The sequence below is a fragment of the Bacteroides sp. 1001136B_160425_E2 genome, from assembly GCF_015559655.1.
Lineage (GTDB): Bacteria > Bacteroidota > Bacteroidia > Bacteroidales > Bacteroidaceae > Bacteroides > Bacteroides luhongzhouii.
The window spans coordinates 1-230686 of the sequence record NZ_JADMQH010000004.1 but is presented as its reverse complement, the minus strand read 5'-3'; the positions used below and the strand labels follow the sequence as shown (position 1 = coordinate 230686).

The 230686-nt window shown below is 41.1% G+C and carries 154 protein-coding genes, 2 tRNA genes and 2 pseudogenes (1 of these 158 cut by a window edge); 91 read left to right on the top strand and 67 right to left on the bottom strand.

Annotated elements, in window-relative coordinates:
- The 21 genes from I2I04_RS05440 to I2I04_RS05340 all read right to left on the bottom strand — a co-directional run.
- A protein-coding gene (locus tag I2I04_RS05440) for a C45 family autoproteolytic acyltransferase/hydolase (RefSeq protein ID WP_195654546.1) crosses the window boundary here: on the bottom strand, positions 1–648 show its start. It extends 1092 nt beyond the left edge of the window; only the first 648 of its 1740 coding nucleotides appear in the window; its start codon is at positions 646–648; its stop codon lies off the left edge, out of view.
- On the bottom strand, positions 641–2131 hold the full coding sequence (locus I2I04_RS05435) for a phytoene desaturase family protein (RefSeq protein ID WP_195654545.1): 1491 nt from the start codon (positions 2129–2131) through the stop codon (positions 641–643). The genes I2I04_RS05440 and I2I04_RS05435 overlap by 8 nt, the downstream gene beginning before the upstream one ends.
- Complete coding sequence (locus tag I2I04_RS05430) at positions 2124–5990, bottom strand: 1-acyl-sn-glycerol-3-phosphate acyltransferase (protein WP_195654544.1); 3867 nt, start codon at positions 5988–5990, stop codon at positions 2124–2126. Before I2I04_RS05430 ends, I2I04_RS05435 begins: the two co-directional genes overlap by 8 nt.
- Entirely contained in the window at positions 5987–7177 is a 1191-nt protein-coding gene (locus tag I2I04_RS05425; protein WP_143259058.1) for a DUF2062 domain-containing protein, read from the bottom strand. The genes I2I04_RS05430 and I2I04_RS05425 overlap by 4 nt, the downstream gene beginning before the upstream one ends.
- Positions 7174–7656, bottom strand: coding sequence for a 3-hydroxylacyl-ACP dehydratase (locus I2I04_RS05420; RefSeq protein WP_195654543.1), 483 nt, complete (start codon positions 7654–7656; stop codon positions 7174–7176). The genes I2I04_RS05425 and I2I04_RS05420 overlap by 4 nt, the downstream gene beginning before the upstream one ends.
- Positions 7657–7659: 3 nt before the next feature.
- On the bottom strand, positions 7660–8220 hold the full coding sequence (locus I2I04_RS05415) for a hypothetical protein (RefSeq protein ID WP_143259060.1): 561 nt from the start codon (positions 8218–8220) through the stop codon (positions 7660–7662).
- Entirely contained in the window at positions 8195–8830 is a 636-nt protein-coding gene (locus tag I2I04_RS05410; RefSeq protein WP_143259061.1) for a LolA family protein, read from the bottom strand. The genes I2I04_RS05415 and I2I04_RS05410 overlap by 26 nt, the downstream gene beginning before the upstream one ends.
- A gap of 11 nt (positions 8831–8841) precedes the next feature.
- The gene (locus I2I04_RS05405) at positions 8842–9522 is read right to left on the bottom strand and encodes a polysaccharide deacetylase family protein (RefSeq protein WP_195654542.1); all 681 of its coding nucleotides are present in this window, start codon (positions 9520–9522) and stop codon (positions 8842–8844) included.
- Positions 9519–10610 (bottom strand): beta-ketoacyl synthase chain length factor, encoded by a 1092-nt coding sequence (locus tag I2I04_RS05400; protein WP_143259063.1) that lies wholly within the window; start codon positions 10608–10610, stop codon positions 9519–9521. Before I2I04_RS05400 ends, I2I04_RS05405 begins: the two co-directional genes overlap by 4 nt.
- 12 nt (positions 10611–10622) lie before the next feature.
- A complete protein-coding gene (locus I2I04_RS05395) occupies positions 10623–11861 on the bottom strand; it encodes a beta-ketoacyl-[acyl-carrier-protein] synthase family protein (protein ID WP_195654541.1) in 1239 nt (412 codons plus the stop codon).
- Positions 11862–11864: 3 nt separating this feature from the next.
- Complete coding sequence (locus I2I04_RS05390; RefSeq protein WP_008020527.1) at positions 11865–12146, bottom strand: phosphopantetheine-binding protein; 282 nt, start codon at positions 12144–12146, stop codon at positions 11865–11867.
- Entirely contained in the window at positions 12139–13989 is a 1851-nt protein-coding gene (locus I2I04_RS05385) for a beta-ketoacyl-[acyl-carrier-protein] synthase family protein (RefSeq protein ID WP_195654540.1), read from the bottom strand. The genes I2I04_RS05390 and I2I04_RS05385 overlap by 8 nt, the downstream gene beginning before the upstream one ends.
- Positions 13974–14417 (bottom strand): acyl-CoA thioesterase, encoded by a 444-nt coding sequence (locus I2I04_RS05380; protein WP_143259066.1) that lies wholly within the window; start codon positions 14415–14417, stop codon positions 13974–13976. The genes I2I04_RS05385 and I2I04_RS05380 overlap by 16 nt, the downstream gene beginning before the upstream one ends.
- A complete protein-coding gene (locus tag I2I04_RS05375) occupies positions 14414–14848 on the bottom strand; it encodes a hydroxymyristoyl-ACP dehydratase (RefSeq protein WP_195654539.1) in 435 nt (144 codons plus the stop codon). The genes I2I04_RS05380 and I2I04_RS05375 overlap by 4 nt, the downstream gene beginning before the upstream one ends.
- Positions 14845–15915 (bottom strand): methyltransferase, encoded by a 1071-nt coding sequence (locus I2I04_RS05370; RefSeq protein ID WP_143259068.1) that lies wholly within the window; start codon positions 15913–15915, stop codon positions 14845–14847. Before I2I04_RS05370 ends, I2I04_RS05375 begins: the two co-directional genes overlap by 4 nt.
- Entirely contained in the window at positions 15902–16837 is a 936-nt protein-coding gene (locus tag I2I04_RS05365) for an acyltransferase (RefSeq protein ID WP_195470232.1), read from the bottom strand. The genes I2I04_RS05370 and I2I04_RS05365 overlap by 14 nt, the downstream gene beginning before the upstream one ends.
- Positions 16838–16839: 2 nt before the next feature.
- Positions 16840–17091: an acyl carrier protein gene (locus tag I2I04_RS05360; protein ID WP_004305450.1), complete on the bottom strand. Its 252-nt coding sequence runs from the start codon at positions 17089–17091 to the stop codon at positions 16840–16842.
- A gap of 21 nt (positions 17092–17112) precedes the next feature.
- The gene (locus I2I04_RS05355; RefSeq protein WP_195654538.1) at positions 17113–18336 is read right to left on the bottom strand and encodes a beta-ketoacyl-[acyl-carrier-protein] synthase family protein; all 1224 of its coding nucleotides are present in this window, start codon (positions 18334–18336) and stop codon (positions 17113–17115) included.
- 26 nt (positions 18337–18362) lie between these two features.
- Positions 18363–19091, bottom strand: a complete 729-nt coding sequence (gene fabG, locus I2I04_RS05350; RefSeq protein ID WP_195654537.1) for a 3-oxoacyl-ACP reductase FabG — start codon at positions 19089–19091, stop codon at positions 18363–18365.
- Position 19092: 1 nt separating this feature from the next.
- Positions 19093–20616, bottom strand: a complete 1524-nt coding sequence (hutH, locus tag I2I04_RS05345; protein ID WP_195470231.1) for a histidine ammonia-lyase — start codon at positions 20614–20616, stop codon at positions 19093–19095.
- Between the two features lie 152 nt (positions 20617–20768).
- A complete protein-coding gene (locus tag I2I04_RS05340; RefSeq protein ID WP_143259072.1) occupies positions 20769–21200 on the bottom strand; it encodes an acyl-CoA thioesterase in 432 nt (143 codons plus the stop codon).
- A gap of 488 nt (positions 21201–21688) precedes the next feature.
- On the opposite strand from I2I04_RS05340, the gene I2I04_RS05335 reads away from it, so the two are divergent.
- The 28 genes from I2I04_RS05335 (at position 21689) to I2I04_RS05205 (ending at position 75902) form a co-directional block, all read left to right on the top strand.
- Entirely contained in the window at positions 21689–24715 is a 3027-nt protein-coding gene (locus I2I04_RS05335; protein ID WP_229126932.1) for a SusC/RagA family TonB-linked outer membrane protein, read from the top strand.
- Between the two features lie 24 nt (positions 24716–24739).
- On the top strand, positions 24740–26362 hold the full coding sequence (locus I2I04_RS05330) for a RagB/SusD family nutrient uptake outer membrane protein (protein ID WP_143259074.1): 1623 nt from the start codon (positions 24740–24742) through the stop codon (positions 26360–26362).
- A 250-nt stretch (positions 26363–26612) separates the two neighbouring features.
- Positions 26613–27176: an L-threonylcarbamoyladenylate synthase gene (locus I2I04_RS05325; protein WP_143259075.1), complete on the top strand. Its 564-nt coding sequence runs from the start codon at positions 26613–26615 to the stop codon at positions 27174–27176.
- A complete protein-coding gene (locus tag I2I04_RS05320; RefSeq protein ID WP_143259076.1) occupies positions 27177–28970 on the top strand; it encodes a chloride channel protein in 1794 nt (597 codons plus the stop codon).
- A 33-nt stretch (positions 28971–29003) separates the two neighbouring features.
- A complete protein-coding gene (fmt, locus tag I2I04_RS05315) occupies positions 29004–29975 on the top strand; it encodes a methionyl-tRNA formyltransferase (protein WP_195654535.1) in 972 nt (323 codons plus the stop codon).
- Between the two features lie 65 nt (positions 29976–30040).
- Complete coding sequence (gene rpe / locus I2I04_RS05310; protein ID WP_143259078.1) at positions 30041–30691, top strand: ribulose-phosphate 3-epimerase; 651 nt, start codon at positions 30041–30043, stop codon at positions 30689–30691.
- Between the two features lie 8 nt (positions 30692–30699).
- A complete protein-coding gene (locus tag I2I04_RS05305; RefSeq protein WP_195654534.1) occupies positions 30700–32847 on the top strand; it encodes a ComEC/Rec2 family competence protein in 2148 nt (715 codons plus the stop codon).
- Between the two features lie 46 nt (positions 32848–32893).
- Positions 32894–33931, top strand: a complete 1038-nt coding sequence (locus I2I04_RS05300; protein WP_143259080.1) for a DHH family phosphoesterase — start codon at positions 32894–32896, stop codon at positions 33929–33931.
- Positions 33932–34049: 118 nt separating this feature from the next.
- Entirely contained in the window at positions 34050–34745 is a 696-nt protein-coding gene (locus I2I04_RS05295) for a DUF4827 domain-containing protein (protein ID WP_143259081.1), read from the top strand.
- Between the two features lie 37 nt (positions 34746–34782).
- Entirely contained in the window at positions 34783–36174 is a 1392-nt protein-coding gene (glmM, locus tag I2I04_RS05290; RefSeq protein WP_143259082.1) for a phosphoglucosamine mutase, read from the top strand.
- Positions 36175–37128: 954 nt separating this feature from the next.
- A complete protein-coding gene (locus I2I04_RS23635; RefSeq protein WP_143259083.1) occupies positions 37129–37335 on the top strand; it encodes a helix-turn-helix domain-containing protein in 207 nt (68 codons plus the stop codon).
- A 148-nt stretch (positions 37336–37483) separates the two neighbouring features.
- Positions 37484–37615, top strand: a complete 132-nt coding sequence (locus I2I04_RS23400; protein ID WP_255553065.1) for a hypothetical protein — start codon at positions 37484–37486, stop codon at positions 37613–37615.
- A gap of 15 nt (positions 37616–37630) precedes the next feature.
- Positions 37631–41596, top strand: coding sequence for a two-component regulator propeller domain-containing protein (locus tag I2I04_RS05280; RefSeq protein ID WP_195654533.1), 3966 nt, complete (start codon positions 37631–37633; stop codon positions 41594–41596).
- Between the two features lie 315 nt (positions 41597–41911).
- Positions 41912–45061 (top strand): SusC/RagA family TonB-linked outer membrane protein, encoded by a 3150-nt coding sequence (locus tag I2I04_RS05275; protein WP_195654532.1) that lies wholly within the window; start codon positions 41912–41914, stop codon positions 45059–45061.
- A 20-nt stretch (positions 45062–45081) separates the two neighbouring features.
- Positions 45082–47025 (top strand): RagB/SusD family nutrient uptake outer membrane protein, encoded by a 1944-nt coding sequence (locus I2I04_RS05270; protein ID WP_195654531.1) that lies wholly within the window; start codon positions 45082–45084, stop codon positions 47023–47025.
- A 30-nt stretch (positions 47026–47055) separates the two neighbouring features.
- Positions 47056–48420, top strand: coding sequence for a hypothetical protein (locus I2I04_RS05265; protein ID WP_195654530.1), 1365 nt, complete (start codon positions 47056–47058; stop codon positions 48418–48420).
- 8 nt (positions 48421–48428) lie between these two features.
- Positions 48429–49808: a hypothetical protein gene (locus I2I04_RS05260; RefSeq protein ID WP_195654529.1), complete on the top strand. Its 1380-nt coding sequence runs from the start codon at positions 48429–48431 to the stop codon at positions 49806–49808.
- Between the two features lie 21 nt (positions 49809–49829).
- Positions 49830–52151, top strand: coding sequence for a GH92 family glycosyl hydrolase (locus I2I04_RS05255; RefSeq protein WP_317192941.1), 2322 nt, complete (start codon positions 49830–49832; stop codon positions 52149–52151).
- Between the two features lie 50 nt (positions 52152–52201).
- On the top strand, positions 52202–53593 hold the full coding sequence (locus I2I04_RS05250; RefSeq protein ID WP_143259088.1) for an alpha-L-fucosidase: 1392 nt from the start codon (positions 52202–52204) through the stop codon (positions 53591–53593).
- A 154-nt stretch (positions 53594–53747) separates the two neighbouring features.
- A complete protein-coding gene (locus tag I2I04_RS05245) occupies positions 53748–56501 on the top strand; it encodes a GH92 family glycosyl hydrolase (RefSeq protein ID WP_195654528.1) in 2754 nt (917 codons plus the stop codon).
- Between the two features lie 202 nt (positions 56502–56703).
- Positions 56704–60663 carry a helix-turn-helix domain-containing protein gene (locus I2I04_RS05240; RefSeq protein WP_195654527.1) on the top strand — a complete coding sequence of 1320 codons (3960 nt, stop codon included), beginning with the start codon at positions 56704–56706 and terminating at the stop codon, positions 60661–60663.
- Between the two features lie 282 nt (positions 60664–60945).
- The gene (locus I2I04_RS05235; RefSeq protein WP_143259091.1) at positions 60946–64083 is read left to right on the top strand and encodes a SusC/RagA family TonB-linked outer membrane protein; all 3138 of its coding nucleotides are present in this window, start codon (positions 60946–60948) and stop codon (positions 64081–64083) included.
- A gap of 27 nt (positions 64084–64110) precedes the next feature.
- Entirely contained in the window at positions 64111–65733 is a 1623-nt protein-coding gene (locus tag I2I04_RS05230; protein WP_195654526.1) for a RagB/SusD family nutrient uptake outer membrane protein, read from the top strand.
- Positions 65734–66040: 307 nt separating this feature from the next.
- A complete protein-coding gene (locus I2I04_RS05225) occupies positions 66041–68326 on the top strand; it encodes a GH92 family glycosyl hydrolase (protein WP_195470222.1) in 2286 nt (761 codons plus the stop codon).
- Positions 68327–68332: 6 nt separating this feature from the next.
- Entirely contained in the window at positions 68333–70675 is a 2343-nt protein-coding gene (locus I2I04_RS05220; RefSeq protein ID WP_195654525.1) for a GH92 family glycosyl hydrolase, read from the top strand.
- Between the two features lie 13 nt (positions 70676–70688).
- A complete protein-coding gene (locus tag I2I04_RS05215) occupies positions 70689–71486 on the top strand; it encodes a basic secretory family protein (protein ID WP_143259095.1) in 798 nt (265 codons plus the stop codon).
- Positions 71487–71494: 8 nt separating this feature from the next.
- Complete coding sequence (locus tag I2I04_RS05210) at positions 71495–73852, top strand: GH92 family glycosyl hydrolase (protein ID WP_195654524.1); 2358 nt, start codon at positions 71495–71497, stop codon at positions 73850–73852.
- Between the two features lie 103 nt (positions 73853–73955).
- Complete coding sequence (locus I2I04_RS05205) at positions 73956–75902, top strand: glycoside hydrolase family 97 protein (RefSeq protein WP_143259097.1); 1947 nt, start codon at positions 73956–73958, stop codon at positions 75900–75902.
- Between the two features lie 318 nt (positions 75903–76220).
- Here the strand turns inward: I2I04_RS05205 and I2I04_RS05200 are convergent, their stop codons facing one another.
- The 4 genes from I2I04_RS05200 to I2I04_RS05185 form a co-directional block, all read right to left on the bottom strand.
- Positions 76221–77015 carry a LytR/AlgR family response regulator transcription factor gene (locus tag I2I04_RS05200; protein WP_195654523.1) on the bottom strand — a complete coding sequence of 265 codons (795 nt, stop codon included), beginning with the start codon at positions 77013–77015 and terminating at the stop codon, positions 76221–76223.
- Between the two features lie 5 nt (positions 77016–77020).
- Complete coding sequence (locus I2I04_RS05195; RefSeq protein ID WP_143259099.1) at positions 77021–78088, bottom strand: sensor histidine kinase; 1068 nt, start codon at positions 78086–78088, stop codon at positions 77021–77023.
- Positions 78089–78158: 70 nt separating this feature from the next.
- On the bottom strand, positions 78159–79052 hold the full coding sequence (locus I2I04_RS05190) for an efflux RND transporter periplasmic adaptor subunit (protein WP_143259100.1): 894 nt from the start codon (positions 79050–79052) through the stop codon (positions 78159–78161).
- Between the two features lie 62 nt (positions 79053–79114).
- Positions 79115–83440: a CusA/CzcA family heavy metal efflux RND transporter gene (locus I2I04_RS05185; RefSeq protein ID WP_195654522.1), complete on the bottom strand. Its 4326-nt coding sequence runs from the start codon at positions 83438–83440 to the stop codon at positions 79115–79117.
- Positions 83441–83650: 210 nt separating this feature from the next.
- Between I2I04_RS05185 and I2I04_RS05180 the strand changes: the two genes are divergently transcribed.
- Positions 83651–84193, top strand: a complete 543-nt coding sequence (locus tag I2I04_RS05180; protein ID WP_049701850.1) for a glutathione peroxidase — start codon at positions 83651–83653, stop codon at positions 84191–84193.
- On the opposite strand, the gene I2I04_RS05175 is transcribed toward I2I04_RS05180, so the two are convergent.
- The gene (locus tag I2I04_RS05175; RefSeq protein WP_195470215.1) at positions 84171–84689 is read right to left on the bottom strand and encodes an NUDIX hydrolase; all 519 of its coding nucleotides are present in this window, start codon (positions 84687–84689) and stop codon (positions 84171–84173) included. The two genes, I2I04_RS05180 and I2I04_RS05175, sit on opposite strands and share 23 nt — an antisense overlap.
- Positions 84690–84734: 45 nt before the next feature.
- Positions 84735–85955 carry an S-adenosylmethionine:tRNA ribosyltransferase-isomerase gene (locus I2I04_RS05170; RefSeq protein WP_195470214.1) on the bottom strand — a complete coding sequence of 407 codons (1221 nt, stop codon included), beginning with the start codon at positions 85953–85955 and terminating at the stop codon, positions 84735–84737.
- A 511-nt stretch (positions 85956–86466) separates the two neighbouring features.
- Between I2I04_RS05170 and I2I04_RS05165 the strand changes: the two genes are divergently transcribed.
- The 9 genes from I2I04_RS05165 to I2I04_RS05125 all read left to right on the top strand — a co-directional run bounded on the left by I2I04_RS05165 (position 86467) and on the right by I2I04_RS05125 (position 94296).
- The gene (locus I2I04_RS05165) at positions 86467–87744 is read left to right on the top strand and encodes a site-specific integrase (protein ID WP_195654521.1); all 1278 of its coding nucleotides are present in this window, start codon (positions 86467–86469) and stop codon (positions 87742–87744) included.
- Between the two features lie 443 nt (positions 87745–88187).
- Positions 88188–88604, top strand: a complete 417-nt coding sequence (locus I2I04_RS05160; protein ID WP_229126931.1) for a helix-turn-helix transcriptional regulator — start codon at positions 88188–88190, stop codon at positions 88602–88604.
- Complete coding sequence (locus I2I04_RS05155; protein ID WP_195654520.1) at positions 88588–88944, top strand: DUF6291 domain-containing protein; 357 nt, start codon at positions 88588–88590, stop codon at positions 88942–88944. The genes I2I04_RS05160 and I2I04_RS05155 overlap by 17 nt, the downstream gene beginning before the upstream one ends.
- A 58-nt stretch (positions 88945–89002) precedes the next feature.
- A complete protein-coding gene (locus I2I04_RS05150; protein ID WP_195654519.1) occupies positions 89003–90007 on the top strand; it encodes a PriCT-2 domain-containing protein in 1005 nt (334 codons plus the stop codon).
- A 566-nt stretch (positions 90008–90573) separates the two neighbouring features.
- Positions 90574–91566 carry a PGN_0703 family putative restriction endonuclease gene (locus I2I04_RS05145; RefSeq protein ID WP_195654518.1) on the top strand — a complete coding sequence of 331 codons (993 nt, stop codon included), beginning with the start codon at positions 90574–90576 and terminating at the stop codon, positions 91564–91566.
- A 53-nt stretch (positions 91567–91619) separates the two neighbouring features.
- Entirely contained in the window at positions 91620–92768 is a 1149-nt protein-coding gene (locus I2I04_RS05140; RefSeq protein WP_195654517.1) for a hypothetical protein, read from the top strand.
- A 34-nt stretch (positions 92769–92802) separates the two neighbouring features.
- Entirely contained in the window at positions 92803–93087 is a 285-nt protein-coding gene (locus tag I2I04_RS05135; RefSeq protein ID WP_195654516.1) for a hypothetical protein, read from the top strand.
- A 7-nt stretch (positions 93088–93094) separates the two neighbouring features.
- Entirely contained in the window at positions 93095–93565 is a 471-nt protein-coding gene (locus tag I2I04_RS05130; protein WP_195654515.1) for a hypothetical protein, read from the top strand.
- Between the two features lie 2 nt (positions 93566–93567).
- Positions 93568–94296, top strand: a complete 729-nt coding sequence (locus I2I04_RS05125) for a hypothetical protein (RefSeq protein WP_195654514.1) — start codon at positions 93568–93570, stop codon at positions 94294–94296.
- Positions 94297–94405: 109 nt separating this feature from the next.
- Here I2I04_RS05125 and I2I04_RS05120 read toward each other — a convergent pair.
- Positions 94406–94480, bottom strand: a tRNA-Pro gene (locus I2I04_RS05120).
- 463 nt (positions 94481–94943) lie between these two features.
- On the opposite strand from I2I04_RS05120, the gene I2I04_RS05115 reads away from it, so the two are divergent.
- Positions 94944–95810, top strand: a complete 867-nt coding sequence (locus I2I04_RS05115; RefSeq protein WP_185911608.1) for a helix-turn-helix domain-containing protein — start codon at positions 94944–94946, stop codon at positions 95808–95810.
- Positions 95811–95925: 115 nt separating this feature from the next.
- Here the strand turns inward: I2I04_RS05115 and aroB are convergent, their stop codons facing one another.
- Positions 95926–96987: a 3-dehydroquinate synthase gene (gene aroB, locus I2I04_RS05110; RefSeq protein WP_195654513.1), complete on the bottom strand. Its 1062-nt coding sequence runs from the start codon at positions 96985–96987 to the stop codon at positions 95926–95928.
- A gap of 79 nt (positions 96988–97066) precedes the next feature.
- On the opposite strand from aroB, the gene I2I04_RS05105 reads away from it, so the two are divergent.
- The 3 genes from I2I04_RS05105 to cls all read left to right on the top strand — a co-directional run bounded on the left by I2I04_RS05105 (position 97067) and on the right by cls (position 102049).
- Positions 97067–97471 carry a hypothetical protein gene (locus I2I04_RS05105; RefSeq protein WP_143259105.1) on the top strand — a complete coding sequence of 135 codons (405 nt, stop codon included), beginning with the start codon at positions 97067–97069 and terminating at the stop codon, positions 97469–97471.
- An 83-nt stretch (positions 97472–97554) separates the two neighbouring features.
- Positions 97555–100479, top strand: coding sequence for a TonB-dependent receptor (locus I2I04_RS05100; RefSeq protein WP_143259106.1), 2925 nt, complete (start codon positions 97555–97557; stop codon positions 100477–100479).
- 130 nt (positions 100480–100609) lie between these two features.
- Entirely contained in the window at positions 100610–102049 is a 1440-nt protein-coding gene (gene cls / locus I2I04_RS05095; RefSeq protein ID WP_143259107.1) for a cardiolipin synthase, read from the top strand.
- 24 nt (positions 102050–102073) lie between these two features.
- Here cls and I2I04_RS05090 read toward each other — a convergent pair whose 3' ends face one another.
- From I2I04_RS05090 to I2I04_RS05080, 3 genes are read right to left on the bottom strand one after another with little or no spacing between them, the layout of a single operon-like run.
- Positions 102074–102607, bottom strand: coding sequence for an RsmD family RNA methyltransferase (locus I2I04_RS05090; protein WP_143259108.1), 534 nt, complete (start codon positions 102605–102607; stop codon positions 102074–102076).
- The gene (locus tag I2I04_RS05085) at positions 102598–103368 is read right to left on the bottom strand and encodes a DUF3822 family protein (RefSeq protein ID WP_195654512.1); all 771 of its coding nucleotides are present in this window, start codon (positions 103366–103368) and stop codon (positions 102598–102600) included. The genes I2I04_RS05090 and I2I04_RS05085 overlap by 10 nt, the downstream gene beginning before the upstream one ends.
- Positions 103368–104054, bottom strand: a complete 687-nt coding sequence (locus tag I2I04_RS05080) for a hypothetical protein (protein ID WP_004324780.1) — start codon at positions 104052–104054, stop codon at positions 103368–103370. Before I2I04_RS05080 ends, I2I04_RS05085 begins: the two co-directional genes overlap by 1 nt.
- A 95-nt stretch (positions 104055–104149) precedes the next feature.
- Here I2I04_RS05080 and I2I04_RS05075 point away from each other — a divergent pair, with 95 nt between their 5' ends.
- A complete protein-coding gene (locus tag I2I04_RS05075) occupies positions 104150–105568 on the top strand; it encodes an ATP-dependent RecD-like DNA helicase (RefSeq protein WP_143259110.1) in 1419 nt (472 codons plus the stop codon).
- Between the two features lie 267 nt (positions 105569–105835).
- On the opposite strand, the gene I2I04_RS05070 is transcribed toward I2I04_RS05075, so the two are convergent.
- The 6 genes from I2I04_RS05070 to I2I04_RS05045 all read right to left on the bottom strand — a co-directional run bounded on the left by I2I04_RS05070 (position 105836) and on the right by I2I04_RS05045 (position 116145).
- Complete coding sequence (locus I2I04_RS05070; RefSeq protein WP_195654511.1) at positions 105836–107338, bottom strand: BACON domain-containing protein; 1503 nt, start codon at positions 107336–107338, stop codon at positions 105836–105838.
- A gap of 32 nt (positions 107339–107370) precedes the next feature.
- Entirely contained in the window at positions 107371–108795 is a 1425-nt protein-coding gene (locus I2I04_RS05065) for a BT_3987 domain-containing protein (RefSeq protein ID WP_195654510.1), read from the bottom strand.
- 25 nt (positions 108796–108820) lie between these two features.
- A complete protein-coding gene (locus I2I04_RS05060; protein WP_195654509.1) occupies positions 108821–109987 on the bottom strand; it encodes a DUF1735 and LamG domain-containing protein in 1167 nt (388 codons plus the stop codon).
- Positions 109988–109999: 12 nt separating this feature from the next.
- Positions 110000–111085: a glycoside hydrolase family 18 gene (locus I2I04_RS05055; protein WP_143259114.1), complete on the bottom strand. Its 1086-nt coding sequence runs from the start codon at positions 111083–111085 to the stop codon at positions 110000–110002.
- 99 nt (positions 111086–111184) lie between these two features.
- Positions 111185–112807 (bottom strand): SusD/RagB family nutrient-binding outer membrane lipoprotein, encoded by a 1623-nt coding sequence (locus I2I04_RS05050; RefSeq protein WP_143259115.1) that lies wholly within the window; start codon positions 112805–112807, stop codon positions 111185–111187.
- 11 nt (positions 112808–112818) lie between these two features.
- The gene (locus I2I04_RS05045) at positions 112819–116145 is read right to left on the bottom strand and encodes a TonB-dependent receptor (RefSeq protein WP_117685350.1); all 3327 of its coding nucleotides are present in this window, start codon (positions 116143–116145) and stop codon (positions 112819–112821) included.
- 236 nt (positions 116146–116381) lie between these two features.
- Between I2I04_RS05045 and I2I04_RS05040 the strand changes: the two genes are divergently transcribed.
- The 5 genes from I2I04_RS05040 to I2I04_RS23170 are packed head-to-tail and all read left to right on the top strand — an operon-like array spanning position 116382 to position 121405.
- Positions 116382–117452, top strand: a complete 1071-nt coding sequence (locus I2I04_RS05040; RefSeq protein WP_195654508.1) for a glycoside hydrolase family 18 — start codon at positions 116382–116384, stop codon at positions 117450–117452.
- Between the two features lie 9 nt (positions 117453–117461).
- The gene (locus I2I04_RS05035) at positions 117462–118622 is read left to right on the top strand and encodes a DUF1735 and LamG domain-containing protein (protein ID WP_195654507.1); all 1161 of its coding nucleotides are present in this window, start codon (positions 117462–117464) and stop codon (positions 118620–118622) included.
- A 27-nt stretch (positions 118623–118649) separates the two neighbouring features.
- Positions 118650–120077, top strand: coding sequence for a BT_3987 domain-containing protein (locus I2I04_RS05030; RefSeq protein ID WP_195654506.1), 1428 nt, complete (start codon positions 118650–118652; stop codon positions 120075–120077).
- A gap of 20 nt (positions 120078–120097) precedes the next feature.
- Positions 120098–121012 carry a DUF4989 domain-containing protein gene (locus I2I04_RS05025; RefSeq protein WP_229126930.1) on the top strand — a complete coding sequence of 305 codons (915 nt, stop codon included), beginning with the start codon at positions 120098–120100 and terminating at the stop codon, positions 121010–121012.
- Between the two features lie 33 nt (positions 121013–121045).
- Positions 121046–121405, top strand: a complete 360-nt coding sequence (locus tag I2I04_RS23170; RefSeq protein ID WP_317192940.1) for a discoidin domain-containing protein — start codon at positions 121046–121048, stop codon at positions 121403–121405.
- A gap of 1006 nt (positions 121406–122411) precedes the next feature.
- On the opposite strand, the gene I2I04_RS05020 is transcribed toward I2I04_RS23170, so the two are convergent.
- The 6 genes from I2I04_RS05020 to alaS all read right to left on the bottom strand — a co-directional run bounded on the left by I2I04_RS05020 (position 122412) and on the right by alaS (position 134046).
- Positions 122412–124682 (bottom strand): GH92 family glycosyl hydrolase, encoded by a 2271-nt coding sequence (locus I2I04_RS05020; RefSeq protein ID WP_195654505.1) that lies wholly within the window; start codon positions 124680–124682, stop codon positions 122412–122414.
- An 11-nt stretch (positions 124683–124693) separates the two neighbouring features.
- Positions 124694–126991: a GH92 family glycosyl hydrolase gene (locus I2I04_RS05015; protein WP_143259118.1), complete on the bottom strand. Its 2298-nt coding sequence runs from the start codon at positions 126989–126991 to the stop codon at positions 124694–124696.
- Between the two features lie 44 nt (positions 126992–127035).
- Entirely contained in the window at positions 127036–128043 is a 1008-nt protein-coding gene (locus I2I04_RS05010) for a FecR family protein (protein ID WP_195654504.1), read from the bottom strand.
- A 34-nt stretch (positions 128044–128077) separates the two neighbouring features.
- On the bottom strand, positions 128078–128635 hold the full coding sequence (locus tag I2I04_RS05005; protein ID WP_143259119.1) for an RNA polymerase sigma-70 factor: 558 nt from the start codon (positions 128633–128635) through the stop codon (positions 128078–128080).
- Positions 128636–128662: 27 nt separating this feature from the next.
- Positions 128663–130900 (bottom strand): GH92 family glycosyl hydrolase, encoded by a 2238-nt coding sequence (locus I2I04_RS05000; RefSeq protein ID WP_195654586.1) that lies wholly within the window; start codon positions 130898–130900, stop codon positions 128663–128665.
- 527 nt (positions 130901–131427) lie between these two features.
- The gene (gene alaS / locus I2I04_RS04995; protein WP_195654503.1) at positions 131428–134046 is read right to left on the bottom strand and encodes an alanine--tRNA ligase; all 2619 of its coding nucleotides are present in this window, start codon (positions 134044–134046) and stop codon (positions 131428–131430) included.
- A 171-nt stretch (positions 134047–134217) separates the two neighbouring features.
- On the opposite strand from alaS, the gene I2I04_RS04990 reads away from it, so the two are divergent.
- The gene (locus tag I2I04_RS04990) at positions 134218–135186 is read left to right on the top strand and encodes a M23 family metallopeptidase (RefSeq protein WP_004305395.1); all 969 of its coding nucleotides are present in this window, start codon (positions 134218–134220) and stop codon (positions 135184–135186) included.
- 21 nt (positions 135187–135207) lie between these two features.
- Positions 135208–135552 carry a MerR family transcriptional regulator gene (locus I2I04_RS04985; RefSeq protein ID WP_004301384.1) on the top strand — a complete coding sequence of 115 codons (345 nt, stop codon included), beginning with the start codon at positions 135208–135210 and terminating at the stop codon, positions 135550–135552.
- Between the two features lie 36 nt (positions 135553–135588).
- On the opposite strand, the gene I2I04_RS04980 is transcribed toward I2I04_RS04985, so the two are convergent.
- The 5 genes from I2I04_RS04980 to I2I04_RS04960 all read right to left on the bottom strand — a co-directional run bounded on the left by I2I04_RS04980 (position 135589) and on the right by I2I04_RS04960 (position 141790).
- Positions 135589–137829 carry a RelA/SpoT family protein gene (locus I2I04_RS04980; RefSeq protein ID WP_195654502.1) on the bottom strand — a complete coding sequence of 747 codons (2241 nt, stop codon included), beginning with the start codon at positions 137827–137829 and terminating at the stop codon, positions 135589–135591.
- A 72-nt stretch (positions 137830–137901) separates the two neighbouring features.
- Positions 137902–139197, bottom strand: coding sequence for a lytic transglycosylase domain-containing protein (locus tag I2I04_RS04975; protein WP_143259121.1), 1296 nt, complete (start codon positions 139195–139197; stop codon positions 137902–137904).
- A 33-nt stretch (positions 139198–139230) separates the two neighbouring features.
- The gene (locus tag I2I04_RS04970) at positions 139231–140118 is read right to left on the bottom strand and encodes a DUF5683 domain-containing protein (RefSeq protein WP_195654501.1); all 888 of its coding nucleotides are present in this window, start codon (positions 140116–140118) and stop codon (positions 139231–139233) included.
- Positions 140119–141009, bottom strand: coding sequence for a ParB/RepB/Spo0J family partition protein (locus I2I04_RS04965; protein ID WP_195654500.1), 891 nt, complete (start codon positions 141007–141009; stop codon positions 140119–140121).
- Between the two features lie 16 nt (positions 141010–141025).
- The gene (locus I2I04_RS04960) at positions 141026–141790 is read right to left on the bottom strand and encodes a ParA family protein (protein WP_004301394.1); all 765 of its coding nucleotides are present in this window, start codon (positions 141788–141790) and stop codon (positions 141026–141028) included.
- Positions 141791–142144: 354 nt separating this feature from the next.
- On the opposite strand from I2I04_RS04960, the gene surE reads away from it, so the two are divergent.
- From surE to I2I04_RS04945, 3 genes are all read left to right on the top strand, one after another.
- On the top strand, positions 142145–142912 hold the full coding sequence (gene surE / locus I2I04_RS04955; protein WP_143259123.1) for a 5'/3'-nucleotidase SurE: 768 nt from the start codon (positions 142145–142147) through the stop codon (positions 142910–142912).
- 40 nt (positions 142913–142952) lie between these two features.
- Positions 142953–144089: a lipid-A-disaccharide synthase gene (lpxB, locus tag I2I04_RS04950; protein WP_195654499.1), complete on the top strand. Its 1137-nt coding sequence runs from the start codon at positions 142953–142955 to the stop codon at positions 144087–144089.
- Between the two features lie 94 nt (positions 144090–144183).
- Positions 144184–144975: a NigD-like protein gene (locus I2I04_RS04945; protein ID WP_195654498.1), complete on the top strand. Its 792-nt coding sequence runs from the start codon at positions 144184–144186 to the stop codon at positions 144973–144975.
- Between the two features lie 106 nt (positions 144976–145081).
- On the opposite strand, the gene I2I04_RS04940 is transcribed toward I2I04_RS04945, so the two are convergent.
- Genes I2I04_RS04940 through rsfS form a run of 3 tightly spaced genes read right to left on the bottom strand, consistent with a single transcriptional unit; the run spans position 145082 to position 148463 of the window.
- A complete protein-coding gene (locus I2I04_RS04940) occupies positions 145082–145924 on the bottom strand; it encodes a phosphatidate cytidylyltransferase (RefSeq protein WP_143259126.1) in 843 nt (280 codons plus the stop codon).
- Between the two features lie 16 nt (positions 145925–145940).
- Positions 145941–148094 (bottom strand): ATP-dependent zinc metalloprotease FtsH, encoded by a 2154-nt coding sequence (ftsH, locus tag I2I04_RS04935; RefSeq protein WP_143259127.1) that lies wholly within the window; start codon positions 148092–148094, stop codon positions 145941–145943.
- Between the two features lie 9 nt (positions 148095–148103).
- Complete coding sequence (rsfS, locus tag I2I04_RS04930; protein ID WP_143259128.1) at positions 148104–148463, bottom strand: ribosome silencing factor; 360 nt, start codon at positions 148461–148463, stop codon at positions 148104–148106.
- A 264-nt stretch (positions 148464–148727) separates the two neighbouring features.
- Here rsfS and I2I04_RS04925 point away from each other — a divergent pair.
- Positions 148728–148798: transfer RNA gene (locus I2I04_RS04925), tRNA-Gln, on the top strand.
- A 300-nt stretch (positions 148799–149098) separates the two neighbouring features.
- On the opposite strand, the gene I2I04_RS04920 is transcribed toward I2I04_RS04925, so the two are convergent.
- The 3 genes from I2I04_RS04920 to rsmA form a co-directional block, all read right to left on the bottom strand.
- A complete protein-coding gene (locus tag I2I04_RS04920; RefSeq protein ID WP_143259129.1) occupies positions 149099–150952 on the bottom strand; it encodes a DUF349 domain-containing protein in 1854 nt (617 codons plus the stop codon).
- A gap of 85 nt (positions 150953–151037) precedes the next feature.
- Entirely contained in the window at positions 151038–152378 is a 1341-nt protein-coding gene (gene mgtE / locus I2I04_RS04915; RefSeq protein ID WP_143259130.1) for a magnesium transporter, read from the bottom strand.
- A gap of 61 nt (positions 152379–152439) precedes the next feature.
- Positions 152440–153240 carry a 16S rRNA (adenine(1518)-N(6)/adenine(1519)-N(6))-dimethyltransferase RsmA gene (gene rsmA / locus I2I04_RS04910; protein WP_143259131.1) on the bottom strand — a complete coding sequence of 267 codons (801 nt, stop codon included), beginning with the start codon at positions 153238–153240 and terminating at the stop codon, positions 152440–152442.
- 116 nt (positions 153241–153356) lie between these two features.
- On the opposite strand from rsmA, the gene I2I04_RS04905 reads away from it, so the two are divergent.
- From I2I04_RS04905 to I2I04_RS04825, 17 genes and pseudogenes are all read left to right on the top strand, one after another.
- Positions 153357–154343 (top strand): lysylphosphatidylglycerol synthase transmembrane domain-containing protein, encoded by a 987-nt coding sequence (locus tag I2I04_RS04905; RefSeq protein ID WP_195654497.1) that lies wholly within the window; start codon positions 153357–153359, stop codon positions 154341–154343.
- Positions 154344–154464: 121 nt separating this feature from the next.
- Positions 154465–155922 (top strand): aminoacyl-histidine dipeptidase, encoded by a 1458-nt coding sequence (locus I2I04_RS04900; protein ID WP_143259133.1) that lies wholly within the window; start codon positions 154465–154467, stop codon positions 155920–155922.
- A 1359-nt stretch (positions 155923–157281) separates the two neighbouring features.
- Positions 157282–163011: an alpha-2-macroglobulin family protein gene (locus tag I2I04_RS04895; protein ID WP_195654496.1), complete on the top strand. Its 5730-nt coding sequence runs from the start codon at positions 157282–157284 to the stop codon at positions 163009–163011.
- 225 nt (positions 163012–163236) lie between these two features.
- Entirely contained in the window at positions 163237–164304 is a 1068-nt protein-coding gene (locus I2I04_RS04890; protein ID WP_074556836.1) for a DUF1573 domain-containing protein, read from the top strand.
- Between the two features lie 10 nt (positions 164305–164314).
- Positions 164315–165406, top strand: a complete 1092-nt coding sequence (gene meaB, locus I2I04_RS04885) for a methylmalonyl Co-A mutase-associated GTPase MeaB (RefSeq protein ID WP_074556835.1) — start codon at positions 164315–164317, stop codon at positions 165404–165406.
- Between the two features lie 155 nt (positions 165407–165561).
- A complete protein-coding gene (locus I2I04_RS04880) occupies positions 165562–166152 on the top strand; it encodes an RNA polymerase sigma-70 factor (protein ID WP_195654495.1) in 591 nt (196 codons plus the stop codon).
- Between the two features lie 114 nt (positions 166153–166266).
- On the top strand, positions 166267–167295 hold the full coding sequence (locus I2I04_RS04875) for a FecR family protein (RefSeq protein WP_195654494.1): 1029 nt from the start codon (positions 166267–166269) through the stop codon (positions 167293–167295).
- A gap of 235 nt (positions 167296–167530) precedes the next feature.
- Positions 167531–170803 carry a TonB-dependent receptor gene (locus I2I04_RS04870; RefSeq protein ID WP_195654493.1) on the top strand — a complete coding sequence of 1091 codons (3273 nt, stop codon included), beginning with the start codon at positions 167531–167533 and terminating at the stop codon, positions 170801–170803.
- A 6-nt stretch (positions 170804–170809) separates the two neighbouring features.
- Positions 170810–172447, top strand: a complete 1638-nt coding sequence (locus I2I04_RS04865) for a RagB/SusD family nutrient uptake outer membrane protein (protein WP_195654492.1) — start codon at positions 170810–170812, stop codon at positions 172445–172447.
- A gap of 26 nt (positions 172448–172473) precedes the next feature.
- The gene (locus tag I2I04_RS04860) at positions 172474–173619 is read left to right on the top strand and encodes a discoidin domain-containing protein (protein ID WP_008020656.1); all 1146 of its coding nucleotides are present in this window, start codon (positions 172474–172476) and stop codon (positions 173617–173619) included.
- 6 nt (positions 173620–173625) lie between these two features.
- A complete protein-coding gene (locus I2I04_RS04855) occupies positions 173626–176289 on the top strand; it encodes a discoidin domain-containing protein (RefSeq protein ID WP_195654491.1) in 2664 nt (887 codons plus the stop codon).
- Between the two features lie 134 nt (positions 176290–176423).
- A pseudogene (locus tag I2I04_RS23485) lies at positions 176424–178814 on the top strand (alpha-L-rhamnosidase C-terminal domain-containing protein); the annotation flags it as partial.
- Between the two features lie 1277 nt (positions 178815–180091).
- The gene (bglX, locus tag I2I04_RS04845) at positions 180092–182371 is read left to right on the top strand and encodes a beta-glucosidase BglX (RefSeq protein ID WP_229126929.1); all 2280 of its coding nucleotides are present in this window, start codon (positions 180092–180094) and stop codon (positions 182369–182371) included.
- Between the two features lie 14 nt (positions 182372–182385).
- A complete protein-coding gene (locus I2I04_RS04840; RefSeq protein WP_195654488.1) occupies positions 182386–184074 on the top strand; it encodes a DUF5597 domain-containing protein in 1689 nt (562 codons plus the stop codon).
- Positions 184075–184257: 183 nt separating this feature from the next.
- Complete coding sequence (locus I2I04_RS04835; RefSeq protein ID WP_195654487.1) at positions 184258–185997, top strand: alpha/beta hydrolase-fold protein; 1740 nt, start codon at positions 184258–184260, stop codon at positions 185995–185997.
- A gap of 40 nt (positions 185998–186037) precedes the next feature.
- Complete coding sequence (locus tag I2I04_RS04830) at positions 186038–187189, top strand: glycerate kinase (RefSeq protein ID WP_195654486.1); 1152 nt, start codon at positions 186038–186040, stop codon at positions 187187–187189.
- A 15-nt stretch (positions 187190–187204) separates the two neighbouring features.
- Positions 187205–188452: a GntP family permease gene (locus tag I2I04_RS04825; protein ID WP_195654485.1), complete on the top strand. Its 1248-nt coding sequence runs from the start codon at positions 187205–187207 to the stop codon at positions 188450–188452.
- A gap of 6 nt (positions 188453–188458) precedes the next feature.
- On the opposite strand, the gene I2I04_RS04820 is transcribed toward I2I04_RS04825, so the two are convergent.
- Positions 188459–189376, bottom strand: coding sequence for a DMT family transporter (locus tag I2I04_RS04820; protein ID WP_195654484.1), 918 nt, complete (start codon positions 189374–189376; stop codon positions 188459–188461).
- 122 nt (positions 189377–189498) lie between these two features.
- Between I2I04_RS04820 and I2I04_RS04815 the strand changes: the two genes are divergently transcribed.
- The 7 genes from I2I04_RS04815 (at position 189499) to I2I04_RS04785 (ending at position 200970) form a co-directional block, all read left to right on the top strand.
- Complete coding sequence (locus I2I04_RS04815) at positions 189499–190362, top strand: AAA family ATPase (RefSeq protein ID WP_195654483.1); 864 nt, start codon at positions 189499–189501, stop codon at positions 190360–190362.
- Between the two features lie 23 nt (positions 190363–190385).
- On the top strand, positions 190386–191414 hold the full coding sequence (locus tag I2I04_RS04810; protein ID WP_195654482.1) for a DUF4435 domain-containing protein: 1029 nt from the start codon (positions 190386–190388) through the stop codon (positions 191412–191414).
- Between the two features lie 37 nt (positions 191415–191451).
- Positions 191452–192792 (top strand): mechanosensitive ion channel family protein, encoded by a 1341-nt coding sequence (locus I2I04_RS04805; protein WP_195654481.1) that lies wholly within the window; start codon positions 191452–191454, stop codon positions 192790–192792.
- Positions 192793–192826: 34 nt separating this feature from the next.
- Positions 192827–193723: an AraC family transcriptional regulator gene (locus I2I04_RS04800; RefSeq protein ID WP_004315639.1), complete on the top strand. Its 897-nt coding sequence runs from the start codon at positions 192827–192829 to the stop codon at positions 193721–193723.
- A gap of 276 nt (positions 193724–193999) precedes the next feature.
- The gene (locus tag I2I04_RS04795) at positions 194000–196714 is read left to right on the top strand and encodes a TonB-dependent receptor (RefSeq protein WP_143259136.1); all 2715 of its coding nucleotides are present in this window, start codon (positions 194000–194002) and stop codon (positions 196712–196714) included.
- 43 nt (positions 196715–196757) lie between these two features.
- Positions 196758–197966: a hypothetical protein gene (locus tag I2I04_RS04790; protein WP_195654480.1), complete on the top strand. Its 1209-nt coding sequence runs from the start codon at positions 196758–196760 to the stop codon at positions 197964–197966.
- Positions 197967–198159: 193 nt separating this feature from the next.
- On the top strand, positions 198160–200970 hold the full coding sequence (locus I2I04_RS04785; protein ID WP_195654479.1) for an ATP-binding protein: 2811 nt from the start codon (positions 198160–198162) through the stop codon (positions 200968–200970).
- An 88-nt stretch (positions 200971–201058) separates the two neighbouring features.
- Here I2I04_RS04785 and I2I04_RS04780 read toward each other — a convergent pair whose 3' ends face one another.
- From I2I04_RS04780 to I2I04_RS04730, 11 genes are all read right to left on the bottom strand, one after another.
- Positions 201059–202498: an NADH-quinone oxidoreductase subunit N gene (locus I2I04_RS04780; protein WP_143259139.1), complete on the bottom strand. Its 1440-nt coding sequence runs from the start codon at positions 202496–202498 to the stop codon at positions 201059–201061.
- Positions 202499–202535: 37 nt separating this feature from the next.
- A complete protein-coding gene (locus tag I2I04_RS04775; RefSeq protein ID WP_143259140.1) occupies positions 202536–204020 on the bottom strand; it encodes a NuoM family protein in 1485 nt (494 codons plus the stop codon).
- A gap of 13 nt (positions 204021–204033) precedes the next feature.
- On the bottom strand, positions 204034–205923 hold the full coding sequence (gene nuoL / locus I2I04_RS04770) for an NADH-quinone oxidoreductase subunit L (protein ID WP_195470192.1): 1890 nt from the start codon (positions 205921–205923) through the stop codon (positions 204034–204036).
- A gap of 126 nt (positions 205924–206049) precedes the next feature.
- Positions 206050–206358: an NADH-quinone oxidoreductase subunit NuoK gene (gene nuoK, locus I2I04_RS04765; protein ID WP_004301460.1), complete on the bottom strand. Its 309-nt coding sequence runs from the start codon at positions 206356–206358 to the stop codon at positions 206050–206052.
- A 32-nt stretch (positions 206359–206390) separates the two neighbouring features.
- On the bottom strand, positions 206391–206903 hold the full coding sequence (locus I2I04_RS04760; RefSeq protein WP_195470191.1) for an NADH-quinone oxidoreductase subunit J: 513 nt from the start codon (positions 206901–206903) through the stop codon (positions 206391–206393).
- Between the two features lie 2 nt (positions 206904–206905).
- The gene (locus I2I04_RS04755) at positions 206906–207394 is read right to left on the bottom strand and encodes a 4Fe-4S binding protein (RefSeq protein ID WP_004305338.1); all 489 of its coding nucleotides are present in this window, start codon (positions 207392–207394) and stop codon (positions 206906–206908) included.
- Positions 207395–207406: 12 nt separating this feature from the next.
- Positions 207407–208483: an NADH-quinone oxidoreductase subunit NuoH gene (gene nuoH / locus I2I04_RS04750; protein ID WP_195470190.1), complete on the bottom strand. Its 1077-nt coding sequence runs from the start codon at positions 208481–208483 to the stop codon at positions 207407–207409.
- 132 nt (positions 208484–208615) lie between these two features.
- Positions 208616–210208 carry an NADH-quinone oxidoreductase subunit D gene (locus tag I2I04_RS04745; RefSeq protein ID WP_143259144.1) on the bottom strand — a complete coding sequence of 531 codons (1593 nt, stop codon included), beginning with the start codon at positions 210206–210208 and terminating at the stop codon, positions 208616–208618.
- 27 nt (positions 210209–210235) lie between these two features.
- Positions 210236–210838, bottom strand: a complete 603-nt coding sequence (locus tag I2I04_RS04740; RefSeq protein ID WP_195654478.1) for an NADH-quinone oxidoreductase subunit B — start codon at positions 210836–210838, stop codon at positions 210236–210238.
- Positions 210829–211179: an NADH-quinone oxidoreductase subunit A gene (locus I2I04_RS04735; protein ID WP_004312114.1), complete on the bottom strand. Its 351-nt coding sequence runs from the start codon at positions 211177–211179 to the stop codon at positions 210829–210831. The genes I2I04_RS04740 and I2I04_RS04735 overlap by 10 nt, the downstream gene beginning before the upstream one ends.
- A 118-nt stretch (positions 211180–211297) precedes the next feature.
- Positions 211298–211675, bottom strand: coding sequence for a hypothetical protein (locus tag I2I04_RS04730; protein WP_143259145.1), 378 nt, complete (start codon positions 211673–211675; stop codon positions 211298–211300).
- A 261-nt stretch (positions 211676–211936) separates the two neighbouring features.
- Between I2I04_RS04730 and I2I04_RS04725 the strand changes: the two genes are divergently transcribed.
- From I2I04_RS04725 to I2I04_RS04670, 13 genes and pseudogenes are all read left to right on the top strand, one after another.
- Positions 211937–213541, top strand: a complete 1605-nt coding sequence (locus tag I2I04_RS04725) for a DUF6377 domain-containing protein (protein ID WP_143259146.1) — start codon at positions 211937–211939, stop codon at positions 213539–213541.
- 192 nt (positions 213542–213733) lie between these two features.
- Positions 213734–214258 carry an RNA polymerase sigma-70 factor gene (locus I2I04_RS04720; protein ID WP_195654477.1) on the top strand — a complete coding sequence of 175 codons (525 nt, stop codon included), beginning with the start codon at positions 213734–213736 and terminating at the stop codon, positions 214256–214258.
- A 77-nt stretch (positions 214259–214335) separates the two neighbouring features.
- A complete protein-coding gene (locus I2I04_RS04715) occupies positions 214336–214566 on the top strand; it encodes an anti-sigma factor (protein WP_195654476.1) in 231 nt (76 codons plus the stop codon).
- A gap of 12 nt (positions 214567–214578) precedes the next feature.
- The gene (locus I2I04_RS04710; protein ID WP_195654475.1) at positions 214579–217152 is read left to right on the top strand and encodes a glycoside hydrolase family 38 C-terminal domain-containing protein; all 2574 of its coding nucleotides are present in this window, start codon (positions 214579–214581) and stop codon (positions 217150–217152) included.
- A gap of 9 nt (positions 217153–217161) precedes the next feature.
- Positions 217162–219501: a GH92 family glycosyl hydrolase gene (locus I2I04_RS04705; RefSeq protein WP_195654474.1), complete on the top strand. Its 2340-nt coding sequence runs from the start codon at positions 217162–217164 to the stop codon at positions 219499–219501.
- Between the two features lie 48 nt (positions 219502–219549).
- The gene (locus tag I2I04_RS04700; RefSeq protein WP_195654473.1) at positions 219550–222639 is read left to right on the top strand and encodes a discoidin domain-containing protein; all 3090 of its coding nucleotides are present in this window, start codon (positions 219550–219552) and stop codon (positions 222637–222639) included.
- A gap of 45 nt (positions 222640–222684) precedes the next feature.
- Positions 222685–224091: an SGNH/GDSL hydrolase family protein gene (locus I2I04_RS04695; RefSeq protein WP_195654472.1), complete on the top strand. Its 1407-nt coding sequence runs from the start codon at positions 222685–222687 to the stop codon at positions 224089–224091.
- 9 nt (positions 224092–224100) lie between these two features.
- Positions 224101–226773, top strand: a complete 2673-nt coding sequence (locus tag I2I04_RS04690; protein WP_195654471.1) for a family 78 glycoside hydrolase catalytic domain — start codon at positions 224101–224103, stop codon at positions 226771–226773.
- A 184-nt stretch (positions 226774–226957) separates the two neighbouring features.
- Positions 226958–227722 carry a type IV toxin-antitoxin system AbiEi family antitoxin gene (locus tag I2I04_RS04685; RefSeq protein WP_195654470.1) on the top strand — a complete coding sequence of 255 codons (765 nt, stop codon included), beginning with the start codon at positions 226958–226960 and terminating at the stop codon, positions 227720–227722.
- Positions 227715–228107: a nucleotidyl transferase AbiEii/AbiGii toxin family protein gene (locus I2I04_RS04680; protein WP_195654469.1), complete on the top strand. Its 393-nt coding sequence runs from the start codon at positions 227715–227717 to the stop codon at positions 228105–228107. Before I2I04_RS04685 ends, I2I04_RS04680 begins: the two co-directional genes overlap by 8 nt.
- A gap of 17 nt (positions 228108–228124) precedes the next feature.
- A complete protein-coding gene (locus I2I04_RS04675) occupies positions 228125–228634 on the top strand; it encodes a hypothetical protein (protein WP_195654468.1) in 510 nt (169 codons plus the stop codon).
- Between the two features lie 47 nt (positions 228635–228681).
- Positions 228682–228996, top strand: a pseudogene (locus tag I2I04_RS23630) (DUF6443 domain-containing protein); the annotation flags it as partial.
- Between the two features lie 342 nt (positions 228997–229338).
- Positions 229339–230686: RHS repeat domain-containing protein (locus I2I04_RS04670; RefSeq protein WP_410489763.1), on the top strand; the 1348-nt coding region annotated here is incomplete at its 3' end.

Sequence of the window (230686 nt, the reverse complement as noted above, 5' to 3'; positions counted from 1 at the left end):
GATCAGTAGAGACGAATCGGCGCTTTGTGTTCCCCAAGTGGCAAACGAACTGCATCCCACTAACATATAATCTTGCATGGCATGTCCCAGGTCGTGTGCCGAATGGTAATTCAGCTGACGTTCGTAAGGAGTGCCGATAAAGTCGTATTCATGGGTACACGATAGCGAGATTCCGTAGATCTCGTCGCGGTATTCTTCGAGGACGTTCTCACCCAGATGACGGTTGAATAAAACGATGAAGAACCGGAGGAACTTCAGATAACTGTCTGAAGGAACAATCTCACGAATCTGATCGACAAATACTTTCTCCTGATAATGAAGCAGATCAGAGGAAAGTTTGCCGATGGCTTCTCCTCTTTGAAAGGCATCCCCTTTCACAAACAACTCCCACAATCCGCTTTCGCTGTGGCGCAGGAAGTTGCCGTCATAATATCGGAGGTCGAGAGTATCGTTGTAGAGTACTTCTGCCGGAATCATGGTAGTAGTATCTGCATGAGACACTTTTGTCATGATGATACCAGGTTCATGTTTCGGTGTCAGCATATCTGCTGAAAAGTAGAGATAACAGACTCCGGCTATCAATATCACGAGGAACGACAGAAGAACGTAGCTCGTGTATTTGAATATCTTTTTGATTGTTTTATGCATTTCCTACTTTTTTAGCCAGGTATTCTTGTCCCACAAATTCCGCACAAGTGAGCATGGAAGTCAGCGTTACCCCCAGTGCGCCATGCACGTTCAGGTTTTGACCTGTGAGAAAGAGATTACCCAACCGGCTTCGTGTAGACACAAAACCGATTTGCGGACATTTATAATCTTTGATAATTCCGTATGCGGAACCGTCCACCGTTCCGGTATAGTCGCGATAGCTCAACGGAGTGGTGGTATGAATCTCTTCTATGTTGTCGGAGAAATCAATGCCATGGCTCCGGATAAAGCGAAGCAGCTGTTCCGTCTTTTTCTTTTTGAAGGACCGGTAGCTTTCTCCCCGGTGTTCGGGAGTGGTGTCTTTCCATGCAGACAGTTCGTCCATATACATCGGTGTCAGGATTGAAATAACACTGGCGTATTGACTGTCTTCGGAAGAGGCTTGCATTGAAATCATGCAGTTGGTGGTCCGTCCTGGATAGATCTGCTTGTCATACCACACTTTGTGATCTCCATGCAGATAGAGGTTACGGTTTTGGTACGGAGTGCTCTTCTTTTTCATTACCAGATAAAGCGTGAAGATGCCGTATGTGTTTTCGAGCGAACGGATGCGGGATATGTAGGCGTTCTTGATACTACGGTTTTTATCCAGTATCTCCAGGGTTCGTTGAGGGTGCATGTTGGAAATTACATAGTCGCTTTCCAACCGCTCTTCGCCGTTGATGATGACTCCCTGTACTTTTTCGTTTTCAACGATGATACGGGTGGCTTCACTGTTGTTAAGTACTGTCCCTCCATTCGCCCGGATCACGTTAATCAATTCCAGGCTGACTTGCATACTGCCGTCCACAAAACGATAAGCTCCTTCGATGTAGGAATGGTTAATCATGGCATGTTCGTAGAAGGTGGAGACATCTTTCAAGCCTCCGTAGAGCAAGGCCGAGCCTGCCAGTACATTTTGTAAAGTGGGGTCCGGAGTAATATCCGCAATCAGTCCTGCGGCGGAGGTGCAGAAGTATTTCATTCCTTCCAGGGCAAGTGTGCCCTGTTTCAGATGGTCTACGCTAATCAAGTTACCAACAGTCTGAAGCTGTTCGGCATAACGTTTCAGGTTTTCTTTTTCATGCGGGAAGGACCGGCAGATCGTTTCGATGAATTGCGGATACCCCATTGCATAATCGTATGTTTTTCCTTTATAGTAGATTGTATCGAAAGCCTCATCGTCCAAGCGTTTCAGCTTTAGTTTGTCCATGATGCCGAAATAGCGGAAATACTGATTCATCACTTGACCTTCATCCAGGCTTCCTACATAATGAATGCCTGTATCGAATAAATGTCCTTTTCGCCGGTAGGTTTGAAAGCATCCGCCGAATTGCGTGTTTTTCTCTACGACGCATACATTGAATCCTTCTTTACTAAGAATCGCTCCACATTCCAGTCCGCCAAGGCCGCTTCCGATAATGATGATATCGTATTTACTCATGTTCGTTCGGTTTTCTGAATATATAAATAGTGTTCGAGGTATATTTGTCGTTAGGAATGATTTCTACATTCATTCCGCAGGTGACTGCTATTTTCCGCAGTTGGTTTTCTGTGGTGAAATGCAATTCTCCGGCAGTCCGGTTGAAATTGAAGATACGGGTGGATAGCAATTCCGTGAACCGGGTCAGCCGGTGTTTGGAAGTATTTGCCGAGTTTCCGTCGCGTATGATAATCATTCCCTGCGAACGCAGCCGGTCAGCGCATTTCAACAGCAAAGTCCGTTGATGTTCATAGCTCATATAGTGAAGCATATCGTTCAGGATAAAAACATCGCTTTCCGGTAGCGGATATTCCAATGCGTTGCCGTGCCTGAACTGGAGATGTTCGTTGCGTAACCATCCGTGTTGTGCCAAGGTTATTTTATCCTCATCGTAATCAATTCCTAAAATTTCCCGGTCTTCGGAAAGCAGAGACAGCATATAACAGAGCGGACCGTAGCCGCAGCCGATGTCTGTAATTTGCCCTTGGACGGGAATCAATCGGTTGAACAGCCGATAGTTTCTTTCCATCTTCACCTTGATACGGATATACCATTCAACGACTGGTCCTTTGTATATATAGTTTTGGATCAGAGCTTCGTAGAAAGCAGGATTGTCCGTCGTGTTCTTTTCCCGGCAGATACGGGCGTAACCTTCCTTCATATAGGCGGATATGCGTTTGGTGCGTTCCTGGTAGGTGGTTCCGAAAGAAAGGTCGTCTGCCGGTATACGGGGAAGTATTTCCGTGTAGATGATTCCTTTGCGGATATTGAAAGGCTGTGCCTTTGCAATGATTTTGTTGTTGCCGTAGAGGAGGATCGGAAGAATATCCAGTTGCAATGTTTCTGCCAGGTAGAAAGCTCCTTTGTGGAAACGTTTCATCTTTCCGTTGTAAGTGCGTGTACCTTCGGGGAAGATAGCGATGGAGTAGCCCTCTTTTACTTTTTTCCGCATCCGTTCCATATATTGTTCGTAGCCTTCGCCTATGTAATAGAAATCGACATAGCGGATGATTGCTCCGAAGAAAGGAGAATGCCATACCCAATGGTTGGTTACCATCAGGATTTTAGACGAAAGAGACAGCAATACCAGAATATCGATGAACGACTGGTGGTTGGCGATAATAATTGCCGGATGCTGAAAACGTTCGTTAGCTTTGTTGATATGTTCTTTTTTGACGGCAGTGGCCAACAACAGAATCCCTTTACAAGTGATTTGTATCAGTCGGCATACCAAACGTTGCTTGCTGCTTTTCCGCACAGGCACCAGATAAAGGACAGCGATCAGTACACGGAGGAAGATACAACCGATAAAGAAAAGCAGGAAGAGCAACACGGTTCGTATCAGCCCGATAAGCGTATAAGGCGGCAATCCTTTGGAAGCGGGTCCTGCAATGAAGAACCGGAAAATGAGTGGCTGAATGGTATAAGCTACCAACACCACTGCTATCATGCCGAGAATGGAAATCAATGAAATGGATTGCAAAGCCGGATGCTTGGCAAAAACAAGTGCTCCCATGCCGACAACTGTGGTGAAAGCAGAGAAGAAGATGGCTGTTTTGTGAGAATTCAGTACCTTTTGGCCTGTACGGTATTTGTTTTGTAGCCCGTCCATAATGAAGATACTGAAATCGTCTCCAATGCCAAAGATAAAGGTGGACAGGATAATGTTGATGATGTTGAACTCAATTCCCCAAATTCCCATCAATCCCAGGATGATTACCCAGCTGACCAGCATCGGGAGGAAACTCATCAAGGTAAGTTCGATACGTCCGTATGAGAACCATAATGCGAAGAATATCAGGAAAGAAGAGATATACAGAATCAGGTAAAAGTCGTCATTGATGGCAGATACCCATTTATTGGCAAAGTAGGAACGGTCGAAGATGACTACATCCTGGGCTTTGCTGAAGTTCTGATACACGGTTTCCTTATTCTGGTCGCTGATTCGTATCTGGCTGATAAGCATGGTGATGGAATCGGCAGAAGTTTGCCATTCGTTCAGTAGCTTGCCGGATAAATCGTCTTCTTGAGCGGTGTAGTGATATTCACCGAAAGGTTGGTTCAGCCATTGATAAAAGGGCTCGAAGCTTCCCGGACGGAAACGATATTCAGCGGCAGCTGTTTCCAGCTGTTCACGGACTTGCTGTTGCTTTTCATCTGTCCAGTAATCTTTCCATCTTTTCAGTCGTAGCTGTTGCTCCTGTGGCGAGATCAGAAATTGTGAGGCGGAAGCATAGTCTTTAATCAGTCCTTGATCTTTCAGTGCCGATAACTTCTGATTGGTTACTGCATAAGTTTCGGTGGCTTGATTCATGTCTTTGCCTACGCTGACAAAAAGTACTGTCTTTTCGTCGCTGTCGAAGAGTTGCATTAATTTCTCTTCCGATTGTTTGAGATGTTGAGGCTCATAGTTAAGGCTCATCATGTCGTTGTTGAAGCCGACCTTTTGTGAGGTAAACAAACTGATAATTGTAATGAGGAGAATACCACCTACCAACCATTTATTCTTTTCATAAGAATATGCGTTTATTTTCTCGATGATGCGTAATACGCGTCCTTGTTTGACGTCTGCCTGTCCTTTCAGAAAATGAGGCAGGTAAATGAGGCAAAAAAGAGTAGTACCCACCAATGCCAGGGAAGCGAACAACCCGAAATCGCGTAACAGATCGGAACTGGTGAATATCAATCCCATGAATGCACCGATGGTGGTGAAACTACCTACTGTAAGCGGATAGGCTATCTCTTTAATCAGTTGTTGCACGGTGGAAACATGGTTCTGATGTGCCAACATGTGGATGGAATAGCTTAGTGCAATACCCATCACTGCCGAACCGGCTCCCACGGCAATGGCCGATATACTTCCTTTGATAAAGAAAATCAGAAACAGGGCGAATAATCCTCCGAAGAGTACCGGAGTAATAATCAATGGTATCGATCGCTTCCGTTTAAACACGAGTGAGATAAACACAATGATGATAAGCAGTGCCAGTGAGGAAGTCAAAATCGTATCTTTCTTGATCTGACGGGCGTTGTAGACTCCTACGGAGGGACCGCCGAAATATTCGACTCGAATGGTAGGAGATTCTCCCTGTACGTGTTGGAGTTCTTCTTCGAGTATTTTTATCAGTTCGTCATTCTTTCCGGTACTGCCTGTGCTGAATACCGGGGTAATGAACATAAGCAAGGTGGAACCGTCTTTGGAAAAGATGTGTTCGTCATAAATCTCGTAGTTGGCTTCCAACTGGAAATCCTGCAAATGTTTCAGGGCTTCACTTCCCAGTCCGAGCGGGTCCCGGAGAATATAACTTCTTAATGCGATTCCGGCAGGAGAGAGGAGATTGGTATAGTTCTTCTGCATGATAGCTTGTATACCTTTCTCTGTCAATAGGGAATCGAATCGTTGATAATCCGTATCTGTCAGGAAAAGCGGGAGATGCTCGTAGACAAAGTCTGTGGCTCCTCCGATGAGGCTTTGGTCTACCTGTGCGAAAATTCCCTTAATCAGGGTTCCTCCGGCTTTTTCAGTCAGGGTTTGTTGCAGTTGTCCGGCAGCTTCTATCAGGGAATCAGGTTCTACCCGGTGACATGTATCTGCCGAGGATAGCATAATGATAATCTTATCCTTGATTTTGAGATTGTCGAATACCTTGATTGTGTTTTGGGAATCTTTGGTGTCGGGGAAGAATTGTGTGATGTTCTCTTCGAACCTTACTTGCAGGGCAAAGAACCCCATCAACAGGACACAACTGATGAGTGACAAATAGAACAGAATCTTGTGCCTCTCAAAATAATCATATAGTCCGATAAAAAATTGGGTCATATCTTTTTTTTCCTACACGCCGTGAGCAGAATGAACGCGATGGTTCCTGCCAGTATGCTGCATACGACTGCAAAGATAACACTTCCTATTAAATATTGCTCTATGACTGATTTTACATTTTCAAAAGAAAGTTCGTTTAAGTGTAGGTTTACGGGTTCTCCCAGTACTTTACAGCCGGTTACATAACTTCCGTACAGTAAAAATGGTATCATCGGAGGGATGCTGATGTTGGCTGCTACAATAGCTATGACTTTGTTTAATCGGAACAAATGCGCCAAAAACAACGTAATCAGCATTTGATATCCCCATGCCGGAACGATGCCCATAAATACGCCGAGCATGATGGCTGCCGTAATCCGCAGGTTAGATTCGGGGGAGTGGGTGATGTGATTAGAGAAAAACTGCTTGCAATTCTTCCAGGTCAGTTTACGAAAGAAGTTCCGTGGTACAATCCAAAGGAAAGTGACGAGTACCAGTACCGTATTCAGAATACTGATACGGGTGAAATCACGGAACGGGCGGAAATGAGAAACCCGTTCTTCCTGTGGCGGATAATAAACGTGTACCGGAATATTTTTTACGGGATTGCCTCCCCATGCTGCAAAAACAAGTGCTTCCAGTTCGAACTCATATTTGGCAGTGTAATACCACTTGTCCACATTCATTCGTTGGATAGGGTAGAGGCGGTAACCGGATTGCGTATCTTGCAGTTTGATACCGGTTTCGAGGGTGAACCAAAAGTTGGAAAACTTATTGGCAAAGGTGTTCTTTCCCGGCATATTGTCCGAGGCCAGATTACGGGAGCCTACCAGTAACGTGTCCGGTTCCTTTTCTATGGCTTCAATCAATACGGGAATGTCCGAAGCGAAATGCTGTCCGTCGGAATCAATGGTGATGGCATATCGGAATCCTTGCTTCTTTGCGAAAGATAATCCATGTTTCAAAGCTACCCCTTTTCCTTGATTGACAGGGTGGGTGATGATGTGAAGATTAGCTTCCTGATTCAGTATTTCAGGTGTTTCATCCGTTGAACCGTCATTGACAACAAGGATTTCCGGTGCATAAAAACGTATACTTGCTATGACTTTTGCCAGTGTCTTGCCATTGTTGTAACTCGGGATGATGACGATGATCCCTAATTGTTTCAACTTTTCGTGCCAATAGGCTGTACTTATTTGCTCCTTCATGCTTTTGGGGTAAGTGCAGCTTTTAGTTTAATGAAACATTCATCTTTTACCGTGCTTTCCTCCTTTATAATGCTTCCTTTTCCTGTGACCTCCTTTACAATTTCTTCTTTTGCAATATCCTCTTTCACAATGCTTTTATTTACAGTATTTCCCTTTATAGTACCTTCCGCCTGTAACTGGAGTTTGCCTTCTTCTGTTTCTTTGAGAATCAGTACGATTGCTATCCGAGGCGTTTCTATAGGATTGATAGCCGAAAGAAATTTGCAGGAAGATACTTGTGTTATTTGCAACTTTTGCTGACGAATATTTTCTGCACATTCCTTGATAAGTTGCAATAGACAAACTCCGGGAACTACCGGATGTTCAGGAAAATGTCCCTGATAAACAGTGTGGTCAGGATTCAACTCTATCTGAATAGTCCAGGTAGTTGAATCCGATGACTCGGAGGAAAGGATAGTATAGAAGTTATCAAGTAGCATATATTAAATTTCTTTAGATAGTTTATCCAGACGGATCGTTAACCGTATCCACGGATGTTTGATTTTTATTTGTGCCGGATCACCCGGAGTGTCGCCGGTAATGTAGACCACTGATTTTCCAAAGCCTTTTCCACTAATTCTTTTTTGGGTAGCATTGTCTTTGGTGGCTTTCACACGGACGTCTTTTCCATTTAAGAACAAACGCCTGAAATCCATCTCTAACAGTTTCAATACCTTTTCTTTTTTCATGGGTTCAATGCAGCTGTTGACATTAAATTGATCGTTGCGAAGAGAAAAATCGAAAAGGCTTAACCCGAAGTAGGTAGACGCTACGATCCGGATTTCGTTATCAGGCATACGGCGTACTATCAACATACCACTCATGTGATGTTTCATGAAATCTAGTTGGATATTGTATTTTTGTGATCCTTCTCCTTGCGTCAGTTCGATAGCAGGAGGCACAGTACTGCCTTCCCCACTTATTCGTGGAGAGCAGGACGTTTGAACCTGTATTCCTAAGAATAGCAGAACCGTCAGGCTAACGAATCGCAAACTTCGTCCCATTCTTCAGAGAGTTGAACTTTTTATTATAGAATTCGTATTCTGTGTAGTTTGTAGCTGTTTCGGACAGGCGGAGTTTGTGTACTGACATATCTTTCTTATCCAAATAAATTTCGATACCGGCAATATAGGCTTGTACTGCTTTGTTGGTCGGCTTTATTTTCACTAAATAGTATCGTGCGTCTTCAAAATATTCCAGCTGGTAGTTGGATGACATCTTAGACAGGTCACCTATCATACACGCAGTCAGCATATCCTGCATCTGTGCCATCATTTTGTTCGAACTCAGGTTCATAATACTTTTCTTGCCATCCGATACGATTTTGAGCTTACTCCCGTTTATCACGATGAGATAATCCATCGGGTGGAAGTATTCCATACAGATTTTATTGCTCTTTTGGTAGTAGAACTTTCCTTTGGAAGTAACTTTTTCGTCGAATACATCGAGATATTTGATTTGGGTAAAATCGCTTTCGATGGACTCTACGGTTTGTGCCTCCTTTGCCAGGCGATTTTCAAACTCGGTCTTTTGCACCATCTTTTTCATGCTTTGTGCATGGACGGCGGCGATAGACAAGAAGAAAAGCGATAAATAGATTATAAAAGTTTTCATACGTTTTTATTTTATGCCAATAGTTTGTCCAAACGGACAACGGTATATCCCTGTTCTTTCAGCAAATCCAGTATTTGTTTCACTAACTGGTCGCTGTCGGGCATCCGGTCGTGCAACAGAATGATGGCTCCCGGTTCAAGACGTTTCCGCGTCCTGGCAAGTATTTTGTCCGGAGCTGACTGTTGTGTATCCAATGTACGGATGCTCCAGCCTATCGAAGTATATCCTAACTGTTGGACAGCTTTCGCAACCGTAGGATTAGTGACACCGAATGGCGGACGAAACAAAGTAATCGGTTGCGAAGTTACTCGTTCTAGTTCACACTGACAAGTTTGCAGGTCTTTTTTCATCTTGGAGAGTCCATATAACGGGAATAAACCGGAATGGCTATATGAATGATTTTCAATTAGATGCCCTTCTACTATCATACTTTTCAACAAAGCTTCATTCCCTTTTATCTTGTGTCCGATACAAAAAAAACAAGCAGTTGCCTGATATTCTTTTAGTACCTCTAATACTTTGGGCGTTTGAATGGAATCGGGACCGTCATCGAAAGTCAAGGCAACAACCTTCTCCGTTGTGTGTTTTTTGCAAAACGACCGGAGATAAATTCCCGACTGGATGCTATAGGAAGCATAAACGAGAAAAGACAGTATCAAGAGCAAACATAAAAGGAGGCAAACAATCATCATACGTTTTTCCGAATTAGAATCAATGAGTGATTGATGGAGTGGTGATGATTATAAATCAATATATTGGTAGGGATAGTGCAGTTTGCTGATGCCTTTACTACTTTCCATACGGCATACGATGAGGCGGTAGGATATTCTCCACATTCGTCTTTAAAACTAAGATGAATACTTTCCGGGAAAAGGTATGTTTCAAGCTTTTCATAGATAGAGTTGTTTTCATTCATTATATTCTTCTTAGTTATCATATCTTTTTCATCTATGATACTCTTCTCATAACCAGTAGTTTGTTCGTGAGAATCATCTTGAAGGGATTGTTTTTTATTCTTTCCGGTGACTAACCATTGAATATCCTGACAGTTTAATCCGTTTCGTTGTAGAAAACGAATAATTCGGGAACTGATTTCTTCTGTCGTATGTTGCCCCGTGAAAGTTTCAAGTCCTCGTATTTCTGCTAACGGATGCTCTCCGGCTTCCCGGCTTAACAGGAAAAATTGAGCGCCTTCTCCGGCTTCTATTCCTTTCAGCAGTCCCAAACGTTGCTGAATGATGTAACTGGTTTCTGTCATTTCGTCGATGGCGCCCACCAGTATGTTCTCGCTTCCTTCTCCTATTTTCATCATGGCATCCAACAAAGCACTTTCAAAACTTAGTCCGCGGTGAACATAAGTCATGTTGTAAGCATGTATTTGATGAATCAGAGCTATTTGTGCACCAATCGTATTGAATGTCGATTGAATAAAAGGAGTAGGATTCAGCATCCGTTCTTCATTATCTAACAAGTTGTTCAGGAACTTTTCCGTATCAACCAGGCAGCCCAGTCCTGTGGCTGTGATAATTCCTTCTATCTTTTCGGGAGATAATTCGCCCATACATTCCAATCCGCAAGCTACTCCCATTTTTACAATACGGCTCATGCGCCTGCGCAAAGTTGCATTGGTAATAATATTTTTATAATCGGGTTCACAAGCCTGAAGAAAAGGACGGTTTGCTGAAGTTTCGGACGAATCATTTACTTTCGGATTATTTCCTTGTGAATGATTTCCTTGTGGATGGATGGAAGCGACGCGTTGGATATAAACAGATTGCATAGGCTCAAAAACTTAAAGGTTCGTTCGTTTTGGAAAATTCGTTGCGGAAAAGAGGAGCGACGAGTCGTTTCCTCCGAAGCCGAAAGAATTGGATAATACATGGCGGATCGGCAATCCTTCCTGAAAAAACGTTTCCGGTATCAATCCTGTTTCTGATTTTACTCCAATTTCTGACATCAGCTCTGTTTCTGGTATAGCCTCCGTGAAGTTTAGATTCGGATAAATCATGCCTTTATCTATGGAAAGAACGGAGTAGACAGCTTCGATTCCTTCAGAAGCTCCTAAGGTGTGTCCGATAAAAGCTTTTACCGAACTAAATGGCGGAACATGTTCTCCGAAGATTCTTCGCAATGCCATACCTTCCGATGCGTCATTACCGGGAGTACCTGTCCCATGTACGTTGATATAATCAATATCTTCAGGAGAAATGCCACTGGAAACGATGGCTTCGCTCATTGATAGAAAGGCGCCATCTCCTTCGGGAGAACTTCCTGTTTGATGATAAGCTTCATTTGTATTAGCGTAACCGCTTAGTTCACAGTAAGGAGCTCTTTGCAGTGAACTTTCTGATTGAAGCACTAAATAACCCGCGCCTTCTCCCAAATTTAATCCGGTACGCGAACGGTCAAAAGGACGACAATGTGCTTTGTCCAAAATCATGAGAGAATTGAACCCATTGAGAGTAAACCGGCAAAGTGCATCCGTACCTCCGACGATAACAGCATCCAGTTGCCCGTGTTTAATCATTCTTGCTCCCAACATAATAGCATTGGCTGCTGATGAACAGGCTGTACTGATCGTAGTTATAAAATCATTGATACCCAGATACGAAGCTATTAATTCTGTGCTGGCTCCGCAGTCGTGTGAAATCACTTCCCGCAATCGTCCCTGTTTCGGGTTTTTCTTGAATGATTCATAGAAACGCTCGCTTAAATCCATACCGCCGACAGAGGTGGCGGAAATAAAACCGATACGTAACGGTTGTGTGAGTCCTGCATCTTTCATTGCTTCTTTGGCGGCTATCATGCCTAGCAATGCTGTGCGTGGTATTGTACGCTGCGGAGGTAAAGATAATAGTTGTTTAAGTTCTTCATTGCTACGTTTCACTTCAGATACGGGTACATCGAGTGTAGTCGGGAAAAGAGTTACTTTTCCGATGCCATGCTTTCCTTGTTGTAGTGCCTCTATATTTTCGGAAACTCCGATACCGATGCCCGAAACAACTCCCAATCCGGTGACGTAAATCTTCATAAGTTAAGCTTTACGATTAGCAATGATGTAGTCAGTCAGTGTACATACCGAGTAGAAGATTTGTTTGCCTTCACTGGGATTCTCTATTTTAATACCATATTCGCGTTCCAAAATCAGGATGATTTCGAGTGCGTCAATGGAGTCAAGGCCAAGACCTTCGTCGCCAAACAGAGGGGCTTCATCGTCAATATCTTCCGGAGTGATTTCTTCAAGGTTCAACTCTTCGATTAGTTTACCTTTCACTTCGTCCATCAGTTCTCTTTTGGTTTGATCTAAATTATTCATAAATCGTTGATATATTATTAAGTTGTTTAAATTCTGCTTGATAATGTCCGTCCAGTAGTTCGCACCAGCCTATGATGCATGTGCGTAACTTACCTTTCGCCATCACAATTCTTGCGTAATCCTCTAAGGAAGCAACGTCGGATTGCTGGCAGACAAAGAATGTATTCTCTCCCTGAATTTTGTGTCGAATACAGATTTCTCCCAATACTACATTGGGGAGAGTGTAGACAAACACGGCAGGACTGGCGGCTTTATCTCCTTCTTTATTGATGATAGCTTGATGTTTGCAGTCCGTATCTAAAGAGGAAGATGCATTGGCTAGAATGATTCCAATCTCTTTCGGCTGGTAGTTGGTATCTTTCAATAAATATCCGGCAGCTACATATCCCAGCTTACAAAGATTATCCATCTTGTAGAACTTCATATTGTTTTCTCCCAGATGCTTGTATGCTTCCCGGATAAACGGCGCAAAGTCAGTCTCCGAAGAATTGAATATAGCTGTTCCTTGGTTTTCTATCACTCCCGGTTTGATCGTGACTATATTGGCTGATTCCACGACAGCTTTGCAAAATGCCGGAGAATCGGTTTTCTGTTTCAAATGAGCATCTGGGAGAGATAATACCAGTGCGGCATTACAGCCTCCGAAACCGGAAGCGGTTTTGATACAGCATTTCATCGGCATCGGCTGATGAGTGTTATAAACGGTGATAGGCATGGGAACACCCAGTGTCTCATATCCTAAAGTTCCGTAGTATATTCCTTCTTTTAGTTGCTCTATGCAGAGTATGGTTTCAATAATGCCTGAAGCTCCTAATGTATGCCCGAAATAAGGCTTAAGACTATTCACCGGAACTGCAGACAATCCTGCCAAATGTATGGCTTTGGATTCCATTTCGTCATTATAAACCGTAGCTGTTCCGTGTGCATTGATAAAGCTGATATCTTCAGGAAGTGCTCCGGCTTCTTCCATTGCCTGATTGATAGCCAGCGCCAGTCCGTCTCCTGTCCGGGAAGGACCGGATATATGGTTGGCATCATTGCTGATCGCTCCTCCGGATAGAATAATATGATTTGCGTTTCCTTGCGTTTCTAAAAGAACAGCTCCACAGGCTTCGCCTAGACTTAGTCCGTCCCGCTGTATATCGTATGGCCGGCATCGGTGTGCGCAGACTGACCGGAAAGACAGGAAACCGCTGGTAATAAAATGAGAAAGAATATCCCCGCCAGCGACAATCACCCGTTTGTAACGCCCTGATTCTATCCATCTCTTGGCAACAACCAGTGCCGAGACTCCAGATATACAGGCGTTGGAGATAACTTCTACTTGATTGGCTGCCTCAAAAAAATGCCCGATTCGTTCTGCCATTTTCCAAAGAAAAGTCGGACTATCGGCTGATAATTCCTGTAAAAAGGAAGGATTGTCAATTGTTGATTGTACAGAATCGCCTGGCTTGTCCGAATTAGTCCTTTTTTCTTGATTGCTCAATAAATCAATATTTCCCTTCGTGGTGGAGAGTAATAAAGCACAGTCCGACTCTTGCAGATTCACTCCCGATTGGGAAATCACTTCCTGAATAGTCAATATAAACAGTTGCTCTAGCCGGGTATAAGAGGAAATATCCAGCTCCTTTGCCCGCTTTTCCAACTGTTCTTTAGCTCTCTTTTCCAATTCGGCAGAATCAATCATCCCTGCCAGAATCGGACTGTCAGAAATCCGTCCGGCTTCTTGCATACGAATCCCGCTTCGGTAGTCATGGATTGCTTTCCTGTTTTCCGAAACGTCGAAACCTAACGAACTAATCAGCGTATGGGCTGTGATGTATATATTTAAAGGATGTTCCATTTCTTTTTCCATTCCAGATAAAACGGAGGGTTGATAAGCTCCAACTCTTTATTCAGGTTCAGGAACACTTGTATGGTGCTTCCGGTAGCCACTACACTCTGGTCGGTAGCCCGATAGATAACGTATTCGAATTTTATCTTGGCTGCCTCACAGGCAAGATAGCGTGTTTCGATAATCGCTTCTTCACCAAAGGACAATGATTGCTTGAACTGACAGGTTAAATCTACGATGGGAACCATGTAGCCTTCCCGGTAAATGCTCATATAATCCAAACCATACTGTTTGCCGAAAGCTTCCCGCCCATCCTCAAAGTAGCGCACGTACTCGCCATGCCATACAATTTGCATGGAGTCAATTTCGCTGAACCGTACTCTGAAAGTAGTCCGGTTAGTCAAAGCTGCAATCTGTTGATTTGTTTTCCGTTTCATTCTTTTTTGATAAATATTTTCATCTTACATTCAGCAATCAGCTCTTCTTCCGTTTTCACTTGTGCCGAAATTAGCGTAATATCGAATACCTCTTGTACGACGGTAATCTCTGTAAATAATTTCATTCCGGTTTCCGGCAAGTTGTAGATTTTAAGTTTGTCTACCGAACCGATAAAACCTAACGGAACTTTTTCACCCTGCCGGGTATAAATAAACCCGATACGTGTAGCCGCTGATTGTGCGATATGCTCGATAATTCCCGGCTCTTGCAGTCTGCCTGCCTCACAAAATAAATTGTCGGTAGTGACAGTCAGTCCGGAATATGAACGGTTTTCTTCAAATCCGAAGAAACTGTCCACCATAACGATTGGCGGACGCTGTGGAATCAGATTGAGTATTCCTTCTCCTTGTATGACGGCTTTCCTGTTCATTTCAATCTGCATTGTACGATGCTGTGTCCCATTCCTAAATGGTCATGTATTTCTTCGATTTCCAATCCTGCCGCTTCAATGCATCGTTGCATATCGTCCGAATGATACATCTTGCTGTTTCCGTTTGCCATTGCTGTAAAATAGAGGCTGATTTGTGTCAGACAATAAGCGGCTGTATCAAATTTCTGTCGGTCCCAGAAAGTTTCCATGATATAAAGACGACTCTCCCGGCTCATGGAACGGGCTGCACGGGTTAATATGCTGGTTACTTCTTCTTCCGAGAAACAATCGAGAAACTGGCTCATCCAAATAGCATCGAATCCTGTCGGGAAAGGCACCTCCGGATCAAGTAGATTGGCGCCATGACCATGGATACGTGTAGCTCCGGGCAGCTCTTTAGTTTGTTGATGCATCATTTCCAATTGTTGAGGAAGGTCCATGATGGTTACTTCCACTGTGTCGTCGTAGCTTACGCATTTGGTCGCCCAGCGGCCGGTATTGCCTCCCACATCCAATAAAGTCTTGGGATGACGGGCGAAAACAATCGCCAGTGCTTCATCGAACGAACAATCCGAGTAATAATGATCGAAACCGAACCAGCTCTTTTGTACTTGTGAAGGCAGACTTGACAACCCTTCATAGATAGTACTCCATTCACCGAATACTTTCAGTCCTTCAGGACGTCCGTTGGTGATGGCTTCTTCCAGATGAAACATTCCCTGATAGTTGACATCATGGTTGAAGTCCATATTGACACGTACCATTTTGTCATTGAGCAGAAACCAGCCGGCTTTCGCAAGGCAGTATCGCCCTTCACGCAACAATACGGTGCCGATAGTCAATGATGCCTCCAACAATACTTGTGCGCCATAAGAGGGCAGCCCACAAGCTTTGCTGATTTCTTCTTGCGTCATACCTTTGCGCTCGTCGGCCAATAACTGGAAAATTCCGAATTTAAGCATAAGGCGTGATACCTGAAAAACAATAGGCCCAAAAGCTATTTCTTGTGCCAGGCGTTGTGCCTCTACCGCTGTCAACGGCTCTTTGTCATATTTATTCTGTTGCATCTTTTTGTTTCTCTTTTAAATCCGGTGACTGCTTTCCGGCAGGTTCCCAGAATGGATAATAATTGAACCATTGTTCCGGATAGCGTTTTAGTATCTGTTCCAAAGCAACAGTATATTGTTCGAGCAGAGCCATCTCCGCTTTCTTTTCTTTTGTTCGTACTACCGGTTCCGCTATTATGAAATGAAAACGGTAGGTTCTTCCCGGTTCCCTCATTGCAAAGTAGAATACCACCGGAACTTTCATTCGCGAAGCCAGCAGGAAAGGACCGGTAGGGAAAGGAGCTTTCTGCCCCAGTAAAATTCCTGTCAGAAGTTTCTCTTTGTTCAGATAACGGTCGCCTTGGAAACAGACATATTCTTTTTGGTTAATCGCCTCGGTAATGCGGAAAACGTGTGTCAGGTTGTCTTCATTGACAGGGATAATCTTAAACTCCTTGTCCTGACCGTTTTTCTCCAAGAGCTCTTTGATTCTACGATGTTCGGCATCGTACATCACGATATTGATTTTTTTTCCGTAATCATCAAAGAAAGGAACGCCTATTTCCCAGTTTCCCACATGGGCACCAATCATAATCACTCCCTGTTCACTGTTCAGCAGTTGCAGAAACTCCGGATACCGCTCGAATTTGAACTGATATTGATTTACTTTTCCATTACCGATGGCTACCTTGTCAATCAGGATCTGGCCTAATCGGTAATAGTTGAGTAGTAACATTTTCAAAGAACGTATCCTATTGTATTTCAGAATGTGACGGGCATAAAACCAGGTGCTTTTGGTTGCTTTTGGAGCAAACGGTATAAAGTAGAGCACTACCAGGCTTAGAAAAAGATAAGCGGCAGTGATGCCCAGATACTTAATCAGGTAAATAAAGAATAAGTATCCGAACGTTCCTCCCCGGGTTTTGCCTTTCCACGTCGACATATTTACTTGGCTTCCTGCATACGGGTGATAACGAGATCGTAGAAGTCCTGGAAGGTTTTGATACCTGCAAAGTCTTGTCCGGTTACGTTGAAACCGAAATTCTTTTCTACCAGTACTACCATGTCGACCAAGTCCAGGCTGTCCAGTTCAAGAGTTTCCATTAACGGCGCATCCGGCTGGATGACGTCGATGTCTACTTCAAACTCTTCTGCCAGAGTTGTTCTTATTTTCTCGATGATTTCTTCGTTTGTCATATATCTGTTTTCTTTAGTAATTTATTTCTTGATTTGGCGTATGATCAGGGTGGAATTGGTTCCTCCGAATCCAAACGAGTTGGAGAGGAACGTATCAAATTCCAGATTTACCCGTTGGGTAGGTATATTCAACTGTGCGGAGGCCTCGTCCGGTTCCTCGAAATTGAGGTTGGGAGCGATGAAACCGTTGTTCATCATGAGGGTGGAGTAAATCACTTCACTGGCACCTGCCATCCACATTTCATGTCCGGTCATAGACTTTGTAGAAGTGACATACGGGTGATGTCCTTCAAATACTTCCGCAATGGCTTTCGCCTCATTCAGGTCGCCTACCGGAGTGGAAGTGGCGTGTGCGTTGATATAACTGATTTGTTCGAGTGCAATACCCGCATCTTTGATGGCCATCTGAAGAGAACGTTTCGGACCGTCCACATTTGGTACGGAGATATGATCTCCATTGGATGAGAAACCGTAACCGATAACTTCGGCCAAAATGGGAGCTCCCCTTTTTACTGCCGATTCATAGCTCTCTAATACCAGACTGGCGGCTCCTCCACTCGGAATCAGTCCGTCACGTCGTTTATCAAAAGGTTTGGAGGCTTTCTCGGGCTCTGCTTCCTGGGTGGAAAATGCGCTTAGTCCGTCGAAACTGCCGACCGCATAAGGATTTACTTCTTGTGCGCCACCGCAAAGAATACAATCCTGCAATCCTGATTTAATGAGCAGATAACCCATGCCAATAGCATGAGAACCACTTGCGCAGGCTCCGGCAATGGTGAAGTTAACTCCTCTAAGCTTGAAGATAACCGACAGGTTCATTGTCACGGTAGAATTCATCGACTGGAAAATAGAACCGGAACCTACCAACGCTGTATTTTTCTTTTCACGAATGATGTCCACTGCATTGATAACAGGGGCGGCACTACTATCATTACCATACAAGATACCCACTTCATTAGCTTCGAGAAAAGCATCGTCAATACCGGCGTTGCGGAAAGCCTCCAAAGTAGCGAGATAAGCATATTCTCCCTGTTCCGGCAGGCAGAGACGTTTACGACGATCTAATAGTTTCTTCAAGTCGGGACGTTCCAATATGCCCGTTAATGCAGAAAAATAGCCCAGCTCTTTCCGTACCGGATCTATGCCAATCCCCGATTTCCCATTGTATAGTGAGTCTTTTACTTCATCCAGGTCCTTGCCGATGCAAGAGTAAATCCCCATTCCCGTGATAACAACTCTTTTCATTATTTTGTCTATTCTATGCTTTTGTTTTAAGTATATAGTCCTCCGTTGATGGAAATCACCTCTCCTGTGATATAGGATGAGGCTGGAGATGCCAGAAAACCGATGAGATCGGCAACCTCTTCCGCAGTACCGAAACGTCCTGCAGGAATGTGTTTTTTCCATTCGTTCTCATCAATCCCTTCCGTCATATCCGTGCGGATAAATCCTGGAGCAACTGCGTTGACTGTTACCTTCTTCTTGGCAACTTCCTGTGCCAGTGCTTTGGTGGCGGCTATTACGCCACCTTTGGCTGCGGAATAGTTGGCTTGTCCGGGCATTCCTTGAATACCTGACAAGGATACGATATTGACGATACGTCCATAACGTTTGACCAGCATATTTTTCAATAAAGGCTGTGTCACGTAGAAGAATCCGTTCAGACTTATATCGAGCACTTTGTTCCATTCTTCTCCTGTCATCCAAAGCATCAGGTTGTCTTTGCGGATGCCCGCATTGTTAATCAGTACTTCGATGTATTCGTCAGGATGTTGTGATGCCCAGTTGTTCAAGGCAAGGGCAATAGCGGCAGGGTCTGTCACATCGAACTTCATTAATTCTCCATTACTTCCTTTTTCCTGCACTAACTGCAACGTTTTTTCTGCTTCTGCATCGTTGCTCTGATAATTAATCAGTATAAAGTAGCCCATTTCCGCCAGTTTGCAACTGACAGCACGACCGATACCTCGGCTTCCTCCGGTTACTAATGCGTATTTCATTTTATTTATTTTCTTTTTTGAGATAGTCCATCATTCTTTCTATCTCTTTGTATTTAGGTGTGTCATTGGTAAATACAGGGAAGAAGCTACGTATCTCTTCATACACCTGACGGCTTTGGGGGCTTAGACGATCCTGTATTTTCAGGTAGTCGATGGCTTGTGCCATTCCCATAAATTGAATAGCCATCACCTGATAAGAATTCTCTATGACTGTTTTTGCTAATAGAGCCGAGTTGGTTCCCATGCTGACAATATCCTGATTATCGTTGTTGTTAGGAATACTGTGCACATACATCGGATTCGACAATGTCTGACATTCGGCTGTAGTGGATGTTGCTGTGAATTGCGAAGCCTGCAAACCGTAGTTCAATCCAAGCACTCCCAAGTTTACAAAAGGAGGCAGGATGCCATTGATACGGTCGTGGAACAGATAATTGATCTGTCTTTCGCAAAGCATGGTCAGTTTGGTTACGGCGATTTTCAGTTTATCCATTTCGAAAGAGATGTAATCTCCGTGGAAGTTACCGCCATGATAAATATTTTGTGTGTCCGGATCAACAATCGGATTGTCGCAGGCGGAATTTACTTCGTTAATCAATACTTCTTCCGCATTCTTCAGTTCATCATAGATGGGACCGAGGATTTGTGGAACACATCGCAAGGAATAATAGGGTTGTACTTTGTGTTCGAAGATTTTTTCTTTGTGCACCTGATTGTATAGCTCATTCTCTCTTTGAAGTACACATTTACTACCCGCTACCCATTCTCTCATCATAGCGGCTATCTCTTGTTGACCTTTGTGATGCTTGGCCTCGTTTAATGCCTGCGCCATAAAATCATCATAAGAGGCGGCAATCTCATTCATCATGACAGAAGCGGCTACCGACCACCGGAGTAACTTTTTGGCATAAATCAGATTGACGATGCCGATTCCTGTCATCACAGAAGTACCGTTTGTGACGGATAACCCTTCACGGATGCGCATCGAAAAAGGTTGCAGACCGTTTTCCTCAAGCACAGTAGCGGCATCACGCAATTTTCCCTGATAAAAAACTTCCCCTTCTCCTATTAGCGTCAGGGCAATATGGGCCAGTTGCACGAGATCACCACTGGCACCTACACTTCCATGTTCGGGTATGAACGGATAAATTCCACGATTGATAAATTCACAGAGAAGAGATACCAGTTCCATATGTACTCCTGATTTTCCTTGTAGAAAAGTGTACAAACGGGCAATCATAGCTGCTTTTACATAAAGTTCGGGAAGTGGTTTGCCGGCACCGGTAGAATGGCTTCGAATGATATTGTACTGAAGTTCGATCAGTGACTGATCTTCTATCCGGTATTGTGCCATTGGGCCGAACCCCGTATTGATACCATAAATAATCTTATCGCTGGAAAAAGATTGCAGGAAATCGAAGCTTTCCTCTACTTTTCGGATGCATTCTTCAGAGAGTTCCAGCTTCTCATTATCGAACAATACTTTATAAAGGGTATCTAAATTTATACTTTTGTCAGCTATCATTTTCTGTACTAGATATTTTATGCCTTAATAATAAGATACAAAAATAGGCAATTTCTGTTATATAGAGGACATGAATCAGGATAAAACTTTTTCCGGAGAATTGGTTTTGCTTGTTTTGTTTCTTATTCGTGAGGGGGCTTTTCCAAATCTATCTATGCTTTTTGCAAGTCCCGTTCTTCGTATTTGCAGATCGCTTCTATCCATTCCTCTGTCAGTGGCATGGATTCATGTCTTTCAAGGTCGAAAGTAACCATAACAGACTTGCAGATACATTTTACTTCATTCGTTTCTGTGTCGATAACCCGCTGAATCAGGTGAAAACTTTTGGTGCCTATCTTAGAAACAGCAGTCTGTACGGCGATATGATCGGATGCGAATATCTGCTTGATGAAATCCGCTTCGATGTGGACAACGACAATCCCGATTTTTTCCCAATCTACTCCGGGACATACTGAAGCGAAGTATTCAGTCTTTCCTAAGTCGTAAAAGGAGAAGTAAACTGTGTTGTTGACGTGACCAAATTTGTCTACATCATTGAATCGCAATTGGATAGGTAATGTGTGATGAAATACGATTTCTTCCATTGTTTTCTCTTAAACGTTTTAAATTCGACACAAAAATGGCACTTTTGCTTTCTTGCTTGAAATTGAGGCAAAGATAGAGATTTCTAATGATTCTGCTTTCGGAGGCAAGGAAGAATTTAGTTAATAATCGTTTAAAACGGGTTTTGGGGATGTTTATTCTGACTTTTGACGTATGAAAACAATCATAGGAGACAGTATGGACTTCTTTATATCGATTATATTTAACTTATTGTCTTGTGGAATATCTCTACAATTTTGTGGATTTTTTGCACAGGACCGTTCTTTCTATTTTGTACTGTTATAAATGCTTTTTCCTTTATTATGGACGATTTATGTATTTGAAAATAAGTGATTTTTCTTGTGTAGTATAGCTTTTAAGGTTTAGTATTGTTAGTCTTTTGTTATGCATTTGGCACATAAATTGCCAAATGTTGATGGTAATCTATCCTAATAACTATTCTAATTTTAGGTCAATAATGAAAGTAATAATGAAAAACAAATGGCTATTGTGCATTCTCTTAATGCAGTTTCTGCCTTTCGGCTTATTCGCACAGGTTGCGCCTGCTCTTGAAGAACAGAAAACGGAAACACAGGAAGCCCCGGGAAATAACGAAGAAACTACTACGATCGGAAATGCTGCAACCGAAGGGGATGCTGAAAAAACGATTAAAGGAGTTATTAATGACGAGCAGGGTGAGACGATTATTGGTGCTTCTGTCATTGTTAAAGGTGAAGATACCGGGACTACCAGTGATATGGACGGTCGGTTTAGCCTCGAAGCTCCGGAAGGAGCGACCTTGGTTATCTCTTACATCGGTTATCATACACAGGAGGTGAAAGTCAGGAAGAGATCTCTTCTTCACATTGTATTGAAAGAAGACAATCAATTGTTGGATGAAGTGGTAGTAGTGGGATACGGAACTGTCAAGAAGAGTGACCTGACTGGTTCTGTGTCCGGTGTGTCCAACAGGCAATACAAAAATCAGCCTGTACAACGGGTGGAGAATATTCTTCAGGGGCGTACTCCCGGTGTGGAAGTCACTGCCACGAGTGGTATGCCCGGAGCAAGTATGAAGGTACGTGTTCGCGGAACTACTTCTATTAATAAGAGTAGCGATCCTTTGTATGTGATTGACGGTATTATCTCTTCCAGTGGTTTGGATGGTATCAACCCTTCGGACATTCAATCAATGGAAATATTGAAAGACGCTTCGTCTACTGCTATTTACGGTTCTCGTGGTTCGAATGGTGTCATCTTGATAATGACTAAACAGGGTAGTGAAGGAAAAGCGCAAGTCACGTTTGATGCATCGGTCGGGCTTTCGACTGTCAGAAAGCAGTATGAACTGCTGAATGCTTACGAATATGCGACAGCACTGAATGATATCCGCGGATCTTCTACTATCTCCGCCGAAGATCTCGATGCTTATAAAAATGGAACAAAAGGAATTAACTGGACTGACCTTCTGACTCATACTGGTATTACCCAGGATTATCGTCTTGCCATATCAGGAGGAAACGCAAAAGTGAAATACCTCATTTCTGGGAATGTTCTCGATCAGGAAGCTGTTACAATCATGTCCGATTATAAACGTTATGGTATTCGGGCAAATATTGACTCGGAAGTGAAACCCTGGTTGACAATCTCCGCAAAATTGAATGCCTCCAGTCTTCATAAACACAATGAAGGTGGAGCAAACTGGCTGCACGTCACTAACTTTTCGCCTACTATGGAACTGAAAGATCCCGAAACCGGTGTGTATAATACAGACCCGTATAACATGGTCGGCTCCAATCCTTATGGTGAAATGGTCGTGAACAATAGTGACAGTTATAGCTATAATTTAAACGCTAACCTGACATTGTTGTTTAAGATCATGAAAGGACTGACACTTTCTATTCAGGGAGGTTACGATTATGACAATAGTCCTTCTTATTCTTTCCGGTCGAAACTGGATTCACCGGGTGCTATCAATAGCGCGAGCAATATCAATGCTTTGCACAATTATTGGCAGAACACTAACAATCTGACTTGGCAGAAGCAATTCGGCGATCATAGTTTCACCGCTATGGCAGTATGGGAAATAAGCCGCTCATGGGATTCACAACTGAAAGGAACCGGCTCTAATCTGAACAATGAAAGTGTAGGGTACTGGAATCTCGGCAATGCTGCTATAAGAGATGCGAGCAATTCTTATACGGAATTCTCTTTGGCTTCCGGTATCGTGCGCGCTAATTACGATTATAAAAAACGCTATTTCATTACTGCCGCATTGAGAGCCGACGGTTCTTCTAAATTCCAGGGAAACAACAAATGGGGATATTTCCCTTCCGCAGCTGTAGCTTGGGATATTGCGCAGGAAGCATTCATGAGCAATCAGCATGTACTTGACCAATTGAAGCTACGTGCCAGTTTTGGAGTTACCGGAAATCAGGATATTGCTGCTTACAGTACGTTGGGCATGTTGTCGGGTGCCTCTTACGGCTGGGGAACTTCCACTTCTTCTACAGGATATTGGGGGAACCAGTTTGCTACACCTGGCATTACGTGGGAAAAGACTTATCAATATGATTTGGGATTGGATTTGAGTCTCGGAGGTTTTAATATAACAGTGGATTGGTTTAAGAAGCAAACGAAAGATCTGCTCTTTCAGAAACAAGTACCCAAATATAACGGGGGCGGTACCTATTGGGTTAATCAGGGGAAACTTAACAATACAGGAGTCGAAATGTCTCTCACCACTTTCCCCGTGAAGGGCGCCGTGACATGGGAAACCAGCCTGAATGCTTCTTATGTGAAAAATGAAGTGGCGGACCTTGCGGGAGATGATTTTGTACTTACTGCTAATTATAGCGATTTGGGAGGTCCCCTGCAGATTATGAAGCCTGGCTATCCTATGGGATCTTTCTATGTCTATCAATGGAAAGGATTCAATGATAAAGGTGCCAATCTTTATCAGAAAGCAGATGGCAGTCTGACAACCAATCCAACTTCCGATGATTTGGTAGTGAAAGGACAGGCAAGCCCGAAATGGACGGTGGGCTGGAATAATACTGTTACCTGGAAAAACTGGACGCTGAATGTCTTTTTTAACGCTGCTACAGGATATGACCGGTTGAATATCAGCCGTTTTATGGCGGCATCCATGACTGGTGTCTCTCGTTTTATAACCTTGCGCGATGCTTACTTCAAAGGCTGGGATCATGTTGCCAACAAAGCTGACGCTCTTTATCCGAGTCTCACTAACACTGATAACAAGAGTTATGCCAATTCGGATTTCTGGCTTGAAGATGCTTCTTTTATTAAATTGAAGAATATCAGTCTCTCGTACCGCATTCCTCGTCGTGTATTGAAGTTTGCCAGTGTGCAATTGTCTGTCAGCGCACAGGATCTCTTTACGATTACCCGCTACAAAGGAATGGATCCCGAGGTGTATACCAGTTATGACGGACTGGATTATGGTGCTTATCCGATTCCGCGGACGATTACTTTCGGTGCTAAAATCAGATTTTAAACCACGTATTAAGACAATAACCATATGAAAATAACATATACTTTTATAATGAAAGTTTTGCCTGTTCTTCTGGCAACTTTGTGCTGGACTTCGTGTAGTGATTTCCTGGAAGAAGATCCGAAAGGGCAATTGCCTTCGGATACCTATTTCAGTAACAAAGAAGACTTGGACGCTTCACTGACGGCTCTCTATTCCGTGATCGCAAGTTCACAGGCTAGTAATAACCTTTGTGGTACGAACTTTCTGGTGGGAGATGATATTTCCACTCATCCTTCCAGTAATAAACAGCCCCTCCGTGAGCATGATCAGTTTGATGTGAAAGATAACAACTCGTGGCTGTCCAGTATGTGGGAACAGCGTTTCAAAGTTATCAAGGCTGCTAATTTTATCATCAATAATGCGGAGCGTACGCCGGAGGTGTCGAAGGATGATATCAAGGTAGCTATTGCGCAGGCGCATTATTGGAGAGCCTACTCTTATTTTTATTTGGTGACGACTTGGGGGCGAGTTCCCATTATGCTCAAAGAAGAAATAGACTATAATGCTCCCTTAAAGACAGAAGAAGAAGTGTACGAACTGATCCTGTCCGACCTGAAAATAGCCGAAACCGGTTGTCCCGCAATGTATACAAAAGAACCTTATGCCAGAAACGGCATAAATATTGCCGTAAGTGAAGGAGCCGTGAAAGCAACAATGGCTTATGTTTATATGTGTATGGCGGGATGGCCGCTAAACAAAGGAGTCGAATATTATAAACTGGCTGCCGCCAAAGCCAAAGAGGTGATAGATGGTGCGGATAATGGTACCTATTATTATAAGCTGCTGCCGGAATATAGTCAGGTATATTCATGGGAATACAATAATAAGAATACGGAGCTGCTGTTGGGTATCTACTATAACAGGGATGCAATGGGTCAGGCCGCTCCTTTAACTGATTTCCTTCAGGATATGAAACAGGCCGGTTGGGGAGATACGAATGGAGAAATCAAATTTTGGATGAATTTTCCTGAAGGTCCTCGCAAAGATGCTACGTATTTCCCTAAAATCATGCTTAGCGACGGGAAACTATATGATTGGTGGTATGATACTGATCCAGCTTCCCGCGAGGTGGTTGCCCCTGTCTTTATGAAAACGGCAGAAGGAGCGGTGCGTGGAACAGAATTTGATTATACAAATCCTACCGTAGTCAATGCGTCGGGTGAGAAAACATTTCAGTTGTTACGCCTTTCGCAAGTATATTGCTGGTATGCCGAGGCGACAGGCCGTGCGGGAGAGATCAATGATCAGGCGGTCAAAGTTTTAAACGAGGTACGCAACAGGGCAGACGGTGAAGAAACTGATAAATATACGACAGGTATGTCTCCCGATGAACTGGCGGAAGCAGCTTACGATGAACATGGCTGGGAAATGGCGGGATACTATTGGGGAGGAATTGCCAGCAGAGCCAGAGATATGTTTAGGATGTACCGTTATAAAGCTCATTTTGAATTCCGTAAGCAAAATGAGCCTATTGAGGTGGCACCCGGAGTTTTCAGGAAGGAAGCAGTAACAGTCACAGGAACTTGGGATGACAGTAAAATGTATGTTCCTTATCCTTATGAAGACGTGATTTTAAATCCAAACCTGGATAACAGCTGGAAAAACTGACAGTATTTAGTATGACTTTTTGAATGATCTGTTTTTTATAGAACGATGTAGATTCTCACAATGGTTTACATCGTTCTTTCTTTTTGTATGCCTTGTGGTATCAACCTATATTATTGTTGATAGTTAAACTCTTGTCTTGTCTGCGAATAGCTGATTTGAAAGGGGAGTTTAAAAACGTCAGGATAGATTTCACTAAATGGAATAAAAGTGTTATTTTTGCGTCTTGTTCTTAACGGAAATTAATCAAGAAATGATAGAAGATATTAAAAAAGCCTGTCAGGTGATGAATGAAGGAGGAGTGATCCTTTATCCCACTGATACCGTATGGGGTATAGGCTGTGACGCGACTAATGAGGAGGCTGTGCGCCGGGTGTATGAGATTAAGAAACGTGCTGATAGCAAAGCTATGTTGGTGTTGGTGGACTCTTCGGTGAAAGTAGATTTTTATGTACAGGATGTACCTGATGTAGCATGGGATTTGATTGAAGTTGCCGACAAACCGTTGACGATTATTTATTCCGGAGCACGTAACTTAGCACCCAATTTGCTGGCCGAAGATGGTAGTGTAGGGATTCGTGTGACGAATGAAGATTTTTCCAGAAGGCTCTGTCAGCAGTTCCGTAAAGCAATTGTTTCTACTTCGGCTAATGTCAGTGGGCAGCCGGGTGCTGCTAATTTTAGTGAAATTAGTGATGAAATCAAATCGGCGGTAGATTATATCGTTGGCTTTCGCCAGGATGATATGAATAAGCCGAAACCCTCAAGTATTATTAAGTTGGAAAAAGGTGGAGTGATAAAGATAATTCGCGAATAAATGAAAGGAGAGAAACTTAGTTTATTACAGCGTTGCATCAAATGGCGGGAAGCGAACATAAAGGAGAAGCAATTTATCCTGATATTAAGTTTTCTGGTCGGAATCTTCACTGCGTTTGCCGCGTTAATATTGAAATTCTTTATCCATCAGATACAGAATTTCCTGACTGATAATTTCAATGCAACGGAAGCTAACTACCTGTATTTGGTATATCCGGTAGTCGGGATTTTTCTTGCAGGTTGGTTTGTGCGTAATATTGTAAAGGATGACATCAGTCATGGGGTCACCAAAATTCTATATGCCATCTCCCGTAGGCAGGGACGTATCAAGCGACACAATATTTGGTCGTCTACTATCGCCAGTGCCATAACCATCGGATTTGGTGGATCAGTCGGAGCAGAGGCACCGATTGTACTGACAGGTTCGGCAATCGGTTCCAATCTCGGGAGCGTGTTTAAGATGGAGCATCGCACGTTGATGCTGCTCGTAGGTTGTGGTGCGGCAGGTGCCATTGCCGGTATTTTTAAAGCTCCGATTGCGGGACTGGTATTTACCTTGGAGGTGCTGATGATTGACTTAACCATGTCTTCTTTACTTCCCCTGCTGATTTCTGCTGTGACAGCTGCAACAGTTTCCTATATAATCACCGGTACAGAGGCTATGTTTAAGTTCCACCTCGATCAGGCATTTGAATTGGAACGTATTCCTTTCGTTATCTTGCTGGGGATTTTTTGCGGACTGATTTCGTTATACTTCACACGTGCGATGAATTCGGTAGAAGGTGTTTTTGGCAAACTCAATAACCCTTACAAGAAACTGGCTTTCGGTGGTGTGATGTTGAGTGTATTGATTTTCCTTTTCCCGCCTCTTTATGGTGAAGGATATGATACGATTAATCTTTTGCTGAATGGAACGTCTGCCGCAGAGTGGGATACGGTCATGAACAACTCTATGTTTTATGGCTATGGCAATTTGTTGCTGGTTTATCTGATGCTGATTATCTTATTGAAAGTATTTGCTTCCAGTGCGACGAACGGTGGCGGTGGTTGTGGTGGTATCTTTGCTCCTTCGCTTTATTTGGGATGTATTGCCGGTTTTGTTTTCTCTCATTTTAGCAATGACTTTGCTTTCTCCGCTTATTTGCCGGAGAAGAATTTCGCATTGATGGGAATGGCGGGAGTAATGAGTGGTGTCATGCATGCTCCATTGACAGGGGTGTTCCTGATAGCTGAGCTGACAGGCGGGTATGATTTATTTCTTCCGTTGATGATCGTATCCGTAAGTTCATATCTGACAATTATTGCTTTCGAACCTCATAGTATCTATTCGATGCGTTTGGCTAAGAAGGGACAATTGCTGACACATCACAAAGATAAAGCTGTGTTGACGCTGATGAAAATGGAAAATGTGGTGGAGAAAGATTTCGTTGTCGTACACCCGGAAATGGACTTGGGAGAACTGGTGAAAGCAATCGCAGCTTCCCACCGAAATGTCTTTCCGGTGACAGATAAGAAAACGGGTGAATTGTTGGGAATTGTATTGCTTGATGACATTCGCAACATCATGTTCCGGCAAGAACTTTATCATCGTTTCACTGTTAATAAATTGATGACATCGGCTCCTGCCAAAATCTTCGATACGGATGGAATGGAACAAGTAATGCAAACATTTGATGATACGAAAGCCTGGAATCTTCCGGTAGTAGATGAGGAAGGCCGCTATCAGGGATTTGTCTCTAAATCAAAGATATTTAATTCGTATCGGCAAGTGCTGGTACATTTTTCTGAGGACTAATCCGTGCCTAAGTAATGATAACATATTTAAAATATGAAGAAAGAAGATTTAAGAATTGTATATATGGGGACTCCCGATTTTGCGGTAGAGGCCCTGCGTCAATTGGTAGAAGGCGGTTATAATATAGTGGGTGTGATTACGATGCCCGATAAACCTGCCGGACGCGGACATAAAATACAGTATTCTCCTGTCAAACAATACGCGCTCGAACAGAATTTACCGTTGCTTCAACCGGAAAAGTTGAAAGATGAGGCTTTTGTGGAAGCGTTGCGTGAGTGGAAAGCGGATTTACAGATTGTCGTTGCTTTTCGTATGTTGCCGGAAGTGGTATGGAATATGCCGCGGCTAGGTACGTTTAATCTTCATGCTTCTTTACTTCCTCAATATCGTGGAGCTGCTCCTATCAACTGGGCGGTTATCAACGGTGATACGGAAACTGGGATTACGACTTTCTTTTTGCAGCATGAGATAGATACCGGAAAAGTCATTCAGCAGGTGCGTGTGCCTATTGCAGATACGGATAATGTAGAAATGGTACATGATAAATTGATGATGTTGGGAGGAAAACTGGTTCTTGAAACAGTAGATGCTATATTGAATGGAACGGTCAAACCAATCCCCCAAGAAGAAATGGCAGTTGTCGGTGAACTCCGTCCTGCTCCGAAGATATTTAAAGAAACCTGTCGGATTGACTGGAATCAGTCGGTGAAGAAGATCTACGATTTTATCCGTGGACTATCACCTTACCCCGCTGCCTGGAGTGAACTGATTGCTTCTGAAGAAGCAGAAAGTGTGACCGTGAAGATATTTGAAAGTGAGAAGGTTTACGAATCACATCAATTGGCTGCCGGAACAATCGTGACTGATGGCAAGAAATTTATGAAAGTAGCTGTACCGGATGGATTTGTGTCTGTTCTTTCTTTACAACTACCCGGTAAGAAACGACTGAAAATCGATGAATTGCTTCGTGGTTATCACCTGGAAGATGGGTGTAAGATGAAGTGATCTGACAATAAGATAGAATAAACCGTCCCGAACATGAGACAATTAGAACCTAAAATAAAAGAATTATGAAACCGATTATCGCTCCTTCCATTCTTTCTGCCGATTTCGGATATTTGGCAAAGGATATTGAAATGGTAAACCGCAGTGAAGCGGAGTGGGTACATATTGATATTATGGACGGAGTATTTGTTCCGAACATTTCATTTGGCTTTCCGGTACTGAAATATGTAGCGAAGCTAAGTAAGAAACCGTTGGATGTGCATTTGATGATTGTAAACCCGGAGAAATTCATTCCGGAAGTAAAAGCATTGGGCGCTCATACGATGAATGTGCATTATGAAGCTTGTCCACATCTGCATCGAGTGATTCAACAAATCAGGGAAGCCGGGATGCAGCCGGCTGTAACGATCAATCCGGCTACTCCTGTGGCTCTTCTGCAAGATATTATTCAGGATGTGTATATGGTGCTTATAATGAGCGTGAATCCGGGATTTGGCGGGCAGAAATTCATCGAACATTCGGTAGAAAAAGTTCGTGAACTGCGTGCCCTGATTGAACGGACAGGTTCGAAAGCCCTGATTGAAGTAGACGGTGGTGTGAACTTGGAAACAGGGGCTCGTCTGGTTGAGGCCGGAGCCGATGCACTGGTGGCTGGAAATGCTGTCTTTGGTGCACCGGATCCGGAAGGAATGATTCGTCAGTTGCACGAACTGTAACTAATCTATTGAATTCCTTTTATATCCATCGATATCCATCTATACGCCTGCTTATCCCCTGGATAGCAGGCGTTTTTTGTGGAGATCATTTTTTTGACCGTTCATGGCTCCCTCTTTGTGGTATTCTCTTCTTTGGCTTTTTTGCAGTATTGTCTTTTGCTCTTTATTCTCTGAAACGCTATTCATTGCGATGGTGTTTTGGGGTAGCTGTCTTTGCTCTTTGTTTCACGGGAGGATGGCTTGGTATGACTGGACAATTGCAACAGGCTGTCTGTTCTTTTCCGGAAGAAGAAACAGTGTACCGGGTTTTGATAACGGATGCGCCTCAAACAAAAGAACATACTTACCTCTGTCAGGTATTATTGGAGGAACGTCGTGATACTGCGGGTATATATCCGATAGGGCATACTGCGATTCTTCATCTACAGCAAGATTCGTCTTCCTCCTGTTTGAAGAGTGGAGATGAACTGCTGATTTCTGCCCGCATTTCTCCTCCTCTCAACAATCAAAACTTTGATGAATTTGATTACGCCCGCTTCCTGATGCGGAAAGGCATTAGCGGAACAGGATATGTTGCATCCGGGAAATGGACAATCTTATCTTCAAACACACCACCTTTATCTTCTGCTAATTCATCCATCTCTTTGCAACGAGACGGAATGAATAACTTTGACCTCAAAAGTGTAGCCAGCTCTTGTAGAAGAAACATGGTTTCACTTTATCAGGAGCTGGGATTCACCGGGGATGAATTGGCAGTACTTTCAGCACTAACAATAGGAGATAAGACAGAATTAAGTGATTCGGTTCGTGAAAGTTATTCGGTGGCCGGTGCAAGTCATATTCTTGCTTTATCCGGTTTGCATATCGGACTTTTATATACAATGCTTTTTTTTATTCTGAAACCTGTTGCCCGAAGAGGAAATATAGGTAGATGTGTGCGTTCTGTTTTTCTTCTTGTCTTATTGTGGGCCTTTGCCTTTTTTACAGGGCTTTCTCCGTCGGTAGTACGTTCAGTCAGCATGTTTTCGATTTTAGCTATGGCGGATATGGTTGGTCGTGAACCTTTATCTTTAAATACATTAGCGGCAGCTGCGTGGTTGATGTTATTCTGTAATCCTGCATGGTTGTTCGATGTTGGTTTTCAGCTCTCTTTTCTTGCCGTTGCTTCTATCCTGCTTATTCAAAAGCCGATCTACCATTTGATTACCGTGAAAAGTAGAATAGGAAAGTATGTTTGGGGACTGATGAGTGTATCTGTTGCCGCACAAATAGGAACAGCTCCGCTTGTTCTGTTTTATTTTTCCCGATTCTCCGTGCATTTTCTGTTGACGAATTTAGTTGTTATTCCTTTGATTACGATTATCTTATATGCTGCTGTCGTGATGCTTCTTCTGACTCCTTTCCCATGGCTTCAGATAGGAGTGGCCGGAGGTGTCAAGAAGTTACTGGAAGGACTTAATTTCTTTGTCCGATGGGTAGAACAGCTTCCTTACGCTTCTGTAGATGGAATTTGGCTTTATCAGTCAGAAGTGCTGGGTATCTATATTGTCATCGCTTTGGTAACCTATTATTGCATGAATCGCCGATACCGGAATCTACAAATCTGTCTTTTTTCTATCTTGTTGCTGGGGGCTTGTCATGCAACATTGTATTGGCTGGATCGTCCTCGAACGAGTTTGGTCTTTTACAATGTGCGTGGTTGTCCGGCAGTACATTGCATAAAGAGTGACGGACAATCCTGGATAAATTATATGGATACTCTCTCCAATGAAAAACGTCTGAAACGCATGGCAGCTAATTACTGGAAGCATCATCACCTTCTTCCTCCCCAAAAAATAACAACTGATTGCCGGCACGCTGAACTTAACCGTCAACAGCAGATTATATCTTATCATGGTTGTCGTGTTTGTGTCATAAACGATAACCGTTGGCGAAACAAATCCACCGTTTCTCCGTTATATATTCAGTATCTTTACTTATGCAAAGGGTATGACGGCCATCTGGAAGAACTCGCACAGGTCTTTTCTTTCTCTTATGTCATATTGGACGCGTCCCTCTCGGAATACCGCAAACACCTCTTTGAGAGCGAATGCAAGAAATCCGGTCTGCGATTTATCTCTTTATCCGACGAAGGTTCTGTCCGCTTTTTGCTCTAAGTACAAAGATTTATCGTACATTTGCACCTTGATAAAGTTTAAGAGTATGTTGACGAAAGTAATTGAACAAGCCAAAATAGACCATTTCACCAAATGGTTTGAACGAGCTGACAAAATAGTAATTGTATCTCATGTTTCTCCTGACGGCGACGCTATCGGTTCTTCACTGGGATTATATCATTTCCTGGATTCACAGGAAAAAACAGTAAACGTAATTGTGCCGAATGCCTTTCCCGATTTCCTGCGATGGATGCCGGGCAGCAAGGACATTCTTTTGTATGACCGTTACAAAGATTTTGCCGATAAGTTGATAGCCGAAGCTGACGTAATCTGTTGTCTCGACTTCAATGCACTGAAGCGTATTGACGATATGGCAGATGCTGTGGCTGCATCTCCTGCACGTAAAATCATGATCGATCATCACCTGTATCCCGAAGATTTCTGTAAGATTATAATGTCTTATCCTAAGATTTCTTCTACTTCCGAATTGATATTCCGGCTGATTTGTCGTATGGGATATTTCAGTGATATCTCGAAGGAAGGCGCAGAATGTATCTACACAGGCATGATGACAGATACAGGAGGATTCACTTATAATTCAAATAACCGGGAAATTTATTTTATTATCAGCGAACTGCTTTCTAAAGGAATCGATAAGGATGATATTTACCGTAAGGTGTATAATACCTATTCGGAGAGCCGTTTGCGTTTGATGGGTTATGTACTGTCGAACATGACTGTTTACTCAGATTGCAACTCGGCATTAATCACATTGACAAAAGCCGAGCAAAGTAAGTTCAACTATATAAAAGGTGATAGCGAAGGCTTTGTGAACATTCCCCTTTCTATCAAGAATGTCTGTTTCTCCTGCTTCTTGCGGGAAGATACAGAGAAGCCGATGATTAAAATCTCCCTTCGTTCGGTAGGAACCTTTCCATGTAATCAGTTAGCAGCTGAGTTTTTCAACGGTGGCGGACATTTGAACGCTTCGGGCGGTGAGTTTTTCGGAACGATGGAAGAGGCAAAAGCAGTCTTTGAGAAAGCGCTTGAGAAGTATAAACCTTTGCTAACAGCAAAAAGCTAAAGATGGAAGGTTAAAAGTGAATATGGAAAGGTTAAAAGATACGAACTTTCAACTTCCCCTTTTCAACTTTTAATGATTTTGAGATACATTTGTACGGAATATAGCTAAATAACAGATAATGAAGAAACTTGTATTTTTATTTCTCTCTTTGTTAACCGCCGGAAGTCTGTTCCAGGCATGCGACAATTCGAAGACTTATGCAGAAATGCTGGAAGACGAGAAAAATGCGGTGAATAAGTTCATCAAAGATAATGATATCCGTGTCATTTCATTGGAAGAGTTCGAACGGGATACTGTTACAGCTTCGAAAGAAGCAGGAAATGAATATGACGAATACGTTGCTTTCTCCAATGGTGTATATATGCAGATTGTAGATCGTGGAGGAAAAGAGAAAGATAAGGATGGAGTTGAATTTATTAACAAGGTAGATACTTTTGCTAATAATAACATCATTTGTACTCGTTATGTAGAAAAGGATATGATGACAGGAGAGGTTACTTGTTTCAATGTACCTTTGGAAGAATGGATGGATGTTCCTGATTATTATAAGTTTCCATTAACATTCCGTTATGTACAAAACGCGTCTACTGTTTATGGAATCGTTTTATCCGGTAGTTTGGATTACGATTTATTATGGAATAGTAATGGCTATGGAACTGCAATTCCATCCGGATGGCTGATTGCCTTACCTTATTTGCGTAATAATGCCCATGTACGCCTGATTGTACCTTCTAAGATGGGACATACGACTGCACAACAATATGTCAATCCTTATTTCTATGATATCCGGAAGTTTGAGAAAGCAAAAAGCTAAAGCACTAACATTAGATAAATCTTTTAGTTAAAAACCTATGACTCTAATCAAATCTATCTCTGGAATCCGCGGAACCATCGGCGGAGGAGCGGGGGAAGGACTGAACCCGCTTGACATTGTAAAATTCACCTCAGCTTATGCTACTTTGATTCGTAAGACCTGCAAAGTGAAGAGCAACAAGATTGTTGTGGGACGCGATGCCCGCATTTCGGGTGAAATGGTAAAAAACGTAGTAGTCGGCACATTAATGGGAATGGGTTGGGATGTAGTAGATATCGATCTTGCTTCTACCCCGACCACAGAACTTGCTGTGACGATGGAAGGCGCCTGTGGCGGTATTATCCTGACAGCTTCTCATAACCCGAAACAGTGGAATGCACTGAAATTGCTGAATGAACATGGTGAATTTCTGAATGCAGCCGAAGGCAACGAAGTACTTCGTATTGCTGAAGCTGAAGAATTTGACTATGCCGATGTCGATCACTTGGGATCTTACCGCAAAGACCTGACTTATAATCAGAAACATATCGACAGTGTATTGGCTCTTGACCTGGTGGATGTAGAAGCTATCAAGAAAGCCAATTTCCGTGTAGCGATTGACTGTGTGAACTCTGTAGGCGGTATCATTCTTCCTGAACTTCTTGAACGTTTGGGGGTGAAACATGTAGAAAAACTCTACTGTGAACCTACCGGAAATTTCCAACACAACCCTGAACCGCTTGAAAAGAATCTCGGTGACATCATGAACCTGATGAAAGGGGGCAAAGCAGATGTAGCATTCGTTGTAGACCCAGACGTTGACCGCTTGGCAATGATCTGCGAAAATGGTGTAATGTACGGTGAGGAATATACACTGGTTACTGTGGCTGACTATGTACTGAAACATACTCCGGGGAATACAGTTTCTAATTTGAGTTCTACCCGTGCCCTGCGTGACGTAACCCGCAAATATGGTATGGAATACAGTGCTTCTGCTGTAGGTGAAGTAAACGTTGTAACGAAGATGAAAGCAACCAATGCCGTTATCGGTGGTGAAGGAAATGGTGGAGTGATCTATCCTGCCAGCCACTATGGCCGTGATGCATTGGTAGGTATTGCTTTATTCCTTAGTCACCTGGCTCATGAAGGAAAGAAAGTTAGCGAGCTTCGTGCCACTTATCCTCCTTACTTCATAGCTAAGAACCGTGTCGACCTGACTCCGGAAATCGATGTAGATGCTATCCTTGCAAAAGTGAAGGAAATCTATAAGAATGAAGAAATCAACGATATCGACGGTGTGAAGATTGACTTTGCTGACAAATGGGTACACTTACGTAAAAGTAATACAGAGCCGATCATCCGCGTATATAGCGAAGCTTCTACCATGGAGGCTGCTGAGGAAATCGGTCAGAAGATAATGGATGTGATTAATGAATTAGCCAAGAAATAACAATTCATTAACATCATCGGAAAAATAATAAAGGGAGAGCTTCACAGTCAAGCTCTCCCTTTGTTTATTATCCATCTGACAGGCAATTGCTGGTTCTGTTTAATTTTTTTTTGGTGTGTGTTTGAATAACCATACTTAAAATGATTTGTTTTGGTTATGAATCAAAATTGTGGTAGTTTGATCCATTTAAAAAAATGTTTTTGACCTTCACAAGTGTCACAGGCTCATAAGTTATAGTGTGACAGGTGTTTACTGTGATTTAAGCTTCTCTTTTTAATCCTTCACATGTTTCACACTGCGTCCCTTACTTTTTGAGAAAGAAGCCTAAGTTAAAACAAAAGATTAGATGTGTTTTTCGTATGGGAGGATATCAGAAGACGAATATGCTTGAATATTGGATTGAAATAGCCTACATAGATATTGGCCGAATGGAGTTGACCATTCAGCCAACTGTAGTCGTCTAAGCAGCCAACTATATTTGACCAAGTAGCCGACTTGAGTTGTCTATCAATAGAATATCAAAGTTGTCATATAGAGCCGACATTATATAGTGTTAAACCATATACCTTATTTACGGTTATGGTTTGATTCCGTACCGGCATGAATTTATTTTAATTTTAAGAATGTGATTGCCCTAAATCAAATCCCCCAAGTTTTCGAACTGATCCTAATTGCTTTCTCGTTTCCGGTAGCCGTATTTGTAAAGCAAGAAAGCATTTGCCGCACCGTCAATGAGCTACTACACAGTGCTTCTGTTCTGATTTTCTTTCTTTATTTTGCCACTTTCTGCTTCTAACCTTTTGGGCAGAATGAAAGGAGTATGCGGTTGTAAGTTACTTTTCTGCTTTATTTTGGCATTATTTATATTAATTCACTATATTTGCTTCGGATTATTTTGATAAATAGATGTTTGCTTCCTTCATTTCGGTGGTATAATTAGAGATTACATTGATAATGCAAAAGATTATGGCGAAAGATTTGATATATTTCTCAAGGAGCCTGATATTTATCCGGAAATATGTAAATGTGACACAGGTAGGACTAGCTGAAAAGTTAGGAATTAAGGCGAATACAATTTCCAATTATGAGAAAAAAGTGACGGCTTCGGACTTCGGGTTGCTTGTAAAACTATGTAATTTTTTTGTTTTCCTACCGATATGATGCTGAATACTTTGCTCTCTCCCGCCGATTGGGAAGCGCAGCCGGACTGGTTGAAAAATATCCGCCGGAACTTTAATTTAAATGATAGTGATGTGCCGTAAATTGCTTTAGAGGCAGTTTCCCAATGGATAGTGAGCATATTTAACCAATGGTTGCTCAATGGTTGCTCGAACTGTTCGAATACGAAGATGAGAAAATAATGGAATTGGACCGTCATATCGGATGGTTGGAATATAAGATCGAATTACTACTCCAGAAGGAGGGGAAAAACGATTTGTAATATAAAGAAAGTACGATGAAAATACATCTGATTTTATTTTTTATAACACTGGCTGTCTCATTGACTGTCCGTGCAGATAAAGAGAACGAAACCTATTTTTTCCGGACCGTGAATTATCAGCAAGGACTCTCCAATAGTGCCGTATTAAGTATTTTCCAAGATAACGAAGGATTGATGTGGTTTGGAACGTATGACGGTGCGAATTGTTATGATGGAGAAAACATGGAAGTATTCCGCTCCGACTTTTCCGAGCAGAAAACATTGAGCAATAATATTGTGCACTCTATTCAACAGGCGGATAGCAGTTGCTTGTGGATGACCACGCATTCGGGAGCCAACCGCTTTTCAAAAGACTCTCGGCAGATCATTAACAATTACGATTTCGGAGGAGACTTTGTCATTCATTCCAATCAGAAAGGGAATACTTGGGTGTTGGGCTACGGATGGATTTCTTATTATAATACGTTTCACCATCGTTTTGTTAACATTCCGATGCCGGACATTCATATGCTGAAAGTCGATGTCAGGGCGTTTGTCACTGATGAAGGTGATTTGTATCTTTTCCCCTATGAAAGTGGTGACCTGTATCGTTTCTCATTGAGCGCTTTCGATCAGGATACTCTGTCCACCCAACTTACCACCGTTCCTTCCCATTTTCATCAGAAGCGGATAGAATATGTATGCTACCAGAATGGCGTGTTTTGCTTTTATGACTCCGACTATGATCTTTTCGTGTACGATATTTCAAGAAAGTCCAAGATTTATATTCGGAATATTGGTGAACTGGTTCGGAAGTATGGGCTTATCACCGGCATTGTGCCTTTTTATGAAGACATTATTTTAGCTTTCCATACCAACGGACTGATGCGTTTGTGTCTTTCCCAGCGATATGCGGAAGAAGTGATTGACCGGAATATGCGGATTTTTGGCATCTATAATGATCCCCGGCAGGGAGTTTTGTGGGTGGGAACCGATGGGCAAGGAGCGGTGATGTATTCGCGGAAATACACCATTGCCACCAATCTGATGTTGAGCAGCTTCTCTCCCAATTTAACTCGGCAGGTAAGGGCAATTATGACGGATAAACAGGGCGGCCTTTGGGTGGGAACCAAAGGAAACGGTCTGCTTCATGTGAAAAATTATCGTGACGGAGTGCGGGCGTCCGATGTAGAGGTCTATTCGTTGGACGGAAAACAGCCTGCGGTATCTTACGTGAGGCCGGAACGAGAATTGCGAATCTATGCTATGCGGGAGAGCCGTTATAGAAACGGATTCTGGGTGGGAGCCGCTTCTCCGGGTTTGTGTTATTATTCATTCGGCGACGGTCAACTTCATTCTTTGGCGGGAACTGATGCCGGAGTTCCGGTGGAGGGCGGTAATGAAGTACATTCCATCGTTGAAGAGAATGACAGTGTACTCTATCTTGCCACTTCGGGCGAAGGGCTTTGTAAGGTAGTGCTCGACAACGGGCATGGACAGTTTCGGATAAAGTCATTGAAACATTACAAATTCTACTACGAGCAACAGGAACTTAATCTCTATTATAGTATGGTGCCCCAAGGAGATTCCTTGCTGTGGCTGGGCAGTCAGCAGAGGGGATTGGTGCGTTTCAACCGGAAGACGGAAGAATATCAAGTCTTCTCTTTGAGCGAGATGCTGCACAAATCCGTGGATGATGTGCTGTGTTTACATTGGCGTCGTGGAGAGTTGTGGGTAGGCACTACTGCCGGTCTGGTGCGTGTCACTTTCAAGGAGAACAGGTTGGAACCCGTTCATGTCGGACGCGAGCAAGGATTGCTCAACGATATGATACACAGTATTTTGGAAGATGCCAACGGGCTTCTTTGGCTGGGGACGAACCGCGGTCTTATCAAGTTCAATCCGGACAATTTCTTTTCGCACGCTTATTATTATAGTGGCGGCATACAAATCGGAGAATTTAGCGACGATGCCTATTATCGCTGTCCTTACACTGGAAATCTTTTTTTCGGAGGAATCGACGGGCTACTCTATATGAACAAGAATGTGCCTTCCGCTCCGGAATATTATCCGGAGGTTTTGTTGCGCAAGTTAGTGATTGAGAAAACATTCGTTAATTTACAGGACCACTATTTACCGGACAGGAAAGGGTTGCAGATGAAAGGGGCGAAGGTGTCTTTTTCTCTTTCTTTTGTCGTGCCGGATTATACGAGTGACGGAGATGTAGAATACTCTTATATGCTTGAGGGGTATGATCGGGATTGGGGAGCATTTAGCAGTGTCAATGAGGCCTCTTATTTTAGTGTGCCTTCGGGCAATTATCTCTTTAAAGTGCGTTATAAGAAAGATGTGTTTGCTACCGAATACAAAACGTTTACTATTCCCATTTATATTCTTCCTCCTTGGTATAGGACGGTTTATGCATATATTGTTTATTTGTTGATCGGGCTTGTGCTCGCGGTATATGTTATTCACTTATTTCTCAAATATTTTCGTCATGAACGTATGATGCAGGAGTTGCTGGAGTGCGAAAGCCGTAACGCTTCATTAGTGGTAGATAGCTACAAGGAACGCGAGGTGCTCGATAACTGTACGCTCATTTACCAAGCTTGCGACCAGTTGAACGACAAGACACTTTCACCGGATCAGTATGCTGATAAAGTAGGTCAGATACGTGAGGCTGTTATGGCTTTGCTATTCGGGTGCGGGATTGGCGACGAGTGTTTTCGGCTATTGTCATCTCTACAATTCTTTGTTACAGGGCGACTGTCTCTTTCCCAGCTGGTGGAAGAAGTGCTTCAGATACTCGAAAAGGAAGGGCACAATGTCTCTTCCATCCGTCCGGATATTCCGGTGGATTTCACATTTCCTGTTTATAAGAATGCGTTGCGCTGTATTCTCTATTTCTGTGGTCTCTACTTGGCCGACAGGAATACCTGTGCGGTTTCGGTCAGTATGGAAGAAGACGAAAACCGGATGATGTTAACTTTCTTTTCTTCGGATGATACGGTAGAGGGGCTGTATAAGATATTGACCGAACCGGAATTATTGCCGATGAAAGGGAAAGATTCGGATGACCGGTTCCGTATTCGGACGATGCAACGTTTTGTGTTTTCGGCATTGAAACAGCAGAACTGCACACTCCGTTGTGTGATGGATGAAGCATCGGGCGGTCACCGGCTGACGATCACTTTTGAACCGGTGACTATCGCCACGCAGGATGGGATGAAGAAAACCGTTTTATTGCTGGAAGACCGTGAAGAGATCGTATGGCTCATTAGTGCTTTGCTTTCCGATGAGTATGACGTTCGTCCAGTGCGAAGCGTGCAGCTGGCGTTTGATGAGATGCACACTTCACCCCCTGTCTTGTTTCTGGTGGATATGCAGATGTATGCGGATGTTGAAAGTACGTTTATGAAATATGTCGACAAGAACCGTTCACTACTTTCGAAGACTGCCTTTATTCCGATGTTGACTTGGAAGGTTAGTACAGCCATGCAACGGGAGCTGATTCAGTGGGCAGATTCTTATCTGGTTCTTCCTTATGACATACCGTTCTTGAAAGAAACCATTCAGAAGGTAATCTATGGTAAACGGGAGGCTAAACAGGTGTATTTGGAAGAGTTGGAAGGTTGGACGAACTCCATTGTTTGCACCACTGCCGAGCAAGCGGATTTCGTCCGGAAGTTTCTGCAAGTGGTTGAGCGGAATTTGGACCGGGAAGATCTGGGTTCTACGTTCATCGCAGAACAGATGCTGATGAGTTCTCGCCAATTTTGTCGGAAACTCAAAGAAATATCCGGAATGACTCCAAGTGATTTGATTAAAGACTACCGGATGGAAAAAGCTGTTCGTTTGCTGCAGAATAAAGAATTGTCTATACAAGATGTCATTTCTGATGTCGGCATTTCTAGCCGCGCTTATTTCTATAAAGAGTTCACGCGTAAGTTTGGCGTGACACCAAAGGTTTACAGGGAGACTCATTTGAAGAACGAAGAGTAAAATTTTTTATTGTTTGTACATACTGGCGAGTATGTTTGAATATAATGTTGCGGGCGATAAATTGATCTATGCTGAACTATGCTGTTTTCCTAATGTTACAAGTTGTACTCTCCTTTTTCGATTTAATTATGTATTGTGTTGATTATTAGGCTTCTGATTTGTACTCTAAATGACCGGATGTACTTCAAACAGACATTTTTTTCTTCCCTTTGTTTTTGGCGTGTAGGAGTATTTCATTTCTTTTTGAATCCCGTTATTTTGCTGTCGTACAATTATTACATTTGATAACCTTATTATTAATTTAAAACAAGTAGTATGAATTTGTTTGAAATGAAAAAACATCGCATCAGGTCTTTGTGGCTGCTGCTATTATTGCTTACGTGTAGTGTAACAATGCGTGCGCAGGGCGGTTCGGTCACAGGACGTATCTCGGATGAGAAAGGAGAAATGCTCATTGGAGTTAGTGTACAGGAGAAAGGAACGACGAACGGTACCATTACCGATACAAATGGACAGTACACTTTAAAATTGTCAGCAGGGAATCCTGTTTTAGTAATCTCTTATATAGGATATAAACCACAGGAGGTTAAAGTTGGCAAACAGAAAGTGGTGGATATTGTTTTGGTAGAAGATGTATCGTCGCTGGATGAGGTGGTAGTGGTAGGTTACGGTAATCAACGTAAAGTGTCTGTTGTTGGTGCACAGTCTTCATTGGATGCTTCAGCTATCAAAATGCCTGCTGCCAAATTATCTTCAGCTATTTCCGGACGTATTGCCGGTGTAGTTGCTGTGCAGCGCAGTGGTGAACCGGGACATGACGAGTCGGATATCTGGATTCGTGGTATTTCTACATTAGTTAAAAATGGGCAGAGTTCTAGTCCGTTGGTACTTGTGGACGGTGTAGAACGTAGTTTCAATAATATTGATCCGGAAGACATTGAATCATTTACTGTGTTGAAAGATGCTTCTGCTACTGCCGTGTATGGTGTGCGTGGTGCTAATGGTGTGGTAATTGTAAAGACAAAACCCGGACACATCAGTAAACCGACATTTAGCGTGGATTATTATGAAAGTCTCACCCGCATGACTAAAAAGGTGGATATGGCCGATGCTTATACTTACATGGAAGCGCGCAACGAAGCACAAATGAATAAGAATAATACCATTGCTTATTCTCAAGCGTATATCGATGCTACGAAGAAATCGAACGGCTTGTTACCGAATGATAATCCTCGTTTGTATAATCCGTATCTGTATCCGGCCGTAGATTGGGCAAACGAATTATTCAACGATTGGGGACACAATCGCCGTGCCAACATCAATATTCGTGGTGGTGCGCCGAAGGCAAGCTATTATGCTTCATTGAGCTATTATGGCGAAAACGGTATGACACGTAACTTCAAGCTGGAGAATTATAATACGTCGATGAAGTATGAACGATACAACTTTACTTCAAACTTAAATTTGAAGCCTACAACAAAGACGGCTATTGACTTAGGATTTTTCGGCTATTTGGGACAGGGACACTATCCACAAAGCAGCGCTGCATCCTTATATGCCTCTTGTATGGATGTCAATCCGGTTATTTATCCGATGGTATTGCCCAATGGAATGATTCCGGGCATCAATACGCAGCAGAAATTCAATCCTTATGGTAAGTTGGCTCGTGGAGGTTATTATGATGAATTCAGCACTCAGTTGAACTCAAATGTACGTGTAAAGCAGGATTTGGACTTCTGGAAATGGAGCAAAGGACTTTCTGCTTCTGCAATGATAGCGTTCGACACCTATAATTCACGTCGTAGAAACTACAACCGTAGCGAACCAATGTATAAGTTTAAAGGAGCTACAGACGAAAACGGGCTTTGGATTGAAGATACCTTATTTGATGCAGAAACAGGGGAATATTTGTATGACGTATTGGGTGAAGCAGACGGAAACTTGACGCTTGACATTCCTACTCATTCGAGCAACCGCACCGTTTATACGGAGGCTTCTTTAAATTATGAACGCGATTTCGGTGCACATCGTGTAAGTGCTTTGTTGCTTTATAACCAGAAAATATACTGGGATTTAAATGCTTCTGATGTCATTGGAGGCATGGCTTACAAGCAGCGTGGTTTTGCCGGACGTGCTACCTATTCTTGGAATGACCGTTATTTTGCTGAATTCAATTTAGGTATTAATGGTTCGGAAAACTTCACCCCAGGTAAGCGCTACGGTACTTTTCCCGCATTCGGTTTGGGTTGGGCAGTTTCTAATGAGCCATTTTGGGAATCGTTACGCAAATATATATCATTCTTGAAATTCCGTTATACACATGGTTGGGTAGGTAGTGATACGGCTACAGGACGTCGTTTTATGTATCAAGGTGTATTTGGAGGTTTACGTGGCACTTGGTTTGGTACCTCGCATAGTGGTGCCAGCGGTTATGGCGAAGAAAAGTATGGTGTGAATGTCACTTGGTCTAAATCATGCAAGCAGGATTTGGGTATCGATCTGAAATTACTAAACGACAACCTTTCATTTGTAATTGACTTCTTTAAGGAACGCCGTGATAATATCTTCTTACAGCGAAGCACTGTGCCGAGCTATGCAGGATGGATTGAGAATCCTTATGCCAATTTGGGGGTTGTAGAGAATAAGGGGGTTGAAATTGCGCTGGACTATACGCAGAAGATTGGTAAAAACGCCTTCCTTACCGTACGTGGTAATATGACCTTCAACAAAGATAAGATTATAGAAAACGATCAGCCGCCTGTAGACTATCCATGGATGGAAACTCGTGGAACAAACGTGAATGCTATTTGGGGATATATTGCTGATGGACTATTTACCAGTCAGGACGAGATTGACGACCATGCCAAACAGTTTGGTACGGTTCATGTGGGTGATATTAAATATCGCGACTTGAATGATGACGGTGTGATTGACGATTACGATAAAACGGTAATTGGCCGTGGGGACGTTCCGAGAATTTATTACGGATTCGGAGCAGATTTGCAAGTTGGTAACTTCTCTTTCAGTGCTTTGTTCCAAGGAAACGCACAGGCTGACCGCTATTTGGACGGCATTTCTATAAAACCATTCTGGGATGATGAAGGACGCGACAACGTATTTGCAAATATTACCGACCGTTGGAGTGCGGACAATCCTACTAATCAGGACGTGTTCTATCCTCGTTTATCAGTGGGGAGCGACGGTAACAACAATAACGTGAAGCCAAGTTCATGGTGGGTGAAAGATGTCAGTTTCTTGCGTTTGAAGCAAGTTAACATTTCATACACGCTGCCTAAGAAGTGGACAGATCCGCTGTTAATTAAGAACGCACAGATCTATCTAATGGGAACCAACCTGCTCACGTTCTCTAAGTTCAAATTGTGGGATCCGGAATTGAATACATCTAACGGTACAGCTTATCCTAACGTATCAAGTTATTCAATAGGTCTTAAGTTTAATTTTTAACCGAGTCTAAAAAGAAAAGTATGAAAACAGAAATAAGAAAATATGTTGCAGCAGCTTTGATTTGCTTGGGGATGTCGTCATGCAGCGATTTCTTTGAGACTATTCCGGGCAAGCAGTTCGGATTGGAAGAAACGTTTGCTTCAAAGCAACGCACAGAGCAATATCTGAATAATGTATACAGCTATATTCGTGAGGTGGGCGATGTGCTCCATGTGGACGCAAACATGAACGGAGCGATTTTTACCGAAGCGTCATTGGAAGGAGCCAACCGTTGGAACAAGACGTATGCAGAATGGACAACAGGAGCGGCTACTGCTTCTTATAGCCAGGCCAGCCGCTACTTTACAGACTATTATCAAGCGATTGCCAAAGCAAGCACCTTCATTCAGAACGTAGACAAATGTCAGGAAGTAGGTGCTTCCGTACGTGGACGTTGGAAAGAAGAGGCGCGTGTACTACGTGCTTACTATTATTTTGAGTTGCTTCGCATTTATGGCCCTGTACCTTTGATTGGCGAAGATCCGATACCTTTGGATGCTTCTAAAGAAGAATTGATTAAGGTGCGCAACTCAGTAGATGAATGTGTGGAGTTTATCGCTAATGAATTGCAAAAGGCTATTGATTCAGGCGATCTGCCGAACCGAGTTTCCAAAAATAACTTGGGACGTATGGACGTAGGTATCTGCAAGGCTTTGAAAGCTAAGTTATATTTATATTGGGCAAGCCCGCTGTTTAATGGAAACACAGATATGGCATCTGTCAAAAACTTAGATGGCAAACAACTTTTCCCGCAGACGGAGGATCCCACTAAATGGAATAAAGCCAACGAAGCTTATAAAGAGTTCTTCAACTTCGCCATTTCGCAGAACTACGGGCTGACGAAAGTATATACGAATGGTAAGCTCGACCCCTACAAGTCCTGTCGTGCTATTGCTGCTTTCTATACGAAGAACTATGATGTCATCTTCAACGAACTGATTATGGTAAAATTGCGCGACCAATGGGACTACACTTACTGGACTTGTCCTAAGTTCTCAGGTTTCGAAGACACTAGTGTGAGCGGTGGTGGAGGTTATTATACTACACAAGAAACAGTGGATATGTTCTTTACAAAGAATGGGCTGACAATAGACCGTGACCCCTCTTATAACAAATTTGAAGGAGTACCTTCTGCTAGTAACTTTACTTCCGGACAGTGTTATGACGAGAATGATACCGAATTGAAATATTTCGATGCAGACAATTCGTATGTATTGAAACAGTGGAAAGACCGTGAGGCACGTTTCTATGTAAATGTCACTTACAATGGTTCTATCTGGCTGAACCATGGCAGTCAAAACGAAGAACATCGTACGGATTTTACAAATGGTGCACGTGGAACCTGCGGTAAATCGAAAGCTTCCGGTGACTGTCCCGACTCAGGCTACCTAATCCGTAAGGGAGCAAAAGCTACGGAAGATGACGGTTTTAAAATGTTCTCTCCCACGCTTCGTGTGGCTGATATGATTTTAGGATATGCTGAAACACTCTGTATGTGTGACGACTTGGAAGGCGCACTATTGCAATTGAACCAGATTCGTGAGCGTGCCGGTATCCCCGAATACTCATTCACTAATGAGGGCGGGAAAGTGTTTTGTCCGAAGACAAAGAATGACTTGCTCAACCGTATCCGTCGCGAACGTATTGTGGAGTTGGCGTTCGAGTGGAACCGTTTCTTCGACGTTCGTCGTTGGAAAGTGGCCGAAGGCAACAATGATCCCGATCACTGGATTTATCCCGAATATCACAAAGGTGGCGAGGGTGGTAATGTGTACGGTATGAATATGGATAAGGATTATCCGGACTTCTTTGCACGTACCCTGCTCGAAAATCGTGCCAACTTCTCAAAGAAACAATATTTCATGCCGATCCCTTACGATGACATCCGTCGTATCCCCGAATTGGTACAGAACTTAGGTTGGTAAATTTAATTGTTAAACACATTTTTAGAAGTAATGAATACAAAATATTGGAAAAATATGGCATTGGGGCTTTTGGTGTCGTTGACCATGAGTGGATGCTATGGCGAGGAAGACGGATATCAGATTCCTGACATTTATAAAGGAAGCTGGGAAAGCCCGAAAAATGGAGCTATGGTAGCAGGTTATGCACCTGCTCCAATTTCCGAGGCAAAGTATGATGATTACCTGAACGAACTTTACATCATTTGGGACGGTGGTAACGATGCGTGGGAGAAGAAAAACGAGTATGTGGGAGCCGAAGTAGAGTTCGCTTCCCTGCTCACCGAAACAAAAGAGAAACGCGTGATGATTCCCAACATAGGCGATTTCGGTAACCTGACCGTGAAGAGAGACAACGGACTGCCGAATGCTACGCTGAACTTGAGTCGTTTCCGTACAGTAGTGGTTACTACCAAACACGGCGCACGTGATTGCCGTTTCCGCTCTATCTACGTAGACAAAGAAGGAAACAAACAATACAGCGACTGGACAAATTTGAGCGAACACCTTGCCAATGCAGAGATGACGTTGAATATGAATTATATGGCTTGGAAAGAGTTTCGAGAACGTCAGAGCAATCCGCTGAAAATACATTTTGAAAGCAACTCGAATTTACGTACTGTAGAATGGCTGTACAACAGATATAGTGGTGCGGACGCAACGCAGGAAGAGTTCCGCAAATGGTATTATATGGACTGTGCTACCATGTCGTTCGAGCCTCACAACATTGCTTGCGACCCTTACGAAAATTTGACTTTCATGATTAAGAAAGAACAGACTGGAGGGGCTTATGCCTTCGACTATCCAAGCCATAATGAAGGACGTTGTATTGTTTATCCGGCATCGGAAAACAATTTGACCAGTGACGCCTGGTGGTTACTACCCGATATGCAGGCTGTAGTGATGCACGAAATGGGGCACTGTGTAGAATGGATGCCCCACAAAGGACATTATGAGAAGAAGGGTGAAGATTGCGATAAGCAGGGATATCAGGAAGGGTGGCCGGATGCAGTGAAAATCTCCAACGGCGGATTCTTCGGACTCGCCACGGAAGGTCAGATTAATGAATACAAAGCTGCGATTGAGAAACCGTATAAAGACCCGCAGGATAACAAGGTTTATGTTTGGCAGATTGATTATAACACCTCTGGCGCTTTCATGAGCTGGCTGCGAATTTATAACGGTGACTTTGTGCGCATGCTGCCATGGACTGTTAAGATGGATGCACTGACTAACGACTGGAGTTTGGAGTATGCAGTGAAATATATCCTGAAAGAAAGCTATCCTGACATGTCTATGGAAGACTTATGGAATGAATATGTGGCTGAAGTAAAGAAATTCTTGAACAATCATCAATAAACATAAACATGAATAAATTATCATATATATACGGTGTATTGTGTATGTTCCTTTTGTGGGGATGCAACACAATTGATTTGAGTGACGTAGGATATGGCGAGAGTGATCGGTTGAAGTCATCGGATGTGAAAGAAGTACTTTATAATGCGTCGGAGGGTTGTTGGATGACTGAATGTGAGGGACGTGAATTCTTCTTTCAGTTTAGCAAGGACGGAACGGTAATTCTTGATTCCGATTTCTTGGAACAAGCAATAGAAGTGAAGACTGCTTTTGCAACAAGTGGTAAAGCGGTAGAGTTGACCATTGATAAATGTAATGTTCATTTTCAGAACTTAAGTCCGGAATATGTGGATACGAAATTTATTATCACTGAAGTTCCGGCAGTAGACGCTACTAGAGCAGAGGAAAGCACTAAACTGATATTGGTCGGTGTGGCTACCGGCAGAAAGATGGAGTTGCATACGGTGGCGAAAAGTTATATAGAGACTAAAGTGGCACCTAAAGCGGAGTTTACAGAATTATTTGCCAAGAACCTATTGGATAATCAAGTGATTTGTGATGCTTCCGGCAATCTGATCGGCTATTATGGTTTGGCATTGGCTGGTGTTTCAGATGTTTCTGTGAAGATTGTTACGCTTGAAAATAAGAGTGGAAATGATGTGAACGGGCATACGCAATATTACGAATCAATGCTGATAAAAGAGGGAAAAGTATTTAAATTGAAAACTCCGGTGGAAGGAATCAAGGCATTGGATGGAAATACTTATGCGTTTAAAGCCATAGATTGTAGTGGCGAAACGGTGGTTGTTGAAGGAATGTCCGGTGTGACATTCATTTCGAACAAGGATGCTGTAACTGATTTTGATTACGTGACGGCAGGCAAAGAATTTTCGTTCTGTAAGGAGCAGAATAAGGGTGCTGCCTGTGATGAAATCTGGGAATGCACAAAAGGTTCTTTCACAGATGGCGGCACTATAGCGGACATCAACCTCATGAAATATGACTTTGGATGGAAAAATGCGGATTGCACGCAGCGTCCGTTGGTCATTTGGTCATGGTGGTTTGCAAACCTTGCTTTTAGAAGTAGTGAACCGGGAGCTAATATCCGGGTGAACAATGTGGATAAAGATTGGATACGCTTCACTAATTTGTCGGGTGAGGGTGAAACTTGCGGTAATACGATGAGCCCTCAACAGGTAAAAGATATGAATGCATACACCAAACCTTTGTTAGATACTTGGTTTAACGAGAAAGGGCTGTTTGTGGTCCGTTATGACCGCTTGAAGGTAGCTGGTGATAATAAATTCTACATTTACTTGTTGTGTCTGGATACAGATGCTACCGAGAACGGTGGTATGTGGATGAAGATGCAGAGAAAGGAAGAATAATAAAACTAACTTTTTTAGATTGTGAGAACAGCGAAATACATACTTTGCCTTATCGTTTTTGCCACCCTCTGCGGAAATGGTGTAGGGATGGCAGCCGATAAACACTTGTCTCGTTATGTCAATCCCTTCATCGGAGCAAGTACCAGTATGGAATTGGCCGGAAGTTATCATGGTTTGGGAAAGACTTTTCCGGGAGCAACCACCCCTTTTGGGGTGGTTCAGGTAAGTCCTCAGACGATAACTGGAGGCGACCATGCACCGGGCTACAGCGATGAACACCGAACGATAGAGGGTTTTGCCTTTACACAAATGAGCGGAGTGGGTTGGTATGGTGACTTGGGCAATCTGCTGACCATGCCCACTACTGGTAGGTTACAGGTCATAGCCGGTCGTGAAGACGGCTCCATACAGGGGTATCGCTCGGCTTACGATAAAGCGACGGAAAAGGCTTCGGTTGGATATTACAGTGTGGCTTTGACCGACTATAATATTAAAGTGGAAACTACAGCCGCTCCGCATTGCGGTATGCTTCGGTTCACTTATCCTGAACATAATCAGTCGCGCATACAGATAGACTTGGCGCGGCGTGTAGGTGGTACTTCTGTGGCTCAATATGTACAGGTAAAAGATGAACATACCATCTGCGGATGGATGAAGTGTACACCCGAAGGAGGTGGTTGGGGGGACGGCTGGGGACAAGCCAACTACACCGTTTACTTTTATGTCGTGTTCAGTAAACCGCTGAGGGACTACGGTTTTTGGAGTGCTGACATCCCCGACGGATGGAGCCGCAGAAACGGTGATGTGGTGAGCGTACCTTATCTGACGCAGGTGTCGAAAGCTGTCGTTACCAAAGGCGGGCGTGAGATGGAAGGCAAGCACATCGGCTTCTTTACGGAGTTTATTACGCAGGCAGGCGAGGAAGTGACGATGAAGGTGGGTATTTCGTTTGTTGATATGGACGGTGCGGAACGCAACTACCGCAGCGAAATTGCTCAAAAAGACTTTAACCAAGTGCACAAAGAGGCTGTAGCAAGTTGGGACCGTCAGCTTTCGCGAATGGAAGTGAAAGGAGGAAGCGAGGATGAAAAGACAATATTCTATACGTCCCTCTATCACACCATGATCGATCCTCGTATTATAGCTGATGTAGACGGACGTTATACGGGAGGAGATGGAAAGGTGCATCGCAGTGAAAGCTTTGCCAAACGTACAATATTCAGCGGTTGGGATGTATTCCGTAGCCAATTCCCACTCCAGACTATTATCAACCCGCGTATGGTGAACGATGAAATCAACTCGTTGGTGTCGTTGGCCGAGGAGAGTGGACATGAATATTACGACCGTTGGGAGTTTCTGAATGCTTATAGTGGTTGTATGATTGGCAATCCGGCGATATCTGTATTGACGGATGCCTATCTGAAAGGTATCCGTCAATACGATGTGGAAAAGGCCTACCGCTATGCCCGCAACACTGCCGAACGTTTCGGCAATGGTGAGCGAGGATACTCGGTGATGAGCGTGTCGAAGACGTTGGAATATGCTTACTTTGATTGGTGCCTTGCACAGCTTGCCAAGGTCTTGGGACACGAAGACGATGCACAATTTTACAGCAAACGGGGGCAGAACTACCGTAATACGTTCAATCCGGAAGTGGGATGGTTTTACCCGCGTCAGGAAGACGGTGCATATGCCCCTTGGCGTGACGATGCGCGCACAGCCTACAGTTTCGGCTGCGAAGAGTCTAACTTGTATCAGCAGGGCTGGTTTGTTCCGCATGACGTTGACGGCATGGTGCAGCTCATGGGCGGCAAGGAGAAAGCATTGGCAGAGCTGACTGCGCTTTTCGACAAGGCTCCCGAGAGTATCCGCTGGAATGATTACTATAATCATGCCAATGAACCGGTGCATCTCGTACCTTTCCTGTTCAACCGCTTAAATGTTCCTTGGCTGACGCAGAAATGGACACGTCGCATCTGTGAGAATGCCTACCACAACTCGGTAGAAGGAATGGTGGGCAATGAGGATGTGGGACAGATGTCGGCATGGTATGTATTGGCGGCAGCCGGCATACATCCCTCTTGTCCGGCGACAACGCGCTATGAAATCACTAGCCCCGTATTCGACGAAGTGCGCATCCGGCTCGATAGTGATTACTTTAAAGGAAAAGAGTTTGTTGTCCGGACCCGCAACAATTCGAAGACGAACTGCTATATACAGCGTGCCCGTCTGAACGGTAAGGAGTATGATAAATGTTACATCGACTTTAAAGATATTGTGGCAGGCGGAACGCTCGAACTGATAATGGGAGATACGCCCGGAAACTCTTTAAAAAATAACTAAATAACCGATAACAAATTATTAATGTATAACTACAAAAAACAATGAGAGTCATGAAAAAACTTTTCGCACTTATCTGTTTGTGTATGGTTGCAGCACTGCATACCAATGCTCAGACCAAATCACTACACCAATTACAACAGGAGTTTGTAAATCTTCGTTGCGGTATGTTCATTCACTTTAACATGCCTACTTTCTTCAATGAAGATTGGCCGGATCCGGATGCTTCTCCTGAACTTTTTAACCCTAAAAAAATGGATTGCAAGCAATGGGCAAAAGCTGCAAAATCTGCCAACATGACTTATGGCTGTTTGACCACTAAGCACCATAGCGGTTTCTGTATCTGGGATACCAAGACAACTGATTACAGCGTAATGAGCAGCCCTTTCAAACGTGATGTAGTAAAAGAATATGCAGATGCGTTCCGTGCCGAAGGATTGGAAGTAATGCTTTATTATTCTATCCTTGACACACACGCTCGTTTGCGTCCGAACTGTATTACACCGAAACATATTGAGATGATTAAAGGACAGCTCCGTGAACTGCTGACAAACTACGGAGAAATCAAAGCTATCATTATTGATGGTTGGGATGCACCTTGGTCGCGTATCTCCTATGATGATGTTCCTTTCGAGGATATCTATCGTCTGATTAAATCGATTCAGCCTAATTGTTTGGTGATGGATCTGAACGCTGCAAAATATCCTACTGAAGCTTTGTTCTACACGGATATCAAATCTTATGAACAAGGAGCCGGACAACACATCTCCAAGGAAACGAACCGCTTGCCTGCGTTGTCTTGCTTGCCTTTACAGCAGAATTGGTTCTGGAAAGAAAGTTTCCCGACTACTCCGGTGAAATCTCCGGCACAAATGGTAAACGATAATATTATTCCGATGGGAAAGGCATATTGCAACTTTATTCTGAACGTAGCTCCCAATAGAGACGGTCTGTTTGATGCCAACGCTTTGAAGGCATTGAAAGAAATCGGAAAGCTATGGAAGAATGACGGCTATGTGGCTGATGTGCCGGCATGTGACGCTCCCATTATTGCTTCTAACATAGCCAAATATCGTCCGGCAGAAGGTGCTTGGAGCAGTGACTACGCTATTTTTGATTTTGCAAACGATGACGATTTCGGTACTTGCTGGAACTGCAACGACAATGTGAAAGACCCTTGGTACTCGGTTACACTTGAACGTGAGAAACCTTTCAATATGATTGTCATTACTGATCGTAATAATGATCGTTTACAAGAATATAGCCTTGAATATCGCACAGGTAATACTTGGAAAACGCTGTTTGAAGGTAAAGCACCTACTTCTCAGCGTGTGAAGATTCATCGTTTCGATACTGTATGGGGAGATGCAGTACGCATGAAAGTACAAAAATCGAATGGTACTGCCTCAATTGCAGAGTTTGGTATATATTGCGAACGAAAATAATATTGTTGTAGTAAGCATTGTTTGAAATTTAAACTGAACACTGCTTTTCTTCGCTGTCTGGTACATGATTGTTTGAGTCTGGTGACTTCAGGGATTATGTACCAGACAGACAGGAGATAATAATGAAAAACTTATTAATGTATAATCAATAATTATGGCTATATTACGATTACCGGTTTTTCTTATAGCGTTATTTTTTATGTGTATGGTGTATGCTTCTCCATATAATATAGCACCACAAAGCCGGGTAAGTGCATCTTCCGTACTTGATGAATTTCACAAAGGGGAAAATGTGACTGATCGACAGATTCGCGTTATAGGAAAGGGAGAATGGGCTTCTAAAAGTGTAGAGACTTTCTGGGGAGCAATAGATTATCCTTGGATCCAATTGGATTGGGACCAAGAAGTGTATATTGATAAGGTGGTATTATACGATCGCCCGGAAGAGAAAACACATACAGCAAGCGGTATTCTTCATTTTAGTGATGGTAGTCGTATCAATGTTTGGGAAATCGCTAATGACGGTAGACCCAAAGTTGTCACATTTCCAGCAAGAAAAACTCGGTGGCTTCGTTTTGAGGTAACCGATGGAGATGGAGAACATCTTGGTTTGTCGGAGATAGAAGTTTATCCGGCTCCGGAAAATTATGAAGATTATGTTTCCTGGGTAGATCCTTACATCGAATCAGCTCGCGGACGATATTTCTTTTTTATCACAGGCAACCAGCCCTTTGGTATGATTGGAGCTGCACCTTTAACCCGCAATAAAAATCAATATGGAGGAGGATATAATTATAATTCTACGGAAGTACTGGGGTTTCCGCAAGTACATTGTTGGATGTTATCTGGACTGACTCTCATGCCAACCACCGGGCGAATTGATCCAACATTAGGAGAGCAGCATTGGAAATCACCATTTAGTCATGACGGAGAGGTGGTGCAGCCGGGATACCATCGTCTTTATTTAGAAAAATATGATACATGGGTAGAACAAACGGCGACAGACCGTGCCAGTTTTTATAGATTGACATATACCAAAGATTGCGAAGCGGATATTCTACTCAACTTGGGTGGGTATGTAGGGACATCTACGATGGTTAACGCTCAGGTAAAACGTAGTGGACCAAATGAAATTAGTGGATCTTTTGATACTATGGGACGTTTGTGGGGAGGTCCTGATGTGGTCAAAATATTCTTTGTTGCTCAATTCGATCGTCCTTTCAATGAATTAGACGGATGGGCAGGCACTGATTACAAACATGATATTAATGAAATACAAGGTACTATGGATAGCAAACCGCAGGTTGCAGGATGGTCTTATTATGACGCGTCTACATCTGGTGTTTCTGCTAAATATAAAATGGAAGCGGGGGATAGGTTGCAAGTTAAGATGGCTATCTCTTATGTCAGTGTAGATAATGCGAAAGAGAACCTGGAACAGGGTTGTGATCATTGGGATTTTGATCGTATTCGTCGGGAATCGCAGTTAGAATGGAATGAGTGGTTAGGTAAGATAGATGTAAAAGGAGGTACTGATGTACAGAAAAAGAAATTTTATACAGATTTGTGGCATACACTTTTGGGACGCCATAAAATAGACGATTTTAATGGAGAGTATCCGGATTATACACAGGGTGTGCGCCAAGGAACACATACTTTACAGGCTCAAATGACTGTGAAGCAGCTTAGGAAAGATAAGAACGGACAATCGATACATCATATGTATAATTCTGATGCATTTTGGTTAACTCAATGGAATCTTAATACACTTTGGGGAATAGCTTATCCGTCTGTTTTGGATGATTTTGCAGCTTCTCTTATCGAATATGATCTGAATGGTGATTTATTACCACGTGGACCTTGTGCCGGTGGATATTCTTACATAATGAGCGGCTGTCCTGCTACATCGCTTATTACAAGTGCATATCAGAGAAATATTACCCATAAATGGTCACCTAAAGTCGGTTATAAAGCGATGAAAAAAAATCATGCTAAAGGTGGTATGTTAGCGTTGGATATGGATAATGAATTAGACTTTTATGTGCAGTATGGCTATTGTCCGGATAATGCGGGATTGACTATACAATGGGCATTTGAAGATTGGGCTTTGAGTGAAATGGCTGACCGTATGGGAATGAAGAAAGATTATGCTTATTACCGTAAGCGTTCATCGGGCTGGTGGACTTCTTTTAATAACGAAAAGAAGTTGATTCTGCCGCGACATAAAGACGGCACTTGGTTACATACTGATTTGACAAGTGGCAGCGGGTATATAGAAGCTAATGCATGGCAAGCTACATTCGGTATTTCACATGATATACCTCGTTTGGCGGAACTTATGGGAGGAAATGATAGCTTGTGTTCTATGCTGAATTATGCTTTTGAACAGGCTTCTTCCATGGATTTTGTATATGGTTATGGAAGTGGAACCGTTAGTTATGCCAATCAGCCGGGATGTTCTAATGCTCATGTCTTTTCTCATGTCGGAAAGCCGTGGATGACGCAATATTGGGTGCGTAGGGTGAAGGAACAAGCTTACGGAGCTGTTACTCCGGATAAAGGTTATGGCGGTCACGATGAAGATCAGGGACAGATGGGAGGCATAGGAGTTTTGATGGCAGTGGGATTATTCAGTCTTGACGGAGGTTCCCGGCAAAATCCGGTGTATGATATCACTAGTCCTATTTTTGACGAAGTGACAATACAACTGGATACTGCATATTACAAGGGGAGAACTTTCAAAATCAAGACATACAATAATTCTTCAACGAATTGTTACATACAGCGTGCCCGGTTGAATGGTAAAGAGTATAATTCTTATCAACTTCCTCATATGGTGTTGGCACAAGGGGGTATACTTGAATTGTGGCTGGGGGATACACCCAATATACAATGGGGAGTATTGTAGTGAAATATTAATGGAATTTGTTTAATTGGGGGTATTAATATGTTTGGAAATGCGTCTATTTGATAAAATAGATTGCATTTTCCGTATAAAAACGTATCTTTGTGTGAAGTGAATTAAAGACATCGATTATTAGTGGCAATTTTTTTTCGTGTAGCGAAACAAAACATATAAGCGATTGCCTGATATTTAATAGATGATATTAATGATTAACACAATGAAAATACGCTTGATTTTGTCTTTTGTTTTATTGATTTATTCATTGGTCTGTCAAGCAGATGGCGGTAAAGATTCATATATCTTCCGGAAAGTAGATTATCAGCAAGGATTATCCAATAGTGCTGTGCTTTGTCTTTTTCAAGACAATACAGGGTTGATGTGGTTCGGTACATACGATGGTGTCAATTGTTATGACGGCAGAAACATGGAAGTTTTTCGTTCTGATTTTTCAGCCCCCAAAGCTTTGAGTAATAATGTAATCCATTCTATTCAGCAGGCAGATAATAATTGTTTGTGGATTTCTACACATTTGGGGATCAATCGTCTTTCACAGGAATCGCGGCAAGTTGTCGGATATTATGACTTTACAGATGATTATTATCTACATTCCAATTCTAAAGGAAACACATGGGTGGTGAGTCATAATGGGATTTTCTATTATAATACATCTTACAAACGGTTTGTACAGATTAAGAATTTGAAAGTATCTGTAGAGGATATGGATAGACGGGCATTCGTAACGGATGATGGCGTTTTGTGGATTTTTACTCAATATACAGGGGAGCTGTTACAGGTTTCGCAGGATGCTTTTGATTGTGACACATTATCAATTCATTCAACTGTTTCATCTACTAATTTTCATGCAAAACCTATTGCAGATGTCTTTTATCAAAATGGTGTTCTTTGTTTTATCGATAGTGAACATGATCTTTATGTTTATGATATTTCCCGACAATCTAAAATTTATATTCGTAACCTTTCTTCATTAGTGCAAAAGTATGGAACAATTGCAGGAATAGCTCTTTTCTATGAAGATATTATCATTGGGTTTAGAACGAATGGGTTAGTCCGTCTCCGTACATCACAAAAATATAAAGAAGAAGTGATCGACCGGAATGTACGTATATACAATATTTATCGAGATCCTCATCAGAATGTGTTATGGGTTGCTTCAGACGGACAAGGGACGATTATGTATGCGAAAAAATATTCTATTGCCACCAATTTGATGCTCAATCAACTGTCACCTAATTTAAGTAGGCAGGTACGTTCTGTTATGACAGACAATTGTGGTGGGCTATGGTTCGGGACGAAAGGTGATGGACTGTTGTATGTACCGGATTATCGTAAGAGTGAGGAGGCTTCTGCGGTTACAGTCTATTCTCCTGAAGGCAAACAAAGTGTTGCGTCTTATATACGGTGGAATAAAGAATTCCCCGTTTATAAATTGGTTCAAAGCCGTTACATGGATGGTTTTTGGATAGGATCTGGTGATCCGGGACTTTTCTATTATTCTTTTGAAGATCAAGCTTTGCATTCTGTAGAGAACCTGCCGGCACAACCCACCGAGATACATGGTATTTATGAGGAAAATGATAGTGTACTTTATGTGGTGACAGCCGGTTCCGGTTTTCATAAACTGGTACTTGAGAAGCAGGCAGGTGCCGTTCGTTTCAAGTCGCAAAAAAAATATCATTTTTTTCATGGTCAGCGAGAAATTACGATGTTCTATCCAATGCTGCCCGAGGGTGATTCAATTTTGTGGCTTGGCAGCCGCGAGAAAGGACTCGTACGGTTTGATAAGCGGACAGAAGAATATAAGGTGATTTCTTTGAAAGAAATACTTCATAAGTCGGTAGATGATGTACTTAGTCTGTATCGGACCAAAGAAGGGCTGTTGTATGTGGGGACAACATCAGGATTGGTATGTCTGAATTTTAATGGGAAACAGATGAAAGCTACCTATATCGGACGGGAGCAAGGTTTGCTTAATGATATGATTCATGGTGTACTTGAAGATGAAAACGGACTCTTATGGCTTGGTACGAATCGGGGACTGATTAAATATAATCCGATAAATGGCTCATCACATGCTTACTTTTACAGTGCAGGTGTTCAGATCGGTGAGTTTAGTGATGATGCTTATTATATGTGTCCATATACACAGGAACTTTTTTTCGGTGGGATTGACGGGTTGCTTTATCTGGATAAAGAGGTGCAGGCTGCTCCGGAATTTTATCCGGATATTTTGTTGCGTAAGTTGACTGTTGGACATACGCAAGTGGTTCGGGGAGATGGAGATTATTATACGGATGATGGTAAGGCATTGCAGTTGAAGGGGACGGAGGTTTCGTTTGCACTTTCTTTTGTTGTTCCGGATTTTTTATCAGGAGAAGACATAGAATACTCTTACCAGTTGGAAGGATATGATAAAGACTGGACATCTTTTAGTAGTATTAATGAGGCCTCATATACGGGAGTGCCGGCTGGTGATTATATCTTTAAGGTACGTTATAAGAGAGATGTGTTTGATACAGAATATCGGCATTTTTCTATTCCGGTATATATCCTCTCTCCCTGGTATCGTTCAGTGCCGGCTTATTTTGTTTATTTTATTATTTTCCTGTTGCTGTTGGGGTACGTGATATATTTGCTACGTAAAAACTACCTTCAGGAACGGATGATGAAAACACTGATGGGGACAGAAAGTTGCCGGAAATCCGAAACCGTTTATACTGACCGTAGGATACTTGAAGATTTTACTCTTATTTATAATTATTGTGACCAATTGCGTGCAGAGAATCTTTCTTATGAGCAGTGTCTTGAGAAAGTGTCACTGATACGCGAAACGGTGATGACCGCACTTCTTAATCCTGACACTCTATGTTTGGAAGAACTTAAACAATTCTTTCCGGATCGGTTTATTGTTTCTGCACGTATGAGTATACAGGGAGTTTCTCAAGAGGTGTTACGTACGTTAGAAGAACAAGGGATTGATCATTCTTCTATATCGTCAATGATTCCGGAACATTTAACATTTCCAGTTTACAAGAACGCATTGTACAGCATCCTTTATTGCTGTTACCTACGGATTACTGAAATGAAAGGTACCCATGGCGTAATAGTAGAAATGTCAGAACAGGATGGCAAGATGCAGCTACATTTTTCTTCTAAAGATGCTACTGTGAAAGCATTGTATGAATATCTTTCTGATAAAGCTTCTTCAGTAACGGAGAAAGATTCTGATCATGTGTTTGCTGTACATTTACTATTAGGTTTTGTACGGTCAGCTTTGGAACGTATTCATGCCGTTCTTCGTTGTGATACTGATGAGAGTGGCAGCCGGTTGACGATTATCTTTGAACCGGCGGTCTTGACAGTGGCAGGTGAACAAGGGAAGAAAACTGTGCTTTTGTTGGAAGACAGAGACGAAATGACTTGGTTAATTAGTAATTTCCTGGCTGATGAATACGTGGTTCATCAAGTAAAGAGTGTGCAGCTTGCTTTTGAAGAAATTCGCCGGTCGGCTCCGGCTCTATTACTAGTGGATATGACAATGTATGCGAATGCTGAAAGTACTTTTATGGAGTATGTTAGTCGGAATCGTACCCTGCTTTCAAAGACGGCTTTTATTCCGTTGTTAACCTGGAAAGTTGGTTCGGCCATTCAGCGGGAGCTGATCTTGTGGTCTGATTCTTATATTGTACTTCCTTATGATATATTATTCTTGCGGGAAGTTGTTCATAATGCTATTTATGGAAAGCGGGAAGCAAAGCAGATATATATGGAAGAACTGGGAGATTTGGCGGGACAAATTGTCTGTACAACTACCGAACAGGCTGATTTTATTCGCAAACTGTTAAAGGTGATTGAAGAAAATCTGGACAAGGAAGAATTGGGTTCAACGTTGATAGCCGATCGTATGGCAATGAGTTCCCGTCAGTTCTATCGTAAATTCAAGGAAATATCGAACACTGCTCCCGGTGAATTAATAAAGAGTTATCGTATGGAAAAGGCAGCTCGTCTGTTACTTGATGAAGAACTCTCTATTCAAGATGTTATTATGGAAGTCGGTATTTCCAGTCGGTCTTATTTTTATAAAGAATTTACCCGTCGATTCGGGATGACACCGAAAGATTATCGGGAACAGCGAAATGTATGTTGATTGTCAGGCTAAATTCTTTCGTATAGGTGACTAATCGGGAAACATTGTTATTAATTTGTTTGTCACTATCTTGTGCTCTAAATGCCTTTTTATAATTTTATTCGATTGATTATTAATGCTTTAGTTTGTGCTCTAATTTACCATTCTGTGCTTTGGATATGTATCTTTATTTTGCCTTTTTTTTGGCAAAGTAGAGCATTTGCCTTTTATTTGAATAACCTTTATTTGCAGTAATCTTTTTAAAAGGGATTAACCTTATTACTAATCAAAACTAAAGGAATTATGAATGAAAAACTAAAGTATCTTACCTTATTTATAATAGGTATGATGTTGAGTTTGAGTATTAATGCTCAATCTGTAAAATCAATCTCCGGTACGGTAACCGATGATCAAGGAGAGGCGGTTATCAGTGGTACGGTGAAAGTTAAAAACGGCAGTACTGGAACAATCACTGACATTAACGGTAAATACACCCTCTCTGTTCCTTCCAATGCCACCTTGGTATTTTCGTATATTGGTTATATCACACAAGAATTTAAAGTATCGGAATTAAAGAGCAATGTTCTGAACGTAGTTCTGCAATCGGATACGAAAGCACTGGACGAAGTAGTAGTTGTAGGTTATGGTACCATGCGCAAATCAGACTTGACAGGTTCCATTTCCACAGCCAAAGGTAAAGACATGCTGAAAGCGCAGTCTTTTAATGCGCTTGACGGATTGAAGGGTAAAGTGGCCGGTGTGAATATCTTCTCTAATACTGGGCAGCCGGGTGGAGAATCACGTGTCATCATTCGTGGTATTTCTACTATCAACGCATCGGCTTCACCGCTGTATGTAGTTGATGGAGTGGTAATGTCAAACTTTGAGTTGCTTAATCCGAATGACATCGAATCTATCGAAGTATTGAAAGACGCTTCCTCTGCTGCCATCTATGGTGCCCGTGGTGCGAATGGTGTTATCATGGTGACTACCAAGCGCGGTAATGCAGGAAAAGGAGTCCATGTTTCCTATGATGGTTCATTGTCTATCGGTAAGATGGCTAGAAAAATAGACGTAATGGATGCTAACGAATGGATGTCTACCTTCAAGCAGGGATTGGAAAATGCCAACGAATTTCAAGGTAAGAACTTCACAACTGATCTGTCGCAGATATTCACTGACGAACGTTTGTTCAATGCAGACGGTTCTCCGAAATATAATACCAACTGGCAGGATGAAGCATCCCGCACTGCAATTTCTCATAATCACCAAATCAGTATTCAACGTACTGGAGAAGGATCGTCTATCGGAGCATTTATCAATTATACCGATCAACAGGGTATTTTGCTGAACTCTTACTTCAAACGTATTAACGCAAAACTGGCGTATGATGACAAACCGACCGATTGGCTGTCTACTTCCGTCAATTTATTGGTAAATCATACTTGGGGTAATAGAACTTCTGATAACCCTTACGGACAAGGTGCATTGCGTACAATGATTGAGCAACTACCTTTCTTACCGGTTAAACTGGATGGTGAATATACACAGACGAACATTATTAATACAAGCTCTATTCTCAATAATCAGGCTGACCCTAATAGTGGAAAACAAGGATTCAGCCCGGAAGGTGTAGGTAATCCCGTTGAGTTGCTCGAACGGATGCAGGCTATGCAATATCGTACGCAGATTTTTGGTAATGCTGCTTTGACTTTCCATCTCATGAAAGGATTGGATCTGAAGACCCAGTTCGGTATCGATTACCACAATAATCGTGACGCTAACTATACGCCGTTCACTCCGCGTCCGATGATTAATCAAAGTTCCGAGGGAGCAGCTTCTGCAAATAACTCCAATTCTTTGTATTGGCAGGAAGAAACCTACTTGACTTATGTGAAAGATATAAACAAACATCATATTAATGCGATGGCAGGTATGTCTTGGCAAGAGTATAAATATACCAAGTTCGAAGCTTCCGACAGTAAATATATTGATGACTTCTACGGATATTATAATTTAGGTTCCGGAACGAATCGTCCTTCTGTTGGCAGTGATTACGACAAGTGGGCAATGAACTCTTATTTCTTGCGTCTGGCGTATTCTTATGACAACAAGTATATGGCCACCGTAACCGGTCGTTATGACGGTTCTTCCAAGTTTGGACAGAACAATAAATATGCATTTTTCCCGTCAGTAGGTTTGGGCTGGATGATTTCTAATGAAGACTTCTTGAAGGACAACTCGCTGATTAGCAAACTAAAATTACATACGTCTTACGGTGTGACGGGTAACTCGGAAATCGGTACTTATAAGTCATTGGCCACGGTAAGCCAGTCGAATACGATTATTGGTGATGCTTTGCACGTTGTGTCTTATCTGGATAATATGCCTAATCCTGACTTGAAATGGGAAAAGACTGGACAGTGGGACTTAGGATTCGAGTTGGGTTTATTCAATAACAGACTGAATTTCGATATTTCCTATTATTATAAATATACTTCAGATTTGTTGCTCGACCGTCCGGTTCCTGAATCAACAGGTTACTCTTCCATTATGGATAATATTGGAGCTGTTTCCAATCGTGGTGTAGATATTCTAGTTACAGCATATCCTATTCAGACACATGATTTCCAGTGGACTTCCACTCTTAATTTAGGTTTTAACAAAAATCGTGTAGAGAAACTGGATGAAAGTGCATCTGTTGATCCTGTCACCGGTAAGCGTCAGATTACAACCGACGGTTTTGTGGGTTACGATATGTTGATCCGTGAAGGTGAAGAGCTTTCTTCTTTCTATGGTTATAAGCGTGCCGGTATTTACGATGGTATTCCGTCTAACTGGGATCCGGAGACAATGAACATACCTTCCACTATCGGTGAAAAGGTAACTTATAAGAAACGCGAAATTATCGGTAACGGATTACCTGACTGGATGGGCTCATTCATCAATACCTTCAATTATAAAGGATTCGATTTGACTTTAGACTTCCAGTTTACATGGGGGGTAGACGTGATGCAAGAATATTATCACTCTACTGTAGCCCGTTTCCTGACTAACGGTATAGATCGTCTTTATAAGGAAGCATGGCATCCAACTCTCAATCCGTCGGGTAAAGAACAGGCAATTCGTCTGAACAACTTTGGTCAGGGAGCTAATAACCAGGCAGATGATGACTGGGTTTGCAATGGTTCTTATTTGCGTTGTAACATGATTCAGCTCGGATATACCTTCAATCCAACATTGATTAAGAAGATCGGTCTGTCTTCATTGCGTTTGTATGCGAATGTGAATAACGCGTTCCTGATTACTTCTAAGGACTATAACGGATACGATCCGGATAACTCATCTCGTTTAGGTGACAACAAATGGGGGGCTAACCGCCAATTCTTCACCTATCCGCGTCCGAGAACGTTTACGTTCGGTCTTAATGTAGCATTTTAATTCACCGTTATAAAAACCATAAGAATTATGAAACTATTAAAAGTATATATATCTGCATTTTGTATGTGTTCACTTTCTGTGTTGTTGAATTCATGCGACGATTTTCTGAAAGAAGAACCATTGGATATGAAGTCATCTGACCAATTCTGGAAGACGAAAGCTGATGCGGAGTCGGGTGTGAACGCATTGTATTTCGGTGGTGTACCTTATTTACATAACACTGATGTAGGTGGTGGCTGGACTCCTAAAGCGACAATGTGGGGTGGTATTGTGTCCGGATTATACGTTGATAAGCGTAAGGATAGAACATTTACTACTGCATCCGAAGGGTGTAATTTCAATATTGAGTCTTTTGATGAAATTGCAATGAAATACTGGCATGAATTCTATAAAGGTATTTCACGTGCCAACTTTGTTATAGCCAATATTCCGACAATGACCGGTGTGCTGGATGAGGCTACTATTAATAATTATGTGGCTCAAGGTAAATTTTTCCGTGCATACGGGTATTTTTGGCTAGTCAAAGAATTTGGTGGCGTTCCTTATATTTCAGAACCTTACACTTCTACAGAAGGAATGTACAAAGAACGTCTTTCCGCCGAAGAGATCTATAAGAAGATTGAAGCCGACTTACTGGATATTGTCAATGGAGATGCATTGCCGAATAAAACGTTCTATGAAAATGGCTGTTATGTTACCAGAGCAATGGCGCAGACTTTGCTGGCACAAGTTTATCTACAATGGGCTGGTGCACCGTTAAACGGGGGGGCAGACTATTATGGAAAAGCTGCACAGATGGCATTGAAAGTGATTAATGATAGTCCTCACGGACTTATTCATCCGAATGGAACGACTGATGATTTGAACTCTGCGTATAATGTGATTAAGACAACGAAAGAATCAGCTGAAATCATTTATGCTAAAGAATACAATTATAGTGATTATAGTGTAGGTAACTCTTATGCTTGTCGTTCTATCGGGACAGATGCTTTTCAGTGGGGAGTGTTCCATCCGGGAGGAGACGTGCTGTATAATGCATACCTTCCCTGTGATATGTTGCTTGACAGCTATGCCTCTAATGATATTCGGGGACATGAGAAACAGTTCTTTTTTAAGCAATATACCGATGCTGCAGGAAAGACTTATACTTTGAACAATGCAGGTAACTGGGCATGGTTTGATGAAAATGCCTTGATTAGTGGTCACGATGGTGATTATAATATGCCGGTATTCCGTTTTGCGGAAGTCTTGCTGATTGCAGCCGAAGGTCTGGCACGTACAAACCATGAAGATAATGCTGTCGGTGGAGCTAAATATTATCTCAATCAAGTGCGTAAACGTGCTGGATTGGCAGATGAGACGGCTACAGGAAACGATTTAATACAATCGATTTTGACTGAACGTTTGCATGAGTTACCGTTGGAATTTAAGATTTGGGATGACATTCGTCGTACTCGTTTGTATCCGGAAGCATCTACCGAAGGAAAATTGAAATGGACTGCTCTTGCATCGGCTCAAATCCAAAACAAGCCCGATGGAAGCACAAGAGCCGGTGCGATTCCCGAATATGCTTTGTTATGGCCTATCCCGTTGGATGAAATTCAGGCTAATCCAGCTTTGGAAGGACATCAGAATCCGGGATGGAATTAATTAGGTAATAAGAAATATTTGTTTCTAATAGAATTGGAGAGAGGGTAAAGGCAAATTATCCTCTCTCTATTGCTTAAACAGTTAGTCTTCCGGTTGTACTCTCGTAGTATGCACATAAATATTATATGTTGATTCTCAATTATTTAACTTGTACTCTCGTTGACACTCGTTTCCTTTGATTGACTATACTGCTATTTTTTCTTATTTTGGCGTATCAGAGGACTGATAATTGCTGAAAGATGCTTTAATTTGTAACGTAAATAAAAAAGACTTGATAATCTAGTATTAATAGCTTAATTCGTAGACCATGAATAAAAAGAAACTACTATCATTCGCAATAGCCCTGCTATTGGGAGCTTCCTCTACTTTTGCGCAAAAGCAACCGGTAGACTATGTGAATCCTTTAATGGGGACTGATTCGAAAATATCACTATCCAATGGAAATACATATCCTGCCATTGCGTTGCCTTGGGGAATGAACTTTTGGATGCCACAAACCGGGAAGATGGGTGACGGTTGGGCTTATACTTATGCATCCGACAAAATCAGAGGTTTCAAGCAAACTCATCAGCCCAGTCCGTGGATCAATGACTATGGCCAGTTCTCAATCATGCCGATGACTAAACAGTTGAAGATCGATCAGGACAGTCGTGCTTCATGGTTCTCTCACAAAGCCGAGAAAGCCACTCCTTATTATTACAGTGTTTATTTGTCCGAGTATGACATGACAACTGAAATAGCTCCGACAGAACGTTGCGCATATTTCCGTTTCACTTTCCCTGAAACTTCTGATGCCTATGTGGTGGTAGATGCTTTCGACCGCGGTTCGTATGTAAAAGTGATTCCTGAAGAAAATAAAATAGTCGGTTATACGACACGCAATAGTGGCGGTGTTCCTCAAAACTTTAAGAATTACTTTGTGATAGAGTTCGACAAGCCTTTTACTTTCAATAAAGTATGGGCAGACTATCATTTGGTTGAAACACATCTTGAACTGCAATCCAATCATGTCGGTGCAGCTATTGGATTTTCGACGAAGAAGGGAGAACAAGTACACGCAAAAGTGGCATCCTCATTCATCAGCCCCGAACAGGCAGAACTGAATTTGAAAGAAATTGGAAACAAGACCTTCGAACAGACAAAAGAGGCCGGACGTAAGGCATGGAACAATGTCTTGGGGCGTATCAAGGTTGAAGACAGCGATGAGAATCGTATGCGTACGTTCTATTCTTGCTTGTATCGTTCGGTGTTGTTTCCTCGTATGTTTTACGAGGTAAACAGTAAGGGGGAGACAGTACATTATAGTCCCTATAATGGTGAAATCCGTCCGGGATATATGTTTACCGATACTGGATTCTGGGATACTTTCCGTTGCCTGTTTCCATTTGTTAATTTGATATATCCTTCAATGGGTGAGAAGATGCAGGAAGGCCTGTTGAATACCTATCTTGAAAGTGGATTCTTTCCCGAATGGGCAAGTCCGGGCCATCGTGGTTGCATGGTTGGGAACAATTCTGCTTCTGTAGTAGCAGATGCCTTTATGAAGAATGTAACCAAAGCGGATGCAGAAAAAATGTACGAAGGTCTACTGAAAGGAGCCAATAGCGTACATCCGAAAGTTTCTACTACCGGACGTCGTGGATATGAATATTATAACAAGCTGGGTTATGTGCCGTACGATGTGAAAATTAATGAGAATGCGGCACGCACATTGGAATATGCATACGATGACTGGTGCATCTACCGTATGGGTGAAAAATTAGGTCGTCCGGCAGAAGAACTGGATGTTTATAAGAAAAGGAGCCAGAACTACCGTAATCTGTTCGATCCGGAAACTAAGTTGATGCGGGGAAAGAATTCCGATGGAACTTTCCAGACTCCTTTCAATCCTTTTAAATGGGGAGATGCCTTTACGGAAGGAAATAGTTGGCATTATACATGGTCGGTATTCCACGATGTACAAGGACTGGTTGATCTGATGGGCGGCAAGAAGATGTTTGTCAGCATGCTTGATTCTGTATTCAATCTTCCTCCTGTATTTGATGATAGTTATTATGGAGGAGTGATTCACGAGATTCGTGAAATGGAAATTGCTAACATGGGTAACTATGCGCATGGCAACCAGCCTATCCAGCACATGATTTACTTGTATAACTATGCCGGCGAGCCTTGGAAAGCCCAATATTGGTTGCGTGAGACGATGAACCGCCTCTATCTTCCTACTCCGGACGGTTATTGTGGAGATGAAGATAACGGTCAGACTTCGGCTTGGTATGTATTTACCGCATTGGGTTTCTATCCGGTATGTCCGGGCAGCAATGAATATGTGATGGGAGCTCCTTACTTTAAGAAAGCAACGATTACACTGGAGAACGGTAAGAAATTGGAAATCTCCGCCCCGAAGAATAACGATGATAATCGTTATATTCGTTCATTGAATTATAATGGCAAGAATTATACAAAGAATTATCTGAACCATTTCGATCTGTTGAAAGGCGGGCGTCTGGTGTTTGATATGGATAACAAACCGAATAAGGGAAGAGGTATCAACGAATCAGACTTCCCATATTCATTCTCTCGTGACGTAAAGTAAGCAGCTATGAATAATATGAGAAAGAAAGTATTGATGGTGACTATGGCGGCAGCAACTTTGTCCGCCATAGCTCAACAACCGGTGGACTATGTGAATCCGATAATCGGGACTAATGGAATGGGGCACACCTTTCCCGGTGCTTGCACTCCTTTCGGATGGGTACAGTTGAGTCCGGACACAGACACAATTCCGCATAATGTAAATGGAGCTTATCAGAAAAATGCCTACGAGTATTGTGCCGGTTACCAATATAGAGACAAGACTATTGTTGGCTTCAGTCACACTCATCTTAGTGGTACGGGACATTCTGACTTGGGAGACATTTTGTTGATGCCTGCTGTTGGCGATGTGAAGTTAAATCCCGGACGGGCGGATTACCCGGAAGAGGGATACCGTTCACGTTTTGATCATGCTACAGAAAAGGCTGTTCCCGGATATTATGAAGTGATACTGGACGATTATGGCATTAAGGCCCAACTGACAGCAACACAACGGACGGGCATACATAAATATACCTTCCCGAAAGGAAAAGATGGGCATTTGATTTTGGATCTGGTGCATGGTATTTATAATTATGACGGCAAAGTACTATGGGCTAATTTAAGGGTAGAAAACGATACTTTGTTGACCGGATACCGTATCACCAACGGATGGGCGCGCACGAATTATACCTATTTTGCTATCTCTTTGTCACAGCCGATTAAAGACTACGGATATAAGGATAAGGAAAAAGTATTGTACAATGGCTTTTGGCGTCGTTTCAAGTTGGAAAAGAACTTCCCCGAAATCACAGGTCGAAAAATTGTGGCTTACTTTAACTTCGATACCGCTAACAACTCGGAACTGGTCGTAAAAGTGGCATTGTCGGCAGTCAGTACGGAAGGGGCCATTCAGAATCTGCGTGCCGAGGCTTCCGGAAAGAGTTTCGAACAGCTGGCGGAAACTGCTCGGACAGACTGGAATAGCGAACTGGATCATTTCGAGATCGAAGGTACGCCCGATCAGAAAGCAATGTTCTATACTTCCCTTTACCACACCATGATTAATCCGTCTGTATATATGGATGTAGACGGTTCCTATCGTGGGCTGGATCATAACATACACCGGGCAGAAGGATTCACCAACTATACTATATTTTCCCTTTGGGATACCTATCGTGCGGAACATCCTTTCCTGAATCTGGTGAAACCGGGACGCAATGCGGATATGGTGGAATCCATGATTAAACATGAGCAACAAAGCGTGCACGGAATGTTGCCGGTATGGAGTCTGATGGGAAATGAAAACTGGTGTATGAGCGGTTATCATGCTGTGTCTGTACTGGCGGATGCAATAACCAAAGGTGTCTTTTCGAATGTAGATGAGGCATTGGTGGCAATGGTCAGTACATCCACCGTTCCGTATTATGAAGGTATAGCCGATTATATGAAGCTGGGATATATTCCGCTTGACAAAAGTGGTACAGCAGCCTCTTCTACTTTGGAGTATGCATACGATGATTGGACTATTTATCAGACAGCTTTGAAGGCAGGTAACAAGGAAATAGCGGAGACTTACCGGAAACGTGCCCTCAATTATCGTACTATCTATGATACAAGTATTGGTTTTGCACGTCCTCGTTATAGTGACGGTTCTTTCAAGAAAGAGTTTGATGTATTGCAAACCTATGGTGAAGGTTTTATCGAAGGCAATTCATGGAATTTCTCTTTTCATGTGCCGCACGATGTATTTGGCATGATCGACCTGATGGGAGGAGAAAGGACATTCGTGCAGAGACTGGATGAACTGTTCTCCATGCATCTGCCGGAGAAGTACTATGAACATAATGAGGATATTACGGAAGAATGTTTGGTAGGCGGATATGTGCATGGTAATGAGCCGAGCCACCATGTACCTTATCTATATGCGTGGACTTCCCAGCCGTGGAAATCGCAGTATTGGCTGCGTGAGATTCTGAATAAGATGTATAAGAATGATATTAACGGATTGGGTGGAAATGATGATTGCGGACAGATGTCAGCATGGTACCTTTTCTCCGTGATGGGCTTCTATCCGGTTTGTCCTGGTACAGACCAGTATGTATTGGGAGCGCCCTACCTGCCTTATCTGAAGATGACGCTTCCTAATGGAAAGACATTGGAGATTAAAGCGCCGGGTGTCAGCGACAAGAAACGTTACGTGCAGTCGCTGAAATTGAACGGCAAAGTATACGACAAGATGTATATTACACATGAAGACATTTTGAAAGGAGGCGTGCTTGAATTCAAGATGGGTGCGTCACCTAACAAACGCCGCGGATTATCACCGGAGGATAAACCTTATTCATTAACTAATGGAATCAACAAATAATCAATAAAGAAATATGAAAAAGATACATTTAATCTATGCAGCCTGCCTGCTGATAGGTATGGGGGCTTGTGCTGCAAGTGTGCAAAAACAGGTGAAGGATAATTCTGATGTATGGAAAGAGTACAATACAGGTGCTGTATTGTTTGAGGACAAAGCACCGGAAACGCTGGGATCGGACATTTACCACCGGATCATTCCCGATGCTGAATCGTACATCAAGGAACAGGCACGTACTGTATTAGCTACTCTTTACAATTCTCCGGAAGATAGTATTCCTGCAGTGCACAAGATACATTATACATTGGAAGATATCAACGGTATTTCTGCGAAAGGTGGTGGTAATGGTGATGTGACGATTTTCTACAGTACACGTCACATTGAAAAATCTTTTGCAGCGAATGATACGGCGAAGTTGTTTTTTGAAACACGCGGGGTACTTTTGCATGAATTGACGCACGCATATCAGCTGGAGCCACAGGGAATCGGCTCTTATGGAACCAATCGTGTGTTCTGGGCATTTATCGAGGGAATGGCAGATGCTGTGCGGGTTGCTAATGGAGGATTTGACGGACCGAATGCCCGTCCGAAAGGTGGAAATTATATGGATGGATACCGTACGGCGGGTTATTTCTTCGTGTGGTTACGTGACAACAAAGATCCTGAATTCTTGCGTAAGTTCAACCGGAGTACATTGGAGGTGGTGCCTTGGTCGTTTGATGGAGCTATCAAGCATGTTTTGGGAGACGAATATAATATTGATGAACTGTGGCATGAATATCAAGTTGCGGTAGGAGATATACAAGCACAATAAGAATAAATATGGCTAGTAGATTGGGTAAAAAGAGATTGTTTTTGGTTTGGTCGTGTCTGGTGAGTATTTTGCCGGGCATGGCTCAAACCGAGAAACTGATTGATTATGTGAATCCATTTGTGGGAACAGATGGTTATGGCAATGTGTATCCGGGTGCACAGATTCCTTTCGGGGGAATTCAGATGAGTCCGGACACAGATAGTAAATACTATGATGCGGCTTCCGGTTATAAATATAATCATTCCACCTTGTTGGGATTCAGTCTGACTCATTTAAGCGGGACCGGTATACCTGATTTGGGAGACTTTTTGTTTATTCCCGGAACAGGAGAGATGAAACTGGATCCGGGGACACGTGAGGAGCCGGAAAAGGGATATCGCTCACGTTATTCTCATGAAAAGGAATGGGCGTCACCTAATTATTATGCGGTTGAACTGGCTGATTATGGAGTAAAGGCTGAAATGACGTCGGGGGTACGTAGTGGTATGTTTCGCTTCACCTATCCTCAATCGGATAAAGCTTTTATTATGATCGATATGAACCATACTTTATGGCAATCTTGTGAATGGGCGAATCTGCGCATGGAAAATGATTCTACCATCACCGGATATAAACTGGTAAAAGGCTGGGGACCGGAACGGCATATCTATTTCACGGCTACTTTCTCTAAGAAGTTGACCGGTTTGCGCTTTATGCAGAATAAGAAGCCGGTGATTTACAATACCTCCCGGTTTCGTAGCAGTTATGAGGCTTGGGGAAAGAATTTGATGGCTTGCATCTCTTTTGATACAAAAGCCGGAGAGGAAGTGATTGTAAAAACAGCTATTTCATCGGTCAGCACAAACGGGGCGAAAAACAATATGGCAGAACTTGCCGGACTCACTTTCGATGATCTGAAAGCCAAAGGAGAAGCGCTATGGGAAAAAGAACTTGGAAAATATAAGCTTACTTCCGACCGTAAAACGAAAAGAACATTCTACACGTCGGCTTATCATGCGGCTTTGCATCCGTTTATCTTTCAGGATGCAGACGGGCAATTTCGCGGATTAGATAAAAATATAGAGAAAGCCGAAGGATTTACCAACTATACGGTATTCTCTCTTTGGGATACCTACCGGGCTTTACATCCTTGGTTCAATCTGGTTCAGCAGGAAGTGAATGCCGATATTGCCAATTCAATGCTGGCTCATTATGATAAAAGTGTGGAGAAAATGCTGCCTATCTGGTCGTTTTATGGAAATGAGACTTGGTGTATGATTGGTTATCATGCAGTTTCCGTGTTGGCTGACATGATTGTGAAGGGAGTGAAAGGGTTCGATTACGAACGTGCGTATGAAGCAATGAAGACCACGGCGATGAATCCGAATTATGACTGTTTGCCGGAGTATTGTATGATGGGATATGTACCTTTTGATAAAGAGGCGGAATCAGTATCTAAAACTTTGGAATATGCGTATGATGATTATTGCATGGCACAGGCTGCCAAGGCTTTGGGTAAAGAGGATGATTATCGTTATTTCTTGAATCGTGCACTCTCTTATCAGACTTTGATTGACCCGGAAACGAAGTATATGCGTGGCAAGGACAGTCAGGGAAACTGGCGTACACCGTTTACTCCGGTAGCTTATCAAGGTCCCGGATCTGTAAATGGATGGGGGGATATTACGGAAGGCTTTACTGTACAATATACCTGGTATGTACCACAAGATGTACAAGGATATATGAACGAAACTGGCGAAGACTGGTTCCGCAATCGGTTGGATGAACTGTTCACGGTAGAGTTGCCGGATGACATTCCGGGAGCACATGATATTCAAGGCCGTATCGGAGCTTATTGGCACGGAAATGAACCATGCCATCATGTAGCGTATCTTTATAATTATTTGAAAGAACCATGGAAATGTCAGAAGTGGGTACGGACGATTGCTGAACGTTTCTATGGCGATACTCCGGATGCATTAAGTGGCAATGACGATTGCGGACAGATGTCGGCTTGGTATATGTTCAATTGCATTGGCTTTTATCCGGTAGCTCCTTCAAGCAATATGTATAACATCGGTTCTCCTTGCGTTGAGGCAATAACTGTTCGGATGAGTAACGGAAAGGTTATTGAAATGGTAGCAGATAATTGGTCGCCGAAGAATGTGTATGTAAAGGAGTTGTATGTGAATGGCAAGAAGTATGACAAGTCTTATTTGAAATATGAGGATATACGTGATGGCGTGAAACTACGTTTTGTCATGAGCAGTAAACCGAACTATAAGCGTGCGGTATCGGATGAAGCGGTAGCCCCTTCTTTGTCGTTGCCTGGAAAGACAATGAAATATCAGGCAAATTTGATGAAAACGGGTATATCAAACCAGTGAAAATGACTTTTGAAGGAGTATTACTCAGTCCGTTTGATAGTACGAAGTGATGTTTTTATTACATTTGCCAATGTAAAACGATTATTAATTAAATATCTAAATCATGAGAAGATATTTCCTGTTAGTTGTGTGTTTGTGCTTGGCATCATTACTTCGTGCACAGAATAAGTTAGAGTTGGTTTCTCCCAATGGAGAGCTGAAAGTGTCCTTGAATCTCTCGGATAAAATCTATTATAGTATAGATTATAACGGAGATGTATTGTTGAAAGACAATACCCTTCAGTTGACATTGAGGAATCAGGTGTTGGGAGAAAACCCCAAACTGCACCGTCAGAAACGTACGAGTGTCGACGAGCAATTAACTCCTGTGGTGCCTTTGAAATATTCGAAAGTCAATAATCGTTATAATCAATTGCTACTGACCTTCAAAAACTATTCGGTAGAATTCCGTGCTTTTGACGATGGAGTTGCTTACCGGTTTATTACCTCACAAAAAGGTGATGTTGAAGTAATGGGCGAAGAGTTTGCTATCAACTTCCCGTCGGATTATCTTCTTCACTTGCAACAACCGGGAGGCTTCCATACAGCTTATGAGGAACCTTACACACATGTTCAAAGTAAAGCGTGGAAGCCTGAAGAACGGATAGCTGTTTTGCCGGTATTGATTGACACACACAAAGACTATAAAATATTAATCAGCGAGTCGGATCTGGCTGATTATCCATGTATGTTTCTCAAAGGAACGGGCACAAACGGAGCGATTTCTGTTTTTCCTAAAGCTCCGCTTGCGTTTGCCGAAAACAGTGATCGTAGCGTGAAGATTACTCAAGAAGCTGATTACATTGCTAAAACAAAAGGTACGAGAAATTATCCTTGGCGTTACTTTGTAATAAGTAAAAATGATAAGCAGTTGCTTGAGAACACAATGACTTATAAACTGGCTGAAAAGAATCAGCTCCAGGATGTTTCATGGATTAAACCGGGACAGGTAAGCTGGGAATGGTGGAATGACGCTTCTCCTTACGGACCGGATGTGAATTTTGTTTCCGGTTATAACTTGGATACTTATAAGTATTACATTGATTTTGCTTCTAAATTTGGTATTCCATATATTATTATGGATGAAGGCTGGGCTAAAAGTACGCGTGATCCTTATACGCCTAATCCGAAAGTAGACTTGCACGAGTTGATTCGTTATGGCAAAGAAAAAAATGTAGGGATTGTACTTTGGTTGACATGGTTGACTGTAGAAAACAATTTTGATCTCTTCAAGACTTTCAATGAATGGGGAGTAAAAGGACTTAAGATTGATTTTATGGACAGAAGCGATCAGTGGATGGTCAACTATTACGAACGGGTAGCCCGGGAAGCAGCCAAACATCATTTGTTTGTCGATTTTCATGGCTCTTTCAAACCTGCCGGTCTGGAATATAAATATCCGAATGTACTGTCTTATGAGGGAGTGCGTGGCATGGAACAAATGGGCGGTTGTTATCCGGATAATAGTCTGTATTTACCATTTATGCGTAATGCTGTCGGCCCGATGGATTATACTCCCGGAGCGATGATTAGTATGCAGCCTAATGTGTATCGGTCGGAACGTCCCAATGCTGCAAGTATCGGAACACGTGCTTATCAGTTGGCACTCTTTGTGGTTTTTGAAAGTGGTCTGCAGATGTTGGCGGATAATCCTACTCTTTATTATCGTAATGAAGATTGTACCCGTTTCATCACACAAGTTCCCGTAACGTGGGACGAGACCGTGGCACTGGAAGCTAAAGCGGGTGAATATGTTATTGTAGCAAAACGGAAAGGCGATAAGTGGTTTATAGGAGGAATGACTAACAATGGTGAAAAGGAACGTGAGTTTACCATAAAGTTAGATTTTCTGAATAAGGACCGCTCTTATCAAATGACATCTTTTGAGGATGGTATCAACGCAGGACGTCAGGCGATGGATTATCGTTGCAAGTCAGCCCAAGTGAAAGCCGGAGAACAGCTAACTATAAAGATGGTTAGAAATGGCGGCTTTGCAGCTGTCATTGAATGATGGCACATATTCTAACTTTCCATACGTAAAAATGGAATCCTCTTTCAATCTATTACCATCCTTCTGAAACGCATTGTTCATCGAGCTTTCAGGGTGGTGATAGATTGTTTTCCACCTATCACCTAATCATTCATCTATCACCGTTTGAAATGAACATGCCTGCATATAAATATAAGCTTGTATGTAAATAGAAGTTTCAACAGGGGATACCTTTGGTTTCAAGGCGTGAAACTGTTTGTTCCAAAGGTTGAAACTGTTTGTTTCTCGGTGTGAAACACTTTGTTCTACTATTTATTTTAAGAAGGCAATGCCTCGAGATCAACGCTTTCTCTTAGAGAACCACTCTTTAAACTCTGCTACTCGGGCTTTACTGACAAGTATTTTTTCTTTGATTCCTGAATAATACAAATTGATGGATAGTCGGCTGTTGAACCATAAGTCAATATCTTTGATAGCTTCTCGCGAAATAAGATATTGGCGGTTAGCCCGAAAGAAAAGAGAAGGATTGAGGCAGTCCGTAAGTTCATCTAATGTTTGAGAAAAACAGTATTCGGTTTCATCAGTTAAGACTACCTTGACTTGACAGTCCTTAATATAGAACAATTGTATCATATCTACAGAAACAGGCAATAGTTTGTCTCCTTTTGTAGGAATAAGGAAATGACTTTTATAGTTCTCCTGCTTTTGGAGTGAATGTATAAGTTTCAGTAGCTCATTCTCCTGTTGTGGAAAAGGAAACTGGTGTTTATCAGCAGTATCTTGTAAACCTTGTAGCTTATCGAAAGCATGTTCTATGTCTTCCTTACCGATGGGTTTTAATAAATAGTCGATGCTGTTTACTTTAAATGCACGTAATGCATATTCATCATAGGCAGTCGTGAAGATAATCGGACAAGTAATATTGATATGATTGAATATCTCGAAGGCGGAACCATCTGCCAGGTGAATATCCATGAATACCAGTTCCGGTATCGGATGGGAACTGAACCATTCGATAGTGGAACTGATACTATCCAGTATGGTCACGATTTCTCCATTTGGTTTTATCTCATTAAGCAGTGAAGTCAGGTTTCGTACTGCTGCTTTTTCGTCTTCTATAATGACAATCTTCATGGTGATTATTGTTCTAGTTGTGATTTTTCAATCAAAGGAATGCAAACAGTAAACTCTCTGTCCTCCGTTATTTGTATATCCCGTTTGAACAAAAGCCTGTATCGCTTGGCAAGGTTGGCAAGTCCGATACCGGTTCCGGGAGTTGCAGTCCATTTGGGCTGGATGTCGTTGCTGATAGATAAGTTGCCGTTATCGTCCGTCGCAATATGAATGGTCAACGGTTTCCGGTCGCTGATTTCGTTGTGCTTTACTGCATTCTCAATCAACACTTGCACCGCCATTGGAGGAAGAAGAAATTTTTCGTAAGCATTGTTTATCCTCATGTTAAATTGCAGATTGTTCTCGAAACGCATCTTTAATAGAAATATATAAGCGGAAACAAATTCCATTTCTTCCCGGAGAGTGACACATTGTGACTCATTACTCTGCAAGGTATATCTTAGTACCCGAGAGAGTTCCTGGATGTAATCCTGGGCCTTATCCTGATTTTCGCGTACCAGTGAACGCAGCGTATTCAGCGAATTGAACAGCATGTGTGGGTTCAGCTGATTCTTCAGTACTTCATACTGGTTGCGGAGATTTTCAGCCTGAAGCTGTTCGTTTTCAATAAGTACCAGTTGCTGCTTGAATATAAGATGAATGATGCAACAACTGCTGGTGACGAGACATGCAACAATGAAATCCCGCAATGGATGCAAATAATGATGTACCATAGCATCGATGGCTGGAATATCAAAAGTTCTGTGAAGAAAAACAAATACCTGTCCTGACAAGTTACTCAATATCCATGTCACGATAAAGGAAAGCAAAACCTTTGTCCCTGTAATTTTAATGGAAGCCTGATTGAAATGAAATAAACGGGTATTGATGGCAAAAAGTAACAATAGTGACAGAAAGGTAAACAGTATTTCATTTGCCACATCTATAAACTTCATCCCCGGGAACAAGGAATGACTTTCGAAACGGTCGAAAAGAGATACTGATTCAGGAAAATGAATCAGTACAGCAACCGCTAAGGAGATGATGACTGTGGAAAGTATATATTTATCTTTTTTTATTGCTTTGGTTATCATACAACAAAGATAGTGGTAAATTACGAGTTACCGGTTATAAAAAGTGAATGCTGTTGGCACAGTTGGTCAATTATTGTTTCTGAATGTGTGCCGTGACATACATACCGGGGCGGAATTGTATATTTTCTTCCTTGATGGAAGCATATACCTCGAGCGAACGATTGGTTTCGTCTACTTTTTGTCCGATGGAAATCACGATGCCATGAAAGGTTTGTGTCCCCATTCCGTTTACACGAAACTGTACCGGGCTGCCGACTTGTATGTCTGCGAGATCTTTCTCGTAAGTAGTCAGGCAAAGCATCGGGCTGCTTTTATCGATAAGTTCGCAAAGCGCTTCTCCCGGATTGATATATTTGCCGATGTTCATCGCTACATTAGCGGCATAACCACTAATAGGGGCTTTGACTTCCAGTAGCGGTTGTATTCCGTTCTTAAGTAATGCCTCCGTTTGAACGCCTAAAAGAGAAAGTTGTGCAGCAGCGGCGTCTTGGCGACTCTTCATAGAGAGAAAGTCCGCTTTACTTTGCTGGAATTTCTTTTGGGAAGCTGCTTGTTCGGCAGAAAGATTTTTTTGCCGTTCGTATTCAGCTAAGAGATATTCGGTCTGTGCGTGACTGTCCAGATAAGTTTGTTGCAGGGTGATGAACTCCGGATTCTCTAACGTGGCAATTACACTGTTTGTAGCCACCCATTGTCCTGGAAGCAGAGAAGCTTTTTTTACAATGCCTCCCATGGTTAAAGCAATGGTTGCCTGACGTTGAGGAGGAAGAACGATTCGTCCGTTGAATGAAACCTGATTAGGCTTTGAGGTAGCTGAAGTGATAGCATCCACTTCGGGTTGTGCGGTGCTATCTGCTATCGTTTCGGCAACGGGAATTGCGGCGGATTCGTTATTTGTAGTTTGCTGGTTTCCTTTGCAAGCCGTTAGAACTAGTAAAAGGATGGGATAAACTATCTTTTTCATATCTTATGTTTTATAATAATTATTCTGGGTGATGTATGTCATTCAATGTCTCGATTTTCCACCTACTTGAATAGTTCATATTCTAGAGCCGCAATGTTGTATTGGTAGACTGTTTCAATATAGCCTCTGCGGATCTCTCTGGCGGTAGTTATCGACTGTATATATTCGGCAATGCCTGTTTCGCTTTGCTGTAATTGCAGGTTGGCTGCTTTTGTCAGTTCATCCGCTTCTTTCAAGGCAGAAGAGGTATAATATCGTAAACTCTCGTTATATCTGCGGAGGGATGCTTCCAGTTCGAGTGTCTTATTTCTTAACTCCCGGATGTTGGCATCTGCCTGTATTTGCGCTGAAGTGGCAGTTAGCCGTGCCTGCTTCACTTTGCTCTTTTGTGGCAGGAAGTAGATGGGAAAAGAAACCCCAATCATCCAAGCATTCAGATTCTTAAGTGGGAGAATGTCCTGACGTGTATACCCCACACTGATTTCAGGAAAGAAATGGCTCTGCTCTACATGGAGCATTGCTTTCGCTTCATCTGCCTGGCTTTGAAAGTAGGCAGTATGGGCTCCCGACAGGCTTCCATCCGAAATGCCGGTATAGAATAAGGATAAAGTGGAATCCACGGGGACAATGGGATCATTGGAGTAGCAGCTCCATTGGAAACGTGCCAATGCCATTTTCTCTTCTTCTTTTGATTGGAACCAGCGGTTATGCAGATCGGCAGCTATGGTGGTCATCATATTTTTTTCGAGCAAGGTAATCTCTCCTTGTTGGTATCGTAATTCTCCGATGCGCTGCAACTCTTCTGCCATTTTATCCTGATCCCGATACATTGAACAGAGATTAGTGGCATATTGATAGTAGGCCCACGCCCTTTTCACTTCTGCTGTGATTTCTTTCTCTACCATCTGCCGATAATATGTGTTCGTTTTTACCTGGCGGTTGACTAACGCATTCTTGTAGAATGGTGTTAGAAGGGAGCCTAGGCTTTGCTCGAAAGCCAGTTCCTTGTCTTTTTTGTTTTCTCCATTAAGTTGACCCCAGGAATAGCTGAACGAGGTAGGAGTTGCTTCTATCACTTCTCCGCGAGTGGCTTTGGCCTGTTGAATAGCATTATTGGCTATTTTCAGGCGAGGATGATTTTGTTTGGCTATTTCTATCGCCTGTTCGAGACTGACTATTTGTGTTTGTTGAGCGGAAACGAACGCGGGAAGAAACAAGAACAGGAGGCACAATCCCCCGAAAGGCCAGCGCAGTTTGACTCCCGGACGTCTCCAGGTAGCAAATGAATTTACAATTTTGTAAAACACCGGAATAATGAGTAAAGTCAGTACGGTAGAAATAATCAAGCCGCCGATGACCACTGTTGCCAACGGACGTTGTACTTCTGCGCCGGCTGAAGTGGCTATTGCCATCGGGACGAATCCCAAAGATGCGACCAGTCCTGTCAGGAATACAGGACGGAGCAAGTGTGGAGTCCCTTTTTTGATAATCTGGTTTGTAGTCATGGAATAGGTATTTTGTTTACGAAGTTCGTTGAAGTGATTTACCATAAGGATACCATTCAATACTGCCACCCCGAACAAAGCGATGAATCCTACTCCGGCCGATATGCTAAACGGAAGTCCGCGTAGCCAAAGTGCGGCGATACCACCGATGAGCGATAGGGGGACGGTTGAGAATACCATCAGGGTATAGGTGATATTCTTGAATGCGAAGAACAGAATCAGCAGAATGAGCATTAATGCCACGGGGATGACCACCATTAAGGTATTGATGGCATTTTGCAAGTTTTCGAACTGGCCGCCGTATTCGAAGTAATATCCCGGTTTCAGTTTGATGTTCTTGTTCAGTGTCTCTTGAATATTGGCGACAACCTGCTGAATGTCTGCGTCACGCACATTGACACCGATAACGATGCGCCGTTTGGTTGCGTCCCGGTTGATTTGCAGTGGTCCACTGACAAGGTCGATGCTTGCTACCTCTCCAACAGGGATTTGAATTCCTTCCGAAGTGCGTACAAACAACTTATCAAGATTCAAGTCGGCCACTTTCTCCTGGTCAAGCCGGACCACGAGATCGAATCTCCGCTCGTTTTCAAAGATTACACCCGTTGACTCCCCGGCATAAGCGGTTCGGATAATGGTGTTGAGCTCTTCTATATTGATGCCGTAACGGGCTATTTTCCCACGGTTGTATTTCACTACCAATTGGGGTAATCCCATCGTTTGCTCAACGATGACATCCGCTGCTCCCGGCACTTTTTCTACAAAGGTGGCTGCTTCTTTGGCTCTTTCATATAATTCGTGCGTGTCTTCTCCATATAATTTGATGGCAATATCAGCTTTTGCTCCCGTCATCAGCTCGTTGAAGCGAAGCTGTATCGGTTGCGAGAAGTTGAATTCGGCACGTTCGGAGAGCGGAGCAAGTGCGTCTTTCATTTTATCCACCATTTCTGCACGGCTTCCGGCACTTGTCCATTCTTTGAATGGTTTCATGATAATCATCACATCGGCATCTTCCACCGCCATCGGGTCAGTGGGGACTTCTGCCGTTCCTATTTTGGCAACGACGTGTTTGATTTCAGGGAATTTATCCATTAATGCTTTCTCTGCCAAGCGGGATACTTCGATGCTTTCGGTCAGCGAACTTCCTGCGGGCAGTGTCATTTGCATGGCAAAATCTCCTTCGTCCAAAGTGGGAATGAACTCTGCTCCCAGGCGGGTAAAGAGAAAAAGTGAACCGATCAGTGCGGAGAAGGCTACGATGACGGTACGCCATTTGTAACGAAGACAGGTGCGCAGGGTGTGCTGGTATATCTTGTTCAATTTCTCGAAGAAGCGGTCGGCAAGGGTAGGTTTCACGACAATGGTATGCTTCAGGAAGAGGGATGCCATCATAGGGACATAAGTCAGTGAGAGTATTAAAGCTCCAATAATGCAGAACACAAGTGTTTTAGCCATGGGAGTGAAGTATTTCCCTTCAATTCCGTTCAATGTAAGGATGGGGAAGAAGACAATAAGGATAATCAACACAGCGAAGGTTGCCGAACGTGCTACGCCGGAAGCTCCTTTTTCTACTTCTTTGTCCATCTCTTTGCGGGTCAGTGTGCGGCCTCGGAATTGTTTTCCGTAAATGTGGGCGAGAATACCTTCCAATATAACGATAGAACCATCTACTACAATACCAAAGTCAATGGCACCGAGACTCATCAGATTGGCGGTGACATTGAATATACGCATCATGATAAAAGCGAAGAGCATTGCCAGCGGGATGACGGATGCGACAATCAGCCCGGCACGAAGGTTGCCGAGGAATAGGATGAGTACAAGGAAGACGATAACCGCTCCTTCAATCAGGTTGTTAACAACCGTAGAAATGTTCCGGTTTACCAGTTCCGAACGGTTCAAGTAAGGTTCTATACTGACTCCTTCGGGTAATAGCTGCTGTATTTTTTCTACCCGTTTTTCGAGTTCTTGAGTCACTACATTTGCGTTGGCACCTTTCAGCATCATGGCAATTCCGCCGACACACTCACCCTCACCATCCTTTGTCATGGCACCGAAACGCTTTGGAGAGCCGAAGCGGACAACTCCTACATCACTGATATGTACCGGAATTCCATTCCGGTTGGTCACTACAATCTGTTCAATATCCTTGATGCGGGTAATCATACCTTCCGACCGGATATAGTAGGCATTCTTTATTTTCTCAATGTAGCTTCCGCCGGTATTTTGATTGTTACTGCTAAGTGCTTCGAACACTTCGCCGATAGTGATATTCAAAGAAAACAGGGCGTCCGGGTCAACGGCTACTTCATATTGTTTCAGGTAACCGCCGAAACTATTGATTTCTACTATACCGGGTATACCGGACAATTGACGTTTCACCATCCAGTCTTGAATGGTGCGGAGTTCCATTGCGTCATATTTCTTCTCATATCCGGGAGCTACTTTCAATATATACTGGTAAATCTCTCCCAGACCGGTGGTGATGGGCATCATCTCCGGTGTTCCGAGTTCGGAGGGAATTTCGCTTGTTACGCTTTGTATTTGTTCATTTATCAACTGCCGTGCATCAAGTGTGGGGACACTTTCTTTAAAAACGACCGTTACGACCGATAGCCCGAAGCGACTGACGGAACGGATATCTTCGACATTCATAATATTGCTCATCGCTATTTCGATAGGCATAGTGATGAGTTGTTCCACCTCTTGTGGCGCGAGTGTAGGGGATACTGTCACTATTTGTACCTGATTATTGGTAATGTCGGGCACGGCATCAATAGGTAGTGTCAGCATCGCATAGATACCTCCGATAAACAGGAAGAGAGTAGTGAGTCCTACAAATAGCTTCTTCTTGATTGAAAAACGTACAATAGCTGTAAACATGACTTTCGTTGTATTATTATTTCACAGTACAAAATTACGGCCTATCTTCATCCGTTATCACTAAGAATAAATGAAGCGGAAAGATTGTGGGGTGAAGTGACGGATTAGGGAATTGAAAGATGTAAAATCATAGCTCTTGTTTCATTGCTGAACAAACATTTCTTTCAGTTTACTCGTTTAATATAAAAACAAACTAAATGTATATTCAGCATGAAAACATTCGTCTTGATGATGGTAAGCTTGTTGTTTGCAATTTCTTCGGAAGCGCAAAACAAGTCTTTTTATGATTTTACAGTGAAAACAATTGATGGTAAGGACTTTCCTCTTTCTTCGCTGAAAGGTAAGAAAGTGCTGGTAGTCAACGTGGCATCTAAGTGTGGGCTGACGCCCCAGTATGCTCAACTGGAGAAACTATATGAGAAATATAAAGAAAAAGACTTTGTTGTTATCGGTTTTCCGGCGAATAACTTTATGGGACAAGAGCCGGGTAGTAATGAGGAAATAGCTAAGTTCTGTTCTTTGAACTACGATGTTACTTTTCCGATGATGGCAAAGATTTCCGTTAAAGGAAAAGATATGGCTCCTCTTTACCAATGGTTGACGGAGAAAAAACAGAATGGGAAAGAAAACGCACCGGTTCAGTGGAACTTTCAGAAGTTTATGATTGATGAGAACGGAAATTGGGCGGGAGTTGTGTCTCCGAAAGAAAGTCCGTTCTCTGAAAAGATTATTACTTGGATAGAGAAGGAATAAGAGAGACTTTTCTCAGCTCTTCTTCGAAGTTGGGAGTGAAGATTCCTTTACCCAGATTTTCTTTTATTTCTTCGATGCTCCAAAATCGTCCCCCGTCCAGTTCGTCGCTGGGATGGATTTCTTCCTCATAAACGGTTTTGTGGACAAAAACAAGCTCTTTTTCACGGCTGGATTCAAAAACATAACTGGTGAGAAGCTCGGGAGTGAAGTCTGTGATGCCTAATTCTTCATTGACTTCTCTCTTTAGAGCGATTTCTACGCTTTCGCCCAAATCAATATGTCCGCCTACGGCCGTATCCCATTTCCCCGGTTGAATGTCTTTCCATTCAGGGCGTTTCTGTAAATAGATGTCTCCTTGTGTATTGAATACGTGAAGGTGAACTACCGGATGAAGCAGTTTGCTACCGCTGTGGCATTCTCCACGAGTGGCGGCTCCGGTGATATTTCCCTGTTCGTCTACGATGGGGAACATTTCCTGGTTATTATCGCTTGGCATAGTGTTTTTTTATATTTGGTGAAATCTTTCGGAGAGGCGAATATCTTATGGTATTAATAAAGAAGAATCTCCATAACTTAGGAACCGGAAATCATGCGCCAGTGCATAATCATAAATTGTGCGCCAATTCCCCTTTACAAAAGCTGAAACCAAAAGCAGCAAGGTACTTTGCGGTTGATGGAAATTAGTAACCATTGCTTTCACAATTTTATAATTGTATCCCGGTGCTATGATAATCTGTGTACTGGTGTGAAGGGTTTCCAAACCATTTCTGTCGAGATATCCTAATATCTTTTGAAGCGCAACAACGGAAGGAATCTGGTCGTACTTTTCATAAGGCTGCCATTGTTTGACGCGTAGTTCTTCTTCCGTAGCATACGGATTTTCAGCCAATGTAACTCCAATGTGATACAGGCTTTCCAGAGTCCGTACAGAAGTAGTTCCTACTGCAATAGCACAACCGTCATGGTCAATCAGTTTTTTGATGGTACTCCGGTTGACCGATATATATTCCGTGTGCATCTCGTGACCTTCGATTTCTTCACTTTTTACAGGTTTGAATGTGCCTGCTCCTACATGTAAAGTTAATTCTTCAAGATCGATCCCCTTCTCTTGAAGTGCATCCAATACTCGTGGAGTAAAATGTAATCCCGCCGTGGGCGCAGCTACCGAACCTTTTATCTTAGAATAAACAGTCTGATAAGTCTCCTTGTCACTTTCTTCCGTATTCCGGTTTAAGTAAGGAGGAATAGGAAGTTCTCCGAATACTTCAAGGATATCGGCAAACGTCACTTCCGGATTATCCCATGTGAAATCTACCCAATGGCTGGTGCCTTTACATTCTCCTCGGGTAGCGGTCAGAGTAATAGGGAATCCTTTGACGGTCATTTCGCGTTTCAACTGTCCGTCTTTCCATTTCTTCAGATTACCGATCATGCAAAGCCAGGCAGCATGGTTTGTCTGTTGGAAATTCAAGACATAATCATTTGGCTGAATCGGTTCAAGACAAAACACTTCGATCAGTGCTCCAGTCTCTTTTCGAAAATGGAGGCGTGCCTGAATGACTTTCGTATTATTGAATATCATCAGACTGCCTTGTGGCAGATATTCCGGCAAAGAAGTGAAGATATCTTCACTAACTTCTCCACGACGATATATTAAAAGTTTGGACTGGTCGCGGGTAGGCAACGGGAATTTTGCAATACGTTCATCCGGAAGAGGATAACTGTATTCACTGATATGGATATGTCTAGGATCTTCTTTCATTGTCTTTTAAAATAAAAAGAGGTTAGAACCCATTCGGTTTCTAACCTCTTTAACCAGTCGGGGTGACTGGATTCGAACCAGCGACCACACGCCCCCCAGAGGTATTTTATTATTTTTATTAGTTGATATTACTTTTAATTATTGTTGTACATGGCTGAAAATCAAACAAGTAATTTCTATTAGATTTTACTTGTTTTGATTACATGTGTTCCAAATGTGTTCCACTAAAACAAAGAGCTATATACACGTGATCTTAATATTGAGTGCAAAGATAATGAATAAAATTGTTTCTTGAATCAATTAGTCTGTCTAAAAGTGCGGAACTATTATCAAATGCCTTCTTGAACTCCCTTTTTTTCTGTTTTGTATTTTTAACTTTTATGATATCGTTTTGATTGTCTGTTGTTTATACTTGTAGAGTGCTCGCAAAATAGAACCCTCAATTTTTTCTATCGTATTAGAGAATATAGAGGTATTAATACTTCTCATAACGATATAAAAGACATTGAGTATGATAAGTTTTGTAAAAAGGAATGATGTTGCTAATGCACAAGGATTATATGCTGTTCGTCTAAGAATATGCAAGGAACGACAGCGCAGGTATTTTTCTTTAAACATATTTGCGGATAATGAATACTGGGATGAGGAAAACGAATGTTTCCGTATCCTTAAGAATGTGAGAGATAGAAAGCAGAAAGAAGAAAACGAACAACGTAAACGATATAATTATTTGCTGAATTGTTATAGGTTGCAAGCACAAGAAATAATAGAAGGTTTTCGGAGAGAGCACATTGATTGGACTTTAAATCAATTTGCAGACGCTTTTTTGAATAAATCGAAGCAAGGGAAAATAAAAGTTTATATGGAGAACCATATTAATACTTTGCGTGAAACTGGGCATATTGGTAATGCTAATTGTTATGCTGCAACTTTAAATATGCTTGAGCATTATGATAGTAGATTGGATCAAAAGGTATTTTCAGAGATTGATATAAAGTTTGTGAATGGATTCGATATTTTCCTTCAAAAGAGAGGATGTAAAGGAAATACAAGAAAGTACTATTTTAAAGCATTGCGAAGTATTTTAAATAAGGCTATCCAAGAAAAAGAAGCAACGGAGAAAACTTATCCTTTTGGTAAAGGTGGTTTTCAAATAGCAAAATTGGATGAAGAAACAGAAAAGCGTTATCTTCCTATGGAATATTGGAAAAAAATAAAAAATACAGTTTCGGAAAAGCCACAACGAGAGTACGCCCGCAAGCTATTTCTATTGTCATATTATTGCTATGGAATATCATTTATTGATATGGCATATTTGACAAGAAGCAATATTGTAAAGTTTAATGGTGGAGAGTATATTGTCTACAAACGCCATAAAATACAACATCAAAAGGGTGTGAAACCTATTAAGATTAAAATAACGAAAGAAATTGAGCGTTTATTAGATAGCCTTAAAGAGAATAGCCCTACAGTGGATGATTTTATTGTACCAATAGTTTCTATTAGTGGTTATACTGGAGAAAAACTATATAATCACATACGTTATAGGTATAAAAAATATAATGATTATTTGGCGGAGCTAGCAGAAGAACTGCAAATAACTGATATGAAGTTAACAACATATGTAAGTCGGCATACTATGGCGATGATGTTGCAACGCAATGATGTTTCCCGTGAACAAATTTCCCAAATGTTGGGACATGCAGATATGAAAACTACCAATACTTATTTAGATAGTTTTGATACAACTGTAATAGATGAGGCTGCAAAAGTTTTATATGACGTGTAATTTTGAGATAGCGTTTCTGTGGGTATTCGTAACTTATTAAACCGAAGTTAAAAGTTCAATGAAGAAATAGGATTTAATGGATTCTGATATTTTTAACGAAAAAACATTTGTTTTAAATGAAATTGTTTGTAGTTTTGCAGTGAGACTAGAATGGAGAGTCGAATTAACAAATTTATCGCTTAGTTCCCTGTTTCATTCCTCTCTGACGAAACGAATCTGTAACTTATTGCGTTTCTTAATATTTTCAGGATTCTTTTTTATCATTTTTGTATTAGGGTATACAAAGTAAAAGGTGGTAAAGGAGGCTTTTTTAGGCACAGATCTTTAGAAGTATATTCTGATTATATACGTGTGGAGCGGTATGTTTTGCCATACGAATAGCCCTCTTGGTTGGGGTCAAACCAAGAAAACTAACCCTAAAACTTTTTTAGTATTAACCAGCTATGGGGATTAAAGTATTTTCTCATAGCATAAAATTGTTTATTATGTTGTATAATAATATACTACATGATGACGCATTGGTGGTACAATTAACGGTTAGTCAAATAAAGGCTATTATCAGAGATGTGCTCCAAGAGTCGCCATCATATTTAACGAGTGAGAAATCTGAAACTCTTACTATTGAAGAAGTTTCAGAACTGACGGGTTACAAAAAGGCTACGCTTTATAAGTTAACCCATGAGCGAAAAATTCCTTTTCATAAGCCTGCACACGGTGGGCGAAGAATCTTCTTCAAACGAGCAGAAATCAATCAATGGTTAGAATCTAATCTGTTTGAAACCTATGAAGAGTCTTTTGAGAATTTGAAAGGAAAGAAAGTTTTAAACTCTAAATTAAATAGTTATGAGAAAAGTAAATAGTGAAGATAAGAGAAAAGGTTTTGTATTTTATTGGGGATATTATGATGCAATGCAGAAACTGAGCAACAAAAATAAGCTCATTGCATTTGAAGCAATAGTACAATATGAACGTTATCAAGAACTGGATCTTGAAAAGTTGCCTAAACAGGTATATCCTATATTAATAATGGCTATACCAGGTATTGATAAAAGAATAGCTGAATATAATAAAAAGGTTGCGAAAAAGAGTGCGTCAGATTTTGAAGAGAATTCTGAAAGGAAAGTGTCGTTACCGCTCAAAAAGACTTTGTCAACAGCAAATGAGGATGAGTCTACAGAGAGTAAATATTTTGAAGATTGAATCAATTTTGCTCAATTTTGAAATGGATTTATTGTTTAACTATTTAATTATCAATAAAATGAAGAATGATGAAAAACTTCTAAAAGATAGAGCTAATAAGAATGATAATTCTAAAGAAAAAATAGAAAAGAAAAAAAATAAAAATATAAATGAAAAAGGAGCTAGCGGAATCTTTACTCCCTTGGATATACCGATAGTATCAGTGTTTGAGAATCATTATAGTAAAGAACCTCTTTATGAGGTGAGATTAGATAAGTTCTTGCATACGACTAAGTTTAAAACACAAGTTGAAGAATACAGAGCTAGTACTGATGATGAGTTTAGAAGAAAAATTAAAGGAAGTCTTAGGTGTGTAACACCAAGTGGAACATTTAGCCAAAGACAAGAATCTAGCATTATAAAACATACTGAATTAATATGCGTAGATATTGATGCAAAAGATAATCCAATGTTTGATTTGGCAAAGGCTAAACACGTAATTGGTGAATGTTGTCCGAGTTTGTATTATGCAGGCTTATCGCTTAGTGGGGAGGGTATATTTCTTATATTTAGAATCTCGAATCCGGAATTTCATAAACAGCATTTTGAGGCTCTAGCAGAGTTTTTAAGTAGAAAGTTTGAATTGCAAGTTGATAGGAGTGTTAAAAGCCCTGTTAGTTTGAGGGTGGTAAGTTATGATCTGACCCCTTATTATAACCCTAATCCTGTTCCATTTCCATATACAATGGAGACTGATGTTAAATCTGGACATGTAATAAGAACAGTAACCCAAAAAGAAAATATTCTTAAGCGTGTAAAAAAGTCTGTTTCAATCATCCAAGCAGAACGGATTGATATTACTAATCAATATCAGAATTGGTTCAAGATAGGATGTGCATTAGCTTATGAGTTTGGTGAGGATGGGAGATATTGGTTTCACATGATTAGCCGTGTGTATAAAGATTATAATGAAGGTGGTTGTGATATTCAATATAATCGGTGTCTGAAATACAAAAAAGACGATGGAGCTAAGATTGGAACATTCTTTTATTTATGTAAACGCTATGGAGTAAATTATGAGTAAAAGCAGTGAATTGTAGGCTGTTTAAAATGCATCGTTGGTTAAATAATGATAACGAATATAAACGAAACAGTCGTTTGTTATTGCTGGTTAATTATAATTTTAAGATGTAATAGACTTATATCCAAATTTTTAATGATATAGCATATTACTAGTTGAGCAAAGGGGAAGTGTGAACGTATGTTACGTGCTTCTCCTTTACTAATTTTTATTATCGTATTAATAATATAACCCAAAGCAAAGAAAACAATACTCCTTAATCAGAGTGTTTTTTAAGTAATTTTACTATCTTTGCAAAGTCACAAATAGTGGCAAATGTAATAGTGAAAGTGTTTCGCTTTTATCCTGTGTAGGAAATCTGACAGTTTCAAAAAAGCAGGGGTAAGCAATGACATTCATCACTTGGGTAGCGTATGTTCAAAAGACATATACTAAACAGGTGTGGAGTATTGTTTATTTGCTTTTGGGTTTTGTCAGAACCTCCTACACAATAAACGAATGGCTCCACACTTTCTTTTTGTCTAATCCTGTCATTAAAGGAGTCGAATGGCGCAACTTTACTAATTACTATGAATGGATTAGATTTTATTAAATCGAAACAACAGAGTTGGGCAAAAAGAAAAAACTTCAATCTACTAGGAGGTACAATTCCCAACAAAGGAGAGAAAAACTATTTGTATAGTTTAGCAGATAATTTGTTTGAGCCGTTGTCTAAGGAGAATTTAGATTCTTATAATTCGGGTGACGGGAACGAAACAAAAGATTCTAAAACACGATTGGCAAAAATGAAAGCACTTCATTCATCTTCTGCGATTGTGGTTAATCTGTTCCAGTATTGGCAGGGAAAAGATGTTTGCCCGATTCTAAATGTCTGCAAATTGACTTCAAGAACTACTAAGGTAGGCTATCTGATTAAGAATGTCGGTTCTGTTTCTCCTGAAAAAATTCCCATAATTCCCTCTCCACTCAATTACGAAATTAAATTTGAAGAGCAGTTTGAAATAAGTGAAGATAAATCTCAATTTCCACATTCGCCCAATATTGATGTTGTGATTTATACTCCATTGTCTACTATTGGTATTGAGTCTAAATTTACAGAACCATATAGTAGTAGAAAACATGGAGGATTAAAACAAAAGTATGTTGAAAATCTCTCTTTTTGGAACGGATTGCCTAATTTGTATGAATTGGCAAAAGAGATCTCTCCTAATGATACTAAGTTTCAATATTTAGATGCGGCACAATTAATAAAGCACATATTAGGGCTGAAAAAGAATGTTGACGAGTATAATTCAAATATTATTCAAAAACATCATATTGAAGAAGGTAAAAGGAATTTGGTATTCAAACGCAATTTTCATCTCTTATATCTTTGGTACGATGTAATAGGAAAAGGAGGGAGTGAACATAGAAAAGAGATAGAACAATTTGCAGAAATTGCTAAAAAGGACAATATAAAGTTTAGTCATATAACCTATCAAGAAGTGATAGCGAAACTGTCAAAAGAATTTTATAATGGGAATGAATCTTATTGCAATTATCTAACGGATAGGTATTTGTAAAACGTATAAGTAAGTCTAATAAAAGTGTTTGTTCAATTTAAAGATAAAAAAACATGAAAACTATTATTTTAGGTATGTTATTTGCGTTGTCTTGTAATTATTGTTTTGCACAACTAAAAATAGAAAATTCAACTCCAAAACCAGAGAAAAAAGATGTTTATGATGTATCTCAAGACCTTTATATACGAGAATCACATCGAGGGAGGTTTAATGATTCTTTAGACTATAAATCTTATCACAAATTTATCAATCAACGAATTTTCTGTATCTCGGACGAGGCTTTTGCTCCTTATGGAAACCGTTACGCTTTGAAACGTCAGCTTGTCAATCTTCCTACTCCGATAAAGGGTTGCATTCAGTACAAGAAAAAACAACTGGACTTTTCTATTAATCAAATAGCAACTTACTTGTATCATCCAATCATTAAATCTGTCGAGCCTCAATCTTCTAATGTAAAGGTTATTGATGATATGAGAGGGGATAATGCTAATTGGTCCTGTTATGAGAAGGACGATAAAAACCGGAAACCTTATACAATGGTTTTATATAATGCATACGCTCCTGATAATGTTGTAGTAAACGAACATGTTTCTTTGGTAGGAGATTCTTATCTTATTAAGAAAATATTAACTCTTGATGAAGCCTTGAAACTTCTTGAAGAAGACCCACAAATAAAGCTTATTACAAAAAGTGAAAGTACACATGGTTTGGGTAAAAAAGAAACCTGTTATTATGAATCACTTGTTTCAGGAAAAACATTTTTAACCCCATCTGTACAAAATGATATTTTGATTAAAAACAACATAGAATTTGGTGGAAGTAATGATTGTGAATCTCCTATCTTTTTGATGGAAAGTAAAAGCGGAGAACTTTTTCTCACACGGCTGAATGAAGACAAGTTTATATCAGGAATATCAATGAAGGATGGCTCTGCGTTTGCTTATATGACTTATATTTTAGAGAATCATATAGAATACTTGAAAGAAAAGTTTATAGGGAAACTGTATTCCATACAACATTACCCTAATCCTAACGAGAAGGGTCTGATAGAAGATATTGTAATTCGGGATAATGTATTGAGTGTAAAATACGTAAATGTAGAAACAAAGAATATAGGCTACAGGTCTATGGAATGGAACTCAACAGGTAAGCTGTGGGGCGTAGCTAATGCAGAAGAGATTATACCGAAACAATCTAAATAAATATTCTGAATATTAACCGATTAATATTGATATTATGAAATTTATATGTAACTTCTTATTGGTATTGAATTATATTGTTTATATCATTGCCGATGTTAGTGCATGGGCGACAGATGTAAAATATGGACTTCTGTTTCTGTTGCCTTTATTTGTATTTCCAATTGTTGTAAAATTAGCCCATAAGTTTGCGGTTTCACAAGCTGATAAGTTCTTTAAATCGGAATGGGATGTGTTTTTGAAGAAATTGAAATGGGGAAATTCTGTTGTTGTAGCAATCGTTGCTCTTTTTTATTGGCTGTTCTTAAGTCAACCAAATTAATAATTATATGATTGTTACCAAGATTGATACACCGTTTAGAAAGTTTTTGGAAAGTCTGAAAGTTCCGTCTGCACCACGAATGAAAGGCGGAACAATTTTCAACCCTGATGAGATAAACTATCTTGCACGATATTCAATTCCATTGGTTTATGAATTTGTGCAAGAGAATGAAACCGATAGGGATTTTTATGAGAAGTTTGTTAAATGGCTACATGAAGAAATGCCTGTTTATGGGTATGTTGATGTTTATATGGTCGTTTACTTACGTTATGGACAATATTTAAGTAACGATGAATTTGAATATTTGGAAAGGAATATTCCGGAGTGTTTCGAGAAAGGTCATGTATGGCTCTATGAAATAAACTATCGTAGGCGTTTCCGTTTGCGTATTCAATTGATTCGTTGCTTAAAAAAGGATTTTCAGAGAATTATTCGGAAGGATATTTATAAGATTGATTCCACAACAAATAGGTTATAATTATGTACTTCAAGAGTGTATTTTTAAGTATTGTATGTAGTGCGATAGCATTTACATCAGTAGCCCAAGTGCCTTGGTTATCAACCATGCATATAAAGGATGCGTCTAAAGTGATGGAGTATCTTCCACCTAAGAACGCTTGGTACGGAAAAGGATTTAATCATTCATTGTATTATTGTTACAATACCCCTAAAAAGGGAGCTCGTCCTTTTGATTCTTCAAAAGATATTTTGGGTTCTGAATATGCAAATGAATTTATTAAAATTACAGCAAAAATACCAATAAGTGATGTAACAGCTAAAGATCCATTTATAGTAATCGTTTCTAAAAAAGGGGAATTAATAGATATACCAACACCTGTATGGAATGTAACTCATAATCCTGATGAAAGATTCCAAGATTTTGGAATACGGGATTTTCTAACTTCTAAATGTGAAGCAGTTGCTTTTGTTGAAACCTCAATTTCATTCTTCGTAAGAAAAGACCAAAGTACAGTTACCTTATTCTTCTATAAAGATATGAATACTTTTGTATCGCATAATCTTGGAAAATCATATGCTTTGACTGATTTAGGAGGAAAGGAACTTGCAAGATGGTTGTATTATGTTCCTGTTAAGGATATTACTAAATATGTTCAGAAGGTGTTATTAGACATCTACAACAATGTAGACGGATTTTATAAACTTGACTTTGATAGTTCGACTTTTGATAGTTATTTGAAAGACTTATAAAGCTGAATAAATGTCTTCATGTTACTTTTATTTGTAGTTTGTGTTCCAAATGTGTTCCACTAAAAAATAAATCAGCCACTTACTATTTGTAAATGGCTGATTTTCAATGTCGGGGTGACTGGATTCGAACCAGCGACCACACGCCCCCCAGACGCGTACTCTAACCGGGCTGAGCTACACCCCGAATTGCGGATGCAAAAGTACTGATTAATTTTTAAATAGCAAATAATCCGTTGATTTTTCTAGTATGAATTGTGCCGATTTATAGCTATTGTTCTGATTATTAGTCTTTCTTGGGACTATGCAATTTTTTTCTCAATGAGTTAGTAGTTCTTCTGGTTGCCTTTTATATGATATAAAAGTACATCTTTTAAATTTTGCTTGAATTAGAAAACAATTTGCTTATTTTTCATTTGAAAGCATTAATCCTTGTTTCTGTCCTAAAAACATTATAAAAAGCAGGTCAGTCTATAATAAAACTAAATAGGAAAATGACAAATGAACTAACAATCAGAGAGTTTGTTTACAAATTAATGCAAATAAAAGGTGTTTGATTTCTTTAGTATGATACTAAATTTCCATTATTGGTGTGTGGTAAACTAGGAAGTTATACATTTGTAAAAAGACTTAGTTTAGAAAGGTGTTAAATGTTAGACATTAAAAATAGAGAGACATTAGAGATATACGTCCTGGGTGACGATTTTAAATTTTATCAAAATCTGAAGTATCTTCCTTTGACTTCTTATCCTTCTAATAATCAATCAGCTTTGATTATATATTGTTTAGGTGGAAGGGCCAAAATTACAGTGCATGAAGATGTACACTGGATACAACCGGAGGAATTGATCATATTATTACCTGGACAATTTGTCTCATTTAGTGAGCCAAGTGAAGATTTCTTGACCGTTACGATGGTGATATCTGCTTCACTGTTTAGTGATGCGTTAAGTGGTGTACCCAGATTTTCTCCGCATTTCTTTTTCTATATGCGGAGTCATTACTGGTATCCGCAGTCGGAACGTGACGTTCCCCGGATGTATAATTATCTGGGTATGATAAAAGATAAAGTTACTTCTCAAGATATATATAGGCGGGAGCTGATTATTCACTTGTTGAGGTATCTGTATCTGGAACTGTTCAATGCTTATCAAAAGGAATCTACTTTGATGACTGCCCGTAGGGATACCCGTAAAGAAGAGTTGGCTAATAAATTCTTTGGGCTTATCATGAAGCATTTTAAGGAGAATAAGGATGTGGCTTTTTATGCGGATAAACTGTGTATTACTTCCAAATACCTGACTATGGTAATTAAGGAGACAAGCGGGAAGTCTGCCAAAGACTGGATTGTTGAATACATCATATTAGAAATCAAGGCTTTGTTGAAAAATACAAGTTTGAATATTCAAGAAATAGCGATTAAAACGAACTTTGCGAATCAATCGTCGCTTGGACGTTTTTTTAGAAAGCATACAGGAATGTCGCTTTCACAATATCGAATGAGTAACTTAGAATAATAGTGCGGACAATTGCCTCACAGTAGGCAATAATATCTATAGGGATTGGGAAGAGAAAGGGAATGAAGTTTATTTCATTCCCTTTTATTATGCGGTATATCTGATGTAAGATGGATTAAATTCCCATACATTCGCGATAGAAGTCGAGCATTTCGAAGATAGTGTCCTTATCGGCAGTCTGATTAATGCAAATGTCTCCAATATCTTTCAGTAAGGTGAAATTGATAGTACCTGAAGTATTCTTTTTATCATGCGTCATAAATGCATACAGTTGGTCATATTTCTTGCAGTCGAAAGTAAACACGCCATAATTATCCTTGATAAACTGGACCGTTTGCCGCATTTTCTCTTTCGGGAAACCTACTTTGAGATGAGAAAGATACAGTTCGCACACAATTCCCCAAGCTACTGCATATCCATGTAATACAGGGTGGTTTTCAGCCAGTGCCATACTTTCGAATGCATGTCCTACGGTGTGTCCCAGGTTTAATGCTTTGCGGATTCCATGTTCGAAGGGATCCTGTTCTACAATATCTTCTTTTACTTGTACCGATTGACCTACCAATTGTTTGAGAGCTGCATAATCAATATTAGAGGAATCGAAATTGAGCAATTCTGCCCAATGTGCCGTATTACTAATCAAACCATGCTTCAGCATTTCAGCATATCCGGAGAAAAAATTGTGTGTATCTAATGTGCGCAGGAATTCAGTTTCAATCAATACACTGTTTGCCGGAGCGAAAGCACCGATTTCGTTTTTCAGTCCGTTGAAGTTGATTCCTGTTTTACCCCCCACTGATGCATCCACCATAGCGAGCAGGGTAGTTGGTATATTGATATAGGAAATGCCCCGTTTGAATGTAGCTGCAGCAAAACCTCCGAGATCTGTCACCATCCCTCCTCCAAGATTGATAAGTAAAGAGTGACGGGTAGCCCCTTGAGTGCTTAATGCCATCCAGACGGAAGCGAGTGTTTCCAGAGTTTTATGCACATCTTCAGCTCCGATACAGATTTCTACAGCATCTTTCAGTAGACCCGATTCCTTTAGAGAGGGGAGACAAAGACGCTGGGTATGCTCGTCTGTAAGGACGAATAATTTGTCATGCGGACATCGTTCAATGGCACGACCGAGGCTCGTTTCCAAGCTTTCGCAGAGAATAACTTCTTGTTTACTCATGATTCTTTTGCTTTTTTACTCTGCAAATGTATATAAAATATTTTTTTTACTTACTTTTGTCTCATTAAAACGTTCAATCATGAAAGCATTATTACCTGTATATTGTCGTCCTTTAGGATATGTTGTCTTGTTGGTAGCTCTGTTCATCCCTTTTATTTTGGTGATGCAGGGAGTCGTAACTGATAATAATTTGCTGTTTTATAAAGAATGTACAAAGTTGTTGATGATGGCAGGATGCTTGTTAATAATCTTTGCATTAAGCAAGAATGAAAGCCGTGAAACGGAGCAAATTCGTAATTCGGCTGTTCGTAATGCCATCTTTTTAACATTTTTGTTCGTCTTTGGTGGCATGTTGTGGCGTGTTATGCAAGGAGATGTGATAAATGTCGATACTTCTTCTTTTCTGACCTTTTTGGTTTTTAATGTGCTTTGTCTGGAGTTTGGTCTGAAAAAAGCGCTTGTTGATCGATTCTTTAAAAGATAATTTTCTTTTCAATTAAACCTTTTGCGATTCGATTTGTCAAAAAGACATTGTTATTGCTACTAATATAATCGTAAATAAGGTAAATGAAAAGATTTTCAGCTGGGGTGGTGCTGATGTTGCTATGCACCTTCTCAATTTTTGCACAGAATAAGGTAATTACCGTTTCGGGACGTGTGGTGGAAGCCGACACAAAAGAGCCTGCAGCGCAGGCTACAGTTCAATTGCTATCGTTACCTGATAGCGCTTATGCCGCTGGTATAGCCAGTAGTAACCAGGGATGGTTTACTCTTCCCAAAGTAAAGGCCGGGAAATACGTGTTGAAAGTTTCCTATATCGGGTTTCGTACCAAACTCGTACCGGTACAATTATCTGCTAACGTTACTGATAAAAAGCTGGGAACTATTGCGTTGGATCCGGATGCTGTCATGCTGAAGGAAGCAGTGATTACTGCCGAGGCTCCGCAGGTAGTTGTAAAAGAGGATACACTGGAATATAACTCAGCAGCTTATCGTACCCCCGAAGGGGCGATGCTAGAAGAGTTGGTGAAGAAACTTCCGGGAGCAGAAATTGACGATGACGGTAACGTTAAAATCAATGGTAAAGAAGTAAAGAAGATTATGGTGGATGGTAAAGAGTTCTTTGGCGGTGATGTGAAGACCGGATTGAAGAACTTACCGGTCAACATGATCGACAAACTGAAAACATACGATAAAAAATCGGATTTGGCACGTGTTACCGGAATAGATGACGGAGAAGAAGAAACTGTTCTTGACCTGAAAGTGAAGAAAGGTATGAATCAAGGCTGGTTTGGTAACGCAAGTGTTGCCGGTGGTACAGAAGATCGTTACGGAAGCAACTTAATGTTGAATCGTTTTGTTGATAACAGCCAATTCTCTTTAATCGGTTCGGCCAATAATGTGAACGATCAGGGATTCTCTGGTGGCGGTGGTGGACCTCGTTTCCGGAATAGTAATGGTTTGACTGCTACCAAGATGTTAGGGGCTAACTTTGCTACCCAGACTGAAAAATTGGAACTGGGAGGTAGTGCCCGTTATAATTTCAGTGACCGGGATGCAACATCTACAAACTACTCAGAACGTTTCCTGCAAAATGGAAATTCTTATTCAAATTCGAACAGTAAAGGCCGCAATAAGAATACTAGCTTTAATGCAGACTTTCGGTTGGAGTGGAAACCGGACACATTGACAAATATCATTTTCCGTCCGAACGTTTCTTATGGAAAGTCTAACAGTTATTCTATTTCCGAATCGGGTACTTTTAATGGAGATCCATTTAATTTGGTGTCTAATCCTAATGAGTTTTTGAATAAGATTTTCTGGGGAAGTACGGATGACCCTTTAGAAGCTATTCGTGTCAACGCCAGCAATAGTGAATCAAAATCTGAAGGGCAGGATCTCTCTGCAAATGCTTCTTTGCAAGTGAATCGTAGATTGAATAATCAGGGACGAAACATCACTTTCCGTGGTACATTTAGTTATGGAGATAATGATAGCGAACAGTTTAGTGAATCATTGACGCGTTATTTTGATGATAATGCAAAAAAAGAAGATGATGAGCGTAAACAATATACTACTTCTCCAACCAAGAGTTATGATTATACTGCCGAACTGACTTATAGCGAACCGATTGCGAGAGCTACCTTCTTACAGTTCCGCTATAAATTTCAATATAAATATAGTGAAAGTGACAGAAGCACATACAGCTTGATTCCTGATGCAGATAAAGGACAGGATTGGTTTTGGAATTTTGGTGATGGTCTGCCTGTGGGATATGAAGAGAATAAAGATAGAGATTTGAGTAAGTATGCTCAATATAAATATTATAACCATGATATTAATGCAGGACTAAATATTATCCGCGAGAAATATAGATTGAACTTTGGAGTATCTTTGCAACCGCAGAACACCAGATTGGATTATAAGAAAGCCGAAGTAGATACTGTAGTAAAAAGAAATGTGTTCAATTTTGCTCCTAATGTTGACTTTCGTTACAGATTTTCTAAAGTCAGCCAGTTGCGCTTTACCTATCGGGGACGTGCAAGCCAGCCGAGTATGGAAAATTTGCTTGATGTAACTGATGACTCTAATCCGTTGAATATCCGTAAGGGTAATCCGGGACTGAAACCTTCTTTCTCTCATTCTATGCGTTTGTTTTATAATACTTATAATGCAGATAAACAGCGTGGTATGATGGCTCATGCAAACTTGAATATGACTCAAAATAGCATTACTAATGCCACTACTTATAATCAGAGTACTGGTGGAGTGACTGTTAAACCGGAGAATATCAACGGAAACTGGAATGCGATGGGAATGTTTGGATTCAATACAGCATTGAGAGATAAGCGGTTTACCATAAATTCTTTCTCCCGTGTTAACTATACCAATGCGGTTTCTTATCTTTTCAATGACGATACTAAAATAAATGATAAGAACACTAGTACGACACTGACTTTCGGAGAGAATTTGAATGGAACTTTCCGTAACGACTGGTTTGAATTTACTTTGAATGGTTCAATCAACTATAACTTTGAGCGAAACGAATTACGTCCGGAAAACAATCAGGAACCTTATACGTTCGGTTATGGTGCAAGTACTAATATATCTTTGCCTTGGAGCATGACGTTGTCTACCAATATCACTAATAACGCGCGTCGTGGTTATCGTGATGCCAGTATGAATAAGAATGAACTTATTTGGAATGCACAGATTGCTCAAAACTTCCTGAAAGGCAATGCCGCAACCATTAGTTTTGAAGTATATGATATTCTGCGACAGCAATCTAATATCAGCCGTTCGTTAACAGCTGATATGCGTTCTGTTTCTGAATATAACGGAATTAATAGCTATTGTATGCTTCGTTTCTCTTATCGTCTGAATGTTTTTGGAAATAAAGAAGCTCGTGGCAATATGCGTCATGGCGGTTTTGATGGTGGTGGTCCCCGTGGCCCGCGTGGTGGAAGCTTTGGAGGCGGCAGACCACACTAAAGCAAGTAATAGGTTCAAATAAAACAGGAAGTCCCGGCACAACGATTCAATGTTGTCGCCGGGACTTCTTTGTTAATCCGAGAATTTACTCTATATTTGTTGTTCAGTATCCGTATGAAAGGAGATTCCTATGATTGATTGGAACTATATGCTTAGCCAGATAGCAACAGTGGCTTTTGATATTTTTTATTTTGGAGCCATTATCGGTACGATTGTCATTATCATTCTTGACAACCGGAATCCGGTTAAAACCATGGCATGGATACTCATATTACTTTTCCTTCCTATTGTCGGACTTGTCTTTTATTTTTTCTTTGGGCGGAGTCAGCGTCGCGAACGTATCATTGGGCAAAAAAGCTACGACCGCTTATTGAAGAAACCAATGGCTGAATATCTGGCGCAGGATTGTTCGGATGTTCCCTATGAATACTCCCGTCTTATTCAGCTTTTCCGGCAAACGAATCAAGCGTTTCCATTTGAGGGGAATCGTGTGGCAGTTTATACCGAAGGATATACCAAACTTCAATCATTGTTGCGTGAACTGCAAAAAGCGAAGCAGCATATTCATATGGAATATTACATCTTTGAAGATGATGCTATCGGGCGTATGGTCAGGGATGTGCTGATAGAAAAGGCTTCTCACGGAGTTGAAGTACGGGTTATCTATGATGATGTAGGTTGTTGGCATGTACCTAATCGTTTTTTTGAAGAAATGCGCAATGCCGGTATCGAAGTCAGAAGCTTTTTGAAAGTACGTTTTCCTTTATTTACCAGTAGGGTGAATTACCGTAACCATAGAAAGATTGTCGTTATTGACGGGCGCGTGGGCTTCGTTGGGGGAATGAACCTGGCAGAACGTTATATGCGTGGCTTTTCCTGGGGCATTTGGCGCGATACGCATATCATGTTGGAAGGCAAGGCCGTGCATGGTTTACAAACGGCTTTTCTGCTTGATTGGTATTTTGTAGATCGCACGTTGATAACCGCTTCCCGTTATTTTCCGAAAATTGACTCCTGTGGAAGTTCTTTAGCGCAAATTGTTACGAGTGAGCCTATTGGGCCATGGAAAGAAATCATGCAGGGATTGACTGTTGCCATTACTAGTGCAAAGAATTATTTCTATATGCAAACACCTTATTTTTTGCCTACAGAACAAATATTAGCAGCTATGCAAACAGCAGCATTGTCTGGAGTGGATGTACGCTTGATGTTGCCGGAGCGTGCTGATAACTGGATAACTCATCTTGGATCGCGTTCTTATTTGGCAGATGTGATGCAGGCCGGTGTTAAAGTCTATTTTTATAAGAAAGGTTTTCTACATTCTAAGCTGATGGTTTCAGATGATATGCTTTCCACTGTAGGGTCTACTAATGTTGACTTTCGTAGCTTTGAGCATAACTTTGAGGTGAATGCTTTTATGTATGACGTAGAAACTGCCCTTGAAATGAAAGAAATATTTCTTCAGGACCAGCGCGAAAGTACACAGATCTTTTTGAAGAATTGGGTCAGACGTTCGTGGCGACAAAAAGCTGCGGAGTCTATCGTGCGTTTACTGGCTCCGCTACTTTAATAAGGATGAAATTGTATTTGGATCTTATCTGAATAGTGAGAAGTTTACACTTCCATACACCCTTCTCTCAAGGAAATGTGGATTCTCTTCGAAACTATTGTCTTTTCCGTGTTCCAGCACCAATAATCCTCCTTCTTTGAGAAGATTGTTCTGAAAGATTAATTCGGGTATTGTTTCCAACTCTTTTAAAGCGTAGGGAGGATCGGCAAAAATGAAGTCGAACTGTTCGCGCCCATTCTTGATAAACTTGAATACATCTCCGCGTATCGGCAGACACTTGTCAGTTTGCACCTCTTTCATGATTTTGCAGATGAACGAGTGATGTGCAGGATCTTTCTCAATGCTGATAACACGGTCGCATCCACGGGATACCAGTTCGATACTGATGCTTCCTGTCCCGGCAAACAGATCAAGAGCTGTTACTCCTTCTTCAAAATCGATATAGTTATTGAGTACATTAAACAGATTCTCTTTGGCGAAATCTGTCGTAGGGCGTGCTTTAAATGTTCGAGGCACGTCAAATCTTCTTCGTTTGTAAATACCGCTGATTACTCGCATGTTAATAAGGCTTGCATGTCAATATTAGTTGCAGGATTCATAATGAATACCTGTAAGATAAACTTTTTCAGTTCACTCATTAAAACATCTTTCTCCGGAAGTATTCCGGTTAGGTGTAACTCATCCCGTTCCTGATTAAACTCCAGCTGTTTCCAGGCGTACAATAAATAGTAAATACGGTCTTCTGCATGAGTACATTCGAAGGAATTGGCCAGAAGCAGATGCCCTCGTTCAAAGCAATAGATGTCAATGCCATCTTTGCGTACAGAAGCATACATCTTCTTACTGTTTCCCAATCTGCTTTTTACAGAAAAATAATCGATGAATGGAGTAGATTGAGAATAGAAACGAGCTTCGGGATATTGTTCATTCAAAAAGGTCTGTGCGCTTTTGTCTATGCCGAAGATGACAGCTACATTATTCTTTCTTAGAATATTATAGAGCACCGTTTCGTTTTCTCTTTTCTGATGATTATGATAAAACAGAAGTTCCGCCTGTTCCTCTTCAAATAAGTCTAATGGCGCAATTGTAAAACGCTTGCTTGCCATCATTATATTTACCCGTTTGTAAGGATGATTTAGGAAGTCCGATTCGTGAAAGACCGCCTTTAGATTGGCTGTAAGGGATAGAGATGTGTCTATCTCTTTCTCTATTATTGAAAGCGAATCGTCATGAATCGGGTTATAGATAGAAAAAGAAAATCCATCCGTACTAAGACGGATGGATAAAGTATATTGTTTTGATTTAGTAAAATCAATCATTATTCCCAGTTACCAGCACCATTGTTTGGAGTATCGATAGAACCTACCATCAAGCCGCTATATTTGCCTAGTTTAGAATCCAGGTCTTTTAGGTTGATGATTTCTTGTTTGTCAAGGCCGCTCAAATAAGTTTCGTATGGAGCTTTCACTTCGAACAAATATACTGGAGCACCAGACTTGGCAGTGTCATTTTTCACATTCATCTCAAATTGAGCACCATTTCCGTGAGGAATATATTTCATAGAGTCGGCATTGAATCCTTTTGGATAGATAGTATCCAATACAGCTACCCACATAGTGTCACGTTTGAAGTTTTCAAGTCCCCATTTCTTAACTTCATCGTATCTGCCGGTTTTCTTTGCTTTTTCGATGATAGCCATGGCTTTCTTTTCAGTCAGTCCGTCTTCCAATTGCTTGTCAGTTAACATTCCCATCTTCATAACGAACGGCAATTTTTGATTTTTAACGAAATCAATCAGTGTGTCTAATTGGGGTGCATACATTCCGCGGTGCAGCGAACGGTATTCCTGCTGTGCCTTACGGATGTCGATCAAACGGGCAATGACTGCTTTTTCTCTTTCTTTTTTTGCGTTTTCAAAATTGATAGGACCCATAATGCTGGTGTAACAGATGTAAATCAGTGCAGCAGCACAAAGCACCAATACAATATTAAATACTGTTTTCATGATAAATTATGTTTTTAGTTGTTATATTCGCATCGCAAAAATAGAATAAATAAATTTAAATACGATAGTTCCTCGAACTTTTTTCTCGTACAAAAATGATAAATAACTATTTAGAAAGGCAAATTAAGGAAAATTTTCCTTATCAGCCAACTTTAGAGCAGGAAATTGCTGTAAAATCTCTTTCAGAGTTTCTGCTGTCCACACTGGCAGATGAAGTCTTTGTCTTAAGAGGGTATGCTGGTACTGGTAAAACATCGTTGGTAGGGGCATTGGTGAAAACGATGGATCAGCTGCAGCAGAAATCTGTATTGTTGGCTCCTACAGGACGTGCGGCAAAAGTATTTTCAGCGTATGCAGGACATCCGGCTTTTACTATTCATAAAAAAATATATAGACAACAATCTTTTTCTAATGAGCTTAGTAACTTTTCGATCAATGACAATTTAGCTACCAATACATTGTTTATTGTCGACGAGGCTTCCATGATTTCAAACGAAGGACTGTCGGGCAGTATGTTTGGAACAGGACGTTTATTGGATGATTTGGTGCAATTTGTGTATTCGGGACAAGGTTGCCGACTCTTGTTGATGGGAGATACAGCACAGCTTCCCCCGGTAGGTGAAGAGTTGAGTCCTGCGCTTTTTGCTGATGCATTGAAAGGTTATGGACTTGAAATACGTGAGATTGATCTTACCCAAGTGGTTCGGCAGGTGCAAGAATCCGGAATATTGTGGAATGCCACGCAGTTGAGGCAACTGATAGCGGAGGATGATTGTTATTCTTTACCTAAAATAAAAATAACAGGTTTTCCTGATATTAAACTGGTACCCGGAACTGAACTGATAGAAGAACTGACCAATTGTTACGATCATGATGGTATGGATGAAACGATTGTAGTCTGTCGATCTAATAAGCGTGCAAATTTATATAATAATGGAATACGTGCACAAATTCTTTGGCGTGAAGACGAATTGAACACAGGAGATATGTTGATGATAGCCAAGAATAATTACTATTGGACAGAGAAATATAAGGAGATGGATTTTATCGCTAATGGAGAAATTGCAGTTGTCCGGCGTGTTCGTCGAACTCGTGAAATATACGGTTTTCGTTTTGCCGAAGTTACTCTTCGCTTTCCTGACCAGAATGATTTCGAATTGGATGCGAATCTATTATTAGACACTTTGCATTCGGACTCACCTGCATTGCCGAAAGAAGACAATGACCGATTGTTCTATACGGTACTTGAGGATTATATAGATATTCCAACCAAAAGGGACCGGATGAAAAAGATGAAAGCCGATCCACATTACAATGCTTTACAGGTGAAATATGCCTATGCAATAACCTGTCATAAAGCACAAGGCGGACAGTGGCAGAATGTATTTTTAGATCAGGGGTATATGACGGATGAGTATTTGACTCCGGATTATTTCCGGTGGTTGTATACAGCTTTTACTCGGGCGACAAAGACACTGTATTTGGTGAATTACCCGAAAGAGCAGGTGGAATAGTTTTGTTTTTTGAATGACTTTTAATCTTTATATGATTTAGAGTTTTAAGGTTACATTGATTATATAATCAGTTGATCTCAATATTGTTGGATTCAAAAAAGTCTTTGAGTACAGGTTGTGGTTTGTTTATAGATGAAAAGAGTATTTTAAGATAAGAGCTAGCATTAGATAAAAATAGATAGCAATAATCCCTTTATTTAACTCTATTCACAGATTTGGAAAGAGTAAATAAAGGGATTATTCTATAAACTATTCTTTATATATTAATTATTTGTAAACAATAGTAGTTACATCATTCTTAGTTAAGTTTGGTATCACTTGACCAGTCTTTAAATAAAGAGTCTTAATTTTGCTGCTACGATTGGCGTTTAAGGTTGTTAATGCCGGACATTCCGAAGCATCAATTGACGTAACATAATCATAACTTGCATACCAGGAAACAATACTTAAATCCAAAGACTCAAGTTTACTACTGATGACTTTAAGACTTTCTGCTTCCGAATAAACATAGCTACCTCCTGCATTGAAACTAGTAATTGGATTATCTCCCAAATTATACTCTTCACAAATAGTAGGGCTATTAAATGTGAGTGATGATACCTTATGTAAACCTGAAATGTCAAGCTTTTTCATGTTTGAACAATAACCTAAACGTAATGAAGTCAGGTTAGGGAAATACTCTATTCCGGTTAGATCTTTAATCTGGTTAGAGTATGAGGTGTTAGAGAATGAAGTTGCGTTTAATCCTTCTTCAAGAATAATACATTTGGTATCATCAATAGGGAGAGCCCAACCGTTAGATATACAAAGTGCTCGAAGAACGGCATCTGGAATTTCTACAGGGCTGGCGTCCGGATCTTTTTGAACAATAGCAATATCTTTTGCTAATGTACCACTGGTTTGGGCAATATGAATTGTACCTCCACGCGAAGCTGGTGATGCGGATAGTTTATAAGTAACAGTAACCGTAGTCAAACCATCATCACCTTTTTGTGGTTCGGAAATTGATTGATCAGTGATCCAATCCTTCCCTTTTGTTATGGAAATAGCGTAATTGACGTTGTATTTCACTTTAAAAGAGATAGTGCGTGCTGTTAGATCATATGTTAAAGTGTTACTTTCGGTGATAATTGCATCTGTTTGTTTTTGATTAATATCTACATTGACACTCTCAGTAACGAGCGGGCTTGAGATTGTAATTTTTGTACTACGATCTTTATATGTCTTGTTCTCGGCAGCAGTGAATGATAAAGTTACTTTACCACCGAATTCATTACGTCTATCAAATGTCAGCCATTCTTCACCACCGTCACTATATGTTATCGTTGGGTCGGTCACATTGGTATTAAGTTGAATTCTCACAGTACTTTTTTCTTTAGTAATAGAAAGAGCTTCGTCAGAAAGTAAATCCATTATATATGCAGGTTGAGACTCTACTTGTAGTGGCACAACTGAAGAACCTGTGAAAAACTTGAAGGTTGCAGTACGCTTTTCATCTAATTTGTTAGGATCGATGGTAAAAGTAACTATATCACCATCTTTACCTGAAGTTATTGACGGATGTGCCCAATCACATATTCCTGACAGCCGCCAGTTATCGGAGCTTGTTACAGTTACTGTAGCATCCCCTCCATTTTTATCCACTTGGAGTATATTGGTCGATAGTGAGATTGTTGAATTACCATTATTGATTGATTCATCATCATCAGAACAACCCCATACTAGGAGGGATACCGATAACACTATCATTAAATTCTTAAATAATTTCATATCTATTCTTTTTAAGGTAAAATATACATTAATCAGTTAATAGCTTCACGTTGTGTACTATTCTTTTTATAATAGTAACTTGGATAAATTAATGTTTCATCGTACAAACCTTTACAAACGGATTGGCATCTATATACTTGTGAACCATATAATGATGGGTCAAGTGCGAAGAACATGTAGTATCCATAACCAGCTTCTTTTCTAGAACGCGCTGTAGATTCACTTGAGTTGCCACTGCCTCGTCTTAGTTCTATTGACATACCAGCACACTGTTTCAATGTCATACCGGTACCTGGCCCAGCAGCACTGCCATAGTCAGCTACAGCATAATCGCAATACTGACCAGGTTCGATACCATCGATAACTTGGAGACTACTTGAATACATGTTGCCAAGGTTATAGAGCGAGACAATTTTTTCCGGCATGACAGCTTTACATTCATACATTAATCGTGAACCCGCATAAGCTGATGGTCTTGCAAGCCATGGGTTTGAAAGGTCTGGTGAGTTCGAATATTCATCATCGAAAGCGACGCCGTCCAGATTATAGGCACGGCAGTAGGCTGCCAGTTCCCGGGCGAATTCCCGAGCTCCCATATCCGAAAGTTGAGCGACACCAGCTTCGTCGTGATTACCCAGAATGCTAATAATAATTTTCATACCAGCTTTACGCAATGGTTGTAGATACTTATCATTATTGTCGAGTAAGAATTGAACATTTTCATTGTTCGCTAAATACACTCGTTGTTTCTCTGGATCCCAATTGATATTAGCAGCAAAAAGTACAACATGGTCGAAAAAATATTTACCACTTTCAGTCAGAAACTCAAGGGCATTGAGCGGGTTAGTATCATTAACTTCGAAATAAAGAACTGTTTGTACCGCATCTTCTCCTTTGTTAGTATTAGGTTTGTTGCGATAATCCTGGACGAGAAGCACCATATGCTTGGAAGTTTCAGTAAATGTAACTCCTTCAGTAGAAGATGTTACTGTCAAAGGTACTATGTAAGTTTTATCCTCTTCCATTCCATCAAACGCAGTCAGTGTAACTTTCACGCTTGGGGTAATTTTATCATCAGGGGCAAGTACAAAAGTACCATTATTGGCGATTTTTACATTAGCAGCAGGAAACACTTCGAAATCCGTTTCATGGGTAGCATTATATATAGCTGCATATGATTCCTCAACAGCTATTTGAACATCTACTCCTTTTTGAGGTAGTTTAGAAAGACGGAATACCACATTAGTGCTGTATTCATTATTTCGGAGCTCGATTACCGAACTGTTTTTATTCGTATTTTCGTCCAATAATAATCCGCTCAGTTGAGTCGATGCCAAATAAGAAGATTCATCTATCTTGTTTCCTATTTCAATATCTTCCTCACAAGATGTGAAGGTTGCCATAGTGAACATCACTACTGGCAGGAAAGCATATTTGATACTGTTTATCATATTCATATTCAATTCTTAGTTAAATGATTTATTATTGAGGCAATGAAACAGATTCCCATTTAGGCTCTTTTTCGATTGTCAAATCATAGCCACTCACGCTGTAATCTTTAGCTACTGTACCCGAACCTTCGTCAAATTTCCAATATGCAATGAGCCCTTCCGATTCAGGTTCTACTGTGTAGAAGTGGTTTGTTGCCTGAATTTCTTCTGCTGTTAATGCACGATTCCAGATTCGTACTTCGGAAACGACGCCATCAAAATAGCGGTCATCTTTATAGGAATAACCTACCCAGAAACAACGTGAACCGTCTTCCTCATTGGTATGTTTGGCACCAAGACTAACAGAACTCTTTCCTGTTGAACCGGAAAGCTTTTCTACGCCATTGATATATACTTTGACATTACCTTTATTGAATGCGACAGCTACATGATACCACTTGCCACTTTCAAGTTGAAGGTCTGCGCTTGTACAATTATTAACAGAAGTAGCTACTTGAAGTTGGTTATTCGGAATATTTGCGTCACCGATACGAAGCAAGTAATTGCTTTCAATACCCATCAACGTGTTCAGAGTATTAGGGAATGAATTGGCCTTGAACAGTATCTCCATCGTATTCTCCGTTAGATTATTGAATTTGGAGTCATTTTTGAAGTCCGGGTAAGCACGATTACGACTGATATTACATACCACATTAATAAGTGATGCTCCGCGGAATACATAATAATATGTTTTAGCACTTTGCAAAACGCCGATCCCTTCCACAGATTTAATAGTGACTGGAAGCACATAAGTGGTTTTGATATCAAGTTCTCCTGTATTAATGAATTCAATCGGCAATTCTGGACTAACTATACTACCTGATTTAATGGTAGTCGAAGTTTCTGGCATTGAATAATGCTCTTCGGAAAGAAGTACTGCAGTTTCATCGTAATATGCCAGTTTATAAGTTGATAAAAGTTCGGGAGCCGGTGACATAATCACTTTGATATCATGTTCTTCAGGCTTTGCTATGGCTACTGAAAGACCAGTTTCTACATTTGTATCACCAGCCTTGAATAGTATTTCCTTTGTAAAGTTCGATGCCGAAATGAAGAGCTTATTGTCATAATGCTGTTCATTTTCATCGTTGTTCTGGCAACCGGTGAAAATTATTGAGAAACCGGCAAGAGCTGTAAATATTAAATTGTTTAATTTCATAAGGCAGTTTTTTTATTTAACGGTTGGACTCAATATACTTATAGCTTCTTTTAAGGTTGGGTATACATTGCTGGCATTAAAATAGTCTTTTTCCGCTGCATCAATCGAAATTCCAGCTTTAGTGTAGTCAGGCGTCTTTGCCACTGCCCATTGAGCAGCTCCAATGATGGCAGATGAGCCATCTCCGAGTTCACCATTGTAACTCCCCGAATTGGTAAGATAAGGTGTTGTTACTCCCATGATGAAGCGGTCGGTTGGTACGTTTTTTGCTGATGCCATGAGTATGAGATAAGACATCTCGTATTGGTTTTTTGCTCCATGAGCATTGACAATGATGTATTTACAATCAGAAAGCAGATTTTTACCAATAACATTCTGCGGGGAACCTTTGAAAAGCAAGTCCTTATTAGTATTCGCAACTTTCCAGTTAGCTACCGCGTCAAAGAATGCTCCTTGACGCGCTGTTTCAGCGGCAATTTCATTCTCTTCAACAAGCGAATTGAGGTCGAAGCCTGTATAATTCACTACAATTCCATCTACATCCAAAGCGTTACTTGCGGCGATTTGTTTAGCAACCTCACTTTTACAGTATTCAATAAAACGTGTTGCATCGTCGACAGTCTCTTCTCCTTCTTCTCCATTTTCTGTTTCATCAGATTCGGGATTAGGTACAGCGTTGGCTGCTTCTTCTTCAAGAATCTTTTTCCATGCACTTTCTATAGCGTCGAAATCAACTAATCCCAATACTTTTGTACCCAATCGACGTACTTCCTTCATCTCAGATATATTTGCCTGATTTACTTCCATTGTATTGTTTAGACAAATATAGTCGAGACTGTCAGGCATATCAGTAAGATGTTGACTGCGTGAGGTTGTTACAGTACTTACATTATTAACTGAAACAATTACTACCTGATGGTCTGTTGCTTTAAAGTTGTTGAGAGATTCCAGGTATTGAGCATAAAGTTCCGGATTTTGTTCCTCGATAGAAGGAGTATGTATATTGATGCTTTCTGGGTCTGTCCAGTCAGAACACGAGAACTGCATCATAGAACATGCCAGCATTACAGGCATGAGATATTTTATTTTTCTTCTCATATATGCTATAATTAAGGTAATTTTATTTGTATAATTTAATATACTAAGTACTCTAAGTACTTGGTGAATATTTTTATTTTTCGTTACTCATTGGTTGATTTATTTACAGTCCCACCATACATGAGTTGCCATCGTATCTCCTCTTTTAGTCTTGGACTCTTGTGTCAATGTCGCAACTGCTGCTTCTACGCTTTCTCTATTTTCACGATATTCATCAGTTGGATATGGCATGCGTCGTGCACCTTCCGTGTCATTAACAACTCCTCCACTTGCATTTGCTGCCATTGGCATCAATTTAGGATAACCTGTACGACGATATTCTGTCCATGATTCCATACCATTTGGGAAGTTTGCAATCCATTTTTGAGTAATAATCTGTTCTAAGCTTTTTTCAAAATCACCTCCAGCCCATGCCACAGTGACATTTGTATTAATAGCTCCGGAGTAGTCATAAGTTTGGCCACTTTGTCCTTTCAACGGATCTTTATATGCTTCTACTTTTCCCGTACCCGCAAGATAATTTTCGACTCCATTGGTAATTCCGTTTTCTTCAAACGACAAACGGATTCCTTCCTCATAGAAGTCTTTAGCTGTTCCTCCCATGTTCCAGTTACGAAGAGCTCCTTCAGCACGCAAGAAAGCGACTTCTGATGCACGGAACACAACTATATTATCACTCGTAGTGACTTTCATACAAGAAGAGCCTTGTGACCAGGAGTTATATTGTCCTTGCAGAATACCCCGACGTAAACCTACATAACTTTCTTCTCCAGTATATGCATTTCCCGACACGGTGCCAAAAGTACTTTTATCATAATATGCTTCACGACGAGGATCGTTGTATGCATTCATGTAGCAGGTTAAATCTGCTGAAATTCGTGCATCTGACCATAGTACCATAAAACGTTGCCATGGATTATGATCGGCAACTTTACGATAAGCGCCATCAGTTGCAGCAGTCATAACACCTGCAGCTACAGCTTCTTCTGCCAATTGCTGCGATGTTTTTCCATTCACGTTAAATCCTGCTACATAGCAAGTACGCATCGCCATTCTTAGCTTCAAGGAGTTGGCAAACTTATACCATGCTGATGTATTGCCATTATAAATTCTATCAGCACTTGAGCTGAAGCTTTGGTTGCCAAACTTTCCTAATACTGTAATAATATTATCCAAATCTTCTAGCATTTTGACATAGACAGCTTGCTGAGAATCATAAGGGGATTTGATTGCATTAGCTGCACCTACTTTTGAATAAGGGATGGGACCATATGTATCTGTTACACGTAACATTACGACGATACGATACAACTCGGCCAACGATAAGAAAAGTTCATCATCGCTTTGATTTTTCAAATTGAAGTAATCAGGATAAAACTTTGAATAAAAATCATTGAATGGAATTTTCTTCCAATCGTCCGAAGGATTGTAAGTTGCGTAACGACCAGACCAACCTGTACCCAAATTGGAGTCTGCCACATATCCCGAAAATGCTCCTGCCATCAAACAGTCCACATATTGAGAAAAGTTCTCTTGCTCTGGCATCATCAAATCTTGTAAATTAAGAGCTAATGATCTTACCAAATACCAATCTACTCCCATGTCATTTTGGTCTGGTTCATGAGGATTTTTATTGTAATCTTCAAAGTTTCCTGTACATGCAGTTGCACCGAAAAGAAACATACCAGTGACTATAAACTGTATTATTTTATTTTTCTTCATCTTTTCCGTTTTTAGAATTTAAGTTTCAAATTGAATCCTACACTACGAAGGCTAGGCATCATAAAGTAATCAATTCCCTGATAATAGTTACCTGTAGTGGCTACAGATTCAGGATCGAAAGGAGCCTTGCAATAAATCATCCACAAGTTACGACCTACCAGCGAAAGAGTGATATCCATAATATTTTTCAATTTCTTTCTTGGGATAGTGTAGCTAACAGAAGCTTCTTGCAAACGCAAATTGGTAGCACTATAAGTGTAATATTGAGGAATACCGCTGTCGGCACCAACCACTGTATACCACTTTTGCGCGTCAATCATATCGTTGCCGTTTATCACGACTCCACCATTATCACGAGCTGCTGCTGTAGCTTCGGATACACCATAGGAGTCAAGAACGGCTTGAGTTGCAGAGTAAACAACTCCTCCTAAACGGGCAGTAAGAAGGAAGCCAAGTCCCCAGTTACCATATTGAAAGTCATTGCGCCATGCCATATTAGCTTTTGGAAAAACAGACCCTAAATAAATATCATCAGCTTTGTCATTCACTGCTACATTTCCATCGGCATTTACATAAATCTTATTATTTGAATCTCGAAGCAAGTCAGATTGTGAGTAGAGATCACCTAAAGATCCACCTACTTTTAGAATAAATCGTGCCTTTGACAAACCACCTACATCCATACGATCTTTTGTTATTTCTTCACCGGTTACAGGGTTTATGTAACCATCAATCAGGCTTAAGATCTTGTTTTTATTGGCACTGAATGTGTAGTTAGAACTCCATGAAAACTTGTTCCATGTATTCTTGTAACCAAGTGAAAGTTCTACACCACGGTTACGTACGTTACCTGTCTGCGCATAGAATGTACTATAGCCCCCTGTTGGAGAAAGCTTTGCATCCATGGTTTGATTGTAAGTCTTGGTATTATAGAATGAAACATCAAAATTGAAATGTTTAAGGAAACGTGCAGTAAGACCTACTTCCCAAGAATCTGTACGTTCTGGTTTCAAATCATACAATGGATATGCAGACTGAGAAGAGTATGCTCCTGTTGAAGTATTCCATGAAAAAGTTGGATAAGCAAGGAAGCGTCCAAATGGTAGACCTACGGATGCCCAAGAAGCACGTAATTTTAAATATGAAATACTTTCAGGTAATTTGAAAAGTTCAGACAAAACAACAGAACCTCCTACTGATGGGTAGAAAAAAGAAGACTGTTTTGAGTTCGGTCCCGCTAATTGACTTGGCCAATCATTACGTCCGGTAAGAGTCAAATAGTAAGTACTTCTATAGCCAACTTCTGCAGATGCAAATATAGATTGCGTTTGTTCACGATAACCAGTTTCTTCACGTTTCCCAGTTTCTTTATCCAATTGAGCAACTGTGAAAAAGTTAGGAAGTCCATTCGCTGCAATTGGTCCACTAACGGCAAGAGCTTCAGAACGATTGTCTGAATAAGATGCTCCAATATTAGCTGTTAGACTCCAATCTTCTCCAAATGTTTTATTTATATTCAACAATAAGTCTGCATATGTTTGCTTGTCACGAGTGTTTGTTACACCATAAAAACCATTTTCGCCTTCAGCAATAGTTGCGATGGTAGAGGCATAGTATTTTTGTGTATATGTGTTGTATGAATTATCTAGACGTACACGTCCAGCTACGTTCAACCAACTCAGAATATCGTAACTTAAAGCTGCACTCAACATATAACGATCTTTGTCATTTTCACGCAAGTTACGATAATTAATCCAGTAAGGATTTTGCAAACGGAACGATCCTCCTCCTTGAGGCCAATATTGCGTATACATATTACGCTCTAAATCATAACGTTCGTACATTTTGTAATCTTCCCAGTCATTTCCACGCGGAAACAGGTAAGCAGAAGACAGTGGGTTTGCATAAATACCTTGATTCACCATATTACGGTCTTTCTGCATAATATATTGAGCACCAACATCCAGTTTCATCTTATCTTCTAGGAAAAGAGTGGTGTTACGGAATGTAAAGTTATAGCGGTCGTATTTGTTATTTGGAATAATACCACGCGAATTAACGGCTGCGGCAGAAAGATATGTCTGATTGTGTTCAGTACCAGTAGAAAGTGTTACAGATTCTGTTCCAATAAGTCCAGTCTGAAAATAATCACTTGCAGGATCGTATCCGCGGTAATTAGCTTCGTTTAATCTTTTACCCCAACTAGCATCTGTTCCAGAAGTTCCATAGCGATTCTGAAACTGTGGCATGACGAATGGAGATAACATTTCTGTATTACTAGATACGGTCAAGGCTACACGACCCACTTTTCCTTTTTTGGTTGTAATCACAATAGCACCATTAGATGCATTGCTACCATACAATGCGGCAGCAGCGGCACCAGACAAAACTGACATTGATTCAATGTCATCTGGGTTTATATCAGCTATAGCTTCTGTAGAGCCTTGCGATTGCATCTCTTCAGAACCACCAGAAGCACTCAGGTTATACATTGGAATACCGTCGATAACATAAAGAGCATTAGACGATTGTTCGATACCCCTAGAACCACGCATAACAACTTTACTTGCACCACCAATACCAGAAGAAGAAGAGTTGATATTTAAACCCGCAACCTTTCCGTTCAGCGAATTAATAAAGTTCGCGTCTTTTACGGCTAAAGCTGATTCTGCATCGACCTGTGTGACATTATAACTCAAAGCTTTCTCCGAACGCTTAATACCCAAAGCTGTAACAACCACCTCGTCAATCACTTGGGTATCATCCATCATCGTAATATTAATGGCTGTCTGTCCTTTCAAAGGAATTTCTTGTGTCTTATATCCGATATAAGAATAAACAATAACTGGGTTATTGCTTTTTGTCATAATTTTGTAGTTACCATCCAAATCGGTAATAGCTCCATCTGTTGTTCCTTTTACTAAAATACTAACACCAATCAGTGGCTCTCCTTTAGCATCTACAACTTGTCCAGTTATAGTACGTTCTTTCCCGCTCTGTTGTTGTAGTGAATTAGAATTTTCTTTTTCCGATAAATAAATTATATTCTCTTCTATTTTATAAGAGATATCTTTATTTTTCAAAAGTGTGTTTAAAACTTGCTCTAAAGAAGCATCTTTTACTTTTAAAGGTTCAACTGTGACAGTTGATAGCTTGTCATTGTAGAAAAATTGGTACTTTGATTGTGATTGAATTTGTTTAATTACAGTTCCTAAAGTTGTACGGGGAGTTGATAAGGTCAACTGTGCCGCAGCCCATTGTACAGGAACTGCTATCAACAAAAGAATCAATAAAGCTCGAAATAACTTCGACTTTCGAAGCGAATGTTTGCTTTCCATACATTTAATTTAATGGTTATACATTTTATTAAACTCAAAAAGAAGAGTGTCGACTTTCCCTCCCTTTGTTAATAAAACAATGCTAATATAATAAACACTTAGTCCATTTTCTCTTTTTTTCGAAAAAAGTAAGAAATATCTGATATCCCCTTGAATGACCTATATTTAAAATATACCAAGTACTTAGAGAACTTGAATGAAAATAATGTGATTAAAATCTTTAAGTGATAATATATATGAAAAGAATAGTAAAAAACAGTTTGTTTACAGCAATATTGATGGTGTGGGGGATGATGTATTCTTCATGCGAAGACTGGACAGACCCAGAAAGCATTAACATCCATTACCCTACATTTGAAGAGCAAAACCCGCAACTGTATGCTGACTATATCAGAGATCTGAAACGCTACAAGGATGGAGAACATAAGCTAGTCTTTGTCTCTTTTGACAATCCGGAAACTAATCCAATCAATCAAACCGAACGTCTCACCGCTCTACCGGACAGTGTGGATTTTATCTGTTTGAATAATCCAGAAAAGCTCTCGTCTGAAACACAGGCCGAAATGGTAAAAATACGCGAGAAGAATATCCGCACGCTTTCCTGCATTAATTATGAGAGTTTAGAACAAGAATGGAACAATAAGGCAAAGGATAATTCCGAATTGACAGAAGAAGATGCACAAAGGTATCTGAATGAACGTACGGATGCTATGCTGGCTCTATGTGACAATTATGGATATGATGGTATCCTAATTGACTATACAGGACTTTCAATGGTGGGTATGCAAGAAGATGTGTTACAACAATACAAGGCACGTCAGCAAAACTTCTTCAGCAGAGTGTTGGATTGGCGGATTAAGCATACCGACAAAACATTGGTTTTTTACGGTTATGTGCAGTATTTGGCTCCCGAAAACATGGATATGCTGGATAAATACAATCATCTGATACTGAAAACCGCTTCTTCCAAAAACATGGAGGATCTGACATTAAATGTTTTAATGGCTATTCAAGCAGGCATAGACGTAGCAGGAACGAATGCGGATCTTGTTCCAAAAGATCGTTTTATTGCCTGTACACAGTTTCCTCAACAGGAAGATAATGATATGATAATTGGTTATTGGGATACACGGGATGCAAATGGAAATAAAGTATTGGCTGCACAAGGTACAGCTCAATGGATTGTACAGGCATCACCAGATTATACCTGCACTGGTATTTTTATCATCAATATCCAAAAGGATTATTACAATAATACTTACGGAACAGTACGTGAAACTATTCATATAATGAATCCTAATAAATAGAAATACAATATGAAATTGCATATTTATCAATTAGCATTTATAGCACTTACTGCATTTACGGTAAGTAGCTGTAAGGATACGGATATTAATGATGAACATCATTATGACAATAAGCTTTATATAAGCTCGGTACCCGTAACTGAAGATTTACTGATTAAAGAAGATGTATTGTTTGACAGTCGTAAAATTACTTATCGGCTTGCTGCTCCTGTCGACAACGAAATCCAAGTCAGCTTTGATGCCAAACCATCTTTAACAGCTACCTACAATCTAAGTTATGGGGATAATGCTACAGCACTTCCCGAAGCGTTTTATGATATTCCTGTGAAAAATGTTACGATTCAACCCGGAGGAATTTCCGGAGATGATATCATAGTGAATTTCGTTAATTTGAATCAATTGGACGACTCAAGACGTTATGTGTTGCCTGTTACAATCACAAATGTATCTGGAATTGGACTTCTAGAGAGTGCCCGTACCACTTATTTTATTATCAAAGGCGCTGCTCTTATTAATGTTGTAGCTAATATTAAAGAAAACTATTTTCCGATAAAATGGAATAGTGATGTAAGCAAGATGACTACTATTACAGTGGAAGCATTGGTACGAAGTGATGACTGGGTGGCCAAACGTGATAATGCACTAAGTTCTGTTTTTGGAATAGAAGGTAATTTCCTTATACGTATCGGTGATGGTGACCGTCCACGTGATCAACTTCAGGCATTTGTGCCAGGTGGAAGTTTTCCTCCAGCAAATCACGCACCAGGTATTGGACTTCCGGTAGACGAATGGGTACACATAGCTGTTGTGTATAACACTGTCAATAAAAACCGAATCTATTACAAGAATGGTGTGGCGGTGTATAAAGACCAGTCAGCAAATAGTACGGTTAATTTAACTAAGAATTGCTATATAGGCCGTTCTTTTGATGGTACCCGTTGGCTTCCGGGAGAAATTTCAGAGGTTCGTATTTGGAGCGTAGAAAGAACTGCAGAGCAAATTGCAGATAATCCTTATAAAGTAAATCCTGCCAGTGAAGGACTTGTAGCCTACTGGAAATTTAATGAGGGGTCTGGAAAGGTTGTTATAGATCGTACTGGTAATGGAAATGATATCACTGCGAGTAAAGATTTGATATGGGTTCCTGTAGAACTTCCTCAAATATATTAATCCTTTTAATTAAAAAAGAATATTATTATGAAACAAAAATATCTGATAACAGGGTTGATGGTTGCCATATTTGGAGGCGGCATAACTTGCCTTACCTCCTGTGATGATGATCTTGTCATAAATAAAGCAATAGATGAGTCAGCATATACTGGCATTTATGAAAACAATGGATACTTGCGTGACGGAAAGTCCAATTTGTCCTCTAGCGTAGTGGAGCTATACAAAGATACTTATACTACTTCTGTAAAAATGAGTCTTAGTAAAATGGCGAGTACCAGTACTTCTGCTCAAGTAATTATTGATGCAGACTATTTGGATACTTATAACAAAGAGCATGAAACCGATTTTGAATTGTATCCTGCGCACCTGGTTTCTTTTAAGAATGACGGGAAGTTCATTGTAGATGCACAAACAAAATCTGCTCAGACTGACATCACCATTCAGGCGGACGGCACTTTGAAAGAAGATAAAACCTATGCTTTACCTATAGCTCTTACCCACGTAAGTAGCGACATTACCATAAAAGATGAGAAAGCTGGTCATTGTATCTATTTGATAAAAGATATGAGAAAGTTGGGAAATACTTACAAAGGAGAAGATGTTGTAAAGTCATTTGTCTTCTTTGATGGTACAAATCCACTGAATGCTCTTTCTTTTCAACTAGAAAACGGAAAATTGCTGTGGGATGTAGTTTCCCCATTTGCTGCCAATATCAACTGGGATGCACAAGCCCAACGCCCTTATTTAAAATGTAATGCTTATATACAATATTTGCTAGACAATAATGAGAAATTTTTGCAACCACTTCGTAAACGTGGAACTAAAATAGTATTAGGAATACTTAGTAACGGGGATATAACAGGAGTGGCGCAACTTTCTAAACAAGGTGCCAAAGACTTTGCACGAGAATTAGCTCAGTATTGCAAAGCATATAATCTGGACGGGGTATGTTTTGATGACGAATATGAAGGTGCTTATGATCCGAATAATCCAGCATTAACAGAGCCTAGTGAGGAGGCTGCGGCACGTTTATGCTACGAAACTAAACAAGCAATGCCTGATAAAATCGTAGCAGTATATGCATTAAGAAGAATGTATAGTTCGAAGGCAACCGTTGTTGATGGAGTAACTATTAAAAACTGGATAGACATTGTAGTTGGTGATTATGGTAGAGATCCTTCTCAAGTTCCGTATGGGGACCTGACATCCAAAGAATGTTCCGGTCAATCCATGGAGTTTGTTAGAGGTACAGGTGGCGATTTACAGGGACAAAGACTGATAAACCAAGGTTCTGGATGGTTTATGGGCTTTTCACCGAAGCCGGAAAATTATGGCAATGTATTCCGGCGTCTGTCTGATGTGAAAACTCTGTATGGTTCTCCGTTACAAGCACCTACCGTGTTCTACAAGGACAATGATGCCACACCTTACCAATATCCCGATGATTTGCAATAAATTAAAAAATAATTGTAGAAATGAGAACACTTTATAGATTTTTCTTATTGTTGGCAGTCGGTTCGCTGACAGCCCTTTCTGGATGCGGCGAAGATGAAACTCCAAGTCTGGCTACCTACCCGGATAACAATTTTTCTCTTGTGGCGGAAGACGGAGAAGGTTCGGAAATAACAGTGAATGCCACCTATAATAATGAGGGTATATTAGAATTCGATAAACCCACAATATTCACCTTTCGTTTTAACGCTTCACCCGAGGACGCAATAGTTACTTTTGAGCCAATCGGAGAAGATGTTGAGTTAAGTGATACCAAATTGATAATTCCGGCAGGCTATACGGATGCCAGTGTTACTTTGGGTATAAAAAATATGGATGTTTTTCAATCTAATTACGATGAAGCTACCTGTAATTTAGGAGTGAGAGCTACTGTGCAAGGATATAAAATGCCATCTATTACCTTGGAGGCAAAAGCTTTGATAAAGAAAGAGGCATATGTAGCTACAGGTTTCTTGGAAGGAAAAGCCGGTAATAAAACTACATTCGAACATACTTATTTCAACGGAGATTTTAAGGACACGGAGCGGAATCTATATACATTCAGTGTACAATTGGATCGTCCTGCTCGGAAAGATGTAAAGGTGAAACTTATAACGGAAGGATTGGATGACGAATACCTGAAAGACATTAGTATTACTCCTGCAGAAATTATAATTCCTGCTGGTGAAAAGACATCAGGAGATATTACTTGGGAGATTACTAATGACTTTTTGTTGCGTACATCGGACGACTCGTCAAACACATTAAATATCACAGCTGTTTTTGAATGTGAAGACCCAGTCTTCGTGCAGGATGAGAAAAGAAGTTCTTTCACCTTGAATATAAATAAATATATAAGGGGATTTGAACACATATCTTACAAACGGCCTTCCGGTTAGATAGAATGGTCCAAACAGGGTTGGTCTGTAGATGTGGAAGATAGTAGTGATTTTTATCAAAACGATGGTGGCGGTTCACTTATTGATGGTGAAACCAAAGGTAACTATGAAGGTATATGTTCTGATGGAGATATTTCATTTACACTCGATATGGGAGAGGAAAAAACAATCACTGGAGTGGGTCTTGATTATATATATTATTATGCTCCTCAAAATGTACAATTATCAGTTTCTTCTGATGGAAACACATGGAATTATCTGGGAAAAGTAGCTACTGTTGATGAGAATGCCGATTACTATCAATTCATTAAACCTATAACTGCACGGTATGTGAAATTTGACCTTTTGTCTTCTTGGGGATGTGAGCTTTATGAAATATACGTCTTTAAGTAGTGTTGAGTCTAAAAAGAATATAGGTTAAAGTTTGTATTCGAGAGGCTGTCTCAAGATTGTTTTTGAGTCAGCCTCTTTTTAATTGCTTTTTCAAAGAACGGGCAGGCGCTAATTTCTTTAACTCTAACGTTTGCTCATACCCCTAAATATTTGAATGAAATGCTACATAGTGAAATAAAATATCTATCATAGTATCATTTCTTTCAATAATCTTTTAATTATCAAAGGAATAAGTATGATAGATAGCTTTTAGAAAATGCATCTATCATACTTTTACCAGTAAAAACAGGTTATCTATCATTGTGCAAAATAGCCATATAAGGGTCATAATAGGTGTAAGATAGCTTGTTTTTGTCACAAGGGAGCCATATAAATCTGATTATCGTGGCTTAATAATGTAAATGTAATGGCGATAAGTTTATAGCCCACGTATGTGTTCTGTACAGTCCGCATGTGTGGGCTGTATGGTTTACATACGTGGGCTGTACAGCCTGCACATGTGAACTATAGAAAGACAGCCGCTCCCAATAGATTATTAAGTTGTCAATACAGGTTATCATCCTATAAAGTGTGCATTCTTAGGCCTTTAAATGGATACTCTCACCTAATGCTACACTAAATAGATATAGTATGGGTGTGATAGATACCCGTTTTTTGCAATAAAAGTATGATAGATGCATTTTTAAAAACTTATCTATCATACTTATTCCTTTGATAATTAAAAGATTATTAAAATGAATGATACTATGATAGATGTTTTTCTCACTATGTATTCAAACCTGGCTGTATCATTTTACTTATTTCCGTACGGTGTTGAAATTAATTTTTGATATGCTTGCCTTGTTTTGTCGAATAAAAGCAGCGAAAGATAATAAAAGCAATAGCCTGAAAGCAAAGAAGTCTGCTTTCAGGCTATTGCTTTCAGCCGGAATATTGATGAATAGTTACTTTCTGAAAAATACTGAAAGACTCAAACCAAGATTAGGGCTAAATTATCTCGCAAGGATTATTGTTCTTTAGAGAAAGAATAGGGCATATCTTCTTCTTTAGTTCCTCTATTCTGATTAGGTTGATTGCTCATTTCAACACTGATCGTACCTCCCTTGAGCAAATTTTCGTGTCGGAGATAATTTTTAGTGTAATCAGCACCATTAACATTCATCGAATTGACATAAAAATTCTTCTTACTGTTATTCGGAGCATCAATAACCAAACTATTGCCATTCTCAAAATGGAGTGTAGCTTTCTTGAATAACGGAGCACCTATAATATATTCATCCGTTCCCGGACAAACAGGATAGAAACCTAATGCCGAGAATACATACCAGGCAGAAGTTTGTCCGTTGTCCTCGTCGCCACAATAGCCGTCCGGAGTAGGAGAGTACATACGATCCATTACTTGACGCAACCAGTATTGGGCTTTCCAAGGTTGTCCTGCATAGTCATATAAATAAATCATGTGCTGAATCGGTTGATTGCCATGTGCATAGTTACCCATATTCATCACAGTCATTTCACGGATTTCATGAATCACTTGGCCGTAGTAGCTATCATCAAAAATAGGAGGTACGGCAAAAACAGAATCCATCATGGTGATAAACATCTCTTTTCCACCCATCAAGTCAATCAATCCTTGAGGATCGTGGAATACAGACCAAGTATAGTGCCAGCTATTTCCTTCCGTAAAGGCATCCCCCCATTTCAGCGGAGAGAAAGGAGATTGGAATGTACCATCTTCGTTGCGTCCACGCATTAACTTAGATTCCTTATCAAAAAGATTCTTGTAGTTCATGGCACGTTTTGCGAAAAGATTAATCTCTTTTTTCGGACGTTTAAGTTCCTTTGCCAGTTGGTAGATACACCAGTCATTGTATGCATATTCCAGCGTGCGTGCGGCGTTCTCATTGATTTTTACATCATAAGGCACATAACCCTGTTTATTGTAATATTCATATCCCAGACGTCCTGTTGATGATACTTGTGGATGTACATTCTCCGTTCCGTGAATCAGCCCTTCATACAATGTTTTTATATCGTCCACTTTCACTCCTTTCATGTAAGCATCCACTAAGACGGAAGCAGAATTGTTACCAACCATACAGCCCCTGTGTCCCGGACTTGCCCATTCCGGGAAGAAACCGCTCTCTTTATATGTATTGATCAGACCTTCCTGCATCTCCTTGTTGACTGACGGGTACATCAGGTTCAATAACGGGAATAGGCAACGGAAAGTATCCCAAAAGCCTGTGTCGGTATACATATATCCCGGTAATACTTGCCCATTATAAGGACTGTAATGAATAGCTTGGCCGGCAGCATCCAGTTCGTAGAATTTGCGTGGGAAGAGTAATGAACGATATAAACAAGAATAGAATGTGCGATATTGGTCGAGATTGCCTCCTTCTACTTCTATTTTGCCTAACACTTGGTTCCACGCTTCTTTTCCTTTCTTGGCTAGCTGTTCAATATTATCTTTGCCCAACTCTTTCATATTCAAAGCTGCCTGTTCAAAACTGATGAAAGAAGAAGCAATTCTTGCATGTACTTGTTCGCCTTTATGTGTTTGGAAACCGATAATGGCTCCGGCATGATCCGTTGTCTGTTCGGTAACATTTTCTTGCAGATTGTCATTGGCTACCGTAGCTTTATAAGTGAAAGGCTTGTCGAATTCAATAATAAAGTAATTTTTAAAGTTTTCGGGAACTCCACCGCTGTTGCGAGTCGTGTAACCGATAATCTTGTTTTCTTCCGGAATAACCTTAATATACGATCCCTTATCAAAGGCATCCACTACAACATACGAATGATCGTTTTCCGGAAAAGTGAAACGGAAAAGAACGGCACGCTCGGTTGGAGCCATTTCTGTCACTACATCATGCTCTGCAAGATATACCTTATAATAATAAGGAGTGGCAGTTTCTCCTTTGTGGGCAAACCAACTGGCACGCTTCTCTTCATTGAATTCCGGTTTGCCTACTACAGGCATAATAGAGAATTGTCCGTAATCATTAATCCACGGACTGGGTTGATGTGTTTGCTTAAATCCACGAATCTTATTAGCCGTATAAGTGTATTGCCATCCGTCTCCCATCTTTCCTGTTTGCGGAGTCCAGAAATTCATCCCCCACGGACGGGCAATGACCGGATAAGTATTACCTGTTGATAACTCGAAACTAGATTGAGAACCCATAAGTGGATTGACATACTGCGTCCAGTCTTTGGCTTTTGCAAAGACGATACAACTTAATGCGCATATTAATAGGAGATACTTTTTCATGGTCTTATTTATTATTTGATATGAGAGTCAGGGGAGACGATTCCCCATTTTGTAGGCTGATTGGTCATCTTGATTTCCATCGTTCCTCCATTCGCAATATCCTGATGGTTAAAGAATGGAATGTTTAGAGCCTTACCGTTCAGCAATACACTTTCAATGTATTTATTCTTTTTCCCATTATTCTTTACTACAATACTGAAAGTCTTTCCTTCCGGCAGATTGATAACCGCTTTGTCGAAAGCAGGACGTCCGATGGAATATACCGGCTTGCCGGGACATACCTGATAGAATCCCATAGAGTTGAGTATATACCAGGCAGACATCTGGCCGCAGTCTTCATTACCCGAAAGACCATCTATACTGTTGGCATACTGGCTTCGGTAAACACTATCTACCAACTCTTGAGTTCTCCAAGGGTGGTTAACGTAGTTATATAGATGGATCACATGATGACTTGGTTCGTTTCCATGTGCATATTGCCCGATAAGTCCGCTGATATCTGATGAGGTTGTCTCACCTTCAAGTGATGAATCGGCCGAGAATAAGGAATCGAGTTTCTGTACAAAAGCATCTTCTCCACCCATCAGATTGACTAATCCTTCTACATCATGCGGCACAAACCAAGTCCATTGCCAAGCTGTTCCTTCACAATAATCATCGCTGCGGTGAGTAGATGCGCGCGGATTGAATGGAGTACGCCATTCACCTTTTGAGTCTAGTCCACGCATGAAGCGGATTGATTTGTCGAAATAAAATTCGTACGCCTTGGCAAAGCGTTCATACTTTGCTTTGGATTCAAAATCACTCATCGCTTCTGCAAAGATAGAGATACACCAGTCATCATACGCATATTCCAACGCTTTGGCCACTGATTCGTTTTCGCGGTCACAAGGGATATATCCGATGGCATTCTTATAATATTTTGCTTTCGGCATGAGATGAGGCAATACCAGATCCGGACATTTGATGCCGGTAGTGTCATATTCGGCGGCACGTAGGCAGGCTTTATAAGCCTCTTTGGCATCAAAGTTGCGATACCCTTTCATGTAGGCATCCACGATGACCGGAACAGCATGATAACCAATCATAGTGCCAGTGTAATTGGAAGCCAAGTCCCACATGGGGTATATCCCACCTTCCTGATGTTTCTTAATTAACGAATTGATAAAGTGATTATTCAGATCAGGATCAATGATAGTCATTAGCGGATGTAGCGCACGGAAAGTATCCCATAAAGAAAAGACAGTATATATCGGATTAAGGGTGTCTCCTTGATGCACTTCAAGATCCATTCCTAAATAACGTCCGTCTGCATCAGTGAACAGATTTGGACTGATTCCCGTATGATAGAGGGCCGTGTAGAAGATGGCTTTATCTTCTTTATCGGAAGTTGTAATATCAATTTTGGAAAGATATTCATTCCATGCCGTACGTGCGTCTTTACGTACTTTTTCGAAGTCCCATCCGGGAATTTCTGATTCAACGTTCTTCCGTGCACCGGCAATATCTACAGCGGACACACCTACTTTAACAAGAACCTGCTCGTCTTTACTGGTGTTGAAATGCAATAATGCTTTGCAGACAGGAAGCCGTTTGCCATTGTCCATGGTGATAGAATCCGTAACGAGCGTATAAGAGAATGGTTTGGAAAATTTAGCGTAGAAGTTGATATATTGGTCGAAAGCCCAATAAGTTGTTTTCTTATGTCCACAGATTTCCGTATCGCTTATTACTTCTATTTCCATCTCGGAGTTAGTCTGTCGTTGCAGGCTGTAATCCAGGTCGATGATAAATCCGGATTCGGCGTTTTCGGGAAAGGTATAGCGATGGATTGCTCCTCGTTTGGTGGATGAAATTTCAGCTTTCACCTGATAAGTATCAAGAAAGACAGAATAATATCCCGGTTCTGCGATTTCATTCTTATGTGAGAAAGAGGAAGCGTATGCTAGGCGTTGGCTTTGGGGATCGGTTGTACGATATTGTTGCTTACCTACGGTTGGCATAAGCAAGACATCTCCATAGTCGCAACAACCTGTACCGCTGACGTGTGTGTGTGAGAAGCCATTGATGGTAGAGTCGGCATAATAATAACCGGAACAGGCATCCCAACCATCGATCCGGGTGTCCGGACTAGGCTGAATCATGCCGTGGGGAACTACTGCTCCGGGGAAGGTATGACCATGTCCGCCAGTACCGATGAAAGGGTTGACGTAAGCACTATAATCTTTTACATTAGTGGGGGCTGTGCAGGAGTTAAGTGTGAATAAACCTCCTAAACATCCTACTATTAGGAATGTTTTAAATTTCATGGTATTAATAGCTTTTAAGTTTTATCCGGTTCATCTTTTACTTCTTATTTGGGAGAAATGAAGATATTGTTTCCGACAATTTTATAATCAATAGGTATAGAGTTTTGCAATGATTTTAACACTGACTCGATATTCGATTTCCTTTTCAGTACACCGGAGTAAGTTTTACCCGTCTGAATGTCAGGAGACAGAATGATTTTCACGTCATAGAAACGCTCCAGCGCTTTGGTGATGGTGAAGATATCTGCTTTTTGGAATGGAATCAGATTATCGTGCCAAACAGCATCCAACTTGGCATCCACTTGTTTTACGGTCAATCGTCCATTATTTTTGTTCAGTTCCGCACGTTGTCCCGGAGTGAGGATAATCTGCCCTTCTTCCTTATTACCTTTTACTTCAATCTCACCTTCAATAAGTGTCGCCTCCGCTATCCGGCAACGCTTATCGGATTTTAAATTGAACGTAGTTCCCAGTACGCGTACGCGTATTGCGTCACTTTGAACGGTGAATGGCTTATGGCGGTTTTTGGTGACCTCAAAATAAGCTTCTCCTTCCAGGTAGACATTGCGTTCCTTTTCGGAGAATTCACGTGGATATTTCAAGGTTGCTGCATTGTTCAGCCAAACTTTGCTACCATCCGGCAAGACTACCTCCTTAACAATGCCTTCGCTGGCTACTGCGACCATCATTTGTTGATTGTTTCCGCTTTGATAGAACCAATATCCGACTCCACCACCCATGATCAACATTACAGCAATCACTGCGGCATATTTCATCCAGCGGTGCATGCTTAATATTTTGCTCTGTTTACCTTTCTCTTCGTCCAGCTTTTTATAAAGTTGTTTTTCCGCACGAAGTATCCGTTGTTCATCAGTGTACTGGTCGAATTTACCCAAATGATAAATTTCTTCCATACGAAAGAGCTGGCGGGCGTTTTCTTCCGATTCCTTCATCCAGGCATTGACCTCGATAAGCTCTTCTTCAGAACACTGTCCTGTCAGATATCTGTTTATTATTTCTTCACTCAGATTACTCATTTTCTTTTCCTTCATATTAGTAATACAATTCAAAACGCAAAAACACTTATTATAATCGCCATAAAAATAAGAAAAGAATTGCCCAAAGAGGATCGAGTCGGGCACGCAAGTATTTTAAGGCCTTATACATATGGGCTTCCACCGTGCGGAGTGAAACTCCGAGAATATCGGCTATTTCCTTGTTTTTCATATCATGCAGATAGCTAAGCTTGAAAACCTCTTTGCATTTATCAGGGAGTTCATTAATCGCATCATGGATTTCCTTGCGGAGTTCCTTATCTTCGATCCTCCGAATCACTTCGTTGTTGTCTGGTTGGTAAAACTCTGCACGTCTTTGGTTGATTTCTTCCATGGCAACACAATAACTGTCTTCCACACTGCGGTGTTTCAAGACGTTGAGGGCACGGGTGTAAACGGCACGATAGAGAAAGGCCTGGATTTGCTCGCCTATCTCTATGTGGTCTTTCCGCTTCCATAATTCTACAAATACGTCCTGCACTACATCCTCTGCTTCTTCTTCTCCTACCAGGCGGGTGGCATAGAAAATCAGGCTGGGGTAGTACCGGCGGAATAGTGCTTTATAGGTTATATCGAAGTTTTCGTTCATTCTCTCAGTTGGTTGTTCAGGTTTGGCTTATGGGTTATTTTCTTTGGATATAACTCCGATAGTTTTAGGTGTATTACTCATTTCAAATTCGACAGTCGCTCCACTCATGATTTGCTCGTGAGTAAGATACGTTTTGTCATACGGTTTTCCATCTATTTTGATGGATTGGATATAGATATTTTCTTTGTTCACTTTGGGGGCCAGTACGGTGAAAGTCTTTCCATTCGCCAGATGTAATTGCATTTCCGGGAATAGGGGAGTACCTATCTCGTATTTTCCACTGACGGGGTTAACAGGATAGAATCCCATCGCACTGAATACATACCATGCTGACATCTGCCCGCAATCTTCGTTGCCACAAAGACCGGCAGGCTCGTTCTTGTAGAGCTCGTTCATCACTTTGGCTACATATTCTTGTGTACGGCTTTCCTGTCCTATTGCATTGAACAGGTAGATGACGTGATGGCTCGGCTCGTTGCCGTGCGCGTACTGACCTATCATTCCTGTGCTGAAGAGGGGGAGTTCGGCATCAGCTGCCGGATGGTAGGTGAACATGCTGTCCAGTTTTTCGGCAAATCTGTTTTTACCGCCTACAAGGTCTATCAGTCCGTCAACGTCGTGTTGTACCGACCAGAAATATTGCCATCCGTTGCTTTCGCAGATGTGTGGCGTATAGTCATCGGCTTTGAAGTCCTTGATAAAGGTGCCTTTATCGTCACGTGGCTGCATGAAAGAAGTGGCGGGGTTATATACATTCTTGTAGTTTTGAGAGCGTTTGTAAAATTCGTCCGCAATGTCTTGTTTGCCCATCTTCTTCGCCATTTCGGCAATGCAGTAATCATCGAAAGCGTATTCCAGTGTTTTGGATAACGACCAGTTTTCTGCGTTGTAGTGGTCTGTTACGTTGTAAGGTATGTATCCTAATTCTTTATAGAGTCCAATGCCACGATAATTATCCAGATTAGCCGTTGCTATGCAAGCATTCAGGGCTTTTTTTGCGTCGAAGTCACCGATTCCTTTCAGATAGGCGTCTACAATAACAGGGACAGCATGATAACCGATCATCATGTCTGTTTCACTTCCGTAGAAATTCCATACAGGTAAGCGGCCATTTTGTTCGTAGAAGGCGATGAAGGATTTCACCATGTCGTTGACACGCTCAGGTTCGGTATAAGTAAAGAGAGGGTGGGCAGCACGGTACGTATCCCATAGAGAGAAGGTGCTATAATTAACCCAGCCGTCAGCCTGGTGTACTTTCTTGTCGGGCCCATAGTAAGCTCCGTCTACATCACTGTAAATAGTAGGAGCAATCATCGAGTGATAGAGAGCAGTGTAGAAGTTTACTTTATCGTTCTCATTATCACTTTTTATTTCAATCTTTCCGAGCTGGCGGTTCCAGTTTGCTTTTGTTTCCGCCAAATATTTGTCGAAGTCATTTTCGGGGATTTCTGCTTGCAAGTTTTTAGCAGCTCCTTCCATGCTGACACCGGAAATGGCGGTGTTAACTAATATCTGTTCATCCTTTTGAGTATTGAAGTCGAAGCGGGCAATAACAGCTGTGCCGATACGTTTATTGTCTTTGATGATGGCAGTTGTGTCCAGTTTCATTTTCTCAAAAGGCTTGGAGAAGCGGGTGCGGAAATAGATGTGTTGATCGCGTGCCCAACCATCGGAGAAACGGTAACCTTGAATGGTGACGGAGTCTACGATTTCGATATGAGAATCGTTGGTAAAATCCCAGTTCATGGCTTTCTTCAGATTTAAGAAGATAGCAGATTGGGCTTCCGGAAAGGTATAACGTTGGATACCACAACGCTCCGTGGCAGTCAGTTCGACGTTGATGTTGTAATCAGTCAGGCGTACTTGATAATAACCGGCATGAGCACTTTCATCCTTGTGGGAAAATTTAGAGTGGATGCCAAGTGGTGCTTCCGCTTCTTTGTAGGGAAGAGTGACAGGCATGAAAGAAATGTCATACAAATCTCCCGCTCCAGTGCCGGAAAGATGTGTGTGGCTGAAACCGGCAATCGTACTGTCCGGATAGAAATAACCGGAGATACGGTCCCATCCGGGGAGTCCGTTGTCCGGGCTAAGTTGCACCATGCCGAAAGGAGCTTGGGCACCAGGATAAGTGTTTCCAGTGAAGTCTGTTCCGATAAATGGATTTACATAAGATGTGTAATCTATTTCGTGTTTTTCTTGCGTAGGGGTACAAGAAATGAGCATGCAGGTTAACAGCAGGCATAGATAAGCAGGTGTTCTCATCATTCTTTAGGTATTAGTGATTACTTATTTTATTTATTTGAAGGATAAGAAAAATAATTAATCTGGTCACAAAGGTAGAAAAAAACTGTGACAAGCCTAAATTATAAGCTAATATTTTTAGAAAGAGACAAATAGACTTCTATTTCTTACCGGGTTTGTTTGGTTTTGGGGGAGGGTCGGAAGTATCCTTCCCCGATGCTTTTATAGGGGATTCAAAAGGGGATTCAAGCCGAAATTGTTGTTGGTGAATTCCCTTCTGTAAAATAGTGACGCTATCCGATGCAAATAGTGACGCTATATGCTAGCGATACCGTCACTATCCTGTGCATATACCGTCACTATTTTTTTCTACATTAATAGGGAGTTTCTTATGTATTTATTCAGACGTGTCTAATTTTAAGTCTTTACGTAAAAGGGGGTGTCTATAAGTCTCTTTTTAACGATTTCACCCCTGTCAGTTCATCAAACTCTGACAGGGGTGATTTCTTTTTTTTCGGGGCTTGTTAGACAGCCTCTTTTATTTATTCTTAGATTCCTGCCAGCTCCAGTACTTTTTCAACTGCTGCCGGTAGCCCATCAGCATTTTTACCTCCTGCAGTAGCGAAGTGAGGTTGGCCACCGCCGCCACCTTGAATCAGTTTGGCAGCCTCTTTTACCAGATTACCAGCTTTCAGACCACCTGCAACCAAATTATCGCTAAGCATTACTGTCAGCATCGGTTTGCCATTGTCTGTACTTCCGGCTACGAAGAACAAGTTTTCTGTGATTTCACCCCGAAGTTGGAAAGCGATATTCTTCACTACTTCTGCCGGTAGTGGAGCACAGAACTTGATTACTTTGATACCGTGGATTTCTTGTACATTTTTCAGTAATCTTTCCTTCAGAGCTGCTTCTTTCTCTTTCATGAAGTCTTCCACCTGCTTTTTCAATCCTGCGTTTTCATCCAGATATTTACGGATTGCAATTCTTAAGTCAGGAGCATTGTTGAAGAGAGCCTTTAAGTCGCTGAGTGTATCTTGTATTGTATCCAGCATTTCTTCCACGCGTGCTCCGGTATAAGCTTCAATACGGCGAACGCCGGCAGCAACAGAACTTTCGGAGATGATTTTTACCATACCGATATTTCCGGTTGCAGCTACGTGTGTACCACCACAGAACTCGATAGAAGTTCCGAACTGGATCACACGAACTCTGTCGCCATACTTTTCACCAAAGAGAGCGATAGCTCCCAACTCCTTAGCTTCCTCGATAGGAATATTGCGATATTCTTTCAACGGAATATTAGCGCGGATTCTTGCATTGACGATATGTTCAACTTTACGGATTTCTTCATCGGTCACTTTCTGGAAGTGAGAGAAGTCGAAACGCAATGAATCCGGTGTAACCAATGAACCTTTCTGTTCGATGTGTTCACCCAACACTTCACGCAAAGCAGCATCCAGCAAGTGAGTCGCTGAGTGATTAGCTGCGCAGGCAGCACGTTTGTCGGTATCCACACAAGCCATCATCGGAGCTTCCGGGTGTTCGGGTAACTTTTTGGTAATATGTATCGGAAGATTATTTTCTTTCTTTGTATCGACCACTTCGATCGTCTCGAATTCGCTAACCAATACACCCGTATCACCTACCTGACCACCACTTTCCGCATAGAACGGAGTATAGTCAAGTACAATCTGATACAATGTCTGGTTCTTTTGTTTGATCTGACGGTAACGAAGGATAGAAGCCTCGTATTCAGTGTAATCGTAACCAACGAATTCAGTAGTTCCTTCTTTTAGTACAATCCAGTCACCAGTTTCGATGGCGGCAGCATTACGTGCACGCTGTTTCTGTTGCTGCATTTCTTCATTGAACTCTTCAATGTTGACAGTCATTCCGTTTTCACGGAGAATCAGCTCTGTCAAGTCGAGCGGGAAACCGAATGTATCATATAAAGTAAAGGCATCTTTACCGCTGATTTCAGTTTTTCCATTGGCTTTGGTATCTTCCATTGTCTTATCCAATAGACGGATACCAGTTTCCAAAGTGCGGAGGAATGATTCTTCTTCTTCCTTGATTACTTTTTCAATCAGTGTCTTTTGTGCAACCAGTTCAGGATAAGCCTCTCCCATATTATCAATCAATACAGGAAGCAACTTGTACATAAATGCCTGTTTCTGTCCGAGGAAAGTATATCCGTAACGAACAGCACGGCGAAGGATACGGCGGATCACGTAGCCAGCTTTAGCATTAGAAGGCAACTGACCATCTGTGATTGAGAATGCAATGGTACGGATATGGTCGGCAATCACACGCATAGCGATATCTTGTTGTTTGTCTTTTCTGTATTCTGTACCCGACATCGCTGCAATAGCTTTCAGCATTGGCTGGAATACGTCTGTGTCGTAGTTGGATGTTTTGCCTTGCAAAGCCATACAAAGACGTTCGAATCCCATACCGGTGTCAATAACCTTGGCAGGAAGCGGCTCAAGACTGCCGTCTGCTTTGCGGTTGTATTGCATGAACACGAGGTTCCAGATTTCAATCACCTGCGGGTGATCGTGGTTCACGAGGTCGCGACCGGAGATCTTGGCACGTTCCTCAGCAGGACGAAGGTCGATATGGATTTCGGAACAAGGTCCGCAAGGTCCTGTATCACCCATTTCCCAGAAGTTATCGTGTTTGTTACCGTTGATAATATGATCTTTCGGAAGGAACTGTTCCCAATAGGAAGCAGCTTCGTCGTCACGGCTCAATCCTTCTTCAGGACTTCCTTCAAATACGGTTGCATAGAGATGTTCCGGATTCAGTTTCAAGACTTCTACCAGATATTCCCACGCCCAGTTGATGGCTTCTTTCTTGAAGTAATCGCCGAACGACCAGTTACCAAGCATTTCAAACATGGTGTGGTGGTACGTATCGTGCCCTACTTCTTCCAAGTCATTATGCTTTCCACTTACACGCAAACATTTTTGCGAGTCCGCGACTCTTTGGTATTTCGCTGGGTGGTTACCCAAAATAATATCTTTAAACTGGTTCATACCCGCGTTCGTAAACATCAGGGTAGGGTCATCTTTAATCACCATCGGAGCCGAGGGAACGATGTGGTGTCCTTTCGACTCAAAGAAATTCTTGAATGAATCTCTGATCTCTTTTGCAGTCAACATATAATGAAGAATTATGATTTATGAATTATGAATTATGGGCTGTGGGATATGAGAGAGGGGAGGAATCCCCAATAAATCATAAATCACAACTCATAAATTCGTAAAAACTGTGCAAAGATAGCTTGTTTTTATTACTTTTGCCGTATTAACAAGCGAAATATTTCCAAAAAGATGCGCAAAGTATACTACATCTATAATCCACAGACCCAGACTTATGATCGAATTTACCCTACCGTACGGCAGCGTGCGCTTAGTATCTTGCGTCGGCTTTTCTATGGAATGGGGTTGGGAGCTGGTTGCTTTATTGTATTGCTTTTGATTTTTGGCTCTCCGTCGGAGAAAGAATTAAGAATTGAAAACAGCCGTCTTTTGGCACAGTACAATGTGCTTTCCCGGCGTTTGGACGACGCCATGGGAGTGCTTCAGGATATCCAGCAACGTGACGATAATCTGTATCGGGTGATTTTGCAGGCAGATCCTGTTTCCCCTGCTATCCGTCAGGCAGGTTATGGCGGGACGAACCGTTACGAAGAACTAATGGATTTGGCAAATGCCAAGCTGGTGGTGAATACGACTCAAAAGTTGGACGTGCTTTCCAAAAGGCTTTATATCCAGTCGAAATCTTTCGATGATGTGATTGATATGTGTAAGAACCACGATGAGATGCTGAAATGTATTCCGGCTATCCAGCCAATTTCGAATAAAGATCTTCGTCAGACAGCATCTGGTTATGGTACGCGTATCGACCCTATTTATGGTACGACAAAGTTCCATGCAGGTATGGACTTTTCTGCTCATCCGGGAACAGATGTTTATGCTACCGGAAACGGAACAGTGGTGAAAGTGGGATGGGAAACCGGATACGGTAATACTATCGAGATAGATCATGGTTTCGGGTATCTCACTCGGTATGCTCACTTGCAGGGATTTAATACGAAAGTCGGAAAGAAAGTGGTACGTGGTGAGATTATCGGAAAAGTGGGTAGTACAGGAAAAAGTACCGGTCCGCATCTGCATTATGAAGTGCATGTGAAAGGACAGGTAGTGAATCCGGTTAATTATTATTTCATGGATTTGAGTGCCGAAGATTATGAGAAGATGATTCAGCTGGCAGCCAATCATGGTAAAGTTTTCGATTAAAAATCTTAAAACAGGAGTGTTATGCTTAATACAGACAAAGAGTTGAAGCTATATTATTCAATAGGAGAGGTTGCCGACATGTTCGGAGTCAATCCGTCATTGCTCCGTTTTTGGGAAAAGGAGTTTCCGCAAATATCTCCTAAGACAGCGGGAAGAGGAATACGTCAGTATCGCAAAGAAGACGTAGAAACGATTGGACTTATCTACCATTTGGTAAAAGAGAAAGGCATGACACTTCCCGGTGCCCGGCAACGTTTGAAGGATAATAAAGAAGCTACGGTTCGTAATTATGAGATCGTAAATAAGCTGAAAGCGATAAAAGAAGAGCTTTTGGCTATTAAGCGCGAATTGGATGGACGGGAGTAGAATAACGTTGACCGATAACGAATGTGTCGATCAACGTTATTCTTCTACGCGGCTCACCTGTTTGATATTCTGTATTTTCTTCAGATTGTTACAGATGGTTCTCACATCATCCACATCATGTACCCATAACTGAATTTTTCCCTCAAAGATACCATCTTCGGTTTCGATGGTCAGCTTACGGATATTTACATTGAGCTGTCTGGAGATAACTTGGGTGACTTCATTCAAAAGTCCCATGCTGTCTATACCTTTTATATATATATATACCAGGAAAGATAATTCTTTGTGTGTATCCCATTCTGTCGCTAATATACGGTTGCCATAACTGCTCTTCAGTTTGGCGGCAACAGGACATTGGCGTTTGTGAATAATGATCCGGTCGTTTTCATCCACATATCCCAATACGTCATCGCCGGGAATAGGATGGCAACATTCCGCCATGATATATTTTTTCTGCAAACTTTCTTCCGTCAGTTTGAGCACTTGCTTCGGATTGATCTTTTCTTTTTCTTGTGGCTCTTTTTCTTCCTGCTTCTCTTTGCTGTTGCCGAAAGAAAAAGTCAGATATTTCTTCCAGTTACTGGTTTGCTTTTCTCTCAATTCATTCTTATCCGCTTCTCCCAAGACGATTGCTTTACTGCCAATAGCAGCCAGTAGTTCTTCTTCATTCTTGGCATTATGCAGTTTGCGCAGCTTCTCAATAATTGCTTCTTCCGGACGGATTTCCTCTTTTTTCAGAAACTCATTAAGGATTTCTTCACCTATCTTCTGGTTTGCTTTGCGTTCTTTGCGGAGAATGGCTGCTATCTTGGCACGGGCACGGGCAGTGGTTGCAAAAACTTCCCATTGCGGTTGTACACGTTGCGATTTTGAAGTCAGAATTTCAACTTGGTCACCACTTTGCAATTTATGGCTCAATGGCACAAGTTTGTGGTTGACTTTGGCACCAATACAATGACTGCCAATATCCGTATGCAAAGAAAATGCGAAGTCGAGAGCCGTAGAATTCTGCGGCATAGTCTTCAACTCACCTTTGGGAGTGAACACGAATATTTCAGAAGCAAATAAATTAAGTTTGATGGTATCCAGAAAGTCAATGGCATCCGGTTGCGGATCATCCAATATCTCCTTAATGGTTTTCAACCATTTTTCCAACTCTCCTTCATCTTCGCTGCCTCCTCCTTCTTTGTATTTCCAGTGAGCGGCGAAACCTTGTTCGGCAACGTCATTCATTCGTTCACTACGAATCTGGACTTCAATCCATTGTCCGTTATTACCCATCAGGGTGACATGCAATGCCTGATAACCATTTGCTTTAGGATGGCTTACCCAGTCGCGCAGACGGTCCGGATGAGGCTTGTATATTTTGGAGATGGAAACGTAGATGTCGAAACAGTCGTTGAGTTCTTCTTCCTCATTGCGTGGTTCGAAGATGATTCGGACAGCCAGCAAGTCAAATATTTCTTCGAAAGGAACATGCTTGGTCTGCATCTTGTTCCAGATGGAATAGATTGATTTTACGCGGGCAAGTATCCGGTATTTCAGCCCCATCTTATCCAGCTGTGTACGGATAGGAGCAGTGAAGTCGTTGAAAACCTTGTCGCGTTCGACGGCTGTGGCATTCAACTTCTCTTCTATTTCTGCATATTCTTCGGGGTGTTCATATTTAAAGCTTAGATTCTCAAGCTCTGTTTTTATCTTATAGAGTCCCAAACGGTTGGCGAGTGGAGCATAGATGTAGAGCGTTTCGCCTGCAATCTTATATTGTTTGTTGGGTAACATAGAGCCGAGGGTACGCATGTTGTGCAAACGGTCGGCTATCTTGATAAGGATTACCCGAATGTCGTTCGACATGGTGAGCAGCAACTTCTTGAAGTTCTCTGCCTGTGCTGAAGCACGGTCGCCGAAGATTCCACCGGATATTTTGGTCAGTCCGTCCACAATCTGGGCAATCTTTGGACCAAAGATATTCTCAATGTCTTCCACTGTGTAATCAGTGTCTTCTACTACATCGTGCAGCAAGGCCGCACAGATAGAAGTCGAACCGAGGCCGATCTCATTACATACAATACTGGCAACAGCAATCGGGTGCATAATATAAGGTTCGCCCGAACGGCGTTTGATACCTTTATGCGCCTGATTGGCGAAGTTGAAAGCTTTCGTAATGATTTCAACTTTCTTGCGATGTTTAGTGTTGAGATAATCATTCAGTAGTTCGTGGAACGCCTGATTGATCATCTCTTCGTCACTTATTTCTTTGGGGGGTAGATTATCCATAATTGTTATCCTTTCACTTGCTTAGTTCTGCAAAAATAAGCAAATTTCCGAACGATGCAAGCAGGAAGCTGTTTATTTGTATATTTTCAATCGTTTTCCTGCTGCAATTTTGGTGTTGGACATTCCATTCCACCTTTGTATATCCTTAATCGTGACGCCATACTTTCCGGCGATGGTTGACAAAGTGTCTCCACTTTTTATTGTGTAGTAGGTCAGTTTGCCTTTACCGGCAACGGCTGTTGCCGTTTTGCGGGTTGAGGGTGTAATTTCCTTTACTGCAACGGTTTTCCGGTTGCGGAACAATTCGTCGGCACGATGTGCATAAATTGTATCTTGCTTATCTATAAAAGTACTGATAGCATCGATGGGGAGTCTTAAAGTATAAGGCTTGCTGTCACCCGGGATCATTTGCTTCTTATATTGAGGATTCAAACTCTTGATTTGATCCAAAGGTACATTGCAAAGATCAGCAATCTGTTCGAAGTGCAGATTCTTGTTCACTTGTACTGTGTCGGTACTTGCCGGAATATTTGTTTCCATCGGACAAATATTATGGTCGCAGTAGTAAGTCATCACATAGTTGGCGGCGATAAAAGCAGGCACGTAGCCACGTGTCTCTTTAGGCAGGTAATTATAGATTTTCCAGTAATCCGTTTCGCCATTGGCACGGCGGATTGCCTTGTTGATAGTACCGGGGCCACAGTTATAAGCAGCAATCACAAGATTCCAGTCTCCATAGATATCGTACATTTCTTTGAGATAACGTGCGGCAGCCCAAGTAGCTTTAATCGGGTCGCGACGTTCATCCACCAGGCTGTTTGATTCCAAACCATAGATCTTACCTGTGCCAATCATGAATTGCCACAGACCGGAAGCACCTGCGCGTGACACGGCAGAGGGGTTCAATGCAGATTCGATAATCGGGAGATATCTAAGTTCCAGTGGAAGCCCATATGCATCCAATGCTTCCTCAAAAATCGGCATATAGAAGTTGCAGGCACTTAACATGAAAGAAACCTGATTGCGCAAGCGTCCTGCATACATATCGATGAATTTGCGGATAATATCATTATAAGGCATTTCCATGATAGCCGGAATGCGTGATAAGCGGTCGATATAGACAGAGTCGCTGAATAAAGGGTTGATTTCAGCCGTGCTGCAATCTTTGCCTAAGTCAATATAATTTTTGGCTTTCCAGTCGTTCAACAGACTGTCAAGTGGATATGTCATACTTTTAGGCAGGTCGATGCTTTCTTTGCGTTCAGTTCCATTTTCACGAATCACTACATCTACACTTTGCGCTTTTACCTGAGACGTTGCCACTAGTAAAAGAAAAATAATCGAACAATAGTTAACTAATTTCTTCATGCTTCAATAATAAGATCAATCTAAATTGTGTTTTTAAAATCGTAATACGCATTGCAGACCAACCGACTTGCTTTTTAAACTGTTGGAGCGGAACTGATTGTTATTGTCGATAACAGCCGGTTCTACTTTCATGCTCAAGTCGGGGGTTATATCGAAGTTGGACAACTCTGCATCAACATAAGCGTCGATGATAGAGATCAGATAAACTCCGATAAAAGCAAATATACTAAGGTCCCGATAACGACGGAACATATCTTTTCTTCGTTTTAGTGTGTTTTTCAACTGCTCCTCATTGTAAGTGGAGTTCGGGGGCAGCAAATCTTCGTAACTTTTCGTATTCGGATTGCTGTCCATAATATCCAGATAGGCTTGCGAATAGTCTTTGTACATCTTGCCGTTCCAGCTTAAGGCGTAAGCACAACCTGCAAACCCTCCATATATAATAGGTAACTTCCAGTATTTACGGTTGTAAATCTGTCCTCCACCGGGGAATACGACTGCCAGCCACGTTGCTTTGGTCGGATTCGGGATGAATATTTTCTTGTTTATATCTTGAGTAGGTGGCGGCGCAGTGTCAGTCTTTACAACAATGGATGCCGGCTGCTCTATCTTTTTCAGCTCTTTCTTGTTGACCGCATCCAAGCTGTCCGCTATCTGTATTTTAGCAGCTGACAAACTGTCGATGGCCGGAAGCTCTTTGGATGGTGTTATCCGGATAGAATCTTTTTTCACAGAGTCCTGTGCGGCTGGTTCACGATGTCTTCGTGCACGGGCTTTCGGTGCTTCGCGCTGTATGATTGTTGTATCTTTCCGTACCGGAGTAACAGTGGATTGTGCATACACATCAATCCCTGCCACCTGTAAAAAACAGAGAAGCAGGGCGCTGACTAGTAACTGATATTTCTTACTTTTTCTTGTCATTTACTTCTTTAGCGTATCGAAGATTTCCATGATACGTTCCAGTTCCTCCTCGTTACCGAAAGGAATACTTATCTTTCCTTTTCCCTTTTCAGAGCAGGTGAGTTGTACCTTGGTGTTGAAAAAGCCGGAGAGTTGTTGCTTCAATAAGTTGAATTCTTCAGGAAGTTTACCACGTTTGGGTGTTATTTTCCGTGTGCCGCTTTTCACAGCTTCTCCTTCGCTTAATGATTTAACAATTTCTTCTACTTTGCGGACTGAATATCCGTGCTCTTGTATTTCTTCGAATATTTTAACTTGTAATTTAGGGTCGCCTAATGAAATCAGTGCACGGGCATGTCCCATGTCCAACTGCTTGTTTTGCAGGGCCATCTGTATAGGAGCCGGCAATTTCAGCAAGCGCAGGTAGTTGGCGATCGTCGTTCTTTTCTTTCCGATGCGTTCGCTAAGACGTTCCTGTGTCAGTTCGTATTGATCGAGCAGATGCTGGTAGGCAAGTGCGATTTCTACGGCATTCAGGTCTTCACGCTGGATATTTTCAATCAGCGCCATTTCCATCATGTTTTCGTCGTCGGCTGTGCGTATATAAGCAGGGATTGTTTTCAGTCCTGCTTTTTGTGACGCACGATAACGACGTTCTCCCGCGATGATCTGATACTCATCGTCCGAGAGTTTGCGTAAGGTAATAGGTTGGATGATACCGATTTCCGCAATGGAATCAGCCAGTTCCTGCAATGCTGTTTCGTCAAACTCACGGCGGGGCTGGTTAGGATTGACAGTAATCTTTGCCAGCTCTATTTCATTAATGGAAGAAGACCCTTCGGTTTTCACATCATCCATTGAGAGCAAGACGTCTAGACCGCGTCCTAATGCATTCCTTTTTTGTGTTGCCATATCTTCTTCTTTATATTTATTTATTTCGGTTGATAATTTCTTTAGCAAGAGCCAGGTGGTTTTTGGCACCGGTAGATTCCGCATCGTATAGGATGGTCGGGACACCGTAGCTGGGAGCCTCGCTTAATTTCACATTTCGTTGAATAACGGTGTTGAATACCAGTTCTTGGAAATGACGTTTCACTTCGTCGTAAATCTGATTGGCCTGACGCAGACGAGAGTCATACATTGTCAGCAAGAAACCTTCGATTTCTAAGGCCGGATTCAGTTTTGACTTGATAATTTTGATGGTATTCAACAATTTGCTGATACCTTCAAGAGCAAAATATTCAGCTTGAACGGGGATAATCACAGAGTCGGCTGCCGTCAAAGCATTGATCGTGATTAGACCTAATGAAGGAGAGCAGTCTATCAGAATATAGTCATATTCTTTCTTCAAAGGTGTGAGTACTTCTTTTAGTATCTTTTCTCGGTTTGGGAGGTTTAGCATTTCAATCTCTGCCCCTACAAGATTGATATGCGAAGAGATCACTTTCAAAGAATCAATCTCCGTGTCAAGGATAGCGTCCTGTACGTTGGCTCTGTCAATAATACATTCATAGATAGTGCATTCCGACTGCTTGATGTCTACTCCCAGACCGGAAGAGGCATTAGCTTGCGGGTCGGCATCTACCACGAGTACCTTTTTTTCCAGTGTAGCAAGTGAAGCTGCGAGATTAATCGTAGTCGTTGTTTTCCCTACACCGCCTTTTTGATTGGCCAAAGCAATAATTTTTCCCATATTCTCTAAATTTATTGGCAGCGAAATAAGTGATAAATCCTTAGAGTGCCTACGAAAAAAGAGAAACTTTGCAATTTTTGTTGATAAGTCGCCTGTTTTGTTAATAACTGTCGGACGAAACGGTTACAAAACTTCGACAGGTTCATCATCTACTTTCTCTTTATGAGCTTGCAAATATACATATTTATATTGGATATTTATTTCTTTTTTTGCTCGCTTGCAGAAGATTAAGATTTGTAAACGGGTAGGAGTGGGGGTGAAAGAGACTTTTCGATCTGATGTGGGGAGGTGTTTGGCGGTACGGCTTCTTTTTGTTACTTTTGTGCGAATATAAAAAAGGAAAGGATTGAATATATGGAAAAAGAGAAGCCGTTGATACTTGTTTCGAATGACGATGGCGTGATGGCTAAAGGTATTAATGAACTGGTGAAGTTTCTTCGCCCTTTGGGAGATATCATAGTGATGGCACCTGATGCCCCGCGTTCCGGTAGTGGTTGTGCGCTGACGGTGACGCAGCCGGTTCATTACCAGTTAGTAAAGAAAGAAGTGGGCTTGACTGTTTATAAATGTTCGGGAACACCGACTGATTGCATCAAATTGGCACGAAATACAGTGCTTGACCGGACTCCGGACCTGGTAGTCGGCGGTATCAATCATGGAGATAACTCTGCCACTAACGTACATTATTCCGGTACGATGGGAGTGGTGTTTGAGGGGTGTTTGAATGGAATTCCTTCTATTGGCTTCTCCTTGTGCAATCATGCACCCGATGCTGATTTTGAAGCTGCCGGACCTTATGTCCGCAGTATCGCTTCCATGGTCTTGGAAAAAGGACTTCCTCCTTTGACTTGTCTGAATGTAAACTTTCCCGATACAGCTGATATAAAAGGAGTGAAAATCTGTGAACAGGCGAAAGGAGGTTGGACGAATGAATGGGCAGCCTGTCCTCGTCTGAATGATCCCAACTATTTCTGGCTGACCGGTGAATTTACCGATCACGAACCTGAAAACGAGAAGAATGATCATTGGGCTTTGGCAAATGGCTATGTTGCTATCACCCCGACCACGGTTGACGTAACGGCTTATCACTTTATAGACGAACTTAATCAATGGTTTAATTAGTTGATAACTGTCAGTTATCAACTATCAGCTATCAACTATTATGAAGTATTATCTGATTGTCGGCGAAGCTTCCGGCGACTTGCACGCTTCCCATCTGATGGCTGCCTTAAAGGCAGAAGACCCGCAGGCTAATTTCCGTTTTTTCGGAGGTGACTTGATGGCGGCAGTCGGAGGAACGATGGTGAAGCATTATAAGGAGTTGGCATACATGGGATTTATCCCTGTATTACTTCATCTGCACACTATCTTTGCAAATATGAAGCGTTGCAAAGAAGACATTGTTTCTTGGAAGCCGGACGTTGTTATTCTGGTAGATTATCCGGGATTCAATCTTGATATTGCTAAGTTTGTCCATGCAAAGACACAGATACCGGTTTACTATTATATTTCTCCGAAGATATGGGCGTGGAAAGAATACCGTATCAAGAATATAAAACGAGATGTAGATGAGCTTTTCTCCATTCTTCCTTTTGAAGTGGAATTCTTCGAAGGAAAGCATCAATATCCTATTCACTATGTAGGGAACCCTACCGTGGATGAGGTGGCAGCTTATCAGGCGGCTCATCCGAAAAATAAGGAGCGGTTTATTGTCGAGAATCAATTGGAAGATAAGCCCATTATCGCTCTTCTTGCCGGTAGCCGGAAACAGGAAATCAAAGATAATCTGCCGGATATGTTGAAGGCTGCTTCTGCTTTTTCCGACTATCAGCTTGTCTTGGCCGGTGCGCCTGCCATTGCTCCCGAGTATTATAAACAATATGTAGGAGAAGCGAAAGTGAAAATCATTTTCGATCAGACTTATTGTCTGTTGCAGCATGCGGATGTAGCATTAGTTACTTCGGGGACAGCTACGCTTGAGACGGCATTGTTTCGTGTTCCTCAAGTGGTTTGTTATCACACACCGATCGGAAAAGTGGTTTCTTTCTTGCGGCGTCATATCCTGACAGTGAAATTTATTTCGTTGGTAAATTTGATTGCCGACCGTGAGGTGGTAAAGGAACTCGTTGCGGATACGATGACCGTGAAGAATATGCAGAGCGAATTGAAAAATATCATTGAAAATGAAGCATATAGAAATGAGATGCTTTTGGGGTATGAGTATGTAGCCAAGCGGTTGGGACCTGCCGGTGCTCCCCGTCATGCAGCGCGTGAAATGCTGCAATTGTTGAAAAAATAACTTTCTTTTTCTGAATAAACGTAAAGCCGATGCAGTAAATGCACGGCTTTTTTATTTATAAAGCAGAAGACTAAAATAAAGAAAGGAAAAAGATATGAAAAAATTTAAGTGGCTTTTAGGAATCTTATTATTGGCATTAGTACCAATGTTGCAATCATGTGATGATGATGGCTATTCTATTGGAGATTTCAGTTGGGACTGGGCGACCGTTCATACAACCGGTGGAGGAGGTTATTATTTGGAAGGTGACAGATGGGGAGTGATTGATCCGGTTGCTACTTCTATTCCTTGGTTTAAACCGGTGGACGGTGAGCGTGTTGTGGCTTTTTTCAATCCTTTGTATGATATGGAAGGAGGAAAAGGAGTTCAGGTGAAGATGGAAGGGATACAGGAGCTGTTGACAAAAGAAGTGGAAGATATGTCGACAGAGGAAGAAGCGGAAGAATTCGGAAATGATCCTATTTTGATTTATCAGGGTGATATGTGGTTGGGAGGACGGTTTCTGAACATAATTTTCCGCCAGGAGTTGCCTCGTTCGGAGAAACATCGTATCAGTCTTGTACAAAATAAGATGGAACCGGGAGAGCCGGGCGAACCGTCAGAGCCGGGAACATTGAATGTGGATGAAGATGGTTACATACATTTGGAACTGCGTTATAATACGTATAAGGATGTGACTGACTACTGGGGATGGGGGCGAGTTTCTTATAACTTAGAAAAATTCTTCCCGACAGAGAAAGAGTCCGAATCAACAATAAAAGGTTTTAAAGTAACAATAAACTCAAGAGAACATGGAGAAGGAAGAGTGATCGTTCTTGATTTGAAGCACCCGGTCGGTGTACCGGAAGCAGCGAAGGATGTTCATTCCACTTCTTCGATCCGATAACCTAACTGTGATTTACTGTGTGTGAAAAAGGTCGGGATACTTTCGTATAAGTTCCCGACCTTTTGTATTTTGTTTCAGTTCTAATCGATTGAGAAAGAATCCCCCGTCAGAACCATGTTAATGCATATAGATAAACGACGGCTGCCGGTATAGCCATCAGAGAACTGTCAAAGCGATCGAGCATCCCACCGTGTCCCGGAAGAATGGTTCCCGAATCCTTAACGTGCAACTGGCGTTTCAATAACGACTCCGTCAGGTCGCCCCATGTGCCGAATATAACAACCACCAGTGCCAATCCTGCCCACTCAATCATTGACATAAGTGGGAAGTAGTGGGCGAGAATAAAAGATACTCCGATTGCTACCACTCCGCCGCCGATGGAACCTTCCCACGATTTCTTGGGAGAAATACGTTCAAACAACCGGTGTTTGCCGATCAATGAACCGATGCAATAGGCTCCCGTGTCATTTAACCAAAGGAAAATAAAGATAGATAACGGTAGGATAGGATTGTAACTTACGCTACTGTATTCCGGATCGTTATGGAATGCCAATACATTCAGCAAAGCAAAAGGCAGACCGATATAAAGTTGGCTAAGCATAGAATAAGCCCAGTTAAGTACCGGGTTCTCCTTTTTCAGATACAACTCGCTAATCATCATGTAAAGCAATAAAAGCACATACGGGATGAATATCTTCGAATCGGCCGCATTAATGCAGAATCCCATGACTGCAAGGAATAAGTAAGCCCCGCCGAGCATATTAATGGTCTTGTTTATCTTCACTCCTTCTGCGCGCATATTTACCAGCTGTCCGAACTCATAAATGGTCAGTGCGCTGATAGCGGTGAACAGAATGCCAAAGCTGAATGCGTCATAAAGGATGCACCCCACCAAGATGGCAACGAAGAGTACACCCGTAATAGCTCGTTTTATGAAATTGTTAATCAAAATCTATTCGTTTTAATTAGTTGGACCCGTTAGCTTGTTCTTCTCCATTAGACTTACCCTCTACGGAAACTTTACCCTCCACAGTAACCTTTTTACCTTCTGCGGCAACTTTGGTGTCTATGGATGCTTGTTCTTCCTTTGCGGTATTTTCAGCTTCCTCTTCTTTGATTTCTCTTTCTTCTTCCTTCAACTTTTGGGCAAGTTCTCTTTCAGCTCTTGCGGCATCCTGGCTTTCTTTAGCGGCCATGATTTCTTCCGAGCGGGAAGCCCAAGGGCGTTTACCGAAGATACGTTCAACGTCTTCTGCGAAGATTACTTCTTTGTCAATCAGTAATTGCGTCAGTTCGTTGTGTCCTTCTTTATTCTCTGACAGAATTCTTTTGGCGCGGTCATACTGCTCGTTCACCATTCTCTTGACTTCTTCGTCAATCAATTCGGCTGTCTTTTCGCTGTATGGGCGGTTGAAAGAATATTCATCGTTGTTGTAATAGCATAAGTTCGGTAGTTTGTCGCTCATACCTAAATAGGCAATCATACCATATGCCTGCTTAGTCACCCTTTCCAAGTCGTTCATGGCACCTGTCGAGATGCGGCCGAGGAATAAATCTTCAGCGGCGCGTCCTCCCAAAGTAGCACACATTTCGTCCAACATCTGCTCTTTGGTAGTGATTTGACGTTCTTCCGGCAGATACCAGGCAGCTCCCAATGCACGTCCGCGAGGAACGATAGTCACTTTAATCAGTGGGTTGGCATATTCCAGTAACCAAGAGATAGAAGCGTGTCCTGCTTCATGTAAAGCGATGGAACGTCTTTCAGCTTCTGTTGTAATTTTGGTTTTCTTTTCCAGACCACCGATGATACGGTCTACCGCATCCAGGAAGTCCTGCTTACCTACGAATTTCTTTCCGTGGCGGGCAGCGATCAGTGCAGCTTCGTTGCAGACATTGGCAATATCCGCACCCGAGAATCCCGGAGTCTGGCGTGCCAGCAAGTCTACATCTACACTATCGTCTATTTTAATCGGGCGCAAATGCACACCAAATACTTCTTTACGTTCGTTCAAGTCGGGCAGATCTACGTGTATCTGACGGTCAAAACGTCCTGCACGAAGCAATGCCTTGTCGAGTACGTCTACACGGTTGGTAGCAGCAAGGATAATCACACCACTGTTGGAACCGAAACCGTCCATTTCTGTCAATAACTGATTCAAAGTGTTTTCGCGTTCATCATTTCCTCCCATTGCAGGGTTCTTGCCACGAGCACGTCCTACGGCATCAATCTCATCAATAAAGACGATACAAGGAGCTTTCTCTTTAGCCTGTTTAAACAAGTCGCGAACACGGGACGCACCTACACCCACAAACATCTCCACGAAGTCGGAACCTGCCAATGAGAAGAAAGGCACATTCGCTTCGCCGGCCACAGCTTTGGCAAGCAATGTTTTACCGGTTCCCGGAGGGCCTACCAGTAATGCTCCCTTGGGTATCTTACCTCCCAAATCCGTATATTTCTGCGGTTCCTTCAAGAACTCAACAATTTCCTCCACTTCTTGTTTCGCTTCAGCCAGGCCCGCTACATCCTTAAATGTAATCTTGATGGCTCCGCCTTTTTCAAAAAGCTGGGCTTTTGATTTTCCTACATTAAATACGCCACCGGGGCCACCACTGCCGCCTCCGCTCATACGGCGCATGAAGAATATCCATAACGCAACCAGCAACACAAGCGGGAGTATCTGAATCAGAATTGCGGGGAAAATATCCGATTTGGGCGGATAATCAGATGAACCGTCAAAATGACCGGCTTCCTTTTCTGCCTGCAAAAACTCTTCCAGTTTATCGGTAGATGGCGTTCTACTTGTAATGACAGGGTTGCGTCCCACTTTGGTAGAGTCGGCTCCAAAAACAGCCCCTACGGCGGTCGGTTTAAGGAAAGCTTCGATTGATTTATCTTCATAACCCAATACTTTGCTGACATAACCCTTTTTTACATAGTCCTGAAACTCGCTGTAAGTTACAGCTTTGCTTCCTGCTCCCTTTGAATCACTGCCCCACCAGAGGCCGAGAAGCATAAGGGCAATAATCATATACATCCAGTTCAGGTTGAACTTGGGCATATTAACCTTATTGCTAGGTTTATTGCTATTGTTATTATTACTATTATTATTGTCCATAATCATTAATTAGTCTAGATCGGGGATTTGAGTAAGTTTGGCATCTGCCCAGAGGTGCTCAAGATTATAAAAAGCTCTTGTCTCCGGCAAAAAGACGTGTACCAGTACATCGGCATAGTCCATTGCTACCCATTCTGCATTCCGGAGTCCGTCGATTGCATAAGGCTTGCTGTCCGCACCTTTGCGTGTAAATTCCTTGATTGAATCTACTATTGCACTCACTTGACTGGGAGAATTTCCCTGACAGATAACGAAATATTTACAGATGGTATCTTCTATGCTGGTTAAATCGGCAACGATTATCTTTTTACCTTTTTTTTCTTGAATTCCTTCTTTTATTTTTTCAATTAATACTTTAGTATCGTTCATTCCTGTAATTGGGATTAATAATTCATGTTCTCTATTTGTTTATAACAAAAAAAGGTGATCCTTTGTTTCTGATAATAAACGTGATATTTTTGACAAATATACGCTGATTTATTGGATACAAGAAAGTTATCCCTCAATTTTTGTGTTTTTTAGTGGAGATGCTTTTGTTTGGAAAGCTTATTTGGACATTTTTGCAAAAAAAATATCAGATTTGTTTTGAATTCCCAAAATATTTGTATCTTTGCACCCGCAAACGAAAATCATTGGGCTATGGTGTAATGGTAACACTACAGATTCTGGTCCTGTCATTCCTGGTTCGAATCCAGGTAGCCCAACAAAACACCAGCTTTTTACTGACAAAACCCGCTAAAATTGCAATTTTAGCGGGTTTTTTGTGCTTTGACAAATGCCATCTGAAAAAAGTTGACGCTAATTCGGTGGCAAATTCGGTGACACGAATGCACGTTGATAGTCAAGAAGATACGAGTCTTATGTAAAAAGAAGCTGTGAGGCTGATTAATAAAGAATAAATCCTTAAACAGGTTGTTGTCTTGTTTAGTAGAAATAAAAAACAGGTTTTATGGCTCAAGTGAGCATAAAACCTGTTTTTTATTTCTCTCAATCGGGCAGAAATCTTATTCTTCTGCTTTTATTGATTCATCGATTACTTTGATCTTTTGTAACACCAGTTCCAAGTCTGCTTTCAGTTTATCTACCTTGCGGTTCAATTCGGTCAGCAGGCTACTACCTTTCTTGGAAGTAGAAGTGAGGAAGCCCAGGTTGTTCTCATAAGTCTGAAGCTCATTCTTCATATTCTCATAAGTACGTACCAGTTTTTCGCGTTCTCTGTACAGAGATTGAGTGCCGCCTCCCTGGATATTGCTGATATTCGAACGGAAGTTGCTTAACTTCTTGTTGGAAGCATTGATGTTAAAGCGGTCGAATAGCTGATCGATAATTCCGTGATACTGCTTGTATAACTTATCTTTTTCTTTGAATGGCACATGACCGATAGAGTTCCACTCTTTCATTAAATCCCGAACCAAGGTATTTGCTTCTTCGGCATCCATGTTCTCATCAATTGCGGATAACTTCTCGATTAACGCTTTCTTCTTTTCCATATTCTCTGTTTCTACAGAGCGTTGTGAAGAAGTAGCTTTGTTCTTTTGTTCGAAGAAGTAGTCGCAAGCTGTGATGAACCGTTTCCAGATAGCATCCGAGTGTTTCTTAGCAACCGGGCCGATGGTCTTCCATTCTTTTTGAAGTTTGGTCAGCGTATCGGCAGTTACTTTCCAGTCTGTGCTGTCTTTCAAAGCTTCTGCTTTTTCACAGAGCGCTTTCTTCTTTTCCAGATTCTCGTTCATTCCTTCTTTCAGGCTTTTGAAGAATTCTCCTTTCTTCTTGAAGAAATCATCGCAGGCATGGCGGAAGCGTTCGAAGATCTTCACATTCATCTTCTGGGGAGCAAAACCGATGGTTTTCCATTTGTTTTGCAGGGCAATCACTTCCTGTGTCTTGTTTTCCCAGGCAGAGAATGTTTTCAGTTCATCATACTCAATCGCTTCAACGATTTCGCAGATTACGGTCTTTTGATCTAAATTATGCTGTTCAGCTTCTTTCAGCGATTCGAAATGCTGCTGATGGCGGCGGTTGACAGCGGTAGAAGCAGTTTTGAACCGGTTCCAGATCTCATCGCGCAGCTCTTTGGTTACCGGACCTGTATCTCGGAACTCCTGATGCAACTTTTGAAGTTGGTGGAAAGCGGAAACAACATCTTCTTCATCAGCCAATTTTTCGGCCGCTTCGCAGAGATGCGTTTTGATTTCCAGATTCTTTTTGAAGTCATATTCGCGGAATTCATTGTTCAGTTTCAATAAATCGTAGAACTTCTCTACATATAATTGATAGTTTTTCCAAAGTTCATTCACTTTACCTTGCGGCACCAGTTTCGTCTCATTCCATTGCTGTTGCAGCTTCTTGAACTCCGTATAAGATTTGTTGGCGTCATCTCCGGATTCCACCAATTCTTTCAGCTCTTCAATAATGGAAAGTTTCACTTGCAGGTTTTCTTCTTTCTGGCGTTCCAGTTCGGCAATCTGTTTGCCACGTTTTTCCTTGATAACTCCCATCAGACGTTTGAATTCTTCTTCTGTCGGGTCCTCTTCGGCAACAAAATCTTCAATGTTTCCACCGTTGTCTGTAAACTGTACCTTAGCAGCTTCCAACTCGGCATTATGTAACTTGTAGAATGATTGTTTCAGATTGTCAATTTCCTGCTTGTTCGCATTCTCAGCGTCTTGCGCAAGCTCTTTTAGCTGGTTTAGTACATCTTCCTTAGTGGCAGGTTTAGGAGCTGCTTCAGGTTGAACTTCGGCAGTAACATCTTCAGTCGGAGTCTCTGTAATAGCTTCAGAAACCTCGACTGTTTTCTTTTCTTCTTCTAATTCCCCTTGGTTCAAGGGTTGATTAGTGTCTCGAGCGTCCATCATTGTATATTAGTTTTGGGTCACAAATTAATGAAATAAAACGATTACTTCATACTATTTTGCTTATTTTTTTTTATTTATCGTGTTTTTATGACAATAAAACGGTTATTCCCATGTACAACATCATTCCAATGATGTCATTTGTAATGGCTATAAACGGACCTGTTGCAATGGCTGGATCGATTTTGAACTTTTCCAGCGTCATCGGTACCAATGTTCCGAAAATAGAAGCGAACATTACCACGGCAAACAGGCTGATGGATACGGAATAAGTGACCGTAGCCGTTGCGCCAAACCGGATAAAGTTGTAGGTGTATACTAATAAGGAGATAATAGTGGCATTAATTAAAGCTACTACTGATTCCTTGGTTATCTGCTTGAACGTGTTCTTCGCATCCAGCGAACTGTTTGCCAAACCCTGTACGATGATTGCCGAGGATTGTGTTCCGACATTTCCTCCTGTACCACCGATCAGCGGAATGTATAGTGCCATTTCGGGATGAGCGGCAAAGGTAGCGTCGAAATTTCCCAATATCATAGAGTTGCCGATTCCGCCGATCATTCCGATTAATAACCAGGGAAGGCGGGCAGTGGTTTGTTTCAATACATTGTCGTCCGTTTCTACGTCCTGCGAAAGACCGGATGCCAACTGATAGTCACGTTCCGACTGTTCACGAACTTCATCCATGACGTCGTCGACGGTGATTTGCCCTACAAGTCGGCCGATACTGTCGATAACGGGGATAGCCACCAAGTCATACTTTTCAATCGCCTGTACCACCTCATCGATGGGAGTATCTACGTGCACCGAAATCGGATCTTTCTGCATCACGTGTTTCACTTTGGATACAGAAGGGGAAGTAATCATCTTCTTGAGCGGGAAGATACCTCGCAGACGTTCGTCGTCATCGATGACATATACGTAATAGATTTCGTCCAGTTCTTCCGCCTGTTGCCGCATCTCTTTCAGACATTCGGGCATACTCCAGTTTTCGTTGACGAGTACCATTTCCGTACCCATCAAACCACCGGCGGTATTTTCGTCATATTTCAACAAGTCGACGATGTCTCCTGCCTGTTCGATATCCTCGATGTGCGAAAGAACCTCTTCTTGCTTGTCTTCATCGAGTTCACGCATCAGGTCTACGGCATCATCTGTATCCATGTAGTCAACGAAGCGTTTGGCGATTGTTTCCGAAGGAAGCATTTCGAGCAGCTCTTTACGAGCATCTTCGTCCATTTCGACAAGCACGTCGGCAGCAATTTCGTTATCGAGCAGGCGATAGACGAACTTAGCCTCTTTCGAATTCAGGTCATTGCACAATTCGGCGATGTCGGCCGGATGGAGGTCGATGAGAAGACCTTTTACCTTGTCGGCGTCTTTTTGCTCAATAAGGTGTTTAACGTTGTCAATGTATTCCTCGTTCATCGTTGTCAATTACAAATTACGAATTACAAAATCCAGTTCTCTGCTCACTGTTGCCCGCCAACTATTGGGCGTTGTCGGCCGTCTTTAGTGCTTCTTCCACTTTATTGGTCAGATCGATAAATTCTGCTACCGATAGTTGTTCCGGGCGTTTATTAAATAATATGTCCTCTGTGAGTGGACAATCTTTACCTAAAATAGGTTTGATAGAGTTGCGCAATGTTTTGCGTCGTTGGTTGAAAGTCGTTTTCACTACTTGTTTGAACAATTTTTCGTCACATCCCAACTCTTTTGTCTCGTTGCGTGTCATGCGGATAACAGCGCTTTTCACTTTGGGAGGCGGATTGAACACGTGTTCGCTGACAGTGAATAAATATTCCACTTTATACCATGCCTGTATCAATACGCTGAGGATACCATAAGTCTTGCTGCCCGGTCCGGCTGCAATACGTTCGGCTACCTCTTTTTGAATCATTCCCGTGCAACAGGGGACGATATCTTTGTTGTCCAGCATCTTGAAAAAGATTTGGCTGGAAATATTATACGGGTAATTACCAGTCAGCACGAAAGGTTTCCCGTCGAACAACCGGTGAAGATTCATTTTCAAAAAGTCATCCTCGATGATGTGGTCTTCCAATGAAGGATAAGCTTCACGAAGATAAGCAACCGACTCATAGTCAACTTCTACGACCTTTACCAACCGGTCTTTCTTTACCAGAAACTGGGTCAATACTCCCATACCCGGCCCCACCTCCAAAATAGGCAGTTCGGGGAAGGTGTCGACAGTATCGGCAATATCTTGCGCAACTTTCAGATCTTTCAGAAAGTGTTGTCCGAGAAACTTTTTAGGCTTTACTAATTTCATTTACCAACTAAATAATTACTTTTGCAGCCGACAAAGGTAATTCTTTTAAATGAAGAACGTACCACTATCTATTAAAAAATAAATGATGTGTCAGCGAAGCTAACGAAGAATTAAGGATGAAGGAACTATTAAAAAAGACGCTGAAACTGATATTACCGGTTGTTTTAGGCGGCTTTATCTTATTCTGGGTATATCGCGACTTTGATTTTACAAAAGCGGGCGATGTGTTATTACACGGTACAAATTGGTGGTGGATGCTCTTCTCATTATTGTTTGGAGTATTTGCGCAAGTCTTTCGTGGTTGGCGGTGGAGGCAGACATTGGAGCCGTTGGACGCTTTCCCGAAAAAGAGCGATTGCGTGAATGCTATCTTCATTTCTTATGCTGCCAGTCTAGTGGTTCCCCGAATCGGGGAGGTGAGTCGTTGCGGAGTGTTGGCGAAGTATGATAATGTCTCGTTTGCCAAGTCGTTGGGAACAGTCGTTACGGAGCGGTTGGTTGATTCGTTGACTATCCTTCTCATCACAGGCATCACTGTATTGCTCCAATTACCGATATTCGTCACTTTTCTTCAGCAGACCGGGACGAAAATCCCTTCGTTAGTCCACCTTCTGACTTCAGTATGGTTTTATATCATTCTGTTTTGTTTTATTGGCGTGGTGATACTTCTTTATTATTTAAGAAAAACGTTGTTCTTCTATGAACGGGTGAAAGGATTTGTATTGAATATATGGGAAGGAATTATGTCTTTAAAAGGCGTACGCAACATTCCTCTCTTTATTTTTTATACATTGGCCATTTGGGCTTGTTACTTTTTCCATTTCTATTTTACATTCTACTGTTTTGCCTTTACGGCACATTTGGGTATCCTTGCAGCATTGGTCATGTTTGTTGGCGGTACGTTTGCCGTGATTGTGCCTACTCCTAACGGGGCGGGACCCTGGCATTTTGCTATAATTTCTATGATGATGCTTTATGGAGTAAATGTGACGGACGCCGGAATATTTGCCCTGATTGTACACGGTATTCAAACCTTTTTAGTTGTTTTATTGGGTGTATATGGCTTGGCTGCTCTACCGTTTGCCAATAGACATCGAGCATAATTTTTCAGCTAAAAGAGTGTATTCTTAAATGTTTTTGCTAACCTCCTTTGTCATCTGAAAACTTTTCCATAACTTGGCACTGTTTAATTATCAGATTTAAAATAGTTTTAAAATATTTATTATGAGTACTATTCTTTCTTTAGCTCCACAAAATGTGTGGAAGCATTTTTATTCGTTGACACAGATTCCCCGTCCGTCAGGACACATGGAAAAGATTACAGCATTTCTTTTAGGTTTCGGAAAAGAGCTGGGGTTGGAGTCTTTTGTAGACGAAGCTGGTAATGTGATTATCCGTAAACCCGCCACTCCGGGTATGGAAAACCGGAAAGGTGTGATTCTTCAGGCGCATATGGATATGGTTCCGCAGAAGAACAACGATACTGTACACGATTTTGAAAAAGATCCGATTGAAACTTATATAGACGGTGACTGGGTAAAAGCAAAAGGCACTACTTTGGGCGCAGATAACGGACTGGGTGTAGCAGCTATTATGGCAGTGTTGGAATCGAAAGAGTTGAAACACGGTCCTTTGGAAGCTCTTATCACGAAAGATGAAGAAACCGGTATGTACGGTGCATTCGGCTTGAAACCGGGTACAGTGAACGGAGAGATTCTTTTGAATTTGGATTCTGAAGATGAAGGTGAGTTGTATATCGGTTGTGCCGGCGGTATGGATGTAACTGCAACTTTGGAATATAAAGAAGTAGCTCCTGAAGAAGGAGATGTGGCAGTGAAAGTTACATTGAAAGGATTGCGTGGCGGACATTCGGGGTTGGAAATCAATGAAGGACGTGCCAATGCTAATAAGTTGCTGGTTCGTTTTATCCGTGAAGCTGTTGCCAGTTATGAAGCCCGTCTGGCTAGCTGGGAAGGTGGTAATATGCGTAATGCCATTCCACGTGAGGCACATGCGGTAATTACGATTCCAGCTGAAAATGAAGAAGAACTGATGGGCTTGGTAAAATACTGCGAGGAGTTGTTCAATGAAGAATATTCGGCAATTGAAACACCGATCAGCTTTACGGCTGAACGTGTGGAACTTCCTGTAGGTGAAGTGCCTGAAGAGATTCAGGACAATCTGATTGATGCAATCTTTGCTTGTCAGAACGGCGTGACCCGTATGATTCCTACTGTTCCGGATACGGTAGAGACTTCTTCCAATCTTGCTATTATTACGATTGGTGGAGGAAAAGCTGCCATTAAGATTCTGGCTCGCAGCTCGAGCGATAGCATGAAGGAATATCTGACTACCAGCTTGGAGTCTTGTTTCTCTATGGCAGGTATGAAGGTGGAAATGACTGGTGGATATTCCGGTTGGCAGCCTGATGTTAATTCTCCGATTTTGCATGCGATGAAGGCATCTTATAAACAGCAGTTTGGGGTTGAACCTGCGGTGAAAGTAATTCATGCAGGTTTGGAATGTGGTATTATCGGTGCTATTATTCCGGGATTGGATATGATTTCTTTTGGCCCGACTTTGCGTTCGCCGCACTCACCGGACGAAAGAGCATTGATTCCTACTGTGCAGAAGTTCTATGACTTCCTGGTGGCTACTTTGGAACAAACTCCACTGAAATAAGCGTATTCTCTTTACGTAAATATTCTCCTATTTATATATAAATAGGTATTTATATTAAAGGCACGGATGACATTTCATCCGTGCCTTTTTGTCATATTTGTTGCAGCATATATTGTTATTTTTTGTCTTATAACAAATAAATTAATTGATGCAAGTCAATAAATATGCTATAAAACACAAAAATCTTCTTTTTTTAGGTGTAATGTATAAACAAAGGCAGTATTTTTGTGTTATAAAACATGTAATTAGGAGGATAACAAAATGAAAAGTTTAAAAAGATTGTTTAGAAAGATCGGCGAAGCCGATGTGCATGTTTGGGGATATTCAACAATTAATGCTAAACCAAACAAGTAAGTTTTATTTTTAGTTTTCAGGAATTAGTAATTTAAAAGTTTAAAGATTATGGCAAAGAAAATGGGTTCTTTAGTTAGAAAAATCCTTAGTGAAATCGGTCGTAATGAAATGCTTTCATGGGGGTACAGAATTGAGAAATGAGTACAAGTACATTAACTAGGTTTAGAGTGGGGATACGTTATTAAAGACGATATCCCCACTTTTTTATATATATAGAACTATATGGTGTGGGGCTGGGTATAAAGTGTATGGATTGGACTTAAATACTACATAGTGAAAAAAAAGATCTATCATACTTATACTGTGTCTATTTTAGTGTAGTATTAGATGGAAATATCCATTTAAGGGCATGAAGATGGATGTTTTATGGGATAATAACCTGTATTTGATAGCTTAATAATCTATTGGGAGCGGTAGTCTTTTTATAGTGCACATGTGCAGGCTGTACAGCCCACACCTGTAAACCATGTAGCCTACACATGCGGGCTATACAGCACACGTATGTGGGCTATAAATTTATCGCTGTTAAAATTGGATTATTGAGCCATGATAATCGGATTTATGCGGATTCATTGTAACAAAAACAAGTCATCTTATATTTATAGGACCTTTGTTTGGTTATTTATGTCAATGATAGATAACTTGTTTTTGCTGGTAAAAGTATGATAGATATACTTTTATAAAGTTATCTATCATGATTATTATATTGATAATGAGAAGACTATTAAAATGAATGATAGTATGATAGATGTTTTTTTCATTATGTAGAATTTAATTCAAAACCCAGACAAAATGAACTGTCCAACTAAATAACAAATCGAGTGATCGCTTTTTATCTTATTTTAGAGCGTATTTGTTAATGGGCTACTGTCTATAGGATACGGTACAGAGCTGATAGCTTGATAAAAGTTTTTTTTAAGCTAAAAAGTACAAATCTTTAAACTTTATTTCTTTACTTTGTTATTTATAGAGTGAGACTTATAGCGAACTTAAACTAGAAAGATTATGAAAGTAAAGCAGATTTGTATGATGGTGCTACTATGGTTGGGAGTGATTCCGGCGGCGCAGGCACAGACTTTCGACAAATTATGGAAAGAAGTGGAGCAAGCGGAGAAAAAGAGCTTGCCGAAGACAGTGATAAAACTGACTGATGAGATTTATCAGAAAGGGGAAAAAGAGAAAAACTCTCCGCAGATGCTCAAAGCATATACGTGGCGGATGAAATACCGGGAAATGTTGAATCCAGATAGTCTTTATGCCTGTCTGAACGGGCTGGAGCAGTGGGTGAAACAGACCGACCAACCAAAGGATCGTGCTATTTTGCACTCTCTGATAGCCGAAATTTATGCAAATTATGCTGCCGACAATCAATGGCAACTTCGCCAACGGACAGAAATCGTAGGCCAAACGCCTTCCATGGATATACGCGAGTGGACTGCCAATATGTTTGTAGAGAAAGTGCGGACAAATGTAAAAGAAGCCTTGGCTGACTCTGTGTTACTGCTTAAAACTTCTTCACGTGACTATATCCCTTTCGTAGAACTGGGGAAAACGAGTGAATATTATCACCATGATCTCTATCATTTATTAGCTTCCCGTGGCATTGACGCTCTATTACAAGTGGAAAGACTAAGTAGTGGGCATGCTGAAACGAACGCTGTAAATCCCGTGAAACAGGATATAATAGCTATTTATGGAAATATGCTTTCTGCTTATAAAGCAGCCGGATTGAAAGAGGGTTATGTATTGACTGCACTTAACTATTTGGAATGGCGACGGGGAGCGGAACGATATATCCGACCTCTCCAAGCAAAGGGAGAGTCTTCGGTATTGACGGATGACAATTACCTGAAAGCATTGAATACATTGAAAAGTGAATATGCTTCGGAACCGATATGTGCTGAAGTGTACTTGGTGCAAGCTCGTTATGCTATTGAAAGGCAACAGCAGGTTGATGCATTGCAGCTTTGCGATGAGGCGATTCGTCTTTATCCGGGGTATGACAGAATCAATGCTTTGAAAAATCTTCGGGAAGAGATATTGGCTCCTTATTTGAATGTTTATGCGGCAGATCAGGCTTTCCCGAATGAAGAGATAGAACTAAGAGCCTCACATAAAAATCTGGATGGTTTCACCGTCCGGATTTATCAGGCGAAGAAACTGATAAAAGAACAACATTACTCTGTAATTCGCCCGGAAGATTACCGGACACGGGACACGGTGTATACATTCAAAGTTCCCGAACTTGGAGCTTACGTAATGCGTATCATACCGGATATTCGTGCGAAGAGAGACAGTGAAAGCAAGTTTGATGTAACACGTTTCAAAGTGTTGACTTGTCGTTTGCCGGAAAAACAATATCAAGTGGTGACGCTGGACGGACAGACAGGACATCCTATTTCGAATGCGAAAGTTACGATGTATAGTAACGATGAAAAAGTATTGCAGGAGTTTACGACAGATAAAGATGGTAAGGTTGTCTTTCCCTGGAAATCTGAATACCGCTATCTGAAAGCTTCCAAGGGTACGGATACGGCGATGCCGAAGCAAGGTGTCTATGCAGGAAGTTACGGATACTACGGTGACGAAGATAAGGTGGCTGAAAATATGACTTTATTGACTGACCGTTCTTTGTATCGTCCCGGACAGACGGTGTATGTAAAGGGAATTGCATATTCTCAAAAATCAGACACGGCGAATGTGCTCCCGAACAAGGAATATACGGTGACTTTATTGGATGCGAATAATCAGGAAGTAGGGCAGAAGTCGGTACGCACCAATGAGTTTGGCTCGTTTGCCACTGATTTTGCGTTGCCTTCGGCTTGCCTGAACGGAATGTTCTCTTTGAAGGCAGGAAGAGGCCGTACAAGTATACGTGTGGAAGATTATAAGCGTCCGACATTTGACATCACTTTTGAAAAGCAACAGGGAAGTTACAAGTTGGGAGATGAAGTGCAGGTGAAAGGTAAGATAGAATCTTATAGCGGTGTATTGCTTCAGGATCTTCCGGTGAAATATAAGGTGACACGTTCTACATACAGCCTTTGGCGGTTTGCGGAATCGGTACAGATTGCTTCCGGTGAAGTGACGGCCAATGAGAACGGAGAATTTATGATACCGGTTCGCTTGCAGGAAAGTGACTCTTATAAGAATGATGATAAAGTGTATTACCGCTATTCCGTTGAAGCTACTGTTACCAATGTGGCGGGCGAAACACAATCTTCTACGGATGTGATTTCGGCTGGCAACCGTTCGTTGGTTTTGCAGGTGGAATTGCATGATAAGACTTGTAAGGATAAGCCATTCGACACGATGTTTAACGTGCGGAACCTGAATGGACAACCTGTGGAGGTGAAAGGAAGTTATTACTTATATCCTGCCAAAGACAAGGATTTCAAACAACTGGAAGAGAAACCGGTTGCAACGGGAACTTTTACTTCTAACGAAAATATGACGCTCGACTGGAAGAATCTTCCGTCGGGACCTTATGTATTGAAAGCATCGGTGAAAGATAATCAGGGCAAGGAAGTGACTGTTGATACTAACACAATTCTTTTCTCTATTGAGGATAAGCGTCCGCCTGTAGAAACGATGGTATGGTTCTATGGAGAAAATATGGAATTTGATGCTGCCCATCCGGCTGTATTCTGTTTTGGTACGTCGAAAAAGGATGCTTATGTGATGATGAATGTATTCTCTGGTGATAAATTACTGGAAAGTAAGACGTTGAACCTATCTGATACGATTGTTCGCTTCGAATATCCATATCAGGAGAGTTATGGTGACGGGGTGTTTGTGAATTTCTGTATGGTGAGAGATGGGCAGGTTTATCAGGAACACGCACGACTGACCAGACGCGTGCCGGATAAGACATTGGCAATGAAGTGGGAAGTGTTCCGCGATAAGTTGCGTCCCGGACAGAAGGAAGAATGGAAACTGACGATTAAAACGCCACAGGGACAAGCCGCCAATGCGGAAATGCTGGCAACGATGTATGATGCTTCACTGGATAAGATATGGAACCGTCAGCCGAATTTCCAAATCTTCTATAGTCAGATTGTCCCATATTCTAATTGGATGAGCGGATATTCCGGCAATAATTCATTTAATTACTGGTGGAATACGAAGAGTCTCAAAGTGCCGGGATTGGAATATGATCATTTTGTGATGCAGCCGGGGTATGGTGTCGGAATTGCTTTAGAAGGAAAACTGGCTGGAGTGATGGTGAGAGGATATGGATCGACAAGAAAGGCGACACTGACAGGCAGTGTTGCAACTTTGGGCAGTGCGCCGAAGATGAAATCGGCTATGGCTGCTGATGCCGTGAATAATGTAGAGTTTCAATCGGAATTAGTATTGACGGAAAGAAAAGCGGATGAATTGTCTGACGACGAAATGCTCCCCGAAGCTTCTGCTGACTTGCGTACGAATCTTGCAGAAACGGCCTTCTTCTACCCGCAACTTCGTACCAATGAACAGGGAGAAATCTCGTTCTCCTTCACAATGCCCGAAAGTCTGACACGTTGGAATTTCCGTGGATATTCTCATACGAAGGGGATGCTGATGGGAACACTGGACGGTGAAGCTACCACGAACAAAGAATTTATGCTGACTCCTAATCTTCCCCGTTTTGTACGTGTGGGAGATAAGACTTCTCTTGCAGCTTCTATCTCTAATATGACTGGTAAGCCACAAGCCGGAACGGTAAGTCTGATTCTTTTTGATCCGATGACGGAGAAAGTGATCAGTACACAAAAACAGAAATTCAGTCTTGCTGCCGGAAAGACGGTTGGCGTGAACTTTCAGTTTACCGTCGGTGATAAATACGAAATATTGGGATGCCGGATGATAGCCGACAGTGGTACTTTCAGCGATGGAGAACAACAGTTGCTTCCGGTGCTTAGTAATAAAGAGCATTTGGTAGAGACACTTCCAATGCCTGTACGTGGAGAAGAAACCCGTACTTTCTCGCTCGACCGCCTGTTCAACCAACAAAGTAAAACGGCAACTGACCGTAAACTGACTGTCGAGTTTACAGGAAATCCGGCTTGGTATGCTATTCAGGCATTGCCTTCCTTGAGTCTTCCTACAAGTAATAATGCGATCTCTTGGGCCACTGCATACTATGCAAATACCTTGGCTTCGTTCATTATGAACAGTCAGCCGAAGATTAAAGCGGTATTTGAAAGTTGGAAATTGCAAGGAGGTACGAAGGAAACCTTCTTGAGCAATCTGCAAAAGAATCAGGAAGTGAAGAATATTATTCTGTCCGAATCTCCTTGGGTGCTCGAAGCACAGACGGAAGAGCAACAGAAAGAACGTATCGCCACTTTGTTTGACTTGAATAATATCCGTAGCAATAATATTGCGGCCTTGACCCGGTTGCAGGAGTTGCAGAACTCAAACGGTGCATGGTCTTGGTATAAAGGAATGAACGGCAGCCGATTTGTTACTACCTATATCACCGAACTGAATGCCCGTCTGGCAATGTTGACAGGTGAGAAATTAACAGGTACTGCTCTCTCCTTGCAGCAGAATGCTTTCACTTACCTTCACCAATCGGCTTTAGACGAATATAAGGAAATCTTGAAAGCACAGAAAGAAGGAGCGAAGTTTACCGGTGTTTCGGGCAGTATTCTGCAATATTTGTATCTCATCGCTATTTCCGGAGAGCAGGTGCCCGCGACCAATAAAGCTGCTTATACCTATTACCTTTCTAAGGTAGGAGAGTTACTTTCTTCTTCTTCGATGGATACGAAAGCGATTGCCGCTATTGTACTTGATAAAGCCGGACGCAAGAAAGAAGCACTGGAATTTGTCGCTTCTCTGAAAGAATTCTTGACCAAGACGGATGAACAGGGAATGTTTTTTGCTTTCAACGAGAATCCGTATACATGGGGCGGAATGCAGATGCAGGCTCACGTAGATGTGATGGAAGCATTGGAGGCGATAGGTGGTAACAACGATACCGTGGAAGAAATGAAACTTTGGTTGTTGAAGCAAAAGCAAACGCAACAATGGAATTCTCCGGTAGCTACTGCCGACGCAGTATTTGCGTTGCTGATGAAAGGTGTTAACTTGCTTGACAATCAGGGAGATGTACGGATTGTGATTGCTAATGAAGTGCTGGAAACGGTTGCTCCAAGTAAAACGACTGTTCCCGGACTGGGATATATCAAGCGTACTTTCACACAGAAGAATGTGGTGGATGCCCGTAAGATTGAAGTGGAAAAGAGAAATTCGGGTATCGCCTGGGGAGCTGTGTATGCAGAATTTGAATCCCCCATCAGTGGTGTGAAACAGCAGGGTGGTGAGTTGAATGTAGAGAAACAATTGTATGTGGAACGTATGGTAAATAACGTCCCTCAATTGCAGCCTATAACAGCGAAGACTGTTCTTCAGGTAGGTGACAAAGTTGTTTCCCGTTTGAGTATCCGTGCAGACCGTCCGATGGACTTTGTACAGTTGAAAGATCAGCGGGGAGCTTGCTTCGAACCGATCGGCAGCATTTCCGGTTATCGTTGGAATAGCGGACTTGGCTATTACGTAGACATCAAAGATGCGTCGACCAATTTCTTCTTCGATCATTTAGGAAAAGGAGTATATGTATTGGAATATAGTTACCGTGTCAGCCGTGCAGGAACTTACGAAACTGGCTTGGCAACTATGCAATGCGCTTATGCACCGGAGTATGCTTCACATTCAGCTTCGATGACGGTAGACGTTAAAGAGTAACGCAAGACATTTGTAAGAGAAATATTCAGGCACGGATTATGCCGATTTCACGGTGCATCAGATAAACTGAAACCGTAAAATAGGTGTAATTCGTGCCTGAATCTATTTGATACCTCTTGATGGAGAGAATAATCCTCTTTCGTCAATCTGTGTTAATCTGTGTAATCTGTGATGAAAAACTCATCTAAAACCCCTACATTTGTGCACCAAAATAAAAAATATCGCATGAAACGTAGTTTGCTATCTATATTATCTTTGCTTACTGTCGCTTTGGCAGCCGTTGCCCAACCTCGTATCTCTTCAAATAAAGAGACACATAACTTCGGACAAATTGAGTGGAAACGTCCGGTGACAGTGGAATATACCATCACCAACACAGGAAACCAGCCATTGGTACTGACCAATGTCACTACCTCTTGTGCCTGTGCCGTGGCCGACTGGACCAAAGAACCGATTGCCCCGGGAGGAAAAGGAGTAGTGAAAGCTTCTTTTGACGCAAAGGCATTAGGACATTTTGAAAAGTCGGTAGGAATATATAGCAATGCCAGTCCGAGTCTGGTGTATCTGAAGTTTACCGGTGAGGTAGTGGAGGAAATTAAAGATTATACAAAGATACTTCCTTATACAATCGGAAATATTCGTTTAGATCGTGACGAGTTTGCTTTCCCCGATGTTTATCGCGGACAGCAGCCTTCATTGACTTTCAATATCGCCAATCTTTCCGATCGTCCTTACGAACCGGTGTTGATGCATCTGCCTCCCTATCTGAAAATGGAAGCGGAGCCCAAGGTCTTGTTGAAAGGCAAGAAGGGAACTATCAAACTGACTCTGGATGCGAGCCAGCTAAAAGATTATGGATTGACGCAGACTTCTGTCTACCTTTCCCGTTTTTCGGGTGATAAGGTGAGCGAAGATAATGAAATACCGGTTTCGGCTATTCTTCTTCCCGACTTCTCACGTATGACGGAAAAAGATTCTTTGAATGCCCCTGCCATACATATTTCAGAAACGAATATAGATCTTAGTATACCGTTGATAAAGAAGAGCAAGGTAAGCCATGATATATTGATTGCTAATTCCGGAAAGACTCCGTTAGTCATCAGTAAGTTGCAGGTATTCAATTCGTCGGTAGGGGTGAGCCTGAAGAAGACGGTCCTTCCTCCGGATGGAATGACGAAGCTCAAAGTAACTATTCGTAAGCGTGACGTAGGTAATAAGAAGCATCATTTACGTATCCTGATGATAACGAATGATCCGTTACGCCCGAAAGTCGAAATCAATATCAAACGCTAATCCTGTGATTATGGAACATCCTGAAAATAGTGAAGAATATAAGGGGCTTGTTGTCAATAAAGGTATTGAACAACCCTCATCTGTGAATCCCTACTTAAAGCGGAAACCTAAGAAACGCCAACTTTCAGTAGCAGAGTTTGTAGAAGGTATCGTAAAAGGTGATGTCACTATATTGAGTCAGGCTGTGACATTGGTGGAAAGTGTAAAGCCTGAACATCAGGCTGTCTCACAGGAAATCATTGAGAAGTGTCTGCCATTTTCCGGTAATTCGATCCGGGTTGGTATCAGCGGCGTTCCCGGTGCAGGAAAGAGCACATCCATAGATGTATTCGGTCTGCACGTGCTCGAAAAGGGGGGCAAACTGGCGGTATTGGCCATCGACCCTAGCAGTGAGCGTAGTAAAGGCAGTATATTGGGGGATAAAACCCGTATGGAGCAGCTTTCCGTACATCCTAAATCATTCATCCGCCCTAGCCCGTCAGCTGGTTCTTTGGGAGGAGTGGCACGCAAAACACGTGAAACAATTATTCTTTGTGAAGCTGCCGGATTCGATAAGATTTTTGTGGAAACAGTAGGAGTAGGACAGAGCGAAACGGCTGTTCACTCGATGGTTGATTTCTTCCTGTTGATTCAGCTATCCGGTACGGGTGATGAACTGCAGGGGATTAAGCGTGGTATTATGGAGATGGCGGATGGTATTGTTATCAATAAGGCCGATGGAGATAATCTGGAACGTGCCAAGTTGGCTGCCACTCAATTCCGTAATGCATTGCATCTGTTTCCTGCACCTGAATCCGGATGGATTCCCAAAGTGTTGACTTACTCCGGTTTTTATAACCTCGGGGTCAAGGAGGTATGGGATATGATTTATGAATATATTGACTTTGTCAAGGGTAACGGTTATTTTGAATATCGCCGTAACGAACAAAGCAAATATTGGATGTATGAAAGCATCAATGAACAACTTCGTGATAGTTTCTATCATAATCCAAAGATTGAAGCGATGCTTTTAGAAAAAGAACAGCAGGTATTGAAAGGCAACCTGACTTCATTTATAGCTGCAAGAAGTTTGCTCGATACTTATTTTGAAGATTTGAAATAAGATTACTGGGAAGCACGCTACGTTCGTTTGGCTGCCCTTCATAAATTGATATCTGAATTGAAAAATGTGGTAAAGGTACCCTATTTAGTATTTTATTGCCTATATTTGCCGTCATGTAATAGCATGGTTAATTCCTTAAAATCGTAAAAAACTAGATGGATAAATTGGTCATGACAGAAGATTTTGAACTTTATTCTCAAATGAAAAAAGGGGATAGGGAAGTCTTTAATACGTTGTTTTTGAAATATTACCCTGTGCTATGTGCTTTTGGCAAATATTATGTGTCCATGGAAGATGCGGAAGAGATCGTTCAGGACATAATGGTCTGGTTATGGGAAAACAGATCGTTTCAGGTGATAGAAGTTTCTCTAAGAAGTTATTTATTCAAGTCTGTCAAAAACAAATGTCTGGCATTGATTGATAAGAACCAGACCAAAAAACGTTTCTGCGAACATGTATTGGCAACAGAAATGCAGGGGACTTTTGAAGATCCTGATTTTTATATTGCCGAAGAATTGATGACGAAAATAGAAAAAACAGTCGCACAGTTACCGGAAACGTATCGTGTTGCTTTTGAAATGAGTCGTTATCAAGATAAAACCTATAAGGAAATAGCGCAGGAACTGAATGTATCTACCAAAATTGTAGATTATCGTATTCAGCAGGCTTTGAAGATTCTTCGAACAGAACTCAAAGATTATTTGCCACTGATTGCAGCTATTTTCCCTTATTTCCTTTCTAAATAAATTGTATTGATTTCCAGTGGTTTAAAATAAATAATGCAGCTTTTTCTAAAAAAAGTTGCATTTTCGTTTAGGAACTATCGCGAGTTTCCAGTCATATTAGTAAAACAGGGAAAAATGAATAGAGAATTAAATATAGCAATGGATGAGGCTATGTTACTCCGGTATTTTTCCGGAGTATTGGAGAACGAAGAAAAAGAACAGGTAGAAACCTGGATTTCTCTCTCTGAAGAAAACAGGAAAACTGCCAAACAGATATTATATCTATATCGTGCAACCGATGTTGTACAAACTTTGAGTCAGGTAGATGCAAAAAAGGCATTAGTAAAGGTTGATAAGAGATTGTCTAAACGGATGAAAAGAGGTTGGTGGGAATGGACAATGAGAGTTGCAGCTATTTTGTCCATCCCATTGCTAATCTCTTCTCTTTATTTCTTTTTCAGTCAGGATGCCGATGTAGACCAGTATGTTGAGATCCGTGCAAATCCCGGAATGACTTCGCAGATTACTTTACCGGATGGCTCTCAAGTGTGGCTGAACTCTGCTTCCTATTTGAAATATCCGGTTCGTTTTACCGAGAGTGACCGACAAGTCGAACTGGAGGGCGAAGCTTATTTTTCAGTAAGGAAGGATGCCGGAAGGCGATTTCTGGTTAACGTGGGAGATAATGTGCAACTGGAAGTTTTAGGTACGGAATTTAATGTGGATGCTTATCCGAAAGACGATTTCGTAGCGGCCAGTCTGGTAACGGGCAAAGTGAACTTCCATTGCCGCCAACAAGGCCAGGAGACGGTGCATGTGATGATTCCTGGGCAGAAAGTGGTATATGACTTCGGGAGTGAAAAGTTGGTATGTACGGATACTTCCATCGAATCGGATATAGCATGGAAAAGCGGAAAGATTATTTTCCGCGACACTCCGATTGAAGATGCTTTAAGGATTTTAAGCAAGCGATTTGAAGTTGATTTTCAGCTTACAAACTCATTGTTGAAAGAGTATTGCTTTACCGGTACTTTTATAGATCAGCGTTTGGATAGGATTCTGGAACATTTTAAAATAGCTTCAGGAATAAAATATAAGTATATTGAAACCACCAGGAAAGGAGAAGAAGTCGTAAAAGGAAAGAGCGTTATCGAAATTTATTAACTAAAAAAGACTATGATATGAAAACACATCCGCCTTAAAACAAAAATATGGGAAAAAATATTGCAGTATTTTTCCCCATATAAAAATTCATTAAACCAACTTGTTTGCAGACAAGTGCAGTTAACTTTATTTTTAAATTTAAAAGTCCAGCAAATTTATGCAAAAACATTGTAGTATCCAATTTTTTTGGATAGGAAAGTTACTATGCGTAACCTTAAATAAAATTCCACTGCCTATGAGATTATTAATTATTATGTTGTGCATCTCCGTGGGATGTATCAGCGCAGCGAATACCTATGCTCAAAACACAATTTTGGAATTGAATGTGGAGAATCAAACTGTTGAAAGTGTCTTGAATAAAATAGAGGCACAAACTGAATTTGTATTTTTCTATAACAGTAAACAAGTGGATGTCCACAGACGTGTGTCTATAACGGCTAATAAGCAGAATGTCTTTAAAATACTAGACGAACTTTTCAAAAATACGGATGTAGCCTACTCAGTACTGGATAAAAGCATTATTTTATCTAACAAGCAATTGCTTAAAACGGAAAATCAGAAGAAAATAACCGGAAAGGTGGTAGATGCTAATGGAGAACCCATTATTGGCGCAACGATTGCTGTTAGAGGTGTCAGTGTGGGAACAGTCAGCGATGTTGATGGGAACTTTGTATTGTATGTCGAAGCCGGAAAAGAGGTGTGGTTGGACGTTTCTTATATCGGTTATAAAAAGCAGGAAATCAAGACTGACGGAAATAAACCTCTGACAATCACTTTGATCGAAAATATGGCGATGTTGGATGAAGTGGTGGTAGTTGGTTATGGTATACAGAAAAAAGTAAACCTGACAGGTTCCGTAGCCGATGTAAACTTTGATAATGATTTGACAAGTTCCCGAACTATCACTAATGTTTCTAGTGCCTTATCTGGTACGATGCCCGGTTTGAATGTGAGACAAGGTTCAGGTATTCCCGGAGCGGATGGAGCTACTTTACGTCTAAGAGGGGTCGGCTCCCTAAATGCCGGTCAGGACCCGTTGATTTTAATTGATGGACAACCTGGCGAAATCGGACAAATTAGTGCCAATGATATTGCTTCTGTAACTGTTTTGAAAGATGCCGCATCTGCTGCTATTTATGGTTCTAGAGCTTCTAACGGTGTTATTCTTATAACAACTAAAACAGGTGAGAATACAAACGGGAAGATAGAACTTGAATATAGTGGGAGTGTAGGCTGGAATGGGGCGACAAAACTTCCTGAATTGGTAAGCAATACTGCTGATTATATGGATTTATGTAATCAGGTGGCAAGGAACTCGCAGAGAGGAGAATTGTACAGAGATGATTTTATAAATTTATGGAGAGAACAGTCAAAGGTTGATCCAATAAAATATCCGAATACGGATTGGTGGGATGTACTGTTGAATACCAATATGGTGCAAACCCATCAAATATCTTTGAGAGGTGGAAATAACAAGGTTTCTTCATATACCTCTGTCAATTTCCAGAACAATGATGGTTTGATGAATAATACTTCTTATAAAGTTGTAAATTTGAGAACCAATACAGATTTTATCGTAAATGATTGGTTGAAGGTAGGTGTAAACGTATCAGGCATGCTAGGTGTGAATGATGCTGGTAATATAAATGGAGCTCTGGAATGGTTCTATTCTACAACACCGGGTATGGTTCCTCGTCATCCGGACGGAAGGTATGGTACAGGGCAGACAGGAACGGGAGATAAAAATAATCCGTTATGGATATTGGAAGCTCTACAAGGTGAAAAAAATAAGCGCCGTTTTACTGGTAAAGTATTTGCGGCGTTGACTCCTATGAAGGGTTTGGTTATCAATGCAAGCTATTTTAGAGATCTTTATAACTACAAAGAAAATATAGTCGACACAGATTCTCCGCGTTGGGATTTCCGTTTGGATCAACAAATAACTACAGGAAGACAGGGGATTATAACCAATATGGATAGTAATAGTGATAGATATGTGATTGATTTATTTGCAACTTATAATACAACGATTGCTAAGAAACATAATGTAGGTATACTGGTTGGATATAATCAGGAATATTGTAAAAGCTGGTGGTTTAATGCTCGCAAGGCAGGCTTGATAAGTCTTTCTACTCCGGTATTGACCGCTGCTTCTGATTTGCAGAGTTCGGATGGTGGAAAGGACGACTATGCCATGAGGTCTTATTTCGGGCGTATAAATTATGATTATGCCGGTAAATATCTGTTTGAAGCTAATGTACGCATGGACGGTTCATCTCGTTTTGCACCGGGAAATCGTTGGGGAACTTTCCCTTCTTTCTCTGCCGCATGGAGAATATCAGAAGAAGATTTTTGGAAAGACCTTAAACCAATTGTTGATAATTTAAAAATCAGAGCTTCGTGGGGACGTTTGGGTAATAATGGCATTGGTAATTATGACTGGCAGAATGTATATAGTCCTGCAAATACTTCTTTTGGTGATGCTATTCAGCAAGGAGTATGGACTACAGCAATTGCGAATCGGGATATTTCTTGGGAAAAGACGGATGTCGTTGACTTGGGATTAGATGTGAACTTATTTGGAAGCCTTTCTTTAACATTTGATTATTATAACAAGCTGACGCATGGTATTTTGTATCGAAATCCTATTCCGTATGTAAATGGTGGTTTGGGAGCTCCGATGATAAATAGTGCAAAAGTTCGTAACAGAGGTTTTGAGTTTTCTGCTTCTTATAATAAGAATTTTGGTGATTTAGGATTTGCAGTTTCTGTAAATGGAGCATACAATCGTAATGAAATAATAGATTATAAGGGCGATTATCTTGAAATCAATGGAGCTACTGTATGGACCGAAGGACAACCTATTGGGAAATTTTATATGAGAGAAATAGATCATATTGTACAGGACAAAGCCGAAATTGACAAGTTGGTGAGTGAGGGATGGACTTTTTCGCCGTCTCGTCCTGAACCTGGTGACTTCTTGTATAAAAATTTGAATAACGATAAGAGAATAGATGATAAAGACCGAGTTCTCAAAGGACAGCCGCTTCCTTTATTCACATTTGGCGGTTCAATTGCTTTTTCTTATAAGAATTTTGATCTAAGTGCCTTGTTTTCAGGAGTGTCAGGATGGGATCGATATCTTAGTACTGGAATTTTCAGTCTGACAAATGCGGACACGGAACGTCTATTCTTGAAGAAGTTTCAAAATCAATGGTCGGAAACGAATCGGAATACTAATATACCTAAACTTTATGCAAGTAATGAGAAGAATAATCAGGTGTCCGATTATTATTTGTATGACGCAAGTTTCTTAAGATTGAAGACACTTCAGCTGGGTTATACTCTGCCCAAGAATTTGATTCCTAAAGTGCGTATCAGAGCTTATTGTAATTTGGAGAATTATTTCACAATCACTTCTTATCCGGGAATGGATCCAGAAATGAATGGAGATGTGGGTTATCCTATATTGAAAACTGTATCTTTAGGTGTTAACATTAAATTTTAATTAGTTATGAAATCAATATTTTATATTATATCGGCTTTTGCTCTTTTGTTGACTGGCTGTACGGACTTCTTAGATCGTTCGCCTTATAATGATTTGTCGGGTAGTACAGTGTGGACTTCGGATGCTAATGCGAACATGCAATTGAATGGCGTTTATAAACTGACTAAGAATGGATGGGCGATGCAGGGATATTGCTATCATTTTACTTGTTTTGGTCCTGATGGATACGATTATTTCCGTAATTCTAACATTGAGATGGCCACAGCTACTACTCGTGATGGCATTTTCTTGTCAGCTTATGTGGAGTATTATAAGGTGATTAATGCTGCTAATGACGCTATTGCAAATCTGACGGATAATCCCAATATCACTCCAGAACTTCGGGAAAGAATGATTGGAGAAGCTCGTTTTCTTAGGGGATTTTCTTATTTCATGCTTTGGCAGCTTTATGGTGGTGTTATTATTTTAGATAAACCAACTCAACCCACTGATACATATTTACCCCGTAATACGGCAGATCAGGTGAGGGATTTTGTGATAGAGGATTTCAAAGATGCAATTGAACGTTTGCCATTGGAATATGGTGATTCTGAAAACGGTAGAATTACGAAAGGTGCAGCAGTCGCAATGTTGGGGCGTACCTATCTTTACGATCAGCGTTGGGGAGATGCGGCTGTGGAATTGCACAAGCTGATGGAAGAACCTTATAAGTATGATTTGGTTGAAGATTATGCGAAACTTTTCGATTGGAAATACGAAAGAAATACTGAATATATTTATGCATTATCATTTATAGCACAGATTGGTTATGGTACAGCTTATGATAGTTGGTATGGAAACCGTTCCTCTTTTATAAACGGAGAATCTTACTGTTTAGGATCACATATTCCTTTTGAAACCAGTACGTATGCTGATGGAAGTCCTATTGATTTGAGCACACGGCCTAAAAGAAGCGATTATCAGGATGAAGTGACTTTTGGTAATGATTTGATACAGTGGTATGATGATGTTATCAATTCTCCTAAAGGACTGGATAAACGTATTAGCGTAAATATGATTTTACCTTCTGCTACCTATTATGGAAAGGATAGTAAATATTTTAAAGTGTATTGGCCTTATGAAGCACATGTCAATGATGACCCGCAAGCATTAGGAGTGACTTTCAATGATTTTGCTACTTATTCATGGCGTAAATTTGTTTGTGTTGGTGATGAGGGATATTGGGCTTATCAGGGACCGACAGATATACCGCTGATTCGTTTTGCTGATGTATTACTAATGTATGCCGAAGCTAAGAATGAAGAATTGGCAGCACCCGATGATGATATTTATGATGCGGTGAATCGGGTTAGGAAAAGAGCGGGATTGAACGAACTGTCCGGATTGGATAAAATGGCTATGCGTAAAGCCATCAGAATGGAACGTTTTCATGAGTTTCCCGGAGAGGGACACTTGTTCTTTGATGTAAGACGTTGGAGAACTGCACATACCAATGATCCTGTTTTTGGATTGAATCATGATGTGTATCAGTTTACAGGTGAAAAATTATTTACTCGTTCTTTCCCGGAGAAATTTTATTTGTGGCCTATACCGGAAGCGGAAAGGGATCTGAATCCGAAACTTGATCAGAATGAGGGCTGGTAATTGTTTTAATTTTAAATGAATATAATATGAAAAAGATAGCATATATAGTATTTCTGTTATTCTGTGCTTGTTATATTTCAAGTTGTTCGGAAGACAGATATTTTCCCGGTGAGATTTATCAGGATGTGGACAATAATGGAGATGGCGATGACGGTGATGTGGTGGAGAAAGTAAATGAGAATTTGGCAAAAGGAGGAATTGCTTTGTCGGGGAGTGAGCAGGATGGCGATCATGGCGCTGCATTGTTGATTAATGGTTTAATTCAGGGAAATGAAGAATATTTCGGAACTTATCAGACTGGTGTGGACCATGAAGAATGGGTACAGATAAAACTGATACAGAAACAAAAGATTAACTCTATCTGGCTTTATCCGAGAGCTGCAAATGAGGGCTTTCCTAAAGAATTTAAGCTGGAGGTTTCTACCGATGCTAAAACATGGACTTCTGTTGTGGAGAAAACGGGTTATGAAGCAGCGACTGCTGATCCGCAGAAGTTTGATTTTGATCCTGTGGTTGCTTTGTATGTGAGATTGACTGCCACTAAACTCGCTATAGCTAATAATATGTGGACGGGTGATAAAGATGTATATTATATACAGTTGAAGGAAATAGAGGTCTATTTAAATGATGAAACAGGTGTTGATCCTGACCCGGAACCAGAGCCGGAGCCAGACCCGAATGAACCTAATCTTGCATTAGGAGGATTTGTTCAGGCTATTAGTGAAGAAGATGGGCATGGGGTTCAGTTCTTGGTTGATGGAAATTTCGCGGATAGCAACACGACTTACTTCGGTACACGCTCTTCATCATCTAGTGAATCTCAATGGGTGAATGTGAAGCTGACGCGTGAAGATGATTTTAATGAAGTATGGTTGTATCCTAAATATGGTGGAGAAGGGGTAGATGGTTTTCCTATTGATTTTAGGATAATGGTATCGGTAGATGGAGAGGAGTGGAAAGAGGTTGTGTCAAAAACAGATTATCCAGTTCCTGCATATACTCCCGAAACTCCAACGCCGGAAATTTTTAAGTTTGAAACTGTGCATGGTGGATATGTCAAGATAATAGCTACTAAGTTATTTTCAGATAATAATATGTGGACAGGTTGGCAAGATGTGTACCTGATGCAATTTGCAGAGCTCTGTGTTTACAATACCAATGTTGTTAATTAGAAAAATATGATAAATAGAATCTTGAATTTTATGTTTCTAGTGTTGATTTCGCTGCAAGTTCTGTCTTGTTCGGATAACGATATGGTTGAACCTGCACCGGAACCAACGCCGGAGCCACCCGTTGAAGAAGTGCCCGATGTGAAGAATTTAGCATTGGGCGGTGTGGCTATCGCTTCCAGTTTTGATTCAGGGCGAGCCCCTTTCTATCTTATTGACGGAAAAATTGAGGCTGCCGAGAATCAAGGGTATTATAGTAGCGTCGGTTTTACGGAGAATCATACAGAATGGGTTCAGATTGAGTTAACCAAGGAATCGGAGATAAACTCTATTTGGGTGTATCCCCGCTACGATGGCATTCATGCTGGTTTTCCTGTAGACTTTACCTTGCAGACATCTGTTGATGGTAAACAATGGAATATAGTAGCTACTGTAGAAAATAATACAGAAGTAACAGATGCATTGCCTCGTAAGTATACCTTTGCTGATGTGAATGCAAAATTTGTTCGTCTGGTCGCTACAAATCTTTATTCTGCGAATAATGAATGGACGGGATATAAAGATATTTATATCTTGCAATTAGCTGAAATCGAAGTTTACAAACGTGTACAATCTGTATCATCTGTGAGATTGGGCTCTTATTTTTCTGTGGTGGGCGAACAGGTGGAAGTTAGCGTTGATGTTGAAACTGAACAGGTGAAGGATAATGCAGGTGTTACGATAGAATTGGTTGCAGCTGAAGATGGACACTCGTTGGAAACTTCGGTAAAACAAACAGGAAAGCTGACAGATAATAAGGCTGCTTTTGTTTTAAAATTATCTTCAACTTTATCCGAAGGTGAATATAAAGTAAAAGCTACCGTGGAGGGAGATAAAGGAACATCAGTTGGTTATTCGGCTCCATATATAATATCAGCAGCTGATGGAAAAACTTATTATATAAGTTCTAGCCGGGGAAATGACGAAAATGACGGATTAAGTGAAGATACGCCCTTCAAGACATTGACTAAAGCTTCTCAATTGGAACTGAAACCGGGAAGCAGGTTGCTGTTGCGTGCAAGCGACGTATGGCAAAGGCAAATGTTGATGCCCAAAGGAAGCGGAACGAAAGAAAAGCCGATTGTGATTGGAGCGTATGGAACAGGGGCCAAGCCTATTATCAGTCCGGGATATAATAACAATACGATATATGGTATCCGGATTGTGAATGGAAGCGGGTATGAAATTCGTGGATTGGAAATAATGAATTGTTATGGTGGGATTGTATTCTGGTATGAGAATACGTATAACCACAAGTATATTCTGATTGAGGATTGTTATGTGCATCAGGTAACAGGAACTACTACCGGATGGGGTGGTGGATGGGATCAGAAAATGCCTGTGGATTTGGTAATGGCTTCGGGTATTTGTATTAATGGTTCTGACGCTTACGGTAATAGCCGGATTTGTGAAGATATCACCATCCGTAATACGAAGATAGACCGTTGTGATGTTGGTATTCAGTTTATTTCCCGCGATCATGATTTTTCAGGAAAGTGGAACTATCATGGAAAAGATAAAACGACATCGAACAGTTTTTATGATGTGAAAATAGCCAATTGTGATGTTACCCGTTCTTATCGTACTGGAGGAATTTGTATCAGTTGTGTGAGTAAACTGGATGCCCGTGATTTGTTGGTTGACGAAACCGGATATCAGGGAGTCGGCATGTATTGGGGAGTAGCTGGGTTCCAAGTGTCCCGTGTTAGTGATTCCTTGATTGAAAATTGTACATTCTCTAATACGATAAAGGGTAGCAGTCCCGACGGACAAGGGTTTGACTTTGAGTCGGACAACCAGAACGTGACGGTTTGTAAATGCAGATTCCTTAATAATGATGCCGCAGGGTTATTGTGTTTTGGTGGAACTTGGCCGGGAGCTAATGCGGGTAATGTGGTAGACGACTGCTATTTTGAAGGTAACAATAGAGTCGATGATAATCGTATTTTTAATATAGGATATCCCGCTAATAGCGGTATCGTGAAGAATTCTGAAATTCACATGGGGAATAAAGCTACTACTTTTTATTCTTATCCATTGGCTTTTGATGAGTCCAACAGGGTTTATGATGCTGACGGAAAGTTAATATATAGTGGTGGTCCTTCACGCACTAATCTTATGTTTGAGGAACGATTTGGCTCTGATTTATCAAAATGGAAAGATAATGCGGCAGGTAGTTCAGTAACCAGTGGCAAGTTATCCGTCGAGAATAATAGGGTTGTTTTTGCAAAAGGAGGAAGTGACTGGAAAAATTATTTTCTTGAGGCAGAAGTAACTTGTAAGTCGGAGGTTGCCATTCCGGGATTGGTGTTCTGTGCTGACGATAGTGGAAAGAACTATTATATTGCAAAAGTTAATTTGCTTCGTAATTACCGGAGTACAATTGATATTTATAAAGTGGTAAACGGCACTGAAAATACTTCTCCGTTGGCTAGTTATCCATGTTATAGTATGCTGAAAGAGACAGCTTATAAAATAAGGGTAGAGTTGAAAGATTCTTCTATTCAGGTATATATGGATGGAAATTTGATGGGGACATTGACAGATGCTACCTTCTCTAAAGGTACTGTTGGTTTGGCCAATGGTCATTCAGGAATGGCATTGTTCGATAATTTAATCGTTTGTCCTCTTTAGCTGGGATCTTTTTTCAATAGGTAGTAGCTGATTAAATGATTGGGAATAAGTGGGCAGGCTCATATATGATGAGTCTGCCACTGATCCTGTTGTCTTTTCAATTACGATGTTTAATGATTGAAATGTAAAATAGTATGATAAACCGTACACTTGTAACACTGTTATTGATAATAATGCATTTTCCGCTCTGTGGACAAATTCGGTTGCCGGGATATCAGGGTGAAAAGGTGAATCCTGCATTGTTTATGGGGCAGTGGCCGGCACGTTGGATTTCTATGCCTGATGAGCCTGTGGATATTTATGGAGTATATCACTTCCGGAAGACTTTTGAGTTGGATACGCTTCCAAAGCATTTTTGGGTACATGTTTCTGCTGACAACCGATATAAGTTGTATATAAATGGAAGTTTAGTATCGTTGGGACCTGCCAGAGGAAATGTATTTAATTGGAATTTTGAGACTGTCGATCTGTCTTCCTGTTTGAGGCAGGGAAAGAATGTGCTGGCTGCTGTGGTTTGGAATTATGGTGATAAAAAGCCTTTGGCACAAATGAGTTTCAATCGGACAGGTTTTATAGTGCAAGGTAATACGGTGGCGGAAGCTGTTGTTAATACAAATGATACGTGGGTTTGTATCAAAAATGGAGGATACAGTACTTGGGAAACTCCCGTTTGCGGATATTATGTGGCTGGTCCCGGAGAATTATTGGATGCTGCATCATATCCCTGGGGATGGGAACAATCGGATTATGATGATTCCGGTTGGATAAAAGCACGGCAGGAACTAGCTGGTTCTATGAAGGGAGGAGCAGATTATCCGGGACGTCTTTTGGTTCCCGCTCCGATACCGCCAATGGATTATAAAATGGAACGTTTTTCTGAAGTTAGAAAAGCGGATGGAGTTAGGTTACCCCGGAATTTTCCATCTCAAAAGCTGGCATTTACTGTTCCGGCAAATAGCAAAATTCATTTGATATTGGATCAGGGACAACTGACTACCGGTTATTTGTCGATGTTTTTTAGCGGGGGAAGAGGGGCGGAAGTTCGTTTGGGTTACACAGAAGCCTATTATTCGAATCCCGCTACAGGTGCTAAAGACAACAGGAATGAGTTGGATGGAAAAATGTTTGTAGGTTATGAGGATGAAATAATATGTGACGGTGGGAATGACAGGGAGTATACTAATTTGTGGTGGCGTACTTGGAGATATGTGGATGTACGGATTGAGACAAAAAATGAACCTCTTGTCATTGAGGATCTGTATAGCACTTATTCGGCTTATCCGTTTGTAAGAGAAGCCCGTTTTGTGGCACCGGAGAATGAATATCTGGAGAATATATTGGAGATAGGATGGAGAACAGCCAGGCTGTGTGCGAATGAAACCTACATGGATTGTCCTTATTATGAGCAACTGCAATATTTTGGAGATACACGTATTCAGGCAATGATAACATTGTATAATACGCATGATACTTGTATGGTGAAGAATGCATTGGAACAGGGGCGGCAGTCGATTGTAGCAGATGGAATAACGATGGGACGGTATCCTACCAATTCTCATCAATTTATATCTTCGTTTTCACTTTGGTGGATAGGAATGGGGTATGATTACTGGATGTACAGGGGAGATGAGGAATATTTGAAAACATTACTGCCTGCTTATCGTACTATATTGGCCTGGTATGAACAATGGTTGAAACCGGATCATACACTGGGGTATGTACCTTATTGGTTTTTTGCAGATTGGGCGGAAGGATTTCCTAATGGAGAGCCTGTGCGCGAAAAGAATGGAAACTCTGCTTTACAGGATTTGATGTATCTTCTTACATTAGAGTCTGTTGCCAAAATGGAAAAGGCATTTGGACTTCCGGCTATGGGAGAACATTATGCGAAGATAGCATCGGTTGTAAAAGTTGCCATACAGAAAAAATATTGGGATGTTTCTCGCGGGTTGTTTGCTGATACGTATAAACACAATAGTTTCTCTCAACATGTGAATTCGTTGGCAGTATTGGCAGGGGTGATTACAGGAGATAAAGCCCGGCAGGTGATGCATTCTGTGTTGACTGATACTGATTTAATACAGGTTACTATCTATTTTCGCTATTATTTGAATCAGGCTTTAAACAAGGCGGGTTTGGGGGATGAACTGCTGGAGTATCTGGGAGTATGGAAAGAACAAATGGCATTGGGATTGACTACATGGGCGGAACGTCCTGAACCCTCCCGTTCTGATTGTCATGCTTGGGGAGCGAGCCCTAACATCGAGTTTTATCGTGTTGTATTGGGGATTGATTCTGATGCGCCAGGTTTTGGCAAGGTACGTATTGCTCCTAATTTGGGGACATTGAAGAAAGTTTCAGGAACCGTTCCTCATCCTTTGGGAGATATTGCAGTGAACTATGAGGTGGATAAAAAAGGAAAGTTGATTGCTACGGTAGATTTGCCGGAAAACATTAAAGGTACTTTTGTCTGGAAAGGTCAGAATTATCCGCTTGTGTCTGGGCATCAGGTTCTTACTATTAATCAGCTGGCTTCAGCAGGACAACGTAAGTATTATGTAAGTTCGAGTACTGGGGATGACTCCAATGACGGACTGACTCCGAAACGTGCATTTAAAACACTGGCAAAAGCATCGCAGCTAAGACTCTTTCCTGGTGATAGCCTTTTATTGAGGGCGGGTGATATATGGTTGAAAGAGTCTTTGTTTCCGGTAGGGAGTGGCAGGCCGGAAAATCCGATTGTTATCTCTTCTTATGGGAAAGGGGCACGGCCTCATATAAAGCCCGGACATGATGCTATTTATGGAATAAGGATTGTGAATGATGCCGGATATAAAATAAAAGGTATGGAAGTTTCTGACTGTTATGGAGGAATAGTGGTTTGGGAGGAAAACACGTATAACCATGAATATATATGGATTGAAGATTGCTACTTTCATGATATAACAGATAAGGATGAGCCGATTGGCGGTGGACGAAACGGACGTCCCGTTACTCCGGATTTGATTTATGGGATGGGAGTCAGTATATGTGGAGCGGATGCTTTTGGAGGGCGAACATTGCTTTCGGATATTACTATTACGAAATGTAAATTTGATCGTTGTGATGTGGGAATTGAAGTGATAGGAAGAGACTATGATGATACCAGTGAATGGAAACGTCATGGACACGATTTGATATCGGCAAAGGCTTTTCTAAATGTAAATATCTCGGATTGTGATGTACAGCGCTCATACCGTACGGGAGGGGTAATGCTGTATTGTATCACGGGCGGTACGGCCGAAAATATCATAGTCAATGAGACTGGTTATGAGGGTATAGGTATGTGGTGGGGAGTAGCTGCATTCCAATGCGCCAGAGTACACAACTATTTGGTGGAAAACTGTACGTTCTCGAATACCATTAAGGGGAAGAGTCCGGATGGACAGGGATTTGATTTTGAAGCAGATGTACATGATGTGATGGTTCGTAAATGTAGGTTTATCAATAATGAGGGTCCTGCTGTATTGTATTATGGCGATAGTTGGGCAGGAATCAATGAAGGTTGTGTAATAGATAGTTGCTATATCGAGGGGAATAACTGGAGTACGGATGGAGATTATGTCAGTAAAGTTTTTGGCGTGGGAAAACCTGCTAATGAGGGAATAATAAAGAATACGGAGATACATTTGCGCACCGATGACCAGACTTTTGACTGTGCTCCGATAGTGTTTGATGCATCAAATAGGGTGTATAATACCACTGGGAAGTTAATATATGGAACGGAAATAACAAAATGAATAATCTGGAAAAACAAAATGATATGAAACGATTTTTAGTATTGATATTGGCTATGATACCTGTTTGTGGTATGATGGCACAGAGTTCACAGGAGTCTAAGATGAATAAATTTGTAGATAACCTGATGAGTAAAATGACTATTGAAGAAAAAATAGGTCAGTTGAATATGCCTAATATTGATGGGGCGGTTATTACCGGTCCTGTAAAGAATACGGATACCGGTGAGCGTTTACGAAAGAATGAGGTAGGAGCTTTGCTGAATCTTCAGGATGTGAAGAAAATCAGGGAAGTTCAGCAGTTGGCTTTGGAGCATAGTCGTTTTAAGATTCCGTTGTTGTTTGGGATGGATGTGATACATGGTTATAAGACAATTTTCCCTATTCCTTTGGCGCAGGCGGCAACCTGGAATATGGATATGGTTGAAGAGGCAGCCCGTATTTCGGCGGTAGAAGCAAGTGCCAATGGGATTTGCTGGACATTCAGTCCGATGGTGGATGTTACGCGGGATGCACGATGGGGACGTATTGCCGAGGGAGCTGGAGAGGATCCGTGGCTTGGTGGTGAGATTGCCAAAGCATACGTGCGCGGTTATCAGGGTGACTTGTCGGCTAATTCCAATATATTGGCTTGTGTGAAACATTTTGCTCTTTATGGAGCTCCGGATGCCGGGAAAGATTATAATACGGTTGATATGAGTCGTCAACGTATGTTTAATGAATATATGTTACCTTATCTGGCAGCCGTAGAAGCGGGAGTGGGCAGTGCAATGAGTGCATTCAATGAAGTAGAGGGCATTCCGGCTGCAGCCAATAGATGGCTTTTGACTGACTTGTTGAGAGGACAGTGGGGATTTGATGGCTTTGTAGTGTCTGATTGGGATGCTGTTCGTGAATTGACGGAGCATGGAATTGGAAATATGCAGGAAGTATCTGCTAGGGCACTTATTGCCGGTTTGGATATGGACATGGCAAGTGAGGGACTGGTGAGCACGCTGAAGAAATCCTTTGATGAGGGAAAAGTTACGGAAGAACAGATAAATACGGCTTGCCGCCGTATATTAGTTGCCAAATATAAATTAGGATTGTTCAAAGATCCATTTAAGTATTGCAATGAGGAGAGGACGAAGAAAGATTTGTTCACTCCCGAACATCGGCGGGCAGCGAGAGAAATGGCTGCTGAAAGTTTTGTTTTATTAAAAAATAAGGAGCGGCTTTTGCCTCTTCAAAAGAGTGGCAAAATAGCCGTTATTGGCCCGTTGGCGGATAATCGGAGAAATATGTTGGGAACATGGACTGTGAGCGCGGATCTGGATACTCCTGTATCTGTACTTGAGGGGATAAGGGAAGCTGTGGGAGACAAAGCCGAAATCAATTATGCTCGCGGAAGTAATCTCACGTATGATGAAGAATTGGAAAAGAGAGCTTCTCATTGGGGAAAAGGCTTCCCGCGTGACGGACGGACAGATAGTCAGCTTCAACAAGAGGCTTTGGATATCGCCAATCAATCGGATATTATAATTGCAGTGATGGGAGAAGCGGCTGAAATGTCTGGAGAGAGTACGTCGAGAGTCGATTTAAATATTCCGGATGCCCAGAAAGACTTGCTTAAGAAACTGGTAGGTACAGGCAAGCCGGTGGTTCTTGTTTTATTTGCGGGCAGGCCGTTGACGTTGGTTTGGGAAGAGGAAAATGTTCCTGCTATTTTAAATGTCTGGTTTCCGGGTACGGAAGCGGGAAATGCGGTAGCGGATGTGCTTTTTGGAGATGTAAATCCAAGTGGTAAACTTACGGCTACTTTTCCGCGGAGTGTAGGACAGGTTCCTATTTCGTATAGCTACAAGCACACTGGCAGGGCACCTAATAAAGAAAAACCATCAGAAAAGTATCGGACAGGGTATATTGATGAGACGTATGAACCTCTATATCCTTTTGGGTATGGATTGAGTTATACACAGTTTGAATACGGAGAGTTATCGTTGGATAAGGAAGTAATAAACAATACGGAGTTTTTGACTGCAAGTATCACTGTGACCAATAAAGGGACAGTGGATGGAAAGGAGATCGTTCAGCTTTATTTGCGTGATGTGGTAGGGAGTGTCACCCGTCCATTGAAAGAACTGAAAGGATATGAAAAAATATATCTGAAAGCTGGTGAGTCTAAGACTGTTCGCTTCAGGATTACTCCGGAAATGCTGAAATTTTATAATTATAATATTGAGTATGTATATGAACCGGGTGAATTTGATGTGATGGTTGGTTGTAATAGTAGAGATGTACAAACGAAGCGGTTTACACTGAGTTAAAGAGATAATAGGGAATGAGAAAATTTATATCATATATTATTTGTGTGATTATTCTCTTTGTTATGGTACAATGCGATAATAAGGGAGGGATTGAAGAAAAAACGATTCCTTTTTTGCAGAAAAATGGGGGAGCAGTCCAGTTGATGGTCAACGATGAACCCTTTCTGATGATTGCTGGAGAACTTCATAATTCCACGTCTTCTACGGTTGAGTATATGGAACCTGTTTGGGCACGCCTCAAATCGATGAATTTGAATACTGTGTTGGCTGCTGTGACTTGGGAGTTGTTAGAACCTGAAGAAGGAATTTTTGATTATCATTTGGTTGATAAAATGCTACAAAAGGCTCGTGAGAATGATTTGAAACTTTGTCTGCTTTGGTTTGGCAGTTGGAAGAATGGAGAATCGAGTTATGTGCCGGGTTGGGTTAAAAAAGATACGGAACGTTTTTTTCGGGTGAAGAATAAAGATGGGAAGAATATTGAAACGATTTCTCCTTTCTGTAGGGAAGCCCAGAAAGCGGATGCAAAAGCGTTTGGGGCATTGATGAAATATCTGTCGGAGGTTGATAAGGAACGTACGGTAATTCTCATCCAACCGGAGAACGAGGTTGGAGTATTTCAGGAAATAGATTACTGTTCACAGACTTTAGCAGAGTTTGAAAAAAAGGTTCCGGAAAAGTTGATGACTTATCTTGGTGCTAATAAGGATATCTTGAATCAACATATAAAAGAGATATGGGAAAGTAATGGCTCGTTGAAAACGGGTACATGGAAAGAGGTGTTTGGGAATACTCCTTTTACTAAAGAGTTTTTTATGGCATGGCAGTATGCCGACTATATTGATGAAGTGGTTAAGGTAGGAAAAGAACAATATCCGTTACCCATGTTTGTCAATGCATGGCTGGTACAATATCCGGAACAGTTGCCGGGAGGATATCCTACAGGTGGACCCGTTTCACGTGTCATTGATATATATAAAGCTGCTGCCGGTCACCTTGATATTTTAACTCCTGATATTTATTTGCCTGATTTTAAAAGAATAGTTGCCGAATACCATCGTACGGATAATCCTTTATTAGTCCCGGAATCCACCATGGAGCCGGGAAGAGCTTTTTATGCTTTTGCCGAACATGATGCAATTGGTTTTGCTCCATTTGCAATAGAGGACGGGAGTGAATATTTTCTTCTAATCAAATCGTATGAAGTGTTGCAAGAATTGCAATCTTTAATTATCCGATATCAAGGTTCGGGAAAAATGCGTGGTATATTGAAGTATGGTGATGAAACGCAACAGGTGTTCTCATTTAAGGATTATACGCTAAAAGTGGTGTATGAAAAGAATAATGAACCGGCTTACGGCCTGATTATACAAACGGATATAGATGAGTTTCTGGTTGCAGGGATGAACTTTAAAGTATTTATTTCGGCAAATGATCCCAATAAGATAGGATATTTTGAACAGATATGGGAGGGAGGCTATGAAGCTGGGAAATGGAGCCCTACTCGTTTATTGAATGGTGATGAGACATGGCATAATTATGCTTTGATCGCTGTAGGACGTCTTTATGACTCTTTAGAAGTAAATGCATCTAAAGGCTTTTTGGAAGCAGGGGGAGAGCAAAATTTTACGTATTCTTATGCAAGTCGTAAGAAGATAGCTACTCCTGGAATTTATAAGGCTAAGGTGTATATCAGAAATTAATCAAGTTATTCTGATTATATTTTAGGTGAACATAAATATTGTTGAGCTTCGGACACTCGTGAGTTGAAGTAGAATTGTAAGATACAATAATATCTTGTCAAGTTGGCTATAATGGTATTTTTTACATAATTTTGTTTGGGTGTATAGAGGGTAAAGTAATTAATCGATAAAAAATAGAGGGTTATGATACGAAAATTATTAATGCTTTTTTTGCTTTTAGTCTGTTGTCTTTGTCAGGCACAGAATAAATATGTATTAACGGCCGATAGTAAGAAAAAAGTCGGCGTAGAGTATGGCGGGCATATTTATGCTCATTTTGATAAGTCCGTTGTGTTTCCCGGTACGATACGTGAAGTAGATATCTATGTACCTGCCCAATATGATGGAAAGACTCCTGCATGTGTCTGTGTGTTTCAAGATGGAATGAGTTATAGAGCGGATACTGTAGTGTCCAATCTAATATCCAGTAAAGAAATCCCAATGATGATATTAGTGGCTGCTTCTCCGGGACAAGTCATAGGTGATTTTGACCCGGATAGTCCACGGGCAAACAGGACATACGAATATGATACTCCTTCTCCACGTTTTGGACAGTTTGTTTTAGAGGAACTTTTGCCTTTTGTCGAATCATTGAAGACTTCCGAAGGGAAAAGTATAATACTATCGAAAAATAAAAATGACCGGATGATCACAGGTTGTAGTTCCGGGGCTGCCTGTGCTTTTAATGTTGCCTGGAATACCGAAGAGTTCACTCGTGTTTATAGCTCTTGCGGTTCGCTGACGGGATTAAGAGGTTCTTTTACGAATTCCACATTGGTTCATAAATTTGAGCCTAAACCTATTCGGTTTTATTTTCAAAGTGGTTCACATGATATGTGGACTTCATTTGGTGATTGGTGGAGTGCTAATCAGGCTATGGTGCGTGCCATGGATTTTGCAGGTTATGACTTCACCTATCAATTTACGGAGAATGCGGATCATTGTGATGATAATGTAACTCAATTATTTCCGGATGCAATGCGCTTTCTTTGGAAAGGATATCCGGGGAATCCTCCATCACCCAAAAGGGAAACACATAATTCTATGTTGAGGCAAGTTTTATTGGATGGCAAAAACTTCGAACAGGTCGTGTCTAGCATCGAAGATAACTCTATTTTACTTTCTAATAATAAAGGAGAAATCCTTGTTGCTTCGGAGAAAGGAGCAAAGTTGCTTGATGATAAAAGAGAAACTATGATTATTGATAAAAAGGTGCTGGCTATAGGAATAGATAATGAAATGTTGGCATATGAATCTCGGAAAGGTTTAGTCATTGCAGATAAAAATGGGCATATCCGGAAAAACATAAAGACTGAAATATGTCCATGTAATGCTGTCGCTTTGAGAGATGGCGGTTACTATATAGTTGGAAAAGAGAATCAGGGAGATCTGTTTACTTCAATCTGGTATTTGTCGAATGAATATGAGTTATCAAAAAAGGCAGATGGATTAAAAAGTGTGTATTCATTGGCGTTAAGTGGCAACAATAACTGGTTATATGCTTTTGGATATGACACGCGGCGTGGATTCAGCTATAAGGTGAATAAGGAACATAAGGATTTACTATATGGGCAGGAATTCTACTATATTCATGTACCGGATCAATCTGATGGAGCAGAAACGACATCCGCAATCTGTGATAATTTGGGAAGAACGTATCTGGCAACGGCGTATGGTATTCAGATCTGTGATTATAATGGAAGAAGTGAAGCTATTCTATCCATGCCGGGAAATGTGAAACCTGTATCTGTTGCATGGGGAGGAGAAGCTATGAATGTGCTTTATGTCCTTTGTAATAATGGTTGGATTTACAAAAGAACGTTAAATACGAAAGGAGCTTCTTTAGAGGGAGTAATGCCGGTTATTAGAGTTGGGGCCGGATAAGTGGTCTGCTAAATAAATTTGTTATGTAAATATAGATTGTATGAAGAAAATTATTTTAGCATTTGATTCATTCAAAGGATCAGCAGGCTCACTGGATATTGCCCGGTACGCCCGGCAGGCTATTCGGAAAGAACTACCTTATTGTGAGGTATTAGAATTTCCGGTAGCTGATGGTGGTGAAGGAACTACCGAGGTCATTTGTACTGCTTTGGAAGTGAATAAGATCCTCTGTGAGGTACATGACCCGTTAATGAATCCGGTGGAAGTTTCTTATGGAATAACAAAAGATGGAGCTACTGCAATTTTAGAAATGGCATCAGCAAGCGGATTGCCTTTAGTCGCGTTTTCTTTACGCAATCCGATGAATACGACTTCTTATGGGACTGGCGAAGTGATCTTGGATGCATTGAACCGCGGGTGTCGTCAATTTATTGTAGGACTTGGCGGCAGTGCAACCAATGATGCCGGCATGGGTATATTAAGTGCTTTGGGTATTTGTTTCTTTGATAAATCGGGAGAACGATTAGAACCTAAAGGGAGTAACTTGGCTGCGATTGAGTTTATAGATGAAACCTTTGTTCATCCAGCTTTGAAAGAAGCCACTTTTACAATGGCCTGTGATGTTCATAATCCGTTCTATGGTTTGCAGGGAGCAGCCCATGTATTTGCACCACAAAAAGGGGCTACTCCGGACCATGTTATAAGTTTGGATGAAGGGCTTCGGCATTATGCCGAGGTTATTAAGAGACAAAAACAGATGGATATTGCTTTTATTCTAGGTGCGGGAGCGGCAGGTGGTATTGGCGGAGGATTGCTTCCCTTTATACAGGCAGAGCTAAAGTCGGGCATTGATGTCATATTGGATATTCTTCATTTTCGTGAAGCATTGCAAGACGCAGATCTTATTTTCACAGGTGAAGGGAAATTGGATGTACAAACGGGCATGGGTAAAGCGTTAGGCGGAATTTTGAAGGAAGCTCGGAAAGAAAATGTCCCTGTCATTGCTTTGGGTGGTGGGGTCGAAGCTACTGAACAACTGAATAAAATGGGATTTACTGCTGTATTATCTATTCAGCCTGCCCCTGTATCTTTGGATAAAGCTATGCAGCAGAAGTTTACGTTGGATAATGTAGAGCGTACTGTAACCCAATTGATACGTATTATAAAGCAATTCAGTCTAAATCAGAAATAAAATCAAGAGTTTTTCATGACAACAATAGGTGCTCTAATCGGATTAATGTTATCCGTATTTTTGATTATCAAAAAAATAGCTCCAGCTTATAGTTTAATAGCCGGAGCTATTGTCGGTGGTTTATTAGGTGGATTGCCTCTGGTGGAAACAGTAAAAATGATGACGGAGGGAGTAAAAGACGTGACTCCGGCCATTATTCGTATTCTTACCGCAGGAGTGTTGTCTGGCGTTCTTATTAAAACGGGAGCGGCTACTACTTTATCCAATGCTATCATCTCTTCATTAGGTGAGAAACGAGTATTTGGAGCTTTGGCTTTAGCTACCATGTTACTTTGTGCAGTCGGTGTATTTATAGATGTCGCTGTTATAACGGTTGCTCCTGTAGCTCTTTCCATAGGTAAACGATTAGGATTGTCTCCTTCTGTATTGTTAATAGCTATGATAGGAGGAGGAAAATGTGGAAATATCATTTCTCCCAATCCCAATACGATTATTGCAGCTGATAATTTTGGAGCAGATCTTTCATCAGTTATGTTAGCTAATCTTTTACCTGCTTTTTTAGGATTACTGTTTACGGTATTTGTGATAGTGCGCTTTATTCCTAAGCGATTGATGGTGATGCGTGAGATAAAGGAGGAAGTGCAAGATGACAGGCAGCTTCCGTCACTTGCCAGTAGTCTGGTAGCTCCTATAGTAACGATTATACTTTTAGCTTTACGTCCTGTTGCAGGTATTGCTATTGACTCATTGATTGCGCTGCCCATAGGTGGTCTTTGTGGATTACTTTGTATGAAACAGTGGAAGAATCTTTTGCCTTGTATGGAGTATGGACTGCAAAAGATGTCTTCTGTTGCTATTTTATTGGTTGCTACTGGTACTATTGCCGGAATAATAAAGAACTCTACGTTAAAAGACTGGATATTAAATCTGTTGGCGCAAGCACACTTTGATGAAGTTATGATTGCTCCTGTATCAGGGGCACTGATGTCAGCCGCCACTGCTTCTACTACAGCAGGAAGTACTCTTGCATCCGCCTCTTTTGCAGAAACCATATTAGCAGTAGGGATTTCCGCTGTATGGGGAGCTGCAATGATAAATTCCGGAGCAACTGTACTGGATCATTTGCCCCATGGCTCTTTTTTCCATACCACTGGCGGCGTTTGTGAACTAACTTTTAAAGAACGGCTAAAGTTAATACCTTATGAAACTCTTATTGGTGCAGTGTTAGCAGCTTCTACCACCTTGTTATGCTTACTTTGTTAGTGTGGCTTATACTTCTTTTCCTATCTTTTCGAAGTCAGCTTTCGATTTACTCTGTGTTACGATATACACTCCCAGGAATACGAGCGCGATAGCGATCCCTTTCTTCCAGCCGAAACTTCCGATTCCCATAGTAATTGCTGCAATTGTAGCCACAATCGGTTGCATATAATTGTACATACTGACTACTGTAGGACGGAGAAGTTTCTGTGCAGTCATGATACAGAGATAAGCGAGGAAACTACCTCCTAATACAACATAAAGTACCTGTAGAATGGCAACAGTGGAAATAGAAGCCCATTGAATAGTGGAAATATCGTAATATGAAAACGGTATATAACATATCGAAGCGTATATAAACATCCACTTATTAATTGTTACTGCCGAATATCGTTGAGACAATCCTTTGAATACAGTCAGGTATATAGAGAAGCTGATTTGTGCAACGAGACAAAGTAAGTCGCCAATCAGGCTTCCATTTCCGTTGCTTCCTGCCTGGCTGCTCACAATGAGAATGAGCGCTCCCATAGCACCTACAAAAATCCCCAGTACTTTTTTATTTGTCACCGGTTCTTTTAAATAGATAGCCGCTACAACCATTGTTACGATCGGTAGAGTGGTAGTTACGATAGAAGCGTCAATAGGAGAAGTCATAGAAAGCCCGAAGATAAACACTCCTTGATTGAATACTAGCGCAAACAGTGAAGCAAAGAAGATTTTCAGCATATTCTGATGATTCACATGTTCCTGTTTGCAAAACATGGAAAGGATCCAGAAAGCGGCTGCTGCCCCCACCATGCGGAATGTAGTGACAGAAATTGGAGAAAACTCTTGAAGAGCCGATTTACCGATGGGAGACATTAATCCCCACATAACGTTTGCCGTAAGTGCAAACAAATGACCATACGGGTTCTTACTTTTGTCCATGTTGATACTATTTATTTTACCATATCTCTGATATCATTAACAATCAAATAGAGAAAACGGTTGCAAAGGTAGTCTTTTATCGTATGATTTGTTTATATTTGCCTTGATTAAACTTGAATATTATGGAACAACAAGCTAATTATATCCGTCGTATCGAGATACACGGACTATGGGAACGCTTTAACATAGGATGGGACTTGCGTCCCGATGTGAACATCCTCTCCGGCATCAATGGAGTGGGGAAGACTACTATTCTGAACCGTTCGGTGGGATACCTCGAAGAACTTTCCGGTGAAATGAAAAGTGATGAGAAGAACGGAGTGCGTCTCTTTTTCGACAATCCTCAGGCAACCTATATTCCTTATGATGTAATCCGGAGCTACGACCGTCCTCTGATTATGGGTGACTTCACAGCCCGCATGGCAGACAAGAATGTAAAGTCTGAACTGGACTGGCAACTCTATTTGTTGCAACGCCGTTACCTCGATTATCAGGTCAACATTGGTAATAAGATGATTGAAATGCTTTCCAGCATTGATGAAGAAGAGCGTCGTAAGGCAGCTACATTGTCTGTAGCCAAACGTCGTTTTCAGGATATGATTGACGAACTGTTCAGCTATACACGTAAAAAGATAGACAGGAAACGGAACGATATCGCTTTCTATCAGGATGGTGAACTATTATTTCCTTATAAACTGTCGTCCGGTGAAAAGCAAATGCTGGTTATTCTGTTGACCGTACTCGTGCAGGACAACAGCCATTGTGTATTGTTTATGGATGAGCCGGAAGCCTCGCTTCATATAGAATGGCAGCAGAAACTGATTGCTATGATACGTGAACTGAATCCGAATGTGCAGATCATCCTGACTACCCATTCGCCTGCCGTCATTATGGAAGGCTGGCTGGATGCCGTGACAGAAGTAAGCGATATATCTACCACCGTAGGGTACAAGCTCAACAAGGATTCTTCCAACTGTAATTTGTAAATCGTAATCTGTAATAAAAACAAATGGCAACTTCACTACGAGATAATCTGACTTCTTCTTATTTCAATGCTGCCCATAAGCTTTATCCGAAGAAAGCCCGCCGCCGTATCATCGCTTACGTAGAAAGCTATGACGACATCGCTTTCTGGCGCACATTGCTTGAAGAGTTTGAAGACGACGAACACTATTTCCAGGTGATGCTTCCTTCGGCTACTTCTCTGGCAAAAGGAAAAAAGATGGTACTCATGAACACGCTGAATACTGCTGAATTGGGGAGAAGTCTGATTGCCTGTGTTGACAGTGACTATGATTTCCTGTTGCAGGGAGCTACCAATACCTCCCGTAAAATCAACCGGAACAGGTATATTTTTCAGACTTATACCTATGCCATTGAGAACTATCATTGTTTTGCCGAAAGCCTTCACGAAGTATGTGTGCAGGCTACGCTGAATGACCGTTCCATTTTAGATTTCAACTTCTACCTGAAGAAGTACTCCGAAATTGTATATCCGCTTTTTCTCTGGAACGTATGGTTTTATCGCCAACGGGATACTTACACCTTCCCCATGTACGATTTCCATACCTATACTTCTTTGCGCGAGATTAATCTCCGACATCCGGAAAAGAGTTTGGAATCCCTTCAACAACGGGTTAATCAGAAGTTGGCAGAGTTGGAAAAGAAATTCCCCCATAACATCAATCAGGTGAATGGATTGCGGACTGAATTTAAGGAGCTGGGCTTGGTGCCGGAAACTACTTACTTGTATATGCAGGGACACCATGTGATGGATAATGTGGTAATGAAATTACTGATTCCGGTCTGCACCGTGCTGCGCCGTGAGCGGGAACAGGAAATCAAGCGACTGGCCGAACACAATGAGCAATTCAGAAACGAACTGACTTGTTATCAGAATAGTCAGGTGAACGTAGAAATCATGCTCAAGAAGAATGTAGCCTACAAACGACTCTTCCATTATGATTGGCTACGGCAGGATATCAGTGAATATTTGGAAGAAGGAAAGAATAAAGAAGAAAAGAAACAGAGATCATAAATAAAGGAAAAACTAAAAAAGAGAGAGACGATTGCTTATGAAAGAAGTAAAAGAAGTGGTTGATACAGTGAGTGTAGCATTGGCAAACGGGCAACCGGAAGAGGCAGGTAATGTAGTGATTCAAGAAGTGAATCATGCTTTGCTCTCGATGGGAGTGGATGAAGCTATGGCTGATAAGATTGATAACTTTATCATCTTATTGTTTATTATTGGAATAGCATTACTGGCCAATCTGATTTGCCGCAAGATTATTTTGCGTACCGTAGCCAAATTGGTGAGACAGACAAAAGCTACTTGGGATGATATTGTATTTAATGATAAAGTAATGGTGAACATCAGCAGGATGGTGGCACCTATATTGATTTATATATCTATTCCTATTGCCTTCCCCGAACATGCAGACTCTGCTTTGCTTGATTTTCTTCGAAGACTTTGTATGATTTATATCCTTGCAGTCTTTCTTCGCTTCGTCAGTGCTTTGTTTACGGCTGTGTATCTGGTATATAGCGCGCGCGAGCAATATAAAGACAAACCATTGAAGGGACTTTTACAGACAGCGCAAGTCATTCTTTTTTTTATTGGGGCTATCGTCATTATCAGTATTCTGATAAAGCAAAGTCCGGTGGTGTTGCTGACCGGATTGGGAGCTTCCGCTGCGGTTCTGATGTTGGTTTTCAAGGACAGTATCATGGGATTTGTCTCCGGCATCCAACTTTCCGCCAATAATATGCTGAAGGTGGGCGATTGGATTACGATGCCGAAATATGGTGCGGACGGTACAGTGATAGAAGTAACATTGAATACCGTTAAAGTACGTAACTTCGATAATACCATCACCACCATTCCTCCTTATCTATTGATTAGTGATTCTTTCCAAAACTGGCAGGGAATGCAGGAATCCGGCGGACGTCGTGTGAAACGCTCTATCAATATAGATATGACTAGTGTGCATTTCTGTACGCCGGAAATGTTGGCAAAATACCGGAAGATACAACTGTTGAAAGACTATGTAGATGAAACGGAAAAGGTAGTGGAAGAGTATAATAAGGAACATCATATCGACAACTCTGTGTTAGTGAATGGACGCCGGCAAACAAACCTGGGAGTTTTCCGGGCCTATCTGACTAATTATCTGAAGAATCTGCCTACCGTCAATCAAGACCTGACCTGCATGGTACGTCAGCTTCAGCCCACCGAAACAGGTATCCCGTTGGAACTTTACTTCTTTTCTGCCAATAAAGTGTGGGTTGCCTACGAAGGTATACAGGCAGATGTTTTCGATCATGTGCTTGCCATTATTCCCGAATTTGACTTGCGTGTCTTCCAAAACCCGTCGGGGGCAGACCTGCATCGGATAGGGGTAAAGATAGAAAACTAATCAAACGATAAAACGCTTATAAATTGCTATTACTATGACTACACCGTTATCCAACCAGATTATCCGTGAAATCACTCCTTTATCAGATAAGGATTGCTTTTACATTGCGGAGCGTTATAAAACGGAATTCACTTATCCTATACACAATCACTCCGAGTTTGAATTGAATTTTACCGAAAAAGCTGCCGGAGTGAGGCGGATTGTGGGAGATTCTTCCGAAGTGATAGGTGATTATGATTTGGTGTTGATAACAGGAAAAGACTTGGAGCACGTTTGGGAACAGAACGACTGCCATTCGAAAGAGATACGGGAGATTACGATTCAGTTTTCTTCCGACCTTTTCTTCAAGAGTTTTATCAATAAGAATCAGTTCGACTCTATCCGCCGAATGCTGGATAAAGCACAAAAAGGGCTTTGTTTCCCGATGTCTGCCATACTCAAAATATATCCGTTGCTGGATACGCTTGCTTCCGAGAAACAAGGATTTTATGCGGTCATTAAGTTTATGACGATACTGTATGAACTTTCTCTCTTTGAAGAAGAAGCACGTACCTTGTCCAGCTCGTCTTTTGCCAAGATAGATATCCATTCGGACAGCCGACGTGTGCAGAAAGTGCAGGAGTATATCAATACACATTATCAAGAAGAAATACGTCTGGGGCAGTTGGCCGATATGGTGGGGATGACGGATGTGTCATTCAGCCGCTTCTTCAAACTGCGTACCGGAAAGAACCTTTCTGATTATATCATTGATATTCGGCTGGGCTTTGCTTCCCGGTTACTGGTAGATTCTACGATGTCCATCGCCGAGATTTGTTATGAGTGCGGCTTTAATAACCTTTCCAATTTCAACCGGATCTTCAAGAAGAAAAAGAGTTGTTCACCTAAAGAATTCCGTGAAAACTACCGTAAAAAAAAGAAACTGATTTAGCTCATTCTTCCTGATGAACTAATTCATCGGATGCGGAGAATTAGGTTTTGTTATGCATGAAATTAATCGTAATGAGAGATAAATGTACGAAGTTGCGATTTTAGATCAGCCTGTAAAACGGGTTGTCCATATACTGTAACTGATTGATAATACGTTTGTAACATCTTGTCATCATCTTGCAATGACTCTTTCAATAGATTGTATTTTTTTCGTCTTACGGTTGTAATGCCCGCCCTCTATCTTTGCCTGCGTAATTAAAACGTAGAGCAAAGTTAGATGAAAAAACTATTTCTTATCCGATTTTCAGTGGCAGTCTTCTTTTGTCTGTTGTGTGTACTTCCCGCATTAGCTGCCAATATCAAGATTAAAGGAGCTGTAAAAGACAAACTATCCAAAGAACCTTTGATAGGAGCTACGATACGTTTGCTCGGAACTCAAGCGGGAGCAGTGACCGATATGGAGGGTAATTTCGAATTGAACAGCATGGGCGTTCTGGAAGGTATGTATGATATTGAGATTAAATATGTAGGCTACAAAACAGAAGTGCGCCGTAAAGTGCGTGTGGAGAATGGAAAACTGGTGATACTGAATTTGGAGCTGGAAACCGATGCGCAGGAACTTGCCGATGTGGTGGTTGTAGCTAAGAAGAATAGGGAAAATGAGAATATGCTGTTGCTCGAACAGCAAAAAGCAGTAATTGCCGTACAATCTGTTGGTGTCAGGGAGCTTTCCCGCAAGGGCGTTTCGGATGCAGAAGGTGCTGTGACGAAAGTTGCCGGAGTGTCTAAACAAGACGGAGTGAAAAATGTTTTTGTCCGTGGATTGGGAGACCGGTACAATGCAACTACTTTTAATGGATTTGCTCTTCCTTCCGAAGACCCGGAATATAAGAATATCTCTCTTGATTTTTTCGGTACAGACATTATTCAGTCTGTAGGTGTAAATAAAGCATTCAATGCGGGAGGCAGTAGCGATGTCGGAGGGGCAACTATTGATATCGTATCCAAAGAACTAATTGGCAGCGGTAACTTGGGATTCGGCATTTCCGGTGGTTTAAATACACAAACGGTAGCAGCCGATTTTCTGAAACAGGATGGAGTGAACTTCATGGGCTTTGCCAATCGCACCGAACCTGCCGATGAAAACTCATGGAACTTCCGAAATAAGTTAGATCCTTCCGCTCAACATTTTCAAATCAACCGGAGTTACAGTATTTCCGGAGGTAAACGATTCTATGTCGGAAAAGACAAAAATCCGCTTTCTTTCTTCCTGACTGCCGGGCATACGACGGACTATCAGTATACGGATGAAATCATACGTAATACAACTACCAGTGGTACGGTCTACAAAGATATGAATGGTAAGAAGTATGCGGAGAATATCAGTCAACTGGCACTTGCCAATGTGGATTACGATATGCAGAACCGTCATCACATCAGTTATAATTTTATGATGATTCATGCCAATACTCAGTCGGTAGGTGATTACAACGGTAAGAACTCGATTTTTAGTGACGACTATGAAAACCTCGGATTCACCCGTCGTCAACAAACGAATGATAATATGCTGATCGTTAACCAACTGATGACTAACTGGGGATTGAGCAAATCATTAAGTCTCGATGCAGGTGCTTCCTATAATATGGTGAAAGGGTATGAACCGGATCGTCGTATCAATAACCTGACTAAAGCGGAAGATGGCTATACGTTGCTAAGGGGTAACTCACAACAGCGCTACTTCTCAACTTTAGATGAAGACGACTTGAATGTAAAAGCAGGTTTAGTCTATCGTCTGAAAGATAATATAGAAGAGATTTCGAATGTCCGTTTCGGATATACAGGCAGGTTCGTAGATGATAACTTCAAAGCTACGGAGTATAACCTGACTGTAGGACATGTTTCTACCATCCCTTCTTTGGATGACTTCTCGCTTGACGATTATTATAATCAGGAAAACTTTGCTTCCGACTGGTTCAAGATACAGAAGAATATAGATGAATATACCGTAAAAAAGAATATCCATTCTGCTTATGTCGAGGCTACCTACCAGTTTGCTCCCCGTTGGATTGTGAATCTGGGAATGAAATACGACAAGGTAGATATTGAAGTGGATTATAATGTGAATCGTGGAGGTTCTAAAGGGAACAATACCATTCAAAAAGATTATTTCCTGCCCAGCTTGAATCTCAAATACAATCTGAATGATAAAAACTCGCTTCGCTTGGGAGCTAGTAAAACATATACGCTTCCGCAGGCAAAGGAAATATCTCCTTATCGTTATGTCGGTGTGAACTTCAACAGTCAGGGTAACCCTAATCTGAAACCTTCGGATAATTATAACCTTGATCTGAAATGGGACTTTAATCCCACTCCGACCGAGTTGATTTCTCTCACGGCTTTCTATAAACTTACCAAGAATCCAATATCCCGCATAGAAGTGGCAAGCGCCGGAGGTTATCTTTCTTATGAGAATATAGCGGATAAGGCAACTGTAGCCGGAGTGGAAGTGGAAATACGTAAGAATCTGTTTGTCCGTCCGGTGAGTAATGCTGCGCACGGAATGAATAAACTCTCTTTGGGATTGAATGGCTCTTATATCTACACGAATGCAAAAATGCCTTTGGCAACGGTTACTACCGGTTCGCAACTGGAAGGAGCTGCACCGTGGATTGTTAATTTCGACCTCTCGCATAACTTCATGAAAGGAGAACGTAGTTTTGTCAATACATTGGTACTTAATTATGTGAGTGATAAGATATATACCATTGGTACACAGGGTTATCAGGATATGATGGAACAGGGAATCCTGACATTGGATTTTGTGTCTCAAGCCAAACTGAACAAGCATCTTTCACTTAACCTGAAAGCTCGTAACTTGTTGAATCCCTCTTATAAGTTAAGCCGCAAAGCGAACGAAAACGGAGAAAAGGTGATACTGAATGATTATAAGAAAGGAATAAATATAAGCCTGGGAGTGTCGTGTACATTCTAAGCCGGGTGATGAAATAAGATTATTAACTAATAATGAAAGCAAAATGAAAAGATTGTTTGTGAACTTTATGACGTTTGCCGTTATGGCAACAACACTTACATTGACTGCATGTAGCAGTGATAGTGACGGAGACGGTGATGGTAACGGAGATGGTGGAAACAACGGTGGGACCGGTAGTTCTATTGTTGTGGGTGAAAATATCCTGTCCGGCACGCTGACCGGAGAACAGACACTGGAAGCTAAGGAATATATTCTGAACGGAACGGTAGTAATTGAAAATGGAGGGCGTTTGAATATCCCTGCCGGAACAACGATTAAGGCTCGCGAAGGTTTCAGCAGTTATCTGCTGGTAGCACAAGGCGGTAAACTTTATGCTGACGGTACAGCTGATAAACCGATTGTTTTCACAGCCAATTCAACAACTCCTACATCCGGTTATTGGGGAGGAATTATTATCAATGGTAAAGCTCCGATTTCCGGTTCGAACGCTAATAAGAGTGATATAGGTCTGACGGAAATCGACAATAACTATAAATACGGTGGTAGTGTCGATAATGACAATTCCGGTTCACTGACTTATGTGAAAATCTGCTATGCCGGTGCCCGCTCTACTGCTGATATCGAACACAACGGATTGACACTGAATGGCGTTGGAAATGGTACTAGGATTGAGAATATCTACATTCTTGAGAGTGCGGATGATGCCGTCGAATTCTTTGGCGGTACGGTGAATGTAACCAACCTGTTGGCTGTGAACCCGGATGATGATATGTTCGACTTCACTCAAGGATATTCCGGTAAATTGAAAAACTGCTATGGTGTTTGGGAAAGCGGTTATACCAGTACAGAAGCAGATCCACGCGGCATTGAAGCAGACGGTAACTTGGATGGCATTTATCCGGATCATTTACGCCAGTCGGACTTTGCGGTTGAAAATATGACGATCGTAAATAATGCTGCAAATACAACGGATAATGTAGACCGTATGCAAGATGTGATTAAGATTCGTCGTGGAGCAAAAGCTACTATCACCAATGCCCTTGTCAAAGGTTCAGGTGGTACAATCGATTTGATTGATATGAGTGACAGTAAAGGTGCAGGAAATGCAGCTTCCAGCGTCAGTATTACCCACACGTTGAGTTTTAAGAATAAGCTGAACGGTATATTAAATACATTTACCGAGCCAACTACGAATACTGGTGCAGATGTATCCCTGTTCACTTGGAGCGGATATAATTTCTCTTCCTTATAAGCAAGATATAGAGTAGCAAAGTGTATCTTTTTCAATTAGGAGATATGGGAGAATTTGTAATAAACAGATTCTCCCATATTCTATTTATTTATTTTCGTAATCTTCTTTTAGCTTTTTTATTTGCTCCTTTATGGTATGAGTGATTGCCTTTTTTGTATATTTGTCGACCTATTATCTTACAATGATACAAAATATGCAAACAGACAACGAACGATACAAAAAAATGGCTTCTCTTGCACAAATCGGGTGGTGGGAAGTAGATTTAACGGCAGGATATTATTTATGTTCCGATTATCTTTGTGACCTTTTGGGGTTGGATGGTAACACTATCTCTGTTTCGGATTTTTCGAATTTGATACGTGAAGATTACCGAAAACAGATTGCCAGGGAATTCCGGGCAAATACTTCTATTCATAAGGACTTTTACGAACAAACTTTCCCTATTCATTCAAAATATGGCGAGGTCTGGTTACATACCCGCCTGGCTTTTCGTGAGAAAGGTATAGGAGCTAATGGAGGTGATAAGTCTTTTGGAATAATCCAGCGTGTTGAGGCTCCTAAGGAAGAAGATCAAAGGGATGCATTGAGACGTGTGAATGACTTGCTTCGCCGTCAGAATTTTGTTTCACAGTCGTTGCTTCGTTTTCTCCGTGATGAAGAAGTTGATTCCTGTATAGCAGATATTTTAAAGGAAATTCTGAATCTTTATAATAGAAAAGGTCGTGTTTATATTTTTGAATATGATGAAAGTCATACTCATCATAGCTGCACTTATGAGGTTGTTTCCGAAGGAGTATCAGCAGAAAAAGAGACTCTGCAAGGCATACCTACCAGTCAATCGAGATGGTGGAGCGAACAGATATTAGCCGGAAAACCTATTGTCCTGGATACATTGGAACAGTTGCCTGAAGAAGCAGTCGATGAGTATCAGATACTTGCTGTCCAAGGGATTCGATCTTTGATGGTTACTCCTTTGATGGCAGGTGTCCATGTTTGGGGATATATGGGTATTGATTTAGTGAAAAATTACCATGACTGGACTAATGAAGATTTTCAATGGTTCTCCTCATTGGGAAATATCATAAGCATTTGTATTGAGTTGCGTAAGGCTAAAGACAAGGTAGTTCGTGAACAGACTTTCCTGAATAATCTGTTTCATTTTATGCCGATGGGATATATACGTATATCCATTATCCGTGACGAGAATAATGAACCTTGTGATTATCGGGTGACGGACGCGAATGAGGTTAGTTCAACCTTCTTTGGTCATCCTTTAGAATCCTACATTGGTGCTTTGGCATCTGAAAATCATCCTGACTATCTCCAAAAAGTTGATTTCCTGAAAGAAATTTTGGGAAGTAACTCTTATAGGGAGAAAGATGAGTATTTTTCTAGAACGGAACGATATACGCATTGGGTTATTTACTCTCCCGGAAAGGATGAAATAGTCGGTTTGTTCCTCGATTCTACGGGATCGGTGCAGGCTAACCGGGCATTGGACCGTAGCGAAAAGCTCTTTAAGAATATCTTTGCTAATATCCCGGCAGGGGTAGAAATCTACGATAAGGACGGCTATTTGATGGATCTGAATAATAAAGATCTGGAGATATTTGGTGTGGTGAATAAATCGGATGTGATAGGGGTTAATTTTTTTGAGAATCCGAATGTACCGCAGAGCATCCGTGATCGTGTACGGAATGAAGATTTGGTAGATTTCAGGCTTAATTATTCTTTTGAACAGACGGAAGGGTATTATGAAACAAACCGTTCTAATGTGATAGAACTATATTCGAAGGTTAGTAAGTTATATGATAATGAGGGTAACTTCAGCGGATATATTTTAATAAGCATTGATAATACAGAACGGATTGATGCAATGAATCGTATCCGTGATTTTGAGAATTTCTTCCTGATGATATCCGATTATGCAAAAGTAGGTTATGCCAAGTTGAATCTTTTGAATCGTAAAGGGTATGCCATAAAACAATGGTATAAAAATCTAGGTGAGGAGGAAGATGCACTCTTGGATGAGGTTGTGGGTGTTTATACCAATATGCATCCTGAAGACCGTCAACGTTTCCTCGATTTTTATGATGAGGTCAGAGATGGAAAAAGAAGGCATTTTCAGGGTGAGATGCGTATCCGTCGTCCTGGAACAAAGAATGAATGGAATTGGGTGAGTAGTAATGTGATGGTCACTAACTATAAACCGGAGGAAAACGAAATAGAAATCATCGGTATCAACTATGACATTACAGAATTGAAAGAAACCGAAGCTGAACTGATTCAGGCACGCGATAAAGCGGAGATGATGGATCGCTTGAAAAGTGCTTTCCTTGCAAATATGAGTCATGAAATCCGTACACCGCTAAATGCTATTGTTGGCTTCTCCGACTTGCTGGTGGAAACTGCAGACCTGGCAGAACGTCAGGAGTATGTTAAGATTGTACGTGAGAATAATGATCTCTTGCTGCAACTTATTTCAGATATACTTGATTTATCAAAGATTGAAGCTGGTACGTTTGAATTTACCAATGGGGATGTAGATGTAAACTTGTTGTGTGAGGATATTGTCCGCTCTATGCGCATGAAAGCGAAAGAGGAGGTGGAGCTGGTATTTGATGATCATCTTCCGGTTTGTCATGTCATTAGTGACCGTAACCGTATACATCAAGTAATCTCTAACTTTGTTAATAATGCAATGAAATTTACCTCCGAAGGGAGTATTCATGTTGGATATAAACTAAAAGAAGGAGAACTGGAGTTTTATGTCGAAGATACGGGTATTGGTATTGATAAAGAGCAGTTACCGCATATTTTTGAACGCTTCGTGAAGCTTAATTCTTTTGTACACGGCACTGGATTGGGACTCTCTATCTGTCAGAGCATAGTTGAACAATTGGGAGGATGTATTGGCGTTGACTCTGAAAAAGGAAAAGGATCACGGTTCTGGTTTACTATTCCCGGAGTAATTGTGGTGGAAGAGATGTGTTGTGCCCAGTAAAGAAACTTTTATATAAAAGAAGCGGTCTTGGTTTTATGTCAGTCGACATCTAAACCAAGACCGTTTCTTTTATATAAAGGTAGTTCGTTTAAATTCCGAACGACAGTTTATCAATAGACTGATATACGATACTTGCGATACCCAGTCCGATAATACCCAGCGTGCAAAGTGCCAGTCCCCATTTTGTGCAACGGTCGCTGCGGAAAGTAGGAATCGGGTTGTCGGAAGGAGTGATATACATTGCTTTTACAATCAGCAGATAGTAATACAATGAAATCACTGTATTTACCAATGCGATGAATACCAGCAAGTGGAAACCTGCATCGAAAGCAGCCATGAAGATAAAGAACTTAGAGAAGAATCCGGCAAATGGAGGAATACCTGCCAATGAGAACAGAGACAAGGTCATCAGGAAAGCGATTTTCGGATTTGTTTTATAAAGTCCTGCGTAATCTTCAAGCGTGAATTTCTGACTGCGTAATGCCACGATGGTAATTACGGCAAATACTCCGAGGTTGGCAGCAGCGTACACTAGTACGTAATATACCAAAGCTGTCATGCCCTGTGCTGTACCTCCGATAACGCCCAACATAATGTATCCCGCTTGCGAAATACTGGAGAACGCCATCAAGCGTTTCAGATTTTGCTGACGGATAGCAAATATATTGGCAATAGTGATAGAAGCGATGGTTACCCAGTAAAGTACTTCCTGCCAGTCATTGATCATTGGAGCGAATACTTTGATAAGGACAGCCAATAATACAAATGCTGCCGATCCTTTTGATATAACACTCAAATAAGCGGTAACTGCACTCGGAGCGCCTTCGTAAACGTCTGCTGTCCATAAGTGGAACGGAACCAGTGATAACTTGAATGCCATTCCTGTGAAGAAGAATACAAATGCCATGATCTGTAACGGATTTCCGTCGATATGGGCAGGGAGGTCATCGAAATAAAGAGTTCCGGCAGAACCATAGAGCATTGACAGGCCAAACAACAGCAATGCACTGGAGAAAAGAGCTGTCAGAATGTATTTGGCACCTGCTTCGGCAGAGTTATGACGGTATTTATCGAAGGCTATTAATGCTGCCATTGGAATAGAAGCTGTTTCGAGTCCGATGAAGAACATCAGGAAATGTCCGGCGGAAATCATGAGGTACATACCAAACAAGGTAGAGAGTGTAAGTACATAGAATTCTCCTTGTTTGAATGAAGTATCTTCTCGTTTCATCCACTCGTGCGCCATCAGAAAAACAATCAGTGTACCGACGTTCAGGATTGATTTAACAACTGTGTGCATCGGTACATAGTGATACATACCGCCGAAGGCATCGGCAGCAGTCCCCGGGATCAAGTTGATAGCCGTATGGATAGCCATCAGAATAACGGGCAACATTGTGTTCAGGCGTGCTTTCCCACTATTTTTGTGTGCATCCGGACTCATGAAGAGGTCAGCTAGAAATAGCAGCAGTAAAACAGCTATGAGCGACAGCTCTTCTCGCATATATAGAAATTGTGAATAATCCATCTTGTTTATTTATGAATTAAGAATTATGATTTATGAGTTAGGGGATTAGTTGTGAGACAACAGGTAATACGCTTTCACCAATCATGTGGCTAACCCAGAATGGAGCCATACCTAGTCCGGCAACACAAACGATGAGGCAGATAACGGCTACACGTTCGTCCCAAGTTGCATCAGTCAGTTCGAGATGATGTTTGTTGGTGCAGGTTCCGTATAGAATCTTACCTACCAGACGCAGGATGTAGACTGCGGTAATCACAATCGAAGAACAGGCGATGATAGTCAGTACGCGGTGGAACTGGTCGTTATTTTGGAAAGAGCCGACGAAGATGGTCATTTCGGCAATGAAACCACTTAATCCTGGCAGACCGAGGTTGGCAAGACCGGCAATCACATAACATACACTAAGGAACGGCATGATTTTCATTAAACCGGCAAGTTCGCGAACGTCACGTGTGTGTGTACGTCCATATATCATACCGATCAGAGCAAAGAACAAGGCTGTCATCAATCCGTGTGAAAGCATCTGAAGAATTGCTCCTGTTGCTGCTGTCTGGTTCAGCATCAGAATGGCGAAAAGAACCAGTCCGCAGTGAGATACGGATGAATAAGCATTGATATATTTCAAGTCGGTCTGTACACAAGCGGAGAATGCACCGTAAACTACAGAGATACCTGTCAATATCAGGAATATCCATGAAAGTTCGTTGGCTGCTTCCGGCATCAGATACATGGCGATACGGAAACATCCGTAACCTCCCAGTTTCATCAATACTCCGGCATGAAGCATAGATACGGCAGTCGGGGCGGAAGCGTGACCGTCAGGACTCCATGTGTGGAACGGGAAAAGCGCGCCCAATACACCGAAGCCGAGGAAAGTCAGCGGGAACCAAATGCATTGCTGTGCAAAAGGTATGTTGTGCAACTGTGCAATTTCAAGAAGGTTCATGGTGGTTGCCCCTGAGCCGAAATAGATTCCGAGAATACCGATCAACAGGAAAGCGGAACCGCCCATCAACATAAGGGTCAGTTTCATCGCTGCATATTCTTTACGTCCTGATCCCCATACACCAATCAACAGGTACATCGGTATCAACGCAATTTCGTAGAACATGAACATGGTGAACAAATCAATGGATATAAAGAATCCGAATACTCCCATAGACAACAGGGTGAACCAGAGGAAATATTCTTTCGTCAGCGGTTGCAGACGCCAGGAAGCGAATGTACCGGTGAATACGATGACAGCAGACAATAACAACATGGCTACCGAAATTCCGTCAACACCTACTGAATAAGATATGTGAAGCGGGGCATACCAAAGCGTATCTGCACGGAAAAGCATTTCTGCCGTGTTTCCGGCGCTACGCTCTCCCAGATACAGGAATGTAAGTACGACGGAGGCAATCAGAAGTGCCGATGCGCCAGTAACCATAACCCCCCGGATGGCTTTGATTCCTCGTGCTGCCCAGAGTCCGGCCAGCATCAATAAGGGGATAAGTACGAATATTGATAAGAAATTCATATCGTTCTGTGCTTTATAAGATTAATAGTAGGATAAGTGCCAGTGCACCGCAAAGGAACACATACGCATATTGTTGTACCTGACCACTCTGCAAACCACGGATTTCGTCGCTTGTTGTGTTGGTGGCCCATGCCAGGAAGTCAAAGAATCCATCCACTACATGACGGTCGAACCATGCGATAGGAGTAGAGATGCAGCGGAAGATAATCTTATGCGTAATAAACTGGTAGATATCATCAATATAGAAGCGATTGTAGGCTGCGTTGTGTAGACCTTTGAATCGTTTTGCCAATGAATCGGCAACAGGCTGTTTCGCATTCTTGTACATCCATGTAGCGATCGCAATCGAAATAACCGCAATAACAACACTTGTAATAGCTACTGACAGATCAAGATGGATAGAGTAAGATTCACCATTCGAACTAATGAAATGTCCGAAAGGAATAAATCCTGCTCCACAAGTTACTACTGCCAGGAACATTAATGGGAAAGTCATAGCCAGCGGACTTTCATGTGGTGTGTGATGTGCATGGAGTTCTTTGTTTTCTTTTCCCCAAAAAATACCGTAGTAAAGACGGAACATATAGAAAGCAGTCATTGCAGCGATGACTGTCATCACCCATCCCATTACAGGGCTGTATTGGAAGCAAGCAGCCAGAATTTCATCTTTCGAGAAGAAGCCCGAGAATGGAGGAATACCGGCAATAGCAAGACAAGCAATCAGGAATGTCCAGTGGGTGATCGGCATATATTTGCGTAAACCTCCCATAGCGGACATTTCATTAGAATGTACAGCATGAATAATGCTACCTGCGCCGAGGAAGAGCAATGCCTTAAACATGGCATGTGTGAAAAGGTGGAACATGGAAGCCATGTAGCCCAAACCTCCTTCGTGCGGATTCATAGAAGTACAAACACCCAGGGCTACCATCATGAAACCAATCTGTGAAATGGTAGAGAAAGCCAGTACACGTTTGATGTCTGATTGTACGCAAGCCACACTTGCTGCATAGAATGCTGTAAATGCACCTACCCAGGCAACCATATGCAGCGTATTCGGTGCATATGCAATGAAAAGTGGGAACATACGTGCCACCAGATATACACCGGCAACTACCATGGTAGCCGCATGAATCAATGCGCTGACCGGAGTAGGACCTTCCATGGCATCCGGTAACCAGATATGCAATGGGAACATGGCACTTTTACCGGCACCGCCGACAAACATCAATCCGAGAGCCAGCGGAAGCATGGAAGCTCCACCGCTAATCAAGGATACCGTATCCGGGGTGAATCCGAATGTGCCGCCATAATATCCGTAAATCAGGATACCGATCAGGAAGCCCAAGTCAGCAAAGCGAGTAACAATAAACGCTTTCTTGGAAGCAGCGATGGCAGCCGGTTTTGTATAATAAAAACCGATTAACAGGTAAGAACTTACACCCACCAGCTCCCAGAAAAGGTACATCTGGAAGATGTTGGTTGCGACGACCAATCCCAGCATAGACATGGTAAACAGGGATAGGAAAGCGTAATAGCGTTGAAAACCGACTTCTCCTTTCATGTAACCGAAAGAGTAGATATGTACCATCAGTGACACTGTAGAGATGACGATCAACATCATTACTGATATAGGATCGAGCAAGATGCCCAAATCGAAGTGTAAGGTCTCTGTAAAAGGAAGCCACGTGAAGTTGTAAGGTATCAGTGTGGCGAATGTTCCGTCTTCCAGTCGTGGAGCGGAGAAATATTGGATAGCTGTAACGTAGGATAGTACTGCTACTGCTCCCAGTATCAGCGTACCGATTGTACCCGCTGTCCGGTGGGACATCCATTTACCTCCGATTCCCAATATGAGAAAGGAGAAGAAAGGAAGAAGGAGTATTAGAATTGTTAGTTCCATACAGTTTTATTTTTATTACTTGATTTATTATTATTTGCTCTTGGTCCCGTAATATTTCATTGCTATACTCGGACCATACGTTTTGTTTCCCGGTGTGGAACACCTTGTTCCAAGGCATGAAACAAATCACCACTTCAGCTCGTCCAAGTTGCGTACCTGGATGCTTCGGAGGTTACGATAAATGTTAATCATGATGGCAATGGCTACTGCTGTTTCCGCAGCCGAGATGGCGATGGAAAAGAGTGCAAAGAAGTAGCCTTCCATTCCTTCCGGAAAGAGAAAACGGTTGAACACGGCGAAGTTGATGTCCGTGGCATTCAGCATTAACTCTACAGAAATCAGGATGGCCAGCGTGTTGCGGCGGGTAAAGAATCCATAGATTCCTGCAAACATCATGATGGTAGAAACTACCAGATAATATTCCATGTGTATCATATTCGAACTCTATTTTGATAGTTAATACTTATTTATCTTTTACGTGCAATGATGATACCACCGATGATACAAGCCAGCAACAAGATACTGACAGCTTCAAAAGGCAATACATAGCCGTATTTGTCACTGCTAAGCAGGGCGTTCCCGATAGCATGAATGTTAATCTCATGCGGGGCAAGATTAGCTGTCTGCATGAAATTATGCTTCAACGTGATAAACAGGATAATTGCTAAACCGGCAATCATTGTGATGAGCCCGGACAGGAGCTTACTTCGTTTCACTTTCTCGGCTCGGTCACCTTCTCCGCTGGTCAACAGGATGGAGAATACATAAAGAACGACGATACCACCGGCATAAACCATTATCTGAACGGAACCCAGAAAGGTGTAACCCAGCAAAAAATAGATGCCAGCCGTGCCGAAGAGCACGAAGAGCAGGTAGGTAGCCGAGCGTACGATACGTTGGGTAGTCACCGTCATGATGGACATAGCAATAATAAATGCTGCCAAAAAGTAGAATACTACTGTTTCAAGTGTTGATCCCATATCTAAACTTCTTTTTTCTTTTCTATTACTTTACTACCGTCGTGATTCAACTTCAGGACAAGTTTCGTCCGGTCGAAGACTGCATGCTCGAAGTTCTGATCGAACGTGATGGCATCGTGCGGACAAGCATTGACACAGAGCTGGCAGAACATACAGGCACCCAGATCATATTCATAGGTTGCCAGGATTTTCTTTTTCTTTCCATCTTCTGTTTCGACGGTTTCGCTGGTCACTTTGATTGTATCGTTCGGACAAGCCATTTGGCACAGTCCGCAAGCTACACAGCGATGTTCATTATTCTCATTGTGGGGCATATTCAGCGTACCACGGAAACGGTCGAACATTTTCAGCTCTTTCCGGTTTTCGGGATATTGCTCGGTCACTTTCTTACGGAAGTATACCTTGATGCTGGTTTTCATACCCGTTGCCAGTGTACTGATGCCATGCACCAGACCACCTAAGTACGTATATTTTTTATCTTTATATTCCATAATTTTCATTTATCAAAAGTGGAAGCCGAAAGCTACGCAGCATGCCATTAATAATAGATTTACCATAGAAATTGGGACCAGATATTTCCATTCCAGATTCAAGATCTGGTCGATACGCAAACGTGGGAAAGTCCATTTGATCCACATCAAAAGGAATACCACAAAGAATGCTTTGGCGAAGAACCAGATAAAGCCTGGAATATAATCCATTACAGTGTTAAATCCATCCAAACCAACGATGTGCAGCGGCATCCATCCTCCCAGGAAGATAGTGGTGGCAACACTGGCTACGATAAACAGATTCAAGTATTCTGCCAGATAGAAGAAACCGAAACCCATACCGGAGTATTCAGTATGATATCCGGCTGTCAGTTCACTTTCCGCTTCAGGAAGGTCGAACGGTCCGCGGTTACATTCTGCATTTCCGGCAATCAGATAGATGATGAAAGCAATGACTGCAGGAATATGTCCCTTGAAGATAAACCAGCCATCGGCTTGTCCTTCTACGATTTCAGAAAATTGCATTGTTCCCATCAGCACTACCATCGTCATGATACTCATGCCAACAGAAAGTTCGTAACTGATAATCTGTGCACCGCTTCGCATGGCACCGATCAAAGAGAATTTGTTGTTACTACCCCAACCGGCCAACAAAATACCGACAACTCCAATGCTGGAAGCTGCCAACAGGAAGAACACGCCCACATTAAAGTCCAGAATCGCCGCACCTTTATTAAAAGGAATACAAGCGAATGTCAGGAATGAAGCGATAATCACCATGAATGGAGCAAGATTGTAGAGGAAATGGTCGGCACCTTTCGGCATGAAAATTTCTTTGGTCATCATTTTGAGTACGTCGCAGACCACTTGGATAGAACCCCATTTACCAACACGGTTCGGGCCAAGACGACACTGGAAGAAACCGCAGACCTTACGCTCCATGTAGATCAATATGATAGCCAGGATGGCATACAGTGCTACGAGGCACACGCCGACAGCTACACATTCTATAAAGATGGCTAATCCCTCCGGCATAATGGAGAGCAGTAGCTCATGTATCCAGTTTGTTACTATACTAAAGTCGAACATATATTCTTAATAATTAAGTATTGGGTTTTTTAGTATTAAATATTAATTCCATGCGAAAAATGATCTCTTGCGTCATATTGTCGGTTACTACTTAATACTTGTTACTTAATACTTGTTTTTAATATTTGTTTTTTATCTATCAATATCCGGAACGACATAATCTATTGTTCCGCCAATAGCAATTAAGTCGGCAATCTTCGTTCCCCGGCAGATGGTGTCAATTGCAGCAACAAGCGGCAATCCCGTAGCACGGTAGTGCAGGCGGTAAGGCGTTTTGTCACCTTGACTTTCCAGGAAGACACCGAATTCACCACGACTTCCTTCTACTGCAGCATAGTAACTGCCTTCCGGAACACGGATGATAGGTTTCATCTTCTCCTGATAAGGTCCCTCGGGAATATTGTCTATTAATTGCTCGATGATGTTCAGACTTTCCATGATTTCATCCATACGCACCAGGTAACGGGCAAAGCAGTCACCTTCCGTATAAACGATTTCTTTGAAATCGACTTTGTCATATACACCGTATGGCATCCGTTTACGTACGTCACACGCCCATCCTGATGCACGGCCTGTACCTCCGGTACAACCGAAAGAGATGGCATCTTCACGGCTTAACACACCGACGCCTTTCATACGGCTCTGTGCGATGATATTACCTGTGAATATATCGTGATATTCGTGGATGATTCCTCTCATGTAAGGAATGAATTCTTTTACTCGTTTGACGAAGTTAGGGTGAAGATCAGCCTGTACACCGCCAATCGTATTGTAGTTCATGATCAGGCGTCCGCCGCAAGTTTCTTCAAAGATATCGAGAATCTTCTCACGGTCACGGAATCCATAGAAGAATGCTGTCAATGCTCCTAAGTCCATAGCAAGACAAGAGTAGAACAGCAAGTGAGAGTCGATACGTTGCAACTCATCCATAATGGTACGGATGTACTGCACACGTTCGCTGACCTCAACGCCCATGGCTTTTTCAATACACATACACAATGCGTGACGATTCTGATGTGCACCCAAATAGTCCAGACGGTCTGTTAATGCTAATGTTTGAGGATAAGTGAGGCTTTCATTCATTTTTTCGATACCCCGGTGGATATAACCGCAGTTTGCATCAATTTTACGAATGATTTCACCTTCCAGAGAAACACGGAAGCGCATTACACCATGAGTAGCAGGGTGTTGCGGACCGATGTTGACTACATATTCTTCTTCACCGAACAGCTTCATCTCTTTGTTCTTGATGGTTCCGTCCGGGTTCAGTTCTATTTCTTGAGTCGTGTCAAACGTCTCTTCATTGGTCATGCACAGTGGGTTATCCTTTTCCGGATCGTTATCCTTACGCATAGGATAACCTATCCAGTCGTTACGCAGATACAGCCGGCGCATGTCAGGATGACCGACAAAGGTGATACCATAATAATCGAAAACTTCACGTTCGTAGAAGTCGGCTATCTTCCAGATATCGCTGACAGATGGAATTTCCGGTAGCTCGCGGTTGGTTGTCGCTGTTTTTAGTGCTATCCGTTCGCCTGTAATGGTAGATTCCAGATGGTAGACTACGCCTAAGCCGCGGAGTTTTTCCGGAGCGTCTTTCTCATCGGCTACTCCCCAGTCCATACCGGTGAGGCTTTCGAGAAAGTCCATTTGTTTTTCATTTCGCAAGCGCAGCATCTCGTCGTGTAACGCTGCAGGAGCTATAAATTGTATTTCTTGCATAAATCCTTTAAATTACAGAATGTAGAATCATTCTTCATTTTTTAAATAATCCGGTTTCTTCTCTTTTCTGTTTACTCCACCAAAGAACTTTTCTATTTTCACTTTGCGTTGCAATTGCATCATGCCATAATAGAATGCTTCAGGACGTGGCGGGCATCCGGGAATATATACATCTACCGGAAGAATCTTGTCCACTCCGTTTACTACGTGATAGGACTTCTTGAAAGGACCTCCGCTGACAGCGCATCCGCCTACGGCAACCACATACTTCGGGTCGGGCATCTGGTCATAGAGTCGTTTCAGTACCGGAGCCATTTTATTGGTGATTGTTCCGCATACCATAATCATATCAGCCTGGCGCGGACTGGCACGTGCTACTTCAAACCCAAAGCGGGCCATGTCATAACGCGCGGCACCCAGTGCCATAAATTCGATACCGCAGCAACTGGTTGCAAAGGTAAGCGGCCACAGTGAATTGCTGCGTCCCCAGTTGATAAAGTCGTCAAGTATTCCGAGGGCAACATTGGCTCCTCCTGCATTAAGTTCCTTGACCAACTTTTCCAATGATTCATTGTCGATAAACTCATCATACGGAATAGATTTTATTTTTGGCTTTTTGGTTATTTCCATTCCAAAGCTCCTTTCCTCCAGGCATAAGCAAGACCCAGAACTAAAATGATAAAGAAGAAGAGAACACTAATAAGTCCCTGTGGTCCCATGTCGCGCATAACTACCGCCCACGGAAACAGAAAAGCTGTTTCGACATCGAACATAAGGAATAGGATGGCAAACAAGTAGTAGCCTACACGGAACTGCATCCATGATTTGCCACGTGTCGGTATACCACATTCATAAGCCTCAAACTTTTGCAGATTGTATGAACGGGGAGAGATAGCACGCGAAAGGGCTATTACTACACCGACAAAAGCAAGCGCTGTCAGTAAAACAACAACTAAAAACGTAAAATTCATAATTCAATAGCTGTTTAGATTGAATATTATATAGAAATAAACAATTAGTCTATTCGTCCTATGGAGAATAAAACCAACTGTAATAGATGACGAGTAAAAGAGTCTACTGTACTGTAGGCTAAATAACAATTTTTCTCAACCCATATATATAATAGGAGATAGGATCGTAATAGTATGTAAGAGAATGGGACGAGACAGGGTGAGGCGGGCTTTGACGTTTGTAATGGTCGCAGAAATAAGCGATTAACAAGAGCATACTTTTATCTGTTGGAACATGTGCAACATCTGTATGGCTCATATCGCAGGATTGGGTCGTATAAAGATTGTAAAGACGTTCTAAAGCATTTTGAACCGGACGATCCTGCGATACATAGCATCTCTCCTGCCGATAAGTCGGGGAGGCAACTTTGCACATATCTTCCATTGTTCCGTTAGTTGCACAATGGATGAGCAAAGCCAATATTAACAGTAGTCCGAATTTTAAGCTTTGTTTCATCTTTCTCTTTTAACGGCTGCAAATATAGAACTAATATTTATACTTTTTGCAAAGTCCGTATGGCAAAAAAGCTTTTTTTAACTCCGCTTCTTTTAGATGCGTTTTTTAGCCCGCATAGTTTCACAGATATAGTTTTGGAATAAGGTAATCTTTCTACCATCATTTGTTAAAAGATGCAATAAAAAAGATGATTTACGTTCTTTTTTATGAATTACACAAAGAAAATACATTTTTTTGCAGATTAAGAAAGAATACACTATTATGAAACGCACACTTTGGTTTACATTTTTCCTTCTAAACTCTTTGTTTTATCTCTATGCAGATAGTGAGAATGATTCTTTGTTGAAGGTATTGGACAAAGTGATTTCTGAACGTTTGATATATACCCAGAAAAAAGAAGCGACCATAAAAGAATTAAAGAAAAAGAAGGTTGGCCTTGATTCGTTGGAGGATATATATAATTTAAATAAAGAGATTATCCACCAATATGAGACCTTTGTCTGCGATTCGGCAGAACAATATATTCATGAGAATATTGATATAGCAAAAACAATCGGTAATAAAGAATATCTTTTGGAAGAGCAACTCCGGTTGGCTTTTGTCTATTCTTTATCCGGTTTGTTTATTCAAGCTAATGATATTTTTAAGTCGATAAAATGTCCGGATTTACCCGATCATTTAAAAGCTTTGTATTGCTGGAATCGTATACGTTATTATGAAAATCTCATTAAATACACGGATGATGTACGATTTTCAAACGAGTATATATCGGAAAAAGAAGCTTATCGGGATACGGTGATGAGCATCTTATTTGACCAGTCGGATGAATATAGAAAAGAAAAAGCGGTGAAACTTCAAGATAAAGGGAGTACAAAAGAAGCTCTTCTGATTTTGACAGAGATATATGATAAGCAGGAGCCGTCCTCTCATGGATATGCTATGATGGCTATGGGACTTGCCAGGGCTTATCGGTTGATCGGAAATTATGCATTGGAAGAAAAGTTTTTAATGCTGGCTGCTATGACAGATACAAAACTGGCTGTAAAAGAGAATGAGGCATTATTGACATTGGCAGTTAATTTGTATCATAAAGGAGATATAGACAGGGCTTATAATTATATTAAGGTAGCGTTGGATGATGCCATCTTCTATAATTCCCGTTTTAAGAATACAGTAATTGCCCGTATCCATCCGATTATTGAAAATACGTACTTGATCCGGTTGGAAAAACAAAAGCAGAACCTTCGTTTTTATATATTTCTGACTAGCTTGTTTGTGGTAGCTCTTGCTATCACCCTGTATTTTACATATAAACAAACAAAAATTGTATCCCGGGCTAAGCGGCATCTGAAAGCTATGAATGAGGAATTGGTCGGGTTGAATAAGAATCTCGACGAAGCTAATTTGATTAAAGAAAAGTATGTGGGGTATTTTATGAATCAATGTGCTGTTTATATTAATAAACTCGATGAGTACAGGAAGAATGTGAACAGGAAAATCAAGACCGGACAGATTGATGATTTGTATAAATCATCTTCTCGTCCTTTTGAAAAGGAACTTGAAGGGCTTTATCAGAACTTTGATAAAGCGTTCCTTAAATTGTATCCTAACTTTGTGGAAGAGTTCAATTCTTTGTTGAAACCGGAGGAACGCTATAAATTGGAAAAAGACCAACTGAATACAGAATTACGCATATTTGCATTGATTCGATTAGGAATTACCGATGTTGGACAGATCGCTGTATTTTTACATTATTCTGTGCAGACAATTTATAATTATAAGAGTAAAGTGAAGAGAATGTCCACTCTTGATAGTAATATCTTTGAAGAAGAGGTAAAAAAACTTGGTTCTTTGTCTCAAAAATGATTCTATCCGGTTTACCAAAACTAAAAAATGGTATTGATTTAAAATGTTGATTATTAAATGTATATGTGAATAATAGTCTTTAAAATGTTTACTTTCCCGCCTACTTCCATTAAGAAGTAGGCTTTTTTCATCTCTATATTTGCATCACAAGATTTTTGATAACTGAATACTAATCTAAAGAAACACACAACTATGAGTTTTTCTGAATTGTATCTTATTTATTATCCCAAACTAGTTCGGTTTGCAAAAGAATTTGTGATGTCGGAAGAGGATGCTGAGAACATAACGCAAGATGTGTTTGCAGACTTATGGGAAAAGAGAGAGTCTATGAATCATATTGAGAATATGAATGCTTATCTTTTCAGGCTTGTAAGAAACAAATGTTTGGATTATTTAAAGCATAAAGTATTTGAGCAAAAGTATGTCGAGAATGTGAAGGCTTCTTTTGAGATTGAGTTGAATCTGAAATTACAATCTTTGGATCGTTTTGATGTATATGATATATCAGAAAGAGTTCAGATGGAGAAACTGATACGGGAGGCTATCAATGGTTTGCCTAAAAGATGTCGTGACATATTTTTGTTAAGCCGCATGGAAGGATTGAAGTATAGGGAAATATCCGAGCGTCTGGGCATTTCGGTAAATACAGTGGAATGCCAGATGGGAATAGCACTAAAAAAGTTGAGAGCAAAACTCAATGTAACATTGGCAGCATAACTTTTTAATTAATTTATAGATGTTCTTTTAAGGGTATTTATTTAGATAATCGTTCTTTGGTAAAAAGAGCTGTGTATATGGAAAATTGTTTGAATAAATATTTTGCGGATGAATTTACTTCTGATGAAAAAACAGAGTTTCTGATAGAAGTGGAAAACAACGAAAAGTTGAAAGAAGAGTTTATAGAAAATCAGAATATGCTGGCACTCGTTGATTGGATATCTCCGGAATATGAAAATAATAAAGAAATTGTCCAACATAAATTATATGAATTTATGCGTAGAATGGAACAATATAAAGATAAATAGGTTTAGGATACCATGAATAAAATTTATATCATATTACTGACTGTTTTCTTTTATGCAAATGTTTATTCTCAACAAGCTTATTTTGTTGATGGGTATCATGGCGGGATATATGGGCATTATCCGGTAAAGTGGAAAACTCAATTTATTGTGGATAAGTTGGCTATGCATCCGGACTGGCGGATTTGTATGGAGATAGAGCCCGAAACATGGGATACGGTCAAGGTACAGACTCCTGAGGCCTATCTGCGTTTTAAAGAGATGGCTACCAGTGAACAGGTAGAGTTTACGAATCCTACTTATGCACAGCCTTATTGCTATAATATCTCGGGAGAGAGTATAATAAGACAGTTTCAATATGGTATTGCTAAAATAAACACACATTTTCCGGGGGTGGATTTTGTAACCTATTCGGTAGAAGAACCTTGCTTCACAAGTTGCTTGCCACAAATCCTTAAACAGTTCGGCTTTAAATATGCTGTATTAAAATGTCCCAACACCTGTTGGGGAGGGTATACTGCTGCTTATGGCGGAGAATTGGTTAATTGGGTGGGACCGGACGGGACTGCAATATTGACTGTTCCCAGATATGCTTGTGAAAAACTAGAGCCGGGATCAACTTGGCAGACAACTGCTTGGGGAAATTCGGATGCTTATTTAAAAGATTGCCGTAACGCAGGTATCAAACACCCTGTTGGTATGTGTTTTCAGGATGCCGGATGGAAGAACGGCCCATGGCTGGGAAGTGGAAAGAACACAAAAAATAACTCTATATATATGACATGGAGAGATTACATTGAGAATGTCTCCATCGGAAAAACGGATGATAACTGGAATTTTTCACAGGAAGATATACATGTGAATCTTATGTGGGGGAGTCAGGTTTTACAAAAAATTGCGCAAGAGGTACGTGCTTCAGAAAATAGAATCCTCATGGCGGAGAAGATGTCCGTTATGGCTTATCTGGAGAATCAATATATTTGTCGACAGGCAGACGTGGATGAGGCTTGGCGTACGCTGATGCTGGCACAACATCATGATTCGTGGATTGTGCCTTATAATGGACTGAATAGAAAAGGAACATGGGCTGATCAGATTAAGCGATGGACAGATAGTACCAATCATATTGCAGATGGAATTATTGAGGCATCTATGCGGAGCTTTAATGAAAAGTTTATTCCGCAAAATAATGCTCGACAGCAATATATACGTGTTTTTAATACATTAGGAATGAGAAGAAAGGAAATCGTAAGGGTTCTTCTGCCTACGGAATCTGAAAATGCGGATTTAAGTGTTTGTGACTGGAAAGGTAAAGATATAGGTTGTTTTGTAGAAAATGAAGGTAAAGAGATAAGATTATTTTTTGAGGCAGAGATTCCTCCCTTTGGTTATTCCACGTATTGTATAAAAAAGAAAGAAGCTGGTAAGAAAGAGGCTTCGGAGAGTAGATTCGTTTCGGAAAATAATAAGGTGAATAAACAGGAATACGTGGTTGAAAATGATATGTATAAAATTGTTTTTGACTTATCAAAGGGAGGAACCATAAAAAGCCTGATAGCTAAAAAAGAAGGGAATAAGGATTTTGCAGGTAAAATGGAGAAATATGCTTTAGGGGAGTTGCGAGGCTTTTTTTATGAAGAAGGCAAATTTCGTTCTTCTAGAGAAACTCCGGCTAGGCTGACAGTAGTGAGGGATAATGTATATGAGCAAAAAGTAAAGATAGAGGGTGAGATTGCTTCCCATCCGTTTACACAGGTAATCACTCTCACTAAAGGAACGAGACGAATTGATTTTGATTTGACAGTTGACTGGAAAAATAATGTAGGTATTGGTGAATATAAAGAGGAGCGTTGGCGTGATAATCGTCGGGCTTATTGTGACGATCGATTTAAACTAAGTGTATTATTCCCGACTGATTTACATTCTCCCCGTGTTTATAAAAATGCACCGTTTGACGTATGCGAAAGCAAACTGACTGATACTTTCTTTGGTTCTTGGGATCAAATCAAACATAATATTATACTTCATTGGGTTGACTTGGCTGAACAAGAAGGTGACTATGCTTTGGCTTTATTATCAGACCATACTACTTCTTATTCTTATGGAGAGGACTATCCGCTAGGACTGACTGCTCAATATTCGGGTGGAGGACTTTGGGGACCTGATTATAAAATAACACACCCTTTGAGAATGAAGTATGCAATTATACCTCATCGTGGCAAATGGGACAAAGCATCAATCGCAGATGATAGCGATTGTTGGAATGAACCATTGTTGTATTCTTGCTATCCAGTGGCAAAACCGGAATCGAAATCATTTATTGATTTACAGAATACCGGTTATCAAGTGAGCGCTCTTCAAATGAAAGATGGAAAGGTACTATTGCGCCTGTTCAATTCCGAAGGGGACGAAAGATTACAAAAGGTTACTATTGATATGCCATTATCCGGTGTAGAGGAAGTTGATTTGAATGGACAATGTATCGAAAGAAAGAAGATAAAAACACGTGCCGGCAAATCGGAAATAGTGATTTCAATGCCTCGTTTTGGTATTAAGACTTTCATTCTTAGTTTGATTAAAAATAATTAGATTATTATTATGTATAAAGCGACTGCTAATCTTTTAATTGTTTGCTTTTTGGGTTGGATGACAGGGTGCTCATCAACCAATACTGTATCGGAAGATTTAGTTCCGACTGATTATGTAAACCCGTTTATTGGTGCCAGTACTAGTGTAGGGGCTGCCGGAGTTTACCATGGATTAGGTAAAACTTTTCCCGGAGCCACAACTCCTTATGGTATGGTACAGGTTAGTCCTAATACAATAACGGGAGGCGATAATGGTTCCGGATACAGTGATGAACATAAGACAATCGAAGGATTTGCCTTTACTCAGATGAGTGGTGTGGGATGGTTTGGTGATTTAGGGAATTTTCTTGTGATGCCTACAACTGGTGAATTATACAAAGTCGCAGGTAAAGAGAATAATGATAGTATAAAAGGATATCGTTCAGCTTATAACAAAGCTACAGAAACGGCTAAGGCAGGATATTATTCGGTAGAATTGACTGATTATCATATAAAAGTAGAAAGTAGCGCGACACCGCATTGTGGAATTTTACATTTTACTTATCCTTCTAGTGATCAATCGCGTATTCAGATTGATTTAGCCCGTAGAGTAGGGGGAACATCTACTTCCCAGTATATTAAAGTTGTAGATGATTACACCATTCAAGGATGGATGAAGTGTACGCCCGACGGTGGTGGATGGGGTAATGGTGAAGGTAAAGCCGATTATACCGTTTATTATTATGCACAATTTAGTAAACCTTTGACAGACTATGGCTTTTGGAGTGCAGATATTCCCGAACATTGGATTCGGAAACGTGATGAAGTAGTGAGTATTCCTTATTTGACTCATGTATCACAAGCTCCGGTTATAAAAGACAAGAAAGAACTGACGGGTAAACATCTGGGCTTTTTTACAGAATTTCCAACAAAGGAGGGAGAGACTGTAGAGATGAAAGTTGGTATCTCTTTTGTTGATATGGAGGGTGCCGCAAATAACTTTGAACAAGAAATAGCCTCTAAAAGCTTTGAACAAGTAAAACAGGAAGCCACTGAATTGTGGAATAAAGAACTTAGTCGTATCCGGATATCCGGTGGTACAGATGATGAAAAAACGATATTCTACACTGCCATGTATCATACGATGATTGATCCTCGTATCTATACAGATGTCGACGGGCGTTATGTCGGTGGTGATTATAAAATACATACGGCTGACAGCACCTTTACAAAACGTACTATATTCAGTGGATGGGATGTATTTCGTAGTCAGTTTCCTTTGCAGGTTATAATTAATCCGCGTTTAGTAAGTGATGAACTGAACTCATTGATTACTATGGCAGATCAGAGTGGGCGCGAATACTATGAGCGTTGGGAATTGCTGAATTCTTATTCCGGTTGTATGTTGGGAAATCCTGCTTTGTCTGTTTTGGCAGATGCTTATATCAAAGGCATTCGTACGTATGATGCAGAGAAAGCATATCGTTATGCCGTTAACACATCACGTCGTTTTGGTAATGATTCATTGGGGTATGCTCCGGAACCATTGAGTATTTCAACAACTTTGGAGTATGCTTATACTGATTGGTGTATATCTCAATTAGCGAAGGCTATGGGAAAAGAAGACGATGCCAAATGTTTCTATGAAAAGGGACAGGCATATCATCATATTTTTGATAAAGAAAAGGGGGGGTTCCGTCCTCGCAAAGCAGATGGTACATGGGTAGAATGGCCGGAGAATGCACGTCTTAAAGAATGGTATGGGTGTATAGAAGCAAACTCTTATCAGCAAGGTTGGTTCGTGCCTCATGATGTTCCGGGAATGGTGGATTTGATGGGTGGCAAGGAGAAAGTTATTGAGGATTTAACAGATTTCTTTAATAAAACTCCTTCTAATATGTTGTGGAATGAATATTATAACCATGCGAATGAACCAGTACACTTCGTTCCTTTTTTGTTCAATCAACTTTCAGTTCCCTGGTATACTCAAAAATGGACACGCTATACCTGTGAAAAGGCTTATGCAAATAAAGTAGAAGGGATCGTTGGCAATGAAGATGTAGGCCAAATGTCGGCATGGTATGTGTTGGCAGCTTCCGGCATTCATCCTTCCTGCCCGGGGAATACACGTATGGAGATTACAAGCCCGGTCTTTGATAAAGTAGAGTTCAATCTCGATCCTAACTATTATACAGGGAAGAAATTCACGGTGATAGCTCATAATAATAGTATAAATAACGTCTATATACAAAAGGCCTTGTTGAACGGTCAGGAATACAATAAATGTTATCTTGATTTTGTGGACATTGCAGCCGGAGGTACATTGGAGTTGTTTATGGGTGATAAACCTAATATTGAGTGGGGAATTTGATTGAATAACATACTCTAAAACAAATTGTTACTTTAAAATCTTGATAGTATGATGAATAAACTTGGGCTTATCATTGTATCGGTTATATTTGCTCTAATCCAGACAGGGTGTGTAGAGCAGAGTACGTGGATGTCTTTGAACAGCTCTAATCCTCGGATTATCTGGGAAGTGAAACCCCAGGCAGATTTAGAGAACATAACCGGAGAGCAGATTTCTACTCTGGGATTTAAAATGTCTGATTACGTTAAAGGTGTGGTTCCTGGAACAGTTTTTACTGCTTATGTTGAAGCAGGAATCGTTCCTGATCCTAATTATGCCGATAATATTTATAAAGTAGACGAAACGTTTTATAACCGCCCGTTTTGGTATCGTACAGAATTCGAACTCCCGTCTTCTTATTCGAAGGGGAAGCGGGTATGGCTTCATTTCGACAATACGAACCGCTTTGCCGATTTTTATTTTAATGGCGAGAAGATATCAGGAACAAAAACATCGACTAAAGATGTAAGCGGTCACATGTTACGTTCGAAGTTTGATGTGACCAATCTGATAAAGAAATCCGGTAAGAATGTGATTGCTGTTCTGATTACCGATCCCGACCAGAAAAAGACCCGTAAGGCTAAAGATCCGTATGGAGTTGCATGTAGTCCCAGTTATCTGGCTGGTGCGGGATGGGACTGGATGCCATACGTACCGGGGCGTCTGGCTGGTATCACAGGGAATGCTTATCTTGTGGTAACAGGAGATGTAGTGATGGAAGATCCTTGGGTACGTTCAGAGTTACCGACCTTGCAGAAAGCAGAGCTCTCTGTCTCAACGGATATTAAGAATGTTTCTTCTTCCCCCAAAGAAGTCGTTGTGTCTGGAGTGATTCAACCGGGGAACATATCTTTCTCTAAAGACATTCGGGTAGAAGGAGGAACAACAGCCAAATTATCTATAAACAAAGATGACATAGCGCAATTGGTCGTTGACCATCCGAAACTTTGGTGGCCGAATGGTTATGGTGATCCCAATCTTTATACTTGTAAGCTGACTTGTTCTGTAGATGGAAAAGTGTCAGATGTAAAAGATCTGACATTCGGTATCAAGAAGTATGAGTATAAAATGGTAGATAATGTAGTGGGATATCCTGTTCTTACATTCTTTATCAACGGACAGAAAATTTATCTGAAAGGTGGTAACTGGGGAATGAGTGAGTATCTGCTTCGTTGTCAGGGTAAGGAGTATGAAACGAAAATCAGACTTCATAAGGAGATGAATTATAATATGATCCGTCTATGGACAGGTTGTGTTACTGATGATGAGTTTTATGATTATTGTGATAAATATGGAATTATGGTATGGAATGATTTCTGGTTATATGTAGCATACAATGACGTGGCGCAACCGGAAGCATTTAAAGCGAATGCCCTTGATAAAGTCAGACGCCTCAGAAACCATCCTTCCATTGCTATTTGGTGTGGAGCTAATGAAACGCATCCGGCACCTGATTTGGATAATTACCTGCGTGAAATGATTGCGAAGGAGGACAATAATGACCGTATGTATAAATCTTGCTCCAATCAGGATGGATTGTCCGGAAGTGGTTGGTGGGGAAATCAACCTCCAAGACATCATTTTGAAACTTCAGGCAGTAATCTGGCATTTAATACACCGGCTTATCCATACGGCATTGATCACGGTTACGGTATGCGTACAGAAATAGGAACTGCCACTTTCCCGACATTTGAAAGCATCAAAGAGTTTATTCCAGAAAAAGACTGGTGGCCTCTGCCTACTGATGAGCAGTTGAAAAATGATGATGATAATGTATGGAACAAACATTTCTTCGGTAAGGAAGCATCTAATGCCAGCCCGGTTAATTACAAGAATTCAGTGAACACACAGTACGGAGAATCATCCGGACTGGAAGAATTTTGCGAAAAAGCGCAAATGTTGAATCTTGAAGTGATGAAAGGTATGTATGAGGCTTGGAACGATAAGATGTGGAATGATGCTGCCGGACTTCTGATCTGGATGAGTCATCCTGCTTATCCTTCGTTTGTATGGCAAACTTATGACTATTATTACGATCCTACAGGCGCTTATTGGGGAGCAAAAAAGGCTTGTGAACCTTTACATATCCAATGGAATGCTTCCAATAACAACATAAAAGTAATAAATACTACAGCAAAGGACTTGAAGGGTGCAATAGCTAATGCTACAATTTACGACTTGAATGGAAAAGAAATATCGGCCTACGGACAGACAAAGCAGGTCGATGTGGCAGCCAGCAACATTGCAGAAGCATTCTCTTTGAACTTTAACCCTTTCAATCTGGCTTATGGAAAGAAGGTCGTAGCTTCTTCTTCAACGGGTGCCTCTAAAAGTGCTTCAATGATTACTGATGGGGGAGCGGGAAGTCGTTGGGAAAGTGCATACAGTGATCCTCAATGGATATACATAGATCTTGGTAAAGAAGAAAAGATAGAAAAGGTTATTTTGAAATGGGAGGCAGCTTGTGCTAAGAAATACGAACTGCAAGTATCGAATGATGCGCAAGAGTGGAAAACCGTTTATGCCAACAAAGATGGAAGAGGTGGTACTGAACAGATTGAATTGGAACCAGTTACAGCACGTTATGTGAAACTGGAAGGCATCAGTCGTGCTACACAGTTCGGATATTCATTGTTCGAATTCGAAATTTATGGTGAGAAATCAAAAGAGATAGAAGAACTGACTCCGCTTCATTTTATCAAACTGGAACTGACAGATGCCAAAGGTAATCTAATCTCTGAAAACTTTTATTGGCGGAATGGTGTGAGAGATCTTGACTATACATTACTGAATACACTTCCGGAAGCCGCTTTATCTTGCCGATTGGTGGATAAATCGATGTCTGATGGGACGATGAAGATAGCTGTAAAGAATAATTCCGGGACTGTGGCTTTTGCTAATCGGGTGAGGCTTGTTAATAAGGCTACGCAGAAAAGAATACTTCCAATTATTATGTCCGATAATTATGTGACATTGATGCCGGGCGAAGAAAAGGTTATCACTATGGAGGCGGCTCCCGAACTATTGAGAGGAGGCGTAAGTGTATTGGTGAAACAGTATGGAAAAGCAGAGAAGAATAAGCTGGATATAGCAGATTGATTGTTGTACGGTTATCTTTATGGTTTGATTAAAAGAATTAAGAAAATGGCTAATAGACTAAAAATGAGGATACTCTTGTTGTTATCTTTAGTTTATATAAATTGTGATTGCTTACAGGCACAAACAACAATACCCCGGTTTGAGGAAGGGGAACGTGTGGTATTTGTAGGAAACAGCATTACTCACGGCGGGCATTATCATTCATTTATCTGGTTGTATTACATGACTCGTTTTCCGGATAAACCGATTACTATCATGAATGCCGGAATTGGTGGAGAGAGTGCGTGGGATATGAAGGATCGCTTGGACTATGATGTTTTCAACAGGAAACCAACTTATGTGACTCTGACTTTCGGTATGAATGATACCGGTTATGATATTTACATGAAAGACAATGCAAAAGAACTGTCGGAACAACGGATTGCAAAGTCATTGGAAAGCTACCGGGAAATAGAAGAACGCTTACTGGCTAAAAATAAAATAAAGAAAGTATTGATTGGTAGTTCTCCTTATGATGAGACTTCCAAGTTTAATAATTTTATATTGCGTAATAAGAATGACGCCATTTTAAAAATAATAGATGCCCAACGTACATCGGCTAAAAAGAATGACTGGGGTTTTGTTGATTTTAACCAACCGATGCGTGAGATAAGCAGAAAAGAGCAGGAGGCAGATTCTACATTTACTTTCTGCAGGATAGATAGAATTCATCCGGATAATGACGGACAGATGGTCATGGCCTATTTGTTTCTGAAAGCACAGGGACTGGCTGGGGATGAAGTGTCATCAGTATCTATTGATGCATATCATTCATCTGTAATAACCCATAAGAACTGTAAGATTTCAAAACTAAAAAAGAGCGGAGCTGATCTGACTTTTGATTATCTGGCGTATGCTCTTCCTTATCCGCTGGATTCTATTTCTAGAAGTGGCTGGGGAAATAAAAGGTCACAACGTGATGCAATGCAGTTGGTTCCATTTATGGAAGAGTTTAATCAGGAATGTTTTCAGGTAACAAATTTAGAGAAAGGAATGTATCGGTTAACTATAGACAATCAGTTTATAGACAATCTCTCATCCGAAAAGTTGGCGAATGGAGTGAATTTGGCAGATTACCCGAATACTCCCCAATATCAACAAGCTGCGAAAATCATGTATCTGAATGAAGAACGGTTTGAAGTGGAGAAACGTTTTAGAGAATACTTGTGGACCGAATATTCATTCCTGAAAAAAGAAGGATTGCTGTTTGCTGATGATCAGAAGGCTATCGATAAGCTAAAAGAATATTTACCTAAAGACGGGTTTCTTAGGATGAGCTATGACTGGTATATAAAAGCGATGAATCCCGAAATACGGGAGGTTTGGAGCAATTATATGAAGAGTCTCGTTGAAACAATTTATAAAATCAATAAACCTGTCACTCATAAAGTGAGGCTGGCAAGAGTTGAATAATAATAGAAGATGAATAGAATGAAACGATTGTTATGTTTAGGTTTGATTTGTTATTTCTGTTGTCTGTCGATGATAGTATATGGAAATGAGAATTTCTATTTGGCGGAATTAAAATGTGAGAATCTTATTGATCCTTTGGGGATTGATAATGTGACTCCTCACTTCAGTTGGAAGTTAAAGGGGGACGGCTGGAAAGGCGGGCAAACTTATTATGAAATACAGGTAGCTTCGGATAGTATTCTGTTGGTGCAGGATAAAGCTGATTTATGGAATACCGGAAAATTGAAATCCAATGCTTCGGTTATGGTACCTTATCAGGGAAAGACTTTAACTTCTCGTTCTTTGTGTTATTGGCGGGTACGTGTTTGGGATGTTAAAAAACAAGCTTCATCATGGAGTCCTGTTGCCCGTTTTGGAGTTGGCATTTTGGATCAGTCACAGATGAAAGGAGACTATATAGGGGCTTCTGTTGAAGGTGGTAAGATTTGTGCTCCTATTCTTCGCAAGAAAGTGAAATTGACTCAGGGCGAGACTTCTTTCCTACATGTAAATACGTTAGGTTATCACGAAATTTATGTCAATGGAAAAAAGGTGGGGGAAGATGTTCTGACCCCTGCTGTATCACATTTATCTAAACGTTCACTAATTGTTACTTATGATATTACTCCTTATTTAAGAGAAGGAGAAAATGATTTGCTTATCTGGCTAGGACAAGGTTGGTATAAAACGACGACTTTCGGAGCAGCTTATGAAGGTCCGCTGGTAAAAGCAGAATTGGATGTGTTGAAAAATGGTAAATGGGAAGTGGTAACGAAGACAGACGGATCATGGAACGGGCGTGAAAGTGGCTATTCGGATACAGGTACTTGGCGTGCTTTGCAGTTTGGAGGTGAGAGGGTGGATGGAAGGATTCTTCCGCGAGATCTTTCAACACAGGCTTTAGACAAAATGAAATGGACTCCTGTTGTGAAAGTGAATGTTCCCGATCATATCACTTCCCCTCAAATGTGTGAGATAAACAAGATACATCAGATTTTGCAGGCTGTTTCTGTAAAGAAGCTGGGTGGAAGTCTCTGGCTGGTAGATATGGGGAAGGTTCAGACCGGATGGTTTGAGATGCAAATGCCTATATTGCCGGCAGGTCATGAAGTTATTATGGAATATAGTGATAATTTTACGAAAGACGGTGAATTTGACAAGCAAGGTGAAAGTGATATTTATATATCTGGTGGTAAGCAAGGAGAATACTTCAGAAATAAATTCAATCATCACGCTTTTCGATATGTGCGCATCTCCAATCTTCCTCAGAAACCGGAAACAGGTGCTATGAAATCTCTGCAGATTTATGGAGATTATAAACAGACCGCAACTTTTGAATGTTCGGATGCCGACTTGAATGCTATTCATCAAATGATTCAGTATACGATGAAATGTCTGACTTTTAGTGGATATATGGTAGACTGTCCGCATTTGGAACGTGCTGGATATGGTGGTGATGGAAACTCCTCAACGATGTCTTTGCAAACGATGTACGATGTAGCCCCTACTTTTGAAAACTGGGTGCAAACATGGGGAGACTCCATGCGTGAAGGAGGAAGTTTGCCACATGTTGGTCCTAATCCGGGTGCCGGTGGCGGTGGTCCGTATTGGTGCGGATTCTTTGTACAAGCTCCATGGAGAACGTATGTCAACTATAGTGATCCCCGACTGATTAAGAAATATTATTCTCAGATGAAAGAGTGGTTTAAGTATGTTGATAAATATACAGTAGATGGTTTGCTGAAACGTTGGCCCGATACCAAATACCGTGACTGGTATTTGGGTGATTGGCTGGCACCCATGGGAGTAGATGCAGGTAATCAGGCTTCAGTGGATTTGGTAAGTAACTGTTTTATCAGCGAATGCTTGGGCACTATGTATAAGATAGCCTTAACATTAGGAAACAAAGAAGAGGCGGAAGAGTTTGTTATCCGTAGAGAAAAACTCAACAAGTTGATTCATCAGACGTTCTACCGTGAGGATGAAGGAATCTATTCTACCGGTTCACAATTGGATATGTGCTATCCTATGTTGGTAGGTGTTGTACCTGATTCTTTGTACAATAAAGTGAAAGAGAACGTCGTTGCCATGACCGAAGAAAAATATAAAGGACATATTGCTGTTGGTTTGGTTGGAGTGCCTATTTTGACAGAATGGGCTGTTCGGAATAAACAAGTGGATTTCTTCTATCAAATGATGAAGAAACGTGATTATCCCGGTTATCTGTATATGATTGACCATGGTGCGACAGCGACTTGGGAATATTGGAGCGGAGAACGAAGTCGTGTACACAATTGTTACAATGGAATTGGTATTTGGTTTTATCAGGCTGTAGGAGGAATACGTCTTGACGAGGCTGAACCTGGATATCGTCACTTCTATGTCGATCCTCAAATTCCGAATGGTGTGACCTGGGCAAAAGTAACGAAAGAATCACCTTATGGTACAATTGCTGTTAATTGGAAGTTGAAAGATGATAATCAGTTGAATCTTCAATTGACAGTTCCTGCCGGAACAACGGCTACAGTTTGCATCCCTAATAATGCTGTCTCATGTAAAAAGAATAAGAAGAAAGTGAGCGTTAAGGAGCAGACTGTTGATGTAGAAGCAGGGCATTATGATTTTCTATTTAATTTGAAATAGATACATCACTACCATTTAGAAAGCGTATCGTTATAAGGATTAGGCTTAGATTTGTTGGATGGTTGTTTTTATTTGATTATTCTATACCTATGGTTTATTATAATCAAATAAAAGCAACCATTTCTTTGTATATAGTAAAAAGAAAAGTATATTTGCGGTTGGATATGAACCATTATTATAAACCATGAGTTTAGAATATCAAAATAAAATAAACCGTCTGCTTGTATCGGGGACGAAAAACGGACTGTTTTTTTCCGAATGGCTAAAGCAAAACGGCTATTCCGATCAACTGATAAACAAATATCGTAAATCGGGATGGCTCACCTCATTGGACAAAGGAGTAATGTATCGTACGGGTGACGCATTATCGGCATTTGCCGCATTGTCTTGCTATAACAAGCAGTTGAATAAACATATAAGAATAGCGGCGCATTCAGCGTTGGAACTCTTTGGATTCAACCATTATGTACCAATGGGCAAACCTGTATTGATGGTGGCACATTCCAATCTGAACGTGCCTAAATGGATGAGAAGTGATTGTTTCGATAAAACCATCAAGCCATTTGGAACAAAGATGATTGATATTCCGCAGACAAGCAAAATTCAGGTTGAAGGTGTCGATTTGCTGGTGTCATCACCGGAACAGGCTTTCATGGAATGTCTGCTGTTATCCCCTGCTCACTATAGCTATATGGATTTATACTATATAATGGAACAATTGACTTCTTTGCGTGCATACATTGTGCAAACGCTGCTTGAAACCGTAAAAAACTTGCGTGTAAAACGCATGTTCCTGTATATGGCTGAAAAAGCGGGGCACTATTGGTATGACATGCTGGAGATGGATAAAATAGACATAGGTACGTCAAAATTGCAATTAGTGGATAACGGAACCTATATCAGCAAATATAAAATCACCATTCCTAAAGAATTGAACGAATATGAATGATATATACAAAAAACAAGTAGCCCTATTGATACGCATAATGCCGTCCGTGTACCGTATCAAAGACTTTGCAGTTCATGGTGGAACAGCCATCAATCTCTTCCATAAAAATATGCCACGCTATTCGGTTGATATAGACTTGACATATATCCCGATACAAGACAGGGCAGAAAGCCTTAATGCGATAAATGAACATCTTAAAAGTTTGAAGGCGTCTTTTGAAGACGGAACACCCGATTGGAATAAATGCTGTGCAGGAGATTTGAGTAATTATCCTTCGGTAAAGTGGAAATTGCAGAATATCGGCAAACTTAAGAATAACAATCCACAGAAGCATCAACAAGGAATTGGGAAGTTAATGTTGTTCTTTGGGAACCAAAGAAAATAGGGGACAGTGTCCAACTTTTGCAGACGGGAAAGGTCGGACACCTTTTTTACGAAAGGTTACCGCCAGGGACTTACTATGTAATAGTTGAAGGAAATGAAACTGATGGGGAAATTAAGACTACTATTAGTGGCTATTATCATTGTCCAGATTCTTATCAGGATATAGGAACTTTTGGTGATTCTTTTCTCTTTTCAGAAGAGGAATGGATGGATAACTATCCTGATATATTAGGAAATGAATTAGGTGATATTGTTTATCGGTTTACGTTGACAAAACCGATGATAATTGATGTTAGCCATCAAGGGTCAAAAGAACAATGTACAGCTATTCAATTATGGGATATTGAACTAAATAAATTAGCTGATAATTTAAGTAATCCTTCTAATTTTACTACTATAAACCCTAATCAAGCAACAATGAGAATACCTTTATCAGCTGGGGTCTATTATTTAATATCTGAATCAATTGAAGCTTTTAATAGTAATAATGATAGGACAATAACAACCATAATAGAGGTTTGGTTTTAAATGAGCTGAAGGCAGATACTACTCAAAATTATATCTATACTCGTACAATGACAAGTGAAGATGGTGATACCTTTATAGATAAAGTACAATTCTATGATGGACTGGGTCGACCTATTGAGACTATACGACGAAGAGCGAATCCTTCAGGCTTCAATCTTGTAACCTATCAAGAATATGATACATATGGTAGAGAGTCTAATAACTGGTTGTCTCGTGTAGGCACTGATGGGAGTAGTAATTTTATTCCATTTAGTCAATTTAAAGATTTGTCTTCTGATGTATATGACGATGAGACAGCAGTCTATTCTAAAATAGTATATGAAGAATCGCCTCTCAATCGTATTGTTGAACAATATGGAGCTGGTAAAGATTGGCATATTAATCACCGCTGTGTTCAAACAGATTTAATGACTAATATTTTAGGGAATGACACTCTGAATTGTGCACTTTTTAAGGTCGAAAATGAATGGGAGAATGATACAATTCTAACTCTTAAGCGTGAGGGGAACTACAACTCTTGTCAATTGTTTGTTACAAGGGTACGAGATGAAGATAAAAATCAAATTTTTGAGTTTAAGGATAAACTAGGAAGATTAATACTCAGAAGACAGTTTATTGATCATGAATCATCTGATACGTATTATATCTATAATGCCTTGGGGCTGCCATTGATTGTAATCCCTCCTAAAGCTTCAGATTTATTGATGAAAGATACAAAGAATACATGGATTAGTAAAAATGACACCATATTACAACGTTATGTTTATTTATATAAGTATATTCCTTCTCGTGAGCAATTGTGTCGTGCTATGAAGTTTCCAGGATGTGCTTGGACATTCTATATGTATGATCTTAATAATAGATGTATTTTTATTCAGGATGCTAATATGCGTATGCGTGGTGAATGGCAGTTTACACTACCTGACATATCCGGACGAACATGTGTAGTAGGTACTTGTTGTAATAGAATGAATGCTCTTCAAGAGGAACAATTAACTTCTAAATCATTAATTGCGGTGAGACGAGATGATAATGCAGAGTTTGGGTATTCTTTTGTCAATCACGATATATCCCTTATGTCACCAACAGTAATAAGTGTGAACTACTATGATGATTACAGCTTTACATATTTACCCAACTTTGACTATGCTGATTTTGGCTTTAACTCTGATCCTGGATTTGATAATATATTTGCCGAGAATGTGGTTGGTTTACAAACAGGTAGCCTATCTTCTATAATAAGTAATGGATTAACTGTACTAAATTATATTCCCATGATTGTATATTATGATTGCCGTGGTAGATTAATACAGTCCAGATACGGTAATCATTTGTCTAATGGTTTAGAGGAGGAATACACTGCTTATAACTTCGTGGGTCAGCCAACCAAGCGAAAACATGTTCATTCTGCTACAGGCAAAGCCACACAGACGGAAATATACTCCTATGTTTATGATCATGCGGGTCGTTTGCTGACTACCACTCATCAGTTGAATGACGGTTCACCTGTTGTTCTGGTCTCTAATGAGTATGATGAACTGGGGCGTTTAAAATCCAACAACCGCAATGGTAATCCAAATTTGAGGACAGATTACACTTATAATGTCCGTTCCTGGGTAAAGAGCATTGCTTGTCCTTTGTTCAATGAAAGTTTGTACTATAATGATCGTCGTTCCAATGGCACGAATGTCTCGTGTTATAACGGCAATATCTCTGGTATCGACTGGAATGTGTCCGGTGATAAGGCTCGTGGTTATAACTTCTCCTATGACAACCTCTCCCGATTGACTGGTGCCTCTTATCTGGAGGGTAATACGTCCAGTGACAAGTTCAGTACTTCCTACAGTTATGACAAGCATGGTAATATGTTAAATCTGACCCGTCATGGTAATATAGGTACAACGACCTATGGCATTATTGATGACCTGATCATGAGTTATGATGGTAATCAGCTGGTGAGTGTTGAAGACAAGGACGCCAATCCCAGTCTCTCTATGTCTATGGACTTCAAGGACGGTTCGCACGAGTCTGTTGAATATGCTTATGACAGTA

Bases quoted from the DNA above. Each gene is read 5' to 3' on its own strand.
- I2I04_RS05435 (WP_195654545.1), bottom strand. From the start codon at position 2,131: ATGAGTAAATACGATATCATCATTATCGGAAGCGGCCTTGGCGGACTG.
- I2I04_RS05430 (WP_195654544.1), bottom strand. From the start codon at position 5,990: ATGACCCAATTTTTTATCGGACTATATGATTATTTTGAGAGGCACAAG.
- I2I04_RS05425 (WP_143259058.1), bottom strand. From the start codon at position 7,177: ATGAAGGAGCAAATAAGTACAGCCTATTGGCACGAAAAGTTGAAACAA.
- I2I04_RS05420 (WP_195654543.1), bottom strand. From the start codon at position 7,656: ATGCTACTTGATAACTTCTATACTATCCTTTCCTCCGAGTCATCGGAT.
- I2I04_RS05415 (WP_143259060.1), bottom strand. From the start codon at position 8,220: ATGGGACGAAGTTTGCGATTCGTTAGCCTGACGGTTCTGCTATTCTTA.
- I2I04_RS05410 (WP_143259061.1), bottom strand. From the start codon at position 8,830: ATGAAAACTTTTATAATCTATTTATCGCTTTTCTTCTTGTCTATCGCC.
- I2I04_RS05405 (WP_195654542.1), bottom strand. From the start codon at position 9,522: ATGATGATTGTTTGCCTCCTTTTATGTTTGCTCTTGATACTGTCTTTT.
- I2I04_RS05400 (WP_143259063.1), bottom strand. From the start codon at position 10,610: ATGCAATCTGTTTATATCCAACGCGTCGCTTCCATCCATCCACAAGGA.
- I2I04_RS05395 (WP_195654541.1), bottom strand. From the start codon at position 11,861: ATGAAGATTTACGTCACCGGATTGGGAGTTGTTTCGGGCATCGGTATC.
- I2I04_RS05390 (WP_008020527.1), bottom strand. From the start codon at position 12,146: ATGAATAATTTAGATCAAACCAAAAGAGAACTGATGGACGAAGTGAAA.
- I2I04_RS05385 (WP_195654540.1), bottom strand. From the start codon at position 13,989: ATGGAACATCCTTTAAATATATACATCACAGCCCATACGCTGATTAGT.
- I2I04_RS05380 (WP_143259066.1), bottom strand. From the start codon at position 14,417: ATGAAACGGAAAACAAATCAACAGATTGCAGCTTTGACTAACCGGACT.
- I2I04_RS05375 (WP_195654539.1), bottom strand. From the start codon at position 14,848: ATGAACAGGAAAGCCGTCATACAAGGAGAAGGAATACTCAATCTGATT.
- I2I04_RS05370 (WP_143259068.1), bottom strand. From the start codon at position 15,915: ATGCAACAGAATAAATATGACAAAGAGCCGTTGACAGCGGTAGAGGCA.
- I2I04_RS05365 (WP_195470232.1), bottom strand. From the start codon at position 16,837: ATGTCGACGTGGAAAGGCAAAACCCGGGGAGGAACGTTCGGATACTTA.
- I2I04_RS05360 (WP_004305450.1), bottom strand. From the start codon at position 17,091: ATGACAAACGAAGAAATCATCGAGAAAATAAGAACAACTCTGGCAGAA.
- I2I04_RS05355 (WP_195654538.1), bottom strand. From the start codon at position 18,336: ATGAAAAGAGTTGTTATCACGGGAATGGGGATTTACTCTTGCATCGGC.
- fabG (WP_195654537.1), bottom strand. From the start codon at position 19,091: ATGAAATACGCATTAGTAACCGGAGGAAGCCGAGGTATCGGTCGTGCT.
- hutH (WP_195470231.1), bottom strand. From the start codon at position 20,616: ATGATAGCTGACAAAAGTATAAATTTAGATACCCTTTATAAAGTATTG.
- I2I04_RS05340 (WP_143259072.1), bottom strand. From the start codon at position 21,200: ATGGAAGAAATCGTATTTCATCACACATTACCTATCCAATTGCGATTC.
- I2I04_RS05335 (WP_229126932.1), top strand. From the start codon at position 21,689: ATGAAAAACAAATGGCTATTGTGCATTCTCTTAATGCAGTTTCTGCCT.
- I2I04_RS05330 (WP_143259074.1), top strand. From the start codon at position 24,740: ATGAAAATAACATATACTTTTATAATGAAAGTTTTGCCTGTTCTTCTG.
- I2I04_RS05325 (WP_143259075.1), top strand. From the start codon at position 26,613: ATGATAGAAGATATTAAAAAAGCCTGTCAGGTGATGAATGAAGGAGGA.
- I2I04_RS05320 (WP_143259076.1), top strand. From the start codon at position 27,177: ATGAAAGGAGAGAAACTTAGTTTATTACAGCGTTGCATCAAATGGCGG.
- fmt (WP_195654535.1), top strand. From the start codon at position 29,004: ATGAAGAAAGAAGATTTAAGAATTGTATATATGGGGACTCCCGATTTT.
- rpe (WP_143259078.1), top strand. From the start codon at position 30,041: ATGAAACCGATTATCGCTCCTTCCATTCTTTCTGCCGATTTCGGATAT.
- I2I04_RS05300 (WP_143259080.1), top strand. From the start codon at position 32,894: ATGTTGACGAAAGTAATTGAACAAGCCAAAATAGACCATTTCACCAAA.
- I2I04_RS05295 (WP_143259081.1), top strand. From the start codon at position 34,050: ATGAAGAAACTTGTATTTTTATTTCTCTCTTTGTTAACCGCCGGAAGT.
- glmM (WP_143259082.1), top strand. From the start codon at position 34,783: ATGACTCTAATCAAATCTATCTCTGGAATCCGCGGAACCATCGGCGGA.
- I2I04_RS23635 (WP_143259083.1), top strand. From the start codon at position 37,129: ATGCAAAAGATTATGGCGAAAGATTTGATATATTTCTCAAGGAGCCTG.
- I2I04_RS23400 (WP_255553065.1), top strand. From the start codon at position 37,484: ATGGTTGCTCAATGGTTGCTCGAACTGTTCGAATACGAAGATGAGAAA.
- I2I04_RS05280 (WP_195654533.1), top strand. From the start codon at position 37,631: ATGAAAATACATCTGATTTTATTTTTTATAACACTGGCTGTCTCATTG.
- I2I04_RS05275 (WP_195654532.1), top strand. From the start codon at position 41,912: ATGAATTTGTTTGAAATGAAAAAACATCGCATCAGGTCTTTGTGGCTG.
- I2I04_RS05270 (WP_195654531.1), top strand. From the start codon at position 45,082: ATGAAAACAGAAATAAGAAAATATGTTGCAGCAGCTTTGATTTGCTTG.
- I2I04_RS05265 (WP_195654530.1), top strand. From the start codon at position 47,056: ATGAATACAAAATATTGGAAAAATATGGCATTGGGGCTTTTGGTGTCG.
- I2I04_RS05260 (WP_195654529.1), top strand. From the start codon at position 48,429: ATGAATAAATTATCATATATATACGGTGTATTGTGTATGTTCCTTTTG.
- I2I04_RS05250 (WP_143259088.1), top strand. From the start codon at position 52,202: ATGAAAAAACTTTTCGCACTTATCTGTTTGTGTATGGTTGCAGCACTG.
- I2I04_RS05245 (WP_195654528.1), top strand. From the start codon at position 53,748: ATGGCTATATTACGATTACCGGTTTTTCTTATAGCGTTATTTTTTATG.
- I2I04_RS05240 (WP_195654527.1), top strand. From the start codon at position 56,704: ATGATTAACACAATGAAAATACGCTTGATTTTGTCTTTTGTTTTATTG.
- I2I04_RS05235 (WP_143259091.1), top strand. From the start codon at position 60,946: ATGAATGAAAAACTAAAGTATCTTACCTTATTTATAATAGGTATGATG.
- I2I04_RS05230 (WP_195654526.1), top strand. From the start codon at position 64,111: ATGAAACTATTAAAAGTATATATATCTGCATTTTGTATGTGTTCACTT.
- I2I04_RS05225 (WP_195470222.1), top strand. From the start codon at position 66,041: ATGAATAAAAAGAAACTACTATCATTCGCAATAGCCCTGCTATTGGGA.
- I2I04_RS05220 (WP_195654525.1), top strand. From the start codon at position 68,333: ATGAATAATATGAGAAAGAAAGTATTGATGGTGACTATGGCGGCAGCA.
- I2I04_RS05215 (WP_143259095.1), top strand. From the start codon at position 70,689: ATGAAAAAGATACATTTAATCTATGCAGCCTGCCTGCTGATAGGTATG.
- I2I04_RS05210 (WP_195654524.1), top strand. From the start codon at position 71,495: ATGGCTAGTAGATTGGGTAAAAAGAGATTGTTTTTGGTTTGGTCGTGT.
- I2I04_RS05205 (WP_143259097.1), top strand. From the start codon at position 73,956: ATGAGAAGATATTTCCTGTTAGTTGTGTGTTTGTGCTTGGCATCATTA.
- I2I04_RS05200 (WP_195654523.1), bottom strand. From the start codon at position 77,015: ATGAAGATTGTCATTATAGAAGACGAAAAAGCAGCAGTACGAAACCTG.
- I2I04_RS05195 (WP_143259099.1), bottom strand. From the start codon at position 78,088: ATGATAACCAAAGCAATAAAAAAAGATAAATATATACTTTCCACAGTC.
- I2I04_RS05190 (WP_143259100.1), bottom strand. From the start codon at position 79,052: ATGAAAAAGATAGTTTATCCCATCCTTTTACTAGTTCTAACGGCTTGC.
- I2I04_RS05185 (WP_195654522.1), bottom strand. From the start codon at position 83,440: ATGTTTACAGCTATTGTACGTTTTTCAATCAAGAAGAAGCTATTTGTA.
- I2I04_RS05180 (WP_049701850.1), top strand. From the start codon at position 83,651: ATGAAAACATTCGTCTTGATGATGGTAAGCTTGTTGTTTGCAATTTCT.
- I2I04_RS05175 (WP_195470215.1), bottom strand. From the start codon at position 84,689: ATGCCAAGCGATAATAACCAGGAAATGTTCCCCATCGTAGACGAACAG.
- I2I04_RS05170 (WP_195470214.1), bottom strand. From the start codon at position 85,955: ATGAAAGAAGATCCTAGACATATCCATATCAGTGAATACAGTTATCCT.
- I2I04_RS05165 (WP_195654521.1), top strand. From the start codon at position 86,467: ATGATAAGTTTTGTAAAAAGGAATGATGTTGCTAATGCACAAGGATTA.
- I2I04_RS05160 (WP_229126931.1), top strand. From the start codon at position 88,188: ATGGGGATTAAAGTATTTTCTCATAGCATAAAATTGTTTATTATGTTG.
- I2I04_RS05155 (WP_195654520.1), top strand. From the start codon at position 88,588: ATGAGAAAAGTAAATAGTGAAGATAAGAGAAAAGGTTTTGTATTTTAT.
- I2I04_RS05150 (WP_195654519.1), top strand. From the start codon at position 89,003: ATGAAGAATGATGAAAAACTTCTAAAAGATAGAGCTAATAAGAATGAT.
- I2I04_RS05145 (WP_195654518.1), top strand. From the start codon at position 90,574: ATGAATGGATTAGATTTTATTAAATCGAAACAACAGAGTTGGGCAAAA.
- I2I04_RS05140 (WP_195654517.1), top strand. From the start codon at position 91,620: ATGAAAACTATTATTTTAGGTATGTTATTTGCGTTGTCTTGTAATTAT.
- I2I04_RS05135 (WP_195654516.1), top strand. From the start codon at position 92,803: ATGAAATTTATATGTAACTTCTTATTGGTATTGAATTATATTGTTTAT.
- I2I04_RS05130 (WP_195654515.1), top strand. From the start codon at position 93,095: ATGATTGTTACCAAGATTGATACACCGTTTAGAAAGTTTTTGGAAAGT.
- I2I04_RS05125 (WP_195654514.1), top strand. From the start codon at position 93,568: ATGTACTTCAAGAGTGTATTTTTAAGTATTGTATGTAGTGCGATAGCA.
- I2I04_RS05115 (WP_185911608.1), top strand. From the start codon at position 94,944: ATGTTAGACATTAAAAATAGAGAGACATTAGAGATATACGTCCTGGGT.
- aroB (WP_195654513.1), bottom strand. From the start codon at position 96,987: ATGAGTAAACAAGAAGTTATTCTCTGCGAAAGCTTGGAAACGAGCCTC.
- I2I04_RS05105 (WP_143259105.1), top strand. From the start codon at position 97,067: ATGAAAGCATTATTACCTGTATATTGTCGTCCTTTAGGATATGTTGTC.
- I2I04_RS05100 (WP_143259106.1), top strand. From the start codon at position 97,555: ATGAAAAGATTTTCAGCTGGGGTGGTGCTGATGTTGCTATGCACCTTC.
- cls (WP_143259107.1), top strand. From the start codon at position 100,610: ATGATTGATTGGAACTATATGCTTAGCCAGATAGCAACAGTGGCTTTT.
- I2I04_RS05090 (WP_143259108.1), bottom strand. From the start codon at position 102,607: ATGCGAGTAATCAGCGGTATTTACAAACGAAGAAGATTTGACGTGCCT.
- I2I04_RS05085 (WP_195654512.1), bottom strand. From the start codon at position 103,368: ATGATTGATTTTACTAAATCAAAACAATATACTTTATCCATCCGTCTT.
- I2I04_RS05080 (WP_004324780.1), bottom strand. From the start codon at position 104,054: ATGAAAACAGTATTTAATATTGTATTGGTGCTTTGTGCTGCTGCACTG.
- I2I04_RS05075 (WP_143259110.1), top strand. From the start codon at position 104,150: ATGATAAATAACTATTTAGAAAGGCAAATTAAGGAAAATTTTCCTTAT.
- I2I04_RS05070 (WP_195654511.1), bottom strand. From the start codon at position 107,338: ATGAAATTATTTAAGAATTTAATGATAGTGTTATCGGTATCCCTCCTA.
- I2I04_RS05065 (WP_195654510.1), bottom strand. From the start codon at position 108,795: ATGAATATGATAAACAGTATCAAATATGCTTTCCTGCCAGTAGTGATG.
- I2I04_RS05060 (WP_195654509.1), bottom strand. From the start codon at position 109,987: ATGAAATTAAACAATTTAATATTTACAGCTCTTGCCGGTTTCTCAATA.
- I2I04_RS05055 (WP_143259114.1), bottom strand. From the start codon at position 111,085: ATGAGAAGAAAAATAAAATATCTCATGCCTGTAATGCTGGCATGTTCT.
- I2I04_RS05050 (WP_143259115.1), bottom strand. From the start codon at position 112,807: ATGAAGAAAAATAAAATAATACAGTTTATAGTCACTGGTATGTTTCTT.
- I2I04_RS05045 (WP_117685350.1), bottom strand. From the start codon at position 116,145: ATGGAAAGCAAACATTCGCTTCGAAAGTCGAAGTTATTTCGAGCTTTA.
- I2I04_RS05040 (WP_195654508.1), top strand. From the start codon at position 116,382: ATGAAAAGAATAGTAAAAAACAGTTTGTTTACAGCAATATTGATGGTG.
- I2I04_RS05035 (WP_195654507.1), top strand. From the start codon at position 117,462: ATGAAATTGCATATTTATCAATTAGCATTTATAGCACTTACTGCATTT.
- I2I04_RS05030 (WP_195654506.1), top strand. From the start codon at position 118,650: ATGAAACAAAAATATCTGATAACAGGGTTGATGGTTGCCATATTTGGA.
- I2I04_RS05025 (WP_229126930.1), top strand. From the start codon at position 120,098: ATGAGAACACTTTATAGATTTTTCTTATTGTTGGCAGTCGGTTCGCTG.
- I2I04_RS05020 (WP_195654505.1), bottom strand. From the start codon at position 124,682: ATGAAAAAGTATCTCCTATTAATATGCGCATTAAGTTGTATCGTCTTT.
- I2I04_RS05015 (WP_143259118.1), bottom strand. From the start codon at position 126,991: ATGAAATTTAAAACATTCCTAATAGTAGGATGTTTAGGAGGTTTATTC.
- I2I04_RS05010 (WP_195654504.1), bottom strand. From the start codon at position 128,043: ATGAAGGAAAAGAAAATGAGTAATCTGAGTGAAGAAATAATAAACAGA.
- I2I04_RS05005 (WP_143259119.1), bottom strand. From the start codon at position 128,635: ATGAACGAAAACTTCGATATAACCTATAAAGCACTATTCCGCCGGTAC.
- I2I04_RS05000 (WP_195654586.1), bottom strand. From the start codon at position 130,900: ATGAGAACACCTGCTTATCTATGCCTGCTGTTAACCTGCATGCTCATT.
- alaS (WP_195654503.1), bottom strand. From the start codon at position 134,046: ATGTTGACTGCAAAAGAGATCAGAGATTCATTCAAGAATTTCTTTGAG.
- I2I04_RS04990 (WP_004305395.1), top strand. From the start codon at position 134,218: ATGCGCAAAGTATACTACATCTATAATCCACAGACCCAGACTTATGAT.
- I2I04_RS04985 (WP_004301384.1), top strand. From the start codon at position 135,208: ATGCTTAATACAGACAAAGAGTTGAAGCTATATTATTCAATAGGAGAG.
- I2I04_RS04980 (WP_195654502.1), bottom strand. From the start codon at position 137,829: ATGGATAATCTACCCCCCAAAGAAATAAGTGACGAAGAGATGATCAAT.
- I2I04_RS04975 (WP_143259121.1), bottom strand. From the start codon at position 139,197: ATGAAGAAATTAGTTAACTATTGTTCGATTATTTTTCTTTTACTAGTG.
- I2I04_RS04970 (WP_195654501.1), bottom strand. From the start codon at position 140,118: ATGACAAGAAAAAGTAAGAAATATCAGTTACTAGTCAGCGCCCTGCTT.
- I2I04_RS04965 (WP_195654500.1), bottom strand. From the start codon at position 141,009: ATGGCAACACAAAAAAGGAATGCATTAGGACGCGGTCTAGACGTCTTG.
- I2I04_RS04960 (WP_004301394.1), bottom strand. From the start codon at position 141,790: ATGGGAAAAATTATTGCTTTGGCCAATCAAAAAGGCGGTGTAGGGAAA.
- surE (WP_143259123.1), top strand. From the start codon at position 142,145: ATGGAAAAAGAGAAGCCGTTGATACTTGTTTCGAATGACGATGGCGTG.
- lpxB (WP_195654499.1), top strand. From the start codon at position 142,953: ATGAAGTATTATCTGATTGTCGGCGAAGCTTCCGGCGACTTGCACGCT.
- I2I04_RS04945 (WP_195654498.1), top strand. From the start codon at position 144,184: ATGAAAAAATTTAAGTGGCTTTTAGGAATCTTATTATTGGCATTAGTA.
- ftsH (WP_143259127.1), bottom strand. From the start codon at position 148,094: ATGGACAATAATAATAGTAATAATAACAATAGCAATAAACCTAGCAAT.
- rsfS (WP_143259128.1), bottom strand. From the start codon at position 148,463: ATGAACGATACTAAAGTATTAATTGAAAAAATAAAAGAAGGAATTCAA.
- I2I04_RS04920 (WP_143259129.1), bottom strand. From the start codon at position 150,952: ATGATGGACGCTCGAGACACTAATCAACCCTTGAACCAAGGGGAATTA.
- mgtE (WP_143259130.1), bottom strand. From the start codon at position 152,378: ATGAACGAGGAATACATTGACAACGTTAAACACCTTATTGAGCAAAAA.
- rsmA (WP_143259131.1), bottom strand. From the start codon at position 153,240: ATGAAATTAGTAAAGCCTAAAAAGTTTCTCGGACAACACTTTCTGAAA.
- I2I04_RS04905 (WP_195654497.1), top strand. From the start codon at position 153,357: ATGAAGGAACTATTAAAAAAGACGCTGAAACTGATATTACCGGTTGTT.
- I2I04_RS04900 (WP_143259133.1), top strand. From the start codon at position 154,465: ATGAGTACTATTCTTTCTTTAGCTCCACAAAATGTGTGGAAGCATTTT.
- I2I04_RS04895 (WP_195654496.1), top strand. From the start codon at position 157,282: ATGAAAGTAAAGCAGATTTGTATGATGGTGCTACTATGGTTGGGAGTG.
- I2I04_RS04890 (WP_074556836.1), top strand. From the start codon at position 163,237: ATGAAACGTAGTTTGCTATCTATATTATCTTTGCTTACTGTCGCTTTG.
- meaB (WP_074556835.1), top strand. From the start codon at position 164,315: ATGGAACATCCTGAAAATAGTGAAGAATATAAGGGGCTTGTTGTCAAT.
- I2I04_RS04880 (WP_195654495.1), top strand. From the start codon at position 165,562: ATGGATAAATTGGTCATGACAGAAGATTTTGAACTTTATTCTCAAATG.
- I2I04_RS04875 (WP_195654494.1), top strand. From the start codon at position 166,267: ATGAATAGAGAATTAAATATAGCAATGGATGAGGCTATGTTACTCCGG.
- I2I04_RS04870 (WP_195654493.1), top strand. From the start codon at position 167,531: ATGAGATTATTAATTATTATGTTGTGCATCTCCGTGGGATGTATCAGC.
- I2I04_RS04865 (WP_195654492.1), top strand. From the start codon at position 170,810: ATGAAATCAATATTTTATATTATATCGGCTTTTGCTCTTTTGTTGACT.
- I2I04_RS04860 (WP_008020656.1), top strand. From the start codon at position 172,474: ATGAAAAAGATAGCATATATAGTATTTCTGTTATTCTGTGCTTGTTAT.
- I2I04_RS04855 (WP_195654491.1), top strand. From the start codon at position 173,626: ATGATAAATAGAATCTTGAATTTTATGTTTCTAGTGTTGATTTCGCTG.
- bglX (WP_229126929.1), top strand. From the start codon at position 180,092: ATGAAACGATTTTTAGTATTGATATTGGCTATGATACCTGTTTGTGGT.
- I2I04_RS04840 (WP_195654488.1), top strand. From the start codon at position 182,386: ATGAGAAAATTTATATCATATATTATTTGTGTGATTATTCTCTTTGTT.
- I2I04_RS04835 (WP_195654487.1), top strand. From the start codon at position 184,258: ATGATACGAAAATTATTAATGCTTTTTTTGCTTTTAGTCTGTTGTCTT.
- I2I04_RS04830 (WP_195654486.1), top strand. From the start codon at position 186,038: ATGAAGAAAATTATTTTAGCATTTGATTCATTCAAAGGATCAGCAGGC.
- I2I04_RS04825 (WP_195654485.1), top strand. From the start codon at position 187,205: ATGACAACAATAGGTGCTCTAATCGGATTAATGTTATCCGTATTTTTG.
- I2I04_RS04820 (WP_195654484.1), bottom strand. From the start codon at position 189,376: ATGGACAAAAGTAAGAACCCGTATGGTCATTTGTTTGCACTTACGGCA.
- I2I04_RS04815 (WP_195654483.1), top strand. From the start codon at position 189,499: ATGGAACAACAAGCTAATTATATCCGTCGTATCGAGATACACGGACTA.
- I2I04_RS04810 (WP_195654482.1), top strand. From the start codon at position 190,386: ATGGCAACTTCACTACGAGATAATCTGACTTCTTCTTATTTCAATGCT.
- I2I04_RS04805 (WP_195654481.1), top strand. From the start codon at position 191,452: ATGAAAGAAGTAAAAGAAGTGGTTGATACAGTGAGTGTAGCATTGGCA.
- I2I04_RS04800 (WP_004315639.1), top strand. From the start codon at position 192,827: ATGACTACACCGTTATCCAACCAGATTATCCGTGAAATCACTCCTTTA.
- I2I04_RS04795 (WP_143259136.1), top strand. From the start codon at position 194,000: ATGAAAAAACTATTTCTTATCCGATTTTCAGTGGCAGTCTTCTTTTGT.
- I2I04_RS04790 (WP_195654480.1), top strand. From the start codon at position 196,758: ATGAAAAGATTGTTTGTGAACTTTATGACGTTTGCCGTTATGGCAACA.
- I2I04_RS04785 (WP_195654479.1), top strand. From the start codon at position 198,160: ATGCAAACAGACAACGAACGATACAAAAAAATGGCTTCTCTTGCACAA.
- I2I04_RS04780 (WP_143259139.1), bottom strand. From the start codon at position 202,498: ATGGATTATTCACAATTTCTATATATGCGAGAAGAGCTGTCGCTCATA.
- I2I04_RS04775 (WP_143259140.1), bottom strand. From the start codon at position 204,020: ATGAATTTCTTATCAATATTCGTACTTATCCCCTTATTGATGCTGGCC.
- nuoL (WP_195470192.1), bottom strand. From the start codon at position 205,923: ATGGAACTAACAATTCTAATACTCCTTCTTCCTTTCTTCTCCTTTCTC.
- nuoK (WP_004301460.1), bottom strand. From the start codon at position 206,358: ATGATACACATGGAATATTATCTGGTAGTTTCTACCATCATGATGTTT.
- I2I04_RS04760 (WP_195470191.1), bottom strand. From the start codon at position 206,903: ATGGGATCAACACTTGAAACAGTAGTATTCTACTTTTTGGCAGCATTT.
- I2I04_RS04755 (WP_004305338.1), bottom strand. From the start codon at position 207,394: ATGGAATATAAAGATAAAAAATATACGTACTTAGGTGGTCTGGTGCAT.
- nuoH (WP_195470190.1), bottom strand. From the start codon at position 208,483: ATGTTCGACTTTAGTATAGTAACAAACTGGATACATGAGCTACTGCTC.
- I2I04_RS04745 (WP_143259144.1), bottom strand. From the start codon at position 210,208: ATGCAAGAAATACAATTTATAGCTCCTGCAGCGTTACACGACGAGATG.
- I2I04_RS04740 (WP_195654478.1), bottom strand. From the start codon at position 210,838: ATGGAAATAACCAAAAAGCCAAAAATAAAATCTATTCCGTATGATGAG.
- I2I04_RS04735 (WP_004312114.1), bottom strand. From the start codon at position 211,179: ATGAATTTTACGTTTTTAGTTGTTGTTTTACTGACAGCGCTTGCTTTT.
- I2I04_RS04730 (WP_143259145.1), bottom strand. From the start codon at position 211,675: ATGAAACAAAGCTTAAAATTCGGACTACTGTTAATATTGGCTTTGCTC.
- I2I04_RS04725 (WP_143259146.1), top strand. From the start codon at position 211,937: ATGAAACGCACACTTTGGTTTACATTTTTCCTTCTAAACTCTTTGTTT.
- I2I04_RS04720 (WP_195654477.1), top strand. From the start codon at position 213,734: ATGAGTTTTTCTGAATTGTATCTTATTTATTATCCCAAACTAGTTCGG.
- I2I04_RS04715 (WP_195654476.1), top strand. From the start codon at position 214,336: ATGGAAAATTGTTTGAATAAATATTTTGCGGATGAATTTACTTCTGAT.
- I2I04_RS04710 (WP_195654475.1), top strand. From the start codon at position 214,579: ATGAATAAAATTTATATCATATTACTGACTGTTTTCTTTTATGCAAAT.
- I2I04_RS04705 (WP_195654474.1), top strand. From the start codon at position 217,162: ATGTATAAAGCGACTGCTAATCTTTTAATTGTTTGCTTTTTGGGTTGG.
- I2I04_RS04700 (WP_195654473.1), top strand. From the start codon at position 219,550: ATGATGAATAAACTTGGGCTTATCATTGTATCGGTTATATTTGCTCTA.
- I2I04_RS04695 (WP_195654472.1), top strand. From the start codon at position 222,685: ATGGCTAATAGACTAAAAATGAGGATACTCTTGTTGTTATCTTTAGTT.
- I2I04_RS04690 (WP_195654471.1), top strand. From the start codon at position 224,101: ATGAATAGAATGAAACGATTGTTATGTTTAGGTTTGATTTGTTATTTC.
- I2I04_RS04685 (WP_195654470.1), top strand. From the start codon at position 226,958: ATGAGTTTAGAATATCAAAATAAAATAAACCGTCTGCTTGTATCGGGG.
- I2I04_RS04680 (WP_195654469.1), top strand. From the start codon at position 227,715: ATGAATGATATATACAAAAAACAAGTAGCCCTATTGATACGCATAATG.